Source organism: Streptomyces sp. NPDC030222, assembly GCF_055573115.1.
Genome location: NZ_JBVICA010000003.1, coordinates 25,606 through 240,532, shown reverse-complemented (window position 1 = coordinate 240,532; position 214,927 = coordinate 25,606). Strand labels below are relative to the sequence as shown.

Annotated in this window: 193 protein-coding genes, 5 tRNA genes, 7 pseudogenes and 1 riboswitch; of the genes and pseudogenes, 99 read left to right on the top strand and 106 right to left on the bottom strand. The window is 72.0% G+C overall.

Features of this window, described 5'->3' with window-relative positions:
* Positions 1-269: 269 nt before the first annotated feature.
* Together ACZ4Z5_RS05925 and ACZ4Z5_RS05920 are read right to left on the bottom strand one after the other, a co-directional pair.
* Entirely contained in the window at positions 270-992 is a 723-nt protein-coding gene (locus ACZ4Z5_RS05925; protein WP_468257187.1) for a 2OG-Fe dioxygenase family protein, read from the bottom strand.
* A gap of 39 nt (positions 993-1,031) precedes the next feature.
* Positions 1,032-1,298, bottom strand: coding sequence for a DUF4235 domain-containing protein (locus tag ACZ4Z5_RS05920; protein WP_468257183.1), 267 nt, complete (start codon positions 1,296-1,298; stop codon positions 1,032-1,034).
* Positions 1,299-1,933: 635 nt separating this feature from the next.
* Here ACZ4Z5_RS05920 and ACZ4Z5_RS05915 point away from each other — a divergent pair.
* Positions 1,934-3,466 carry an MFS transporter gene (locus ACZ4Z5_RS05915; protein WP_468257181.1) on the top strand — a complete coding sequence of 511 codons (1,533 nt, stop codon included), beginning with the start codon at positions 1,934-1,936 and terminating at the stop codon, positions 3,464-3,466.
* A 434-nt stretch (positions 3,467-3,900) separates the two neighbouring features.
* On the opposite strand, the gene ACZ4Z5_RS05910 is transcribed toward ACZ4Z5_RS05915, so the two are convergent.
* The 3 genes from ACZ4Z5_RS05910 to ACZ4Z5_RS05900 form a co-directional block, all read right to left on the bottom strand.
* Positions 3,901-4,947: an iron-containing redox enzyme family protein gene (locus ACZ4Z5_RS05910; RefSeq protein ID WP_468257178.1), complete on the bottom strand. Its 1,047-nt coding sequence runs from the start codon at positions 4,945-4,947 to the stop codon at positions 3,901-3,903.
* Positions 4,944-5,060 carry a CDGSH iron-sulfur domain-containing protein gene (locus tag ACZ4Z5_RS05905; protein ID WP_468257694.1) on the bottom strand — a complete coding sequence of 39 codons (117 nt, stop codon included), beginning with the start codon at positions 5,058-5,060 and terminating at the stop codon, positions 4,944-4,946. The genes ACZ4Z5_RS05910 and ACZ4Z5_RS05905 overlap by 4 nt, the downstream gene beginning before the upstream one ends.
* 100 nt (positions 5,061-5,160) lie before the next feature.
* A complete protein-coding gene (locus tag ACZ4Z5_RS05900; protein ID WP_468257175.1) occupies positions 5,161-5,820 on the bottom strand; it encodes a HemK2/MTQ2 family protein methyltransferase in 660 nt (219 codons plus the stop codon).
* Positions 5,821-6,002: 182 nt separating this feature from the next.
* Between ACZ4Z5_RS05900 and ACZ4Z5_RS05895 the strand changes: the two genes are divergently transcribed.
* Positions 6,003-6,185 (top strand): hypothetical protein, encoded by a 183-nt coding sequence (locus ACZ4Z5_RS05895; RefSeq protein WP_468257173.1) that lies wholly within the window; start codon positions 6,003-6,005, stop codon positions 6,183-6,185.
* 578 nt (positions 6,186-6,763) lie between these two features.
* On the opposite strand, the gene ACZ4Z5_RS05890 is transcribed toward ACZ4Z5_RS05895, so the two are convergent.
* The 4 genes from ACZ4Z5_RS05890 to ACZ4Z5_RS05875 form a co-directional block, all read right to left on the bottom strand.
* Positions 6,764-7,660: a hypothetical protein gene (locus ACZ4Z5_RS05890; protein WP_468257171.1), complete on the bottom strand. Its 897-nt coding sequence runs from the start codon at positions 7,658-7,660 to the stop codon at positions 6,764-6,766.
* Positions 7,661-8,060: 400 nt separating this feature from the next.
* Positions 8,061-8,624, bottom strand: a complete 564-nt coding sequence (locus ACZ4Z5_RS05885) for a DoxX family protein (RefSeq protein WP_468257168.1) — start codon at positions 8,622-8,624, stop codon at positions 8,061-8,063.
* A 204-nt stretch (positions 8,625-8,828) separates the two neighbouring features.
* Positions 8,829-9,755 carry an NADP-dependent oxidoreductase gene (locus ACZ4Z5_RS05880; RefSeq protein ID WP_468257166.1) on the bottom strand — a complete coding sequence of 309 codons (927 nt, stop codon included), beginning with the start codon at positions 9,753-9,755 and terminating at the stop codon, positions 8,829-8,831.
* Positions 9,756-9,842: 87 nt separating this feature from the next.
* Positions 9,843-11,369 (bottom strand): MFS transporter, encoded by a 1,527-nt coding sequence (locus ACZ4Z5_RS05875; RefSeq protein ID WP_468257164.1) that lies wholly within the window; start codon positions 11,367-11,369, stop codon positions 9,843-9,845.
* Between the two features lie 165 nt (positions 11,370-11,534).
* On the opposite strand from ACZ4Z5_RS05875, the gene ACZ4Z5_RS05870 reads away from it, so the two are divergent.
* Entirely contained in the window at positions 11,535-11,954 is a 420-nt protein-coding gene (locus tag ACZ4Z5_RS05870) for a MarR family winged helix-turn-helix transcriptional regulator (RefSeq protein ID WP_468257161.1), read from the top strand.
* A gap of 146 nt (positions 11,955-12,100) precedes the next feature.
* On the opposite strand, the gene ACZ4Z5_RS05865 is transcribed toward ACZ4Z5_RS05870, so the two are convergent.
* Together ACZ4Z5_RS05865 and ACZ4Z5_RS05860 are read right to left on the bottom strand one after the other, a co-directional pair.
* Entirely contained in the window at positions 12,101-13,033 is a 933-nt protein-coding gene (locus ACZ4Z5_RS05865) for a LysR family transcriptional regulator (RefSeq protein ID WP_468257159.1), read from the bottom strand.
* A gap of 71 nt (positions 13,034-13,104) precedes the next feature.
* Positions 13,105-13,671: a PadR family transcriptional regulator gene (locus tag ACZ4Z5_RS05860; RefSeq protein WP_468257156.1), complete on the bottom strand. Its 567-nt coding sequence runs from the start codon at positions 13,669-13,671 to the stop codon at positions 13,105-13,107.
* Between the two features lie 139 nt (positions 13,672-13,810).
* Between ACZ4Z5_RS05860 and ACZ4Z5_RS05855 the strand changes: the two genes are divergently transcribed.
* The 4 genes from ACZ4Z5_RS05855 (at position 13,811) to ACZ4Z5_RS05840 (ending at position 17,060) form a co-directional block, all read left to right on the top strand.
* Positions 13,811-14,239 carry a nuclear transport factor 2 family protein gene (locus ACZ4Z5_RS05855; RefSeq protein WP_468257153.1) on the top strand — a complete coding sequence of 143 codons (429 nt, stop codon included), beginning with the start codon at positions 13,811-13,813 and terminating at the stop codon, positions 14,237-14,239.
* 323 nt (positions 14,240-14,562) lie between these two features.
* Complete coding sequence (locus ACZ4Z5_RS05850; RefSeq protein WP_468257150.1) at positions 14,563-15,489, top strand: GerMN domain-containing protein; 927 nt, start codon at positions 14,563-14,565, stop codon at positions 15,487-15,489.
* A gap of 261 nt (positions 15,490-15,750) precedes the next feature.
* Positions 15,751-15,876: a hypothetical protein gene (locus tag ACZ4Z5_RS05845; protein WP_468257147.1), complete on the top strand. Its 126-nt coding sequence runs from the start codon at positions 15,751-15,753 to the stop codon at positions 15,874-15,876.
* Positions 15,877-16,097: 221 nt separating this feature from the next.
* Positions 16,098-17,060, top strand: a complete 963-nt coding sequence (locus ACZ4Z5_RS05840) for a ribonuclease BN (RefSeq protein ID WP_468257145.1) — start codon at positions 16,098-16,100, stop codon at positions 17,058-17,060.
* Here the strand turns inward: ACZ4Z5_RS05840 and ACZ4Z5_RS05835 are convergent.
* The gene (locus ACZ4Z5_RS05835) at positions 17,036-17,467 is read right to left on the bottom strand and encodes a protein-tyrosine phosphatase family protein (protein ID WP_468257142.1); all 432 of its coding nucleotides are present in this window, start codon (positions 17,465-17,467) and stop codon (positions 17,036-17,038) included. The genes ACZ4Z5_RS05840 and ACZ4Z5_RS05835 overlap by 25 nt on opposite strands.
* A 280-nt stretch (positions 17,468-17,747) precedes the next feature.
* On the opposite strand from ACZ4Z5_RS05835, the gene ACZ4Z5_RS05830 reads away from it, so the two are divergent.
* Positions 17,748-18,284: a DM13 domain-containing protein gene (locus tag ACZ4Z5_RS05830; RefSeq protein WP_468257140.1), complete on the top strand. Its 537-nt coding sequence runs from the start codon at positions 17,748-17,750 to the stop codon at positions 18,282-18,284.
* Between the two features lie 327 nt (positions 18,285-18,611).
* Here the strand turns inward: ACZ4Z5_RS05830 and ACZ4Z5_RS05825 are convergent, their stop codons facing one another.
* The gene (locus ACZ4Z5_RS05825; protein WP_468257137.1) at positions 18,612-20,519 is read right to left on the bottom strand and encodes a sensor histidine kinase; all 1,908 of its coding nucleotides are present in this window, start codon (positions 20,517-20,519) and stop codon (positions 18,612-18,614) included.
* Positions 20,520-20,803: 284 nt separating this feature from the next.
* Between ACZ4Z5_RS05825 and ACZ4Z5_RS05820 the strand changes: the two genes are divergently transcribed.
* Positions 20,804-22,195, top strand: coding sequence for an SWIM zinc finger family protein (locus tag ACZ4Z5_RS05820; protein WP_468257134.1), 1,392 nt, complete (start codon positions 20,804-20,806; stop codon positions 22,193-22,195).
* Positions 22,192-24,876: a DUF7824 domain-containing protein gene (locus ACZ4Z5_RS05815; protein WP_468257132.1), complete on the top strand. Its 2,685-nt coding sequence runs from the start codon at positions 22,192-22,194 to the stop codon at positions 24,874-24,876. The genes ACZ4Z5_RS05820 and ACZ4Z5_RS05815 overlap by 4 nt, the downstream gene beginning before the upstream one ends.
* A gap of 585 nt (positions 24,877-25,461) precedes the next feature.
* On the opposite strand, the gene ACZ4Z5_RS05810 is transcribed toward ACZ4Z5_RS05815, so the two are convergent.
* The 6 genes from ACZ4Z5_RS05810 to ACZ4Z5_RS05785 form a co-directional block, all read right to left on the bottom strand.
* Entirely contained in the window at positions 25,462-28,314 is a 2,853-nt protein-coding gene (locus ACZ4Z5_RS05810) for a type 2 lanthipeptide synthetase LanM family protein (protein ID WP_468257129.1), read from the bottom strand.
* 317 nt (positions 28,315-28,631) lie between these two features.
* Entirely contained in the window at positions 28,632-28,835 is a 204-nt protein-coding gene (locus ACZ4Z5_RS05805) for a DUF6229 family protein (RefSeq protein WP_468257126.1), read from the bottom strand.
* A 426-nt stretch (positions 28,836-29,261) separates the two neighbouring features.
* Positions 29,262-29,456: a hypothetical protein gene (locus ACZ4Z5_RS05800; protein WP_468257123.1), complete on the bottom strand. Its 195-nt coding sequence runs from the start codon at positions 29,454-29,456 to the stop codon at positions 29,262-29,264.
* 75 nt (positions 29,457-29,531) lie between these two features.
* A complete protein-coding gene (locus ACZ4Z5_RS05795) occupies positions 29,532-30,026 on the bottom strand; it encodes a hypothetical protein (RefSeq protein ID WP_468257120.1) in 495 nt (164 codons plus the stop codon).
* A gap of 256 nt (positions 30,027-30,282) precedes the next feature.
* Positions 30,283-30,414, bottom strand: a complete 132-nt coding sequence (locus ACZ4Z5_RS05790) for a hypothetical protein (RefSeq protein WP_468257118.1) — start codon at positions 30,412-30,414, stop codon at positions 30,283-30,285.
* Positions 30,415-30,597: 183 nt separating this feature from the next.
* A tRNA-Pro gene (locus ACZ4Z5_RS05785) sits at positions 30,598-30,671 on the bottom strand.
* A gap of 138 nt (positions 30,672-30,809) precedes the next feature.
* On the opposite strand from ACZ4Z5_RS05785, the gene ACZ4Z5_RS05780 reads away from it, so the two are divergent.
* Positions 30,810-31,292: a DUF309 domain-containing protein gene (locus ACZ4Z5_RS05780; RefSeq protein WP_468257115.1), complete on the top strand. Its 483-nt coding sequence runs from the start codon at positions 30,810-30,812 to the stop codon at positions 31,290-31,292.
* Positions 31,293-31,308: 16 nt separating this feature from the next.
* On the opposite strand, the gene ACZ4Z5_RS05775 is transcribed toward ACZ4Z5_RS05780, so the two are convergent.
* The 3 genes from ACZ4Z5_RS05775 to ACZ4Z5_RS05765 form a co-directional block, all read right to left on the bottom strand.
* Positions 31,309-31,944, bottom strand: coding sequence for a LutC/YkgG family protein (locus tag ACZ4Z5_RS05775; RefSeq protein ID WP_468257113.1), 636 nt, complete (start codon positions 31,942-31,944; stop codon positions 31,309-31,311).
* A gap of 95 nt (positions 31,945-32,039) precedes the next feature.
* Positions 32,040-33,515 carry a lactate utilization protein B gene (locus ACZ4Z5_RS05770; protein WP_468257110.1) on the bottom strand — a complete coding sequence of 492 codons (1,476 nt, stop codon included), beginning with the start codon at positions 33,513-33,515 and terminating at the stop codon, positions 32,040-32,042.
* Positions 33,512-34,267 carry a (Fe-S)-binding protein gene (locus ACZ4Z5_RS05765; protein WP_468257107.1) on the bottom strand — a complete coding sequence of 252 codons (756 nt, stop codon included), beginning with the start codon at positions 34,265-34,267 and terminating at the stop codon, positions 33,512-33,514. The genes ACZ4Z5_RS05770 and ACZ4Z5_RS05765 overlap by 4 nt, the downstream gene beginning before the upstream one ends.
* Before the next feature lie 130 nt (positions 34,268-34,397).
* Here ACZ4Z5_RS05765 and ACZ4Z5_RS05760 point away from each other — a divergent pair, with 130 nt between their 5' ends.
* Positions 34,398-35,426, top strand: coding sequence for a 2-dehydropantoate 2-reductase (locus ACZ4Z5_RS05760; protein ID WP_468257104.1), 1,029 nt, complete (start codon positions 34,398-34,400; stop codon positions 35,424-35,426).
* Positions 35,427-35,443: 17 nt separating this feature from the next.
* Here ACZ4Z5_RS05760 and ACZ4Z5_RS05755 read toward each other — a convergent pair whose 3' ends face one another.
* The 3 genes from ACZ4Z5_RS05755 to ACZ4Z5_RS05745 all read right to left on the bottom strand — a co-directional run bounded on the left by ACZ4Z5_RS05755 (position 35,444) and on the right by ACZ4Z5_RS05745 (position 37,367).
* Entirely contained in the window at positions 35,444-35,686 is a 243-nt protein-coding gene (locus tag ACZ4Z5_RS05755; protein ID WP_468257102.1) for a hypothetical protein, read from the bottom strand.
* A 591-nt stretch (positions 35,687-36,277) separates the two neighbouring features.
* Positions 36,278-36,553: a ferredoxin gene (locus ACZ4Z5_RS05750; protein ID WP_468257099.1), complete on the bottom strand. Its 276-nt coding sequence runs from the start codon at positions 36,551-36,553 to the stop codon at positions 36,278-36,280.
* Positions 36,554-36,701: 148 nt separating this feature from the next.
* Entirely contained in the window at positions 36,702-37,367 is a 666-nt protein-coding gene (locus tag ACZ4Z5_RS05745) for a hypothetical protein (protein WP_468257692.1), read from the bottom strand.
* Positions 37,368-37,627: 260 nt separating this feature from the next.
* On the opposite strand from ACZ4Z5_RS05745, the pseudogene ACZ4Z5_RS05740 reads away from it, so the two are divergent.
* The 3 genes and pseudogenes from ACZ4Z5_RS05740 to ACZ4Z5_RS05730 all read left to right on the top strand — a co-directional run.
* A pseudogene (locus tag ACZ4Z5_RS05740) lies at positions 37,628-37,795 on the top strand (deoxyribodipyrimidine photo-lyase); the annotation flags it as partial.
* 231 nt (positions 37,796-38,026) lie between these two features.
* Positions 38,027-39,109, top strand: a complete 1,083-nt coding sequence (locus tag ACZ4Z5_RS05735) for a saccharopine dehydrogenase family protein (protein ID WP_468257690.1) — start codon at positions 38,027-38,029, stop codon at positions 39,107-39,109.
* Complete coding sequence (locus ACZ4Z5_RS05730) at positions 39,106-39,735, top strand: TetR/AcrR family transcriptional regulator (protein ID WP_468257097.1); 630 nt, start codon at positions 39,106-39,108, stop codon at positions 39,733-39,735. Before ACZ4Z5_RS05735 ends, ACZ4Z5_RS05730 begins: the two co-directional genes overlap by 4 nt.
* 134 nt (positions 39,736-39,869) lie before the next feature.
* Here the strand turns inward: ACZ4Z5_RS05730 and ACZ4Z5_RS05725 are convergent, their stop codons facing one another.
* Positions 39,870-41,687, bottom strand: coding sequence for an ABC transporter ATP-binding protein (locus ACZ4Z5_RS05725; protein WP_468257094.1), 1,818 nt, complete (start codon positions 41,685-41,687; stop codon positions 39,870-39,872).
* A 282-nt stretch (positions 41,688-41,969) separates the two neighbouring features.
* On the bottom strand, positions 41,970-44,003 hold the full coding sequence (locus ACZ4Z5_RS05720) for an APC family permease (protein ID WP_468257687.1): 2,034 nt from the start codon (positions 44,001-44,003) through the stop codon (positions 41,970-41,972).
* A gap of 163 nt (positions 44,004-44,166) precedes the next feature.
* On the opposite strand from ACZ4Z5_RS05720, the gene ACZ4Z5_RS05715 reads away from it, so the two are divergent.
* Positions 44,167-44,703: a hypothetical protein gene (locus ACZ4Z5_RS05715; RefSeq protein WP_468257091.1), complete on the top strand. Its 537-nt coding sequence runs from the start codon at positions 44,167-44,169 to the stop codon at positions 44,701-44,703.
* A gap of 254 nt (positions 44,704-44,957) precedes the next feature.
* On the opposite strand, the gene kdpB is transcribed toward ACZ4Z5_RS05715, so the two are convergent.
* Positions 44,958-47,114 (bottom strand): potassium-transporting ATPase subunit KdpB, encoded by a 2,157-nt coding sequence (gene kdpB, locus ACZ4Z5_RS05710; RefSeq protein WP_468257088.1) that lies wholly within the window; start codon positions 47,112-47,114, stop codon positions 44,958-44,960.
* Positions 47,115-47,439: 325 nt separating this feature from the next.
* Complete coding sequence (locus ACZ4Z5_RS05705; RefSeq protein ID WP_468257685.1) at positions 47,440-49,272, bottom strand: APC family permease; 1,833 nt, start codon at positions 49,270-49,272, stop codon at positions 47,440-47,442.
* An 855-nt stretch (positions 49,273-50,127) separates the two neighbouring features.
* Here ACZ4Z5_RS05705 and ACZ4Z5_RS05700 point away from each other — a divergent pair.
* The 3 genes from ACZ4Z5_RS05700 to ACZ4Z5_RS05690 all read left to right on the top strand — a co-directional run bounded on the left by ACZ4Z5_RS05700 (position 50,128) and on the right by ACZ4Z5_RS05690 (position 51,431).
* Entirely contained in the window at positions 50,128-50,934 is an 807-nt protein-coding gene (locus ACZ4Z5_RS05700) for an SDR family NAD(P)-dependent oxidoreductase (protein WP_468257085.1), read from the top strand.
* A gap of 29 nt (positions 50,935-50,963) precedes the next feature.
* Entirely contained in the window at positions 50,964-51,038 is a 75-nt protein-coding gene (locus ACZ4Z5_RS05695) for a 50S ribosomal protein bL37 (RefSeq protein WP_393830707.1), read from the top strand.
* A 75-nt stretch (positions 51,039-51,113) separates the two neighbouring features.
* Complete coding sequence (locus ACZ4Z5_RS05690) at positions 51,114-51,431, top strand: hypothetical protein (protein WP_468257082.1); 318 nt, start codon at positions 51,114-51,116, stop codon at positions 51,429-51,431.
* Positions 51,432-51,519: 88 nt separating this feature from the next.
* Here the strand turns inward: ACZ4Z5_RS05690 and ACZ4Z5_RS05685 are convergent.
* Positions 51,520-51,593 (bottom strand) — tRNA-Pro (locus ACZ4Z5_RS05685).
* A gap of 150 nt (positions 51,594-51,743) precedes the next feature.
* Between ACZ4Z5_RS05685 and ACZ4Z5_RS05680 the strand changes: the two genes are divergently transcribed.
* Positions 51,744-52,448 carry a transketolase gene (locus ACZ4Z5_RS05680; protein ID WP_468257079.1) on the top strand — a complete coding sequence of 235 codons (705 nt, stop codon included), beginning with the start codon at positions 51,744-51,746 and terminating at the stop codon, positions 52,446-52,448.
* Positions 52,449-52,548: 100 nt separating this feature from the next.
* Positions 52,549-53,445 (top strand): transketolase family protein, encoded by an 897-nt coding sequence (locus ACZ4Z5_RS05675; protein ID WP_468257076.1) that lies wholly within the window; start codon positions 52,549-52,551, stop codon positions 53,443-53,445.
* A 59-nt stretch (positions 53,446-53,504) separates the two neighbouring features.
* Here ACZ4Z5_RS05675 and ACZ4Z5_RS05670 read toward each other — a convergent pair.
* Positions 53,505-53,657, bottom strand: a pseudogene (locus ACZ4Z5_RS05670) (MmcQ/YjbR family DNA-binding protein); the annotation flags it as partial.
* 637 nt (positions 53,658-54,294) lie between these two features.
* Here ACZ4Z5_RS05670 and ACZ4Z5_RS05665 point away from each other — a divergent pair.
* Positions 54,295-55,491, top strand: coding sequence for an acyl-CoA dehydrogenase family protein (locus tag ACZ4Z5_RS05665; RefSeq protein ID WP_468257073.1), 1,197 nt, complete (start codon positions 54,295-54,297; stop codon positions 55,489-55,491).
* Between the two features lie 208 nt (positions 55,492-55,699).
* Here ACZ4Z5_RS05665 and ACZ4Z5_RS05660 read toward each other — a convergent pair whose 3' ends face one another.
* The 5 genes from ACZ4Z5_RS05660 to ACZ4Z5_RS05640 are packed head-to-tail and all read right to left on the bottom strand — an operon-like array spanning position 55,700 to position 59,586.
* Positions 55,700-56,269 carry a GAF domain-containing protein gene (locus ACZ4Z5_RS05660; RefSeq protein ID WP_468257070.1) on the bottom strand — a complete coding sequence of 190 codons (570 nt, stop codon included), beginning with the start codon at positions 56,267-56,269 and terminating at the stop codon, positions 55,700-55,702.
* A 16-nt stretch (positions 56,270-56,285) separates the two neighbouring features.
* Positions 56,286-56,879 carry a GTP-binding protein gene (locus ACZ4Z5_RS05655; protein ID WP_468257068.1) on the bottom strand — a complete coding sequence of 198 codons (594 nt, stop codon included), beginning with the start codon at positions 56,877-56,879 and terminating at the stop codon, positions 56,286-56,288.
* Positions 56,857-57,231: a DUF742 domain-containing protein gene (locus ACZ4Z5_RS05650; RefSeq protein ID WP_468257065.1), complete on the bottom strand. Its 375-nt coding sequence runs from the start codon at positions 57,229-57,231 to the stop codon at positions 56,857-56,859. The genes ACZ4Z5_RS05655 and ACZ4Z5_RS05650 overlap by 23 nt, the downstream gene beginning before the upstream one ends.
* A gap of 2 nt (positions 57,232-57,233) precedes the next feature.
* Positions 57,234-57,668 carry a roadblock/LC7 domain-containing protein gene (locus ACZ4Z5_RS05645; protein WP_468257062.1) on the bottom strand — a complete coding sequence of 145 codons (435 nt, stop codon included), beginning with the start codon at positions 57,666-57,668 and terminating at the stop codon, positions 57,234-57,236.
* 7 nt (positions 57,669-57,675) lie between these two features.
* Positions 57,676-59,586 carry a sensor histidine kinase gene (locus ACZ4Z5_RS05640; RefSeq protein WP_468257060.1) on the bottom strand — a complete coding sequence of 637 codons (1,911 nt, stop codon included), beginning with the start codon at positions 59,584-59,586 and terminating at the stop codon, positions 57,676-57,678.
* 463 nt (positions 59,587-60,049) lie between these two features.
* Here ACZ4Z5_RS05640 and ACZ4Z5_RS05635 point away from each other — a divergent pair, with 463 nt between their 5' ends.
* From ACZ4Z5_RS05635 to ACZ4Z5_RS05575, 13 genes are all read left to right on the top strand, one after another.
* Positions 60,050-60,403 carry a zinc ribbon domain-containing protein YjdM gene (locus ACZ4Z5_RS05635; RefSeq protein WP_468257057.1) on the top strand — a complete coding sequence of 118 codons (354 nt, stop codon included), beginning with the start codon at positions 60,050-60,052 and terminating at the stop codon, positions 60,401-60,403.
* A gap of 152 nt (positions 60,404-60,555) precedes the next feature.
* Positions 60,556-60,897 (top strand): ArsR/SmtB family transcription factor, encoded by a 342-nt coding sequence (locus tag ACZ4Z5_RS05630; protein WP_468257054.1) that lies wholly within the window; start codon positions 60,556-60,558, stop codon positions 60,895-60,897.
* Positions 60,898-60,953: 56 nt separating this feature from the next.
* A complete protein-coding gene (locus ACZ4Z5_RS05625) occupies positions 60,954-62,615 on the top strand; it encodes a SulP family inorganic anion transporter (RefSeq protein WP_468257683.1) in 1,662 nt (553 codons plus the stop codon).
* A complete protein-coding gene (locus ACZ4Z5_RS05620; protein ID WP_468257051.1) occupies positions 62,612-63,025 on the top strand; it encodes a pyridoxamine 5'-phosphate oxidase family protein in 414 nt (137 codons plus the stop codon). The genes ACZ4Z5_RS05625 and ACZ4Z5_RS05620 overlap by 4 nt, the downstream gene beginning before the upstream one ends.
* Positions 63,022-63,444: an ATP-binding protein gene (locus ACZ4Z5_RS05615; RefSeq protein ID WP_468257048.1), complete on the top strand. Its 423-nt coding sequence runs from the start codon at positions 63,022-63,024 to the stop codon at positions 63,442-63,444. The genes ACZ4Z5_RS05620 and ACZ4Z5_RS05615 overlap by 4 nt, the downstream gene beginning before the upstream one ends.
* Before the next feature lie 17 nt (positions 63,445-63,461).
* A complete protein-coding gene (locus ACZ4Z5_RS05610) occupies positions 63,462-63,878 on the top strand; it encodes an STAS domain-containing protein (protein ID WP_468257681.1) in 417 nt (138 codons plus the stop codon).
* Between the two features lie 415 nt (positions 63,879-64,293).
* Positions 64,294-64,659, top strand: a complete 366-nt coding sequence (locus ACZ4Z5_RS05605) for an ArsR/SmtB family transcription factor (protein ID WP_468257045.1) — start codon at positions 64,294-64,296, stop codon at positions 64,657-64,659.
* Positions 64,660-64,901: 242 nt separating this feature from the next.
* A complete protein-coding gene (locus ACZ4Z5_RS05600; RefSeq protein WP_468257042.1) occupies positions 64,902-65,384 on the top strand; it encodes an NADH-quinone oxidoreductase subunit B family protein in 483 nt (160 codons plus the stop codon).
* Positions 65,381-67,411 carry a proton-conducting transporter transmembrane domain-containing protein gene (locus ACZ4Z5_RS05595; RefSeq protein WP_468257039.1) on the top strand — a complete coding sequence of 677 codons (2,031 nt, stop codon included), beginning with the start codon at positions 65,381-65,383 and terminating at the stop codon, positions 67,409-67,411. The genes ACZ4Z5_RS05600 and ACZ4Z5_RS05595 overlap by 4 nt, the downstream gene beginning before the upstream one ends.
* Complete coding sequence (locus tag ACZ4Z5_RS05590) at positions 67,408-68,361, top strand: respiratory chain complex I subunit 1 family protein (RefSeq protein ID WP_468257036.1); 954 nt, start codon at positions 67,408-67,410, stop codon at positions 68,359-68,361. Before ACZ4Z5_RS05595 ends, ACZ4Z5_RS05590 begins: the two co-directional genes overlap by 4 nt.
* A gap of 6 nt (positions 68,362-68,367) precedes the next feature.
* On the top strand, positions 68,368-69,060 hold the full coding sequence (locus tag ACZ4Z5_RS05585) for a hypothetical protein (protein ID WP_468257033.1): 693 nt from the start codon (positions 68,368-68,370) through the stop codon (positions 69,058-69,060).
* Positions 69,060-70,637 (top strand): proton-conducting transporter transmembrane domain-containing protein, encoded by a 1,578-nt coding sequence (locus ACZ4Z5_RS05580; RefSeq protein WP_468257030.1) that lies wholly within the window; start codon positions 69,060-69,062, stop codon positions 70,635-70,637. The genes ACZ4Z5_RS05585 and ACZ4Z5_RS05580 overlap by 1 nt, the downstream gene beginning before the upstream one ends.
* Before the next feature lies 1 nt (position 70,638).
* Positions 70,639-72,111: a hydrogenase large subunit gene (locus tag ACZ4Z5_RS05575; protein ID WP_468257027.1), complete on the top strand. Its 1,473-nt coding sequence runs from the start codon at positions 70,639-70,641 to the stop codon at positions 72,109-72,111.
* 198 nt (positions 72,112-72,309) lie between these two features.
* Here ACZ4Z5_RS05575 and ACZ4Z5_RS05570 read toward each other — a convergent pair.
* A pseudogene (locus ACZ4Z5_RS05570) lies at positions 72,310-72,618 on the bottom strand (MBL fold metallo-hydrolase); the annotation flags it as partial.
* 651 nt (positions 72,619-73,269) lie between these two features.
* Between ACZ4Z5_RS05570 and ACZ4Z5_RS05565 the strand changes: the two are divergent.
* The 4 genes from ACZ4Z5_RS05565 to ACZ4Z5_RS05550 all read left to right on the top strand — a co-directional run bounded on the left by ACZ4Z5_RS05565 (position 73,270) and on the right by ACZ4Z5_RS05550 (position 78,689).
* Positions 73,270-74,508 carry a hypothetical protein gene (locus ACZ4Z5_RS05565; protein ID WP_468257024.1) on the top strand — a complete coding sequence of 413 codons (1,239 nt, stop codon included), beginning with the start codon at positions 73,270-73,272 and terminating at the stop codon, positions 74,506-74,508.
* Positions 74,498-75,688 carry a hypothetical protein gene (locus ACZ4Z5_RS05560; RefSeq protein ID WP_468257022.1) on the top strand — a complete coding sequence of 397 codons (1,191 nt, stop codon included), beginning with the start codon at positions 74,498-74,500 and terminating at the stop codon, positions 75,686-75,688. The genes ACZ4Z5_RS05565 and ACZ4Z5_RS05560 overlap by 11 nt, the downstream gene beginning before the upstream one ends.
* A gap of 374 nt (positions 75,689-76,062) precedes the next feature.
* On the top strand, positions 76,063-77,583 hold the full coding sequence (locus ACZ4Z5_RS05555) for a hypothetical protein (protein WP_468257019.1): 1,521 nt from the start codon (positions 76,063-76,065) through the stop codon (positions 77,581-77,583).
* Positions 77,584-77,792: 209 nt separating this feature from the next.
* Positions 77,793-78,689 (top strand): hypothetical protein, encoded by an 897-nt coding sequence (locus tag ACZ4Z5_RS05550; protein ID WP_468257017.1) that lies wholly within the window; start codon positions 77,793-77,795, stop codon positions 78,687-78,689.
* 391 nt (positions 78,690-79,080) lie between these two features.
* On the opposite strand, the pseudogene ACZ4Z5_RS05545 reads toward ACZ4Z5_RS05550, so the two are convergent.
* The 4 genes and pseudogenes from ACZ4Z5_RS05545 to ACZ4Z5_RS05530 form a co-directional block, all read right to left on the bottom strand.
* Positions 79,081-79,219 (bottom strand): annotated as a pseudogene (locus tag ACZ4Z5_RS05545) (MBL fold metallo-hydrolase); the annotation flags it as partial.
* Between the two features lie 56 nt (positions 79,220-79,275).
* A complete protein-coding gene (locus ACZ4Z5_RS05540; protein ID WP_468257015.1) occupies positions 79,276-80,307 on the bottom strand; it encodes a hypothetical protein in 1,032 nt (343 codons plus the stop codon).
* 334 nt (positions 80,308-80,641) lie between these two features.
* Entirely contained in the window at positions 80,642-81,895 is a 1,254-nt protein-coding gene (locus ACZ4Z5_RS05535) for an MBL fold metallo-hydrolase (RefSeq protein WP_468257013.1), read from the bottom strand.
* A gap of 129 nt (positions 81,896-82,024) precedes the next feature.
* The gene (locus tag ACZ4Z5_RS05530) at positions 82,025-82,477 is read right to left on the bottom strand and encodes a PPOX class F420-dependent oxidoreductase (RefSeq protein WP_468257010.1); all 453 of its coding nucleotides are present in this window, start codon (positions 82,475-82,477) and stop codon (positions 82,025-82,027) included.
* Between the two features lie 113 nt (positions 82,478-82,590).
* Here ACZ4Z5_RS05530 and ACZ4Z5_RS05525 point away from each other — a divergent pair, with 113 nt between their 5' ends.
* The 3 genes from ACZ4Z5_RS05525 to ACZ4Z5_RS05515 all read left to right on the top strand — a co-directional run bounded on the left by ACZ4Z5_RS05525 (position 82,591) and on the right by ACZ4Z5_RS05515 (position 85,090).
* Entirely contained in the window at positions 82,591-83,187 is a 597-nt protein-coding gene (locus ACZ4Z5_RS05525; protein WP_468257007.1) for a carboxymuconolactone decarboxylase family protein, read from the top strand.
* A 144-nt stretch (positions 83,188-83,331) separates the two neighbouring features.
* Complete coding sequence (locus tag ACZ4Z5_RS05520) at positions 83,332-84,510, top strand: Glu/Leu/Phe/Val dehydrogenase dimerization domain-containing protein (RefSeq protein WP_468257005.1); 1,179 nt, start codon at positions 83,332-83,334, stop codon at positions 84,508-84,510.
* A gap of 76 nt (positions 84,511-84,586) precedes the next feature.
* On the top strand, positions 84,587-85,090 hold the full coding sequence (locus ACZ4Z5_RS05515) for a GNAT family N-acetyltransferase (RefSeq protein WP_468257002.1): 504 nt from the start codon (positions 84,587-84,589) through the stop codon (positions 85,088-85,090).
* On the opposite strand, the gene ACZ4Z5_RS05510 is transcribed toward ACZ4Z5_RS05515, so the two are convergent.
* Entirely contained in the window at positions 85,080-86,267 is a 1,188-nt protein-coding gene (locus ACZ4Z5_RS05510) for an FAD-dependent monooxygenase (RefSeq protein WP_468257000.1), read from the bottom strand. The two genes, ACZ4Z5_RS05515 and ACZ4Z5_RS05510, sit on opposite strands and share 11 nt — an antisense overlap.
* A 109-nt stretch (positions 86,268-86,376) precedes the next feature.
* Between ACZ4Z5_RS05510 and ACZ4Z5_RS05505 the strand changes: the two genes are divergently transcribed.
* Genes ACZ4Z5_RS05505 through ACZ4Z5_RS05495 form a run of 3 tightly spaced genes read left to right on the top strand, consistent with a single transcriptional unit; the run spans position 86,377 to position 88,201 of the window.
* Entirely contained in the window at positions 86,377-87,105 is a 729-nt protein-coding gene (locus tag ACZ4Z5_RS05505) for a TetR/AcrR family transcriptional regulator (protein ID WP_468256997.1), read from the top strand.
* Between the two features lie 42 nt (positions 87,106-87,147).
* The gene (locus ACZ4Z5_RS05500) at positions 87,148-87,768 is read left to right on the top strand and encodes a TetR/AcrR family transcriptional regulator (RefSeq protein WP_468256994.1); all 621 of its coding nucleotides are present in this window, start codon (positions 87,148-87,150) and stop codon (positions 87,766-87,768) included.
* A gap of 37 nt (positions 87,769-87,805) precedes the next feature.
* Positions 87,806-88,201, top strand: coding sequence for a hypothetical protein (locus ACZ4Z5_RS05495; RefSeq protein WP_468256991.1), 396 nt, complete (start codon positions 87,806-87,808; stop codon positions 88,199-88,201).
* Positions 88,202-88,321: 120 nt separating this feature from the next.
* On the opposite strand, the gene ACZ4Z5_RS05490 is transcribed toward ACZ4Z5_RS05495, so the two are convergent.
* Complete coding sequence (locus tag ACZ4Z5_RS05490; protein ID WP_468256989.1) at positions 88,322-89,323, bottom strand: DUF6745 domain-containing protein; 1,002 nt, start codon at positions 89,321-89,323, stop codon at positions 88,322-88,324.
* Positions 89,324-89,376: 53 nt separating this feature from the next.
* Positions 89,377-89,703 carry a hypothetical protein gene (locus tag ACZ4Z5_RS05485; RefSeq protein ID WP_468256986.1) on the bottom strand — a complete coding sequence of 109 codons (327 nt, stop codon included), beginning with the start codon at positions 89,701-89,703 and terminating at the stop codon, positions 89,377-89,379.
* A gap of 236 nt (positions 89,704-89,939) precedes the next feature.
* Between ACZ4Z5_RS05485 and ACZ4Z5_RS05480 the strand changes: the two genes are divergently transcribed.
* The 5 genes from ACZ4Z5_RS05480 to ACZ4Z5_RS05460 are packed head-to-tail and all read left to right on the top strand — an operon-like array spanning position 89,940 to position 95,061.
* Complete coding sequence (locus ACZ4Z5_RS05480) at positions 89,940-90,893, top strand: STM4015 family protein (protein WP_468256984.1); 954 nt, start codon at positions 89,940-89,942, stop codon at positions 90,891-90,893.
* The gene (locus tag ACZ4Z5_RS05475; RefSeq protein WP_468256981.1) at positions 90,890-92,017 is read left to right on the top strand and encodes an STM4014 family protein; all 1,128 of its coding nucleotides are present in this window, start codon (positions 90,890-90,892) and stop codon (positions 92,015-92,017) included. Before ACZ4Z5_RS05480 ends, ACZ4Z5_RS05475 begins: the two co-directional genes overlap by 4 nt.
* 1 nt (position 92,018) lies before the next feature.
* Positions 92,019-92,834: an STM4013/SEN3800 family hydrolase gene (locus ACZ4Z5_RS05470; protein ID WP_468257678.1), complete on the top strand. Its 816-nt coding sequence runs from the start codon at positions 92,019-92,021 to the stop codon at positions 92,832-92,834.
* On the top strand, positions 92,831-94,183 hold the full coding sequence (locus tag ACZ4Z5_RS05465) for an STM4012 family radical SAM protein (RefSeq protein ID WP_468256978.1): 1,353 nt from the start codon (positions 92,831-92,833) through the stop codon (positions 94,181-94,183). Before ACZ4Z5_RS05470 ends, ACZ4Z5_RS05465 begins: the two co-directional genes overlap by 4 nt.
* 5 nt (positions 94,184-94,188) lie before the next feature.
* Entirely contained in the window at positions 94,189-95,061 is an 873-nt protein-coding gene (locus ACZ4Z5_RS05460; RefSeq protein WP_468256975.1) for an STM4011 family radical SAM protein, read from the top strand.
* A gap of 116 nt (positions 95,062-95,177) precedes the next feature.
* Here ACZ4Z5_RS05460 and ACZ4Z5_RS05455 read toward each other — a convergent pair whose 3' ends face one another.
* Both ACZ4Z5_RS05455 and ACZ4Z5_RS05450 read right to left on the bottom strand, forming a co-directional pair.
* Positions 95,178-95,981 (bottom strand): SGNH/GDSL hydrolase family protein, encoded by an 804-nt coding sequence (locus ACZ4Z5_RS05455; RefSeq protein WP_468256972.1) that lies wholly within the window; start codon positions 95,979-95,981, stop codon positions 95,178-95,180.
* Between the two features lie 143 nt (positions 95,982-96,124).
* Positions 96,125-97,072 (bottom strand): M23 family metallopeptidase, encoded by a 948-nt coding sequence (locus tag ACZ4Z5_RS05450; RefSeq protein ID WP_468256969.1) that lies wholly within the window; start codon positions 97,070-97,072, stop codon positions 96,125-96,127.
* A gap of 4 nt (positions 97,073-97,076) precedes the next feature.
* Positions 97,077-97,236, bottom strand: a riboswitch (cyclic di-AMP (ydaO/yuaA leader).
* A 510-nt stretch (positions 97,237-97,746) separates the two neighbouring features.
* Between ACZ4Z5_RS05450 and ACZ4Z5_RS05445 the strand changes: the two genes are divergently transcribed.
* Positions 97,747-98,565 (top strand): tyrosine-protein phosphatase, encoded by an 819-nt coding sequence (locus tag ACZ4Z5_RS05445; protein WP_468256966.1) that lies wholly within the window; start codon positions 97,747-97,749, stop codon positions 98,563-98,565.
* A gap of 28 nt (positions 98,566-98,593) precedes the next feature.
* Here the strand turns inward: ACZ4Z5_RS05445 and ACZ4Z5_RS05440 are convergent, their stop codons facing one another.
* The 18 genes from ACZ4Z5_RS05440 to ACZ4Z5_RS05355 form a co-directional block, all read right to left on the bottom strand.
* Positions 98,594-98,740 (bottom strand): DUF6126 family protein, encoded by a 147-nt coding sequence (locus ACZ4Z5_RS05440; RefSeq protein WP_468256964.1) that lies wholly within the window; start codon positions 98,738-98,740, stop codon positions 98,594-98,596.
* Position 98,741: 1 nt separating this feature from the next.
* Complete coding sequence (locus ACZ4Z5_RS05435; protein WP_468256962.1) at positions 98,742-99,377, bottom strand: helix-turn-helix domain-containing protein; 636 nt, start codon at positions 99,375-99,377, stop codon at positions 98,742-98,744.
* An 87-nt stretch (positions 99,378-99,464) separates the two neighbouring features.
* Positions 99,465-100,862, bottom strand: a complete 1,398-nt coding sequence (locus tag ACZ4Z5_RS05430) for an aspartate aminotransferase family protein (RefSeq protein ID WP_468256959.1) — start codon at positions 100,860-100,862, stop codon at positions 99,465-99,467.
* Positions 100,859-102,742: a 1-deoxy-D-xylulose-5-phosphate synthase gene (gene dxs, locus ACZ4Z5_RS05425; RefSeq protein WP_468256956.1), complete on the bottom strand. Its 1,884-nt coding sequence runs from the start codon at positions 102,740-102,742 to the stop codon at positions 100,859-100,861. Before dxs ends, ACZ4Z5_RS05430 begins: the two co-directional genes overlap by 4 nt.
* A 52-nt stretch (positions 102,743-102,794) precedes the next feature.
* Entirely contained in the window at positions 102,795-103,817 is a 1,023-nt protein-coding gene (gene hpnH / locus ACZ4Z5_RS05420; protein ID WP_468256953.1) for an adenosyl-hopene transferase HpnH, read from the bottom strand.
* Positions 103,818-103,822: 5 nt separating this feature from the next.
* Complete coding sequence (locus ACZ4Z5_RS05415; RefSeq protein ID WP_468256950.1) at positions 103,823-104,482, bottom strand: phosphorylase family protein; 660 nt, start codon at positions 104,480-104,482, stop codon at positions 103,823-103,825.
* Positions 104,479-106,512 carry a squalene--hopene cyclase gene (gene shc, locus ACZ4Z5_RS05410; RefSeq protein WP_468256948.1) on the bottom strand — a complete coding sequence of 678 codons (2,034 nt, stop codon included), beginning with the start codon at positions 106,510-106,512 and terminating at the stop codon, positions 104,479-104,481. Before shc ends, ACZ4Z5_RS05415 begins: the two co-directional genes overlap by 4 nt.
* A gap of 118 nt (positions 106,513-106,630) precedes the next feature.
* A complete protein-coding gene (locus tag ACZ4Z5_RS05405; protein WP_468256945.1) occupies positions 106,631-107,731 on the bottom strand; it encodes a polyprenyl synthetase family protein in 1,101 nt (366 codons plus the stop codon).
* On the bottom strand, positions 107,728-109,131 hold the full coding sequence (hpnE, locus tag ACZ4Z5_RS05400; protein WP_468256943.1) for a hydroxysqualene dehydroxylase HpnE: 1,404 nt from the start codon (positions 109,129-109,131) through the stop codon (positions 107,728-107,730). Before hpnE ends, ACZ4Z5_RS05405 begins: the two co-directional genes overlap by 4 nt.
* A gap of 199 nt (positions 109,132-109,330) precedes the next feature.
* Positions 109,331-110,281: a presqualene diphosphate synthase HpnD gene (hpnD, locus tag ACZ4Z5_RS05395; protein WP_468256940.1), complete on the bottom strand. Its 951-nt coding sequence runs from the start codon at positions 110,279-110,281 to the stop codon at positions 109,331-109,333.
* Positions 110,278-111,180: a squalene synthase HpnC gene (gene hpnC / locus ACZ4Z5_RS05390; RefSeq protein ID WP_468256937.1), complete on the bottom strand. Its 903-nt coding sequence runs from the start codon at positions 111,178-111,180 to the stop codon at positions 110,278-110,280. Before hpnC ends, hpnD begins: the two co-directional genes overlap by 4 nt.
* Before the next feature lie 428 nt (positions 111,181-111,608).
* A complete protein-coding gene (locus ACZ4Z5_RS05385; RefSeq protein WP_468256935.1) occupies positions 111,609-112,403 on the bottom strand; it encodes an ABC transporter ATP-binding protein in 795 nt (264 codons plus the stop codon).
* Positions 112,396-113,325: an ABC transporter permease gene (locus tag ACZ4Z5_RS05380; RefSeq protein WP_468256932.1), complete on the bottom strand. Its 930-nt coding sequence runs from the start codon at positions 113,323-113,325 to the stop codon at positions 112,396-112,398. The genes ACZ4Z5_RS05385 and ACZ4Z5_RS05380 overlap by 8 nt, the downstream gene beginning before the upstream one ends.
* 92 nt (positions 113,326-113,417) lie before the next feature.
* Complete coding sequence (locus ACZ4Z5_RS05375) at positions 113,418-114,263, bottom strand: glycosyltransferase family 2 protein (RefSeq protein WP_468257676.1); 846 nt, start codon at positions 114,261-114,263, stop codon at positions 113,418-113,420.
* A 59-nt stretch (positions 114,264-114,322) separates the two neighbouring features.
* Positions 114,323-115,102 (bottom strand): CDP-alcohol phosphatidyltransferase family protein, encoded by a 780-nt coding sequence (locus ACZ4Z5_RS05370; RefSeq protein ID WP_468256930.1) that lies wholly within the window; start codon positions 115,100-115,102, stop codon positions 114,323-114,325.
* On the bottom strand, positions 115,080-116,141 hold the full coding sequence (locus ACZ4Z5_RS05365) for an iron-containing alcohol dehydrogenase family protein (protein WP_468256928.1): 1,062 nt from the start codon (positions 116,139-116,141) through the stop codon (positions 115,080-115,082). Before ACZ4Z5_RS05365 ends, ACZ4Z5_RS05370 begins: the two co-directional genes overlap by 23 nt.
* Complete coding sequence (locus ACZ4Z5_RS05360; RefSeq protein WP_468256925.1) at positions 116,129-116,866, bottom strand: phosphocholine cytidylyltransferase family protein; 738 nt, start codon at positions 116,864-116,866, stop codon at positions 116,129-116,131. Before ACZ4Z5_RS05360 ends, ACZ4Z5_RS05365 begins: the two co-directional genes overlap by 13 nt.
* Positions 116,863-118,767: a DUF5941 domain-containing protein gene (locus ACZ4Z5_RS05355; protein WP_468257673.1), complete on the bottom strand. Its 1,905-nt coding sequence runs from the start codon at positions 118,765-118,767 to the stop codon at positions 116,863-116,865. Before ACZ4Z5_RS05355 ends, ACZ4Z5_RS05360 begins: the two co-directional genes overlap by 4 nt.
* Before the next feature lie 187 nt (positions 118,768-118,954).
* Between ACZ4Z5_RS05355 and galE the strand changes: the two genes are divergently transcribed.
* The 4 genes and pseudogenes from galE (at position 118,955) to idi (ending at position 122,558) form a co-directional block, all read left to right on the top strand.
* On the top strand, positions 118,955-119,938 hold the full coding sequence (gene galE, locus ACZ4Z5_RS05350; protein WP_468256922.1) for a UDP-glucose 4-epimerase GalE: 984 nt from the start codon (positions 118,955-118,957) through the stop codon (positions 119,936-119,938).
* 141 nt (positions 119,939-120,079) lie between these two features.
* Positions 120,080-121,021 carry a cation diffusion facilitator family transporter gene (locus ACZ4Z5_RS05345; protein ID WP_468256919.1) on the top strand — a complete coding sequence of 314 codons (942 nt, stop codon included), beginning with the start codon at positions 120,080-120,082 and terminating at the stop codon, positions 121,019-121,021.
* 30 nt (positions 121,022-121,051) lie between these two features.
* Positions 121,052-121,786: pseudogene (locus ACZ4Z5_RS05340) on the top strand (SAM-dependent methyltransferase); the annotation flags it as partial.
* 178 nt (positions 121,787-121,964) lie between these two features.
* A complete protein-coding gene (gene idi, locus ACZ4Z5_RS05335) occupies positions 121,965-122,558 on the top strand; it encodes an isopentenyl-diphosphate Delta-isomerase (RefSeq protein ID WP_468256916.1) in 594 nt (197 codons plus the stop codon).
* On the opposite strand, the gene ACZ4Z5_RS05330 is transcribed toward idi, so the two are convergent.
* Both ACZ4Z5_RS05330 and ACZ4Z5_RS05325 read right to left on the bottom strand, forming a co-directional pair.
* On the bottom strand, positions 122,533-123,012 hold the full coding sequence (locus ACZ4Z5_RS05330; RefSeq protein WP_468257670.1) for an ATP-binding protein: 480 nt from the start codon (positions 123,010-123,012) through the stop codon (positions 122,533-122,535). The two genes, idi and ACZ4Z5_RS05330, sit on opposite strands and share 26 nt — an antisense overlap.
* A 124-nt stretch (positions 123,013-123,136) precedes the next feature.
* The gene (locus ACZ4Z5_RS05325; protein ID WP_468256913.1) at positions 123,137-123,802 is read right to left on the bottom strand and encodes an HdeD family acid-resistance protein; all 666 of its coding nucleotides are present in this window, start codon (positions 123,800-123,802) and stop codon (positions 123,137-123,139) included.
* Positions 123,803-123,879: 77 nt separating this feature from the next.
* Between ACZ4Z5_RS05325 and ACZ4Z5_RS05320 the strand changes: the two genes are divergently transcribed.
* Complete coding sequence (locus ACZ4Z5_RS05320) at positions 123,880-124,650, top strand: enoyl-CoA hydratase/isomerase family protein (RefSeq protein WP_468256910.1); 771 nt, start codon at positions 123,880-123,882, stop codon at positions 124,648-124,650.
* Here ACZ4Z5_RS05320 and ACZ4Z5_RS05315 read toward each other — a convergent pair.
* Positions 124,634-124,980: pseudogene (locus tag ACZ4Z5_RS05315) on the bottom strand (hypothetical protein); the annotation flags it as partial. The gene ACZ4Z5_RS05320 and the pseudogene ACZ4Z5_RS05315 sit on opposite strands and share 17 nt — an antisense overlap.
* Positions 124,981-125,052: 72 nt before the next feature.
* On the opposite strand from ACZ4Z5_RS05315, the gene ACZ4Z5_RS05310 reads away from it, so the two are divergent.
* The 3 genes from ACZ4Z5_RS05310 to ACZ4Z5_RS05300 all read left to right on the top strand — a co-directional run bounded on the left by ACZ4Z5_RS05310 (position 125,053) and on the right by ACZ4Z5_RS05300 (position 129,795).
* Entirely contained in the window at positions 125,053-125,907 is an 855-nt protein-coding gene (locus tag ACZ4Z5_RS05310; RefSeq protein ID WP_468256908.1) for an SCO6745 family protein, read from the top strand.
* Between the two features lie 122 nt (positions 125,908-126,029).
* The gene (locus tag ACZ4Z5_RS05305; protein ID WP_468256905.1) at positions 126,030-128,420 is read left to right on the top strand and encodes a Tex family protein; all 2,391 of its coding nucleotides are present in this window, start codon (positions 126,030-126,032) and stop codon (positions 128,418-128,420) included.
* A 223-nt stretch (positions 128,421-128,643) separates the two neighbouring features.
* Positions 128,644-129,795: a baeRF2 domain-containing protein gene (locus ACZ4Z5_RS05300; RefSeq protein ID WP_468256903.1), complete on the top strand. Its 1,152-nt coding sequence runs from the start codon at positions 128,644-128,646 to the stop codon at positions 129,793-129,795.
* 201 nt (positions 129,796-129,996) lie between these two features.
* Here ACZ4Z5_RS05300 and ACZ4Z5_RS05295 read toward each other — a convergent pair whose 3' ends face one another.
* A complete protein-coding gene (locus ACZ4Z5_RS05295; RefSeq protein ID WP_468256901.1) occupies positions 129,997-131,634 on the bottom strand; it encodes an ABC-F family ATP-binding cassette domain-containing protein in 1,638 nt (545 codons plus the stop codon).
* A gap of 1 nt (position 131,635) precedes the next feature.
* Between ACZ4Z5_RS05295 and ACZ4Z5_RS05290 the strand changes: the two genes are divergently transcribed.
* The gene (locus ACZ4Z5_RS05290) at positions 131,636-131,794 is read left to right on the top strand and encodes a hypothetical protein (protein ID WP_468257710.1); all 159 of its coding nucleotides are present in this window, start codon (positions 131,636-131,638) and stop codon (positions 131,792-131,794) included.
* A gap of 478 nt (positions 131,795-132,272) precedes the next feature.
* Here the strand turns inward: ACZ4Z5_RS05290 and ACZ4Z5_RS05285 are convergent, their stop codons facing one another.
* Together ACZ4Z5_RS05285 and ACZ4Z5_RS05280 are read right to left on the bottom strand one after the other, a co-directional pair.
* Entirely contained in the window at positions 132,273-133,559 is a 1,287-nt protein-coding gene (locus ACZ4Z5_RS05285) for a M14 family metallopeptidase (RefSeq protein ID WP_468256899.1), read from the bottom strand.
* Positions 133,556-135,505, bottom strand: a complete 1,950-nt coding sequence (locus ACZ4Z5_RS05280; protein WP_468256896.1) for a Xaa-Pro dipeptidyl-peptidase — start codon at positions 135,503-135,505, stop codon at positions 133,556-133,558. The genes ACZ4Z5_RS05285 and ACZ4Z5_RS05280 overlap by 4 nt, the downstream gene beginning before the upstream one ends.
* Positions 135,506-135,728: 223 nt before the next feature.
* Here ACZ4Z5_RS05280 and ACZ4Z5_RS05275 point away from each other — a divergent pair, with 223 nt between their 5' ends.
* Both ACZ4Z5_RS05275 and ACZ4Z5_RS05270 read left to right on the top strand, forming a co-directional pair.
* Positions 135,729-137,321 carry a M1 family metallopeptidase gene (locus ACZ4Z5_RS05275; RefSeq protein ID WP_468256893.1) on the top strand — a complete coding sequence of 531 codons (1,593 nt, stop codon included), beginning with the start codon at positions 135,729-135,731 and terminating at the stop codon, positions 137,319-137,321.
* A 161-nt stretch (positions 137,322-137,482) separates the two neighbouring features.
* Positions 137,483-137,937: pseudogene (locus ACZ4Z5_RS05270) on the top strand (family 1 glycosylhydrolase); the annotation flags it as partial.
* Here the strand turns inward: ACZ4Z5_RS05270 and ACZ4Z5_RS05265 are convergent.
* Positions 137,909-138,826 (bottom strand): oxygenase MpaB family protein, encoded by a 918-nt coding sequence (locus ACZ4Z5_RS05265; RefSeq protein ID WP_468256890.1) that lies wholly within the window; start codon positions 138,824-138,826, stop codon positions 137,909-137,911. The pseudogene ACZ4Z5_RS05270 and the gene ACZ4Z5_RS05265 overlap by 29 nt on opposite strands.
* Positions 138,827-139,061: 235 nt before the next feature.
* Between ACZ4Z5_RS05265 and sph the strand changes: the two genes are divergently transcribed.
* Complete coding sequence (sph, locus tag ACZ4Z5_RS05260; protein ID WP_468256888.1) at positions 139,062-140,039, top strand: sphingomyelin phosphodiesterase; 978 nt, start codon at positions 139,062-139,064, stop codon at positions 140,037-140,039.
* Positions 140,040-140,108: 69 nt separating this feature from the next.
* On the opposite strand, the gene ACZ4Z5_RS05255 is transcribed toward sph, so the two are convergent.
* Positions 140,109-140,597, bottom strand: coding sequence for a macro domain-containing protein (locus ACZ4Z5_RS05255; protein WP_468256885.1), 489 nt, complete (start codon positions 140,595-140,597; stop codon positions 140,109-140,111).
* Between the two features lie 106 nt (positions 140,598-140,703).
* On the bottom strand, positions 140,704-141,531 hold the full coding sequence (locus ACZ4Z5_RS05250; protein ID WP_468256882.1) for a hypothetical protein: 828 nt from the start codon (positions 141,529-141,531) through the stop codon (positions 140,704-140,706).
* Between the two features lie 263 nt (positions 141,532-141,794).
* Here ACZ4Z5_RS05250 and ACZ4Z5_RS05245 point away from each other — a divergent pair, with 263 nt between their 5' ends.
* Complete coding sequence (locus ACZ4Z5_RS05245) at positions 141,795-142,523, top strand: MerR family transcriptional regulator (protein ID WP_468256879.1); 729 nt, start codon at positions 141,795-141,797, stop codon at positions 142,521-142,523.
* 34 nt (positions 142,524-142,557) lie between these two features.
* On the opposite strand, the gene ACZ4Z5_RS05240 is transcribed toward ACZ4Z5_RS05245, so the two are convergent.
* From ACZ4Z5_RS05240 to ACZ4Z5_RS05220, 5 genes are all read right to left on the bottom strand, one after another.
* On the bottom strand, positions 142,558-144,729 hold the full coding sequence (locus ACZ4Z5_RS05240; protein ID WP_468256876.1) for a 3-hydroxyacyl-CoA dehydrogenase NAD-binding domain-containing protein: 2,172 nt from the start codon (positions 144,727-144,729) through the stop codon (positions 142,558-142,560).
* Between the two features lie 34 nt (positions 144,730-144,763).
* Positions 144,764-145,978, bottom strand: a complete 1,215-nt coding sequence (locus ACZ4Z5_RS05235; RefSeq protein WP_468256873.1) for an acetyl-CoA C-acetyltransferase — start codon at positions 145,976-145,978, stop codon at positions 144,764-144,766.
* A 38-nt stretch (positions 145,979-146,016) separates the two neighbouring features.
* Positions 146,017-147,159 carry an acyl-CoA dehydrogenase family protein gene (locus tag ACZ4Z5_RS05230; protein WP_468256870.1) on the bottom strand — a complete coding sequence of 381 codons (1,143 nt, stop codon included), beginning with the start codon at positions 147,157-147,159 and terminating at the stop codon, positions 146,017-146,019.
* Positions 147,156-148,307 (bottom strand): CaiB/BaiF CoA transferase family protein, encoded by a 1,152-nt coding sequence (locus ACZ4Z5_RS05225; RefSeq protein ID WP_468256867.1) that lies wholly within the window; start codon positions 148,305-148,307, stop codon positions 147,156-147,158. The genes ACZ4Z5_RS05230 and ACZ4Z5_RS05225 overlap by 4 nt, the downstream gene beginning before the upstream one ends.
* 98 nt (positions 148,308-148,405) lie before the next feature.
* Positions 148,406-148,825: an MmcQ/YjbR family DNA-binding protein gene (locus ACZ4Z5_RS05220; RefSeq protein ID WP_468256864.1), complete on the bottom strand. Its 420-nt coding sequence runs from the start codon at positions 148,823-148,825 to the stop codon at positions 148,406-148,408.
* 87 nt (positions 148,826-148,912) lie between these two features.
* Between ACZ4Z5_RS05220 and ACZ4Z5_RS05215 the strand changes: the two genes are divergently transcribed.
* Entirely contained in the window at positions 148,913-150,103 is a 1,191-nt protein-coding gene (locus ACZ4Z5_RS05215; RefSeq protein ID WP_468256862.1) for a saccharopine dehydrogenase family protein, read from the top strand.
* A 21-nt stretch (positions 150,104-150,124) separates the two neighbouring features.
* On the opposite strand, the gene ACZ4Z5_RS05210 is transcribed toward ACZ4Z5_RS05215, so the two are convergent.
* Positions 150,125-150,820, bottom strand: a complete 696-nt coding sequence (locus ACZ4Z5_RS05210) for an endonuclease V (protein WP_468256860.1) — start codon at positions 150,818-150,820, stop codon at positions 150,125-150,127.
* A 47-nt stretch (positions 150,821-150,867) separates the two neighbouring features.
* Here ACZ4Z5_RS05210 and ACZ4Z5_RS05205 point away from each other — a divergent pair, with 47 nt between their 5' ends.
* Positions 150,868-151,167 (top strand): YciI family protein, encoded by a 300-nt coding sequence (locus ACZ4Z5_RS05205; RefSeq protein WP_468256858.1) that lies wholly within the window; start codon positions 150,868-150,870, stop codon positions 151,165-151,167.
* Positions 151,168-151,227: 60 nt separating this feature from the next.
* Here ACZ4Z5_RS05205 and ACZ4Z5_RS05200 read toward each other — a convergent pair whose 3' ends face one another.
* Positions 151,228-151,452, bottom strand: coding sequence for a hypothetical protein (locus ACZ4Z5_RS05200; RefSeq protein ID WP_468256856.1), 225 nt, complete (start codon positions 151,450-151,452; stop codon positions 151,228-151,230).
* 91 nt (positions 151,453-151,543) lie between these two features.
* Here ACZ4Z5_RS05200 and ACZ4Z5_RS05195 point away from each other — a divergent pair, with 91 nt between their 5' ends.
* Positions 151,544-151,666, top strand: coding sequence for a hypothetical protein (locus ACZ4Z5_RS05195; protein ID WP_468256854.1), 123 nt, complete (start codon positions 151,544-151,546; stop codon positions 151,664-151,666).
* Positions 151,667-151,758: 92 nt separating this feature from the next.
* On the opposite strand, the gene ACZ4Z5_RS05190 is transcribed toward ACZ4Z5_RS05195, so the two are convergent.
* The gene (locus ACZ4Z5_RS05190; protein ID WP_468256852.1) at positions 151,759-152,844 is read right to left on the bottom strand and encodes a WD40/YVTN/BNR-like repeat-containing protein; all 1,086 of its coding nucleotides are present in this window, start codon (positions 152,842-152,844) and stop codon (positions 151,759-151,761) included.
* Between the two features lie 198 nt (positions 152,845-153,042).
* On the opposite strand from ACZ4Z5_RS05190, the gene ssgD reads away from it, so the two are divergent.
* The 5 genes from ssgD (at position 153,043) to ACZ4Z5_RS05165 (ending at position 158,252) form a co-directional block, all read left to right on the top strand.
* On the top strand, positions 153,043-153,459 hold the full coding sequence (gene ssgD / locus ACZ4Z5_RS05185) for a spore wall synthesis regulator SsgD (RefSeq protein ID WP_468256850.1): 417 nt from the start codon (positions 153,043-153,045) through the stop codon (positions 153,457-153,459).
* A gap of 298 nt (positions 153,460-153,757) precedes the next feature.
* Complete coding sequence (locus ACZ4Z5_RS05180; protein WP_468256848.1) at positions 153,758-155,395, top strand: ABC-F family ATP-binding cassette domain-containing protein; 1,638 nt, start codon at positions 153,758-153,760, stop codon at positions 155,393-155,395.
* A 36-nt stretch (positions 155,396-155,431) separates the two neighbouring features.
* Positions 155,432-156,208, top strand: coding sequence for a dimethylargininase (gene ddaH / locus ACZ4Z5_RS05175; RefSeq protein WP_468256846.1), 777 nt, complete (start codon positions 155,432-155,434; stop codon positions 156,206-156,208).
* 115 nt (positions 156,209-156,323) lie between these two features.
* Positions 156,324-157,298 (top strand): acyl-ACP desaturase, encoded by a 975-nt coding sequence (locus tag ACZ4Z5_RS05170; protein WP_468256843.1) that lies wholly within the window; start codon positions 156,324-156,326, stop codon positions 157,296-157,298.
* A 60-nt stretch (positions 157,299-157,358) separates the two neighbouring features.
* Complete coding sequence (locus ACZ4Z5_RS05165) at positions 157,359-158,252, top strand: hypothetical protein (RefSeq protein ID WP_468256840.1); 894 nt, start codon at positions 157,359-157,361, stop codon at positions 158,250-158,252.
* 41 nt (positions 158,253-158,293) lie between these two features.
* Here ACZ4Z5_RS05165 and ACZ4Z5_RS05160 read toward each other — a convergent pair.
* A tRNA-Trp gene (locus tag ACZ4Z5_RS05160) sits at positions 158,294-158,369 on the bottom strand.
* A 222-nt stretch (positions 158,370-158,591) separates the two neighbouring features.
* Between ACZ4Z5_RS05160 and ACZ4Z5_RS05155 the strand changes: the two genes are divergently transcribed.
* From ACZ4Z5_RS05155 to ACZ4Z5_RS05135, 5 genes are all read left to right on the top strand, one after another.
* Positions 158,592-160,109: a hypothetical protein gene (locus tag ACZ4Z5_RS05155; protein WP_468256837.1), complete on the top strand. Its 1,518-nt coding sequence runs from the start codon at positions 158,592-158,594 to the stop codon at positions 160,107-160,109.
* Between the two features lie 400 nt (positions 160,110-160,509).
* Complete coding sequence (locus ACZ4Z5_RS05150; protein WP_468256835.1) at positions 160,510-161,814, top strand: AAA family ATPase; 1,305 nt, start codon at positions 160,510-160,512, stop codon at positions 161,812-161,814.
* A gap of 44 nt (positions 161,815-161,858) precedes the next feature.
* Complete coding sequence (locus tag ACZ4Z5_RS05145; RefSeq protein WP_468256833.1) at positions 161,859-163,202, top strand: vWA domain-containing protein; 1,344 nt, start codon at positions 161,859-161,861, stop codon at positions 163,200-163,202.
* Positions 163,203-163,339: 137 nt separating this feature from the next.
* A complete protein-coding gene (locus tag ACZ4Z5_RS05140) occupies positions 163,340-164,740 on the top strand; it encodes a DUF2201 family putative metallopeptidase (protein WP_468256831.1) in 1,401 nt (466 codons plus the stop codon).
* A complete protein-coding gene (locus ACZ4Z5_RS05135; protein WP_468256829.1) occupies positions 164,737-166,590 on the top strand; it encodes an AAA family ATPase in 1,854 nt (617 codons plus the stop codon). Before ACZ4Z5_RS05140 ends, ACZ4Z5_RS05135 begins: the two co-directional genes overlap by 4 nt.
* Before the next feature lie 4 nt (positions 166,591-166,594).
* Here the strand turns inward: ACZ4Z5_RS05135 and ACZ4Z5_RS05130 are convergent, their stop codons facing one another.
* From ACZ4Z5_RS05130 to ACZ4Z5_RS05115, 4 genes are all read right to left on the bottom strand, one after another.
* Positions 166,595-166,972: a hypothetical protein gene (locus ACZ4Z5_RS05130; RefSeq protein WP_468256827.1), complete on the bottom strand. Its 378-nt coding sequence runs from the start codon at positions 166,970-166,972 to the stop codon at positions 166,595-166,597.
* Between the two features lie 73 nt (positions 166,973-167,045).
* Positions 167,046-168,482 carry an SDR family NAD(P)-dependent oxidoreductase gene (locus ACZ4Z5_RS05125; RefSeq protein WP_468256824.1) on the bottom strand — a complete coding sequence of 479 codons (1,437 nt, stop codon included), beginning with the start codon at positions 168,480-168,482 and terminating at the stop codon, positions 167,046-167,048.
* Positions 168,483-168,691: 209 nt separating this feature from the next.
* Positions 168,692-168,764: transfer RNA gene (locus ACZ4Z5_RS05120), tRNA-Ala, on the bottom strand.
* Between the two features lie 84 nt (positions 168,765-168,848).
* Positions 168,849-169,094: a WhiB family transcriptional regulator gene (locus tag ACZ4Z5_RS05115; RefSeq protein WP_468256822.1), complete on the bottom strand. Its 246-nt coding sequence runs from the start codon at positions 169,092-169,094 to the stop codon at positions 168,849-168,851.
* Positions 169,095-169,427: 333 nt separating this feature from the next.
* Between ACZ4Z5_RS05115 and ACZ4Z5_RS05110 the strand changes: the two genes are divergently transcribed.
* Positions 169,428-169,793, top strand: coding sequence for a TetR family transcriptional regulator C-terminal domain-containing protein (locus tag ACZ4Z5_RS05110; RefSeq protein WP_468256820.1), 366 nt, complete (start codon positions 169,428-169,430; stop codon positions 169,791-169,793).
* A 72-nt stretch (positions 169,794-169,865) separates the two neighbouring features.
* Here the strand turns inward: ACZ4Z5_RS05110 and ACZ4Z5_RS05105 are convergent, their stop codons facing one another.
* On the bottom strand, positions 169,866-170,963 hold the full coding sequence (locus tag ACZ4Z5_RS05105) for a molybdopterin-dependent oxidoreductase (RefSeq protein WP_468256818.1): 1,098 nt from the start codon (positions 170,961-170,963) through the stop codon (positions 169,866-169,868).
* A gap of 133 nt (positions 170,964-171,096) precedes the next feature.
* Positions 171,097-172,107 (bottom strand): non-homologous end-joining DNA ligase, encoded by a 1,011-nt coding sequence (ligD, locus tag ACZ4Z5_RS05100; RefSeq protein WP_468256816.1) that lies wholly within the window; start codon positions 172,105-172,107, stop codon positions 171,097-171,099.
* A gap of 52 nt (positions 172,108-172,159) precedes the next feature.
* On the opposite strand from ligD, the gene ACZ4Z5_RS05095 reads away from it, so the two are divergent.
* Positions 172,160-173,224, top strand: a complete 1,065-nt coding sequence (locus tag ACZ4Z5_RS05095) for an ATP-dependent DNA ligase (RefSeq protein WP_468256814.1) — start codon at positions 172,160-172,162, stop codon at positions 173,222-173,224.
* Between the two features lie 306 nt (positions 173,225-173,530).
* Positions 173,531-173,689 (top strand): hypothetical protein, encoded by a 159-nt coding sequence (locus tag ACZ4Z5_RS05090; RefSeq protein WP_468256812.1) that lies wholly within the window; start codon positions 173,531-173,533, stop codon positions 173,687-173,689.
* Positions 173,690-173,938: 249 nt separating this feature from the next.
* Here ACZ4Z5_RS05090 and ACZ4Z5_RS05085 read toward each other — a convergent pair whose 3' ends face one another.
* A complete protein-coding gene (locus ACZ4Z5_RS05085; protein ID WP_468256811.1) occupies positions 173,939-174,508 on the bottom strand; it encodes a TetR/AcrR family transcriptional regulator in 570 nt (189 codons plus the stop codon).
* A 52-nt stretch (positions 174,509-174,560) separates the two neighbouring features.
* Between ACZ4Z5_RS05085 and ACZ4Z5_RS05080 the strand changes: the two genes are divergently transcribed.
* A complete protein-coding gene (locus tag ACZ4Z5_RS05080) occupies positions 174,561-175,460 on the top strand; it encodes a DUF2867 domain-containing protein (protein ID WP_468256809.1) in 900 nt (299 codons plus the stop codon).
* Here the strand turns inward: ACZ4Z5_RS05080 and ACZ4Z5_RS05075 are convergent.
* On the bottom strand, positions 175,433-175,876 hold the full coding sequence (locus tag ACZ4Z5_RS05075; protein ID WP_468256806.1) for a YchJ family protein: 444 nt from the start codon (positions 175,874-175,876) through the stop codon (positions 175,433-175,435). The two genes, ACZ4Z5_RS05080 and ACZ4Z5_RS05075, sit on opposite strands and share 28 nt — an antisense overlap.
* Positions 175,877-176,098: 222 nt before the next feature.
* Here ACZ4Z5_RS05075 and ACZ4Z5_RS05070 point away from each other — a divergent pair, with 222 nt between their 5' ends.
* Positions 176,099-177,901 carry a hydroxysqualene dehydroxylase gene (locus ACZ4Z5_RS05070; RefSeq protein WP_468256804.1) on the top strand — a complete coding sequence of 601 codons (1,803 nt, stop codon included), beginning with the start codon at positions 176,099-176,101 and terminating at the stop codon, positions 177,899-177,901.
* A gap of 107 nt (positions 177,902-178,008) precedes the next feature.
* Positions 178,009-179,040, top strand: coding sequence for a PAC2 family protein (locus ACZ4Z5_RS05065; RefSeq protein WP_468256802.1), 1,032 nt, complete (start codon positions 178,009-178,011; stop codon positions 179,038-179,040).
* 184 nt (positions 179,041-179,224) lie between these two features.
* On the opposite strand, the gene ACZ4Z5_RS05060 is transcribed toward ACZ4Z5_RS05065, so the two are convergent.
* The 5 genes from ACZ4Z5_RS05060 to ACZ4Z5_RS05040 all read right to left on the bottom strand — a co-directional run bounded on the left by ACZ4Z5_RS05060 (position 179,225) and on the right by ACZ4Z5_RS05040 (position 183,884).
* Positions 179,225-180,178, bottom strand: a complete 954-nt coding sequence (locus ACZ4Z5_RS05060) for an SMP-30/gluconolactonase/LRE family protein (RefSeq protein WP_468256799.1) — start codon at positions 180,176-180,178, stop codon at positions 179,225-179,227.
* 151 nt (positions 180,179-180,329) lie between these two features.
* The gene (mshC, locus tag ACZ4Z5_RS05055) at positions 180,330-181,559 is read right to left on the bottom strand and encodes a cysteine--1-D-myo-inosityl 2-amino-2-deoxy-alpha-D-glucopyranoside ligase (RefSeq protein WP_468256796.1); all 1,230 of its coding nucleotides are present in this window, start codon (positions 181,557-181,559) and stop codon (positions 180,330-180,332) included.
* 107 nt (positions 181,560-181,666) lie between these two features.
* Positions 181,667-182,521 carry an SCO1664 family protein gene (locus tag ACZ4Z5_RS05050; RefSeq protein ID WP_468256793.1) on the bottom strand — a complete coding sequence of 285 codons (855 nt, stop codon included), beginning with the start codon at positions 182,519-182,521 and terminating at the stop codon, positions 181,667-181,669.
* Positions 182,485-183,075: a DUF3090 domain-containing protein gene (locus ACZ4Z5_RS05045; RefSeq protein WP_468256790.1), complete on the bottom strand. Its 591-nt coding sequence runs from the start codon at positions 183,073-183,075 to the stop codon at positions 182,485-182,487. The genes ACZ4Z5_RS05050 and ACZ4Z5_RS05045 overlap by 37 nt, the downstream gene beginning before the upstream one ends.
* 110 nt (positions 183,076-183,185) lie before the next feature.
* Positions 183,186-183,884, bottom strand: coding sequence for a histidine phosphatase family protein (locus tag ACZ4Z5_RS05040; RefSeq protein WP_468256787.1), 699 nt, complete (start codon positions 183,882-183,884; stop codon positions 183,186-183,188).
* 198 nt (positions 183,885-184,082) lie between these two features.
* Here ACZ4Z5_RS05040 and ACZ4Z5_RS05035 point away from each other — a divergent pair, with 198 nt between their 5' ends.
* Complete coding sequence (locus ACZ4Z5_RS05035) at positions 184,083-185,081, top strand: magnesium and cobalt transport protein CorA (RefSeq protein WP_468256784.1); 999 nt, start codon at positions 184,083-184,085, stop codon at positions 185,079-185,081.
* Between the two features lie 73 nt (positions 185,082-185,154).
* Here ACZ4Z5_RS05035 and ACZ4Z5_RS05030 read toward each other — a convergent pair whose 3' ends face one another.
* Both ACZ4Z5_RS05030 and ACZ4Z5_RS05025 read right to left on the bottom strand, forming a co-directional pair.
* The gene (locus ACZ4Z5_RS05030; protein WP_468256781.1) at positions 185,155-185,943 is read right to left on the bottom strand and encodes a ferritin-like domain-containing protein; all 789 of its coding nucleotides are present in this window, start codon (positions 185,941-185,943) and stop codon (positions 185,155-185,157) included.
* 274 nt (positions 185,944-186,217) lie between these two features.
* Positions 186,218-187,276: an LLM class F420-dependent oxidoreductase gene (locus ACZ4Z5_RS05025; RefSeq protein ID WP_468257668.1), complete on the bottom strand. Its 1,059-nt coding sequence runs from the start codon at positions 187,274-187,276 to the stop codon at positions 186,218-186,220.
* Positions 187,277-187,411: 135 nt separating this feature from the next.
* On the opposite strand from ACZ4Z5_RS05025, the gene ACZ4Z5_RS05020 reads away from it, so the two are divergent.
* On the top strand, positions 187,412-188,395 hold the full coding sequence (locus ACZ4Z5_RS05020) for an aldo/keto reductase (protein ID WP_468256778.1): 984 nt from the start codon (positions 187,412-187,414) through the stop codon (positions 188,393-188,395).
* Positions 188,392-190,875, top strand: coding sequence for a helix-hairpin-helix domain-containing protein (locus ACZ4Z5_RS05015; protein ID WP_468256776.1), 2,484 nt, complete (start codon positions 188,392-188,394; stop codon positions 190,873-190,875). The genes ACZ4Z5_RS05020 and ACZ4Z5_RS05015 overlap by 4 nt, the downstream gene beginning before the upstream one ends.
* Positions 190,876-191,271: 396 nt before the next feature.
* On the opposite strand, the gene ACZ4Z5_RS05010 is transcribed toward ACZ4Z5_RS05015, so the two are convergent.
* Positions 191,272-191,925 carry a hypothetical protein gene (locus ACZ4Z5_RS05010; RefSeq protein WP_468256773.1) on the bottom strand — a complete coding sequence of 218 codons (654 nt, stop codon included), beginning with the start codon at positions 191,923-191,925 and terminating at the stop codon, positions 191,272-191,274.
* A gap of 47 nt (positions 191,926-191,972) precedes the next feature.
* On the opposite strand from ACZ4Z5_RS05010, the gene ACZ4Z5_RS05005 reads away from it, so the two are divergent.
* The gene (locus tag ACZ4Z5_RS05005) at positions 191,973-192,161 is read left to right on the top strand and encodes a DUF5703 family protein (RefSeq protein WP_175410115.1); all 189 of its coding nucleotides are present in this window, start codon (positions 191,973-191,975) and stop codon (positions 192,159-192,161) included.
* 73 nt (positions 192,162-192,234) lie between these two features.
* On the opposite strand, the gene ACZ4Z5_RS05000 is transcribed toward ACZ4Z5_RS05005, so the two are convergent.
* The 3 genes from ACZ4Z5_RS05000 to ACZ4Z5_RS04990 all read right to left on the bottom strand — a co-directional run bounded on the left by ACZ4Z5_RS05000 (position 192,235) and on the right by ACZ4Z5_RS04990 (position 194,942).
* On the bottom strand, positions 192,235-193,035 hold the full coding sequence (locus ACZ4Z5_RS05000; RefSeq protein ID WP_468256770.1) for a chaplin: 801 nt from the start codon (positions 193,033-193,035) through the stop codon (positions 192,235-192,237).
* 140 nt (positions 193,036-193,175) lie between these two features.
* On the bottom strand, positions 193,176-193,409 hold the full coding sequence (locus ACZ4Z5_RS04995) for a chaplin (protein WP_468257665.1): 234 nt from the start codon (positions 193,407-193,409) through the stop codon (positions 193,176-193,178).
* 207 nt (positions 193,410-193,616) lie between these two features.
* Positions 193,617-194,942, bottom strand: a complete 1,326-nt coding sequence (locus ACZ4Z5_RS04990; protein WP_468256768.1) for a M20/M25/M40 family metallo-hydrolase — start codon at positions 194,940-194,942, stop codon at positions 193,617-193,619.
* Between the two features lie 252 nt (positions 194,943-195,194).
* On the opposite strand from ACZ4Z5_RS04990, the gene ACZ4Z5_RS04985 reads away from it, so the two are divergent.
* The 3 genes from ACZ4Z5_RS04985 (at position 195,195) to ACZ4Z5_RS04975 (ending at position 198,003) form a co-directional block, all read left to right on the top strand.
* A tRNA-Leu gene (locus tag ACZ4Z5_RS04985) sits at positions 195,195-195,282 on the top strand.
* Positions 195,283-195,658: 376 nt separating this feature from the next.
* A complete protein-coding gene (locus tag ACZ4Z5_RS04980) occupies positions 195,659-196,591 on the top strand; it encodes an RluA family pseudouridine synthase (protein WP_468256766.1) in 933 nt (310 codons plus the stop codon).
* Between the two features lie 26 nt (positions 196,592-196,617).
* The gene (locus ACZ4Z5_RS04975; RefSeq protein ID WP_468256763.1) at positions 196,618-198,003 is read left to right on the top strand and encodes an NAD(P)/FAD-dependent oxidoreductase; all 1,386 of its coding nucleotides are present in this window, start codon (positions 196,618-196,620) and stop codon (positions 198,001-198,003) included.
* Positions 198,004-198,168: 165 nt separating this feature from the next.
* On the opposite strand, the gene ACZ4Z5_RS04970 is transcribed toward ACZ4Z5_RS04975, so the two are convergent.
* The 4 genes from ACZ4Z5_RS04970 to ACZ4Z5_RS04955 form a co-directional block, all read right to left on the bottom strand.
* Positions 198,169-201,195 carry an alpha-mannosidase gene (locus tag ACZ4Z5_RS04970; protein ID WP_468256760.1) on the bottom strand — a complete coding sequence of 1,009 codons (3,027 nt, stop codon included), beginning with the start codon at positions 201,193-201,195 and terminating at the stop codon, positions 198,169-198,171.
* A 380-nt stretch (positions 201,196-201,575) separates the two neighbouring features.
* Complete coding sequence (locus ACZ4Z5_RS04965; RefSeq protein WP_468256758.1) at positions 201,576-203,045, bottom strand: amino acid permease; 1,470 nt, start codon at positions 203,043-203,045, stop codon at positions 201,576-201,578.
* 454 nt (positions 203,046-203,499) lie between these two features.
* Positions 203,500-205,032 (bottom strand): APC family permease, encoded by a 1,533-nt coding sequence (locus ACZ4Z5_RS04960; protein ID WP_468256756.1) that lies wholly within the window; start codon positions 205,030-205,032, stop codon positions 203,500-203,502.
* A gap of 26 nt (positions 205,033-205,058) precedes the next feature.
* A complete protein-coding gene (locus tag ACZ4Z5_RS04955; protein WP_468256754.1) occupies positions 205,059-206,009 on the bottom strand; it encodes a hypothetical protein in 951 nt (316 codons plus the stop codon).
* Positions 206,010-206,159: 150 nt separating this feature from the next.
* Here ACZ4Z5_RS04955 and ACZ4Z5_RS04950 point away from each other — a divergent pair, with 150 nt between their 5' ends.
* Both ACZ4Z5_RS04950 and ACZ4Z5_RS04945 read left to right on the top strand, forming a co-directional pair.
* Positions 206,160-206,621: an ASCH domain-containing protein gene (locus tag ACZ4Z5_RS04950; protein WP_468256751.1), complete on the top strand. Its 462-nt coding sequence runs from the start codon at positions 206,160-206,162 to the stop codon at positions 206,619-206,621.
* A gap of 203 nt (positions 206,622-206,824) precedes the next feature.
* Positions 206,825-207,478 carry a hypothetical protein gene (locus ACZ4Z5_RS04945; RefSeq protein ID WP_468256749.1) on the top strand — a complete coding sequence of 218 codons (654 nt, stop codon included), beginning with the start codon at positions 206,825-206,827 and terminating at the stop codon, positions 207,476-207,478.
* 128 nt (positions 207,479-207,606) lie between these two features.
* On the opposite strand, the gene ACZ4Z5_RS04940 is transcribed toward ACZ4Z5_RS04945, so the two are convergent.
* On the bottom strand, positions 207,607-209,262 hold the full coding sequence (locus tag ACZ4Z5_RS04940) for an FAD-binding dehydrogenase (RefSeq protein ID WP_468256747.1): 1,656 nt from the start codon (positions 209,260-209,262) through the stop codon (positions 207,607-207,609).
* A gap of 136 nt (positions 209,263-209,398) precedes the next feature.
* Here ACZ4Z5_RS04940 and ACZ4Z5_RS04935 point away from each other — a divergent pair, with 136 nt between their 5' ends.
* The 7 genes from ACZ4Z5_RS04935 to ACZ4Z5_RS04905 all read left to right on the top strand — a co-directional run bounded on the left by ACZ4Z5_RS04935 (position 209,399) and on the right by ACZ4Z5_RS04905 (position 214,776).
* Complete coding sequence (locus ACZ4Z5_RS04935) at positions 209,399-209,920, top strand: NUDIX hydrolase (RefSeq protein ID WP_468256744.1); 522 nt, start codon at positions 209,399-209,401, stop codon at positions 209,918-209,920.
* A gap of 174 nt (positions 209,921-210,094) precedes the next feature.
* Positions 210,095-210,490: a YidH family protein gene (locus tag ACZ4Z5_RS04930; RefSeq protein WP_468256741.1), complete on the top strand. Its 396-nt coding sequence runs from the start codon at positions 210,095-210,097 to the stop codon at positions 210,488-210,490.
* Positions 210,487-210,807: a DUF202 domain-containing protein gene (locus tag ACZ4Z5_RS04925; protein WP_468256738.1), complete on the top strand. Its 321-nt coding sequence runs from the start codon at positions 210,487-210,489 to the stop codon at positions 210,805-210,807. Before ACZ4Z5_RS04930 ends, ACZ4Z5_RS04925 begins: the two co-directional genes overlap by 4 nt.
* 466 nt (positions 210,808-211,273) lie before the next feature.
* Positions 211,274-212,185: an MBL fold metallo-hydrolase gene (locus ACZ4Z5_RS04920; protein ID WP_468256735.1), complete on the top strand. Its 912-nt coding sequence runs from the start codon at positions 211,274-211,276 to the stop codon at positions 212,183-212,185.
* Between the two features lie 22 nt (positions 212,186-212,207).
* Entirely contained in the window at positions 212,208-212,366 is a 159-nt protein-coding gene (locus ACZ4Z5_RS04915; RefSeq protein ID WP_468256732.1) for a hypothetical protein, read from the top strand.
* 165 nt (positions 212,367-212,531) lie between these two features.
* The gene (locus ACZ4Z5_RS04910) at positions 212,532-213,554 is read left to right on the top strand and encodes a phosphotransferase family protein (RefSeq protein ID WP_468256729.1); all 1,023 of its coding nucleotides are present in this window, start codon (positions 212,532-212,534) and stop codon (positions 213,552-213,554) included.
* 7 nt (positions 213,555-213,561) lie between these two features.
* Positions 213,562-214,776, top strand: a complete 1,215-nt coding sequence (locus tag ACZ4Z5_RS04905; RefSeq protein ID WP_468256726.1) for an acyl-CoA dehydrogenase family protein — start codon at positions 213,562-213,564, stop codon at positions 214,774-214,776.
* Positions 214,777-214,927: the final 151 nt, after the last annotated feature.

Sequence of the window (214,927 nt, the reverse complement as noted above, 5' to 3'; positions counted from 1 at the left end):
TCCCCCCCCCCCCCCCCCCCCCCCCCCCCCCCCCCCCCCCCCCGCTCCCCCCTCCCCCCCCCCCCCCCCCCCCCCCAACACCGGCACGACGGCACAGGACCTGCGACAGCCCGTCCAACGGATGCAGCGCCGGACCCTGAACAACAGTCCTTGCACCAGGGCGCGTTTCCGGTTGTGATCAATCCTCGTCCGTCGGACGGGCTCCGCGTGACGCGCCCCGCCCGACGGCTTCGGCACCAAGAGCGCATATGGCCCCTGCCGGGACGAGGTCAGGTGGGCATGAAGGTGGTCACCAGTACGTCCCGGTGGGCCGGCCGCGCGGGGTCGACGGGCCGGATCGGGGACACCTCATGCCGGGTGCACCGGTCGTCGCCGAGCAGCAGCGTCCCCGGCTCGCTCAGCATGGTCGTCAGCACTTCACGCCCGTCCGGGCCGACCACCGAGCTCTCGCCGCCGGTGGCGTTGCGCCGGCCGACCAACAGGGACGACACCAGCGTGACGCCGTCCCGGTGCAGCCCCTCCGGGGTCGGGCTGCCCTGGCTGCCGGCGGTGGCGACGACGCGGAAGGGGTGCACCTTGGCGCTCCAGACGGGCGTGTCCCCGTCCAGCGCCGTCGCCATCCTGCCCAGCAGCTCCAGCAGCCCGCGCAGCACCGGATCGGCCTCGAAAGTGGGGGCCAGCGGATCGAAGTGGCGTTCCACGGCCACGTACAGGGGGTTGCTGTCCCCCGGCTGGACGAACGGTCGGGTCGGCAATGGGGCGATCGTCCCGCCGTCCGGGACGTACCGGAACTCCCCGTAACGGCGCAGCCGCCGGGTGCCGTGCTCGGCGGCGTACGTGTCCGGGGACAGCTCCTCCCAGTGCGTGGCGAAGCGCGTCCAGGCGGCCTCGTCAGCATGGACGCAGCGCCTGACCTCGTCGCCCCGCATAAGGCAGACGCCTACCGCGGCCAGCGCGTGTTCGGCGGCCTTCGCCGGGTCGTACATCGTCATGCCCACTCCTGCGTCGTCATGGCCACCCCCACGTCCGGCTCATCCGGGCCAGGTCCCGGTGACCCGACGGGCCGCCGCGGCACCGCCACGGTCGACCGCCGCCTTCACCACGCCGAAGATCGCGCCCTGGACGGCCGAGGCGATCAGCACCTCGCGCCAGCTGCGGTCCTCGTCGGTGGCCCGGGGCGCCTTCGCCTCGTGCGCCAGCAGCTTCCAGGTCTGCTTGAAAACGGCTCCGGCGAGCAGGCCGCCGCATGCCCCCAGGGCCAGGCCCACCGGCTTGTAGGCGATCTTCGACCACTTCATCGGACGCGCTCACCCTCTTCTCGCCGGGTCCGCGCGGGTGTGCCGCGCACGACGCAACCACCCTTCAATCCCCACCCTAGGCGCCCGCCCGGGCGGCGGCCCGGCAGCCAGGTCAAGGGCAGCTGCACGTGCCGTCGGCGGCGCAGTCGGTCGTGGTCAGCGGCAGCTCGCCGGCTCCGCCGGCCCGGCCGTACGGAAGCTCCACCAGCGCCGAGTCCGTCACAAGATCCCGCCGCCCAAGACAAAGGCCCGCCGGAGGGCGCCGCTGCGGCCGGGCGGCCGTCGGCGTACGCGACGCTGAAGCGGAGACCTTGCGGACCGCCCTCATCGTGGTTCTTCCAGAGGAGCCCCTCGGTGAGACGCGGGCGCAGTTCGCGCAGGACCGGCAGGACGTCCCGATTCAGGCAGGGGTCATCGGGTGCCCGGGGAGACGATCTTCATACCTCACTTCAGGCGGCGGAACGGGTGTGGTCGCGTCCCTCGGCCCGGTCGCGTCCCCTGACCGCCGAGTCACGCCGTGCCTTGGTCCCGTGGCCGTTCCTCTCGCGCGTCGGCACAGAAATGCCCGGCGAGGCGCGGTGCCCCGGCTACCGTCGATCGGCATACGACATACGGGGTCTACGGGAGGTAGGGCAGTGCCGACGGCCTCACGGAACGGCTCGACGGCCCTGCCCATCATTCTCGGACTCTCTATCGCCTTCACCGTCTCGGTCGTCGATCCGCTGGTGCTCAGCCTCAATCTGCCGCAGGTGAGCCAGGCCCTCCACGTCCCGGCGCAGGTCGTCGGAGTGCTCAGTGGGGCGGCAACGCTGGTGGTGGCCGCCGCTGTTCTCGCCGCGGGCAGTCTCGGGGACGCCTTCGGACTAAAGCGGTTGCTGATGCTGGGACTGGTCGTCGTCACGGTCGCGAACCTGCTCTCCGCGCTGTCCCCGGGCTACGGCTTCCTGCTGGCGATGCGTTTCCTGGACGGACTGGGACTCACCGCGCTTGTGGGAATGTCACTGGCCCTGCTGAAGGTCTCGGTGCCGCCGAAGAAACGGCCGGCAGCCATCGGTGTCTTCATGGCCGTGGAGATGCTCCTGTGCGGGGTGACACCCGCCTTTACGGGCTGGGTGATCGCGACGACGGGCTGGCGGTCGCTGTTTCTGGTGGCCCCACTGCTGTCCGTGGTCGCGTTCTGGCTGACGGCCCGGTACGTCCCCGAGCCCCCCGTCCAGCAGCGCCGCCGGCTCGATGTCGTGGGCGTGGTCCTGGTCGGTGCGGCCCTTCTGTGCCTGGTCATCGGCGTCTCCGCCGCGCAGAACGGCATCACCCGCCCCCAGACCTGGCTGCCGCTGCTGGGCAGTGCGGTCACCGGGCTGCTGTTCATCCTCCATGAACGCCGTACGACCGAGCCGGTGCTGGACCTGGCGTTGTTCCGCAGCCCGGCGTTCAACGTGGCCCTTGCCGCGGCCCTCGTGCTCAATTTCCTTGCTGCCGGATTCAGCTTCACCCTCGGGCAGTTCGGCGGTGTTGTGCTGTCCCTGCCCCCGGAGACCATCGGCCTGCTGTATCTGCCCGGCACACTGCTGGTCGCCGGTGCCGTGGTCCTGGCCGGGCGCATGGTCGGGAAGTACACGCCACGGCCGGTGATGATGACGGGTTTGTCGGTGCTGGCCGCGAGCGGACTGCTGTTGACGGGCACCGCCGCCCCGGAAATGGCGCTGTGGTGGCTCGTGCTGGCCACGTGGCTGTGCAACCTGGGGTCGCTGGTCACGTCCGCCTCGGCCGCCGAGGCGATCCTTGCCCACGCACCGCCCGGACGTTCCGGCACGGTCGCGTCGCTGCAGCCGGCCGTCGGGATGACCGGCTACGCCTTCGGGCCCACCGTCTACCTCCTGCTCCTCAACTTCTTCTTCCACCAGCAGTGGCTGGCGGACGCCGAGTCGCGCGGGCTGTCGGTGACCCGGGCCGAGGAGGCCGTGGACGCCGTGCGCAGCGCAATGGCGCACAGCCCGGGCGCCGTCGGATACGACCCCAATCTGCTTCGGCTGGCCGCCGGGCTGAACCTTCCACTGGACTTCACGACGGGCCTCCGGCTCACCATGCTGACCGTGAGCATCCTGCCGCTCCTCGTCGCGGTGGCGGCCCAGCTGCTGATGCCCCGCCGCAAGGACGTCCCGGCGTAGCGCCTGCTCGCACGGCGGCGGCGTCGACGTGCCGATTGCCCAAGGTCGTCGGATCGTGGGAACAACCGGTTCCGGCCCCAAGCGCCTTGCTGCATCGGTTGCGCCACCAGTGACGACGACCAGCCCTCCACCTTCGGTGACCGGGCCCCCTGCTGGGCCTCCTCGCCTCCGGTGTCGACATCGCCTCCTCCGTCCCCGGCAACCCCCTGCTGCGTCCTGGGCGGCACCTCCATGGCCGCCTCCGGACGTCGCCGGAGCCCTCACCGTGCTGCGCCAGGCATGCCCGGCCACAGCATCGCCTCCCTGGCCTCGAAGCTGCCGATCGAAGTTCCACGCCGCCAGTGCGCCGCCATCCGGGGGAACGGCGCACTCCGCGGTCGGCTCGGCGACATGGTCGGGTCCTGCGAACCCGTTGCCGGCTGTTGGCAGCCGGGTCAACCCAGAGGTGGTCGACCCGGTCCCCGCTGCGAGGGGGTGAGGGGTCGGCGCAGGGCACTACGGCCTGCTGTCCAGGCAGTCAGCACATGGTCGGCGAGGCGGTTCTCCAACAGTACGGTCGCATCGCAGCCGAAGGCGAGCTGGGACTCCAGCGCGGGTTCGTCCGTGAGCAGGCCGGTGATGACCTCTTGCCGTACGACCTGTTCGTGGACTGCGTCCGCAGTGACGTGCTCGGCGTAGAAGCGTATGGCCGCGGGACCGGCGCCGCAGACTCGAAGGGCATTCACCATGCGCTTCGAACCAGGTGAGGAGGTGACCTCGACGCAGGCGAAGTGGCCGACCAGGGCGCCGCGCCAGGCCCGGTGCAGACCGAAGAGGGACATCAGGTTGACCGTGGCGAGGGCTTCGGCGGGGGTGTGCGCCAGATAGTGGCCGTAGGTGGCGTCCAACCCCAGGTCGGCCATCAGGTCGGCGAAGAGCCGGGCGTGGATCGCGGCCGGGTGACCGGCCCCGAATTCGTCGTATTCGACAGCGACGAACGCGGCCTTGGCCCGGCCGGTGAGCCGGGGGATCACCCAGGCGTGCGGGTCGGCTTCCTTGAGGTGGTACAGCGAGCGCATCGCGGCGTACTCGCGGGCCTGCGCCAGGCTTCCGGTACGGGCCAGATGGGCACTGATGCTGCCTGCCTGGTCGGAGGGCTCGATCAGCAGCGGGTCCAGGGCGTCTGCGACGGTCCGCGGCCCAGGCAGGGCCTGGCCGAGAGCGGACAGGAAACGCTGTTCGAGTGCGGCGCGGACACGCAGCAGTTCAGGGTCCCATTCGCGGTCGTCAGGAACGCCGGGCAGGCCGCGGTAGTGCAGTTCGTAGAGGAGGTAGAGGGCGAGGTGGAGGTCCTCTGCCCATGGGTTCGTCGCAGGGTCGGCCGCCGCGGCGGCGAGGCCGGGCGGCGGCGAGGTGCCGTCGCGCAGGGCCCCGGTGAGGGCCGCGGACAGCGGACCGCGGTGGTCGTGCCAGGGGATGCCGCGGCTCGGTGCGGCGGTCATCGGCGTCCCTTGATGCGGTGGCTGGTGTCGCACCACGGGTAGTCGCGACTGCGTCGACAGGTGCACACGGCGACCATGAACCGGTCGCAGTGCCTAACCGCGCCGTCGGGCATGACGACGGCGACGGGGCCCTCGATCAGTACGGGGCCCTGGGGGTCGACAAGGACCCGGCGTGGCCGTGGGGCGGCCGGTCCGGTTACGGGGGGTGAGGGGTCAGGCGCGGGGTCGGGCATGTTCGGCACGGATCACCACCAGCTTCTCCCGGGTCTCGGACGCCGAGGCCAGTCCCTCTTGGTGGAGCCAGCATCGGCGGGAGGACAGCACCGGGCCCCACGGGATGTCGGCGCGCACCGTCACGCGTGCGGACAGCCCCTGTCGCCGGAGCAGGGCCACGGTGGTCGCGGCTCCGCACAGGCCCGAGTGGACCAGCAGCAGAACGCCGCCCGGCCGCAGCAACGCCGCAGCGCGGGCGCACAGCCGGTCGATGACCCTCCGGCCGTCGCGACCGGCGTCCCAGGCAAGGGCGGCTCCGCGGGTCGGCCCCCCCGGGGCGGGGACGTACGGCGGATTGCAGACGACGAGGTCGAAACGACGGCCGCGGGCACACGTCCCGATGTCCCCCCGTTCGACCCGCAACGGCAGTCGGCTGCGTCGTGCGTTGAGCCAGGCGGTCAGTACGGCCGGCCAGTAGACGTCGACGGCGGTGACGCGCGCGCCTCGGCGGGCGGCCGCCAAGGCGAGGACACCGCTTCCGGTGCCGACGTCCAGCACTTCGCTCCCCTGCGCGATCTGCTCGGCGGCGAGCGCGGCGGCCAGCAGCCGGGTATCGGCCTGTGGCCGGTACACGCCGGGCAGAAGCATGAAAGGGGACATGTGGCTGCGAATACCCCCCGAAGCCTGCCGATATGCGTACTATTTCGTGTGGTATGCCCGGTTGGCGACGGGCAGTCCCTGCACACCGGCGACGCCCGCCGATGCCTACCGAGCGGCGGTCCTACGGCCGGTCCGCGGGCCGTTCGGCCTCGTGGCCGACCCGGTGCCGGTACACCGCCCCCGTGGCGCGCCTGCTGAGCGCCCATACGGTCCCGCTGCCCGCCGGTGCGGCACTGGCAGCGGCCTGGCGGATACACCTTGCGCCGGCCGCGCCCGGTCCGTTGGACGCCGTGCTGAGACTGCCGCTGCCGGACGCGGGCCGAGCCCGGTCGGAGCTCGGCCGGACGCCGGCGCTCGACGCGTGACGGGTGGACATCGAGTGCTTGTTCGAGGGTCAGTCCCGCAGCGTTCCGGTCGCCCATGGCCCGGTGGACCTCTCGGCGGTGCACGAGGGCTTCCGCCTCCTTGAAGCGGTGGCCCAGGGCACTGTGGAGTTCCAGGCTTCGTCGGCGGCACGCGAAGGCCTCGGAGTGCTCCCCGAGCTGTTGGTAGGCGCAACCGAGAGTGGCCAGGGTGCCCGCCCGCCCGCGCAGGTCGTCGAGTTCCCTCTGGATGGCCATGGCTTGGTTGCAGGGGCCACGGCCGCTCGGGGGTCGCCTTGCTGCACGTGGTCCCATGCCACGGCGTTCAGGGCGCGTGTCGGCCCGGCCCGATGCCGTGCCGTCGCCTGACAGAGTACGACCGCTGGGCGGCACGCGGGGAGGACTCAGGGGTGTCTTACGGATCACCTTGCGGCCGCGGAGCAGCCCCGGTGGCCATCCCCCGGGAAGCCTGCGAGAGGAGCGGGACGTGCACGTGTGCCGTGCCCGGCGGTCACCGGGCACGGCACACGCTGTTCGTCAGGACTCCGACCGGCCGTCAGGAACGGACCGGATCAGGAGCCTCACCTGCCCCTGTGGGTGTTCTTCGGGGCGTTCTTCGGAGCGGCGCTGAGGGCCTTCTCCGCCTTGAACTGCTGGACGACTACCGGCTGGTCGACCAGGGCGACCCAGGGCTCGTCCCAGACGAAGGTCGATCCCTCCACGTCACCGTGCGTCTCGAACACGAGGCCCGAGACGGTGAGGACCTTGGCGTAGGCGTGGTTGCCCTGCGACGTGATGGACACGGCACACGGGTCGTCCGGGTACTCGCCGCCGTTGGTGTCGATGCGCTGCCATTCGTAGTCGCCTTCCGCGGCACCCCAGTCGCCGTCGATGGGGTTGTCGTCGTGTTCGCGCCTGCCGACCCAGTACTCCCCGTTCGCCTTCAGGACGGCGCTGAACTCCTCGCTGGCGCTCGGAGCGTAGGAGTCGATGTCGACGCACGCGCCGGCGCCGGTGGCACCAGTCGCGCCCGTGGCACCCGTGGCACCCGTCGCACCCGTCGCACCCGTCGCACCCGTGGCACCCGTGGCACCCGGCGTACCGGCCCCACCGGTCGCACCGGTCGCACCGGTCGCACCGGTCGCACCCGTCGCACCCGTCGGACCCCGGTCACCCGTCGGACCCTTGTCGCCGGTGGGGCCCTTGTCGCCGGTCTTGCCCTTGTCGCCGGTCTTGCCCTTGCAGTCCCGGTCGTACTCCACCATGAAGTCGGGGAGAACCCTGCTCTTGCACTTGTCGGCCAGCACGCTCGCCAGCTCGGTGTCGGTCGGCGTCTGGGGGCTGGCCGCCGCCACCAGCGCGGGGCTGCTGAGGCCCAGCATCACGAGGGCCAACGACGACATCAAACCGCCGGTGAGCCATCTGTTCCGCTGCGGACGCGGGCCCAGACCGGACGGCGTCCTGCTCTCACGACTCATGAAGTGCTCTACTTTCTTCGAGATGTCGAAACTCGAAAAGTCGGTGTCCCCCGGCTCTTCGGGCACGGCCGCCGCGTCATGCCGCCCGCATGCCGAAAGCGGCGAGGGCGGCGAGGGCGGCCGCACCCGGCTGAGCGGCCGGGCCTGCCTTCGGCATCATTCGGTCGCGTGATGCGATGAACGCGACAGGCGCGCGGAGGAATCAACACTTCGGCCGAGTGCGAGTGCGCCGACAGGGCTATGCCGGTGAGAGCACGTTTCGGCGCCGGAACAGGCGCACGGATCGACGGTCCGGCCTGTGCTCGCCGTCAGGCGAAAGGGGGCGGCTCATGCGTCGCAGCAGTCGTGGCAAAGCGCCGGGCGTTGCCCCGTCGACGCGTACGCCGGACCGTTCGGGCCGTCAGTCCTCGTCGTCCCACAGCCCGGTGATGTCCGCCGCGGACTCCTCCCGTTCCCGTCTCGCAAGCCTGGCCGCCCTCCGGCTGACCACCGCGGCCGCGGCGAGCGCACTCGCCGCGAAGGCGAGGGCGATGGTCGCCGGACGGTCGAACCGGTACCCGGTGACGTGGTCGAGCGAGAACCTCCCCGCGCCGGCGAGACCCAGGCTCGCGGCCGTGAGGCCGAGGAACGCGGGGTACTCGAAGCCGCCGCCCTGGGCGAAGAACCCGGCCGGCGCGTGCACCGCCACCGCGCCCGCCATGGCACCCGCCGCCGCGGCGCCGGCGACGGGCGTGGCCAGTCCCAGGGCCAGCAGGGCGCCCCCGCCGGCCTCGCCGAGCCCGGAGGCGACGGCACTAGGCTTCCCCGGGCTGTAGCCCATGGCCTCCATCGCCTCGGCGGTTCCCTCGACTCCGCCGCCGCCGAACCACCCGAAGAGCTTCTGGGTGCCGTGAGCCGCCAGCACGGCGCCGGTACCGACGCGCAGGACGAGCAGACCGAGATCGCGGCGGTCGATGTGTCCCATGGGTGATCTCCCGAAGCCAAGGAATGCGTATGTGTCCACTCTGGGCACAAAACGACCCGGAACGGTCCTGATGCTGGTCCGTCCGGGTCGCTTCACGTCCAGGCGTCCTGTCGCACCGCCCGGGCGCCGAGCCGGGCCCGGGACCCAGGGCCCCGAGCCCCTGCCGGCCGCCCGCCCGGCGACGTCGGCCGGGCTGACGCGCATTCAGCCGACCGTGACGACGATCTTCCCGCGGGTGTGGCCCTCCTGACTGAGCCGCTGGGCCCCGGCGGTCTCCTCCAGCGGGAAGACCGCGGCGACGTCGACCCTCAGCAGCCCCTCGTCGGCGAGGTCGGCGAGCCGGGTGAGGTCGGCCGTGTCGGGGCGGACGAAGACATAGGTGCCGCCGAGGGTGACGACCGTGCCGTCCGCGACCGAGGCGAGCCGGCCGCCGGGGGCGAGGAGGGACGGCGAGAGCCGGAGCGCCTCACCCCCGACGAGGTCCAGGACGGCGTCCACACCGTCCGGGGCGAGTGCCGTGACGCGCTCGGCGAGACCTTCGCCGTAGGTGACGGGTTCCGCGCCGAGTGCGCGGAGGAAGTCGTGGTTGCGCGGGCTCGCCGTGCCGATCACCCGCACGCCCAGTGCGCGGGCGATCTGGACGGCGAGAGATCCGACACCACCGGCCGCGGCATGCACCAGCAGGGTGTCGCCCTCTGCGAGCTTCAGGTGCCGGGTGAGCGCCTGATAGGCGGTCAGGCCGGCCAGCGGCAGACCGGCGGCCTGTTCGAAGCCCAGCGCGGCGGGCTTGCGGGCCAGAGTGCGTACGGGCGCGGCGACGTACTCGGCGAAGGTGCCGCGGGAGACGAAGTCCTCGCGGACGTACCCCATGACCTCGTCGCCGGGCGCGTACTCGGTGACGCCGACGCCGACCTTCTCGACCACTCCGGCGACGTCCCAGCCCGGGATGACGGGGAAGACGGCGTCGAGGACCGAGTCGAGGTAGCCGGCCTGGATCTTCCAGTCGACCGGATTGACGGAGGCGGCCCTGACACGGACCAGGACGCTGTCGGCGCCGAGCTTGGGCTCCGGGACCTCGGTGTACTCGAGGACCTCGGGGCCTCCGTAGGTGCGGTAGGTGATGGCCTTCATGGTGGGTCTTCTCCTGTGGGGGCGATGGTGGGTCGCCTGTACGGGGGCGTGCGAGCGGGGGTGGGCGGACGGCGGCGAGGGCCGTGTTCAGACGGCGGCGGGTTCAGGTGCGATACGTACCCCGGCCGGCTCGGAAGGCCCGGCCTCCCCGGGGCGTCCGGCGGCGGCCTCGCCCCTGCGGGCGGAGGGGCCGCGGGTCGCCAGTCCGACGAGGGCGACCCCGACGACGAGGGCGAACGCGGTACCGGCGAGCGCGAAGCTGAGGGTGAACTGGCTCTCGGCGGGCAGTGCGGGTGCACCGGCCGGGAGGTTCCCCAGGGTCCTGGAGGCGAGCAGGGAGGTGACGACCGCGCTCGCGATCGCACTGCCGACGGAACGGGAGATGGAGTTGATGCCGTTGGCGATGCCTGTCTGGTGGTGGGGTACCCCTGCGACGATCAGGGCGGGCATGGCGGCGTAGCCGAAGCTGACGGCCACGCCGATGACCATGCCGGCGAGGATCACCGAGGCGGTGGTGCCGTGGGCGAGGGTGAGCCAGGCGAAGCCGGTCGCGCCGAGCGAGGCACCGGCGGCGAGGGTGGCCCGCGCCCCGGCCCGGCGGACGAGGGCACCACCGAGCTGGGCGGCCACGAGGGAGGCGAGCGCGGAGGGCAGCAGATAGGCGACCGAGGCGCGCAGGACCGAGGCTCCAAAGCCGTAGCCGGCGATGTCGTCGGGTATCTGGACGAGGTACGAGACACCGATGAACTGCGCGAACATCGCGAAACCGAGCAGCAGTCCGGCGACGTTGGTCCACAGCACCGGCCGGTGCACGAACATCTTCATGTCGACCATGGGTTCCCGGACCGTGCGCTCGACGACGACCCAGACCACCGTCATCAGCACGGCACCGGCGAACAGCGCGAGGGTGCGGCCCGAGGTCCAGCCCCAGGAGTGGCCCTGCGAGACGGGGAGCAGGAACAGGACGAGCAGAGCGGCGAGGGAGGCCGCGCCGAGCCAGTCGGTGCGCCCGCCGGTCCTGGTGCGGGACGCGGGTACGACGGCGACGACGGCGGCCAGGGCGACGACCGCGAGTGCGGCGGCCAGCCAGAAGACCCGGTGGTAGTCGGGTGCGGCGCCCTGTGTGAGGAGGCCGGCGCCGACCAGGGCCAGGCCGCTGCCGAAGGCCAGCGTTCCGCTGACCAGGGCCATGGCTCCGGGCAGGCGCTCGGGGGCGATCTCCTCCCGGAGGACGGAGAGCGCGAGCGGGAAGATCGCGGTGGCGGCGCCCTGCATGACCCGGGCGACCAGCAGCAGCGCCATGGAGTCGGTGGTCGCCGCGAGCACGGATCCGGCGACCATCAGGACCAGCACGGCCACCAGGGTCGGCTTCTTGCCGTGCTGGTCGCCGAAGCGGCCGAGGAGCGGGGTGAAGACCGCCGCCGAGAGTAGCGTCGCGGTGGTGACCCAGCTGACCTCGGTGGCGGAGGCGCCGAGGTCGTTCTGGATGATGCCCAGGATGGGCACGACCAGGGTCTGCATCATCGACACCACCATGGCGGCGAGGCCGAGGACCAGGACGAGGGCGGGGCCGCCGGTGCGGCGCTCGGGCGCGGCGTGGAGGGAGGACGTCACGGGGTTCTTTCGGTCGGGCTGCCGACGGCGGCCGGTGCGTGGAGTCCGGCGATGTTCGACATCGCCGATGATTGAAGTGATCTATGCTTGAACAGCTCAAGCAATAGCTATGAAGGTAGACATCAAACGTTGAGGAAGTCAAGTTTTCCGCGGTACTCTCTCGGCATGCCGGATACACCCACCAAGGCCCAGCTCATGGAGCTGCTCGCCCACTCGCTCAGTACGCACTACGCCGATTTCACCGCCGCGGCGGCCGATTCCGGCCTCACGTCCAGCCAGGCCAAGACCCTCACGGTGCTGCGCCGCGCGCCCGCGTCAATGCGTGCCCTCGCCGACACCCTGGCGTGCGACGCATCGAACATGACCGGGATCATCGACCGGCTGGAGAAGCGCGAGCTGGTCCGCCGTGAGGTCAGCCCCACCGACCGTCGCGTCAAGAACGTCGTCCTCACAGAGGACGGTGCGGGCGCGATCGACGCCATCCGCGCCCGGATGGAACGCACCCAGACCGGACTGGACAGCCTCTCCGACGCCGAACGCGCGGAGCTGTTCCGGCTGCTGAGCACGGTCTTCCCCGCGCACTGACCCGGCCCGCCGCGTCGGTGACGCCGGGGCCGCCGTATCGCGCACCCGGAGACCGGACCACCGGCCGGGCGGGCGGGGGCATCCGGATGGGCAGTCGGCCGTCGGCCGGTGGCCCACACCGCACCAATGCCGGGGCGTGGGGCGTCTCACCAGGCGCGGGCCGCCTGCACCAGGCGGTCACGGACCCGCAGCAGGTGCGGGTGGTCGGCGCCCGGCCGCTGCGCCAGGTACGCGGTGTTGATCGGCGGATCGTCCGGCTCCAGCAGCAGTATGAGCGCGCCGGAGGCGAGTTCGTCCAGGCAGAGGTAGCGCGGGAGCACGGTGAGCCCCGCTCCTGCGACGACCGCCGAGAGCACCCCGCGCAGATCGGGTACGACGACGGCGGCCCGCGCGGTGAGCCGCTGCCCGAAGACGTGCCGCCAGTAGCGGCGGGCGATGGGCAGGTCCTCCGCATACGTCACGAGGGGCACACCGCGCAGCGCCGCGGCGCCTGCTGCGGCGACCCGCCCGGGGCCGATCCGATCGGCCCAGACGGGCGCCGCGACCAGCACGAACTCCTCGTCCATCAGCGGCACAGCGGTCAGTGTCCGGCCGCGCGGACGGACGGTCGAGATCACCAGGTCGTGCCGGCCGGCGCGCAGACCGTCGAGCAGTTCGTCGGTGAGTCCGGTGGTGATCCGCAGCCGCACACCCTGCTCGACCAGGGGCGCGAGGGCCGGCAGCACCCGTACACACAGCACCTCGGCCGGTCCCGCCAGCCGTACGGGTTCGGCCTCCGAGGCCTCCGGGTCACGGCCGCGCCCGGTGACGGCCTCCAGCGCGTCGAGCGGGCCCGCGACCTCCGCGGCCAGTTCGTCCGCGACAGCCGTCGCCGCGACCCCGCCCGGCAGCCGCTCGAACAGCTCGCGCCCGAGCCTGGTCTCCAGCGTCCGGATCTGCGTGGTGACGGTCGGCTGGGAAAGCCCGAGCAGCCGAGCGGCGGCGGTGAACGATCCGGCCCGGTGCACCGCCAGGAACGTCCTGAGCAACGACAGCTCGACCGGTCCCGTACCGGCCCCGCCACGCACTCCGTCATCCATGCCGCGGATCGTACGAAATACACGGTCCGGCGCCGCTCGACACGGGGCCGGCAGACCGGGAGCCGTCGGGCTCATGCCCGGGCGTCTCCGTACCGCGCTTCCAGGACGTCGACGACCCGCAGGCACCACGCCCGGTGCTCCCGCTCGAAGCCGAGGCCGCGCAGGCAGGTCAGATACGGGCCGACACGCTCGCCGCGGCGGAGGAAAACCTCCTCGGCGAGGCCCCCGCGCAGCTTCCGCAGGATCTTCTCGAAGACCTCGGCCTTGGCGGCGGCGACCTCGGCCCGCTCGCGGAGCTGCTTGACGACGGCCTCGGCGTCGATCCGGTCCACGGCTTGGACCTTGACGAGCAGATCGTCGCGGATGAAGGACGGTTTGACCGCGACGGCCGCGAAATGCTCCAGTTCGGCCAGACCCGCCTCGGTGACCCGGAACACCCGTTTGTTCGGCCTGTTCTCCTGCACGACCTGCCGCCCGGTGACCAGCCCTTCGCGTTCCAGCCTGGTCAGTTCGGCGTAGAGCTGCTGCGGCTGCGCGTGCCAGAAGTTGGCGACGCCGGTGTCGAAGGCCTTCGCCAACTGGTAGCCGCTGTACTCGCCGTCGAGCAACGCCGCCAGCACCGCGTGCCGCAGGGCCATCGCGCGACCTCTTTCCCTCGTCCCCTCTTGCCCCTTCACCGGCCCCCCTTGTACCGGCGCCCGTCAACCTTCATCATAGCCAGAATTCTGATTAGGTAGAATTCTGAGTAGTCAGATTCATGACTATGGAGGTGGAGCCATGTCGACCGCCGATCTGTTCCGGGATGCCGTGGAGCGGCGCGACCACGCCGCGATGGAGGCCCTGTTCCGTGAGGACGTGCGCTTCTTCAGCCCGGTGAAGTTCACGCCGTTCGAGGGCAGGCCGATGGTGCTGGGGCTGTTGGGCGTGCTGCTCCGCACCTTCGAGGACTTCCGGTACGTCGGCGAGCTCACCGGTACGGCCGCCACCGCCGGATGCGACACGGCGGACTCCGCGATCCTGGTCTTCCGCACCCGGGTGGCCGGCAAGGAGATCCACGGCATCGACCTGCTCCAGTTCGACGAGCAGGGGCTCATCGAGGAGTTCACGGTGATGGTCCGTCCGCAGTCCGCGGTGGTCGCCCTCGGCGAGGCCGTGTACGCGGGGCTGATCGCCGACGGTCTCGTACCGGCGCCCGCCGACCAGTGAGTCCACCGGGCCCTGTGGGCCGCTGAGTCCACCGAACCCCGCCGACCAGTGAGTCGACCGAGTCCCGCGGGCCACTGAGTCCGCCAGGTCCCGCGGGCCACCGGGTCCGCCGGGCCCCGGGGACCGCCGACTCCGCCGGCCCGGGGTGCCGAGGCCACAGGCCCGGCGCCCCGGTGCGGAGGCCATAGGAGTGCCGGGCGCGACCGATGCCGGAATCGGCCTCCGGAGTCCTGAAACCGACGGTGCCCGGTCCGGCGTCTCAGCGGATGTCCCGATCCACGCGCGATCCCTGTGCGATCCACGCTCGAACCCCGGGAGACCCCATGAATCTGACCCGCCGGACATGGGCGACCGCCTGCGCCGGCCTCCTCCTCGCGGCGATACCCACGACGACCGTCGCGAGCGCCACCACCCTCTCCCCCGCGCCCGCTCACGCGGGGACAAGCGCACCGGCGATTCCCACGCTGGTCGCGGTCCGTGCCTCCCACCACTCCGGCTTCGACCGGATCGTCTTCGAGTTCAGCGGCCCCGTACCGGCCGAGCGGAGCGTGCGGTACGTGCCGCAGGTGATCTCCGACGGCTCGGGGCAGCCCGTCCGTATCGTCGGCAACGCGCTCCTCCAGGTCCGCTTCTCGCCCGCGACCGGACACGACGACGCCGGACGTCCCACCTGGGGGCCGCGGCGCGGTACGTTCGCGCTGCCCCAGGTGATCCAGGTCGCCAACGCGGGCGATTTCGAAGGCGTCCTGAACTTCGGCGTCGGGCTCACCGAGCGGCAGCCGTTCCGGGTGTCCACGCTCGGTTCGCCGAGCCGTGTGGTGATCGACGTCGACTCGCCCTTCCGTACCGTCACCGTCAGGAACCACTTCCTCGACAGCCACCGCTTCGAGAGCGGGCACTCCCCGTACACCCGCGCCGTCAACCGCCCGGTGAAGTCACCGGCACTGGCCGCCGGTGCCCTGCAGCGCCTGTTCGCCGGGCCCACCCAGGCCGAGTACGACGCCGGTCTGCGGTTCGTCAACTCGCGGGCCACCGGCTTCAGGAACCTTTCGATCCGGGACGGAGTGGCCCGGGTGACCCTCACCGGGGGCTGCCGCAGCGGTGGTTCGACGTTCACCGTCGCCGACGAGATCGTCCCCACGCTCAAGCAGTTCAGCGGAGTGAACTGGGTGAAGATCTACGACCCGTCCGGCCGCACCGAGCGTCCCAGCGGACGCACCGACTCGATCCCCGCCTGCCTGGAACCCTGACCCCGGCACCCATGAAGGAGGCCGCACCGGCGACGGAGCCGGTGCGGCCTCCCGTGCGTCCACAGGTGACACGCGCCGAGCACTACCGCCACCGCACCGAGACCGAGGGCGCGACGGCCCATCGGGCTGACGCAGCTCTGGAGCGACGAGCACGCCCGGGCCGACCTCCGTCTCGCCCAGTGGATCGCCCACCGCACCACGCCCGGCGCGCAGGACGTCGCCGATCTCAACCATCTCGCCCACGGCCTGGCCCACGCGGGCATGACCGACCAGGTCGGCGAGATCTTCCCTCTGCTCGACAACCGCGCCACGCTGATGCCCTGGTCCTACCCGGGGGACCCGGAGACCGGATTCGTCCACTGGCGGGACCGCGCGGCCCGGTCCTGAGCCCTCCCTGGGCCGGGCCTGAGCCCTCCCTCCGCCGGGCCCGGATGGACTCCGGCCGGGAGCGGGTGCACTGTCGTTCCATGAGGGGCCGCGGAACGCCGACCGGTCGTCGCACCGGACAGCCGCGCACGCACGGAGCACGTACGCCGCTCGTCCGCCGGACGACGATAACGCTGGGCCAGAAGCGGAGGGCGGCCGCGCAGCGCTTCGAGGAGAGCGAGATGAGCAGGCTGTGGAGCCGGCTCACGGCGGTCGACTTCTTCGGCAACTCTTTCCAGCTGGCCGCCCTCGCGATCCTGTGCTTCTTCCCCTTCCTCATCGTGGTCAGCTCCGCGGCCGGCCAGAACGCGGCGGCGCTGCTGGCGGGCTGGCTGGGTCTCGACCAGGAGGCGGCGCAGGCGGTGGCGACCCTCTTCAATCCGGGGGCGGGCGTCGGCAAGCTGACCGTGGCAAGCGCCTTCCTGCTGGTCCTGGGAGCGATGGCCATCGCCGGGGTCCTGCAACAGTGGTACCGCAGGGTGTTCGAAGTGCCCGAACGCGGATGGCGAGGCGTCGTCGCCCAACTGTGCTGGCTCGCGGTGCTGCTCGCCTACGGCGCGGTGCAGACCGCGACCGGGAGGGCGCTCGCCAGCGCCGGCGGGCCGGTGCACCAGGGCCTGGTCGGGCTGGTGCTGGCGACGCTCTTCTGGTGGTGGAGCATGAACGTGCTGCTCGTGGGCGCGGTGGGATGGCGGGCGCTGTTCCCCTCGGCGCTGGCCACCGGGGTGTGCTGGGTGGGTCTGGGGGCGTTCTCGGCGCGGTTCTTCTCCGACGCCATCGTGGCGGGGCAGCAGAACTACGGCCCGATCGGCGTCGTCATGATCATCCTGTCCTGGCTGGTGGGGGTCGGTGTGGTGATCCACCTCGGATCGGTCGTCGGCAGGCTGTACGTCGAACGGCGCGCCGCCGCCCGTTCGGCTGCCGCGACCGGGTCCGGCAGCAGGGCGGGGTCCCGGTCCGGGGCCAAGCCCGGGTCCGGGGCCAAGCCCGGGTCCGGGGCCAAGCCCGGGTCCGGGGCCAAGTCCGGGTCAGGGGCCGGGTCCGGGTCAGGGGCCAAGTCCGGGTCAGGGGCCGGGTCCGGGTCAGGGGCCGGGTCGGGGTCAGAGTCGGGCCGGCGCGATCAGCGGGCGAAGCGGCGCACATAGCGCCTCTGCCACGGGGTCTCCACGGCGCGGCGGTCGTAGTGCCGGCGGACGAACTCCACCGCCCGGTCCGCGGGCACCCCGTCGAGCACGGCGAGGCAGGCCAGAGCCGTGCCGGTGCGGCCGCGGCCGCCGCCGCAGGCGATCTCGACGCGTTCGCCGGCCGCCCTGGCCCAGGCCTCGGCCATCGTCTCGCGGGCCTGCTCGGCGTCGGCCGGGAGACGGAAGTCCGGCCAGCGCAGCCACCTCATCTCCCAGGAGACCTCGGGCGGCCGCCTGCCGAGCAGATACACCCCGAAGCCGGGTGGCGGGCCGGCCACGAGAGGCCTCCGCAGTCCCCGGCCCCGGACGAGACGCCCTGAGGGAAGCCGGAGGACACCGGCATCGGTCGCGGTCCAGGTCTCGGTCACCCTGCCACGGTACGCGGGCCGATGGCCGGCGCGGGGCCTTCGGTCCGGACGTACGGCGCCCGGACGTACGGCGGTCGGGACGCGACGGCGGTCCGGACATTACGGCGGTCCGGACGTACGGCGGTTGGGACATACGGCGCGTGCGTCATGGACGGCGTAAGGATTCCGTCATCGTTCCCGGCCTCCACGACGGCCGTCACGGAGGTTGAATGCCCTGGTGACCGACACGAAGAAGGATTGCGGGGACGGGACTGTGCGGAAGCGGTGGAGCAGGCCACTGATGACGGCGGCGCTTGTGGTGGCCGTGGCGGCGGCCGGTGCGGGACTGTACTGGTTCCAGCCGTGGAAGCTGTGGCAGGACCGCACGGTCCGCGAGGAAGTCCCGGCGGTGGCGGGGTCCCCCGCGGCCGGCGCCCCGGCGCCCGATGCGGCGTCGCCCCGGCCGGACGGCGGTCCGCGCACCCTGAGCACCGGCAGCCTGATCAGCCACGAGCACCGCACCACCGGCACGGTACGGCTGCTCCGGCTGCCCGACGGCTCGCACACCCTCCGGCTGGAGGGTCTCGAGACCAGCGACGGCCCCGACGTCCACGTCTGGCTCACGGACGCTCCCGTCAAGGAGGGTGTCGCGGGCTGGCGGGTCTTCGACGACGGACGGTACGTCGACCTCGGCAAGCTCAAGGGCAACAAGGGCGACCAGAACTACACCCTGCCGCCCGGCACGGACCCGGCCGCGTTCACCAGCGTGAGCCTGTGGTGCGACCGCTTCGACGTGTCGTTCGGAGCAGCCGCCCTGAAGCGGCCGGAAACCGCCTGAGTCCCTGCCGTGCGGGTGGGTCCGCTGCGCCACGGCCCGGGCCGGCGCCGTCCGGTCGGGCACTCCGCTGCCCGGCGTCGGCGACCGCCGACGGTTCCGGGGCGAGGTCCCGGGGCCGACGGACCTGTACGCGTGCCCGCTTGCGCGGATCGCGGGTCCGGACACCCTCGGCCTCTCCTCGCATCAGGTCGGACCGACCCGGGTCGCCCGGGGCCGTGGACGGCAGGGCGGAGCGTCGCCCGATCACCGGGCCTGCGTGGGCCGCCCGGCAACGCAGCGACGTGCGGTGCCGGGCGAGCCGGGGCCCGGGTGGTCCGGAAGAACGCCCTAGTGTGCCGTACCGGGTGCCACGGGCTGCTGGTCGGTGGTGGACGCGGCCGCGACAGGGGCGAGCAGCCGCGACGGCAGCGCCACGTAAGCAGTGGTGCCGGGCCCGTCGTTCGGCCGCAGCTCCACGAACGCGCCCAGCCGCGCGGCGAGCCGGCCGACGACGTAGTGCCCGAGGAAGCCGGTCGGCGCGACGAGGAACGTCTCCTCGCCGGCCAGCCGGGCGTTGGCGTGGGCCAGGCCCTCGGCCGTCATCCCGGTGCCGCGGTCCACCACGGCGAGGCAGTACTCGTCGGAATCCTGCCAGCCGTACACCTCGACCGGCAGGTTCGCCGGGGAGTGGACCAGCGCGTTCTCGATCAGTTCGGCGAGCAGGTGGGCGAGGTCGGCGACGGCGTGGCCGCGGATGCGGCAGGCTTCGACGTCGGGTATCGCGACCCGCCGGTACTGCTCCACCTCCGACACCGCGGACTGCACCGCCTCGAGCGCGGTGACCGTCCCCGACCAGGCTCTCGGGGGGTCCTGTTCGCCGACCAGGACCAGCAGCGACTCGGCGTTGCGGCGCATGCGGGTGGCGAGGTGGTCGAGCTCGAAGAGCTCACCGAGCGCGTCCGGGTCGATCTCCTGGCTCTCGAGCGTGGTGATCAGACCCAGTTGACGGCGGAGCAGGTTCTGGTTCCTGCGTCCGAGGTTGGCGAGGGACTCCGAGGTGTTGCGGCGCAGGGCGGCCTGCTCCACGGCGAGTCCCACAGCCGTGCGCTCCACGTTGTGCAGGGCGGCGGCGAGCCGGACGATCTCCTGGGCACTGCTGTGGCCCCCCGGTCCGTACGGCAGGGGCAGGGGCGGGGGCCGCCCGGTGCCGTCTGGATCGGCCTCCTGGATGCTTCGCACCGCCTCCCGCAGCCGGGTTCCCGCCACCTCGTCCGCCTCGTCGGCGAGGGCTCCGAGCGGCCGGGTGATGGAACGGGCGGACAGCAGCGCGAGGGCGGCCGCGACCACGACGATGAGGACGCCCAGGCCGATGAACCCCAGGAGCTGCCCGGTCGCGTCGTCGCTGAGTCGTCCGGCCCGGGCCTGTACGTCCGCACCGACGCGCTTCTGCACCGAGTAGAGGTCGTCGACGAGCACCGTCATGGACGTCCACCACTGTGCCGGGTCGACATCCAGTCGTGAACCGTCCGGGGCTGCCGCGGCGCGCTTCTCCAGGTCGAGGGCGCGCCGGGCCTCCCCGGTTTCGAACGCCTGCTTGAGGGCCTTCCGTTGAGCGGGGGTCGCCGACCGCTCGTACTGGCGCAGGGCGGCTGTGCGGGCGGCCCGCACCTCGGTGAAGTCCAGGTACTCGTCCCCGCGGAAACGTCCGGCCGCGAAGACGCCGTTGAGGGAGCCGCGTTCCAGCGCCACGGACTCGGTGGCGTCGGCGAGCGCCTGCAGCGTGCCCGTCCCGTCGGTCAGGGCCCGGTCGCCCCGGACCGCTCCGGCGGTGTCGGCGGACTGGGCGCGCACCAAGGCGGCGATCACCGTCGTGTAGAAGTCGAACGTCTCGGCGCGACGCGCCTGGCCCGTGTCGACCTCCGAGCGCACGACGGCCAGTCGGGCGAGCCGGTCGTCGGCCGTTTCCACGGCGGACTCGGTGTCGGCGTCGTCCTCGGAGAGCACCGCCGCGAGTGCGTCCCGAGCGGTGTCGGAACGCTTCCGCTGCGCGGCGAGATCGTCCCGGTACTGGTCGGCACCGCCCAACAGGCCGTTGGTCAGTCCTCGTTCGCGTTGCAACTCGTGGACGAGTGCCTGGACACCGAGGACCACGTCGATCCTGTCACGGGTCTCGCCGGCCGCGGCCCAGTCGGTACCCCGGTCCACGACCGCGAGACCGGTGAGCACCAGCAGGAGGCAGGTCGGTACGGCGAGCACGACGGTTACGCGCCCGCGGATGGTGCGCCAGCCGGGAATCAGGAGGGCCGGGCGCCGGGGAAGCGTCGGTAAGCTGAATGGGGTCGGTTCTGTGGACTTGGCATGCCGCTTCTCGGTCACGGACGCGACGTTAGGGACGTCTCGTCAGCACACCATTTCCCCTTCGTAAGAGACGAGTTGCACACGGCTCACGGAAGACGACCCCTGTCCCACGCGGGGCGTGACCGTTCAGCGGCGGCCGGGGGCGCAGGGCGTTGTCAGTGGTGGGCCCTAATGTTCCGGCCATGACGCGATCCGTACAGGCGTACGCCTACCTTCGTTCGTCGGCCGTGGAGCACACGGCGTCCGGCGCACTGCTCGGTCTGGAGACCAGTGGTGGACTGACGCCTGCGGGTCCGGCCGCCAACCCGGCATTCTTCAAGGGGTTCCTGACCTCTCCTCAGGCCGCGGCGGCAGGCCTGCTCGCCGTCGCCGACGTGGCGGCCGCCCGCTACTACCAGCGGCTGCTCCCCCGTTCACTCGATCCGGTGGTGACCGGCAACGGCGACCGGCTCCGGTTCGAGTCGTTCTCCGCCTGCTGCGGGGTGTACGCGCGGCTGGACGTGCTGACGGACGGTCTGGACGGCGACGACATCGGCCACGGCACCACCAATGTGGACGTCAACAACCCGCTGCGGGAGGCACTGTCCCGGATCGGCACCGGCGACCCGCTGCACATGAGGGTGGGGCCGGACGAGCTGGCCGTGACCACGCTCGACGGGCCGGTCGTGGAGAAGAAGGTGCCGCTGCCGGAGCGCTGGCTGCGGGGGTTCGCCGAGACCCAGGTGATCGTGTCCGGATTCGACCTGCGTGCCGAGCTGCCCGCCGCGGAGGCCGTCCGCTTCCTGCGCTCACTGCCGCGCGGCACGTCCCGTGGTACGCCGGGCGCCCAGTGGGTGGTGCCGGCGGGCCGGGCGCTGCGGCCCACCACCCGGCCGGTGCCGGGCGCGGTGTGCCTGCCCGGACCGGAGCGGCTGGCCGCCCTGCAGCGGGTGCTGCGGTACGCCACCGCGCTCCGTGTCTACGGGCCCGCGGTGACTGCGGGCAGCGCACCGACGTCGAGTGCCTGGGAGATCGTCCTGCCGGGGATGCGGCTGACGCTGACGCTGTCCCCCGACGCCTCCCGGGGCTTCTCCGGTGAGGGGGCCGTGCTGGAGGCGCTGGCCACCGACGAGGCCGCCGAGGACGCCGAACTGCTGTCGGTGCTGCTGGCCTGGGAGCCGCGCATCGACCCGGCGGACCTCGCCGTCGGCGCCGGTCTGACCGCCGAGCGCACGCGCGCCGCGCTGACCCGGCTCGGCACCGCGGGCCGGGTCGGCTACGACACCGCCGAGGCGGCCTACTTCCACCGCGAACTGCCCTACGATGCGGAGCGCGCCGAGAGGAACAATCCCCGGCTCCGTGCCGCCCGCGCGCTGCTGGGCTCCGGCGCGGTCACCCTTGACGCGGCGTCCGGTACGGCGACCGTCGCCTCCGACGACCACGTCCACCGGGTCCGCGAATCCGCGGGGGTGCTGAGCTGCACCTGCCCGTGGTGGGCGGAGTACCGGGGCGGGCGCGGGCCGTGCAAGCACGCCCTGGCCGTTCGGATGGCCCGCCGCGGCGCGGTCGGGACGGTCGCCGGAGGCGTGCGATGACGGGACACGACGTGCTGCTGACGGCCGTACGCACAGGGCGGCTCGACGACGTGCCAGGCATCCTCCGCGGGATGACGGATGCCGAGATGCGGGCGGCGCTGCCCGAGTTGAAAACCGTCCGCAAGGAGTTCGCGGCGGCATCGTGGACCGATCGGGTGCCCGAGCGGATGAAGGCGCTGTGGGCCGCCGGTGCCGCATGCCAGTCCGGGGCCGCGGCGACGGCGCAGTGGATCGCGGCGCGTGACTTCCGGTGGCTGGGCGGCCGCCGTGATCCGGTGCCGGTGCTGCTCGACGCGATCGGCGGCCGGCCGCCGGAGTGGACCGCCGATGTCGCGCAGCGCCTGGCCGACCGGTCGGCGTCGGTGGCGGACCAGTACCCGCTGATAGCCGAGCTGGTGCGGCGGTCCGGGCTCCGCATCCGGCCGACGGAAGGGTTCGTGTGGTCCTGGATGAACCAGGCGATCAGGCCCATGGGCGGCCATTGGCCCGGCGGCGAGCGACTGGCCGCGGTGCTGCGGGACGACCCGTTCCTGCCGTGGATGCTGCCCCATCTGTTCGAAACGGACGGCGTCGGATCGCTCCTGGGCCAGAAGGTGTGGCTGGGAGAGGACCGGCCCGACTCCACCACGTTCGTGGAGGCCCTCGGCCTCCTCGCCGCCGAGGGGTTCGTGGACCGGCGGATCCTGATCGAGGGCTCGGTGTCCAGGCTGCTGCGCGGCGGCCGCCCGGGCGAGCTGCGGGGCTTCCTCGTACTGCTGGACCGGCTGCGGCCCACGCTGGAGGAGCTGCGTTCCCGTACCGACGACTGGGTGCGGCTGGCGTGCGACGCGCCCTCGCCGGTGCCGACCCGGGCCATGGCGGTGCTGCGGAAGCTGTCGGACGACCGTCTGCTGAGCGGCTCGCAGCTGGAGGAGTGCGCGCGGGGCGTGCTGTTCCGCCCGGAGAAGTCCCTCGTCACGTCGATGCTGACGCTCTTGGACCGGGAGATGCGGCGGGACGCCGGCCGGGCGGAGGCCCTGCTGCCGCTGCTCGGTGACGCCTTCGGGCACCCCTCGGCCGCGATACAGGAGAAGGCCCTGGAGCTGGCGGCGCGATACGCGGACGGCCGTGTCACGGACACGGCGCGCGCGGCGCTGGCCGACGCGGCGGTCGTCCTGGTGCCGGTCCTCCGCCCGCGGGCCTGCGAGGTGTTCGGCCTGCCCGTGCCGGAGGACGAGGTCCCGCCGTACGAGGAGGCGCTGCCGGCCGTCCGTGACATCCCCCGGCTCGCACCGCCCCTCGGGAGCGCGGCGGAAGTGGCCGAGGAGGTCGGTGTCGCCCTGCACGGCCGGCAACAGCTGCAGGATTCACCCCGGTTCGAACGGACACTGGACGGACTGGTCCGGTTCGCCCACCTGGACCGGGCGGGGCTGGCCGAGGCTCTGCGCCCCGTCGTGCAGGCCCATGCCTGGACGGGGCGCCCCGACTGGTACGAGTATCTGCCGGACGGTCCGGCCCCGGTCGTCGCGGCCGTGCTCGGCACCGCGCGGCTGACCGCCCTCGACGAGGCACAGGAGCCCACCGGTTACGGCTGCCCGCACATCCCCCTCTCGGGTGTGCCGAGGGCCCGCCTGCGCGAGGCCGCGCGGCGCATCGTCGCCGGGCACACGGTGCCGTTCCTGCTGGCCACGCCCACATGGGAGTCGGGCGTTCTGGAACCGCTCGACCTGGTGTCCCGGCTCGCGGAGTACCGGCGGCTGGATGTCCGTGTCGGTCCCGTCGACTTCGACCAGGCCCTGCTGCGGGTGCGTCCCGACGAGTCCGCGGCCCCGGCGGCGGAGGCCCTCGGCACCGAGGAGGGGCGGCGGCTGGCGCGATGGCTGCGCTCGGGCGGGCTGCCGCAGAACCGCGGCGTGCACACCCTGGAGCCGACCAGGACCGTGACCGAACGCGGCTGGTCCTACCCGCGCACCGTGCCGGCCCGGGTCGACGTCGCGATGCCGGGGTTCCCGCAGCTGGAGGACGGCTTCTCCGAACCCTTCCGGCGCCTCGGTCGTCCCTACGCCCAGGGCACGCACCGCTGCTGGCACCAGGCCACCGAGGGACAGCACTGGCTCGCGGTCCTCCCGGGGCTGCGGGACGAGGTCGCGGCGCGGATGGTGGGGGTGATCGCAGCGGGCGCGGAGGACGCCGTCCCGTACGCGGCCCCGTTCCTCTCCGCCCTCGCCGAGGCGGAAGGCCCCGCCGGGGCGGTCGTCCACCTCGCCGTGGCCTGCGGTCTGGGCAACCGTCGCGCCGAGGACCGGCTGGCCGCCGTCGACGCCTTCCTGGTCCTCGCCGCCCGCGGCGATCTCGACCCGGCCCTGCTGGGCCGCGAGACGGCCGGGCTGGTGGCGCTCGGACTGCTCAAGCCCAACCGTCTGGCGGACGCCCTCGGCAGCGCCGCCCGCACCGGCGCCCGGCAGACGGTCGGCATCGTTCTCACGGCCGCACTCCCAGCCGTCCTGGCCGCCACCGGGAACGAGACCCCGGTCCCCCGTGGACTGGCCGACCTGCTGACGGTCGCGGCGGAGTGCGCGGAGGAGTCCCGCACCGGCACCCCGATCCCGGCGGTCGAAGCGCTTGCGGACCGCCGGGGCTCCTCCCAGTTCCTCAAGGCGGCACGCCGCCTGAGGGACGCCTGGCCGAAGACGACGGCCTGACGTCCACTCATGCCGCCGTCGGGCCAGGAGGGTCACTGCCGAGGTGACGGGCCCGGCGGCGGCGCGGGCGACGACCGAAGGCCGTCGACACCATCGACCGCATCCTCACCCGAGCCGAGAAGACCAGCCCCGGAACAAGCCGCCCTGCGTGTTGCGACCATCCGCGACCACATCCGCCAGGTCCGCGAGGCTGTCCACCGGCTCCGCTCCCCCGCGCTCCCGGCGTTCGGCGCTGCGACCGACCGGCCACGGACCGGACGCGCGACCACATTGCGACCACCATGGACCCGGACACACCGAACGCCGCCCTCCCATAGTTGGGAGAACGGCCTCCGACCTGCTGAAAGCATGGTCGGGACGACAGGATTCGAACCTGCGACCCCTTGACCCCCAGGAGTGAGGGTCAAGGGTATTTTCTGGATACAGCAGACTTGATCCAGCCGCAGAGAGTGCAGGTGACGGCCCGTCGTGCACCATCGTGCGTGCCGTGTGGTCCCCAACTGGTCCCCCACTCACGTCCGGGCTCAGCCTCATGCCCATCCACGATCAAGGCCGTCACACCGTCCAGCACAACCTGACGAAGTACTACCAGGGGGTGTCAGGTCCCTCGGGGTGGGCAAGGAGGAGCGGCAAGCTCAGCCGGGCGTCGGGGTGCATCCGGAGCAGGTGGTGCACCACCCCGGAGAGGCCGGGGAGCAGCCCCGGTGCGAACGCTTCCTTGGCGAGGCCGCCGACCGGACCGCGCTGCTCGATGCCGGTGATCAACTCCGCGTCGGCCTGGGCGGCGGAGGGACCCTCGTACCCCTTCAGGCCGCGCAGGTGGTGGAGGAGCTCCCAGAGTCCGAGGTCACCGTGGCAGAGGGTGTGGCTCCAGCCGAACCCCTCGCGGAGGCCGGCCGGCCCCGAGCGGAGGGCGGTGTCCAGGTACCGGGGATCGCCCGTGCGCCGGTGGAGGTCGACGGCCGCCAGGCCGATGCCCGTACTGCCATGGCACCACGCGGTGGGGAAGTCGACGTCTCCTCCGATCCGCGCGTCGGCCCAGGCGCGTTCCTCCGGCACGTACAGCGACTCCTCGAAGTCGTGGGCCAGGGTGCCGAGTTCGTGCCATCGGCGCCGGTCGGCCGGGCTCCCGGCAGCGGACAGGGCGAGCCGGGTGAGTGCCCACCCGGCACCGGTGGCGCCATGGGCGAATCCGCCGATGCCCTCGGGGAACATCAGCGTGGACCACCGGGCTCCGCGGTCGTCGACGACCGCGCTCCGTTCCAGCTGCCGCCCGGCCTCTGCGGCGACGTCCAACCACCGCTCCTCGCCCGTGAGTTCGGCGAGATCGAGCAGCGGGACCGGTATGCCGGCCGCACCGCTGAGCACGTCGAGCGCCCGGTCCTCGGCGAGGATCTCCGGGGTCAGCAGCGCGGCCCTGGCGCGGGCGCGGTCGAGGAGCCCGGGCGTGCCGAGGAGGCGGTGCAGTACGCTCCAGGTCCACACCTGCGAGGCGATGCCGGTGAAGGCTCCGAGCGGCCGGGTCGGCGTGGTGTCCTCGGTGGCGGCCAGCACTTCCAGGGTGCCGGCCAGCACGGATTCGGCATCGGCCACCGGATCGGCTCGGCCGGCCCGCTGCTCCCGCAGGTGCTCCGCGAGGGCCACCGCCACGCCGCCCTGCCCGGTGTAGAGGTCCGCGCCGAGCGGGCGGATCGCCCAGCCGTAGTCCGTGAGCACCGGACTGATCCAGGTCGCGGTGGCGTCGGCGCCGCGCACGGCGGCCGCGCAGATGGTCCGCACGACCTCGGCCGCCAATGTGCGCCGCCGCCTGTCCAGGTCCTCGGTGTGCGGCGCACGGGCGGGCGTGCGTACCCGGTCGGGAAGCCGGCGTTCGTTCAGGTAGGCGCCGACCAGGGCGCTGCGGATGGTGTCCCGCTCACGGGTGAGGTCCGCGCGCCGCCACCCCGTCAGGAAGGCGTCCAGCCGCTGTGCGTCCACCCGCTCGCCGAACGCGGGGATGTCCCCGACCAGGAGGTCCGCGATCTCCTGGTCGATCACCGCCGGTTCGCGTGGTGCTCCCGGGGCGGCAAGGGCGTTGCGGTGGAGGATGTCCCGGGCCCGTGCCAGGGCGGCGTCGGGGTCGTGCAGCGAGGCCGGGTGCCAGAGCATCCGGCCGATGTCCGTGTACGTCTGGGTGGGCCGCCGGATCCTGCGGACCCGGCATCCGTCGAACACCCGCAACAACGCGTCGAGCCGACCGTCCGCGTCGAGCCCGGCGAGGGCTTCGGTGAGCCCGTCGAAGCCGGCCAGGACCTGGTCCCAGTGGCGGATCAGTACGGGCTCGGGGCTGGGGTGGTTGCGGGCCGCCGGCAGGTCCACCACGCCGATCTCCATCCGGGCGGTGTCCCGTCCGCCGTCCGCGATGACCGGGACGCGGATCTGCGGCTGCTGACCGGGCAGGCCGCCGGCGGCCGAGAGGTCCACGCCGGCGAGGGCGTAGCCGTCGGTGCGGAGCGGGAGGATGCCGGTGCGCAGCACGGTGTTGCGGATGGTCCGGGCCGCCCGGTCCACGGCGTCGCCGCGCCCGCTCGGCGGTACCTCGACGTCGGGGGTGAACAGGGCTTCGGCGTCGACCACGGCGGGCACCGGACCGTGGGCCACCAGGTTCTCGGCGTGCAGGTCGGTCCCGCCGAGGAGGCGCATCACCGCCAGCCAGCCGCCCAGGGCACGGTAGAAGCGGGCGAGTTCCGCCTCGTCCCGGCAGTAGTCGTGACCAAGGTGCTCGGCCCAGCCGTAGCCGTCCTGGACCACGACCCTCGGCACGCCCAGGTCCTCGGCGCCGGGGACGGCGGCGACGAAGGAGCGCAGCGCCGCGTCCACGTCCACGGGCCGCGGCTTGTACATGACGCCGGCGGTGTCGAAGACCAGCCGGGCCACCGCCCGGCCCCCGTGGTGGGTGTCCCCGCGGGCGAGCTCCAGGGTGCGCAGTGGTCCGGGGTCGCCGCCGAGCAGGTCGGCGACGGCGCGCCGGTCCGCGGCGAACCGGGTACCGAGCTCCATGGCGCCGTCGATGAGCAGGCGCCCGGAGGCGAAGGCCCGTCGACGCAGCGCCGGATAGCGCCGGTGCAGGGTCTCGAAGAATCCGGGGGCGGAGGCGTTCAGGAGGAAGGCGTCCCATCGCGTGGACGGGTCCGCGCCGGGCAGGCCGCCGGCCAGGGCGGCGGCCCGCAGTTCGAGCAGGAGCACCCGGTTGAGCCGGAGCTGGAGGGTGCGGCGGAGGGCTTCGCGCGTGGCCTCGCGCAGGACCTCCCGCTCGTCGGAGGCCAGCCCGGCCGTCCCCGGGATCCGCTCGTCCAGCTCCGCGAACAGCGGGGCCGCGAAGGCGTCCACCGGGCCGGCGAACCATCCCTCGGGCGGCGGTCCGTCGGCCGGGCGGGCCGCTGCCACCGGTTCCACCATGCTGCTTCCTCTCCTGACGGCTGGGGGTTCCCCGGGTGGTGGGGGGGGGGGGGGGGGGGGGGGGGGGAGGGGGGGGGGGAGGCCCGCAACGGGGCCCCCACCGGTGCGGACGGGCCGGGGCCCCGGAAGGGGGGGGGAGCCGGGGGGCAGGGGGACCGGGGGGGGGGTGGGGGGGGGGGGGGGGTTTTTTTGGGTTCCTTCTGTTGGGTGGGGGGTCCCCGGGGGGGGCCCGGCAGGACCCGCGGGTCCGGCCGGCGCGGGCCGGGGAACCCATGAGGGCTCCCCGGGTGGTGCGTCCGGTGCCGTACGGCGGTTCGTCAGCAGCAGTAGCTGTGCCACGAACCGGTGCAGCTGCTGCACCCGGTGAACAGCGCCTCGGTGCCGTCGGTCAGCGCGGCCTCGCCGGCCGCACCGCCCACGTAGAGCGGGCCGGCCGGGTTGTCAGCACCGAAGGCCGTCTCGGCACCCTGGAGCCAGGCGATGACCATCTCGTCCGTATGCGTCGTGGACATGACAGACATGGAGTTCCTCCTACGAATCGCCGGAAGTGCACGGGGCTACAGAATCCACCGGAAGAGGTCCATCCGGGATCTCCCAGAACCGGCCAATCGTCGAGCGGGAATCCGGGCACGCCCGGCCCGCTCCGGAGATCGCCGTCGCACGGCCGGGCCCGCGGCCGCCGACCGGCGCACCGAGGACTCGATCCATGATGGCGGGCGGTGTCCGCCCGTGCGCGTCCCCGTCCGGCGAGACCACCGTGGGGCCCCGAGGGGGACGGCGACGGCGCCTGTCAAGAGGCGCGGCCCACGCACATCCGGCCATTCACGCCCTGGGTGGTATCTCGGTCCGCGCCGCAGCCGACCGCGAGGAGTTCGGCATACGCCGTGGCCGCCCTTCGTACATACGAGACGCGGGGCGGCGACGGTCGGTCGTACACGTGCGGTCGGCTACGGCATCGCGGTCTTCCGGATGCCACGCCCGTGGGTGGCCACGTACAGCCCGCGGCCGTCCGGGCTCGGGGCCAGGTAGAGGGCCGCTGCCATCGGCAGCTTGCCGGTGGCAGTACCGGGCTGAACGGCCGGGTCGTTGGTGAGGTCCGCGAAGAAGTGGAAGCGGGGGTGGGGCTCACGCAGAGCGGCCACAGCCGCCCCCGCGCATCGGCGTTCGGCGATGCGAGCGCCCTTGCGCGGCGGCCGCGGTCTCAGGGGTGACGGCGGTCAGCTGCAGGCGCCCTCACTGGAGGTCGCGCGGGAAAGGTAGAAGGCGAGCATGTCCGGGCCGGGCGGCGGCAGGTCCTCGGATCCCGGAAAGACCACGGGCGGCTGCTCATCCGGAGTCAGTGTGACGCGGACGCAGTACTCGGTCTCGGTGTCCTCGGTGCTGACCGTGTAGCCGCCGTCCTCCTCCTTGTGTGTGTCGACGCCGTGCCCGGGTCCGGTGCCGCTCTCCCGGATCGCCTCGGCGATCAGGAAGCCATGGTCGCCGTCCAGGCTCGTGTAGTGCCGTTTTCCGTCCAGGTCCGCGACGCCCTGTTCGACAGCGTCGCGGAATTCGCCCTCGCTCCACGTCGACTCGGCCCGCATGCCGAACAGCACGCCGAACGCGATGAGCGGCGTCAGGATGATGAGTGCGAGACCGACCGGGTTGCGGTGGTTGTAGACGTACCGGCTGGTTCCCCACCTGCTCCTGATGAAGACCGGCTCCTCGCTCACCGCGGCACCCGCAAGCCGCCGATGAAGGCCGTCCGGGCCTCCGTCCGGAGCGCGAACTCCGGGACGTCGGCGGTGTGGACAGGGACGCCCTCGGCCCGTGCGGCCGGTCCGGGATGGGCTCGGCCGGAGTGAAACGAGAATCCACGGCGAGAAGCGGTCGTCATGGCGCAACTGTATCGGCGAGGGTCATCCCATCGGTGATCGGCCTGTCCGGGACGACGACCGCTCGGGCCGGCCGAGAAGAGCGAGGTGAACGTCACCGTCCTGGGGCCGAAGTCGCGACGTCGCCCTTGGCGTTGTCGTCGTTCAGGGAGGCGCTCAGACCCCGGTCCACCGTACGCCGGACCGCGTCACCGGCGACCGGAATGGGGGTCAGCAGTCCGCTCACCAGCCCGCGCACCCACCGATCGGCGACAGACCAGCCGTTGAACCCCGCCCGAAGCACATCTTGACCGGGTCAAGGTACGCTTCGCCCCGGTCGAGTGCGCCGGTCGCCAACCGGTCCCCAAGAACGATCAAGGGGCCGTTTCAGATTGCTCTGAAACGGCCCCTGACCTGCGACTCTTTCGAGTCGGGACGACAGGATTTGAACCTGCGACCCCTTGACCCCCAGTCAAGTGCGCTACCAAGCTGCGCCACGTCCCGATGTCCGTCTGACCTGGGGTTTCCCCCGCGGACGGACAAGAGAACCATACCCCACTCACGGAAGTGGCCGGACGTGCCCCGCCCGTACGGTGGCGCCCGGCGGGCGGGAAGGACCGGGCGACGAGGGACAATCGGGGCATGACAGCTGTGCGGAGGGACCGGGACGCGGAGGGGCGGGCACGCAGTGCGCGGCCCCGGGACGGGCTGGGGCGGCCGCTGCCGTACGGGACGCCGGGGGTGGACCGGCAGCCCGAGGGCGTGGTGCGCACACCGGACGAGACGGTCCGTGAGGCGCAGCGGCTGCTCGACGCCGGCATGCCGTTCCATGCGCACGAGGTGTTCGAGGACGCCTGGAAGACACGGCCCCGGGACGAGGCCGCGCTGTGGAAGGGGCTGGCGCAGCTCGCCGTGGGGTTGACGCATGCGGCCCGTGGCAATGCGACCGGTGCGGTGGCGCTGCTCTCCCGGGGTGCGGAGTCGATCGCCGCCTTCGGCGAGGCACGGCCGTACGGGATCGATGTGGACGGGCTCACCCGGTGGGCCGGTGAACTGGCGTCGCTGGCCGACCGGGTCCGCGGTCCGGTCTCCGCCCCTGAGCAGGCTCCGCGGCTCACCGGCTGATACACCCGCTCTGCGTTCACCGGCCGAGGAGGACCACCTCGAGGGTGCGGGGCCCGTGCACGCCCTCGACGCGGTCGAGTTCGATGTCACTGGTGGCCGAGGGGCCGGAGATCCAGGTCAGCGGACGTGCCGGATCGAGGCGCCCGAGGGCCTGCGGCACGGACGCGACGACCTGGTCGGGGACGCGGACCACACAGATGTGGTGGTCGGGCACGAGGGTGATACGACGGCGTCCCTGGTCGGGTCCGCCGTCGAGGACGACGGTCCCGGTCTCGGCGACGGCCAGCGCGCAGCCGGTGACGACGCTGTCGGCGGCGTCGAGTTCGTACGGCGTGCTCCCGGCGTGGTCCTGCATGAGTTCGGTGCCGGCCGGGATCCAGTGGGGCGGCAGGCCGGGGGGCACGAGCACGGTCCGGGAGCCGTGGTCCGCGAGGAGCCGGGCCATGAGGCGCGGCAGCCCGGCCTCGTCCGTGCGATGGACGAGGGCACGGTATTCGGCGAGGTTCCCGGCGAGCAGGTCGACCGCCTCGGCGGGTGTGCGGCTGCCGTGCTCGGTGAGGTAGTCGCGTACGACGATGTCGTCGTCGGCCGGCCGGGGTGCCTCGGCGAGGGCACGGCGGATCCGGCCGAGCACGCGATCCCGGCTGTTCATCGTGGGTCCTCCCCGTCGCTCACTGTGGTTGCCGTGGGCCCCTCCTCCGGTCGCCCACCGTAGGTTCCTTCCGCCGCTCGTCCTGGGCCCGCGGCTCATCGGGGGGTTCCTCCGCCGCGTTCCCGGCGCCACCAGTCGCGGAACGGTTCCGCGGGCAGGCCGGGCAGGTCGCGGGTACCGGTCCAGGCGCGGCCGGGTCCGGGCAGCCGCCGGGGGACGATGCGGCGGCTGCGGGAGGCGAGCCTCAGGCCGGCGCGCAGCGCGCCGGGGTGGTCGAGGACCCTTCGGGCGGCGCGCAGGGCGGCGCGTTCAGCGGCGTGGCCCCGGGCGGGCGCGAGAGTGACCTTGGTGCCGTTCCGGGTCACCGGGCCGCCCTCGGCGACGCGTTCACGCAGGTGGACCAGGACTTCGGGGATGTCGATGGCGACCGGGCACACGTCGTAGCAGGCGCCGCACAGCGTCGAGGCGTACGGCAGGGACGCGTCGATCTCCGAGGCGGTGCCGCGGAGTTGGGGGCTGAGGATCGCGCCGATCGGTCCGGGATACACGGATCCGTAGGCGTGGCCGCCGGCCCGCTCGTAGACGGGGCAGACGTTCAGGCAGGCCGAGCAGCGGATGCAGCGCAGGGCCTGACGGCCGGTGCGGTCGGCGAGGGTGTCGGTCCGGCCGTTGTCGAGGAGGACGAGGTGGAAGGTCCGCGGGCCGTCCTCCTCGCTGGTGCCGGTCCACATGCTGGTGTAGGGGTTCATGCGTTCGGCAGTGGAGGAGCGGGGCAGGGTCTGGAGGAAGACCTCCAGGTCGCGCCACGTGGGGACGACCTTCTCGATCCCGGCGACGGAGATGAGCGTCTCCGGGAGGGTCAGGCACATCCGGCCGTTTCCCTCGGATTCGAGGACGACGAGGGTGCCGGTTTCGGCGACCATGAAGTTGGCGCCGGAGATGCCGACCTTGGCGCGCAGGAACTTCTCCCGCAGATGGAGACGGGCGGCTTCGGCGAGTTCGGCCGGGCTGTCGCCGAGGCCGTCCGGCGCGGGCCTGCCCCAACGTCCCATCCGTTCACGGAAGATGTCCCGGATCTCGGCCCGGTTGCGGTGGATGGCGGGGACGAGGATGTGGGAGGGGCGGTCGTCGCCGAGCTGCACGATCAGCTCGGCGAGATCGGTCTCGTAGGCGGCGATGCCTGCGTCGGCGAGGGCTTCGTTGAGGCCGATCTCCTGGGTGGCCATCGACTTGACCTTGACGACCTCGGTCTCGCCGGTGGCTCTGACGAGGGCGGTGACGATGCCAATGGCCTCGTCGGCGTCGGCCGCCCAGTGCACGGTGCCGCCGGCGGCCGTGACGGCTGCCTCCAGTCGTTCCAGGTAGCGGTCCAGGTGACGGAGGGTGTGGTCCTTGATGCGCCGGCCGGCCTCGCGGAGCTGCTGCCAGTCGGCGAGTTCGGTGACGGCCCTGGCCCGTTTGTCGCGGATGGTGTGGGTGGCGTGCCGGAGATTGGCACGCAGTACGGGATCACGCACCGCCCCGGCGGCGGCCCGGGGGAAGGCCGGCATCCCGACGAAGGTGCCGCTCATGCGAAGGGCTCCTGTTCCGTGGCGGCCAGGATCTCGGCGATGTGGAGGGTACGCAGCGGTGCGTCCTGGCGGCGCAGGATGCCGTCGAGGTGCATCAGGCAGGAGTTGTCGCCGCCGCACAGCACATCGGCACCGGTGCCGAGTGCGTGGCGTACCTTGTCGGCGCCCATGGCGGTGGACACGTCGGCGTTCTTGACGGCGAAGGTGCCGCCGAAGCCGCAGCACTCCTCGGCGCCCGGCAGCTCGACGAGTTCGAGCCCCGCGACCGCCTCCAGCAGCCGTCGCGGGCGGTCGCCGAGGCACAGCGCGCGCAGTCCGTGGCAGGACGGGTGGTACGTCACGGTGTGGGGAAAGCAGGCGCCCACGTCGGTGACGCCGAGGACGTCGACGAGGAACTCGGTGAGTTCGTAGGTGCGCGGGGAGAGGGAGGCGGCGATACCGGCCAGTTCGTCGCCGCGGCCCTCGGCGGCGGCGAGGCGGCCCATCCGGGGGTAGTGGTCGCGGACCATGACGGCGCACGATCCGGAGGGTGTGACGACGTACTCGTAGCCGTCGAAGGCGCGGCCGGTCCGGCGCATCAGCGGTTCGGCCTCGTGCCGGTAGCCGGTGTTGAACTGGGGCTGGCCACAGCAGGTCTGGGCCTCGGGGAAGTCCACGTCGACGCCGAGCCGTTCGAGGAGTCTCACGGTGGCGATGCCGGTCCTCGGGTACAGCGCGTCGTTGACGCAGGTGACGAACAGTGCGACGCGCATGGTCGGAGGATATGCCGTCGCGCCGTCCGGGGTCGGCAGGGTGAGCGGACGTCCTGCGCGGGCGTGGGCCGGGCGTGCGTCGCGGCACAGCCTCTCGACGGGAACAGGTGTCCGGGCCACACTGTCCGGCATGCCACTGAAGATCGCCGTGTTCGGAGCCGGCAGCATCGGCTGTCACGTGGGCGGGAGCCTGGCGGCTCACTGCGACGTCACACTCGTCGGACGCCCCGCCGCCATGGACGTGCTGCGGCAGCGGGGTCTGCGCCTCACCGGGGGCGGACGGCCGTCGGCCCACGTCCCCGCGGACGCGCTGCGCACCGCCACCGGCCCCGAGGCAGTGGCCGGCGCCGATGTGGTGCTGGTGACGGTGAAGTCCGCGGCCACCGCGGATGCGGGGCGGTCCCTGGCACCGCACCTCGCGCCGGGCGCGCTGGTGGTCAGCTTCCAGAACGGTCTCCACAACCCGGAGGTGCTGCGTTCCGCCCTGCCGGGCACGACCGTGCTGGCGGGCATGGTCCCCTACAACGTGCTGCAGACCACGCCCGGCACGTTCCACCAGGGGTCGGGCGGCGCGCTGATGCTCGACGATGTGCGGGCCGCCGGGCCGCTCGTACGGGCCCTGCGCGAGGGGGGCCTGTCGGTGCAGCCGCGTGGCGACATGCGCGAGGTCCAGTACGCCAAGCTGCTGATCAACCTCAACAACGCCGTCAACGCGCTGTCGGGCCTGCCGCTGCGTGACGAGCTCGGGCAGCGGGCCTACCGCCGGTGTCTCGCACTCTGCCAGAGGGAGGCCCTGGCGGCGTTCCGCGCGGAGGGCGTGGCGCCGGCCCGCCTCGGTCCGCTCCCTGCGGCCGTCACCCCGTTCGTACTGGGGCTCCCGGACGGTGTCTTCCGGCGCCTGGCTGCGTCGTCGTTCCGTATCGACGCCAAGGCCAGGTCGTCGACCTGGGAGGACCTGCAGCGCGGCCGGCCCACCGAGATCGACACCCTTCAGGGCGAGATCGTGGCTCTCGCGGCGCGTCATGGCCTCCGTGCGCCCGCCAATGCCCGCCTCATCGACCTCGTGCGCGAGGCCGAATCCGCGCCGGCGGGCACGGCACGGTGCTGGCCGGGGCCCGAACTCCTGGCGGAACTGGCCTCGGCGGCGGCAGTCGGCTGACCCTCGGTCACGGGCCGTCAGGGGACTGCGCCGCGATCGCCGCGATCGCCGCCGTCTCGCCCGGTGCGGCCTCCCTCGACGGGCGGCGCGGTCGCCAGGAGGACGCCCACGCCCACCCCGAGGCCGAGGAGGAACACGAGGGCCTTGGCGAATCCGCTGTCCGCGGCCCGCATGAGGAGGCCCGCGACCGCAACGGCCGCCGAGAAGCCGAGCACTCCCAGGGCAGCGCGCAGCCGGGCCCGCCCGGCCGGCGTACTCATTCCGGACGCTCCTGTGCCCGGTCGTCGTCTCCGCCCATGACAGCCCCCGTTCGGCCACGGCTCGTCCCTTCTCAGCATGGGCGCGCCGAGGCGGCGGGGGCAACCTCCTGGCACGGACGGTTTCGCGGCGAACCCGCCCCGATCGTCGGGTGGTTGGTCCGAAGTGCGGGCCCGGTCGGCGGAGACTGCAGGGTGGGCTTCCGGCCGCCGCGCCACGGGGTGAACGCGTGCCGGCCGGGCGCCACCGAACGGCCACCGCCGTGATTGCGCTCGCGGTCCACGGCACGGACGGTGGATGCCCCAAGCGCGGCGACGGCGTGCCGGCCGGAGCGCCACCGATGACCGATGACCAGTGACCACCGCCGACGACCGCAGTCGCAGACGGCCGCCTTGACCGCCTGTCACCGCGGCCGACGATCACCACGGCCGACGATCACAGTCGCCTGCCCCTACCGTCTACCGTCAGAGACGTTCACCGCTGCCGGACGCGGACCGGTCCGCGTCCCGTCCGACGCCGGACCCGGCCTCCCGTCCGGCCTCGCGCCTCGACCGCCGGGCCGGGCCACCGCGCCACCACCGGCCGGCGACAGCTCACCCTTCGCGGGACGCGTTCCCGCCCGACGCGGTGGCACCCGAGGCTCTGGCACCCGGCGTCCCGGACGTACCCTCGCTCCCGTCCAGATCGTCCACGAGGATGGCCTGGACGGGGCAGGCGGCCGCGGCACGCGCCACGTACTCCCGCTGCTCGTCCTCGGCCTCCGGGTTGTAGAGCAGGGCCTCCTCGCCGTGCATGGAGAAGACGTCGGGAGCGAGGAACGCGCACTGCGCGTATCCCTGGCAGCGGTTGAGATCTACGACAAGTCTCATCCAGGATCCGCCTTTCGAGTGGCCCGCTCAACCCGCGTGCCCGGTGCTTCGCGGCTCGCGGGCACGCGCGGGCGGTCATGTTCCCGAAAGCCACACTGGGAGAGCGGTCACGGTTCCGCGCGCCGGGGCCGCCGGAAGGGTGAACGGGTCACGGCGTCCCCAGGGTCCGGGGCCGGGCGCGTCGCGCCGACACGACGATGTACACGCTGATGACCAGCGCCCAGGAGGGGAAGACCAGCTCGGACCACGGGAAGTTCGAGCTGATGAACAGCAGTACCAGGGCGACGAGGTAGCCGAGCACGGCGAGCGGGCGCGGCAGGACCCCGATGCGGTGTCCGATGGTCGAGGTCGAGAAGACGAACACCGCGGCCATCCGCATCGCGTACGTCATCATCAGGGTGTACGCGAAATGGCGGCCGAAGTCCCCGGCCGCCAGTCCGGTGCCGCCCAAGGCGGAGGTGTCCAGCACGAGGACGCCCCCGGCCGCGGCGGCCGCCCCGAACAGCGTCGCCACGAAGACCAGGCCACTGCCGAGGAACACCGTGGCGACGAACTTGTCCTCGGCGGTGCCGACCCACGCGCGCAGCGCCCCCATGAACCACAGGAAGAAGATGCCCGCGAAAGGCACCAGTTCGAGCGCGGCCTGCACCGCGCGGCGCCGCGTGGGGTCGTCGGCACCGGCCGTGACCCCATCGGCGCCCTCGGGGATCCCCAGGCGCACCAGCACGATCGCGGCCGCCACCAGTACCGCGAAGATGATCCCGGCCACTCCGGCCGCGCGGGGCGTACGCAGCGCTTCGGTCCTCGACTCCATGAACGGCTCGCTCTCTGTCCCTCCGGCATCCGGCCGCTCCTCCGGCATCCGGCTCGCCGGCGCATCGCTCACGCAAGCACGCAAACAGCCGCACGCGGCCGGCGCCACCGGGGCGGCCCCGGGGAGTGACACGCACGGCGCGAGGGGGCGGCGGCACCGAGGAGGCACCGTCGGCGCGCGCCGGGCACGGCCACCGTGCGCCCCGGTCCCGGCCGTGGCGTCGGCGTTGTCCCGGGCGCCGGTTCGGCTGGAATGGCGTCATGACTGTCTCGGTGGTCCTGTACACCTCCGACCTGCGGCTGCACGACCATCCGCCGCTGCGCGCAGCCCTGGCCGGGGGACGCGAGGTGGTCCCGCTCTTCGTCCGGGACAGCGCCGTCGACGCGGCGGGCTTCGCCTCCCCGAACCGGCCGGCCTTCCTGGCGGAGGACTCGGCGGTGCGGCCGTCCACGAGCCGTGGAGGCTGGACGCGTTGGAGCGCGCCCGTTACGACTACCCCGACCCGCTGGTCGCGCTCTCCGACGGCCTCGCCCGGTTCCGCAAGGCGCGGGGCCTCGACTGACGGTCCGCAAGGCGCGGGGCCTCGACTGACGGTCCGCCGAGCACGTCGCCGTCACCACACGATGCGATTTATAGGTCATCTGACCTATAGTTGCGCCATGACCGATGAACTCCGTCACGACCCCTCAGGCCCCGTCCTCATCACCGGCGGCTACGGAACGGTCGGCGCCGAGATCGCCCGCATGGTCGCCGCCGACCTTCCGACCCTGCTCACCGGCCGTTCGCCCGAACGGGGCCGCGCACTCGCGTCGGAGCTCGGTGGCGAGGCACGCACCTGGGACCTCGCCGCCCCGGCCGCGTTCCGCGCGGACGTACGGGCCGTCATCAGCGCGGTGAACGACCCCGACGACCGGGTGCTCCGGGCGGCGGTGTCGGGCGGCGTCCCGTATGTGGACATCACCCGGTGGACCGCGCGGCTCCAGCGCGCGGTCACCGTGGCCGCACTGATCGGCCCCACCTCCCCGGTCCTGCTGTCCTCGGCCTGGATGGGCGGGGTGAGCAGCCTGGCCGCAGCATCCCTGGCGGCCGGCCTGGGCGGCGCCGAGCAGGTCGACATCGCCGTACGGTGGGACATGGCCGACCGGGCCGGCGCGGACTCGGTGGAGTTCATGGACCGGCTCGGCATCGCCTTCGAGGTGGTCGACGGCGGCCGACGTCGGCTCGCGTCGCCCCTCACGGACGCCCGCACGGTCCGTGTCGGTGACACGCCCGTGCGCGTCGCCCGGATGGACACCCCCGAGCAGTTCACCCTTCCGCTGACCCTCGGCACCACGACCGCGGCGACCCGCATCGGTTTCAGCTCCGTCGCCGCCACCCGCGCCCTGCTCGCGCTGCGGGGCACCGGCTTCTTCCGCTGGGCCGGTGGAGAGCGGTGGGCACCGGCGCGTAGGGCGCTGCTCCACTCCCCCGGCGAGGGCGGCTCCGCCCGGCTGCGGGTCGAGGTCTCCCACGAAGGACGCCGCCTCGCCGCCACCGTCGGCGACCCGCGCGGGCAGAGCCACCTGACCGCGGTCGGCGCACTCCTCGGACTGCACCGGGTGCTGGGCACCGACGGGGCCCTGCCGCCACAGGGGGTGGTGTTCCCCGAGCAGCACCCCGACCCCTCGGCGGCGGTCCGGCGGATGACAGACCACGGCGTCACCTTCGACCTCGACCGGGCCGGGGTCCCGGCCGCCGCATGACCGGCGCGTCCCCGGCCGCGCCGACCCCCAAAGGGCACCAGCGCCGTACTGCTCTCCTGGACGCCGCGGAACGGATCCTGGTCTCCTCGGGGGGCGCCGAACTGACCATGCGGGCGGTGGCCACCGAGGCCGACGTCCGGCTGGGCCATCTCCAGTACTACTTCCCGGCCCGCTCGGACCTGCTGGCCGCACTGCTCGACCGCGTCCTCACCGCGTCCCTGGCACGGGTCGCCGGCCTCACGGACACAGGCGAAGGCGGACCCGAGGTCACCGCCGTCCTGGACAGTGTGCTCTCCGACCACGACGACCTGCGCCTGGTGCGGCTGTTCACCGAGGTCTGGTCGATGGCCGCGCACGACGAGTCGGCGGCCGCCGCCGTCCGCTCGTTCTACGCCCGGTACGCGGACCACGTGACCGAGTTCATCGGCAACCGCTCCCCCGGACTGCCCGACCGGGACGCTCGGTCCCGCGCCGAGGTCTTCGTGATGCTGATGGAAGGATCGGCCCTCTTCCGCTCCGGCGTCACCGGCAGCCGCTCGCCGGGGACCGACTCCCGCCTGCGCGGCGTCCTGCTGGAGCTCCTCGGGGGCGCGACGGCTTCGCCGGGGCACGGTGACGAACCGTAGCGGTGCGGCCGGTGGAGGGCACGTCCCAGGTCGGTCCCGCGTCCTCCGCACGGCCTGGTCCGGCAATCGCCGCCGGACGGCCGGTCGCCGTCCGACCCGCGCGGGCCGGCCCCGGGCCGGCCCGCCCGAAGCGGTCAGTTCAGTCCGGCCCGTGCCGAGGTACCGTCGAGGAAGCCGCCCGACTGGTGCTGCCACAGCTTCGCGTACGCGCCCTCCGCGGTGAGCAGTTCCTGGTGCGTGCCCTGTTCGACGATCCGTCCGCGGTCGAGGACGACGAGGTGGTCCATGGTGGCGACGGTGCTGAGGCGGTGCGCCACCACGAGTGCCGTCCGCCCTTCCATGAGGCGCCACAGGGCGTCCTGGACGAGGATCTCGCTCTCGGAGTCCAGGGCACTGGTCGCCTCGTCGAGCAGCAGGATCGGTGCGTCGCGCAGGATGGCCCTGGCGAGGGCGACCCGCTGGCGCTGGCCGCCGGACAGCTTCACGCCGCGCTCGCCCACCAGGGTGTCGAAACCGTGCGGCAGGGCGTCGGCGAACTCCGTGACGTGCGCCGCCTCGGCAGCGCGGCGGATCTCGGCGTCGGTGGCGTCCGGCCGGGCGAAGGCGATGTTGTCCCGCAGCGTACGGTGGAACATCGCCGGGTCCTGCGGAACGTAGGCGATCAGGCTGCGCAGGTCGGCCTGGCACAGTCTGCTGATGTCCTGTCCGCCGATCAGAATACGGCCGGCCTCGACGTCCGTCATCCGCAACAGCAGCCGGGTGAGCGTGGTCTTGCCGCCGCCGGACCGGCCGACGAGACCGACCTTGGTCCCGTAGGGCACGGCGAGGTCGAGGCCGTCGAAGAGCGGCTTCGCGCCTCCGTGGGCGAAGGTGACCCGTTCGAAGCGTACGTCGCCGGACCGGGACCGCAGCGGTTCCGGGGACGCCGGGTCGAGCACGGTCGACGGGGTCAGCAGCAGTTCGGTGAACTGGGCGGCCTCCGTCATCGAGCTCTCCAGACGCCGGTAGATCTGGTTGAACTCGAACATGATCCGCGTGGCGTTGGCGTAGTAGGTGAAGGTGACGATGATCGCCTCCACCCCGTGCTCCCCCGCGCCGAGGACGACGGCGAGCACCAGACCCAGCGCGTTGGTGAGCACCGACATCGGTGCGACCAGCGTGTCGATGCGCAGGTTTCCGTAGTCCCACGAACGCAGCATGAGCCGCCGCGACTCCGCGACGCGGGACCGGTGTTCGGCGGCCTCGCGTTCCTCGGCGGCGAACGCCCGGACCGTGTCCATGTTCATCAGGCTGTCGGCGACATGGCCCGAGACCCGGGCGATCGCCTCCTCGCGCCGGGCGACGATCGCCTGGCGGCGCCGGACCAGCGGTGCGACGCACACCGCTGTGACGGCGATCATCGTCAAGAGTCCGACCACGAGCAGCGGTTCGTACTGCCACAGCACCACCGACGCGAACACCAGCGGCACGAAGCTGCCCATGACCGAGAACGTCAGGGTGTCGACGAACTCCTCGAACCGGGACGCGAAACTCAGGACCCTCTTGGTCAGCGATCCCGCGAAGTTGTCGTGGAAGAACGCGGCGTCCTTGGCGAACAGTTCGTCCATGCCGATCACGTACAGGTGCTCGATGCCGCGGGCGTCGAGGCGGTTCAGGCAGTGGAGTCCGATGCGCCACAGCGTCTCGGCGAGCAGGAGGACGCCGGCGAAGGTGAGGACGTAGGGCAGCATCGAGTCGATGCCGGCACTGCGGGCGTCCCCCGCGACCTGGCCGACGAGCTTCGCGACGACCAGCGGCGCGAGGTAGTAGATGCCGATGTTGCCCAGTGCGGGGAGCAGCATCGCCGGCCCCGTCACCCAACGGAGGCGGGCCAACTCCCGCCCGTAGTAGCGAAGCGCGAGGAGTACCGGGCCCCTGCGCGACGAAATTTTGTGCGATTCAGGCGATCCCATTCCAAACCCTGCTTTGTCGGACCATCAGGACAGGGTCGGAAGTGTCCCGCGACGGCACCCGAGCAGTCGAAGGGTTTTTCTCAGCCGTCCAGCATCGCGGGCGTCGGGCCGTCGGGGCGGACGGTGATGCCGTACACGGCCCGGTCCGGGGTGGGCCGGAAGCGCGGGACGTGGGCGGGCATCAGGTGTTCCAGCAGGACGGTCGACTCCCGGAGGGCGAACTGGAGGCCCAGGCAGGCCCGTGGCCCACCCTTGGATGACTCGACCAGGAGGCGAATCCGGTCAGCTTGCCCCCGCGCCGCGCCGCGCGGTGCCGGCGGAGGTGTGTTCAGGGGGGTTGGGGGGTTCACCGCGGCGGACCGAGCCGGGGGCGCGGGCGGCCGCGTGGTCGGCGATGGCGGCGGAGCTGAGCTGCCACGGGACGCTGGTCACCGTCACGCCGGGGGTGAAGAGCAGGCGGCTCTTGAGCCAGAGCGCGGACTGGTTGTGCAGGAGGTTCTCCCACCAGTGGCCGACGACGTACTCGGGGATGAAGACGGCGACGACATCGCGGGCGCCGACGCGCCGGACGGAGCGTACGTATTCGACGACCGGCTTGGTGATCTCGCGGTACGGGGATTCGAGGACTTTCAGCGGAACCTCGATCTCGAAGTCGTCCCACTGTTTGCGAAGGGCGGCCACCGACTCGCGGTCGACGGCGACCGTCAGTGCTTCCAGGTCGTCGGGGCGGAACGCGCGGGCGTAGGCCAGCGCCCGCAGGGTCGGCTTGTGGACGGTGGAGACCAGGACGATCGCGTGCACGCGGGAGGGGAGCAGGCTTTCCGTACGCGGGTCGGTCACGGCGAGTTCGGCGGCGGTGCGGTCGTAGTGCCGGCGGATGGCGCGCATCATCAGCCACAGCAGGATCGCGGCGAGGACGGCCAGCCAGGCGCCCTGGGTGAACTTGGTGGCGAGCACGATGACCAGGACCAGGCCCGTCACGAGCGCGCCGGTGGCGTTGATGACGCGGGCCATCTGGTGCCGGCGGCGCACGGCCGGGTCCGTCTCGGTGCGCAGTTCGCGGTTCCAGTGCCGGACCATGCCGGACTGGGAGAGGGTGAAGGAGGTGAAGACGCCCAGGATGTAGAGGTGGATCAGGCTGGTGACGTTCGCCTTGTACCCGTACAACAGCAGCCCGGCGACGATGGCAAGGGCGAGGATGCCGTTGGAGAAGGCCAGCCGATCGCCGCGATTGTGCAGCTGGCGCGGCAGGTAGCGGTGCTGGGCGAGGATCGACGACAGCAGCGGGAAGCCGTTGAAGGCGGTGTTCGCGGCGAGGATGAGGATCAGGGCGGTGGCGGCCTGGATGTAGTAGAAGCCGACGCTGCTGCTTCCGCCGAAGACGGCTGCGGCGAGCTGGGCGATGACCGTGCGCTGGGTGTAGTCCTCGCAGTCGGCGAGGCCGGTGAGCCGGCAGGCATCCTCGGCGATGTGCACCTTGGTGACGATCGCGAGGGTGGTGACCCCGGCGAACATGGTGATCGCGATGATGCCCATCGATGCCATGGTGCTCGCCGCGTTCTTCGACTTGGGCTTGCGGAACGCAGGTACGCCGTTGGAGATGGCCTCCACGCCCGTCAGGGCCGTGCAGCCGCTGGAGAAGGCACGCAGCACCAGCATGAGCAGGGCCAGGCCCGCCAGGTCCGCGTCGCCTTCCTCGGGGGTGATGCCGTACCTGGCGGTCTCGGCGACCGGCGCGTCGCCGAGGAGGTAGCGCAGCAGGCCCGTGCCCACCATGATCAGTACGCCGCCGATGAAGAGGTATGTGGGGGCGGCGAAGAGCCGGCCGGACTCGCGTACGCCGCGCAGGTTCATGGCCGTCAGGAGGGCGACGAAGACCAGGGCCATCGGCACCCGGTGGTCGGCCAGTGAGGGCAGCGCCGAGATGATGTTGTCCACCCCGGAGGCGACGGACACCGCCACCGTCATGACGTAGTCGACCAGCAGCGCGGCCGCCACGACGAGACCGGCGGAGGCACCGAGGTTGGTGGAGGCGACCTCGTACGAGCCGCCGCCGCTCGGGTACGCGTGGACGACCTGGCGGTACGACAGCACGACCACGGTCATCAGCGCGACGACCGCGGCGCCGATCCACGGCGTGAAATACAGGTACGCCAGGCCGCCGAGGGTGAGCACCAGCAGGATTTCCTGCGTGGCGTAGGCCACGGACGACAACGGGTCGGAGGCGAAGATCGGCAGGGCGAGCCGCTTGGGCAGCAGCGTCTCGCCCAGGTCCTCGCTGCGCTTGGCCCGCCCGATCACCAGGCGCTTGAGCATCTCGGTCAGCCGTGGCACAACGCGATCGTAAGCGGGCGTTCCACAGCCGGGCGCGGCGAGCGGCAGTCGGCGTAACGGCCGCGGTGTCAAGATGGCGTCTGCGACGCATCAGGGACTCGTCAGGATCCCCGACGGCAGCCCGTGGCGCTCCTAGGCTCGCGCCATGGGACCTACTGCGGGCGCCCACGCCCGGGCACCAGAGGATCCGGTCGAGGACCGGCACTGGGCAGGTGCGCTGCGCGGCGCCCTGGTCTGTTCCGGCGCGCTGTTCGCGCTCCTGCTGCTGGTCGATGTGCTCGCCGAGGCGATCAGCACGAGTCGTGCGGCGCTGTGGTGCGGACTCGCGATGCTGCTGTTCGCCGTTCTCGTGCCCGATCGTGTCTCAGCTGGGAACGGCTGGGTGGCCTCCCGTGGACTGCTGCGCACGCGGCAGGTGAGGACGGACCGCCTCGTCGACGTGCGTTGGCCGGTGGGGGTCGCCGAGCGAGTGGTGCTGCGGGACCGGCGCGGCGGACGTGTCGAGCTTGACATGAAGGTACTCACCGGCAATCCGCCCCTCTGGCACCTGGTCGAGCAGGGCGCCCGCATATCCCTCACACGAGGGGACCTGACCCCCAGGGCCTCGGACTGGCAGCGATTCTCGCAGCGTATCGACGACGAGGCCGCGCACCTCGTGTTCAAGGTCTCCGGCATGAAGTAGCCCCGCATCGTCCATCGACGGCGAGTCGGCAGCCGCTTTGCGGCATGTCAGCGCCCGTCCGCGGCAGGCAGGGCCACCGTGACGCCGAAGGTCGCGGCGGCACCGTGGGTCTCCGGCGTGCCGCCCGTCCGGCCGTCGATGGGTCCGGAGCCGGGACCGTACGACGCCCGACGCCGGGCACCAGGAGCATCGCCGGCCTCCCCCGGCGGCTGGCCCCCAGGCCTGATGCGGCTCTGATCCGGATCTGACGGAGTTCATCCGATGCCGGGGACGAGGGAGACGAGCAGGTCGATGAGTTTGATGCCGAGGAAGGGGGCGACCAGGCCGCCGAGGCCGTAAACGGCGAGGTTGCGGCGGAGCAGGTCGTGCGCGGAGGCGGGCCGGTAGCGGACGCCGCGCAGCGCGAGCGGGATCAGGGCGATGATGATCAGGGCGTTGAAGATGATCGCCGAGGTGATCGCGGACTGCGGGCTGTGCAGGCCCATGATGTTCAAGGCCTCGAGACCGGGATGCGCGGCCGTGAACATCGCCGGGATGATGGCGAAGTACTTCGCGACGTCGTTGGTGATCGAGAAGGTGGTCAGCGCGCCGCGTGTGATGAGCAGCTGCTTGCCGATCTCGACGATCTCGATGAGCTTGGTCGGGTTGGAGTCCAGGTCGACCATGTTCCCGGCTTCCTTGGCGGCCGAGGTACCCGAGTTCATGGCCACGCCGACGTCGGCCTGCGCGAGGGCCGGGGCGTCGTTCGTGCCGTCACCGGTCATCGCGACCAGCTTGCCGCCCTCCTGCTCTCGCTTGATGAGGGCCAGCTTGTCCTCTGGGGTGGCCTGTGCAAGGTATTCGTCGACGCCCGCCTCGGCCGCGATGGCCTTGGCGGTCAGCGGGTTGTCGCCGGTGACCATGACCGTGCGGATGCCCATGCGGTGCAGTTCCGCGAAGCGTTCGCGGATGCCGTCCTTGACGACGTCCTTGAGGTGGATGATGCCGAGCACCCGTGCGCCGTCCCAGTCGTGTACGGCCACCAGCAGCGGGGTGCCGCCGGAGGCGGAGATCTGATCGGCCCACTGGGCTGCCTCGGGTTGTACGGTGCCGCCCCGCAGGGAGACCCACTCGGCGACCTCGGCCGCAGCCCCCTTACGGATGGCGACGCCCGCGCCGTTCGGCCAGCTCAGGTTGAGCCCGCTCATCCGGGTCTTGGCGCTGAACTCCAGGAAGTGCGGGTTGCTCAGCTCTCCTTCGGCCGGGGGCTGGATGCCGTACTGCTGGGCCAGGGCGACGACGGAGCGGCCCTCGGGCGTCTCGTCGGCGAGGGAGGACAGCTGGGCGGCGTCCGCGAGCTTGATCAGATCCTGGCCCGGCAGCGGGACTAAGGCGGCGGCCTCGCGGTTGCCGAGGGTGATGGTGCCGGTCTTGTCCAGCAGCAGGGTGTTCACGTCACCGGCCGCCTCCACCGCCCGGCCGGACATGGCCAGGACGTTGCGCTGGACGAGGCGGTCCATGCCGGCGATGCCGATCGCGGAGAGCAGGGCGCCGATGGTGGTGGGGATGAGGGTGACCAGCAGCGCAACCAGGACGGTGGTGGACTGGGCGGCCTCCGCGTAGTCGGCCATCGGCTGGAGGGTGACCACCACCAGGATGAAGACGATCGTGAGGGCTGCGAGCAGGATGTTGAGGGCGATCTCGTTCGGGGTCCTCTGCCGGGCGGCGCCCTCGACGAGCGCGATCATGCGGTCGAGGAAGCTGTTGCCAAGGCGGGAGGTGACACGGACGACGATCGAGTCCGACAGGACCGTCGTACCGCCCGTCACACCCGACTTGTCTCCGCCCGACTCCCGCAGGACGGGGGCGGATTCGCCGGTGACGGCCGACTCGTCGACCATCGCGGCCCCGTCCACGATGTCCCCGTCGGCCGGAATCAGCTCGCCGGCCTCGACCAGGACGAAGTCCATCGGCTGTAGTTCGGCGGGGGTGACCGCCTCGGTCTCGGCCCGACGCAGGTCGGTGCCGTACGACCAGTGCTTGATCCGCAGCGCGACGGTGTCGGTACGGGTCTTGCGCAGGGACGCGGCCTGGGCGCGGCCGCGGCCTTCGGCGACGGCCTCGGCGAGGTTGGCGAACAGGACGGTCAGCCACAGCCAGACGCTGATCACCCAGGTGAAGATCGAGGGGTGGATCAGAGCGGACAGCGTGGTCAGGGCCGCGCCGACCGCTACCACCAGCAGCACGGGCTTCTGCGCCAGGGCGCGCGGGTGCACCTTGAGCACCGCCTCGCGGGCCGCCTCGGCGAGCTGCTCCGGCTCCAGCAGCCGGGTCGGTCGGCCCGGACGCCGGTGCGGCGGCCGGGTGACGGGTGACGGGGGCGGGTTCCCCGGGCCCGGAGGGGTGTGCTGCGCGGCGGCGGCGGAAGACATGTGAGGTGAACCTTCTGACATGAGGCAGGAGTAGACCCACTGGTCGGGTGGGCAGAGTGCGCGGGCTGGCCGGCTGTGTGTGCAGGTACCGCCGCCGGGGGCCGGGGGGCACTGGCCCCTCAGCCGTCGTCATGCACTGTGCTCGGGGCCCCGGCGGCGGGAACGGGCAGGAAGTTACCGGACCGTCCCGCCGTCGGGGCGACCTGCGAAGGGGAATTTGCCGCCACCTTGACGACCGTGCAGGGAGTTGCGTCAACAAGCCGTCAGCATCGCGTGAAGAAGCACTCGTTGGGAGTGGGTCCATGCACCAGCGGTACGGCACGACTCACACGGTGATCCGGAACCGGAGGCGGCAGATCACCGCGTCGGTGTCGCGGCGCACGGCGTGGGCGACGACCGCGCCGCGCTGGTTCTGCAGAATCCGCTGCCAGAGCCGCGCGGGTTCGGTCTCGGGGATGAGGACGGTCACCTGCGCATCCGGGTGGGCCTCGGCGAGCGTCCTTACGAATCCGGAGACCGGGCGTCCCAGCGAGCGGGTGGCGGAGTCAAGTCCGACGAGCTCCACGCCGGGGTTCCACAGCTCCCAGTCGCGCCGCAGGGCCTCGGCGGCGGCCCGCTCCTCGGGCGCGGGGTGGGTGACGGTGACGGCCAGCACCTCGTCCCCGAGGGAACGGGCGGCGGTCAGGGCCTGGCAGGTCAGCTTCGACAGGCCGGAGACGGGGACCACGACCAGGGAGCGGGTGCGGCGCGGCGGCTGCGGGATCCGGCCGAGCTCCAGGCGGGTGCCGATCCTGTCGTAGGCGCCGTGCACCTTCTCAAAGCCGAGGACCAGCAGCGGAAGGGCGAGGACGATCAGCCAGGCGCCCTCGGTGAACTTCGTGGCCGTCACCACGACTGCCGAGATGCCGGTGAGCAGCGCACCGAGGCCGTTGAGGGCGGCCTTGGCCTGCCAGCCGGCCGGACGCTCCAGGGCCCAGTGGCGGACCATGCCGACCTGGCAGATGGTGAAGCCGACGAAGACGCCGATGGCGAAGAGCGGCACAAGGGTGTTGGTGTCACCGCCGGAGAAGACCAGCAGCGCGGCGGCGACCAGCGCGAGCCACACCACGCCGTGCCGGTGCACCTGCCGGTCGGCCTTGAGGGCGAACACGTGCGGCAGGTGGTTGTCCCGGGCCAGCAGGCTCATCAGGACCGGCAGCCCGCCGAAGGAGGTGTTCGCGGCGAGTGCCAGCAGCACCATGGTGGCGAACTGGACAACGTAGAAGGCGGTGTTGTGGCCGAAGGAGGCGTCCGCGAGCTGCGCCAGGACGGTCACGCCCTCCACCGGCTGGAGGTGGAAGCGGCCGATGAGGACGGACAGGCCGATCAGCATCACGCCGAGCAGGGCTCCCAGGGCGACCTCGGTGCGCTGGGCGCGCAGCACGGCCGGGGTACGGAAAGCCGGTACGGCATTGGCCACCGCCTCGACGCCTGTGAGGGCGGAGCAGCCGGCGGCGAAGGCCTTGAGCAGCAGGAGCGCACCGACGGTCGTTGCGCCGTCACCGAGTGCGGAGGCGTGGCCGGCGGCCGAGGCGGCGCTGACGGGCGCCTGGCGGAAGAGCCCGGCCGCGATCATGGCGAGGATCGAGCCGACGAACAGGGCGGTGGGCAGCAGGAAGGCCTTCGCGGAGTCGACGACCCCGCGCAGGTTCACCGCCGTGACCAGGACCAGCACACCCAGGCAGATCCACACCCGTTCCCCGTACAGGCCGGGGAGGGCCGAGGTGAGGGCCGCAACACCGGCGGTGACGGAGACGGCCACGTTGAGGACGTAGTCCAGGATCAGGGAGGCGGCGGCCACCAGGCTGGTGCACCGGCCCAGGTGCCGCTTGGCCACCGCGTACGAGCCGCCGCCGTCCGGGAAGGCCGCGATCACCTGCCGGTACGAGGCCACGAGCACGGCCAGGAGCACGGCGATGGCGACCGTGACGGGCAGCGTGAAGCCGAGTCCGTACCCCCCGGCCGCGGCCAGGACCAGGACGATCGCCTCGGGGCCGTAGGCCACCGAGGCCATCGCGTCCAACGACAGCGCGGCCAGGCCCTGGAGCGCGGTGAGCCGGTGGCTGTCACCGGCCGCATCGCCGGTATCGGGCGGCTCCTCGGCGTCGGTTCCCGCCATGACGCCCGCGAGCGACTTCCCCATCTGCATGGCCATGCTGCCGTTCCTCCGGATGAACGAAAAGGTGAGGACAGCGTCGTGGCCGAAAGCCGCTGCGCCCAGCGTTCTTGGCACCTTCCTGACGCCGTACGGCGCACTCTTCGCGCCTTCCATACACGCGGGCCGGTGAGGCGCGAGGAAGCCGTCGGGGCACGGCTCGCCAGTGCCCCGACGGGGAGCCGCGGACGCACTGTGGCAGTACTCTGCCGGGGCGGACACGCGTCCGGTTCCCGCTCGAACCGCGGGCCCGGGCCCCTACCGTCCCGACGGGCCCGGCCGATCGACCGTCACACCGGCCGCCGAGGCCCGCGCCGCCCTCGATACCGCCGGCATCGCACGCAGGCCCCGACCTCTGCCTGTAGGCACGGTGCCACGCGGCGTCATTCCCCCTTCAAGGCATTTCGGCGTGCCTTCCGCTGGACCGCCGAAACTTGACGGCCTCCTGACGCCCAGCAACGTCGGGTGTATGAAGGGTGTCAAATCAGGGCATCGGAGCTTGCCGTGCGGCGGGCGGATGCGCTGGGATACCGGTCATGAACAGCGGTCCGCGCTACGAAGACCGGCCACCTCATACGGTGTCGCCGGCAGCGCCCGCTGCCCGTACGGCCGGCTGAGCCGGGTCCCCGGACCCGCCGCCGTGCTCCTGGCAGCCCGGCACGGCGCCTCCTGCGCCGCCGGGTAGCCGATCGTCACGCCTCTCGCGTTGCACTGTCGCATTTCACCGCTCACCGCATGCGTCGGCAGCGCCGTCCTTTCCGAACGGGGGCAGGACGGAGCCGCCTTGTCGCGCATCCCTTCATCCCTCAAGGAATCACCATGTCTGCCACCCTGTCCGGCCGTACCGTCCTGGTCACAGGGGCCGCCTCCGGCATCGGCTACCAGACCGCCCGCCAGCTCGCCGAACGCGGCGCCACCGTTCTCGTCCACGGCCGCACGCCCGAAGAGGCCCGCGCCGCCGTGGACGCCCTGATCGCCACCGCAGGTATCAACGCGGCGCAACTGCATCCGCTGGCCGCCGACTTCGCCCACTTCGACGAGGTCGAGTCCATGGCCCGTACCGTCAACCGCGAGCACCCCGACCTCTTCGCCCTCGTCAACAACGCCGCCATGGCGGCGCCCGAGCGCCACACCATCACCGCCGACGGCAACGAGATCTCCCTCCAGGTCAACTTCCTGGCCCACTACCTGCTCACCAACCTCCTGGAGGCCGCCCTCACCAGCGCCCCCGGCGGACGCGTCGTCAACGTCTCCTCCTCCCTCCACCGCACCGCGGCCATCCAGTGGAACGACCCCCACCGCCTGCGCCGCTACTCCCGCCTGGCCGCCTACGCCCAGTCGCAGCTCGCCCTGACCGTCTTCGCCGCCGACCCGCGCGTGACCGCCGTCTCCATCCACCCCGGTGTCTGCGACACCGGGCTCCTGCACCTGTACGGCCACGAGGGCGATACCGCCGCCGACGGCGCCGCCCACGTCGTACGCCTGGTCGACCCGGCCACCGAGATCGTCAACGGCGCCTACTACGACCGCGATCAGCGCGTCGACCCCGCCCCCGCCGCCACCGAGGAGCGCACCGTCAAGCGCCTCACCAGGCTCGCCGACCTCCTCGTCAGCCACACCGCCTGAAGACACCCGAACAGGAAGGCCCCGCCATCATGTCCAAGCGCGCACGCAAGAAGAGGGCTCGCCGCAAGAAGGGCGCCAACCACGGCCGCAAGCCCGGCCAGTAGCCACACCCTCCGCCCGCGGGGCGGCCCCCACCGGGCCGCCCCGCCGCTGTCCGTACCACCCCTCAAGGAGCGTTCGTGATCAACCTGCCGGCCCGCCGGATCCCCGCCCTCGTCCGCTGGTTCCCCGCCGGGGCACCCGGCTCCGCCCCGTCGTCCGCGACCGCCGGGATGGCAGGGGCGGCGGCCGGCGCTACGACCGCGCGGGTACCCGCCAAGGTCAGGACGGCGGGCACCCGCCAGGGAGACCGGCTGCCCGACTCGCGCTGGACCACCGCCGCCAGCGGCAGCACCCACAGCAGGCGTACCCATGACAGCTGGTACCGCGTTGTCCGCGCACCGCATGGTGCTCCGCGCGCCTCGTCGCTGCCAGTCACGGCCGTTGTCGCCGCCTGACCCGGACCGACCGCCCTGGCCCCCAAGAAACGATCTTGAGGCCGTATCGGATGCTTCCGATACGGCCTCTGACCTGCATAGATGCAAGTCGGGACGACAGGATTTGAACCTGCGACCCCTTGACCCCCAGTCAAGTGCGCTACCAAGCTGCGCCACGTCCCGATGCTCGCTGACCTGGGGTTTCCCCTGGCCGAACGCGCATGAGAACAATACCGCACTTCGCCGGGTGCTCGTGCACCGGTTTCCGCAGCGGGCGGGACAGTCCGAGGCGGGACTTGACCTCAAGTGGACTTGAGGTTGAACGCTTGCGACATGACGAGGACGACAACCACCGACACGGTCCGTTACGACGATCTTCCGCGGCTGATGGCGCTGATGACCGGCGACGAGAAGCACGGCCCCGCCGCGACATCGACGCTGGACGCTCTCTGGGTGCTGTACGACCGGGTGCTGCGCGTCTCGCCGGAGACGGCCGGCGCGGCGGAGCGGGACCGGTTCCTGCTCTCCAAGGGCCACGGCCCCATGGCGTACTACGCGGTGCTGGCGGCGAAGGGGTTCTTCCCGGCGGATCTGCTCACCGGGTTCGGGTCGTACGACTCGCCGCTCGGGCACCATCCCGACCGTCTGCTCGTCCCGGGCGCCGAGATCGGCAGCGGCTCGCTCGGGCACGGGCTGCCACTGGCCGTGGGGTCCGTCCTGGGGCTGCGCGCCCAGGGGCTCACCGACCCGAAGGTCTGGGTGCTGATCGGCGACGCCGAGCTGGACGAAGGAAGCAACCACGAGGCCATCGCCTACGCGGGCCCGGCGGGGCTGGAGCAGCTCCACACGCTGGTGATCGACAACAGCTCCGCCTCGCACGGACGGCCCGGGGGGATCGCCGCCCGGTTCGAGGTGGCCGGCTGGTCGGCCCGGACCGTCGACGGACGGGACCACGAGGCACTGCACGCGGCCTTCACCGCGCCGCACCCCGGACAGCCGCGTGCCGTGGTCGCCCGGGTCGAACCGAAGAACGCGTGAAGCCGGCGCACCGCCGGTTCCGCCGTCTGCCGGACCCGCGACCCGCGCCCCTCCGAAGCCGAAGAACTGAAGAACTTACGAAACCCTGAGGACTGCATTCATGGACACCATGCGTGAACGTTTCATCTCGACCACGACCCGGCTGCTGGACGAGGACCCGCGGCTGGCCCTCGTACTCGCGGAGATCAGCAAGGACGGCTTCGGGCGCGCGCTGCGCGACCATCCCGACCGGGTGATCAACGTGGGTATCCGCGAGCAGTTGCTCATCGGTACCGGCGGAGGACTCGCGCTGACCGGCATGCGTCCGGTCATGCACACCTTCGCGAGCTTCCTGGTGGAACGCCCCTTCGAGCAGGTCAAACTGGATCTCGGGCACCAGGGGGTCGGCGGGGTACTGGTGAGCGCGGGCGCCTCGTACGACTGGCCGGCCGGCGGGTTCACCCATATGGCGCCCGGTGACGTCGCCCTGCTGGACACCCTGGACGGATGGACCGTGCATGTGCCCGGACATCCGGACGAGGCGGAGGCGCTGCTGCGCCACGCCGCGGTCGGCGACGACCGGGTCTACGTCAGGCTGTCGCTGCAGACCAACGAGCAGCCGCTGCCGGTCACGGGCTCCGGCTTCCTCACCGTCCGCGAGGGCCGGTCGGGTGTCGTGGTGGCCGTCGGCCCCCTGCTGGACGGCGTACTCGCAGCGACCGAGGGCCTGGACGTCACCGTGCTGTACGCGACGACGGTGCGCCCCTTCGACGAGAACACCCTGCGTGCGGCCGTCGGGCGCGCGACGTCCGATGTCGTGATCGTGGAGCCGTACCTCGCCGGCACGTCGACGGCGGCGGCGAACGACGCCCTGAGCGAGGTCCCGCACCGGATCCTCGGACTCGGTGTGGGGCGCCGCGAACTGCGCCGGTACGGGGGAATCGACGAGCACGTGGCCGCCCACGGTCTCGATCCCGCCTCCCTGCGCGCACGCATCACGGGCTTCCTGCGCCGGTGAACACACCGCGGGCCGGCAACGGGCCCAGTCCGCGGACCGAACCCCGCCCGGTCCTCCTTGGGGCACTTGACGCCGATGGACGCGTCGTCGCCGCCGAGAGCGGCGAAGATCTTCCCGTCCGCCACCCGGAAAGCGGGCATGCCCCAGGAGAGCTTCTCGGCCGTGTTGGGAAGCTCTGACGAGATCCTGCGGACGTCCTCGGAATTCACCATGGCACGACCGTACGCTCCCCCACTGACAACGCCCGGGCCACTGCGGGCGACGACCGGGCTGCACGCCGTCGGCGACGCCCCCACAGCCCGCCGCCCACGACGCCTGCCGGCCGCCGTGCCGCACGTGTACGCCCCTGCCCGGTGCGCCGGTGTGTGCGCCGTCGCCGCCCTGCCCGCTCCCCAGGCGCGGGCAGGAACCCCTTCGCGCCCCGTCCGCGCCCCGCCCCGCGTGCCGGGCGGAGAGCAATCGCTTCTGCTGCTGCACACCAAGGTGCGTTTCCCGTTCGCTCCTGGTCATGTCGACACCACTGCTGGCCCCGTGTGGTGCGGCTGTGAACGGCGGAGGCCTCCGGATGGTGCGCAGTGTCATATGCCCACGGACCGCGCGCCTTTGGCATGTGGCAGAAGGATGAGCTCGGGGAATGCCCTCCCGTAACCCCGGGCGAGGCAACCGCCGCACGGAGCCTGCCGCCGTTTGCATAGTCAACGGCCCTCGTTTCGGCCAAAGTTGCTATCGCGGTGAACGTTGCGTAGGCGATCAACAGCATGATGTGGTCGGCTCGTTCGGAGGTATCACCACCGATGCACCAGCCGCTCGAACAACCGCACGAGCAGGCAATCGCAGGGGAGGATCGCGATGGACGGCTACTTCACCAGTCGTTTGCACGACCGGCTCCGCGAGGAGGTGCGGGCATTTGCAGAGCGTGAAGTGCGTCCCCGGATACCCGTGATGGAGGGGGCGAGGTCCGTTCACCACGGTCTTTCCCGGCTGATCGCCCGGCAGGGCTGGATCGGCGCCACCATCGGCACCCAGTACGGCGGCATGGGCGCGGGCCATCTCGCCAAGACCGTCATCATCGAGGAACTCTCCCGGGTCAGCGGCGCGATGGGTGCCATGGTGCAGGCCTCCCAGCTCGGTGCCGCGAAGATCGTGCACTTCGGCAGCGAGGCGCAGAAGAAGACCTGGCTGCCGGCCATCGCAGCCGGGGAATGCCTGCCCACCATCGCCGTCACCGAGCCCGAGTCCGGCGGCCACGTCCTGGGCATGACGGCCCGCGCCGAGCGCGTCGGCGACGACTACCTCCTCACCGGCCGGAAGGTGTACGTCGGCAACAGCCACATCGGGGACGTGCACGGCGTGGTCGTGAGGACCGGCCCGGGACCGCGGGGCCTCACGGCGTTCCTGGTGGAATCGGACCGCCCCGGCTTCTCCCTGGGCGACCAGCGTCCCACGATGGGCCTGCACGGCTTCGGCTTCGGCGAGCTCCACTTCGACAACTGCCGTGTACCGGCGGCGAACCGGCTCGGTGAGGAGGGCGACGGCCTCGCCGTGGCGTACTCGTCGAGCGTCCTCTACGGCCGGGCGAACCTGACCGCGGTGGCCCTCGGGATCCACCGGGCGGTCCTGGACGAGACCACGGCGTTCTGTGCGGAGCGCCACCGCTACGGCAAGCCGCTCCATGAACTGCCCTCCGTGAAGCTGAAACTGGGGCAGATCCAGTCGCGGCTGATGACCGCGAGACTGGCCGCGTACCACGCCGTCCACCTGCTCGACCAGGGGCTCCCCTGCGACGCGGAGCTGATGAACGCCAAACTGGTCAACGCGGAGTTCGCCTTGGACTCGGCACGCAACGCCATGGAGATCCACGCTGCCGCCGGGCTTTTCACGGACCGGCCCGTCGAGCGGTACCTGCGCGACGCCCATCACATCTTCGCCCCCGCCGGCACCTCGGACGTCCAGTTGCTGCGTCTCGCGGAAGTCGCGCTCGGCACGGAGAAGGGGCAGTGGTCGGAGCGTCTGTCCGAGCTGCTCCAGATGGAGCCGGCGGTCTGACCGCGTCGGGAGAGGACGTCCCGGGCCCGCGCGCGAACAACAGGCACGGCGCACCCTGCGACGGCGCGGCGCGCACGAGTCGGCCCGGCACGCACGAGTTCTTCCGGCACACACACGTCGGTCCGGCACACACAAGTCGGTCCGGCACACACAAGTTGTCCGGCACGAACGAGCCGGTCCGGCGCGGAATGCGGAGGGGCGCGGCGCGTCAGAGCGCGCCGTCCTCCCGCCGGTGGATCTGCTCCACGAGCTCCGCGGCCATGGCCTTGATGGTCTCGAGACCGGGCCGGCCCCAGGGACGGGGTTCGGTGTCGACGACACAGATCGTCCCGAGCGCGATCCCCGTACGGTCGATCAGGGGTGCCCCAAGGTAGGAGCGGATACCGATCTCGTCGACCACCGGGTTCCCCGCGAAGCGCGGGTAGTCGCAGACGTCCTCCAGGACCAGTGCCTTGCGCCGTACCACCACGTGCGGGCAGTACCCGTGGTCACGGGCCATGACCCGGCTCACGCCGCCGGCCGCCGCCACCGCGCCCAGATCGGCACCCGTGTGCATGCCGCCCGGGGTGTGCAGTCCGGCGAAGAACTGGCGGTTCTCGTCGATGAAGTTGACCATGGAATAGGGCGCGGAGGTGACCTGGGCGAGCCGGTGCGCGAATTCGTCGAACGCCGGGTCGGGGTGCTCCCCCATACCCAGCTGGCGCAGCCGCCGCACCCGGATCGGTGCTTCACGGTCGACGGGGGTCAGCAGCAGATGGCCGGTGGGGTCGTACGTCATGTGTGGGCTCCATGCGTCATGTGTGAGCGCCGTGGCCCTGGGCCGCGCTCACGGCGAGCAGATGGTGGACGAGGGTCATCAGGGTGCCGATGCCGGACGCCGAGACACGGGCGTCGCACGGCACCACCGGCACCTCCGGCTTGAGGTCGATGGCGGCCCGCACCTCTTCCGGGTCGTAACGGAACGCTCCGTCGAACTCGTTCACGGCGACGATGAATCCGATGCCGCGGCGTTCGAAGAAGTCGACCGCCGAGAAGCAGTCCTGGAGGCGCCGGGTGTCGGCGAGGACGACCGCCCCCAGCGCCCCCTCGGACAGCTCGTCCCACATGAACCAGAAGCGCTCCTGGCCGGGGGTGCCGAAGAGATAGAGCACGTGACGGTCGTCGAGACCTATTCGCCCGAAGTCCATCGCCACGGTGGTCGTGGTCTTGCCCTCGACGCCGTCCAGGAGGTCCGTCGCCGCACTGACGGTGGTCAGCACCTCCTCGGTGCACAGCGGCTCGATCTCGCTGACCGCGCCCACGAAGGTCGTCTTGCCGACCCCGAAGCCCCCTGCGACGAGGATCTTCAGTGCGGTGGGAAAGGCGTCAGAGCCGTCGTCGTAGGCCATCGAGCACAGCCTCCAGAAGGGAACGGTCGGTGGGGTCGTGGTGGTGGTGGTGGCGGGGCGCACGTGCGGTCACCGCCCCGCAGTCGACCAGGTCGGCGAGCAGCACCTTGGTGACGACCGCCGGGAGCCGCAGGTGCGCCGCGACCTCCGCCACGGACGTCGGCCCCTTGCACAGTCCCAGGGCCTGGGAGTGCTCGGGGCCGAGGTGCCCGTGCGGCGCCCGGCCCGTGGCCATCACCAGGGACAGCAGGTCGAGCGCCTTGCTGGGCCGCGTACGGCCGTTGCTGACGGTGTACGGGCGGATGAGCCGTCCCGCGTCACCGTCGAGCCACGGGCCGTCCTGCCGCGGCATCCTCACCTGCGGGGTGCGGTGGGCGTGCCGGTCGGCTGCCTCGCCGGGGTGACCAGATACGGACGGACGCTCTTGACCAGCATCGCCATCTCGTACCCCAGCACCGCCGCGTCGGCCTCCCGGCCGGCGAGCACCGCGAGGCAGGTGCCGGAGCCCGCGGTGGAGACGAACAACAGGGTGGAGTCGAGTTCCACGACGACCTGCCGGACCTCCCCGCCGTCACCGAACCGTGCGCCGGCGCTGCGCCCGAGCGAATGGAGCCCGGAGGCCAGGGCGGCCATGTGGTCGGCGCTGTCCGGGTCGAGCCCGTGGACCGACTTCACGAGGCCGTCCGAGGAGAGCAGGACCGCGTTGCGTGTGTAGGGCACACGCTGGACCAGCCCGCTCAACAGCCAGTCGAGGTCGGCGGCCTGTCCGGTCGGTACTTCGCTCGCCATGGTTCATCTACTCCTTGGAGTGGTCGGCGTCCGCCGGGTTCGGAAGGTGTTCGTTGCCGTCGTGTCCGGTCTCTGCAAGACCGATGCCGCGTTGGAAGGCGGCCATCAGACCGGGGTCGTGCAGGGTGTGCTCGTCGTCGCGACGCGGCTGCGGCGCTTCCCTGAGCTGCGGGACAAGGTGTTCCTGGGCACGGCGCCGGGGCAGCAGCGGGCGGTCGTCCGTGCCGGGGCGGGTGGCCCGGTCGTGGTGCGGTGCGATGTCCGCGCCACGGGCGTGGCTCTCCAGTACCCGCGGGGCGGGGGACGGCTCGTGGTGGACGGGGCCGGGAAGTGCCCCTGCGGGGTTGACGCGGTCGCCGTGGACGTCGCGCACCGGGAGGGGCGCGACGCCGGGGCCGTCCGGGGTCTCGTCGTGGCGCGGACGGCGCGGCGGCGGCATCGGCGCGGGCCCGGTCATGTCGTACGACAGCGGCGGGAAGTCGGCGTGCCCGTGGGACATCGGCCCCGTGGTCATCGTGGTCAGTGCCGAGGTCTGCACGGGACCGGCCGTGGGTGCCGCCGGGGTCGTGGGCGGAGCGATGAGGCCCGGTTCACCGGCGGAGCCGTGACCGGACGGCTCGGCGTTGCCGGTTGCGCCCGCGTCGCTCCTGGCGGCGGGCTCCGTGGTCGCGGCCGTGGTGGCGGCCGGGATCGTGCCCGGGACGTCGTCCTGGCCGGTGAGTCCGTCCTCCTGGCCGGTGAATCCGTCCCGGCCGGTGAGTCCGTCCTGGTCGACGAATCCGTCCTGGTCGGGGCCGAGCAGCCCCAGGGGCAGCACGAGGACGGCCTGCACGCCGCCGTAGATGTTGCTCTGCAACCGGACCGCGATGCCGTGGCGGCGGGCCAGCGCGGCGACGACGAAGAGGCCGATGCGCCCGTCCTGGAGGAGGTGCGCGACGTTGACCTGGTCGGGGTCCGTGAGCAGGGCGTTCATCTTGCTCTGTTCGGCGGCCGGCATGCCCAGGCCCCGGTCCTCCACCTCGACGGCCAGGCCGGCGGTGACGCGCTGGGCGCGGAGCAGCACCTGGGTGTGCGGGGCGGAGAACAGAGTGGCGTTCTCGACCAGTTCTGCGAGGAGGTGGATGACGTCGGCGACCGCGTGTCCGCGCAGCGTTCCCTCGATCGGGGGAACGAGCTTGACCCGGGGGTACTGCTCGACCTCGGCGATGGAGGAACGCAGTACCTCGGTCATGGTGACCGGGTGGCTCCACTGCCGCCGGGAGATGGCGCCGCCGAGGACGGCGAGGTTCTCCGCGTGCCGGCGGATCCGGGTGGCCAGGTGGTCCACGTGGAAGAGCCCTTTGAGCAGTTCCGGGTCCTCGACTTCGTTCTCCAGCTCGTCGAGCAGCTGGATCTCCCGGTGCACCAGGGACTGGAGGCGCCGGGCGAGATTCACGAAGACCTCGACCTTCTGGTCGTTGCCGGTGCTGCTGGACAGCTGGGAGGCCTGTACGACGGCCGTCATCGCGGCGTCCTGGGCCCTGCCCAGTTCCTGGGCGAGCAGTTCGAACTCGTCGCCGCCGGGTGGGGCGGGCCGGGAGGTCCGCGGGGCGGGCGGGATCTCGCCACGCCTGAGCTGCTCGACGACGGTCTGCAGGTCCGACTGATGGCGGGCGCTGCGGCGGCGCAGGGCGTTGCAGCGGTCGACGACCGTCTTGGCGATGCGGTCGGCTCCGAGTCCGGCGGCGGCGACCGCGGCGAAGGCGAGCAGCGCGGTGCCGGCGAGGGCCGCCCAGAGGGCGCCCGACGGACCGTTGTCGTCGGACTGAAGGGCGAAGGTGACGCCGGCGGCGCCACTGAGGGTGGCCACCACGGCGGGCAGCACCGATGTGCGCAGGAGCTGAGGGCGTATACGGGCTTCCGGCGGCGTGGGGGGCACGGGCCGTGACCGGTCGGCGGGGGCGGGCGGACTTCCCGCCGGCGGCTGCGGTCGGCTTGCGGGCCTGCCGTGTCGCCCGCCCTCATGGCGGTCGGGCCGCGCTACGGGTGCGCGAAGGTGAGACATTCAGCGTCCTCGGTACGGGGGTCCGGGGTCGGCGTGGGGTATGTGCGCTGGTGCGACGCAGTGCAAAGGCATGCGTTCGGCACGGTGAACGGACGCGCGTCCAACTTCGGTGGTGCGAAAGCGCGTTGATCACCGGCAACCCACAGTAGTGGCGGTTCGCTCACCCTCGGTGCACAGTTGCCAAACTTCCACGCCCGGCGTCCCGCTCTGGTATGACCGCTCGTACGGGCGCCCGAAATGGATCGGCCGGAAACGGACTGGACAGCCGGGCGGACGGTGGCGCGGTCGGCGGCCGAGGACGAGAGGAGGGACGCCTGCTCGAACGTAAAATGGTCGCGTGAACGAGAATCTTCCCCCCTGCCCCGAGTGCTCCGGCGCCTACACCTACGAGATGGGCGCACTGCTCGTCTGCCCCGAATGCGGCCATGAGTGGTCGACCACCGCCGACGCGGCCGACAGCGGCAGCGCCGAGAAGGTGATCAGGGACTCCGTCGGCAACGTCCTCGCCGACGGCGACACGGTCACGGTCGTCAAGACCCTCAAGGTCAAGGGCAGCCCGACCGGCATCAAGGCCGGCACCAAGGTGCGCAACATCAAGCTGGTGGACGGCGTCGACGGCCACGACATCGACTGCCGCATCGACGGCTTCGGTCCCATGCAGCTCAAGTCCAGCGTGGTCAAGAAGGCCTGAGCCACACCCTCGGACCCGCATGAGCATCTCCGTTAATTGCATAATTCAGCAATTCGTTACATGATGGGTTTGCTGTGTTCGCAGGTAGCCGCGGGCACAGCACCAATCGATGACCTCGCCGTGTGCGGGGCGATGAGGAGAGTGCGAGGGCCGTGTCGGTTCCGCTGCACCAGGCCAAGGCAGAGTTCTTCCGGATGCTGGGGCACCCGGTACGCATCCGGGTCCTCGAACTGCTGCAGGAGGGGCCGATGGCCGTGCGCGATCTGCTCGCCGCGATCGAGGTCGAGCCGCCGGCTCTGTCCCAGCAGCTGGCCGTCCTGCGCAGGTCCGGGATCGTGACGTCCACGCGCGAGGGTTCGACGGTGGTCTACCGGCTCGCGGGCGGGGACGTCGCCGACCTGATGCAGGCCGCGCGGCGCATCCTCACGGAGATGCTGGCCGGACAGAGCGAGCTCCTCGCCGAGCTCCGGGAGGCCGAGGTCGCAGCCCGGTGAATGCCGTTCTTCGCAGAGTGCGGGCCCTGCTGCCCACGCGGGCCGACTTCTCCGCCATGGGCCGCAACCCGCGCCGTGATCTGCTCGCCGGTCTGACCGTGGCCATCGTGGCGCTGCCGCTCGCGCTCGGGTTCGGGGTCTCCTCGGGTCTCGGCGCGGAGGCCGGCCTCGCGACCGCTGTGGTGGCCGGTGCGCTCGCCGCCCTCTTCGGCGGTTCCAATCTTCAGGTGTCCGGCCCGACCGGGGCGATGACCGTCGTCCTCGTACCCATCGTCGCCCAGTACGGACCGGGCGGTGTCCTGACCGTCGGGCTGATCGCGGGGCTGATCGTCGTCGGCCTGGCCGTGGCCCGGGCCGGTCGGTACATGGCGTACATCCCCGCCTCGGTGGTGGAGGGTTTCACCCTCGGCATCGCGCTGGTGATCGGTCTCCAGCAGGTACCGAACGCGCTCGGTGTCGCCAAGCCCGAGGGCGACCGGGTCCTCATGGTCACCTGGCGGGCCCTGGAGGAGTTCGTCAAGGCGCCCAACTGGACCGCCGTGGCACTCGCGCTCGGTGTCGCCGCCGTCATGCTGGTCGGGGCCCGGTGGCGGCCGACCGTCCCGTTCTCCATCGTCGCCGTCATCGTCGCCACGGTCGTGGCTCAGGTGTTCCACCTCGGCCAGGCGGCGCCCATCGGCGATCTGCCGGCCGGGCTGCCCGTCCCCTCCCTCTCCTTCCTCGACCTCTCACAGGTGGGCTCGCTGCTGGCACCGGCGGTCGCGGTCGCCGCCCTCGCCGCCCTGGAATCGCTCCTCTCCGCGCAGGTCGCGGATGGCATGACGGTGGGGCAGAGACACGACCCGGACCGCGAGCTGTTCGGGCAGGGGCTCGCGAACCTGGCCGCGCCCCTGTTCGGCGGCGTCCCGGCGACCGGCGCCATCGCCCGTACCGCGGTGAACGTTCGTACCGGAGCCTCGTCGCGCCTCGCGGCCCTCACCCACGCGGCGGTGCTGGCCGCGATCGTCTTCGCCGCCGCTCCCCTGGTCTCGAAGATCCCGCTCGCCGCGCTCGCCGGTGTCCTGCTCGCCACCGCCGTCCGCATGGTCGAAGTCGGCTCGCTGCGCGCCATGGCGAAGGCCACCCGCGCCGACGCCGTCGTCCTGGTGCTCACCGCCGTCGCCACCCTCGCCCTGGACCTCGTCTACGCGGTGATCATCGGCATGGTCGTCGCCGGCGCCCTCGCGCTGCGCGCCGTGGCGCAGCAGGCGCGGCTCGCCGAGGTGGACTTCCGCCCCGATCTGCCGGGCGAGCACAGCGACGAGGAACACGCACTGCTCGCCGAGCACATCGTGGCGTACCGGATCGACGGCCCGTTGTTCTTCGCCGCCGCCCACCGATTCCTCCTCGAACTCTCCGAGGTCGCCGACGTCCGGGTCGTGATCCTGCGCATGTCCCGCGTCACCACGGTCGACGCCACCGGCGCGCTCGTCCTCAAGGACGCCGTCGAGAAGCTGAACCGGCGCGGCATCGTCGTCATGACCTCGGGCATACGGCCGGACCAGCGCCAGGCCCTCGACTCCGTCGGCGCGCTCGACCTGCTGCGGCAGGGCGGACGGGAGTACGCCTCCACACCCGAGGCGATCGCCGGAGCACGCGCCCACCTCCAGGGCACGGGCGTGCTGGCCGCCGTACCCGCCCAGCCGACCCGCACGACCGCCGAGGAGCCCGTCCGATGACCACGCCCAGGACCCGCCGCATGGTCGAGGTCTCCGGCTCGGAGGCGCTGTGGCTCCTCGAAGGCGCCGTCCGCGGACGCCTCGTCTACGTCCAGCGTGACCAGGCCGTCGTCCGGCCGGCCGTACACGTCCTGGAGTACGGCCGGCTCATCGTCCGCGGCCCCGTCCAGGCCGATCTGCCGGCCGGACGGCCCGTGCTCACCTACCAGGCCGACGACATCCGGCTGCCCGCGGACACGGGCTGGAGCGTTACGGTGTCGGGTCCCTCCGAGGCCGTCACCGACCCCGCCGAGGCCGCCCACTACTCCCGCACGCTGACCGGGTGGGCATACGGGCCGCACGACACTCTGCTGCGCATCACCCCGCAGACCGTGACCGGATACCGTCTGGGGACGGTGACGCCGACGTGACCGCCGGCGTCGAGTCGCTCCCGCACCGGCACGTGATGACCGCCCCCACGGTTCCCGCGACGGTGCGGCTGGCGCGCGAGACCGCCGAGACGGCCTTCGGCCAGTGGGGCATCGCCGCGTCGCACCCCGCGATGGGGCCGGCGCTGCTGATCCTGAGCGAACTGGTCACCAACAGCGTCCGGCACGCCGCCGCGACCTCCCCTCATCTCTCCGTCACGTTCGCCGCGGGCGAGTACACCATCGCCTTCGCCGTGCACGACCGGCACCCTTACCACCCCGGTGTCCTCGGCGCCGTCAGCGGCGGGACGGGCGGGCTCGCCACGATCGCCGAGGTGCTGGCCGGGTCAGGCGGAACCTGCGTCGTGCGCAAGGACGCGGACGGCGGCGGCAAGAGCGTATGGATCACCCTCCCCCTGTGAAGACGAAGGCAACGACGATGACCATCGAATGGCGCTACACCACCCACTCCGGACTGGGCGTGCTGTCCCTGGCCGGGTATCTCGGTGCGGACGCGGTCGGACGCTTCGACGGTGCCGTGGGGTGGGTCCTGGCGCGGGGGACCGGACCGGTCATCCTCGACCTCACCAGCCTGCGCGGCTGGTCGGCCGGTGGCCAGCACGCCGTCGCGGAGGCCGCCCGCCGCCTGGCGAGCGAAGGCCGCGGCCTGGAACTCGCCGCCATCCCCGCCGACGGCTCCCTCGTCCCCACGGGCGACCACCCGGAGATCCCGGTCCACTGCGACCTGCCCACCGCGCTCACCGCTCACCGCAACCGCGGCGACGAGCAGCGCGAGTGGTGCAGCGACGAGTGGCCGGGCACGCGGACGGGCGGCCCACGACGCGAAACAGCGTGAGCGCGCCGCGGATCCGCCCCGTCACGGACGGCCGGGATTCCCCGTCCTGTCGGAATTCCCCGTCCTGGCGGGCCGGAGCCACCCGGCGTCGATGTCCATGCTCAACAGGCGTTCGTGTCCGCAGCGGGGGCACGAGCCCTCGGGGCCGACGGCGGCGGGCAGGCACTTGAGGCGGCACGAGGGGCACTTGAGCAATGCGCCGCCGCCACGCAGACGTGGGATTCTCACGGAACCTCCCTCTCAACACATTCAGGAATTGCTAATCTTAGCAATTCCAGAGACCGTCAGACCGTTGCGAAGGCACGAGGATGGTCCCCATGGTGAAGAGTTCCGGGTGGATGCGATGCACAGTGCGGGCACGGCGACGACCGTACGACGCTACAGCGGTCTTCCTCGCAGGGCGGGGGTGCGCCAGGTGAGCGCGCCGCTGTATCAGTTGAAGGCCGAGTTCTTCAAGACGCTGGGGCACCCCGTGCGGATCCGGGTCCTGGAGCTGCTGAGCGTACGCGAGTACGCAGTGGCGGAGATGCTGGCCGAGGTGGGCGTGGAGCCCGCGCACCTCTCGCAGCAGCTCGCGGTGCTGCGCCGGTCGAACCTGGTCGCCGCACGACGCGAAGGCTCAGGGGTGTACTACTCCCTGACCAATCCGCAGGTGGCCGAGCTCCTCACGGTGGCCCGCTCGATCCTCTCCGGCGTCCTGGCGGGGCAGGCCGAACTCCTTGCCGATCTGCGCGCCGCCACGCCGGAGGCGAAACCGCCCGCCGGAACGGCCAACCAATGACCGGCGGTCGCCCCTGCGCCGCACATGGACAGCACTCCGCGTGCCAGGGGCGGCCGTCATCCCTCGTGAAGAGGCCCGCGGACGGGGACCACGAGGGACGGCTGTGATCTCCGTCCGCTGGTCCGCCGGGACAAAATCTCAATAAAGCACGCAAAGCGCAAGAAAAGTGCCGTAACTCCGGCTGCGGAGAACTCCGTTAGCCGCCTCGGAAGAGTCCTCGCGACGACGCGGGAGGGGTGCGCATGGGCTTGTCGCGCAAGATCCGTACGACCGGGCGGGTGGCCGAGCCCGCGCCACCCGCGCCCGACGGCGGCGTGCTGCCGCAGGCCCGTCGGCTGGGCGGTTCGGCCCAGGTCCGGTGCGTGGACGCGGGATCGTGCAACGGGTGCGAGATCGAGATCGCCGCCGCCTTCAACCCGGTGTACGATGCCGAGCGCTACGGCGCCCGGCTGGTGGCCTCGCCCCGGCACGCGGACGTCGCCCTCGTCACCGGGCCGGTGACGCGCAACATGGCGGAGCCGCTGCGCCGCACCGTCCAGGCCATGCCCGAACCGCCGATCGTGCTGGCCGTCGGCGACTGCGCGATCGACTGCGGTGAGTTCGCCGGGGGTTACGGGATCGAAGGCGCGGTCGGCGACGTCGTGGCCGTCGATCTCGCCGTGCCCGGATGTCCGCCGGAGCCGGCGGCGATCGTCGCGGCTCTGCGGCGGGTGACCGGCCGGTGAGCATCATCACGGCCGGTCTCTGGGTGGCGGCCGGGCTCAGCGGCACGGGAGCGCTGACGGGCGCCGTGCTGCCCCTGCGTTCACGCCTGGTCGTGTCCGGACTGTGCACGGCCGGGGTCGGTGCCGCCGGCTGCGCGGCGGGGATCGCGGCTCTCGGCGGGGAGGCGTGGTCCACCCGGCTGCCGGGCCTGCTGCCCCTGGCGGGCACCGTCTGGTCGGTGGACGCCCTGTCGGGGCTCTTCATGGCGGTGGCGGGCTCGGTCGTGGCCGCGGTGGCGGTCTACGGCATCGGCTACGCCTCGGGGCACGGCGCCCGCGGCCTGGCCTCCCGAACCGCCCAGGCGGTCCTCCCGCTCTTCGCCCTGACCCTGTTGCTCGTCCCGGCCGCGGCCTCGGTGTCCACGTTCCTGCTGCTGTGGGAGCTGATGGCGTTGTCCTCGCTCCTTCTCGTCCTCGTGGAGCACCGGGAGCGGGCGGCGGTGCGGTCGGCGGGTGTCTGGTACGCGGTGATGACGCATCTCGGCCTGGTGCTGCTGCTCGCGGGATTCGCCCTGTTCGCCGCCCGGGCCGGGGGCGAGGACTTCGGGGAGCTCCGGCGGCACGCCGGCGAGATGGCGCCGGCCGCAAGGGGCACCGTGTTCGTCCTCACGGGTGCCGCGTTCGCGTCCAAGGCGGGTGCCGTGCCGCTGCACGCGTGGCTGCCCCGGGCCCACCCCGAGGCGCCCGGCCCGGTCTCGGCGCTGATGAGCGCGGCCATGGTCAACCTCGGGGTGTACGGGATCGTCCGCACCGGTTTCGACCTGCTGGGCGGCGGCCCGGCCTGGTGGTGGATCGGGCTGATGGCGGTGGGCGGGCTTTCCGCCGTGTACGGGATCCTGCAGGCAGCGATGGCCTCGGACCTGAAGCGGCTGCTCGCCTACTCCACGGCGGAGAACCTGGGACTCGTCCTCGTCGGCGCCGGTGCGGCGGGGCTCTTCGCCGCCTCCGGCGACCGCTCCCTGTCGGCGCTCGCACTGGCCGCGGCCCTGCTGCACGTGGTGAACCACTCCGCCTTCAAGGCCCTGTTGTTCGGCGTGGCCGGTTCGGTGGTCCGCGCCACGGGGGTACGGGACCTCGACCGGCTCGGCGGCCTGCGGGCCCGGATGCCGGTGACGGCGGCGCTTTTCGCCCTGGGCGCGCTGGGCGCGATGGCGCTGCCGCCGGGAAACGGGTTCGTCAGCGAATGGCTGCTGCTCCAGTCGCTCATCCACGGCCTGGAGCTGCCGGGCGTGGCCGTGGCGGTCGTACTGCCGTTGTCGGTCGGGCTCATCGCCCTCTCCGCGGGAATCGCCGCGACGGTGTTCGTGAAGGCGCTCGGCGTCGGCTTCCTCGCCCGGCCGCGTGACCCGCGTGCCGCCCGCGCGCACGAGTCGCCCCCGCTGATGCTCGCCGGAATGGGCCTCCTCGCAGTGGCCTGCGCGGGTCTCGCCCTCGTGCCGGGGCTCCTCGGCCCCGGCCTCGACCGGGCCGTGACCGCCGCCGGGGCGCCCGGAGCGGCGGCGGTGACCGGCGGCGGCCTGGGGGTACGGCTGGACGCCGTCTCGGCCTCGCTGTCGCCGCTGTGGGTGGTGGCCGCCCTCACCGGGGCACTGCTGCCGGCCACTGCCCTGCCACGGCTGTACGGTGCCCGGCGGCGCGGGAGCGCCCGGCTGTGGGACTGCGGCGGTGGTGCGCCCACCCCGCGCATGGCCTACACGGCGACCTCGTTCGCCGAACCGCTCCAGCGGGTCTTCGACGACGTCCTGGCCCCGGAGCAGGACGTGGACGTGACGCACACACGGGAGTCGGCCTACCTGGTCGAGCGGGTCCGCTTCCGCAACCGCGTGCCCGACCGCATCGAGCACCGCCTGTACGAGCCGGTGCTCGGCCTGCTCGCCCGGACGGGGCGGACGGCGCGACGCCTCGCGGGCGGCAGCGTCCACCTCTACCTCGGCTACGGCTTCGTCGGCCTGCTGACCCTGTTCGTGGTGCTGGTGGTGGGCTGGTGAGCGCGATCGGATACGCGGCGGTCACCGCCCAAGTGGGGGCGGTCGTCGCGGGCGCGCCGCTGCTCACCGGACTGATGCGGCAGGTACGGGCCCGGCTGGAGGGGCGTGCGGGCGCGGGTGTGCTCCAGCCGTGGCGGGACACACGCAAGTTGCTGCGCCGCGAGCCGATCACCCCGGTCGGCACGGGCCCGGCCTTCCGTACGGCGCCGGCGCTGCTGGTGGCGACGACCCTGGTGGTCGCCGCGCTGGTGCCCCTGCTCTCGACGGACAGCCCGGTCGCGGGGCGGGCCGACCTGATCCTGGTCGTGGCACTGCTCGCGCTCGGCACGGTCTCGCTGGCGCTGGCCGGCCTGGACACGGGCACGGCCTTCGGCGGCATGGGATCCTCGCGGGAGATGACGATCGCCGCGCTCGTCGAACCGACCCTGCTGATGGCCGTGTTGGCGCTGTCGATACCGGCCGGGACCACCAATCTGCCGGCCATCGTCGACGGCGCGGTACGGGAGCCGGACCGGCTCGCCTCCCCCGCCGGGCTGCTCGCCGCGGCCGCACTCGCGATCGCCGTGCTGGCCGAGACCGGGCGGCTGCCCGTGGACAACCCGTCCACGCACCTGGAGTTGACCATGGTGCACGAGGCGATGGTCCTGGAGTACGCGGGCCGCGACCTGGCCCTCGTGGAGCTGGGCGCGCAGATGCGGCTGACGGTCCTCCTGGGGCTGTTCGCCTCGCTGTTCGCGCCGTGGGGCGTCGCCACCTCCGCGTCGGTGGCCGCTCTGGTGGTGGCCTTGGTGGTGTTCGCGGTGAAGGTCGCGGTCCTGGGGGCGGCGCTGGCGGCGGCTGAGGTGTTCTGGGCGAAGTTGCGGCTGTTCCGCGTGCCCGAACTGCTCGCCGGTTCGTTCCTGCTGGCGCTGCTCGCGGTGGCCGCCTCGTACTTCCTGAGCGGGGAGTGAGCGGGCATGAGCGACAGCGCGTACACACAGCTCCTGAACCTCGCGTGCGGGGCGTTCCTGCTGGCCGCCGTGGTCGTCCTGTGGCACCGCGAACTCGCCGCGATCGTACGGGTCTTCGCGCTGCAGGGCGTCGCGCTGGCCGCTGTCGCGGTGCTGCTCGGCGTGCACGAGGGGCGGGTGGACCTGGTGGTCGTGGCCGTGGGCATCGGGGTGCTGCGCGCGGGAGTGCTGCCGTATCTGATGCGACGGGCCCTGTCCGCGCCGACGGTGGACCGCCGTCCGTACGACCGGGGGAACGCGGAGACCCGGGAGACCCGGCCCCTGGTGAACGTGGCCGCCTCGCTGCTCGCGGCAGCGGTCCTGACCCTGCTGGCCTACGCCGTGGCGCGGCCCCTCGTCGAGCTGGATCCGACCCCGGCGACCCGCGCCCTGCCGGTGGGGCTCACGGTGGTCCTGATCGGGTTCTTCGTCCTGGTCACCAGGCGCCGGGCGCTCTCCCAGGTGGTGGGCTTCCTGCTGCTGGACAACGGGATCACCGCGACCGCCTTCCTCGCCACGTCCGGAGTGCCGCTCATCGTCGAACTCGGCGTCTCCTTCGACGTGTTGCTCGCTGTCCTGGTTCTCCAGCTGCTCACCGCCCGGATGCGGGCCGCGTTCGGAACGACCGACCTCGACGATCTGCGGGAGCTGCACGACTGATGGACGCCACCTCGACCGCGCTTGCCCTGACCGCGCCCGTCGTCGTCCCGTGCGCCGTGGCCGGCGCCCATGCCCTCGCCCTCGCCCGCTCGCGACCCCAGGTCGCTCAGGTGGCGGCGGCGCGCCCCGTACCCGTACCCGTCCTTGCCGGAACGGCGCTGCCGGAGCCGGAGCGGCGCGCCCCGGAGAGGGGTCCCGCACCGGCAGCTGCCTGGTGGGGGCTGCTGTCCCCGCTCACGGTCCTGGTGTGCGGGGTGCTGCTCGCTGTCGCCCTGCCCCGCGGCGGGGCCTTGGCGGCCTTCAGCGGGTTGCTGCGGGCCGACGCGCTCACGGTGTGGATGCTGTTCGTGATCGGCGCGGTCGCGCTGATCGCCTGTGCCTCGCTTCCGTCGTACGGGTCCGGGGAGCGACTTTCCGCGCGCGGTACGGCTCTGCTCCACGCGCTCGTGCAGGCGTTCCTGGGAGCCATGTGCCTGGCCGTGGTGACCGCGAACCTCGGCGTGCTGTGGGTGGCGGTCGAGGCGACCACGATCGTGACCGCCTTCCTGGTGGGTCACCGGCGTACCCGCGCCTCCGTCGAGGCCGCCTGGAAGTACGTCGTGATCTGCTCCGCCGGGATCGCACTCGCCTTCCTCGGCACGGTGCTCGTGTACTACGCCGCCCGGCAGGCCGGCGTCGACGAGTCGCACGCCCTGGACTGGCCGACCCTCGTCGCCCACGCCGGCGCGCTCGACCCGTCCGTCACCCGGCTGGGCGTCTCCCTGGTGATCCTGGGCTTCGGCGCCAAAGCGGGCCTCGTACCGCTGCACGCCTGGCTGCCCGACGCCCACAGCCAGGCGCCCGCCCCGGTCTCCGCCCTGATGTCGGGCGTGCTGCTGTCCGTCGCCTTCTCCGCGGTCCTCCGCTACGACGTGATCGCCGACACCGCGCTGGGGGAGGGCTGGACGCGGCTGCTGCTCGCGGGGATCGCCCTGGTGACCCTGGCCCTGGCCACGGCCCTGCTGCTCGCCCAGCGGGACTACAAGCGGATGCTGGCGTATTCGAGCATGGAGCACATGGCCCTGATCGCGCTCGGCACGGCGATCGGCACGCCGCTCGCCCGCGCCGCGGTGCTGCTGCACATCGCCGGGCACGGGCTCGCGAAGGCGGTCGCGTTCTGCGCCTCGGGGCACGTGCTGCGCCTGACCGGGACCACGCTCGTCGGGCGGGTGCGCGGACTGCTCGCCCGACTGCCGTGGCCGGGCGGTGTCCTCGGTCTCGCCGTGCTCGCCCTGCTCGGTTTCCCGCCGTTCGCGCTGTTCGCGTCCGAACTGGGCATCGTGCGCGCCGGATTCGGCGCGGGGATGGGCTGGGTGACGGCGGTGGCCCTGCTGCTCGTGCTGGCCGCGTTCGCCGCGCTCGCTGCCCGTACCGCCCGTATGCTCCTCGGCCCGTCACCCGCGCCCGCCCCGGCGCCGTCCGGAGCGGGGGCCCTGTGGGCCCTTGCCCTCGGGCTCGTCGCCTGCGCCGCCCTCGGTGTCACGACCGGCCCGCTCACCGGTCTACTGCACGATGCCGCCGCGATCGGAGGTCACTGACATGCGTTCCGTGTACGAGGTCGGCGTCCGCGAACTGCCCCGGCAGGCGGCCGATCTGCTCGCCGCGGGCCACCGGCTCGCGCTCGTGGCCGCCCACCACGACGACGCCGGCGTCCGCGTCGTCTACCTCTTCGTGGCGGGTCCGCCGGACGTCCGCATCGAACTCCATGTCCACCTCGACCCGGACAAGCCCGCGATCCCCAGCCTCGCGGCGGAGTCCTTCCCCGCGGGCCGGTTCGAGCGCGAGATGCGCGATCTGCACGGCGTCGTACCGCTGAACCACCCCCTCCCCCGCCGCCTGGTCCGGCACTTCCACTGGCCCAAGGGCTGGTACCCGATGCGCCCGGACGCCGGGCCGCCACCGCCGTTCGCCGAGCAGGAAGGCCCGTATCCCTTCCTGGAGGTCGAGGGGGACGGCGTGTACGAGATCCCCGTCGGCCCCGTGCACGCCGGGCTGATCGAGCCCGGGCACTTCCGGTTCTCCGTCGTCGGCGAGACCATCCTCAAGCTCAAGGCCCGGCTGTGGTTCGTCCATCGCGGTGTCGAGAAGCTCTTCCAGGGCCGGACCGTCTCCGCCGGACTTCCGCTCGCCGAACGCATCAGCGGCGACACCGCCATCGGCCACGCCCTCGCCTACTCCCTCGCCGTCGAGGAGGCCACCGGCACCGAGGTCCCGGCCGCCGCCGCCCGCGCCCGAGCGCTCCTCCTCGAACTGGAGCGGTTGCACAACCACATCGCCGACCTCGGCATGCTCTGCAACGACGTCGGCCACGGCATCCTCAACGCCCACGCCCAGCGCGTACGCGAACAACTCCTGCGCCTGAACGCCGAGATCACCGGCCACCGGCTCCTGCGCGGCGGAGTCCTCCCCGGCGGCGCCGTCCTGCGCGCACTTCCCGATCCGGACCGGCTCGCCGCCCTCGGCCGCGACATCCGCGACATCGCCGGCCTCGCCCTCGACCACTCCACCGTCCGCGACCGTTTCACCGGCACCGCCGTCCTCACCGCGGAGGCCGCCCGGGACATCGGCTGCCTCGGCTACGTGGCCCGCGCCAGCGGCCTCCCCGGCACCGACGCCCGCGTCTCCCACCCCTTCGCCCCGTACGACGCGGAGCTCGCCGTCCCGATCCGCGACACCGGCGACGTCCTGGCCCGCTTCCTGGTCCGCGCCGAGGAGATCGACGTCTCCCTCGCCCTGATCGACCGTCTCGCGGAGAACCTGGCACCGGGCGAATCCCGCGCGCCGGTGGCGGGACGCGCGGGCTCGGGCGTCGGGATCGTCGAGGGCTGGCGCGGCACCATCACGACCCGCGTCGAAACCACCGCCGACGGCCGCCTCACCCGCGTCAAGCCCGTGGACCCGTCCTTCTACAACTGGCCCGCCCTGCCCATCGCCCTTGCGGACACGATCGTCCCGGACTTCCCCCTGACCAACAAGAGCTTCAATCTCTCCTACGCGGGCAACGATCTCTGACCGGCTGCTCCAAGGGCGTCACCCGCAGAACCGCGCACGGACTCACCAGTCCTCACAAAGCCACACCTGAACCCTGAGCGACAGCTGCACGCTTTTCGCGGGTCGCCCCATTCAAGGCTCGCGGCACGCAGTCGCGCCCTACGGGCGGGAGACGCTCCAGCATCCGCACGACCTCCGCAAGGTCGGCCCCTGGCGACGTCACCGCTCGCCCGCGAGGTCGAGATCGCCCCTGCGCGTCTCGACCGCAGCCTCGGCGCGCCGGGGTCGCCACCACGGCTCCTCGGGCAGCTTCCCCGCAGCCTCGAACGGCTCGCCGGGGCGGGGAAGCGCCACCGCCTGGCCTGCCTCCTCGGCCGCGTCCTTCGTCCACTCCCCCGGCTCTGCCCAAGGGTGCAGCGCGAGATTGAAGGTTCCCCAGTGGATCGGCAGCATGATGCCGAGCGGCTGCCCGCCCTGGAGATCGAGATGCGCCTGCATCCCCTCGGCGGGGGTCATGTGGATGTCGGGCAATATGACGCTCAATCACTTCTCATACAATCATGTTGCGTTGGCCTTCATGTCGCGCGCCGCCGAGTCGGCGCGCCACTCTTAATCACCCGCTCGCCGACCGCCACGGATGGCCATAGAGAGCCCCCAATGCAGCTTCGTCGCGGTCCACCCCCTCACGCACCACAGGGGACCTCCCGCAGCGGCGACATCCGCTCCGCCGGGCCCCGGGTCCGCCCTTCGCCCAAGTTCAAACATGCGGTCGTCGCGACCGACGACGTGCCTTCCTGGTCCTGCGTCAGGGGCGCTCCAGGGACGGCGAAAGCGTTCTGGACACGGTTGGCGAGCTGGCGACAGGGCCGCACTGACGCGGTGATCCCGACTGTCAGCCCCCGGTAGGCAGTTGCCCCTCGACATGCGGGCTCTGGCTTCGCCAGAGACCCCAACCGATGTGGCGGCACGTGACCCTGACCTTCACCACCGACGCCAAGGTCCCGATCGTCACGCAGACAGAGATCGGATCTTCCGAAAAAATGACTATCCGGGCAGGGTGAGGCGCACCATGGACTGCGGCTGAGGTCACCCGGCCGCCGGACCACAACGATGCTGTGGCGACTTGTCGCTGCCCTCCTGGAGACTCCGTTGCTACCAACTGCAGAACTTCTTGTCGGCATGTCACGACACCTGAGCACCTACGGGGCCAGCCAGCCCAAGGCCGATCTGGCCCAGCTTGAGTTCGCGGGCCGGATCTTTGAGCTCGCTCTCCGGCTACGGGGCAGCGGTGTCAGCTCACCCGAGCGTGTCGAGGCCCTTGGGGTCAGCGCCGGCATCAGCAAACGAGAGATCCGTAGGGAGTTCCTTCCCACGCTTGAGGTGCTGGGTCTTGTCGACCTCGAGCGCGACCATGAGGGTGCCATCAAGGTGGTGTCTGAGAAAATCCCGCCTGTCGACGATCTCTACCAACGTGCCGACAGCGTTCTCAGTAACGTCATGCCTGAACCGCTTGAGATGATGGCTCTCACGATTCTCCGTATGACCACCATCATGCCGATCACCATCTCGACGGCAAAGGAGGAGTGCGCGGCACTCGGACCTGAAGACCGTGCTGTCCGGGCAATTGAGAACCTTGAATCCCTGCACCTCTGCACTCGTCAGCGAAGCGCCGACGGGGACGAGGTGCTCTTCAACCCCAATGTCTGGGCAGTTGACAAAGATCATTCTCATGCCGCTTTGCAGGCCGAGGATGGGGCCGTACGAGCGGCACTGAGCGGCGTTCTGGAGGAGGTGGCTGCGACAGCTGGAATGCCCGAGGACGAGATCCAGTCCGGAGAACGGAAGTGGGTGGACTACGCTGTCTCCCAAGGACTTCTGCTGCGATCTCTCGTCACCACGCTCGGAGGCCAGGAGCGAGCATTCCTCTTCTCCCCGCACATGGGGCGATCCGTGTTCGACGCCCCGACGGGAGCCGACCCGTCAGGGCACGTGCGTCAGCTCATCGGCTCCATGGTGTTCGCTCGACGATTCGCCAGTAACCGGCTCTTCGCTCCAACTGCCTTCCTGCGAAAGCTGGTACGAAACGGCGAGGCAGGAGACGCATCCAACATCGGCACCGACTACTCCATGCTCGAAACTGCCGGAATCGTTCGCGTTGAGCCGGCATACAGGTTCAAGAAGTTCGTCCTCCTGCAGGCAGACGTCGCCGAGGAAGCCATCACCTACCTTGAGGACAGCGCAGACGGGAACACCACGTCGGGTGCCCTCCAAGGACAGCGCGGCTACCGCCACCCTGAAGCGGAACGAGCACGGCGCCTGGTCCAGTCACCCAAGGAAGCAGCCCCCAGCCCCAGCGCTTCGCAAGATATTCTCGCCGCACTGCGACAAGAAATGGGGCGGCGGCGCTATGACCGGTAGGGCTGGAAAGGAAAAGGGCGACGAACTGGAACGCCGGTTCGCCCGAGCGGAGTTCGCGGATGGCGCACTCGTCCGCGTACGTCACCCCGTCACGCAGAGCGTTGGGGGGCGGCCGCGGACGGTAACGGACGTCGACGTGCTGTCGATCGATTTCGACTCAAGACTCCGTCCCCACATCGGCATCAGCGAGTGCAAGTCCACCCGCGGACAGAGCGGGGAGCAGGACCGCCTCTTGTGGTTGCGGGGGCTGCAGGCCCTCGTCGGTGCGGACCGCTCGGCGCTCGTTCGTCAAACCGTCACTGAGGCCGGCCGCGGGGTAGCTCGCCACATCGGGGTTGACCTGTTTGCCAGCTCGGAGCTGGAGCGTCGTGAGCAGGTCCTAGAACACGTACCGCAGCACTTCGCCACCATCGGGGAGACCGCCTTCAAGGAGGAGAGCGCTGCTGCGGACCAGCAGCTCAAGAAGATCGGAGATCTCCCGTCAGGGCTCGTCTCCTTCCTCAGGCACGACGCGCTCCTGGCTGATCCTCACAGAGTCCTAGGAGCGCTGCTGACCCTGGATGAGGTGACACGCACCGGGACAATTCTTCCCAACCCTTTGGCCAAGCTGGTGGCGGGGCACGTTCTCCAAGCGCTGGTATCCGCAGCCCTACGCGCCGGCGGCCGGACCGACACCGTGGGCTCCGAGGGGACGCGACGAGAGATCGAGCAGGGGCTGAACACCGGAGACCCTCACGACCGCCAGATCCTGCGAGTGGCGGAGATGGCTGACGCCTTGCTCCGTGAGGAGCTCGTAACCATTCATCAGGCGTACCGGTCGGCAGGCGCACCCGCGATTGAGCGCCCTGTCCCCTCCGTCCGCGACGCGATGTCACAGACACCAGCGTGGCTGGTCAACTTCATGGACCTCGCCGAACGTCTGCGACGCCGAAGCCCAATCGCCCGCCAGCTGCCCCAGACCATCGACCTGGCGGTCTTCGACGCCCTACTCGGCGGCGACGCTTGGAAGGCACCGGCGTTCGATCACCTCTTCGCACGCGAGCACCGACAGGCCCTGGGAATCGCCATGGACTGCCTGTCGAAGGCAGTGCCAGAGTTGACGAAACACCTACTCCCCTTGAAGGACCTGCCCTTCGACCGAGCCGCAACAGCCTCCCTCAGCCAGTCGAAGCATCAGTGATCACGTACCTGGGTTGGGGCAGGCACCCGCCTGCCCCAACCCAGGCCGCACTCTCAATGAACTGCACCTGAGAGGCTGGCCGTGTCTGCACTCCGAGCCAAGGGCCCTGGTGCCCGGAAGTTGCCGCTGGCCGTCGCCACATGGGGCACAATGCCTCGGTGACAGGTGGGAACCCGAATCGCCGCCCGGTGGAACATCCCGCGCCGACAGACGCAACAGTGAAACAGCTGTACGGAACCGCTTTCCGCTGCGGCAAGCCAGACTGTCAGCGCCCCTTGTTCCGGTTGGACAACGAGACCGGCGATCGGACCCTCAACAGCCGCGTCGCGCACATCCACGCACGCAGGGAGGGTGGCCCCCGATGGAACCCCCGCATGTCGGACGAGGCGAACCGCAGCGGGCAGAACCTGCTCCTGCTATGCATCGAGCACTCGTACGAGATCGATGAAAACGCCGCCCGGTTCCCTCCGGAGATGCTGCGGGAGTGGAAGGCGGCGCAACTGGCCGAGCACGACCAGATTCAGCGGTCGTGGCACCTGAACAACGATGAAGTCGCGGAAGCATCCGTGCTCTCCTTCGACCCCCATCAGCTGAGCATCGCCACGGCCAGTGCGACAACGGTCATGGCGGCGGCCCGGGCAGTAGGGAAGATGGTGAGCGTCGGTCGCCATCGACGTCGCCTCGCGCAACAAGCGGCTCAGGATTGGCAGGCATTGCGTCTCCACACGAACAGGACGATGCCCGTCTTCGATCTGGACGGGGACCGCCTGACCGTCGAGCCGTCCAGGGCAGAGACCAAGCCCTACCAGGATGCGCTGGAAGGAGCTCTCGCCGCGAGCCAGGCCGAACTAGAACCCCTGGCCGTAGAGGTCGTTGCCGAGCTCCACGCCGTATCTGCCGCCGACCAAAGTCTCGGGCCGTGGTGCGACTGGGTAGAACGACGGGTCGAAGAACTGATTGCCGCAGCAGGTCGATGGCCAGGACGGCCGCCGACCGAGGACGACCAGGCATGGCCAGACGCGGTCGCCGAGCTGCAGCGCGCCTCAGCGGCCCTGAGCGCCGCCTGGCGAGGGGACCGGACAGTCTCCCCGCCAGAGCCGACCCTCGCCGTCTCTGGACCGGTCGAAACAGACCAACAGCGTGCGGTGCGGGAGCACTGGGAACTACTGGAATCGGCAGGCCCCTGGGGCCGGGTGAAGCACCGTGACTATGACGCGGCGCTGTACGCACGCCTGATCGAGGCGCTGCCTTTGGCGAACGCTCTTCCCCCCGTGCCATCGCTGACGGCGATGGGGCTAGACGTTACGGCCCGGCGTGCGGCGACTGTGGCCCGCAACGCCGACGAGACCACCTACCGTGCCCTCATTCGTCAGGCCAGCGAGCAGACGCCTCTGGCTGCCTCGGTTGTTCTGCTCCAGCATCTCGGCACCATCGCGAAACAGCAGGGTCGCGAGGCACTGCAGGATGCGGCAGCCGCCGAAGCCACGAAACTCCTGCTGGCTGAAGACTGGAAGGCTCCCACTGCCTGGGCGGACAACAGCAATTACGCACGACGGCTGCTTGCATGGACTGCGGGTGCCAGCCACGGCGGAGAAGTTCGAGAGACCCTGGAGACAGCACTCGAGGGAAACCCAGACTTGCTGCCGGCGATGATCGAAGCGATGGGGCAGTGGGGCGAGACCTTCAGCCGTGACGGAACCGATGCGACTCGGATATTCCAGCGAATCTCGGAATTGCCGGATTGGTTCCCTGCGGGGTTGGTCGCAGATCTCATCAAGCAGATGTTCCCAGCGGTCTCTGCAGCCGACGAGTTTGGCAGCGAGCGATACAGCGACGTGGTGCAGCGACTCGCCAGCCAGATCCTGCGGATCGCCGAGGGCAACAGCAACGAGTGATAACGCGGGTCCGTCCTGTGTTGCTCGGCCGAGGGGGAGTTCGCGGACCGGCCAGCCGAAGCGTGCCAGAGACCCGAGGGATCTTCAGAGGTAGTCGACGAACAGGCAACTCTCCAGCACCACACGTGCCAAGACGAGGGTCGACCAGACCGGCGGGGGCTTCCGGAACTCGATCGCCCCTGTAGTGCATCGGCCGTTACCGTCCTCCTATGGACGATTCCCTCACCTTCGAGAGCTTCTGGGCCGGCGCAAAGAAGTCAGCGCACAAGGCCATGGACGACCATGCGCGAGGAGAATACGACGAATTCGCCCTCCATGCCGGAGTTTCTGTAGAGCGCCTATGTAAGGCCGTCCTGGTCTCAAAGAACCCGATCTACATCGCGGAGATGAAGGGCAGCGCGGAGATGCTGTTTCATCTCGGCGGACATCGCGTCGCCAGCAAGGTCCGCACGATCGGCGCCGCAGAGGCCATCGCCCGCCTACGCACGCTGAATGTCCTCCCCGTCGACCGGAAGTTGGACCTCCTGATCGACCTGCGCAACGGCGTCGCCCACGCCTCGACGGGCAACCAGGCCAAGGGATTGCTCTCGACGCTTGCGGCAGCCGTTGCAGCCCTCCATGAGGAATTGGATCAGCCCCTGAACTCCTTCTGGGAGCGGTGGACCGAGTCCGCACGCGTGGCGATCGACCAGGCCGCATCCAAGGTCCATCGCGACGTGCAGGTCCGCATCAGCCAGGCACTCCACAGGTTCAACGATCGCTTCGAGGGCCTCCCTGACGAGGCCAGGGATCTCATCGTGCGGGCTCAGATGTCCCCGTACAACGAGGAGCTCCCTGTCACGCTTGATGATGGTCGAAGGGTTGTCCTACGTCTTGTGGGAACCGGCTGTCCCGCGTGCACAAGCAAAGCCTCAGTCTTCTTCGACGAACAAGCTGAGTCGCCCAACGCGCTCTTGATGGTTCCCCGATCCCTCAAGTGCTTCACATGTGGACTGACTCTGGACACCTTGGATGAGATACATGCATCCGGTGTGCGCGTCAAGCCGCTCATGTTCCCCTCGCGGGAGTACGTTGCGGCCGAGTTCGGAGAAACACACCAGGGCTGACGCACCGCGCCCCGGCACCCCGCCGGGGCTTTCCCGTTTCCCTGTGCCGGATCTTCCTACCCCCGCCCCGCTGGGGGGAGACCACTGACTTTGGCCTGCTCACGTCCCTCGCTTCTGCCGAGGAGACCGAGAACCCTGCCGACACAGCCAAGATGATCGGCAGCTCCGCGCGCCCGCTGTCTCAGCTGCCCATGATGCGTGTTCGGACGACAAGTGGGTGCGGCCCCTCTAGCGTCGGCAAGGGCCTGAACTGCTGGGCACCTGCCGAACACTCCCGGCGAGGCGCACCGTCCAGCGCACGCACCAAGCGGTCGCGCTCCTCGCCCGGAAGACGAGCCAGTAGGCGCATGATCCCATCGAGGTCATCCTCGCTCGCCGTCACCGACCGCCCAAGGTCGAGATCACGCTTGGGGACTTCGGCAGGAGCCTCGACCGGTTGGGGCCTACGCCACGGGTGAGCGATCGGATGGGACACAGCCCGCCACCACGGCTTCTCTGGCAGCTTCCCGAGGCTCGAACGGACGCGGGAACCCTCCCCGGCCCCGGTAGACAACTTCGATGCGCAAGCGGGGCCGAAGCCGGTCGCTCAGAGCGAGAAGGTCCAGGGGTCGTCGTACGGTTCGGGCTTTTCGGGGTGGATCATGCAGCGGATACAGCGCGAGAGTCCCGGTTCACCGGTTCCGGCGGCGGCGTACATCCACGGCAGGGTGTCCATGGCGTGTGCGCGTTCTTCTGTAGCGAAGGTGTCGATGGTCTGGTGCAGGTCCTCGGGGGCGGGTTCGTCCGTGAGGCAGAGCCAGCCGATTGCCGCGGCCAGGCGGACTTCGGGGGCCTCTGTCCGGTCTTGCCACCGCTCGCGGAACCACGAGACGGCCGGCGGCTGTACGTGAGCTCGGGCGGTCTCGGCGACGGCGAGGAGCAGGGCGGCGCGGACCATGGCGTCATGCTCGGAGGCGAACCTGGTGGCGAGGGCGGTTCGGACCGTGTGGTCGGGGTCGGCGGCGGTGGCCAGGGCGTAGGCGGCGTCGATGCGGATGGTGGGGTCGGAGTCGTCGAGAAGCCGCAGGAGTACGGGTGTTCCGGCGGTGATCGCGGCTCGGGCGGCGGCCACCGACCAGCCTGCCGGGTAGCCGCTCACCTCGACGCCGTAGTCGTCGTAGTCGTCTGGGGCGTGGCGCCGAGGATCGTTGCGGTGGAGCAGGAGTTCATCGCGGGAGACGACTCCGAAGTGCCGGGCGCGGGCCGGGCCGGAGAGTACGGCGAGGGCAGCGGCACGGTGCGGGTGGTGGGCATCGGCAGCGACGGGAATCAGGAACGGTACGGCCAGGGCGGCGGCGGCCCGGCTGTCGTTGGCACACAGGCCCCCCAGCACGCCCGGCGCGCGGCTAGCGGGGTCCTCGCCGGCGCGCAGCAAGTGAACGGCCTCCCGGGCATCGTCCCCGTGAGGGAAATTCCCCCACGGGACGGCGTCGAGGAGCAACCTGCTGTGGGCACCAGACTGGATGCCGGCCACCACCGCCCGCACATCGAACGCGCCTCCCGCGAACGAGGCCAGATCCGCTCCGTCCACCAGCGCCCGGCACATCGCGAACGTCGGATCGGTCCGCCAATCCCTCACACCACACCCCCACCATCGAATCCCCAGAGACTCGGTCATGCCTTGCCCGACCGCCCCCGCCGGCCGACTACGGGAAGAGGCACATCCCGACACCCACGAACCGCCAAGCATCCAGAAGATCCGTATGAGACTGCAGCTCAGCGATCGACGATGCGCGTTCGGACCACAACTCGGGACGGGCCCTGCGAGGTCGGCAAGGGTCTGAACCGCTGGACGACGGCCGCTTGCTCTCTGCGGGGTTCCCCGTCCAATGCCCGCAGCACTCGGTCGCGCCCCTCGGACGGCAGACGCTCCAGCATCCGCGCGACCTCGGCAAGGTCGCCACCGACCGACGTCACCGCTCGCCCGCAAGGTCGAGATCATCGCTGCGCGACTCGGCGACCTGCTCGGCAGGCCGGGGGCGACGCCACGGATGCGCGATCGGATGCGACACCGCCCGCCACCACGGCTCCACAGGCAGCGTCCCCGCGGCCTCGAACGGCTCGCCAGGACGGGGGAACGCCACCGCTTGGCCAGCCTCCTCGGCCTCGTACTTCGTCCACTCCCCAGGCTCCGCCCAGGCATGGAGAGCAAGGTTGAAGGTCGCCCAGTGGATCGGGAGCAGAACACCACCCGGCTGACCTCCCTGCAGGTCAAGGTGAGCCTGCACCCCCTCAGCCGGCGACATGTGAATGTCGGGCCAGGCCCCAGGAAGCGGCGTATAGTCCGTGTGGTTCTTGGGCCAGAACTCGCTGTAGGCACCGATCTGGATCATCGTGGCATCGAAGGGGCCGTGTGCGGCGCCTATCTCCTGGAAGCCCGGGAAGTATCCGGTGTCACCGCTGTGGTAGATGCGGTGCTCGGGGCCGCTGACCACCCAGGATGCCCACAGGGTGTGCTGGGTGTTGCGCAGACCGCGGCCGCAGAAGTGCCGCGCCGGGGTGGCGGTGAACCGGATGCCGGCCACCTCCGCCGACTCGTGCCAGTCCAGCTCGCGCAGCCGGCCGACCGACACCCCCCATCGTTCGAGGTGCGCCCCCACGCCGAGCGGCACGGCGAACACGGTGTCCGTGGTGGCCAGGGCCTTGATCGTGGGCAGGTCGAGATGGTCGTAGTGGTCGTGCGAGATCACCACGACGTCGACCGGGCCGAGCTCGGCGAGCGGCACCGGCACGGGGTGGAGCCGCTTGGGACCGACGAACGGGAAGGGGGAGCAGCGGTCGCCCCAGACCGGGTCGAACAGCACCCTGCGCCCGTCGATCTCGGCGAGCACGCTGGAATGTCCCATCCAGGTCAGACGCAGCCCCGAGGCCGGCGGGCGGGCCAGATCGGCAAGGGTGGTGCGGTGCACGGGTATGGGGGCCGCGGGGGTGCGCTTGGCGCGCTCCTCCTTGCGGAAGTACCCCTTGGCGAACTCCGCGGTCGACCCGGAGGGCCTGGTCCGGGCGGGGACCGGGTTCCGGAACACCCCGTCGGCGAAGTTCGGTGAACGCCGGATCCGCTCCATGCGCTCCCCGGAAGGGTCGGCTCCGAAGCCCGCGGGCCTGAGCGAACGGAGCCGGGCGCGCAACGGGGACCGCGACGGGGACGGGGATCCAGCGCTGGTCACAGCACCTCCTGGGGCACCTGGGGGCATTCGTGTAGTCCCATTATGTGCGGGGACAACGGTGGGGCGGACGGAAGAGTTCCAGGCCTGGGACCGATGTCGCGGGGCCTGGAGGCGAGCCGGGCGCACGCTTCAGCCGCCGGCCTGCCCGTACACCCTTTCGACATGGAGGCGCAGCACGAGCCTGCGGTCCTTCACCATGGCGCGCCGGTAGTCGTCCCAGTCCGGATGCTCGCCCTGGAGGTCGCGGTAGAGGCGGACCAGCTCCTCGACCGTACCGTCGTGCGGGTCGGCGGCCACGGGGGTGAGCTCGGCGGTCCCCTCGGCGACCGCGTAGGACCAGCGGTCGGAGCTGGTGACGTGGTAGCTCGCCCGCGGGTCGCGGCGCAGGTTCCGGGTCTTTGCGCGGTCGTCGGTGACCGAGACACGGATGACGCGCTCGTCGGGGTAGTAGGCGTGGATCACATTGGACAGCTGCGGCCGGCCGTCCTTCTTCAGCGTGACGAGGACGCCGCCCTTGTGGGTGGCGATCAGCCTCAGCAAAGAGTCCTGTCGCCGGTCGGTCGTGTGCTCGGAATCGGTCATGTGGGTCTCAACAGTGCGGGACGCGCACGGATTCCGCGGCCGTGTCACATTCCGCGGCGTCCGCCCGTCGTACTCGTGAACGGACATAACCGAGGAGTTCGAAGGAGGCCGTCATGGCCCGTGTCTCACTGGAACCGCGCCGCACCGTGTTCTTCCGTCTTGCGGAGTGGTACTCGAAGCGGATGTACGGAGCGGTGCTCGATCCCGCCAAGGTCCTGGGCCACCAGCCACAGGTGCTCCGGGCCGATCTGCGTTTCGAGCAGGCGGTCGCCAAGTGGAACAAGCTCGACCCCGGCCTCAAGGCGCTCGCCGAGATGACCGCGGCGGCGGCCATCGGATGCAGCTGGTGCATGGACTTCGGTTACTGGGAGAACAGCCGGCACGGCGTCGACCCGCGCAAGCTGCGCGATGTGCCGGTGTGGCGCGAGAGCGGTGTGTACACGCCGCTGGAGCGGGATGTCATGGCGTACACGGAGGCGGTGACCGCCACGCCGCCCGAGGTGGACGACGAGGTCGCGGAGCGGCTGCGTACGGCTCTGGGCGAGCCGGCGTTCGTGGAGCTGACCGCCATGGTGGCGGTGGAGAACCTGCGCTCGCGGATCAACTCGGCCCTGGGGCTGACCAGCCAGGGCTTCAAGGACTCGTGCGAGGTGCCGCTCGGCCGCGGTCCGGCGGCCGCCGGGACGGTGGGCGCGGAGGGGTCGCGCTGAAGCGGGATGTACGCCGGCAACGGCGTCCGCGTTGACAGGGGGCGCGACCCGTCCTGATACTGATCAGTTGTTCAGTACCAGCAATACTGACCAATGGTTCAGCACCAGGACGTCAACCGCCCCCTCCGAGGAGATCCCCGGCCGATGACCAGCCCGTTGCTCACGCTCACCTGGACGGACCATGTCACCGGCCGCCGGGGGTACCTGGTCGTCGACCGGCTCGTCCGCGGGGTGGCGAGCGGCGGGCTGCGGATGCGCGAGGGCTGCACCCTCGAGGAGGTCGCGGGCCTGGCCCGGGGCATGACGATGAAGGAGGCCCTGCACTACGAACCGGCGTGCCGCTACGTCCCGCTGGGCGGGGCGAAGGGCGGTATCGACTGCGATCCGCGCGACCCCGGGGCGTACGGGGTGCTGGTGCGCTACCTGCGGGCGATGCGCCCGTACATCGAGCATATGTGGACCACCGGCGAGGACCTGGGGCTCACCCGGGACCTGGTGGACCGGGCAGCCGCGGACGCGGGTCTGGTGTCGAGCGTGCAGGCCGTGTATCCGCTGCTCGACGACCCGGCGGAGGCCAGGAAGCGGCTGGCGGACGCCTTCGCCGTGGAGGTCGACGGGATCGGTCTCGACGAGCTGGTCGGCGGCTGCGGCGTGGCGGAGGCGACGCTCGCGGCCCTGGACCGTGCGGGGGTGCCGCGCTCCGGGACACGGGTGTCGTTGCAGGGCCTGGGGACCATGGGCGGGGCGACGGCGCGCTTCCTGGCCGGCGCAGGGCTCAGGGTCGTCGCCGTGGCGGACGTCAAGGGGACCGTCGCGCACCCCGACGGGCTGGACGTCGAGGCCCTGCTGGCCGCCCGCGACGCCTTCGGCACGGTGGACCGCTCCGCGCTGCGGCCCGGCGATCTCGAGCTGGACGGCGACGCCTGGCTCTCCGCGGACGCCGAGGTACTGGTCCCCGCAGCCGTCTCGTACACCGTCGACGCCGTCAACCAGGCAGAGATCAGGGCCCGGTGGATCGTCGAGGCGGCGAACATGCCCGTACTGCCGGACGCGGAGACCCTGCTGGCAGCCCGCGGTGTCACCGTGCTGCCGGACGTGGTCGTCAACTCCGGTACGAACGCCTGGTGGTGGTGGACCCTCTTCGGGGACGTCGGTCCGTCCGCGGACGAGGCGTTCGGGAAGGTGGGACGCTCCGTGCGCCGCCTGGTGGAGCAGATGCTGACCCGTGCGGAGGCCGACTGCTGCTCCCCGCGGGCCGCCGCACACGCCATCGCGGCAGACCGCCTCCCCGTGATCGCGGAACGGTTCGGCACATACCGCTGAGCTTCCGCCGGGCACCAGGGTCCGTGCGCCGGAATCACGTTGCCGCCGGCCCGCCCCGCGGTTAACGTCGCCTGCCATGACCACCCCCGAGCTCGGCTCCGCGCGACTGTCCCTCCGGCCCTACCGGCCCACCGACGAGGAGGACTTCGTCGCCCTCTTCCAGGACGAGCACGTCTCCCGGTGGATGGGTGACGGGCGGCAGGGCGAGGCCGCCGACCGGGCGCTGTTCGGGCGGGTGTTCACCCATGTCTACGCCAAGGACGCGTTCGACGTATGGGCCGTCCACCAGGGCGACGCCTATGTCGGTCATGCCGAGATCAAGCCGACCGAGGAGACCGGCGGCCATGAGATCGTCTACGCCCTCGGCCGCGCGCACTGGGGTGCCGGGCTCGGCACCGAGCTCGTCCGCCTGCTCGTGGACCACGGCTTCGGAACGCTCGGCCTGACCGCGGTGCACGCCACGGTCGCGGAGGACAACGAGCCCTCCCTGGCCCTGTTGACCCGCCTCGGCTTCCGGCACGTACGGGACATCGAGGAGCAGGACGGCAGCACCACGCGGCTGCTCACCCTCATACGGTGAGGCCGAGCGCCGCCGGGTAGTCGGGCAGGTCGACCGCGGTGGCCTTCTGCCCCTCCCTCAGCATCCAGTTGAGCAGGAAGGGCCTGCTCAGCAGGGTGTTGCGGGCCCGGAGCGCAAACCGGCCGCCCGGCGCCAGGAAGGCCCCCGTGCGGTCGCCGCCCTTCTGGCAGCCCTGGGCGTAGTCGCGCAGCCGGCGCTCGTACCGGGCGAAGGCGGTCCGGTGGTCGCCCTCGGCCAGTGCCAGTTCCCCGGCGAGCACATACGCGGCGACCATGGCCGTACCCGTGCCCATGCCGCCGATGGTGGCGCCGCACGCGGCGTCCCCCAGGAGGGCGGTACGGCCGGTGGACCAGGTGTCCACATCGGCCCTGCTGATGGCGTCGAAGTACAACTCGTCCGCGTCGCGCAGGGAGTCGAGGAGGCGGGGCACCTCCCAGCCGATGCCGGCGAACGCCCGCCGGATCAGGTGCTTCTGCTGCTCCGGATCGCTCCTGTCGTACTCGAGCCGGGGCGATGCGAAGACGAAGAACGCGCCGGCCTTCGTCGGGTCCCGGTGGTCGCCGCCGACGGAAGCCAGGCGACCGGGCGCGTTGTGCCCCAGGAAACCCCGGTCGAGTCCCAGGTGATTGGGCAGTTCCCAGGTCGCCGCGTAGTGGCCGAGGTGCCGCACGAACCGTTCCTCGGGGCCGAAGGCCAGGCGGCGCACGTTCGAGTGCAGGCCGTCCGCGCCGATGACCAGGTCGAAAGTACGCGGGGCGGCGTGACGGAAGCCGACGTCGACGCCGTCGGGGGTCTCGGTGAGGGCGGTGACCGAGTCACCGAAGACGTACTCGGCATACGGGCGGCTGTGGTCGTGGAGCAGCAGGGCGAGGTCGCCGCGCAGGACCTCGATGTCCCCACCCGCGAACTCGGCGGGCAGCCGCAGCAGTCGGCGGCCCTTGTCGTCGACGAACGTCATCGGGCTGCCGCCGGTGCGTATCTCGCGCAGCGCCGGAAGGACTCCCATGCGGGCCAGCACGGTCAGATGGGTCTCGCCCCGGAAGTCGACGGCCCGGCCGCCGGTGCGCAGCGCGGGCGCGAGTTCGACCACCGTGGGCTGGTAACCGTAACGGCCGAGCCAGTACGCCAGGGCGGGGCCCGCGACGCTCGCACCGGAGATCAGGACTTTCCTGCTCATGGATCGTCTCCTCGCACTGAAACTGTGTCCATGGGACACCATTTCTCTGTGTGTACGGTAGACGCAGTTTCAGCGTGAAGGCAAGGCGGGGCCGGAGGGCACGGGCGCGATGACCGAGCAGTGGAAGAAGACCGTGCAGCTGCTGTGGGGGCCTCACCCCAGACCGTCACGCGGCCCCAAACCGGCGCTCAGCCTGGACCGCATCGCCGGGGCGGGCATCCGGATCGCCGATGCGGAAGGCCTCGCGGCCCTGTCGATGCAGCGGGTCGCCGAGCTGTTGGACTTCACGAAGATGTCGCTCTACCGGTATGTGCCGGGGAAGGCCGAACTGATCGCGCTGATGGTGGAGCACGCCATCGAGGAGCCGCCGGCGCCACCCGCCGCAGACGACCCGACGGCAGGAGACTGGCGGGACGGTCTCGGCGCCTGGGCACGCCGGCTCGCGGAGGTCTTCGACCGGCATCCGTGGCTCCTGGACGCGACCGTCGGCCCCCGGGTCATGGGCCCCAGGGAACTGGCCTGGATGGAGAGCGCCGTCGCAGCACTCGACGGAACCGGCCTCACGGGCGCCGAACGGATGGACGCCGTGGCGCTGCTCGCCGGTCATGTGCGCGGGATCAAACAGCAGACGCGCGCGGCAGGTCCGAAGGCCGACACCGAGGCGCAGCTGTTCGCCCCACTGGGCCATGTGCTGGCCGCCCACGGCGGACGCTACCCGGCGATCACCGCCGCACTGACGTCGATGGCGCAGACCGGCGGGCAGGACCAGGCCCTGGAGTTCGGACTCCAGCGCATCCTCGACGGACTGGGCTCCCTCGTCGCACAGCGAGCGGAATGACCCCGTGCCCCCCGGCACCGCGTCAGGAACTAGGCTGACACAATGGCCAGAGTCCGGTTGAACGTGGAGGAACGGCGCGAAGAACTGCTGCGCGCCGCCGTCGAGCAGATTCAGGTCCGCGGTGTGGCCGCCGTGCGGATCGCGGACGTCGCTTCCGCGCTCGGCGTGAGCAACGCGCTCGTGCTCTACCACTTCTCGTCCAAGGAGAAACTCGTCGCCGCGGCCTTCCGGTACGCCGCCGAGGGCGACCTCGCGCATCTGCGCAAGCTGCTCGGCCGCCGCACCACCGCGGTACGCCGGCTCCGCTCCGCGGTCCGCTGGTACGCCCCCACCGGGCAGGCCAAGGGCTGGCGGCTCTGGATCGACGGCTGGGCCGCCGCCCTGCGCGAGCCGGCGCTGCGCGAGGTGACCCTCGAACTCGACCAGCGCTGGAAGGCGGCTCTCGCCGAGGTCATCGCCGAGGGCGCCGCCACGGGCGAGTTCCGGTGCGCGGACCCGCTCGCCGCGGCCTGGCGGCTGACGGCCCTCCTCGACGGCCTGGCGGTCCGCATGACGTCGTACCCGGGTTCGCTGCCCCGGCCGACGATGCTCGGCTGGACGGACGAGGCGCTGGCCCGTGAACTGGGCCTGGACCGAGCGGCCCTCACGGCCACGGCCCGCTGACCATCGGCGCGTTCCCCGTGCCTCCCGCGCCGGGGCGGTGTCCCGGCACCGGCATCGCGCGGCTCAGGACGAGCTGCTGCCGCACGACGAACTGCTCCCGCAGGACGAACTGCTCCCGCAGGACGAACTGCTTCCGCAGGAAGAGGAGCTGCTTCCGCACGAGGACGAACCGCCGTCGGACACAGGTCCGTGGTCGCTGCCACCGGAGTGGTGGTACGAGGGCGAGCCGTCCGGGCCGCCGTTCACCCACCAGGAACCGGACGTGTCCGTGGTCGTGCCGCCGCCCGAACCCTGCCCGCCGCCCGACGGCGTGGACGCCACACCGTCCACGGCACGACGCCAGGCCCAGCGCGCGAACAACCACACGACGGCGTTGAGCGCAGCGATGAACGCCAGGATGACGAGAATTATCACAGGCACCTCCTTCGGGTGATCGCAGTATGCTCGCGCCTTCTCCGGCTGAAGCGCGAGCTGAGGAACATCAGAGGTTGCCGCTGCCGGGCGGCGGTCCGGGCGTTGCACTCCTGGCGCGAACAAAGACCCTGGCGCGGCGTCAGGTCTGGTGCAGCGGCTCGTACGCGTCCGCCGCCAGACCGAACGTCCAGGCGACACCCTCGCGGGCCGTCCTGGTGACGGGCGGGACTCTCAGCCAGTACGTGCGGTGCGTTCCGTCCGGCTCCGGTGTGGAGTTGACGACCTCCACCATGACCACGGTCTCGTCGCCGTCGAGTTCGATGCGCCATAGCACACCCGTCTCGTCACGGTGCACCGGCTGGGCACCGGACTCGTCGAGGTAGCGCTCGTAGCCGTAGAACTCCAGCATCACCCGGCGGAGTTCCGCGTTCTCCTCAGTGCGTATCCGGTCCGGGGTGAGCTCGTGGAGGAAATCCGCGGGAACGGGCATACCGCGCCAGGAGTACAGCGCGAACCCGTCCGGGAACGCGAGGGCCGGACCGTCGCCGCGGTCCAGCCGGCCGGCTTCGTCACGGTGGAGTTCGGCGGGCCGCTCGCAGATCACGACCGTCTTCTCGTAGGGCCACCACCAGCCCGCGTGCCGGGCCACCCGGGCAAGGCCGTCGAGGCGGTCGCTGCGGCCGTCGAACGCGGCGAGCCAGGCGGCGTCGTGCTGGCCGAGCACCGCGTCGAGCAGCACCAGGCGGACGTCCTGCTCGGCGTCCGGTCCGTCCGCGAGAGCGTCCACGACTCCTGCGCGTATCCGGTCGGCGAGCGCGCGGGTCGTGCCCCACAGCGCCGCGCCGGTGGCAGCCCACCGCTCGCCGTAGCCGACCGGGCCCAGTTCGTCGTGGAGTCTGCGGCGTTCCCCGGCCCACGGCTTCGTCCGCACGTCGTCGCGGACGGAGCGTCCCGGATCGCCCGACTCCCGCAGGGCCACCACCGCCGCGCGGGGCGAGGCAGCCCAGATGATGCGCTGCGGATCCGCCAGGCCCGCCGTTCGGTAGGCGATCCGCACGCCCTCCTCGGCGGCCGCGCGGTCCGCCGGTCCGGTCGCCGCCGCAACGGCCCGCCACTCGTCGGCGTGCTGCGTGAGAGTCATCGTCCCCGTCACCTGTCTCCTGTCCCCGTGTCCTCGTCGCTTCGCGGTGCGGTTCAGTCCGCCACGATCCGGACCGCGCCCGGCACGTACTCACGCTGGCGCACCACCCGGAACCAGCCCTTCGGCAGCGGTATCGCCGCGTGCTCCTCGTGCACCAGCCGTCCGCCCCGCGGGAGGTGCAACAGCATCGGCCCGAACGGCCCCGCCTCGCGGACGAGCCGGCCGGGACCGTGGATCGCGTGCGCATGGCCGGTGACCTCGCCGAGCGCGAGCACCAGACGGCCGCGTCCGTCCCGCGGCTCACCAGGGGCACCGACGACGTGCGACGGCACGGCCTCCCCCTCGACGGGCACGACCAGGACGTCTCCCTGCCGGTACATGGCTCTCCCCTCGGCACGCCGGCACCGAGTGCGCCGGGCATGGGAAAAACGCTAGACGCGGGGTCTGACACCGCGCCCGGACGGGCCACCGGGCACCGGGCGTCCCGGGAGGAACGGGGCGCAGGACGGGCGGGCACGTGCGGGGCCGACGCCCCGGGGGACGCGTTGTCGGTGGCGCTTGGTAGAACTGCTGGCGATCGACCGACCACCGTCGTCCACCGTCAGGAGCAGCTCGCATGACCATTGGGGACCACCTGCGGGGGCTGGGCGGCCTGGCCGCGTACGACTTCCCGGGACCCGGCGGTGAGCCGGCGGATCTGCCGGACGCGGGCGCGGTGGCCTGGCGGATCTCCGCCGACGTCTACGACTCCGACGAGTCGTGGACCGAGGCCTTCGCCCGGTTCTGCGCGACGGTCGACACCGGGCGGGTGCGCGCGCTGGTCGTCGGCGCCTGGGAGGAGGCGTACGACAGCTCGAACGCGGAGGTCGTCTCCGCTCTCGTCGAGGCGCGCGACCGGCTGCCGGAGCTGGGCGCACTCTTCGTCGGCGACATGGTCTACGAGGAGTGCGAGATCTCCTGGATCAACCAGTCGGACGTGACGCCGCTGCTTAACGCCTACCCGGAGCTGCGGGAGTTCGGTGTGCGCGGCGGTGCGGGCCTGGAGTTCCCCGCCGTGAAGCACGAGCGGCTGCGCCGCCTGACGGTGGAGACCGGCGGCCTCTCCGCACAGGTGGTCCGCGGCATCGGCGCGAGCGACCTGCCCGCACTGGAGCATCTCGACCTCTGGCTGGGCACCTCGTGGTACGGCGCCGACACCGAGGTGCCGGACCTGGAGCCGTTCCTCTCCAGCGCGCGGCTTCCGCTGCTCCGTCACCTCGGCCTGCGCAACAGCGAGATCCAGGACGAGATCGCGGCCGCGCTGGCCGGCGCCCCGGTCGTCGCCCGGCTCGGGACCCTCGACCTGTCCATGGGCACGCTCGGCGACGAGGGGGCCGCGGCACTGCTCGAAGGCCAGCCCCTGACCCATCTCGGCACGCTCGATCTGCACCACCACTTCATCGGGGAGCCGATGCAGCAGCGGATACGCCAGGCCCTCGAACCGGCGGGAGTGGTGGTCGACCTCGGCGACGCCAACCGCTCGTCGCGTGATGCGGCCCGCGAGGACCGGTACACCGCGGTGGCGGAGTGACACCCACGGCCTTCGCGGTCGTCGGCAATCCCGCCAACCGGCGCGTGGCGCTGTTCCAGGACGCCGTACGGACGGCCGGACTGCCGGCCGCCCGGATCGTTCCGTGGCTCGACGTGCTGCGCGGGCAGGCCCGCTTCCTGCCCGGGGAGACCGTCCGGATCGACTCACCGGGCGAGGACCCGGAGGTCGAACGGCTGCTGCGCGGAGTGCGGGACACCACCCGGGTCGAAGGCACGGCCCTTTGGTACCGGCGGTTCACGGCGGCCGTCCGGGACGTGGCGGGCGCGGTGCGGGAGGCCGGCGGCACGCTGCTGGACGACCCGGACGACATCGCCGTGATGTTCGACAAGAGGCTGTGCCACGGGGTGCTGGCCGCGGCCGGGATTCCGGTGCCCGCTTCCCCGACGTCCGGACCGGCGGCGCCGGCGGTGCTCGGCTGGGACGATGTGCGCACCGTACTGGCGGGCCGCGGCTTCGGGCGGATCTTCGCGAAGCTCGCCCACGGCTCGTCGGCGTCCGGGGTGCTCGCCGTCGAACGGGCCGGCCGCGGCCGGTTCCGCGCCACGACCTCCGTGGAGCGGACACCGGACGGCCGGCTGTTCAACTCGCTGCGGGTGCGCTCGTACACCCTGGAGCACGAGATCGGTTCGATCGTGGACACGCTGGCCCCGGACGGGCTGCACATCGAACGCTGGTGGCCCAAGGCCTCCGTGCGGGGACGGGCCGCGGATCTTCGGGTGGTCGTAGTGGCCGGCCGGGCCACCCATGTCGTGGTACGGACGAGCCGCACCCCGCTGACGAACCTGCACCTCGGCGGGGAGCGCGCCGATCCGGCCGAGGCCGCGGCGGCCGTCACGGCGGCGGGCGGCGACTGGGGCGCGGTGCTCGGCATCTGCGAGCGGGCCGCGGCCCGCTTCCCCCGCACGCTGTGCGTCGGCGTCGATCTGCTGCCGTCGACCGGCTGGCGGCGGTTCGCCGTCGGGGAGGTCAACGCGTTCGGCGACCTGCTGCCGCGGCTGAGCGGGCTGCCCGGCCGCGACGCCGACGGTATGGACACCTGGGCGGCACAGGTCGCCGCGGTACTTCGTACGACAAGGAACCACCATGCCCGAGCCCATTCCTGACATGAACCAGGTCGTGGGACGCGACGATCTGCTGCTCGTCACCCTCGACACGCTGCGCCACGACGTCGCCGTCCGGCTGGCTGCCGAGGGCCGCATCCCGAACCTCACGGCGCTGCTGCCCGGTGGTGTCTGGGAGGAGCGGCACGCGCCCGGGAACTTCACCTACGCCTCGCACCAGGCGATGTTCGCGGGCTTCCTGCCCACTCCGGCGGCACCGGGCCCCCATCCGCGGCTGTTCGCGGCCCGTTTCGCCGGCAGTGAGACGACCGGGGGCCGCACCTGGGTGTTCGACACACCGGACCTGGTGTCGGCGCTCGCAGGCGAGGGCTATCGCACGGTGTGCATCGGCGGGGTCGGCTTCTTCAACAAGCAGGGCCCGCTGGGCTCGGTGCTGCCCGGAATGTTCCAGGAGAGCCACTGGGAGCCGGAGTTCGGGGTGCCGTCCCCGACGTCGTTCGAAGCGCAGGTGGCCAGGGCGGAGCAGGTCGTCGCGGGGCTGCCGCGGGACCGGCGGCTGTTCCTGTTCGTCAATGTCTCGGCGCTGCACCAGCCCAACTGGTTCCATCTGCCGGGCGCGACTCGCGAGGCCGGTGACTCCTGGGAGACGCACGCGGCCGCGCTGGAGTACGTCGACCGGCACATCGGCCGGCTGTTCACGGCGATGAGCGGCCGTCGACGCTGTTTCACGATCGTCTGCTCCGACCACGGCACCGCGTACGGCGACGACGGCCACACCGGGCACCGCCTGGGCCACCCGTCCGTGTGGACGGTGCCGTACGCCCAGTTCTTCCTGGACCCGGCAGAGGACGCGGCATGAAGGGCGGGAACGGCGAGCACCCCGTGGACCGGCCCCGTCCGTACCGGAGCTACGTGTACGCCTATCCGCACAAGACCGCCTACCGGCCGCTCGGCGACCGGTCGGCGGCGCTGCGCGACCTGTGGCGGGGTGAGCCCAAGGACTCCTTGTCGCTGTATCTCCACATACCCTTCTGCGAGGTCCGCTGCGGGTTCTGCAACCTCTTCACGCGTATCGGCGCACCAGGCGAACTGGCCACGCGCTACCTCGACGCACTGGACCGCCAGGCCGTCGCCGTCCGTGACGCGCTGGGCGACGAGGGGCCGGTCCGGTTCGCCACGGCCGCCTTCGGGGGCGGCACGCCCACGTTCCTCACGACGGACGAGCTGACCCGGCTGTGCGACATCGCCGAGCAGCGCATGGGCGCCGATCTGCGTGCCGTGCCGCTGTCCGTCGAAGCGTCGCCCTCGACCGCCACCGCCGACCGGCTGGCCGTGCTGGCCGCGCGGGGCACCACCCGGCTCAGCCTCGGAGTGCAGACGTTCGTCGACGAGGAGGCCGCGGCGGCGGTCCGGCCGCAGCGCCGGGCCGACGTCGAGACCGCCCTCGGCCGGATCCGGGATGCAGGTTTCCCCGTCCTCAACATCGACCTGATCTACGGCATCGACGGCCAGACCGAACGGTCCTGGCGCGCCTCCCTGGACGCGGCGCTGACCTGGCGCCCCGAGGAGCTGTACCTGTATCCGCTGTACGTCCGGCCGCTGACCGGTCTGGCCCGGCGCACCGCCGTCACCGACGCCGCCTGGGACGAGCAGCGGCTGCGGCTGTACCGGCAGGGCCGCGACCATCTCCTGGCGAACGGCTACGAGCAGCTGTCGATGAGGATGTTCCGCCGCACCGACGCGCCGCCCCAGGGCGCGGACGACTACGCATGCCAGACGGACGGCATGATCGGCCTGGGATGCGGCGCCCGCTCGTACACCTCCACGCTCCACTACTCCTTCGACTACGCGGTCGGGACGGGCGCCGTGCGGACCATCATCGACGAGTACACGGCCACACAGGACTTCTCGCGCGCCGTGCACGGGCGGTACGTCGACGGGGACGAGGCCCGCCGGCGCCATCTGCTCCAGTCCCTCCTGCAGGCCGAGGGCATGGACCGGGCCGGGTACCTCGCACGGTTCGGTGCGCTGCCGGAGGAGCACTTCGCCGCCGAGCTGGAACGTTTCGCGGAACGCGGCTGGCTCGACGGCTCGGCGGCGGACCGGCTACGGCTCTCCCCGGAGGGCCTGGCCCACTCGGACGCGCTGGGCCCCGAGCTCTTCTCCCCCGCGGTACGGGCCGCGATGTCCGCGTACGAGGTCAGGTGACCTCCGTGGACCTCACGATCCTCTACCGCGGTCCGCTGGCGTCCTGCGACTACGACTGTCCGTACTGCCCGTTCGCCAAACGCCGCGACAGCCGCGAGCAGCTGCGCGCGGACCGTACGGCGCTGGAACGTTTCGTGGACTGGGCCGCCGGCAGCGAAGACCGGCTGTCGGTGCTCTTCACCCCCTGGGGCGAGGGCCTGGTGCGCTCCTGGTACCGGCGTGCGCTCACCGAGCTCTCGCACCTGCCGCACGTCCGCCGGGTCGCCATCCAGACCAACCTGAGCTGCCGCACCGACTGGACCGCGGAGGCCGACCTCGGCACGCTCGCGCTCTGGTGCACCTACCACCCGGGGCAGACCCCCTGCGACCGCTTCCTCGCCAAGTGCCGTGAGCTGGCCGGCCGCGGGGTCCGCTTCAGCGTCGGTGTGGTGGGCCTGCCCGCCCATCTGGGCGAGGCTCGGCAGCTGCGCGCGGCCCTGCCGTCCCATGTGTACCTGTGGGTGAACGCGGCCGAAGGCCACGTGTACACCGACGAGGAGGCCGCGCTGTGGACGGCACTCGATCCGCTGTTCCCGTACAGCCGGCACCCGCACCGTTCCGCGGGCCTGCCGTGCCGCACGGGCGAGTCCGTGATCTCGGTGGACGGCGACGGGACGGTACGCCGCTGCCATTTCGTCCGCACCGGGCTGGGGAACCTCTACGACGGCTCCTACCGCTCCGCCCTGCGTCCCCGGGCCTGCCCGCTCGCGGTCTGCGACTGCCACATCGGCTATGTGCACCTGGAGTCGCTGCCGCTCTACGACGTCTTCGCCGGCGGTGTCCTGGAGCGGATTCCCGCGGCCCCGGCGGACGGCCTCGGGCACCCCGCCGTGCCCTGACCGGTGCACCTCCCCGGGGCGGGTCCGGCAGGAGAGGACCGACCGGCCTGATCGCCTGCGGGGCACCGGGCCGGCGTCCGGCGGGATCCTCGGGCGCGCGCGGCGGGACGGTCGGATCAGAGAGGCAGGAGGTCCGGGCGTTTCGGCTCGACGCGGTCCCCGGAGGACTCGCCGCGCAGCCGGCGGCCGATCCAGGGCACCAGGTGTTCCCGGGCCCACTGGATGTCGTCGCGCCGCACCTCGAGCGTTCCCCGCGGCGGCTCCGGGGGCCAGGGCTGGTCGGGGTCGGCGGGAACGTCGAGCCCGAGGACCTGGGCGGCCCGGAGGGCGACGCGGGTGTGCCCCTCTGGCGAGAGGTGCAGCCTGTCGTCGTCCCAGGCCCTCCTGTCCTGGACGGACTTCAGGGACCACAGGTCGAGCACCGGGCAGTCGTACCGGTCGGCGATGGCCCGGACGTGCGCCGTGTAGGTCGCGATCTTGCCGCGCAGATGGCGGAGGACCGGCACTCCGCGGGTGTCGAAGCCGGTGGTGACCATGACGGTGCCCACGGCGGACGTGAGGTCGGCGACGGCCCGCTCGAAGCGCTCGGCGACGTCGTCGGGGTCGCTGCCGGGCCGGATGATGTCGTTGCCGCCGGCGCAGAAGCTCACCAGGTCCGGGGCGAGTTCCCTGGCCCGGGGCACCTGCTCGGCGACGATCTGGTCGAGCAGCCTGCCGCGCACGGCGAGGTTGGCGTACCGGAAGGTGTCGTTGTTCTCGGGCAGCCGGTCGGCGAGGAGCACGGCGAACCGGTCGGCCCATCCGACGAACCGACCGTCGGGGCCGGGGTCGCCGACTCCTTCGGTGAAGCTGTCACCGACAGCCGCGTACGACCCGATGACGGTTCTGTCCTGGTGTGTTGATCTCGAATCGTCTGCCACATCGACACATCATTCACCCCTGGAAGTGACCTACGCCACCGTAAGGAGGGGTTGACGACGGGTGAGATAGACCACCCGAACGGTTTCGGCCTGCCGGGAATACCGCGAGGTACCCGGCAGGCCGAACGGTCCGCGTTCCTGCGTCAGATGGTGACGCCGTGCTGGCGGAGGTAGGCCAGCGGATCCAGGTCCGAGCCGTAGTCCGGAGTGGTCCGGATCTCGAAGTGCAGGTGCGGACCGGAGGAGTTGCCGGTGCTGCCGGACAGGCCGATCTGCTGGCCCGGGCGCACGGTCTGCCCCGCCGAGACGGAGAGGGAGGACAGGTGGGCGTACTGCGAGTAGCGGCCGTCGGCGTGCTTGATGACGACCTGGTTGCCGTACGCGCCGGCCCAGCCCGCCGAGACGACGGTGCCGGCGCCGACGGCCTTGACGCTGGTGCCGGTGGGGGCGGCGAAGTCCACGCCGGTGTGGTAGCCGCTGGACCACATGGCGCCCGCCATGCGGTACGGGGTGGTGACCTGCGCGGCGACCGGGGCCACGAAGCCGGCGGCGCTCGGGGCGGCGGCCGTGTCGCCTGCCGCACCGGCGGGCGCGGCGGGCTTGGACTCGGCAGGGGCGGCCTTCGCGGGAGCGGCGACCTGGGCGGGAGCGGACTTGGCGGGGGCCCACGCGGTGCGGGTCGGCGTAGTGGCGGCCCGGTTGCGGCCGGCCTGGTTCTTGGCGCCGAGGGTGAGCTTGGTGCCCGGCTGGATGAGAGCGGGGTCGCCGCCGATGACACGCCGGTTGTCGTTGTAGAGCCGCATCCAGCCGCCGCGCACCTCGTGCTGCTCGGCGATCTTCGACAGGCAGTCGCCGGGGACCACGCGGTAGGTCTTCGGTGCGGCCTGCGGAGCGGCGGCCTTGACGGTCGCCGGGGCGGAGACTGCGGCGATGTGCCGGGGTGCCACGGCGGGGGCGGCCGCGGGGGCGGCGGCCTGGGCTCCGACGGTGCCGATGAGCGGGATGGCGAGTGCGGCGCCACCGGTGCCGGCCGCGACGAAGCCGCGGGTGATCGGCGTGGACTTGGGACGACGGTGCTTGCCCTTGGGCATGGCGCATTCCTCTCCTGCGCCTGCGAGGTGAGCTGTCGGGTTCGGGCTGGAGATGCCCGGCCGCGCCGAGGCGCGACTTCACCCCGAGCCGTCCCGGTGCGGACACCGGCACGGCGGCTTACCTGGTTCCCCCGCTCCTGCCGCAAAGGTGGTGGGTGCGGTATTCCGGGCGGCGGCAGGATTCGGCGGTCCGCCCGGATTCGACGGCGACGCTAAACGAATGGGGCGGCACGGACAAGGAGTGCATTTTCGGTACGGCATAGCAGAGCGGAAATCATGCCGGAATTCCGGTGACACTCCGTTTATTTCCGATCATTGAAACCAATGCGACCCTTGGGACTTGGGCCCCCAGGACGGACACATACCGTCACAGATGAGATCCTGCTCACCCGGGCCGATACCGGGAATTCCCTCCCCATTACAGATATGGAGCCTTATGGAGAGTTCACTCTAAAAACCCTCAAATCGGACAGTTCACCCTGATTCGGCTTTTCCATCCGGAAGGTCGTCGGGAAGGCCATCCGGAAGACGACCCGGAACGCCGCCCGGGGCGCCGTCGGGGGCGCGAAGGGGCTTTGCGCACCTCGAGAAGGTTGCCCGAGGAACCTGTGTCGTATCGTCTGACAAAGCCACGGCGATCAGGCGCCGCCGGCAGGGACACTTCAGGAGCCCCCGTGACGCAGCAGATTCCGCAGGTGTCGTCGGCCGAGCGCGAGCCCGAGCTCGCCGGAGTGCGGAACTTCCGTGACGTGGGCGGACTGCCGACCGTGGACGGCAGGAGGATCCGCTACGGACGGCTCTACCGCAGTGGGCACCTGGCGCACGCCACCGACACCGACGCCTCGTTTCTCGCCGCACTGGGGCTGCACACGATCTTCGACTTCCGCAACTCCGCCGACCAGAAGCTGGAGGGACCCGACGTCGCCCTGCCGGGCGTGCGGAACGTCAACATCCCGCTGTCCGACCCGGCCGACGGCGCCGAGTTCTGGAAGATGGTCCGCGACGGGAGCATCGACGAACTGCGTGACATCCTCGCCGACGGCAAGGCGGCGAAGCGCATGTCCGACTCCTACCGCGAGATCATCACGCAGCGCACTGCCGAACACAGCCGCGTCCTTCACGCGTTGGCGGAGGACAGCGTCCCCGCCCTGATGCACTGCGCGGCCGGCAAGGACCGCGCGGGCCTGTCGATCGCGGTGACGCTGCTCGCCGTCGGCGTCGAGCGGGACGCCATCGAAGCCGACTACCTCAAGTCCAACGACCCGCACCGCCGTTACAAGGTGCACCGCGGCGGGGACCACACGGCCACCATCCCGGACGAGGTGATGGAACTGCTCAGCCCCCTGTTCGACGCCCGCAGCGAGTATCTGGCCTCGGCGTTCACCGCCATCGAGGAGACCTGGGGCTCGACCGGGCGCTACCTCACCGACGGCCTGGGCCTGGCCCCGGAGACACGTGAGCGGCTCCGCGAGCGGCTGGTCGACGGCGGCTGACGACGGCCGGCGGGTCCGGCCTCCCGGGTCAGCGCTGCGCGCCCAGGGTGAAGAGCAGATAGACGAAGGCCGCGAAGAGATGGCCCGCCACGATGTACACGAAGAGGCGGATCGCCAGACCGCGCGGGATGCGCTCCTCGACGTAGCGGCGGGCTGCGGACTTGTCTTCCGGCATGTCAGATCTCCCGGGTTCTGTGCTGTGAGCCGCCGTCGCCGAGACAGAGTCCCGAGGCGGCGGTCTGCAGCAGGGTGTGGACGAACAGCAGCTCGGCACCCTCGGGGGTGACGGCCGCGATGCGGTGCGGGGTGAGCGAGTCGAAGTGCGCGGAGTCGCCGGTGCCCAGCTCGTGCACCCGCTCCCCCAGCACCAGCCGCAGCCGGCCGGAGAGCACGTACAGCCACTCCTCGCCGGGGTGGATCCGCACGAGGTCGCCCTGCGCCCCGTGCGGCACACGGACGTGCAGGGCCTGCATGGCCCTCCCCGGACCGCCGGCCTGCCGGTAGCTCCAGCCGTCGGCCTCCTGGGCCACGCTGCCGGTGGCCCGCAGCACCGCGTGGGGCTCGACGGGGGCCTCGCCGAGTACGTCCGACACCGTCGTACCGTAGACGCGCGCCAGGGCGAGCAGCATCGGCAGCGAGGGCTGCCGATGCCCGGTCTCCAGCCGGGAGAGATGGGCCGGGGAGAGTCCGGCGCGCCGGGCGGCGGCCTCCAGGGTGAGGCCGCCGCGGCGGCGGAGCTCACGCAGCCGGGGCGCGACCTCGGGCAGGCTCTCGGCGGCCTCGCCGGCCCCCGGTCCGGGGTGGTTGGTCATGGCCTCATTGAGCCAGACTCATGCCTCCAGGGCAAATTTCTTGCCTCATGGGCAAAGATGCTCGGGCGGCGGGTGCCGGGGCCGGGTTCAGCGGTTGGCCATGGCCTGCTTGACCAGCGTCTTCCCGAAGTCCCACATGAGGCCGCCACCGGTGTGTGCGTCGTCCATCACCTCGATGAACGCCTCCACGAACCGGTCGACCTCCTTCTCCCCCACGATGAGCGGCGGGATCAGTTTGATCACCTCCAGACGGTCCCCGGAGACCTGGGTGAGGATGCGGTGCCGTCGCAGCAGCGGCACCACGACCATCTGCGCGAACAGTCCCTTGCGGGCCGCCTGGAGCATGGTCCAGCGGCTGCGCAGCTTCAGCGAGTCCGGCCGGCCGAACTCGATGCCGATCATCAGTCCGCGCCCGCGGACGTCATGGAGCAGTTCGTACCGGCCGACCAGCTCGGTCAGCCGGGACTTGAGCAGCTCGCCGGTCCGCCGGGCGTTCGCGACGACGTTCTCGTCCTCCAGCACGGAGAGCACTGCGAGGCCGGCCACCATGGCCTGGGCGTTGGACCCGAAGCTGGCCGAGTGGACGAGCACCCGGTCCATCGACGCAAAGACCTTCTTGAAGATCCAGTCCTTGCCCAGGGTCGCTCCGACGGGCACATAGCCCCCCGAGAGGGACTTGGCCACGCACACCAGGTCCGGTTCGACGCCGTCCCCGTGCTGGTGCGCGTAGAAGTCACCGGTCCTGCCGAGTCCGGTCTGCACTTCGTCGAGGATCAGCAGCGCCTTGTGCCGGTGCAGCAGTTCCCGGGCGGCACGCAGATAGCCGGGCGGTGCCTCGTGCACGCCCTTCCCCTGGATGGGCTCGACGACGAGGGCGGCCACGTCGCCGCGCCTCAGTTCCCTCTCCAGCGCGGACAGGTCGCCGAGCGGGACGGCGGTGTCCGGGAGCAGCGGGGCGAAACCCTCCCGGAAGCAGCGCTCGCCGTTCACCGACAGGGAACCGGCGGTCAGGCCGTGGAAGGCGTGGTCGCAGTAGAGCACCCGGGGTCGCCCCGTGGCGCAGCGGGCGAACTTGAGTGCGGTCTCGACGGCCTCGGTGCCGCTGTTGCCGAAGAAGACCCGGTCCAGGTAGGGGCTCTGGGCGAGCAGCCGCTCGGCGAGCAGGCCGGGCAGCGGCGGGCAGTCGAAGCGGGTGAGGTCGGCGAGCGAGGCGTCGAGGACGTCGTGCAGCGCCTTCCGGACGACCGGGTGGTGCCGGCCCAGCCCCATCACCCCGAATCCGGACAGCATGTCGAGGTAGTCGTTGCCGTCGGCGTCCCAGAAGTACGCTCCCTCGGCGCGTGCGTAGACCTTGTCGAACCCGATGGTGCGCAGCATGCGCGGCAGCTGGTGGTTGAGGTGGCGGGCATGCAGTTCGTACCGCTCGCCGCCGCGTTCGGCCAGCAGTGCCGCCAGGTCGAACGCGGCGGGTGCGCTGTCGGTCATGGTGCCGTCTCCTCCACTGCCAGGGCGGCGCTGATCCGCCCGGCGATCTCCACGGGGGTGAGTCCGATGTCCGCGAGCACCTCGGCGCGTTTGCCCTGGGTGAGGAACTGTTCGGGGATGCCGAAGGTGCGCAGCGGCACGTCCACCCCGGCATCCCCGAGGGCCTGTCCGACGGCCGATCCGACGCCTCCGTTGCGGCTGTTGTCCTCGACGACCGCGACGAGCCGGTGTGCCGCCGCGAGCGGGGCGAGCTCTGCGTCGACGGGTTTGACCCACCGCGGGTCGACGACCGTGCAGCCGATGCCGCGGCCGGTGAGGAGGTCGGCGGCGCGCAGGCATTCCGCGGCGAGCGGCCCCACGGCGACAATCAGCACCTGGGGCCGGCCCGCGGCGCGGTGCAGGACGTCCATGCCGCCGATCCGGTCCACGGCGGGGATGTCGGGTCCCACGGTCTCCTTGGGGAAGCGGACCACGGTCGGCGCGTCGTGCACGTCGACGGCCTCGCGGAGCTGGGCGCGCAGTCGGGCTGCGTCGCGCGGCGCGGCGATCCGCAGGCCGGGCACGACCTGGAGGACCGACAGGTCCCACACGCCGTTGTGGGAGGGCCCGTCCGCACCGGTGACCCCGGCCCGGTCCAGGACGAAGGTGACGCCGCAGCGGTGCAGGGCCACGTCCATCAGGATCTGGTCGAAGGCCCGGTTGAGGAAGGTCGCGTAGACGGCGACGACGGGGTGCAGTCCGCCTGCCGCGAGTCCGGCCGCGCAGACGGCGGCGTGCTGTTCGGCGATGCCCACGTCCCATACTCGGTCGGGAAAGCGTTCGGCGAACGGGCCGAGGCCGGTGGGGTGCAGCATCGCCGCGGTGATCGCCACGATGTCGGGTCGTTCGGCCCCGAGGGCCGCCAGCTCGGCGCCGAACACGGACGTCCAGGACGCTCCGGCGGGCGGCGCGAGCGGCAGGCCGGTGACCGGGTCCATCGCACCGACGGTGTGGAAGTGGTCGGCCGCGTGGTCGAGCGCGGGCTGGTAGCCGCGGCCCTTCTCGGTGATGCAGTGCACCAGGACGGGCCCGTGGAAACGTTTGGCCCGGCGCAGCGCCGACTCGACGGCGGTGATGTCGTGGCCGTCCACCGGACCGACGTACTTCAGGCCCAGGTCCTCGAGCATGCCCTGTGGTGCGAAGGTGTCCTTGAAGCCCTTCTTCGCGCCGTGCAGCGATCCGTAGAGGGGCCGGCCGACGACCGGGGTGTGCCGGAGGACGTCCTTGCCCCAGGCGAGCACGCGTTCGTAGCCGTCGGTGGTGCGCAGGGCGGCCAGGTGGTCGGCGATGCCGCCCATCGTCGGGGAGTAGGAGCGTTCGTTGTCGTTGACGACGATGACGAGCCGGCGGTCCCGGGCGGCGGCGATGTTGTTCAGTGCCTCCCAGGCCATGCCGCCGGTGAGCGCGCCGTCGCCGGTGACGGCCACGACGTGCCCGGTACGGCCCAGGAGCTCGTCGGCCTTGGCGAGGCCGTCAGCCCAGCCGAGGGCGGTGGAGGCGTGGCTGTTCTCGACGATGTCGTGCTCGGACTCCTCCCGGGACGGGTAGCCGGACAGTCCTCCCTTGCCGCGCAGCTTGGAGAAGTCCTGGCGGCCGGTCAGGAGCTTGTGGACGTAGCTCTGGTGCCCGGTGTCCCACAGGATGCGGTCCACAGGTGAGTCGAAGGCACGGTGCAGTGCGATGGTCAGTTCGACGACGCCCAGGTTGGGGCCCAGGTGCCCGCCGGTCCTCGCCACCGTATCGATGAGGAACTCTCTGATCTCCTGTGCGAGTTCGTCGAGCTCGGCCTCGGTCAGCGCCTTCAGGTCCTGCGGTCCCCGGATGTTCTCCAGACCGGTCACGCTCCGGCCCCCTCTCGGATCCTTGTGTGCCGGGCTCTTCGGCGTGGGTGGTTCAGCCGCGGTTCCCCGAGACCGTGTCGCGGGCCGCGCGCAGCGACTCCTTGAGCGATCCCATGGTCGCCAGGACGGCCGTGGGTTCGTAGCCGCAGTGGGCCATGCAGTTGGCGCAGCGCGGGTCCTTCCCGCGCCCGTAGGCGCTCCAGTCGGTGTCCTCGACGAGTTCCCGGTACGTGGCGACGTATCCGTCGGCCATCAGGTAGCAGGGCCGCTGCCATCCGAACAGGGAGTAGTTGGGGATGGCCCAGGCCGTGCAGGGGAAGTCCACCTTGCCTTCGAGGAAGTCCAGGAACAGCGGGGAGTGGTTGAGCCGCCAGCGACGCCGGTTGCCGCCCGCGAAGGCCTTCCTGAACAGTTCCCGGGTCTGTTCCACGCCGAGGAAGTGTTCCTGGTCCGGCGCCTTCTCGTACGCATAGGCGGGCGAGATCATCAATTCGTCGACCTTCAGCTCGTCGTTGAGGTAGTTCAGTACCTCGATGACGGTCTGCGGGGTGTCGGTGTTGAAGAACGTCGAATTGGTGGTGACCCGGAAACCGCGCCGCTTGGCCTCCTTGATCGCGGCGACGGCCTCGTCGAAGACGCCTTCCTTGGCGACCGATTCGTCGTGCCGTTCGCGCAGTCCGTCGATGTGCACGGCGAAAGCGAAATACCGGGACGGCGTGAAATCCTCGATCTTCTTCCGCAGCAGCAGGGCGTTGGTGCACAGGAAGACGTATGTGCGCCGGGCGACCAGCTGGCGCACGATCTCGTCGATCTGGGGGTGCATCAGCGGTTCCCCGCCGGCGATCGACACCATCGGGGCGCCCGATTCCAGCACCGCGCCGACGGCCTGGGCGACCGGCATGCGCTGCCTGAGCACCCCGGCCGGATGCTGGATCTTTCCGCAGCCCTCGCACTTGAGGTTGCACGCGTACAGCGGCTCCAGCTCGACGATCAGCGGAAACTTCTCACGCCGGCGAAGTTTCTGCTGGAACAGGTACGAAGCGACCTTGACGGACTGACGGAGTGGCATGGCCATCCGGCTCACCTCCTGGGGAGCAGCAAAGATCGGTGCCATTCATGAAATGCGGGAAGGACGGCACGAAGAACGCGGAACGCCGATATTCCACCGCGTACCGTGCCGATACGGACCAGTTCATGCTCCGGGGCGTCCACGACCACCCGTACGGCCGCAACCGGGCGGTCTCCCGCACGTTTCGCGGTCCACAGGGTGGCGGCCGACTCCATGTCGACCGCGATGGCGCCGGTGATGAGGAGTGCGGCCCGCTCCTGCCCGCGCACGAGGTGGCCGGAGCCGGCCAGGGGTCCGGTGTGCACGGTCCGCTCGGGCACGGACGCGCGCAGTGCCGCGGCCAGCAGGGCGGTGCCGGTGCAGGCGGTGGTCCCGCGCGGATCGCGGGTCTCGTCCGCGACGACCAGGTCCCCGGGGTGCATTCCGGGGGCGAGGCCGGCGCAGAACCCGGCCGCGATGACGGCCGCGCCTCGGGCGGCGGGCGCGGCGAGGGCCCGGGTGAGGGTGCGTTCCGCCGCCCGGGGTCCCATGCCGGTGCGCAGCAGGGACACCGGTCCGGCGACGCCGCCGCGTCCGGCCGCGCCGCGCAGCGCGAAGCGCTCGACGCCGAGCGCGCAGGCGATCAGTAGCGGCACCTGGCGGGCCGCCGGGTCCGCCGGGGCGGTGGTCATCCGTCGGCCCCGCCGCGGCGGAGCCCGGTGAACGGGTCGCCGTGGAGGTAGCGGCCGAGCGCGGTGAGCGGGAACACCTGCCGGTACAGGTGGTAGTTGATGGAGAAGTCCCAGGGAAAGCCGGTGCCGGTGAAGTACGGCTCGTCCCAGGAGCCGTCCTCGTTCTGGGTGCCGACGAGCCAGCCGACGCCCCGCTGGACGGCCTTGCCGTCGCGTTCCTCCGCGGCGAGCAGCGCGAGCAGCGCCCACGCGGTCTGCGACGCCGTCGAGGCGCCGCGTCCGGTCCAGTTCGGCTCGCGGTAGGAGCGGAGGTCCTCGCCCCAGCCGCCGTCGTCGTTCTGGACGGACTCCAGCCAGGCGACGGCGCGCCGGATCGCCGGGTGGGAGGCGGGGAGTCCGGCGGCGACGAGCGCGGGGACGACCGATCCGGTCCCGTACACGTGGTTGACGCCCCAGCGTCCGAACCAGGAGCCGTTGGGCTCCTGTTCGCTGAGCAGCCAGGCGATGCCGCGGCGGGTGCGGGGGTCGTGGTCCCTGCCCTCGACGGCGAGCATCTCCACGACGTGCGCGGTGACGTCGGCGGACGGCGGGTCGACGACCTCGCCGAAGTCGCAGAACGGCAGCCGGTTGGGGAGGGTGCTGGTGTTGTCGGCGTCGAAGGCGCCCCAGGCGCCGTTCTTCGACTGCATGCCCAGGGTCCAGCGCACCGCGCGGCCGATCGCGGCCTCCACGCGCTGGGGGTCGGGGTGCTTCACCCGGCGCAGCGCGAGGACGACCTCGGCGGTGTCGTCGATGTCGGGGTAGTTGTCGTTGTGGAACTCGAACGCCCAGCCGCCGGGCGGCAGGTGGGGACGTCGTACGGCCCAGTCGCCGGGTCGTACGACCTCTTCGGCGAGCATCCAGTCCGCGGCCCTGACCAGGGCGGGATGGTCGGGTTCGAGCCCTGCGTCGGCGAGGGCGACGGTGGCGAGGCAGGTGTCCCAGACCGGGGACTGGCAGGCCTCGATCATCCGGACGGGGCCTTCCGCCGGCCCGGCGCCCTCGGCCCGGGCGGGCCCGGCCTGGGCGGGTCCGTGGTCGCGCCAGACCGCGAAGCGGTCCAGGGATTCGAGGGCCGCGCGCAGTACGGGGTGTTCGAGGTCGTAACCGAGCAGGTGCAGGGCGATGACCGAGTACACCGCGGGGGGCTGGATGCCGCCCCAGCAGCCGTCGTTCTCCTGGCGTTCCACGATCCAGTGGGCCGCGCGGTTCATGGCCGCCCGGCGCAGCGCGCGGGGGGCCGCCCTGCGGTAGAGGTGCAGGGCCTTGTCGATCCGCTGGAAGACGCCGTCCCATGTGGTGGCGGGCGCGAGCGGTCTGACCGGCACGGGGCAGCCGGGGTCGGTGTGCAGCTCGTCGAGGGCGAAGGGGGCGGGCCGGACGGGGCGCTTCGCGGAGACGATGGTGAGCGGGACGATGGTCTGCCGGGCCCAGCAGCCGAAGTCGTAGATGTTGAGCGGGAACCAGCTGGGGAGGTAGATCAGTTCGGGAGGGAGTTCCGGCAGGTCGTCCCACTTCCACCAGCCGAACAGGGCGAGCCAGATGCGGGTGAAGACCCGGCTCTCCGCGATGCCTCCGCGGTCCCTCACCCATGCGGAGGCGCGGGCCATGTGCGGTGCCTCGGGCACGTCCCCGGCCAGGCGCAGGGCCACGTACGCCTCGATGGTGGCGGACAGTTCCCCGGGCCCGCCGTAGAAGGTGGCCCAGGATCCGTCGTCCCGTTGTTCGGCGCGGATGAAGCGGGCGGCGGCCGTGGTGGTGTGCGCGTCGCGAATGCCGAGGAACTGGCGGAGCAGCAGGTCCTCTGCGTCCATGGTGACGTTGGTCTCCAGATCGCCCTTCCACCAGCCCTCGGCGTTCTGGCGGGCGAGCAGGTACCCGGTGGCGCGCTCCGCCGCGCGTCGGACGGCCGCGTCCGGTCCCGTTGCCCCACTGGCCGCTTCGGTCCGGGTCCCGAGGGCCCCGGTGCCTCCGTCGGTCGTCGCTGTCATGGCTTCCCCTTCGTGCAGTGGACGTCTGCTGTGCTGGGGTCTGCCGTCGGCCGACGCCCTCGGGGGGCGCCGGCCGGCGACTGCGATCTATATGAGCTTCGTCATCCGAGGCGCGGTGTCAGCGGGTGCGTACGACGACGAAGTCGGCGAGCGCGGTGAGCTGGGCGCGGACCCGCTCCGGCATGTCGACGCGGTGCAGGGCCTCCACGGCGACGGTGTGCTGTCTGCGGGCCTCCTCGGCGGTCCAGTCCCGGCCGCCGGCCTCCTCGATGAGGGCCGCCCGGGTGGCGAACTCCTCCTCGGAGAAGCTGTCGAGGTCGCTGCTCTTGGCGTCGGCCGCGAGCAGTTCACCGAGACGGTCGGAGGCCGGGCCGCCCGCGGCGAGCGCGGCGACGACGGGGAGGGACTTCTTGCGCTGGCGCAGGTCGCTCCAGGTCTGCTTGCCGGTGGCCTGCGGGTCGCCCCAGATGCCGAGCAGGTCGTCGACGGCCTGGAAGGCGAGGCCGAGGTGGTAGCCGTACGCCTCCAGCGTGTCGGCGGTGCGGTCGTCCGCGCCGCCGAGCACCGCGCCGATGGAGGAGGCACAGGCGAGCAGGGCGCCGGTCTTGTTGCCCTCCATCTCCAGGCATTCCGCTACGGTGACGCGCTCGCGGTGTTCGTAGCTGATGTCCTGGGCCTGGCCGTCGATCAGCTTGCGGCTGGCGGTGGTGAGGCGGCGGGTGGCGCGGCCCGCCTCGACGGTGCCGAGCTCCAGCAGGATCTCGTTGGCGAGCGAGAAGAGGGCGTCACCGACGAGGATGGCCTGGGCGGGGCCGTGCACCTTCCAGACGGTGTCGCGGTGGCGGCGCTGCTCGTCGCCGTCCATCAGATCGTCGTGGAGCAGCGAGAAGTTGTGCACCAGTTCGACGGCGACGGCACCGGGGACGCCGGTCTCCGCGGCCGCCCCCGCGGCCTCAGCGGAGAGCAGGGCGAGCGCCGGGCGGATGGCCTTGCCTCCGTCCCCGTCGGCGGGGCGGCCCTGTGCGTCGATCCAGCCGAAGTGGTAGGCGGCGACGGTGTCCATGGGGGCCGCGAGCCGGTCCACGGCGGCGCGGAGCACCGGCGTGGACAGCGTGCGGCCGCGTTCCAGCAGCGCGGTGATGTCCGCGGTGTCGACAGCCGGGTTCGCCGAGGGCGCAGTCGGCACGGTCTCTCCTCTGTTTCCGGTGGTGATGCTCATACCGCCTCCTTCAGCGGGTGCGCGTGGTGGCGGCCGAGTGCGGAGAGGGCCGCGCCCGCGGCGGTGATGCCGCTGCGCACGGCGCCCTCCATGGTCGCGGGCCAGCCGGTGGCCGTCCACGCGCCGGCCAGGCAGAGGCCGGGGGCGTTGGTGCGGGCCGCGGGTCGCAGCCGCCCGACACCGGGTGCGGGCGCGAACGTCGCGGTCCGCTCCCGGGTGACGAAGAAGTCCCGGACCCGGGCGCCGCGGGCCGCGGGCAGCAGCCGCTCCAGTTCGGGGAGGAAACGTTCGCGCAGACCGGCGACCGGCGCGTCGATGTCGTCGTGCGCGGCGGACTGGGACAGGGCCAGGTACTGCCCGCCCCGTCCGCCGGGGGTGTGGTGGAGCCCCGAGGCGTCGGTACGGTCGAAGACCCACTGTACCGGGCTGCCCAGGGCCGCGAAGAAGGGCCGCCGGAGGACCTTCCGGTCGTACACCACGTGGATGTTCAGGATCGGCGCGGTACCGATGGCGAGGAGCCTGCCCGGGTCGTCGAGGGCGCCGTCGGGCAGCAGTTCGTACGCCTCCCGCTGGGGGACGGCGAGGACGACCGCGTCGGCCTCCAGCGACTCCCCGGCGAGACCCACGGTCCAGTCGCCGCCGCCGGTGCGGGCGACCGAGGTGACGCGGGTGCGGACCCGGACCTCCACGCCGGCGGCCGCGAGGGCCTTGCGTGCGAGGGTGTCGTGGAGCTCGCCGAGGGGCACCTGCGCCCAGCCGATGTCGGCGGCGCCGGGTTCGGAGAGCAGGCCGGTCCTGAAGACCGTGGCGGCGAGCCCCATCGAGGCGTGGGGGGCGGTGGCGTTGAGCGTGGCGACGCCGACCAGGTCCCAGAGCGCCTCGACGGCCCGTGCGGACTGGCCGTGCCGGCCGAGCCAGGTGGCGAAGTCGATGCCGTCCAGTGCCGGGTCCGCCGGGTCGAGCCCCCGCAGGGCGAGGGCCGCGCGTCCGACGGCGGCCCGTTCGGCGACGGAGAGGTGCGGGTAGCGGGCGAGGCTCCCGGCCAGGTGCAGGGGGACCGGGAGGGCACTGCGCCGGAGCCTGCCCAGCCGCGGGGTCCGCCCGGGGGCGGCGTCGAGGACGGGGACGTCGAGCCGGTCCTGGAGCGGGGCGAGGGCGGCGCCGTCGATCCGGTCCAGGAACCAGCGGTAGGCGGTGCAGCAGCGCAGGTAGACGTGCTGGCCGTTGTCGACGGTGAGCTCGCCGCGGCGGAACGAGAAGGCGAGTCCGCCGAGCCTCGGACGGCCGTCGAGCAGGGTCACCCGGGCTCCGTGACCGGCCAGTTCGAGTGCGGCGGTGATACCGGCGAGTCCGCCGCCGACCACCACGGCACGGGCCGGCCGCGTGCTGTCGCGTGTCATGCGCTCTCCCGTCCGCCGCGTGCCCGGCGCACCGTCCCCGGCGAAGACGTGTCCGCACCTGCGCGGGTTGCGCAGGGCACCGCACCATGATCACCCGGAGCGGTCCGCGGCGCGAACCGTGCGCGGCGTGTCGCGTCCTGTCGTGCCGGGTGCGGGGCCGGTACTCCGCGACGCGTGCCGGCTCGCGGGGCCCCGGGCATCACACCCGCCTCCTGGCGACCCGGCGGGAGAGGTTCCGGGCGTCGATCCCGGACAGACCGCGTACGGCGACGTAGGCCTTCTCGCGTCCGGGGAGGGAGACCCGTCCGCGCAGCACGGACCCGGGGTCCCGCTCGATGCGGTCGAGGAGGCGCCGGTAGATGCCGGCCATGGCCGCGACGCAGGCTCCGCTGCGGCGGTCGAGCATGGGCAGGAGCCGGTAGCCCTCGGCGAACAGGGCGCGGGCGCGGCGGACTTCGAAGTGCACCAGTCCCGCGAAGTCGGAGCCGGCGGGCGGCCTGTTGCTGTCGAAGCCTGCGGAGCAGCCGAACTTGGCGAGGTCGTCACCGGGCAGATAGATCCGGCCGTTGCCGGCGTCCTCGCGAAGGTCCCTGAGGATGTTGGTGAGTTGCAGGGCGAGGCCGAGCGTGTCCGCGTACTCGGGGGCGCGCTCCGCGCCGTGCGCGCCGGGCTGGGTGCCGAACACACCGAGCGAGAGCCGTCCGATGGCGCCGGCCACGCACCGGCAGTAGACCTTGAGGTCGTCCCAGGTCTCGTAGGTCTCGCCGCGGACGTCCATCAGAACGCCGTCGATGAGTTCGTCGAGGGCCTCCAGCGGGATGGGGAAGCGTTCCGCCGCGTGCGCGAGGGCCACCGCGACCGGGTCGGTGTCGTCCTCCTGGACGGCCCCCTTCCGGATGCGGTGGAGGACGTCGCGGGTGAATTCCAGCCGCTGCTGCTTGGCGTCCTGCGGGAGCGAGCCGTCGCCGATGTCGTCGACCCGCCGGGAGAAGGCGTAGAGAGCCGACATGGCCTGCCGCTTGTCGGCGGGCAGCAGCCTGATGCCGTAGGCGAAGTTGCGGGCCTGGCTTGCGGTCACGGCCTCGCAGTAGCCGTACGCGGCCTGTACCGGCGCGGAAACGGGCGCGGATCCCTCCACGGTCGGGCTCACCCCTTTCTGTGCGCTGTGCGCAGGACGGTTCCCACCTCGCGCAGCAGGCCTGGCTTGGTGGGCTTGGGAGAACCCTGGAGTACGTCGTGGCCGGCGGCGGCCACGGCGTCGAGGGCGGCACGCCCTCCCGCCACGAACCCGGCGAGCAGCAGCCTGAGCCTGCCGTGGACGCCGGCCACCAGGGGAGTGCCGTCGTCGAGCAGCCGGCGGGCACGTCCGGCCTCGAAGGCGACGAGTGCGCGCACCGCGGCACCGGCGGTGGGGGCGGCGAGGTCGGCCTCGGTGACGTCGAAGCGTTTCATGTCCTCGGCCGGCAGATAGACGCGATCGCGGCCGAGGTCCTCCGAGACGTCCTGGATGTGCTCGACGATCTGCAGGGCGGTGCAGATGTCGTCGGAGCGGCGGATGCGCTCGGGGCTGGCGGTGCCGGTGACGGCGAGGACCAGCCGGCCGACGGGGTTCGCCGAGAGCTCGCAGTACGCGACGAGGTCGTCGAAGGTCTCGTAGCGGCGGACGAGCTGGTCCTGGCGGTTGGCCCCGATCAGCCCGAGGAACGGTTCGGGGGTGAGCCCGCAGCGCTGCACCGTCGGGACCAGCTCGCGCAGCAGGGGGTGGCGGGGGCGGTCAGGGCCGGCTTCGAAGACGCGGTGGAGGTCGGTCTCGAGGGCGTCGAGCAGGGCGACGGGGTCCTCCGCGCGGTCGGGGCCGACGCCGAGGTGCCGTGCATCGCCGCCGCCGGGGGCGAGGTCGCCGTCGCCGATGTCGTCCACGAGCCGGGCGAAGCCGTAGACGGCCATGAGGTCGTCGCGCCAGACGCGGGGCAGGAAGAAGGGGGCCACGGGGAAGTTCTCGTGCGCGGCCTTGTCGAGCGTGGTGCGCGCGGAGGGTTCGGTGCGCACGTCCCGGGAACCGGTCACCGCGGACTGCCCGGCGCGGCGACGGCGCACGCGTCTCGGCGCCCGAGAGTTCCCGTAACCATGGCCGTCACATCTCCCGTTCTACACTGCTGACCCAAAACATCCTATTTCGGACACGCCGCCGCTCCTGCCGAGTGGACTCCGCCCCCGGGCAGGGTCGCCCGGGGGTGATATCGCCCCACTTGTCATGAATCAGCACCGGTACAGCTTACGTTGCGCCCCGCCACGCGGCCCGCCGGGGTACGGGTGCCCTCCAGGAGCAGCCGTCGGCGGCCAACCCGCTCCGCCCACACGCCAGTTGACGGCTGCCGGTCGAGCCGACCCCTGCCGGCACGTCTCGGCCCCCTCCGGGCGGGGCCGGTGGGGGCCGAGGGAGGCAGGTGCGGGTGCCGGAGGGGGCAGGGCACCCTCTAGCGGCCGGTCTCCTTCTCGTAGGCCCTCAGGACCTCGTCGGTCGGGCCGTCCATCAGCAGCTCGCCCTTCTCCAGCCACAGCACCCGGTCGCAGGTGTCCCTGATCGACTTGTTGCTGTGGCTGACCAGGAAGACCGTACCGGCCTCCTTGCGCAGCTCCCGGATGCGCTCCTCGGAGCGGATCTGGAACTTGCGGTCACCGGTGGCGAGCGCCTCGTCGATCATCAGCACGTCGTGGTTCTTGGCCGCGGCGATGGAGAACCGCAGCCGCGCCGACATACCGGAGGAGTAGGTGCGCATCGGCAGCGTGATGAAGTCGCCCTTCTCGTTGATGCCGGAGAAGTCGACGATCTCCTGGTAGCGCTCGCGGATCTCCTCACGCGACATGCCCATGGCCAGGCCGCCGAGGATGACGTTCCGCTCGCCCGTCAGGTCGTTCATCAGCGCGGCGTTCACACCCAGCAGCGAGGGCTGGCCGTCCGTGTAGACCTTGCCGCTCTCGGTGGGCAGGAGACCCGCGATGGCCCGGAGCAGGGTGGACTTCCCGGAACCATTGGTCCCGATCAGTCCGATGGCCTCGCCCCGGTACGCGGTGAAGGAGACGCCGCGCACCGCGTGGACCTTGCGGATACCGGGGGTCTCGCTGCGCTTGACGATGCGGCTGAGGGCCGCGGTGGCGCTGCCCTTGCCGCCCGCTCCGCCGTGCACCCGGTAGACGATGTGGACGTCCTCGGCGATGACGGTGGGGACGCGGCTTGCGTCCTCGTGCTGCAGGTTCTTGTCGTCAGCCACGGCCGTACCGTTCCTCCGCCTTCCAGAAATACACGAACCCTGCGACGCCCACGAGCAGCGCCCAGCCGCCCGCGACCGCCCAGACGTGCGGGGGCAGGTTCTCCGAGCCGTACCCGTCGATCAGGGCGAAGCGCACGAGGTCCATGTACACGGCGGCCGGGTTCCACTGCAGGATGTCCGCGATCCACTCGGGCTTGCCCTTCAGCATCACCGGGATGCTGAACATGACGCCGGAGGCGTACATCCAGGTGCGCATGATGAACGGCATCAGCTGGGCGAGGTCGGGCGTCTTGCTGCCCATCCGGGCCACCATCAGGGCCAGGCCGGTGTTGAACACGAACTGCAGCGCGAGGACCGGCACCATCAGCAGCCACGACAGCGACGGGTAGCTGCCGAACGCGACCGCGATGACGATCAGCACGCCCATCGAGAACAGCAGCTGCTGGAGCTGCTGCAGCGCGAACGAGACGGGAAGCGCGGCACGCGGGAAGTGCAGGGCGCGGACCAGACCGAGGTTTCCGGAGATCGCCCGGACACCGGCCATCACCGAGCTCTGGGTGAACGTGAAGACGAAGACGCCGGTCACCAGGAAGGGGATGAACACGTCCTTGGTCATGCCCCGGCCGGAGTTCAGGATCAGCCCGAAGATCAGGTAGTACACCAGGGCGTTGAGCAGCGGTGTCACCACCTGCCACAGCTGGCCGAGCTTGGCCTGGCTGTACTGGGCGGTCAGCTTGGCCTGCGAGAAGGCCAGGATGAAGTGGCGGCGTCCCCACAGCTCCCGTACGTAGTCGGCCAGGCCCGGGCGGGCACCGCTCACGGACAGGCCGTACTTCGCAGCCAGCTCCGCCGCGGACAGGCCGTCGTCCGGCGAGGGCGGGGCGATCGTCGCGACCGCTCCCTGATGGGTCGTGTCAGTCACCAGTTGAAACTTTCGTCTTCAGGGCGCTCCCCCGGCTCCTGCCGGGAGGTACCCCCAGCCAGTTCTCGGGCCGAGCTTGTCAACCGAGCTTGTCAGATGACGGGAGGCCGGCCCAGCCGGGTCAGCCGCCACACCGTGCGCCACCGCATGGGCCTCCGGGGCCCGCACGGGGACGTCCAGCCTTCCTTGAATCCGCCGAACCACGCCTTGAGGGCCGGCAGCGAAGGCCGTCTGGCCAGCGTCAGCAGCAGCCACACGCCGACGTACACCGGAACGAGCGGAGCGGGCAGATTGCGCCGCGCCAGCCAGACCCGGTTACGGGCCACCATACGGTGGTAGACCGCGTGCCGGGACGGTGCCGTCGTCGGATGGTGCAGGACCATGTCCGCGCGGTAGTCGATCAGCCACCCGGCGTCAAGGGCCCGCCAGGCGAGATCGGTCTCCTCGTGGGCGTAGAAGAACTCGTCCGGGAGCCCGCCGACCTCGGCGAACACCTTGGTGCGCACCGCGTTCGCACCGCCGAGGAAGGTGGTGACGCGGGAGGAGCGCATCGGGTCCGAGGCGCGCAGCCGCGGGACGTGCCTGCGCTGGGTGACGCCGGTGTCCGGGTCGGCGATGCGGAAGCTGATGATGCCGAGCTCCCGGTCCGCCGCGAACGCCTCGCGGACCAGCCGCGCGGTGTCGGTGCGGGGCAGCCGCCCGTCGTCGTCGAGGAACAGCAGGGCGTCGACGTCGGCGCCGCCGGGGCCGAAGGCCTCGATGCCCGCGTTGCGGCCGCCCGGGATACCGAGGTTCTCCGGCAGCTCCACGGTCCGGACGCCCGGGGGCACGTCGCCCACGGGAGCGCCATTGCCGACCACCACGACCTCGACCGGGTCGCCCTCCTGCGCGGCGACCGAGTCCAGTAGCGCCTTCAGGTCGTCGGGGCGGTTGCCCATGGTGATGACGACGGCACCGAGCTTGAGGGGGCACCCCCCGGGGGACTGCTGCACGGCGCTCACCTCAGCCTGCTCGAAGCGAGGATGGACACCAGGTGCAGCACGGCCTGGAGCAGTGCGATGCCGGCCAGCACGGCGACGCCGAGGCGGGTGAAGAACAGGTCGCCCCGGACCGCGTCGAGGACGGCGAGCACCAGGATGAGCAGCGAGGCCTCGATGCCGAGGACCAGCCGGTGGAACTTCAGCGCGGCGGCGGCCCGGCGGGCCAGCGCGAGGCGGGACGAGCGCGGCTCGGCCGCCGCCTCCTTGACCGGCGGCAGACCGCCCTGGTGCCGTGCGACACCGACCAGGTCGGTCTCGGCCTTGATCAGGATCGCGCCGACCGCGGCGAGGGTGCCGAGGAAGGCCCACAGCCAGTCGATGCGGCCGCCGCCCCACAGGTCCGCGGCGCGCAGGCCGAGACCCACCAGGACCGCCGCGTCGCACAGGTAGGCGCCGACCCGGTCCAGGTACACGCCGGATAGCGAGTACTGCTTCTTCCAGCGGGCGACCTCGCCGTCCACGCAGTCCAGCAGCAGGTAGAGCTGGACCATGACGACGCCGAGCACGGCGCCCCAGATGCCCGGCACCAGCAGGGCGGGCAGGGCCAGGACACCGGCCAGGGTCATCAGGTAGGTCAGCTGGTTCGGCGTGACCCCGGTGGTGACCAGGACGCGGGTGACACGCAGGGAGATCTCCCGCATGTAGAGGCGCCCGCCCCAGTGCTCACCGCTGCGCCGGTCCTTGACACCCGCCGGGTGCACGACCGGACGGAGCTCAGCTACGGATGGTCTTGGCATAGTCGGCGTACGCGTCCCTGATCTGGTCGGTGGAGAGGTCGAGGTGCTCGAGGATCGTGAAGCGCCCGGGCCGGGTCTGCGGTGCGTACTCCACGGCCTGTACGAACTCCTCGGCCGAGAAGCCGATCTCCTCGGGGAGCACCGGCAGACCGTGTCTGCGCAGCACGTCGGCGAAGAGCACCGACTCCTCGCGGGCGCCGCGCAGGTGCATCGCGAAGGCCGCGCCCATCCCGACCTGCTCGCCGTGCAGCGCGCAGCGCCTGGGGTGGAGCAGGTCGAAGGCGTGGCTGATCTCGTGGCAGGCGCCCGACGACGGCCGGGTGTCGCCGCTGATCGACATGGAGATGCCGGTCAGCACCAGGCCTTCGGCGAGGACCGTGAGGAAGCCGTCGTCGTCCACGCCGCCGGGGTGGCGCAGCACGGACTCGCCGGCGGTGCGGGCCATGGCGGCGGCCAGTCCGTCGACCGGCTCGCCCGTGATCCGGTGGGACAGCTCCCAGTCCGCGATGGCGGAGATGTTGGAGATCGTGTCGCCGATGCCGGCCCGGACGAAGCGGACCGGGGCCTCGCGGATGACGTCGAGGTCGATGACCACGGCGATCGGCGTGGGGACTCCGTACGAGCCGCGTCCGTTGTCGTTGTCAAGCGTCGCGACCGGGGAGCACAGTCCGTCGTGCGCGAGGTTCGTCGCGACGGCCACCATGGGCAGGCCCACCCGGGCCGAGGCGTACTTGGCAACGTCGATGATCTTGCCGCCGCCGAGGCCGACGACCGCGTCGTACCGCTTGCCCTTGATGCCGTCGGCGAGCTCGACCGCGGCGTCGATGGTGCCGCCCGCGACCTCGTACCAGTCGGCGTCGGGCAGCAGCGGGGCGAACTTCTCCCGCAGCGCCTGCCCGGAGCCGTTGCTGATCGCGAAGGCCAGCCGGCCGGACGCCGAGATCCGCTGGTCGGCGAGGAGCGCGACCAGGTCGTCCAGGGCCCCCGGGCGGATGTCGACGACGACCGGGGACGGGATGAGCCGGGTCAGTACAGGCACGCGATCTCACGGCCCTTCGCGAGGTCGTCGTGGTTGTCGATCTCGACCCACTTGACGTCCCCGATGGGTGCCACGTCGACGGTGAAGCCGCGGTCGACCAGCTCCTGGTAGCCGTCCTCGTAGTAGAGGTCGGGGTCGCGCTCGAAGGTGGCCTTCAGCGCGTCGGCGAGGTCGGCGGCGGCCTCCGGCTCGATGAGGGTGACGCCGATGTACTCGCCGGTCGCGGCGGCCGGGTCCATCAGCTTGGTGATGCGGCGCACACCGAGACCGTCCTCGGTGATGACCTTCATCTCCTCGTCGGCGAGCTTCTTCACCGTGTCGAGGGCGAGGATGATCCTCCGGCCGTCGCCGCGGGCGGCCAGCAGGGTCTTCTCGACGGAGACCGGGTGGACCGTGTCGCCGTTGGCGAGGATGACGCCCCGCCCCAGGACCTCACGGGCGCACCAGAGGGAGTAGGCGTTGTTCCACTCCTCGGCCTTGTCGTTGTCGATCAGGGTGAGGCGCAGGCCGTACTCGGCCTCCAGGGCCTCCTTGCGCTCGTACACGGCCTCCTTGCGGAAGCCGACGACGATCGCGGCCTCGGTGAGGCCGACCGCGGCGAAGTTGGAGAGGGTGAGGTCGAGGACGGTGGTGTCGCCGTCCACGGGCACGAGGGCCTTCGGAAGCGTGTCGGTGTAGGGGCGCAGACGCCGTCCGGCACCGGCTGCCAGTACGAGGCCGATCATGCGGGTTCTCCTTCGTCGTGTACGGCGGGTGCTCCGGACGACACCCAGAAGCGGATGGACTCCACGAGCACCACCAGTGCCAGGACCACCGCGAGGGCGGTGAGCCCGCGCGCGAAGTCGACGGGCGCCCACACAGCGGCCAGCAGGGTGACGAGGACCGTCCGGCCGTCGTGACCGCAGGCCGTCTGCACCAGCCACCGCGGCGGCGCGCCGGTGCCACCGCGGATGCGGTACACCGTGTCGTAGTGATGGTAGGCGACGGCCGCGACCAGCCCGAATGCGGCGGGAAGAGCGCCCGGGACGCCCGATTTCACGGCGAGGACCAGGATCGTGCCGTACTCGGCGGCGCGGAAGACCGGCGGGACCATCCAGTCGAGGGCGCCCTTGAGCGGGCGGGCCACCGCGAGGCCCGAGGTGAGGACGTATCCGGCCGCGGCGACGACCGGCCACCAGGTGCCGAAGGGCGCCAGGAGGGCCGTGGCGGTGACGGCGACGGCCCCCAGGAGGGCGAGTGCCAACGGGGCGAAGGAGGGGAGGCGGCGGGCGGGACGTGCGGCCGCGTGGGCGATCGCTCCTGCCAGGGGTCCGGTGTCCGCCAGGTCGGCGAGCGCGGCGGCCGCGCGGTCCGTGCGCCGGGCCTTGCGGGTGAGCGAGCGCAGGACGCGGCCTGCCGTGGTGTAGCAGGCGGCGAACGCGCAGCCGACGATCAGTGCGTAGAACGTGATGCGGGGGGTGGTGACGGCGGTGAGCACGGCGATCATGGCCCAGCGCTCGCCGATCGGGAGCACGATCATGCGGCGTACCCAGACCGTCCAGCCGACGCTGTCGAGGCGGTCGGAGAGCGCGGCGGTGGGGCTGGTGTTGCCCGTGGCGTCGTGGTTGGCCTCGTTGAACGAGAAGTCGACGATGTGCCGGCAGGTCTGGAGGATCATCGCGCCGAGGGCGAGCGCCCAGACGTCGTCGCCGTCGCGGGCCGCACCGAGCGCCAGGCCGGCGTAGAAGGCGTACTCCTTGGCCCGGTCGAAGGTGGCGTCCAGCCAGGCGCCGAGCGTCGAGTACTTCAGCGCGTACCGGGCGAGCTGCCCGTCGGCGCAGTCCAGCACGAACGACAGGATCAGCAGTACGCCGGCGGCGACGAACCCGCCCCGGGTGCCGGTCGCCGCGCATCCCGCCGCGATCAGCGCGGTGAGCAGGGAAGCGGTGGTGACCTGGTTGGGAGTGAGACCGCGGCGGGCGCACCAGCGCGCGATGTGGCGCGAGTACGGGCTGATGAAGAAGGTGGTGAAGAAGCCGTCCCGGGACTTCACCGCGGAACGCAGCCGCACGGCCTCCTCGTCGACGGCGGCGACGGCGGCCCGTGCGGATTCCCGGCCGGCCTCGTCCACGGGGACGGTCCCGACGAGCGAGCCCAGCTCGGGCCGGTGCACGCCGGTGCCCTGGTCCTCCAGCCGTGCCGCGAGCAGATCGGGCAGCGAGCCCGGCGCGGCGGCCGGGCCGGCCGCGCTCGCCCGGGCACCGGCGGCCGGTGCGGGGGCGTCCCCGGTTCGCTCGGGGTCCGCGTCGTGCCCCTGCCGGGCGGCGGGCGGCACGGCGGCAGCGGAGCCGACGACGGACGCGAGGGCGGAGGCCAGCGCGGGCCGCTCGGAGGGCTGTGCCGTCAGCGCGCCCGGGATCGCGGCGGCGGCGAAGCGCGGGTCGGTGAGGGCGAGGCGCAGGGCGTGGACGTGGCCGACGAAACGGGCGTCGACGAGGGCTACGCGGTCACCGGACGGCACGGCGGCCAGGAGCGCGGCGGCGTCCCCGGTCTCCGCGGCGGTCCGCACTTCGAAGCCCAGCGACCGAAGCTCGGCTTCGAGCGGCGATCCGGGTACCGGCGGACCGGTGAGGATGGCGGTCGACAGACGAACTCACTCCTTGGCGCTGACACGGCTGGATCCGGCTCGGCCCGGCTCGGGGGCGGCACGTCGGCAGAGGGTATCGGTGGCGCCGCGAGGGCGACACGCCCGGGTCATCATGGTCGATCAACGCGGCGGCCCACAAACCCGCCGCCGGACGTCCGGGTGCGGGACACCCCCTAGGGTGGCCCGTATGACATGGCTGATCACAGGCGGAGCGGGTTACATCGGCGCACATGTCGCGCGGGTGATGGTCGAGGCGGGTGAGCGCGTCGTCGTCCTCGACGACGTGTCGTCCGGCGTGCCCGACCGCCTTCCCTCCGGGGTTCCGCTGGTCCGCGGCGCCGTGGCGGACCGGGAGTTGGTGGACCGGACGCTGGCCCGGCACGCGGTGGCGGGCGTGGTGCATCTCGCGGCCAGGAAGCAGGTAGCGGAGTCCGTCGAGCAGCCGCTCCTGTACTACCGGGAGAATGTGTGCGGACTCACGGTGCTGCTGGAGGCGGCGGCTGCGGCGGGCGTGAAGCGTTTCGTCTTCTCCTCCTCGGCGGCCGTCTACGGCGTTCCGGACGTGGAACTCATCACAGAGGACACCCCGTGCGCGCCGATCAACCCGTACGGCGAGACCAAGCTGGTCGGTGAGTGGCTGGTCCGCTCCGCGGGCCGGGCGCACGGCATGGCGACGGCGTGCCTGCGCTACTTCAACGCGGCGGGCGCGGCCGCGCCCGAGCTCACGGACACGGGCGTGTCCAACGTGATCCCGATGTTCTTCGACCGGATCACCCGCGGCGAGGCCCCGCGGATCTTCGGGGACGACTATCCGACGCCGGACGGCACCTGCATCCGTGACTACATCCATGTCGCCGACCTCGCCGAGGCCCATCTGGCGGTGGCCCGCAGGCTCGCGGCCCAGGACGGCCCGGGTGATCTGACGCTGAACGTGGGACGAGGCGAGGGCGTCTCGGTCCGCGAGCTGGCGGATCTGGTGGCCGAGGTCACGGGGAGCAGCATCGAACCGGTCGTGGAACCGCGCCGTCCGGGTGACTCCGCGAAGGCCGTGGCGGACGCGGGCGTGCTCACGGAGAAGCTCGGCTGGAAGGCGCGGCGCGGGGTGCGCGAGATGGTGGAGTCGGCCTGGGAGGGCTGGCGGGCGCGACACCCCGAGGCCTTCGGGGGCTGATCGTCCGATGCTCTGACCTGCAAGCATTTCTGCAGGTCAGAGCATATGACAACGGTGTTCAGTGCCGTGTTGCCCATACCCCCTGCCCGTAGTTCACTGGCGTGTCGTAAGGGACCGGTGAGCAAGGAGGAGGCTGTCTCCATGGGGGCTGGGCACGACCACGGGCATACGCACGGCGGGCCGCCGCCGACGGGGACGGCCGCCGCCGCCTACCGGGGCCGGCTCCGGATCGCGCTGACGATCACGCTGTCGGTGATGGTCCTGGAGATCGTCGGCGGTGTGCTCTCCGACTCGCTCGCGCTGGTCGCCGACGCGGCGCACATGGCGACGGACGGACTGGGACTCGCCATGGCGCTCCTCGCGATCCACTTCGCGAACCGGCCGCCGAGCGGGAACCGCACCTTCGGCTACGCCCGGGCGGAGATCCTCGCCGCGCTGGCCAACTGTCTGCTGCTGCTCGGCGTCGGTGCCTATCTGCTGTACGAGGCGGTCCAGCGGTTCATCAACCCCGTCGACACCCGGGGCGGGCTGGTGCTGGCCTTCGCCGCCGTCGGTCTGGTCGCCAACATGGTGTCGTTGATGCTGCTGGTGCGCGGCCAGCAGGAGAGCCTCAACGTCCGCGGCGCCTATCTGGAGGTGCTGGCGGACGCGCTGGGCTCGGTCATGGTGCTGGTCTCGGCGGGCGTGGTCCTGCTGACCGGCTGGCAGGCCGCCGACCCGATCGCATCCCTTGCCATCGGCCTGATGATCGTCCCGCGGACGGTGAAGCTGCTGCGCCAGACGCTGAACGTGCTGCTGGAGGCCGCACCGGAGGGCGTGGACATGGCCGAGGTCCGGGCGCACATCGTGGCGCTGCCCGGGGTGGAGGACGTGCACGATCTCCATGCGTGGACGATCACCTCCGGCATGCCGGTGCTGTCCGCGCATGTCGTGGTGAGCAGCGACACGCTGGACGCGATCGGGCACGAGAAGATGCTCCATGATCTTCAGGGCTGCCTCGGTGACCACTTCGACGTCGAGCACTGCACCTTCCAGCTGGAACCGACGGGACACGCCGCGCACGAGGCGAAGCTCTGCCACTGATGCCGACCCCGATCCTGTGAGGATTCAGGCGTGACCGACAACGCCCTGTACGACGCGTTCTTCGCCCTGCACCACGGGCTGCCCCGGCAGGGCCCCGGTTCCGACGCCACGACGCGCCGGCTGCTGGAGCTCGCGGGTCCCGTGCCGCCGCGTCCGCGCGCACTGGACCTGGGCTGCGGGCCCGGCAGGGCCTCGCTGCTGCTGGCCGCGGAGGCAGACGCCGAAGTGACCGCCGTGGACCTGCACGAGCCGTTCCTGGCGGAGCTGCGGCAGGAGGCGGAGCGACGCGGCCTGTCCGGCTCCATCCGGACGGTCACCGAGGACATGGCGGAGCTGTCCCTCCCGGACCGGTCCTTCGACCTGCTGTGGGCCGAGAGTTCCGCGTACGCGATCGGCTTCGACACGGCGCTGCGCGTATGGCGGCGGCTGATCGCCCCCGGCGGGGCGCTGGTGGTGACCGAGTGCGAGTGGACGACGGAGACGCCGTCGGATGCGGCCCGGGCCTTCTGGGACCGCCACTACACGCTGCGCTCGACCGGCGAGAACACGGCTGCCGCGGTGGCCGCCGGGTACGACGTGGTGGGCGTCCACCACATGCCGGACAGCGACTGGGCCGAGTACTACGGCCCGCTCGCCGCGCGGGCCGACACCGTCGATCCCAGGGCTCCGGGGATGGCGCAGGCGCTGGCCGCGACGCGGGAGGAGATCGCGCTGCGGCACGCGCACGGGGCGGAGTACGGGTACACCGGCTACGTCCTGCGGCCGCACGGGGACTCCTGATCCCGCGGCCCGCCCCTTGGGTCTCCGGCGTGCCGCGTCCCCGGGAGCGTCACCCGCGCGGCGGGTCCGGGACATGCGGGACATCGTCAAGTACGGACAAGCCGCTTTTGTACGGCAGACTTGGGGCCGGCGCCCACGGCCAGGATCGAAGCGAAGGATGGTTATGCCGACCACACCAGCACCCGCGGCGAGCAGTTCGTCGAACGGAACCTCAGCAGCGATCATGCTCGAGCTGGTCGACGAACACGGCAAGACCATCGGGACCGCGGAGAAGCTCTCAGCCCACCAGCCGCCCGGTCTGCTGCACCGGGCGTTCTCGGTGTTCCTGTTCGACACCTCGGGCCGTCTGCTGATCCAGCGCCGGGCCCTGGGCAAGTACCACTCCCCCGGCGTCTGGTCGAACACCTGCTGTGGGCACCCGTATCCCGACGAGTCGCCGTTCGCGGCGGCGGCCCGGCGCACCTACGAGGAGCTGGGGATCTCGCCGTCGCTGCTCGCCGAGGCTGGAACCGTGCGCTACAACCATCCGGACCCGGCGTCCGGTCTGGTGGAGCAGGAGTACAACCACCTGTTCGTCGGCCTGGTGCAGTCCTCGCTGCGGCCCGACCCGGAGGAGATCGGCGAGACGGCCTTCGTGACACCGGCGGAGCTGACGGAGCGGCACGCGCAGGCGCCGTTCTCCGCGTGGTTCATGACGGTGCTGGACGCGGCCCGCCCGGCGATCAGGGAGCTCACGGGGTCCGCAGCGGGCTGGTGAGCGGCAGCGCCGCCCAGATGATCTTTCCGCCGTTCGCGGTCTGTTCCACGTCGCACACCCCACCCGCCTCCCGGGTGATCTCCTTGACGAGGAGCAGTCCGCGGCCGCCGGTCTGGCCGTAGTCGGTGACCAGGGCCTTGGGCCGGTAGGGGTGGTTGTCCTCGACCGCCACGCGGACCCATTCGGCACCCACGGCGACCTCGACCGCGATCTCCGGCGAGAGCAGCGCAGCGTGCCGTACCGCGTTGGTGACCAGCTCGGAGACGATCACGAGCAGGCCGTGGACCACGTCGTCGTGGGCGGGCACGCCCTGGCGGTGCAGCAGTTCCCGTACGGCGCGCCGGGCATGCGGTACGGAGGCGTCGGTGGCCGGTGCGGTGAACCGCCACGCCCCCTCGTACGGCATCGGTCTGAACGACGCGGGATCGGGCGGGACGCTCCCGCGGACTTCCATGTTCCGGCACCCACCCTCGTGCTCGATTGTCACCACACGACGAGTGTGGGAATGCGGTGGTCCGTACCGGGTCAGCGCCCGTAAATCTCCGACACGCGGCTGGTTGCGCTCGCCATCGTCCCTTTCATGACCGAACTTGCTTGTTCTGGGAACCCTTTCCGCCCGTGTCGGTCACGGCGACCAGATGAACGATTCTTCGTCCGACCATCCCGATGGCGATCAGGCCGAGGCCGTCGAAGAGCAGTGCCAGCGAGATGAAGGTGCCGATCGCGTAGCGGCTGGTGCTCGGCCACTGCCCGAGCACCAGTACGGCCAGCAGCACGTCGAAGGCGCCCAGCAGGAGCGTCCAGCCGAACTGCGGTCCGCGCACCACCAGGCCGCCCACCAGCCGGTACACCCCGGCCGCGAGGAACAGCAGGGCCGCGAACATCGTCAGTGACTCCGCCGCTCCGTCGGGCAGGCGGATGACGACGACTCCGGCGGCGATGTCGAGGGCGGCCACCGCGGCGGCCAGCCAGAAGAACGGGGTGCCACGGGACTCGACGGCGTGCAGCAGGCCCACCAGCCCGCAGACCAGCAGCAGCCAGCCGAACAGCAGCATGGTGGTCAGGGTGGCGACGGCCGCGTAGACCAGGCCGACGAGGGCGCCGGCCACCAGGACCCCGCCGAGCAGGGCCAGGACGCCGTAGTTGCGGGCCATCTTCCTCGGGTCCTGAGCCGGCCCGGCACCGGCCGTGTCCGCCGTGGTTCCGGCGGTGGGCTTCTTCGGGTCCCCGGTAGTTCCGGCCATGAGCGCCTCCCGTGCCGCGCGGCTCCTCGGCCCCCTTCCCGATCATAGGTTCGGCAGGCCCGGATAGCATCCGGCCCATGGAGCCCCAGCACGCGCACCTCGGCCACGACGTCGTCGACGGCATCGCCACCGTCGTCATCAGCAACCCGGCGAAGCGCAACGCGATGACGACGGCGATGTGGCGTGCGCTGCCGCCGCTGTTGGACCGGCTGGCCGCCGACCCCGCCGTCCGGGTCCTGGTCCTCACGGGCGCCGGGGACACCTTCTGCGCCGGTGCCGACATCTCCACCCTGCGCGAGCCCGAACCGGGCGTGGGGCCACAGGACCTCGCGGTCCGCGCCGAGGACGCCCTCGCCGCCTTCCCCAAACCGACGATCGCCGCCGTGCGCGGATTCTGCGTGGGCGGCGGCTGCCAGCTGGCGGCGGCCTGCGATCTGCGGTTCGGGGAGGAGGGCGCCTCGTTCGGGGTGACCCCCGCGAAGCTGGGGATCGTCTATGCGGTGTCATCCACCCGGCGGCTGGTCGGGCTCGTGGGGCCGGGCACCGCGAAGTACCTGCTGTTCTCCGCCGAGCTGATCGACGCCGGGCGGGCGCTGCGGACGGGGCTCATCGACGAACTGCTGCCCGCGGGCGGACTCGACCAGCGGGTGACGGAGTTCGCCCGCATCCTGGCCTCGCGTTCGCAGCTCACCCAGGCGGCGGCCAAGGACTTCGCGACCGGCCCGGAGGACCGCGAGGAGTACTGGGCCGAGCAGGCGAAGGCCCAGGCGGAGCCCGGCGGCGACACGGCCGAGGGGGTCGCCGCCTTCCTGGAGCGCAGGGCTCCCCGCTTCACCTGGAGCGTGTAGCCGCCGCCTGCGGACCGGCGCGCACCGACGATCCCGCCGGTGGAGTCAGCGCCGATCGGCGAGGACGTCCTCGGCCCGGCCCCGCCAGTACGCGACGGTGGGGGCCGGGGGCCTTGTCCGGTGAACCGGCGTCGTACGGCGGCTGCGGGTCGTACTCGGTGAGCAGCTGCACCGTCCGGGCGGTGTCGTCACCGGCGATCCTGCCGAGGAGGTGCGGGGCCATGTCGATCCCCGACGAGACTCCTGCCGCGTCACGTACTTGCCGTCCAGGACGACGCGCTCACCGGTGGGTTCCACCCCGAGTTTCTCCAGCTCGCCCAGCGCCAGCCACATGCGCCTGGCCGGCAGCGCTCGGCCGGCGCAGATCTTCCCGACATACCAACCAGTCGGTAACGTGTCGGTATGACTTCTCTTCCCGCACATGCAGGCAGGCGCTGTCACAACGACCTCAATCGGCTCCACTCGACGTTGTACTTCTCCCCCGACTTCACCGAGGAGATGGCCGCGCTGGGCGTGGACAACCCCGGCGCGGCCTACTTCGCCTCGCGTGCCGCCGCCATGGGCGCGGTCGGGGCCGGCGCCGTCGCCGCCGCGTTCTACAACTTCAACCCCGAGCTGATCGCCCGTCATGTGCCCGCCGTCTGGCGGACCGCGACGCCCGCAGCGGTGCTCGACGCCCGGCTCCGGGCAGCCGACGCGACCCTGCGGAGGCTGCTCGGCGACGCCGTCGACGCCCCGGAGATGGCCGAGGCGGCAGAGCTCGCCCTGCGCGCCACCGAGGCCTGCACGCGACACGCCCGGCCGCTCTATTCCGCCCACGCCGATCTGCCCGTCCCCGAGCAGCCGCACCTGGCCTACTGGCACGCCGCGACGCTGCTGCGCGAGCACCGCGGTGACGGCCACCTCGCGGCACTACTCCTGGCCGGACTCGACCCGCTGGAGGCGCTGGTCAGCCACACGGCGACCGGCAAGGGCATGGCCGTCCGCTGGATCCTCGCCACCCGCGGCTGGAGCCGCGCCGACTGGGACGCCGCCGTCGGCAGGCTCCGGGCCCGCGGCCTGCTGGAGGCGGACGGCACCGCGACGGACTCCGGCACCGAGCTGCGGCGCGATCTGGAGGAGGAGACGGACCGGCTGGACGGCACCCCCTACGAGCACCTGGGCGCGGCAGGTGTCGAACGCCTCACCGAGCTGTCCCGGGGCTTCCTCGTGTCCGCACTGGCGGAGGGCGCCTTCCCGGCCGCCCTGACCGGCTGACACGGGCGGTCCCCGGGGACCCGCGACACGGCACCCGTCCGACGGCAGAATGCAGGCAGAATGCACGCTAGTCAGCCAGCACGCTGAACACAGCCAGTACGAGAAGGCGAGTCGGGAAGACCGTGACGACGTCCATCGAAGGCAGGATCGCCGAGGAGCTCGGCGTTAGGGAGCGGCAGGTGAAGGCGGCCGTCGAGCTGCTCGACGGCGGTTCGACCGTCCCCTTCATCGCCCGCTACCGCAAGGAAGCGACCGAGATGCTCGACGACGCGCAGCTGCGCACGGTCGAGGAACGGCTGCGGTATCTGCGGGAGCTGGAGGAGCGGCGTACGGCGATCCTGGAGTCCGTACGGGAACAGGGCAAGCTGGACGAGGCACTGGAGGCGCAGATCCGGGCCGCCGACACCAAGGCGCGGCTGGAGGACATCTACCTCCCGTTCAAGCCGAAGCGGCGCACCAAGGCGCAGATCGCCCGTGAGGCGGGCCTGGAGCCGCTCGCCGACGGCCTGCTCGGCGACCCGTCGGTGGAACCCCTCGCGGCCGCCGCCGCGTTCGTCGACGCCGACAGGGGCGTCGCGGACCCGGCGGCAGCGCTGGAGGGCGCCCGGGCGATCCTCACCGAGCGGTTCTCCGAGGACGCCGATCTCATCGGTGACCTGCGCGAACGCATGTGGACACGGGGCAGGCTCGCCGCGCGGGTCCGGGAGGGCAAGGAAGAGGCCGGCGCCAAGTTCGCCGACTACTTCGACTTCGCCGAGCCGTTCACCGCGCTGCCGTCCCACCGGGTGCTGGCGATGCTGCGCGGCGAGAAGGAGGACGTCCTCGACCTCGTCCTGGAACCGGAGGAGCCCACCGAAGGACCGTCGACCTACGAGGGCCTGGTGGCGCGTCGCTTCGAGATCGCCGACCGCGGCCGCCCGGGCGACAAGTGGCTCCTCGACACGGTCCGCTGGGCCTGGCGCACCCGTATCCTGGTGCACCTCGGTCTCGATCTGCGGCTGCGGCTGCGCACCGCGGCCGAGGACGAGGCGGTCAAGGTGTTCGCCGCGAACCTGCGGGACCTGCTGCTCGCGGCCCCGGCCGGCACCCGCGCCACCCTGGGCCTGGACCCCGGCTTCCGTACCGGTGTGAAGGTCGCCGTCGTCGACGCCACGGGCAAGGTCGTCGCCACGGACACGATCTACCCGCACGTTCCGCAGAACAAGTGGGGCGAGTCGCTGTCCAGGCTGGCCCGGCTGGCGAAGGAGCACTCGGTCGAGCTGATCGCCGTCGGCAACGGCACGGCGTCCCGGGAGACCGACAAGCTGGCCGGTGAACTCCTCGCGAAGCACCCCGAGTTGGGGCTCACCAAGGTGATGGTCTCGGAGGCGGGCGCCTCCGTGTACTCGGCCTCGGCGTTCGCCTCGCAGGAACTCCCGGGCCTGGACGTGTCGTTGCGCGGCGCCGTGTCCATCGCACGGCGGCTCCAGGACCCGCTGGCGGAGCTGGTGAAGATCGACCCCAAGTCGATCGGTGTCGGTCAGTACCAGCACGACCTGTCCGAGGTGAAGCTGTCCCGTTCCCTCGACGCGGTCGTCGAGGACTGTGTGAACGGTGTCGGCGTGGACGTCAACACGGCGTCCGCCCCGCTGCTCTCCCGGGTGTCGGGGATCAGCTCGGGCCTCGCGGAGAACATCGTCGCCCATCGTGACGCCAACGGCCCGTTCGGCTCCCGCAAGGAGCTCAGGAACGTGGCCCGGCTCGGCCCGAAGGCCTACGAGCAGTGCGCGGGCTTCCTCAGGATCCGCGGCGACGACCCGCTGGACGCCTCCAGCGTGCACCCCGAGGCGTATCCGGTGGTGCGCCGCATCGTGAAGACGGCGGGCAGCGAGGTCGCCGCGCTGATCGGCAACACGAGCGTGCTGCGGTCCCTGCGGGCCACGGACTTCGTGGACGAGACCTTCGGTCTGCCCACCGTCACCGACATCCTCCGGGAACTCGAGAAGCCCGGCCGTGACCCGCGGCCCGCGTTCCGCACCGCCACCTTCAAGGAGGGCGTCGAGAAGATCGGCGACCTGTCCCCCGGGATGGTCCTGGAAGGTGTCGTCACCAATGTCGCGGCGTTCGGCGCGTTCGTGGACATCGGCGTCCATCAGGACGGCCTGGTGCACGTCTCCGCCCTGTCCAGGACCTTCGTGAAGGACCCGCGGGACGTGGTGAAGCCGGGCGACATCGTGAAGGTGAAGGTGCTCGACGTCGACATCCCGCGCAAGCGGATCTCGCTGACGCTGCGCCTCGACGACGAGGCTGCGGACCGGTCCGCGGGTGGCGGAGGCCAGCGCCGCGAGCGCGGCCAGGGCGGCCGGCCGCCCCAGCAGCGCCAGGGCGGCGGCCGGGACCGCCGCGGCGGCGGAGGCGGCGGCGGCGCGGGCCGGCAATCCCAGGCCCCGGCCCCGGCGAACAGCGCGATGGCGGACGCCCTCCGCAAGGCCGGCCTGCTGGACCCGAAGCCGGGCGGCGGCCGACGCGGCTGACGGACGACACGGCCCGCGGGGGACGGTGTGGCGGCGGATCCACTGCCACACCGTCCCCCGCGCTCGTCTCCGGTGAGCCGTGCGACAGGCTGCCGGGGTTCGCCGGGGAACAGGAGGATCACGGGCGATCACGGCAATACGGGGACGTTCACGCCTATAAGTGAGCACGATTCGCGTAGCACCGTAATCTGGTGGTACGCATTCGCGAGCCTGGGGGAAGATCATGGAACTTGGTTTTCTCAAACCGCTCTTCGAACGTCCGGGGCCATGGGCCTCCGTCTACATCGACACCACGCGCGCGACCGACGATCCGGTCAAGATGCAGAAGCTCCGCGAGCGTTCCGTCGCTTCGCAGCTGATCGACGCCGGTGCCGATGCCTACACCACCAGGGCGGTGGTGGAGCACCTGGCCGGGCAACCGGTCACCGGAACGCCCCCCGGCCGGGCACTGTTCGCCACGGGCGCCGAGGTCGTGCTCGACGTTCCGCTCATGGTGCCGCCCCTCACCAATGAGGCCGGCTGGTCGGTGCTGCCGCACGTCTCCCCGCTCGCCCTCCTCCGCGGGGACGAGCCGTCGTGCCTGGTCGCGTACGTGGACCGTACCGGCGCCGATCTGGAGCTACGCGACGCCCTCGACCGCAGGACCATGGGCGAGGTGAACGGCGACGAGCTGCGCAGCCGGCTGCACCGCGGCCTGTCCGCGGACCGGTACGAGTACACGTACCACAACAAGGTCGAGAACGCCTGGAAGGAGAACGCGGAGCTCATCGCCGACGAGATCGCACGAAAGTGGCCCGAGAGCGGCGCCAAGCTGCTGATCCTGGCCGGGGACCCCCGGGAGCGCAGGGCCGTCTTCGACCGGCTGCCCGAGCACATCCGCACCGCCACGATCCAGAGCGAGAACGGCAGCCGGTCACCCGGAGCGTCGACGCAGCACCTGGACGAGCAGATCGCGCAGGCCAAGGAGAAGTACGCACGCGCCAGGCTGGAGGAGGCGCTCGGACGGTTCCGGATGGGACGCGGAAGGCCGGGCGAGCACCGTGCCACCTCGGTCGACACCGGTCCCGGCGAGGCCGCGGAGGGGCTGCCCGCCCTGGTGGACGCGGCACGCACCCACCAGGTGGCCACCCTGCTGCTCTCCCAGGACGCGCCCGACGGCGGCCGGGAGGTCTGGATCGGGCCGCGCGCGGAGGATGTCGCCGTGCAGCGCGGTCAGGTGCAGGCGATGGGCGTCTCCAGGCCGGTCACGGCACGGGCCGACGACGCTCTGCTGCGGTCCGCCGCGGCGGCGAGCGCGGAGGTCCTGATGGTCCCCGCCGGGGCGGCCGAGGGCCCCGTCGGCGGACTGGGCGCCGTGCTGCGCTGGAGCGTCTGAGCGGACACCTCGGGCGGGCCGTGCGGCGGCCCGCCCGAGCGGCCCGGCTGGGGCGGGGCGGACGTGCCGGGCCGGGCGTGCCGGGCCGTCCGGCGGCCGTCCCCGGCCGCTCACCCCTTCACGACCGATGAACGCAGGATCCGGCCGCTGTCACGACCCGGCCGACGTCAGGACCCGGTGAACGTCCTCATCCGGCCGACGTCAGGCCTCGGTGACCTTCCCGTCCCCCACCTCGATGCGCCGCGTCGTGCGCACGGCGTCCAGCATGCGGCGGTCGTGCGTCACCAGCAGCAGCGTGCCCGTGTAGGAGTCGAGGGCGGACTCCAGCTGCTCGATCGCCGGCAGGTCGAGGTGGTTGGTGGGTTCGTCGAGGACGAGCAGGTTCACGCCCTTGCCCTGGAGCAGGGCGAGCGCGGCCCGGGTGCGTTCGCCCGGTGACAGTGTCGCCGCCGGCCGCACGACGTGGTCGGCCTTGAGTCCGAACTTCGCCAACAGGGTGCGGATGTCGACCGGTTCGGTCTCCGGGACGGCCGTGCGGAATGCGTCCAGCAGGGACTCCGGGCCGTGGAAGAGGGCCCGCGCCTGGTCGACCTCGCCGACGACGACACCCGGCCCGAGCGCGGCTTCACCCTCGTCCAGGGGGAGCCGGCCCAGGAGTGCCGCGAGCAGTGTGGACTTCCCGGCGCCGTTCGGGCCGGTCACCGCGACCCGGTCCGCCCAGTCGATCTGCATGGCGACCGGGCCGAAGGAGAAGCCGCCGCGGCGGACCACCGCATCGCGCAGTGTGGCGACGACCGCGCCGGAGCGCGGGGCCGCGGCGATCTCCATCCGCAGCTCCCACTCCTTGCGGGGCTCCTCGACGACGTCCAGCCGCTCGATCATCCGCTGCGTCTGGCGCGCCTTGGCGGCCTGCTTCTCGCTCGCGTCGCTGCGGAACTTCCTGCCGATCTTGTCGTTGTCCCCGGCCTTGCGGCGGGCGCTCTTCACGCCCTTGTCCATCCAGGCGCGCTGCATCAGGGCGCGGGACTCCAGCGCGGACTTCTTGTCCGCGAACTCCTCGTAGGCGTCACGGGCGTGCCTGCGGGTCGTCGCCCGCTCCTCCAGGTACGCGGCGTACCCGCCGCCGTAGAGGTTGACCTGCTGCTGCGCGAGGTCGAGCTCCAGCACCTTGGTGACCGTCCGGGTCAGGAACTCGCGGTCGTGGCTCACGACGACGGTTCCGGCGCGCAGGCCCCGCACGAACGACTCCAGACGGTCGAGGCCGTCGAGGTCCAGGTCGTTCGTCGGCTCGTCGAGGAGGAACACGTCGTACCGGGACAGCAGCAGCGAGGCGAGTCCCGCGCGGGCCGCCTGGCCACCGGAGAGCGAGGTCATGGGCTGGTCGAGCCCCACGGTGAGCCCGAGCGAGGCCGCCGTCTCGTCCGCCCGCTCGTCGAGGTCCGCGCCGCCGAGGTCCAGCCAGCGCTCCAGTGCGGCGGAGTAGGCGTCGTCCGCGCCCGGTGCGCCGTCCACGAGCGCCTGCGTCGCGGTGTCCATGGCCTGCTGGGCGGCGGCCACGCCGGTGCGGCGCGCGAGGAAGGCGCGGACGGTCTCGCCCGGACGCCGGTCGGGCTCCTGCGGCAGGTGGCCGACGGTCGCGGTGGGCGGGGAGAGCGAGACACCCCCGTGCTCGGCGGTGTCCAGTCCCGCGAGCAAGCGCAGCAGCGTGGACTTGCCGGCTCCGTTGGCTCCGACGAGACCGATCACGTCCCCGGGGGCGACGACGAGGTCCAGCCCGGCGAACAGGGACCGGTCGCCGCGGCCGGCGGCGAGCTCTTTGGCGACGAGGGTTGCGTTCATCGTGCGCGATCCTATGTGCGCGGTCGCCGCTTCCCGTACCCAGTGCGCCCTCCCCGCGCTGGAGTCGGGCGCGTGGTGTGTGCACAACTACGGTCACGGCGGCGCCGGGGTGACGGTGGCGTGGGGGTGCGCCGAGGCCGCGGCGGCGCTGGTCCCGTGACGGCTCGCCGCGGGTCGGCCCGGTGGGAGCCCGCCACGGAGCGGGCCGGGGGACGGCCCTCGCGAGGCGGTCCGCTGAACCGACCTCGGTGACGGTCCTCGCAGGGTGCCGCGCCGCCCGGGCGGGGCGGACCGGTGAAACGGCCCGGCGACGGTCCGCGCCGGGTGGTCCGGTGAGCCGACCCGGTCACGGTCCTCGTGGGGTGCCGCGCCGCCCGGGCGGGCAGTGAACCGACCTCGGTGACGGTCCTCGCAGGGTGCCGCGCCGCCCGGGCGGGGCGGACCGGTGAAACGGCCCGGCGACGGTCCGCGCGGGATGGTGCGCCGCCGGACGGGGCTGCCGGTCAGGGTTCGCCGGGACGGTGTGCGGTCGAACAGGGCCGCACTGGTGAGGGTCTCGTAGGGCGGTGCGCCCGCGGGGCGGTGGCGGCGGTCCGGTCGGTGACGGTCCGGGGCAGTCGGCAGTGGCCCGAGGCCGGTCAGCAGTGCCCCAGGGGCTCCGCCGCGGTGAGTTCGTAGGAGGCGCGGGCGTCCAGGAGGAGCGGGATCAGTGCCCGGTTGGGCTGTCTCAGGGGGACGGTCGCGCCGCCCGTGGTGTCGGGGAGGACGTGGACGCCGTGCAGTGCGAGCCGGGGCCCCACGTCGGTGTGCTGCGCGGCGGTGAGGCGGTAGGCGCAGGGCGGGTCCTGGAGGATCCGGTCGGCTGGGGCCGGGTCGTTGTCGGCTCCGGCGAGATGCACCGGACCGGTGTCCGTCAGACCTGCCGCCCGCGCCCGGGCGGTGATGGCGGCGATGCGTCCGCGCCCCTCGTGGGCGTAGCCGAACGTGCCTGTCAGTGCGGCGAGTTGGGAGTTCACCCGGCGGCGGTTGTTGACCGAGGCGTCGGCTTTCTCCTCGGCCGTTCCCGGATCGGTGCGGCTTTCGACGAGCAGCCCGACGGCGTGCTTGATCCCGGACGTGTTGCGCAGGATGCGTTCCTGGCCGTCGCCGGCGACCTGCCGGAGAGGCAGGCCGGTCACCGGATCCGTCCAGATGCCGTAGGTGCCGGTGCTGTGGCCGGCGGCCTCCGCGGCGGGGCGCACATGGTCGGCGGAGAGGGCACGGGCCTCCTCGTGGACCCGGGCGTCGGTGTTGGGGTTGCGGGGCCAGAGGTCGAAGAGGTCCTTGTGGTAATAGGGCGGGGTGGCGGCGTACTCGTGCAGGTCGTGGACGACGTCGGGCCGGTGGTCGCGCAGTACGGCGGCGAGGGCGCGGCCTTCGCGGGTGGCGAGGGCGATGTGGTCCCGGTTGATGTCGGTGCCGTCGGCGTTGCCCCGGGTGCCGGCGGCCCGGCCGTCCGGGTTGGCGGTCGGGACGACCAGCAGGGTGGTGCCGGCGAGGAGGCGCCGGGTCTCCCCGTCCGTGCCGAACGCGAGGTCCCGGATGCGTATGAGGCAGGCCTCACGCCCCGCGGGTTCGTCACCGTGCTGGCTGCAGACGAGCAGCACGGTGTTGGTGCTGTGATTCCCGGCGGTGATGCGGACCAGTTGGAGCGGCCGGCCCTGTGCGGTGGTGCCGATCCGCCGTACGGAGACACGGCGGCTCGCCTTGTCGGCTGCCGCGAGGAGGGCCTGTTCCTCCGCCTCGGTGGTCCAGCGGGTCCCGCCGCTGTGCTCGAACCCGGTGCGGGGCGCGGTGTGGGCGGCCTCCGCGGGCAGGGCGCCGAAGAGCAGGGCGAGCGCGGCCGCGGTGAGCCCGATCGCGAATGTGCCGGGTCGTGGTGTCATCGCCGGCCGCCTCCCGGGACCGGCCGGACGGGCCGGGGCGGGGCGACGCCGACGAGCGGTGCCGCGTCGGGGGCGGCGCTCGCCGCCGGGCCCGAGGTGGCACCGGCGAGCGCGGCCGCGCCGCCGACGACCGGCAGGCTCGCCGTGGTCCGGGCCAGGTCGAGGGTGAGGGCGGGCCGGGAGCCGGGCGGCTCGATGAGGTTCTTGTCGGTGCCGGCGACGATTAGTGCGAGCCGGTGGCCGGCCGGGACGACATGGTCGCTCGCGGCGAGGTCGAGGGTGATCGTGTAGGGGGTGCCGGGGGTCAGCGGGCGCCCGGTGTGCGCGGAGGCGTGGTTGCCGAGGTCGGCCCAGCCGCGGCTGAAGACGGTGTATCCGACGGCTGCGGTGCGGGCGGCGGTCTCCTTGAAGCAGGCGCTGTCGCCGGTCCGGCTCGCGCCCCAGCAGGTGCGTGTGGTCAGCGTGGTGATGCCTTCGCCCGGCGCGGTGTAGTCGCGGATGGTGTCGGGGCCGAGGTCGACGAGCACAGCGGACAGATGGGCGCTGGTCGTGGAGGGAGTCGCGGTGACGGTCATGGTGGAACTCCCGGACAGCCGCAGGTCGCCGACGAGGGGACGGGTGATGAAACCGGCCTTCTCGGGGGTCGGGGTGTCGATCCGGGCGGCCCAGTCGGTCTCCCCGCGCGTGGGGTCGTCGGTGAACCTCTCGGTGGTGCCTGGGTCGGCGGGCCGATGGCCGAGGGTGCCGACACCCGGGGCGCCGCCCTTGTCGGGGCGCAGAGTGGCGACCCGGGTGCCCGTCGGCGGCCAGACACGGTCGGTGGTCCACTGGTCGGGGTGCCGTTCGACGTCCGCCATCGGTTCGCGGTCGATGCCGTTGTCGTAGCCGAGCAGATAGTGGTCGAACCAGCGGTGCAGGGTCTTCACCCAGGTGGCGCGCCGGAAGTCGAAAGGGTCGACGTGGCCGGTCCGGGAGAGCCAGACCTTGCGTTCGACTCCGGCGGCGGCGAGGGCGTCCCACCACTGGCCGAAGTGTCTGGTGCGGACGTTGAGATCCTGGAGGCCGTGGACGGCGAAGACGCTGGCACGGACCTTGCGGGCGTCGGGCACGTAGTCCCGTTGGCTCCACAGCGGCGTCCAGTCGCCGGTGCGGGGTGCCCCTTCGGCGAGCCGCTGCCGCTCCGCGCGGCACCGGATCCGGGTGGCGGGGCTCTCCACGTAGTCGGCCAGCCACTCGGGGCCGGTGTCGAAGAGCGGTGCGCCCTTGGCGAAGTAGTAGTCGTACCAGGAGGAGATGGCGCCGATCGGGACGATGGTCCTCAGGCCCTCGACGCCGGTGGCGGCGACTCCGTTGGCGATCGTCCCGTCGTAGCTCTTGCCGATCATCCCGACGTCGCCGGTGGACCAGCCCGCCTTTGCGGGCGTGCTGCCGGTGCGGCTGGTGTAGCCGCGGGCGCGGCCGTTCAGCCAGTCGACGACGGCTTTGGCGGACTGGACGTCGGATCGTCCGCCGACGTCGGCGCAGCCGTCCGATCGGCTGGTTCCCGCGAGGTCGACGGCGGCGAAGGCGTAGCCGCGGGGGACGAAGTAGTTGTCGTAGTAGAGCGGGAACTGGAGGGCGTTCCCGTCGGCGTCGTAGGTCTTGCGCTGGGCCTCGTTGCCGCGTCCGCAGCAGGAGTAGTAGGGGCTGGCGTCCATGACGACCGGCACTCTGCGGCCCTTGCCTGCGGCTTCCCTGGGCCGGATGATGTCGACCGCGACGCGGTCGGGACGGCCGTCGGCGTCACCGTCGAGTCCGGTGTCGACCCAGACCGACTCGCGGACGGCGTTCTCGTACGAGTACACCGGCCGACTCTCCGGCGCGGGCGCGCTGTCGGCCCTCGCCGGGGAGAGCAGGACTGCGGTCAGGGCGGCGACCGCCGCCGTCGCGAGCACACGATTCCCCATGAGGCGCGAAGGTACTCCGGACAACTGCTCCGGCACAGTGAGCGATTGGGACAGACGGATGTCGAACATCCGTACGTTAGAACGGTGGCCGGATGGGCGCTGTGTGACGTCCCGTGTCGGCCGAATGGCGATCATGTGACGGCAGGCGCTGTAGACACGGTGACAACCGGACGATCTGAATAAGGTCCGAACAGAGCTGCCAGTCGACCTCATTGGAGCATCCGTGCACCGCAGATTCCTCGTCCCGGGCACACTCGCGGCCTCCCTGCTGCTGGCGATCCCGGCATCGGCCGCCACGTTCTCGCCCGGAGCGCCGGGCCTCGGCGACTCCTACTACCCGGCGAGCGGCAACGGCGGGTACGACGTGTCGCACTACGACCTGCGGCTGAAGTACCAGCCCGCGACCGACCTGCTGGAGGGCACGGCGACGCTGGTCGCCACCGCCCAGCAGGACCTGTCGCGCTTCAACCTCGACTTCGGTCTGACGGTGAGCGAGATCCGCGTCAACGGCGCCCAGGCGGAGTTCGCCAGGTCCGGCAGCCATGAACTGGAGGTCACCCCTGCAGCGCCCCTGTCCAAGGGCAAGCCGATCTCCATCGTCGTCCAGTACCAGGGCAAACCGTCCGAACTGAAGATCGACGGATGGACCGCCTGGCACCGCACCCCGGACGGCGGGGTCGCCGCACAGGAGCCGCATTCGGCCGTCTGGTGGTTCCCCGGCAATGACCATCCGCTGGACAAGGCCACGTTCGATGTGTCGGTCTCGGTGCCGGACGGCACCCAGGCGATCAGCAACGGCGTCCTGCAGTCGCAGAGTTCACGCCTGGGCTGGACCCGCTACAACTGGCGGTCCAACAAGCCGCAGGCGACCTACCTGGCCACCCTCGCGGTCGGGAAGTTCGAGATCACCACGGACCGCACGGCGAACGGTCTGCCCGTCCTGAACGCGTACAGCAAGGACCTGGGGGACAACGCCGGTGCCGCCAGGGCCAGCATCGAGCGCACCACCGAGGTGGCGGAGTGGCTGGAAGGGGTCTTCGGCCCCTATCCGTTCAACGCGCTCGGCGGCTACGTCCCCAACGTGACCAGCGGCTTCGCCCTGGAGACGCAGACCAGGCCGTTCTACAGCCCGCGCCAGTTCAACAACGGCGCGAACGTCTCGGTCGTCGTCCATGAGCTCGCCCACCAGTGGTACGGCGACAGCGTGTCGGTCGCGGGCTGGAAGGACATCTGGGTGAACGAGGGCTTCGCGCGGTACGCGCAGTGGCTCTGGTCCGAGGAGCACGGCGAGGGCACGGCCCAGGAACTCGCCGACTGGGTGTACGCGCAGCACCCCGCCGACGACCCGTTCTGGAGGGTGAAGCCGGGCGACCCCGGTCCGGACAAGCAGTTCGACATCGCCGTGTACGACCGGGGCGCGCTGGCCCTCCAGGAGCTGCGCAAGGCGGTCGGCGACGAGAAGTTCTTCGAGATCCTGAAGGGCTGGCCGACGGCGTACCGGTACGGAAACGCGAGCGTCGGCGACTTCGTCGCCTACGCGGAGAAGGTCTCGGGCAAGTCGCTCGCCGCGCTGCTCGACACCTGGCTGTACAGCACGTCCAAGCCGGAGGCGACCCGGGCGGGGGCGGCGGCACGGGCGGCCCAGCGAGCGGCCGCCCGGAACCAGCCGAAGTCGTGGAAGATGATCGCCGCGACGAACGCGATCCACGACCACGAAGAGGGCAAGGGCCTCGGGGACGGCAAGGAGCACGGGGGCGGGAAGGGCCAAGGCGACGGGAAGGGGCAGGGGGACGGGCAGGGACGCCGGCACGACTGAGCCGCGTCCGGACCGCGTCGCTCCGGCGCCGGTGCGCCCCGATACGTGACGCCGCCATCTCACGACGCCGTGCCGTGCCTGTCCAGGGGACGGCACGGCGTCATCGGACGGGCCGTGCACCGGCCCCGGGCGGACGCCCCCATGGTGGTCGCCGCGGGCACGGTGGACGAGCCGGGCCGTCCCCGTGGCCGGGCGCGGAGGAGCACGTGCCCTTCGTCCGGCCGACCGGCCGGCGTACGGCCATGGGCTGGCCGGTGGACGCGGAGGGCCGGTACGAACTGCTGACCCGGCTGCGCGACGAGCTGCCGGGAGTACCGCTGCTGATCACGGAGAACGGCGCCGCCTACGACGACTACGCGAACCCGGAGGGCGTGGTGCACGACCCGGAGCGGGTCGCGTACCTCGAAGGCCATCTCTCCGCCGTGCACCGGGCGATCGGCGACGGGGCCGATGTGCAGGGAACTTCTGGTCGCTGCTGGACGACTTCGAGTGGACCTTCGGCTACGCCAAGCGGTTCGGGATCGTCCACGTCGACTTCGCGACCCAGCGGCACACGCCGAAGGACAGCGCCCGCTGGTACGCGGAGGTCATCGCGAGGGGCGGTCTGCCCGGCTGACCGGGTGCGGGCGCACGGCCGGCCGGCACCTCCGGCCGGCGCGGCGTGCCCGGGCCTCGCGTGCCCGGGCCTCGTACGCCATCGGGAGGTACCGCAGCCGTTCCGGGAGCGCGGGGACCACGTTCCGTACGACCGCGCAGAAGCGGCGCAGCCTGCGTTCCTCCGCGTCGGTCCACTCCAGGCCGATCGCCTCCCGGGCGTCCGGCGGCATCAGGCCGATGGTGAGGAAGCGGCGGAGGCGGAGGAACCGCGGCCGCAGCCACGGCCAGGCGGCTCCCAGGGCCAGGCGCAGCGGCCACGGTCCGAGGCCGGGCGGCGGCAGCGGGGTGTCGAGGGCCAGCAGTTCCCGTACGACGCCGGTCTCCTCCAGTTCGTCGGCGAGGACCCTGCGGTAGTACGGCCAGAAGTCCTCCGGTGTCTGCGGCATGTCCCGGTCGTGGATGCCGAGGATCCGGCCCACCTGCAGCCATTCCGCGTACAGCCGGCGCTCCTGGGCCTCGGTGAGGGGGCGCAGCAGAAGGCTGCAGCCGTAGCGGTAGACGGGGAACCCGGTGGCGTGGACCCAGGAGTAGTAGGCCGGGGTGAGGGCGTGGTAGCTGCGGCCGTGGGTGTCGGTTCCGCTGATGTCCCGGTGCAGCCTCCGCAGCCGGCGGCCCTCCTCCGCGGCCGCCTCGCCTCCGTACACCCAGAGCATGACGGAGCGGATGGAGCGTTCGCCCCGGCCCCACGGGTCGGTACGGAAGACCGAGTGGTCGTCCACACCGGCGCCCACGGCGGGGTGGGCGACCTGCATCGTCAGCGCCGCGGGCAGCATGAGCAGCGCCCGGATGTCACCGGCGAGGCTCCACAGCACACCGCCGGGCGGGGGCGGTTCCGGGTCCTGCTGCATGCGGTGGGCTCCCCTGGCGGTGCCGTCGACGGGTTCTTCCGGTCGTTTCCAGTATGCGACCGTGCGGCGGCAGTTCGTCGGCCGGGTGCCACCGGACAAGGTGTTGTCCCGTTCGACGTCTGGCGGAAAAATGTTCGGTGCCGGATGGCTACCAGAAAGTAACTCCCGCTGCTTTGATGTGCGGCGCCGCTTATGCAGCGCTCCTTCAACCCCCACACCAGAACCGGGAGTTCCCGTGCCGCACTCCGTGCTCCGCCGTATACCCGGCGCAGCCCTCGCCGTCGCCGTCGCAGCCGCCACGGTGGTCGCGACCGCGCCCGCCGCCTCGGCCGCCGAGCAGCCGCAGCTCAAGGTGCTCAGCTACAACGCCTTCCTGTTCAGCAAGAACCTGTACCCGAACTGGGGCCAGGACCACCGGGCGAAGGCGATCCCGGCCGCGTCCTTCTTCCAGGGCAACGACGTGGTCGTGCTCCAGGAGGCCTTCGACAACGGCTCGTCCGACGCGCTGAAGGCGAACGCCGCCGCTCAGTACCCGTACCAGACCCCGGTGATGGGGCGGAGCACCAGTGGCTGGGACGCGACGGGCGGTTCCTACTCGTCCACCACGCCGGAGGACGGCGGTGTGACGGTGCTGAGCAAGTGGCCGATCCTGCGCAAGGAGCAGTACGTCTACAAGGACGCCTGCGGCGCGGACTGGTGGTCCAACAAGGGCTTCGTGTACGTGGTGCTGAACGTCAACGGCACGAAGGTGCACGTGGTCGGCACTCACGCGCAGTCCACGGACCCGGGCTGCCGCGCGGGGGAGGCGGCGCTGATGCGCAGCCGCCAGTTCAAGGCGATGGACGCGTTCCTGGACGCCAAGCAGATCCCGGCGGGCGAGCAGGTCATCGTCGCGGGCGACTTCAACGTCGACTCGCGGACCCCCGAGTACGCGTCGATGCTGGCCGACGGCGGCTTCGTCGGTGCCGACGCGCGCACCGGCCACCCGTACTCCTTCGACACGCGGGACAACTCCATCGCGTCCTACCGCTACCCGAGCGATCCGCGTGAGGACCTGGACTACGTCCTGCACCGCGCGGGGCACGTCCGTCCCTCGGGCTGGACCAACGAGGTGATCAAGGAGCAGACCGCGCCCTGGACCGTGAAGAGCTGGGGCGTCTCGTACACCTACACCAACCTGAGCGACCACTACCCGGTCGTCGCCGGCCGCTGACCCGGCCGCGTCAGCGCCCCGTGAGCCCCGGCTCGCGGGGCGCTTTCCCTCTTCGGGGCCGGAGGTCCGTCACCAGCGGTCGTCGCCGAAGTCGTACACGGTCACCGGTATGTCCCGGGCCGCCAGCCGGGCGCTGATCAAGGGTTCCACGCGGGACCAGCGTCCTCCGGCGAGTCCGCACCCGATCCGGGGCATGTGCACCGAGGCCCCGAGCTCCACGGCCTTGTCCGCGACGCTCGCCAGCGCCGTGTCGATCGCCTCGTAGCGCACCGGCACGCCCTTGCTCCCGGTGCGCATCCCGCGCTGCCCGATCATGTTGGCGACCCATATCCGGGGCTCGACCTGCACGTACTGCACCGCGCCCAGCGCGAAGTCGTTCCCGGCGCGCTCGCGGTGCCAGCGGCGGTAGGCCGCCTCGGGCTCGGACCAACGGCGGGACAGCGCGACGACGAACCCCTTGCCCCAGCCCCCGAGGTCGTTGCAGACGTGCGCGATCAGCTTGATGCCCTTGCCCTGCGGCGCGGCGGCGTCTCCCCGGATATAACGGATCTCATGCATGTGTTCACCGTACGGCGCGGCACTGACATCGGCGTCCGCCCGCACGGCGTCCGTCCGCTCCGTCGTCGTCGGCCGACCGCTCAGGAGTCGGGGCGTCCACCGGCGCTCAGGTGCCCGACAGGATGGTGAGCGTCTGGGCGTCGTTGGTGCGGTTGGGGTCTCCGGGCACGTTGATGGTGACGTGGATGGCGCCCGGTCCCGTACTCTTCACGGTGCCGAGGAACGGGATCTGCCCCTTGCCGCCGTTCGGCAGGCTGCCGCCGGTGCAGCGGAAGCCGGCACCCGCCGCGACGCACTGGAATCCGTTGAAGGTGCCGGACTCCGGGAGACGCCGCATCGTCATCGTGCCCGTGGGCTGGACCTCGATGGTGATGTCCTTGGCGTCGGCGCCCGTGTTGGCGTAGTTCACCCAGTAGTTACGGTTGGAGGCGGGCGGCGGAGCCGCGTCGCCGTCGATGGAGCCGACGGAGACATCGGAGGGATTCGCGGCCGAACCCGCGGGCTTGGCGCAGAGCTTGTCGGACTCACTCGTGACCTCCAGCGGATCCGGCCGCGGAAGTGGATCGTTCTTGCCCGAGACCGGCTGCCTGAGCAGGGTCCTGATGACTCCGCAATAGCCGATGCCGGGCAGGATCTTGGCGTTGAACGTCTCCGTGCGGACCCGTCCTTGGCCGGGCACCTTGTCCCATGTCGCCTCGAGCACGACCCCGCCCCCCGGGTCCTGCGGGGTGAGGACGAGCGTGTGGCTGACCGCGTTGGGGGTGAGGTCCTTGAACGTGACGGTGACGTTGGGGGCATTGAGCTCCAGGTTCATGAGGTCGGTGGCGCCTTTTACCGGTGCGGCCGGTGTGGCGAGACCGAGCGCCAGCCCGCAGGCCATGCCGCTCGCCACGGCTCCGCGGAACAACCAGCGGAAGTGCGTCCTGTGTGTCATGGCGAACCCCGTTCCCAGCAGAGGCGGAGGAACCGTGGGGGTGCACCGCGGCGGTGTCCGTCGCGACCGGTGGTGTCGGGCACGCGCCCGTCTCGTAGGGTGGCAGGCTCTGCTGCGGGGCACCCGCGTCGCTGCTCTCATCGTCACGCCGATCGGCGACCGTGTCCAAACAGCGCCCGCGCCCGGCGGCCGTCCGGCGCCCCGACGGGCCCGGTCCGGCGCAGGGCTTTCACACATCCGGTGAGACAGCGATACTGTTCCACATGGAGGAGCTGGCGGACGAACCCGTTCTCACGGTCGACGAGCTGGCCGCGCGGGCCGGAGTCACCGTGCGGACGATCCGGTTCTACAGCACGCGGGGGCTGCTGCCGCCACCGGTGCTCGGGCCGCGGCGGGTCGGGCACTACGGGCCGGTGCACCTCTCGCGGCTGGCGCTGATCGAGGAGCTGCAGAATCACGGGCTGACCCTGGCGGCCATCGAGCGGTACATCCACCGGCTGCCGGAGGACCTCACCCCGAACGAGCTGGCGCTGCACCGCGCCCTGGTCGCTTCGTGGGCGCCGGACTCGGCTGACGAGGCGACGCGGACGGAGCTGGCGAAGCGGGCGGGGCGCGCGCTGTCGGAGCAGGACATCGACCGGCTGGTCGCCATGGGCGTCCTGGAGCGCACCGGCGCGGAAGGGGTGTACCGGGTCGACCGGGGCCTGATGGCGCTCGGGGTCCAGCTGCTCGACGTGCCGATCGCCCACGAGACGATCCTCGCCTCGCGCGAGGTGCTGGTGGAGCACGCCCGGGAGACGGCCCGGGAGCTGACCCGGCTGTTCCGCGACGAGGTGTGGGGTCCGTACCGCGAGCGGGAGTCGGACCCCGACCATGTGACGGCGATGAAGTCGCTGTCCGCCCATATGCAGCCCATGGTGGTGCAGGCGCTGGTGACGGCGTTCCAGCGGTCCCTGCGGGAGGAGCTGCGGGCCGCGTTCGAGGCGGAGTGAGGCGTACGCCTGCGAACGCGGCCCGCGCCGACGCCTACGCGTCGGTGAAGGTCTCGCCGCGCCCGGCCTTCTCCACCAGCAGAGCCGGCGGTTCGAACCGCTCGCCGTAGCGTCCGGCGAGCTCACGGGCCCGTGCCACGAAGCCGGGCAGGCCGCCTTCGTAGCCGTTGACGTACTGGAGCACCCCGCCGGTCCACGCGGGGAAACCGATGCCCATGATGGAGCCGATGTTGGCGTCGGCGACCGACGTCAGCACGCCCTCCTCCAGGCAGCGGACGGTGTCCAGCGCCTCCGAGAAGAGCATGCGCTCCTTCATGTCCTCGAAGGGGATGTCCGTGGCCGGCTTGGTGAAGTGCTCGCGGAGCCCCGGCCAGAGCCCGGCGCGCTTGCCGTCCGCGTAGTCGTAGAAACCGGCGCCGCCGCTACGGCCGGGGCGCCCGAACTCGTCGACCATGCGGTCGATGACCGCGTCCGCCGGGTGACCGGTCCACGTGCCGCCCGCCTCCTCGACCGCGCGCCGCGACTCGTTGCGGATCTTGCGGGGCAGGGTGAGGGTCAGCTCGTCCATCAGCGAGAGCACCTTGGCCGGATAGCCGGCCTGGGCCGCGGCCTGTTCGATGGAGGCGGGCTCGGCGCCCTCGCCGAGCATCGCCACGCCTTCGTTGATGAACCGGCCGATGACCCGGGAGGTGAAGAAGCCCCGGGAGTCGTTGACCACGATGGGGGTCTTCCTGATCCGGCGCACCAGGTCGAACGCGCGGGCCAGCGCCTCGTCACCGGTGCGCTCGCCCTTGATGATCTCGACGAGCGGCATCTTGTCGACGGGCGAGAAGAAGTGCAGGCCGATGAAGTCGTCGGGTCGCTCGACTCCCTCGGCGAGGGCGGTGATGGGGAGGGTGGAGGTGTTGGAGCAGAGGAGCGCATCGGGGGCGACGATGCTCTCGATCTCCTGGAACACCTTGTGCTTGAGCGAGGTGTCCTCGAACACGGCCTCGATGACGATGTCGCAGCCGGCGAGGTCCTGCGGGTCGGCGGTCGGCGTGATGCGCGCCAGCAGCGCGTCGCGCTCGGCCTCGGTGGTGCGGCCGCGGCTCAGGGCTTTGGCGAGCAGGCCTTCGGAATAGGCCTTGCCCCTGTCGGCGGCTTCCTGACTGATGTCCTTCAGCACGACGTCCAGGCCGGCACGGGCACAGGAGTAGGCGATGCCCGCGCCCATCATGCCCGCGCCGAGGACGGCGACCTTGCGCATCTCGCGCGGCTCGATGTCCTTGGGGCGGCTGGCGCCCGAGTTGACGGCCTGGAGGTCGAAGAAGAACGCCTGGATCATGTTCTTGGCGGTCTGTCCTGTGACCAGCTCGGTGAAGTACCGGGCCTCGATGACCTGCGCGGTCTCGAAGTCCACCTGGCTGCCCTCGACCGCACAGGCGAGGATGTTGCGGGGCGCCGGGTAGGGGGCGCCGCCCAGCTGCTTCTTGAGGCCGGCGGGGAACGCGGGCAGGTTCGCGGCGAACCTGGGGTTCGACGGGGTGCCTCCGGGGATCTTGTAGCCGGGCACGTCCCAGGGCTGCTTCGACTCGGGGTGCGCGTCGATGAAGGCGCGGGCCTTCGCGAGCATGTCCTCGTGCGTCTCCGCGACCTCGTGGACGAGGCCGTTCTCCAGGGCCCGCTTCGGGGAGTACTGGGTGCCCTGGAGCAACACCTTCAGGAGGGCGTCGGCGATGCCCATCAGCCGCACGGTCCGGGTGACACCGCCGCCGGCGGGGAGCAGGCCGAGGGTGACCTCGGGAAGGCCGATCTTGGAGCCGGGCGCGTCGAGGGCGATGCGGTGGTGGCAGGCGAGGGCGATCTCGTAACCGCCGCCGAGCGCCGCGCCGTTGATCGCGGCGACGACGGGCTTGCCGAGGGTCTCGATGCGGCGCAGCGAGGCCTTGATGGCCATGCCGGTCTCGAAGGCCGCCTCGGCGTCCTCCGGCCGGAGTCTGATCATGTCCTTGAGGTCGCCGCCCGCGAAGAAGGTCTTCTTGGCGGAGGTGAGGACGATGCCGCGGATGCCGTCCTTCTCGGCCTCGGCGCGGTCGGCGATCGCCGCGATGGAGTCCTTGAAGGCCTGGTTCATGGTGTTGGCGGACTGGTTGGGGTCGTCGAGGACGAGGGTGACGACGCCGGTCTCGTCCTGTTCCCAGCGGATCGTGCTGGACTCGCTCATGAGTGGTTTCTCCGTAAGGGGGTGGACGGGACGGTCAGAGACGCTCGACGATCGTGGCGATGCCCATGCCGCCGCCGACGCAGAGCGTGGCGAGGCCGTACCGCTTGTCCTGGCGCTCCAGTTCGTCGATGAGCGAACCGAGGATCATCGCGCCGGTGGCGCCGAGCGGGTGGCCCAGGGCGATGGCGCCGCCGTTGACGTTGACCTTGTCGAGGGACAGTCCCATGTCGCGGACGAAGCGCAGTACGACGGCGGCGAACGCCTCGTTGATCTCGACCAGGTCGATGTCGTCGATGGTCAGTCCAGCCTTGGCGAGCGCCTTGCGGGTGGCGGGGGCCGGCCCGGTGAGCATGATCGTCGGCTCGGAACCGGAGACCGCCGCGGAGACGATGCGGGCGCGGGGCCGCAGCCCGTACCGCTCGCCGACCTCCTTGGAGCCGATGGCGGCGAGGGAGGCGCCGTCGACGATGCCGGAGGAGTTGCCGGCGTGGTGGACGTGGTCGATCTTCTCGACCCAGTGGTACTTCTGCAGGGCGACGGCGTCGAAGCCGCCGAGTTCGCCGATGTCGGCGAAGGACGGCTTCAGCTTGGCCAGGGAGTCGGCGGTGGTGCCGGGCCGCATGTGCTCGTCGTGGTCGAGGACGACCAGGCCGTTGCGGTCCTTGACGGGGACCACGGACCGGTCGAAGCGGCCGTCCTTCCATGCGGCGGCGGCACGCTCCTGGGACAGGGCGGCGTATTCGTCGACGTCTCGGCGGGAGAAGCCCTCGACGGTGGCGATCAGGTCGGCGCCGATGCCCTGGGGCACGAATCCGGTGTCGAAGTTGGTCATCGGGTCGGCGAACCAGGCGCCGCCGTCGGAGGCCATGGGGACGCGGGACATCGATTCGACGCCTCCTGCGAGCACCAGGTCCTCCCAGCCGGAACGGACCTTGGCGGCGGCGAGGTTCACGGCTTCGAGGCCGGAGGCGCAGAAGCGGTTCTCCTGGACGCCGGCGACGGTGTCGGGCAGGCCTGCGGCGATCGCGGCGATGCGGGCGATGTCGGAGCCCTGGTCGCCGACCGGGCCGACGACACCCAGCACGATGTCGTCGACCGCGGCCGGGTCCAGGCCGGGGAAGCGGTCGCGGATCTCGTGGATCAGCCCGACGACGAGGTCGATGGGCTTGGTGCCGTGCAGAGCGCCATTGGCCTTGCCTCGTCCGCGCGGGGTGCGGATCGCGTCGTACACGTACGCTTCGGTACTCAAGTCAGCAGCCTTTCGGGGTCTGGGAGGGTGAGGCGGAGTCAGGCGAGCAGGGAACGGCCGATGATCTCCTTCATGATCTCGGTGGTACCGCCGTAGATCGTCTGGATGCGGCCGTCGGTGAAGGCCCTGGCGACGGGGTACTCGCTCATGTAGCCGTAGCCGCCGTGCAGTTGGAGACAGCGGTCGGCGACCCGCTTCTGGAGTTCGGTGGCCCACCACTTGGCCATCGAGGCGTGGACCGCGTCGAGTCCGCCATCGGAGTGGTCGACGATGCAGCGGTCGACGAAGGTACGGGTGACGGTGCACTCGGTGGCCATCTCGGCTATCTCGAAACGGACGTGCTGGAGTTTGGCGAGGGGGCGGCCGAAGGCCTCGCGCTCCTTGACGTACCGGGTGGTGATCTCCAGCAGGTGTTCGGCCGCGGCGATGCCGGCGACGGCGATGTTGAGCCGTTCCTGCGGAAGGTTGGTCATCAGGTGGACGAAGGCGCCGTTGAGCTCGCCGAGGAGGTTCTCCTTGGGGACCCTGACGTCCTCGAGGAACAGTTCGGCGGTGTCCTGCGCCTTCTGGCCGATCTTGTCGAGGTTGCGGCCGCGCTCGAAGCCCTCCATGCCTCGTTCCACGACCAGCAGGGACAGTCCGTGGGCGCCGCCCTCGGGGGTGGTCTTGGCCACGACGATCACCAGGTCGGCGAGTATGCCGTTCGAGATGAAGGTCTTGGAGCCGTTGAGCAGCCAGTGGTCTCCGCGGTCCTCGGCGGTGGTGCGGATGCCCTGGAGGTCGGAGCCTGCGCCCGGTTCCGTCATGGCGATGGCGGTGATGATGTCGCCGCTGCAGAAGCCGGGGAGCCAGCGACGCTTCTGCTCCTCGGTGGCCAGCCCGGTCAGGTAGGGGCCGATGATGTCGTTGTGGAGCCCGACGGCGATGCCGGGGGCCCCGGCGCGGGTGAACTCCTCGGCGAGGACGGCGCTGTAGCGGAAGTCCGTGGTGCCTCCTCCGCCGTACTCCTCCGGCACGGCGAGGCCGAGCAGGCCCTGGCGGCCGGCGGCGCGCCACGCCTCACGGGCGACGATCCCGTCCTTCTCCCACTGTTCGTAGTGCGGGAGCACTTCCTTGGCGAGGAAGGTGCGAACGGTCTCGCGGAACGCGTCGTGCTCGGCGGTGAAGATCTGTCGCTTCACGGTCGGGTCCCCCCGGTGTCTGCCGTCGATGGGTGGGTGAGCCGCGGCACTGCCCAGTCGCGTGCCACTTCGTCGGTGTCCGCGCCGGGCTGTGCGGGCGGGCGGCGCACCGCGCCCGGGGTGGCGGAGAAGCGGGGTGCGGGCGCGGGCTGGGTGAGGCCGCCGTGGACGGTGAAGGTGCCGCGTGCCGCCAGATGGGGGTGCGCGGGTGCCTCGCGGAGCGACAGGACGGGCGCGACACAGGCGTCGCTGTCCTCGAACACGGCGGTCCATTCGGCGCGGGTCCTGGTCCGGAACCGCGCCTCGATCGCGGAGCGCAGCTCGCCCCAGCGGTCGAAGTCCTTGCGGGCCGGCGCCTCCTCCTCGATGCCGAGGAGCCGGATGAACTCGGCGTAGAACTGCTGCTCCAGGGGGCCGACGGCCATGTACTCGCCGTCGGCCGTCTCGTAGCAGCCGTAGAAGGGGCAGCCGCCGTCGAGGAGGTTGGCGCCGCGCCGGTCCTGCCAGCCGCCCGCGGCCATCATTCCGTGGATCATCGTGGTGAGATGGGCGGCGCCGTCCACGATCGCCGCGTCGACGACCTGTCCGTCGCCGTGGGCACGGGCGTGGTGGAGTGCGGCGAGCACGCCGACGACGAGGTAGAGGGAACCGCCCGCGTAATCGCCGAGGAGGTTCGCCGGGACGCTGGGCGGCCGGCCCGCGTCGCCGATCATGCCGAGCGCCCCGCTGATGCCGATGTAGGCGATGTCGTGTCCGGCGCGCGGGGCGAGCGGCCCCTCCTGGCCCCAGCCGGTCATCCGTCCGTAGACGAGACGGGGGTTGCGGGCGTGGCAGTGCTCGGGGCCGATTCCCAGGCGTTCGGCGACGCCCGGCCGGTAGCCCTCGATCAGCGCGTCGGCGCGCTCGACCAGGTCGAGGACCTGCCGGCGGCCCTCCTCGGTCTTGAGGTCGACCAGTACGGATCGCTTGTTGCGGTTGGTGAGGTCGTACGCCGGGTCGATCGCGAGACCGGCGCCGCCGGGCCGGTCGACCCTCACCACGTCGGCTCCGAGGTCGGCGAGGAGCATGGCGGCGAACGGACCGGGACCGATACCCGCCAGTTCGACCACCCGGACGCCGGCCAGCGGGCCGTGGGCTGTCGCTGCCATTTCACCCCTCGCCACGACGGCTGTGACACAACTGATGTAACACTCAGGATGTTAAGAACGCGTTCCACTCCGCACAAGGCCTGTGGACAAGCAAGCGCTCAGTCGGTTGCGGAGGCGTCCGCCACAGGCGTCACGCCGCGCGCGTCGAGCTCCGCGACCAGCTTCTTCGTCACGATCGTCCGGTAGCTCTCCTCGACCCAGTCGCAGAGCACGTCCGCCCTCGGCGCGCCCTTCTCCGCCAGCGGCACGGACACCCAGCCGGCCTTCCCCAGTCCGTACCCGGACGGCGCGGCGCCCGGAGCGGAGAGTGCGTGGGCGTGCACCGCCTCGTCCTCAAGCTTCACTCCGATGCCCGGCGGACAGCTGCCGTCGGTCACCCCGAGGAAGACGAACACCTTCTTGTCGGCCTTGATCACGGTCTCGCCCCACGGGAACTCCTCCACCGCCCCGGGCAGAGTCAGCGCGAAGGCGCGCACCTTCTCCCATTTGGTCAGGGCATGTCTCGGCACTGCGGGCATCCGGACCTCCGTCATCGCGCACGACTCCCGATCCCACGCTAGCCTCGGCCACCGACAACGGCGCGGAACCATCTGCGGAGGACCAGGGTGAACGGGCACAGCAGCGCGGAACGTACCTACGACGTCGTGTTGTTCGGGGCGACGGGCTTCGTGGGTGCCCTCACCGCCGAATACCTCGCGACACACGCACCGCGGGAGTGCCGCTGGGCCCTGGCCGGGCGCAGTCCGGCCAAGCTGGAACGGCTCCGCGAAAGGCTGGCGGAGATCGCCCCGGAGTGCGCCGGGATCCCCCTGCTGACGGCCGACGCCGACGACCCCGACGCGCTGCGCGCCCTCGCCGAGTCCACCCGGGTGGTGGCCACCACGGTCGGCCCCTACATCTGGCACGGCGAACCCCTCGTCGCCGCCTGCGCCGAAGCGGGCACCCACTACGTCGACCTCACCGGCGAGCCGGAGTTCGTCGACCTCATGTTCGTACGGCACGACGCCCGCGCCCGGGAGACCGGCGCCAAGATCGTGCACTCCTGCGGGTTCGACTCGGTACCGCACGACCTCGGCGCCTGGTTCACCGTCCAGCAGCTGCCCGAGGACGTCCCGCTGCGCGTCGACGGCTTCGTCCGGACCAACGCCCTCATCTCCGGAGGCACCCTCGCCTCCGCGCTCACGGTGATGAGCCGCGGCCCGCAGGCACTGCGCGCCGCCCGCGAACGCCGACTCCACGAGCCCCGCCGGGTCGGCCGGCGCATCGCCGCGCCGCTCGGCGCTCCCAGCTTCCGGCGCGAGACCGGCACCTGGGCGCTCCCGCTGCCGACCCTGGACCCGCAGGTCATCGCGCGGTCGGCCGCGGCGATCGACCGCTACGGACCGGACTTCCGGTACCGGCACTTCGCATCGGTCAAGCACCTCCCGGTGGCCGTGGGCGGCGTCGTCGCCGCCGGCGGCATCGTCGCCGCCGCCCAGGTACCGCCGCTCCGCCGCTGGATCAGCAGCCGCTACGAACCGGGCCGCGGCCCCAGCGCCGAGGTGCGCGGGCGCAGCTGGTACACCGTCCGCTTCGTGGGCGAGGGCGGCGGCCGCCGGGTCCTGACCGAGGTCTCCGGCGGGGACCCGGGCTACGGCGACACCGCGAAGATGCTCGCCGAGTCCGCGCTCTCCCTGGCGTTCGACGACCTGCCACCGGCCGCCGGCCAGCTGACCACCGCCGCAGCGATGGGCAACGCCCTCATCGGCCGGCTGCAGACCGCCGGCATCCGCTTCCGGGTCGCCGACAACAGGTGACGGCCGCCCGCCGGGCGCGCGTCACGCGCCCGGCACGGCCGCCCGGAGCGCCCGGCGGCAGAGGGCGTCGGCGAGGCGGGTGGATTCGGGAAGCCTGAAGCCCGGGGCGAGCCGGAGGACATGGGCGCAGGCGTTGTCCAGTCCGACGCGGTGTCCCACCGACACGAAGACCGGTTTCACCCCGTCACGCGTGCGCAGGGCCCGGCCGACCTCCTCTCCCCCGTCGAGCAGCGGCGAGGAGTCCCCCCGAAGCGGGCCCGGCTGCTCGTAGTGGAAGGTGAACGGGTTCTTGGCGACACCGATCACCGGCAGCCCGGTCAGGACCCCGAGGTGTGCGGCGAGGCCGAAGCGGCGTGGATGTGCCCGGCCGTACCCGTCGCAGACGACGAGGCCGGGGTCCGTACCGAGGCGTTCCAGGGCGGCGAGCACCGTGGGGATCTCACGGAAGGCGAGCAGGCCGGGCACATAGGGGAAGGCGACCCGGCCGACCGCGGTCGCCTCCTCGACCACCTCGAGCGTCGCCGCGTCCAGTACGACCGCCGCGGCGGCGACCACGTCCCGTGCGTCGTCGTACGCCACGTCGACGCCGGTGACGTGTCCGGTGCCGGGGGCGGGGCCCGTCTCGTCGAGGATCACGCGGGTGCGCAGTTCGTCCTGGAGCGCCTTGGCCCGCTCTTCGTCCTGCGGCCAGTCCGCGGGTGTGCCGATGATCGTCATGGTCCCCCCACCCTATGGCCCCGGGCCCGCTGGGTAGCCTGGCGGGCATGTTCGTACTGGAACTCACCTACATCGCACCCCTGGAGCGGGCCGACGCCCTGCTCGACGCCCATGTCGCCTGGCTGGACGAGCAGTACGCCGCGGGCGTCTTCATCGCGTCGGGCCGCAAGGTGCCGCGCGACGGCGGCGTCATCCTGGCCGCCGGTGTCGACCGCGCGGCGATCGAGAAGATCGCGGCCGGCGACCCGTTCACGGTGGAAGGCGTGTGCGAGTACCGGATCACCGAGTTCGTCGCGACGAAGACGGCACCCGACCTGGGCGCGTACCGGGAGTTGCCGCCGGCGTAGCACCGCCCGTCGGGGAGTGGCCGGCGTCGCCCGGCGTGCGGGGCCCACGGTGGCGAACGCCTACGGTGTGACCGTGGAACCCCTGGAGGCCGCCGACGACACGGCCGCGCTGATCGAGGGCGCCGCCTCGCCGTTGTGGTCGGTGAGGGCCGCCGCCGGGCAGCGGCCGGGCGGGTGGAGGTGCCCGGTGTCGCCGAGGTCCTCCACCTCCTTCTGCTGGACCCGTACGACACTGCCGTGACGCAGGACACCGCCCGCGCGCTGCTGGAGCGGGGGGACGTCCACGGTCCGCGACGTCCTGGCCGCACTCGCCCGCGCCCACGACGCGGGAACCGCCGACCACCTCGTCGCGGAGGTCCATGGGGACCCGCGCTGGATGGGCGACGCCGGTGCCGCCGCGCTCCGTGAGCAGTCGGGCCGGCCGGCTTCCGACGCCGACCCGGACGTACGCGCCGAGGCCCGGCGACTGCTGGAGCCACCGGGGCGCTCGGTGGGGTGATAGGCCGAAGGCCCGTCGAGATCACGTGGGCGCCCCGCCGTGGAGGCGGCGCGCCGGCGCCCCGCCCCGGTACGCCGAGCGCACGGTCCCGGTCAGCCGAGGCGGGCCACCCGGCCCTTCTCGCCGGAGGCCCAGCAGCCCAGGTCGGGCGCACAGTCGATGGTGTCGTAGGAGCCGGTGTCGACGGTGCGCCAGGTCCGGCCGCCGTCGGTCGTCAGATCGGTGCCGGTGGGGCCGACGGCGAGGGCGGCGTGCCGGGTGTGCGGCAGCCAGGCCACGCCCGACCGGTAGGCGGGCGGAGGTGCGGTCGCGGCGCTCCAGGTGCGGCCCCCGTCACGGGTCACGGCCGCCGCCCGCGGCGAGGGCTCGCCGGTGCGGTAGTCACCCCCGACGGCGATGCCGTGCCGCCGGTCGCGGAAGGCCAGCGCGAAGACGCCGCGCGCCGGGTCGCCCGCCGGGATCGCCGACTCGGCCACGGTCCACGTCCGGCCCCGGTCGGCGGAGTGCAGGACCCGTGCCGTGGCGGCTCCGCCGGTGGCCAGCCATACGTCCTTCCTGCCGGACGCGACCAGGCACTGCCCGCTCGCCGCGAAGGCCGCCTCGCCCGCCTGGGCGGCCGGCATGCCGTCGCCGGGGAGGACCTTCCAGCTGCGGCCGCCGTCGGACGTGGACAGGATGCGGTACTTCCCGTCGACCGGGTCGCTCATGGCGAGTCCGTGCCGGGTGTCGAAGAAGGTGACGCAGTCGTAGAAGGCCCGCGGATCGGTGTTGCGGAACGACTCGATCCAGTTCGCGCCGCCGTCCTCGGTGCGGAAGATCCGGGAGGCCTCGCCCTCGCCGATGGCGAGGACCACCGCCCGGTGGCCGTCGAACGCCTCGATGTCGCGGAACTCCAGTTTCTCCGCGCCCGGCGGGGAAACGTTGCGCCAGCTGCGTCCGCCGTCGGCGGTGCGCAGTACGGTGCCCTTCGAACCGGCCACCCACGCACTCGCGCGGCTCACCGCCGCGAGCCCGCGTAACCGTACGTCGGTGCCGGTCTGCTTGGGCTCCCACACGGTGCGGGCCGTGCTGTCGTCCCGGTTCCGGTTGTGGTCTGCCTGCGCAGGGGCTGCGGTCAGGGACAGCATCAGCGCCACCCCGCCCAGTCCTGCCGACACCAGTCGTCTCGTCTTCCCCATGGACCCCATGGCGGGCGAAGCTAGCCCAGCGTTCCGGGGCCGTCCAGGGTGCGAATCGCGCCATCGGGCCGGGGTGGCCGGAAGCGGTGACACAGCTCACGCCCCCCGTGGGTGCACGCATCGGCGCGTTCCTCCGTCTCCCATGGTGAGAACTTCTCGACCGCCGAACCGCCGAGCCGTGAGTAGGGGTGCCGGGCCTTGTCAACCGTCATCGAACAGCCCGTAGAGGCCCGTCTCGTCGCCTCGAACCCCCGTATGGAGACGGTGCCGGCGGCATTCCGCTACGACCCCGTCGACCCCTTCGCGGTACGCATGGCCTTCCCCGCCGACGCGACGCTGGAGGGCACCGACGTGTCCTGGGTCTTCGCGCGCGAACTCCTCCAGGACGGACTGGACGCCCCCGCCGGCCTCGGCGACGTCCGCGTCCGGCCGTACGGCTACGACCGGACCGTGCTGGAGTTCCACGCCGCCGAGGGCGTGGCGGTCGTCCACGTCCGCACCTCCGAGCTGAGCCGCTTCCTGCGCCGGACCCAGCTGCTCGTGCCGCCGGGCGAGGAGCACCGGTTCCTCGACGTCGATCATCACGTGGCGGAACTGCTCCGCGACGCCGGCTGATCCCACCATCACGCCCTCGCCGGCGCCCATAGGGCACCCGCGCACACCGCGGAGCGAAAAACCGTTTGGCGCCCGGCCGACGGCTCCCTACCGTTGACGCAGGCCCTGTCGTCGTCGGATTGGAGCAGGCCGTTGCTCGTCTGAGGTCATGAGACACCGTGTCGCACAGCTCTGTGCCTGTGCGCCCGTGCATGACCTCGGCCTGCCCTGCGCCGCCGGTCCCCGACCGGGCCTCCGTGCTGTCCCGAGCGGTGTCTCCCCCCGTTGCACCTTTTCCCCCCAGCAACCGGAGACGCTCATGTCAGCAGTTCCGTCACACACCCATGTCCTGTGTTCCGCCCTCTCGTTCACCTGGCCGGACGGCCGCGTGGTGTTCGACGGGCTCGACTGGGCGGTCGGCCCCGGCCGTACCGGACTCGTCGGTCTCAACGGCTCGGGGAAGTCCACCCTCCTGCACCTGGTCTCGGGTCGGGTCCGCCCCACCGGCGGCAATGTCAGGGTCGCGGGCGAGATCGGTCTGCTGCCGCAGGACCTCGTCCTCGACACCGGACTCCCGGTCGACGAGGCCCTGGGCATCGCGGGGATCCGGCGTGCCCTGCACGCCATCGAGTCCGGTGACGCCCGCGAGGAGCATTTCGCGGCCGTCGGGGACGACTGGGACGTCGAGGAGCGGGCCCGGGCGACACTCGACCAGCTGGGCCTGGACCGAATCGGCTTGGACCGCACGGTCGGTGAGGTGTCCGGCGGCGAGTCCGTCCTGCTGAGGTTCGCCGCGCTGATGCTGAGCCGGCCGGACGTGCTGCTCCTCGACGAACCGACCAACAACCTCGACCTGTACGCCCGCAGACGGCTCTACGAGGCCGTGGACGCCTGGCCGGGAGTCATGATCGTGGTGAGCCACGACCGTGAACTGCTGGAGCACGTCGACCGGATCGCCGATCTCCGCGACGGCGGTATCAGGCAGTACGGGGGTGCCTACTCGGACTACGAACGGGCTCTCGAAGCCGAGCAGGAGGCGGCCGAACGCATGGTGCGGGTCGCCGAGGCGGATGTGCAGCGGCAGAAACGCGAACTGGCCGACGCCCAGGTGAAGCTGGCGCGCAGAAAGCGGTACGGCCAGAAGATGTGGGACACCAAACGAGAACCGAAGATCGTCATGGGCAACCGCAAGCGCGCGGCCCAGGAGTCCGCGGGCAAGCACCGCACGATGCACACCGAACGGCTGGCGGCGGCCCGTGAACGCCTCGACGAGGCGGTGGAGGCCGTCCGCGACGACGACGAGATCAGGATCGAGCTGCCGTACACCCGGGTGCACCCGGGCCGGGACGTGCTGACGCTCCGCGACCTGCGGCTGCGGCACGGGACGTGCACGGAGGGCGAGTTCGCGGTCCGGGGTCCCGAACGGATCGCGCTGCTCGGCAGGAACGGCGCCGGCAAGACGACGCTGCTGCGGACGCTCGCGGGCGAGCTCGCGCCACTCGCCGGGGAGGCCGCCGTCCACGTCCCGGTGCGGTTCCTGCCGCAGCGGCTCGACATCCTGGACGACGGGCTGAGCGTGGTGGAGAACGTGGCGCGGTTCGCTCCGCAGGCGACCGGCAACGCGATCAGGGCCCGTCTGGCGCGCTTCCTGTTCAGGGGCGCCCGTGCCGACCAGCCGGTCGGCACGCTGTCGGGAGGTGAGCGGTTCCGCGCGTCGCTGGCGGCCCTGATGCTCGCCGAGCCTGCTCCCCAGCTGCTGATGCTGGACGAACCGACGAACAACCTGGACATGGCGAGCGTGCGCCGGCTCACGGCGGCTCTCGCCGCCTACGAGGGGGCGTTGATCGTGGCAAGCCACGACATGCCGTTCCTGGATTCGATCGGCATCACACGCCGGCTGGTTCTCGACGGGGAACGGAGCCCGCTGTCCGCGCGGGGGGCGACCGACGGTCCATGATGGGCGGCACCGCTCCCGATGTGTCAGGAGGTTCCCATGCCCAGCAGGAAAGCCCTGGTCCGGCGCCCGAGCCCGCGTCTCGCCGAAGGACTGGTCACCCACATCGAGCGCAGTCCGGTCGACGCCGGGCTCGCCCTCGCGCAGTGGGAGCAGTACGCCGGGGCGTTGCGGGCGCACGGCTGGGAGACCGTGGAAGCGGCCCCGGCCGACGACTGTCCGGACGGGGTGTTCGTCGAGGACGCCGTCGTGATGTTCCGGAATGTGGCGTTGGTCACGCGGCCGGGTGCGGAGTCCCGCCGCCCGGAGACTCCGGGGGTGGAGGACGCGCTGACCGCGCTGGGCTGCTCGGTGAACCGGGTACGCGCACCGGGCACTCTCGACGGCGGCGACGTCCTGAAGATCGGGGACACGGTCTACGTGGGCCGCGGCGGCCGCACGAACGCGGAGGGCGTGCGGCAGCTGCGGGCGGCGTTCGAGCCGCTCGGCGCCCGGGTCGTCGCCGTACCGGTGAGCCGGGTCCTGCACCTGAAGTCGGCGGTGACGGCACTGCCCGACGGTACGGTCATCGGCTACGAGCCCCTGGTGGACACCCCTTCGCTGTTCCCGCGCTTCCTGCCGGTACCGGAGGAGTCGGGCGCCCATGTGCTGCTGCTGGGCGGCGGCCGGCTGCTGATGGCCGCGAGCGCACCGAAGTCGGCGGGGCTCTTCGCGGACCTCGGGTACGAGCCGGTTCCCGTGGACATCGGCGAGTTCGAGAAGCTCGAAGGCTGCGTCACCTGCCTCTCGGTGCGGTTGCGCGGCCTATGGGCATGACGCTGAGCGCGCGCACCGTCACACAGAGAGGACTTGGCTGAACCGGATCCCCGCCTTAACCTACGGTCTCGTAACCTACGAGCCCGTAGGTACTTCCGCGTTTCCAGGAGCACCCGTGACCCTCACCTCTCCCCACCTCGGCAGCCCGGACGGGTGGACGGACGCCCGGCTGCTGTACGCGCTGGAAGAGGTGGTGGAGCAGGAGCTCAACCGCCATCTCAAGGTCGCCAAGGACTGGATGCCGCACGAGTACGTGCCGTGGTCGGACGGGCGCAACTTCCCCGGTGTGTTCGAGGACGGCGAGGCCTGGCAGCCGGAGCAGTCGAAGGTCACCGACATCGGCCGGATCGCCCTCGTGGTCAATCTGCTGACCGAGGACAACCTTCCGAGCTACCACCACGAGATAGCGACGCTTTTCGGCCGCGACGGCGCCTGGGGCACGTGGGTGCACCGCTGGACCGCCGAGGAGGGCCGGCACGGCATCGTGATGCGCGACTACCTGCTCGCCTCCCGCGCCGTGGACCCGGACAAGCTGGAGCAGTTCCGGATGGCACACATGTCGGAGGGCTTCGAGTCGGACAACCGCCACTCGATGCTGCACTCCGTCGCGTATGTGTCGTTCCAGGAGCTCGCCACCCGCATCTCGCACCGCAACACGGGCCACCAGTCCGGCGATCCCGTCTGCGACCGGATGCTGGCCCGGATCGCGACCGACGAGAACCTGCACATGGTCTTCTACCGCAACCTCCTGCGCGCGGCCTTCGAGATCGCACCCGACCTCACCATGCAGGCCGTACGGGACGTCGTCGTCGACTTCCGGATGCCCGGCCACGGGATCCCCGGCTTCGAGCGGGCCGCCGCACAGATGGCCATCGGCGAGGTCTACAACCTGCGCATCCACCACGACGACGTCCTGGAGCCGGTGCTCCGCTTCCTCAAGGTGATGGAGATCGACGGACTGGGGCCGGAGGGCCGGCGGGCGCAGGAGGAACTCGGCCTGTACATGGACGGTCTCGACTCCGAAGCGCGCAAGTTCGACGAGCGCCTGGCCGCACGGAAGGCCCGGATGGCGGCCCGCCGCACGGCCTGACCGGCCCGTCGGGCCGGGCACGCTCCCGGCCCCGCGGGGTGCCCGTCCCCGGCGGGTGGCATGATCGGCTGCGACATCGGCCGACGAGGCCGGTACATCGGCCGGCAGCGGACGGGGGCGGCGATGCAGCACGACCGGAGCACGGACCCGGGCCTGAACGTCCTGCTCGGCCACACCGACGAGGACGTGGCGCGGGCGGTGCGGGAGCGCCTGGGCGTCGAGGAGCCACGGCCCGCCGTGACGCCGTCCCGGTACGCCGCCGGACCGCAGCTGTCCGTCGCACCGGCGTCCGTCGCCCTCTGGATGCTGGAACACGACGATCCCGCGATCAACGAGATCGTGTACCTGCACAGCGACGCGGGCTCGGCCGTGCGGCGCGCGATCGCCCGCGGGGAGCCGTTCGGCCCGGGGACGAAGGGGCCGCTGCTCGTGCGCGGGGCGGTGGCGGCCTTCCCGCCGCCGACGGAGCCACCGCTCGGCCCGGACGGACTGGTCGCCGCCCTGCGCCGCGCCACCGGCATGAAACGCGCCCGCAGCGCGGCCGCCCGCGTCCACCGGGCGGACTGGCCTGCGGTCGCCGCCGCCGACGCCGTGGATCCGCTGCCCGGATACGCACGCTGGGCGCTGTCCCTCCGCATCGACTGCCCGAAGGCGCTGCGCGAACGGTTCAGCGACCACCCCTCCTTCGCCCATCGGATGCGGCAGGCGGGGATCGTCGACGGTCCCGCCGAGTACGTGCAGGACTGGCGCCCCGCACGGGACGTACTGGCCGTGCTCGACATGGGCCGCTGGGCGTTTCCGCAGCGCCTCCCCCAAGCCGGGGAAGTACTGGAACCCCTCGTACGGGAACGGCTGGGCGACAACATCGAGGCATGGGCCGTGACCGGCCGGCTGCTGCCCACGTTCGCCGGCACCGTGCCCGAACTCCTCATCACGGCGGGCGCGGTCGCCTGACCGGGCGGCACCGTCCGGCGTGGGCGATGCGCTGGGGGGGGGGCGGGGCGGCTGGGATCGAACCAGCGTGTTCCGGTTCTGGAGACCGGCGCGTCTGCCTCTGCGCTACGACCCCGCCCTTGCGGAGCATCCTAGGCGGTTTCGTTCGGTTCGGCGGGCCGGAGAAGACGCCCGCGGCGGGTGGCCCGGCCGGGTGGGTGGCCGCGGTCCTCCCGCAACGGGTCTTCGGTGGGAGGCCGAACGAGACTGACAGATCATCGTGGTGCTGCTTATGATGCCGGGGATGATGAACTTCACCTCAAACGGATTGGGGGAATCGTCCGCGCAAGGTGAGTGCTGATGGCACATCACTTCGCGAACACGATTCCGTCCCGCTTGCTGATGTGGCAGCGCGTGCGCGAGTACGCCGTGCCACCGTCCATGATCGAGACCGCGACCGCACGGCGTGCGGTCGGTGACTGGGCTGGGGCCTGCGCCGCCGCCCGGATCGACGTCGATCTCGATCTGCGCGCCGTGCGCAACCGCCACGGCATCGATCTCGCCACCCGCGTCAGAGTGGATCTGCGCAGGCTGGCGCCGGATCTGCTCCGCTGGCACATGCCCCGGATCGCCCCCGACGGGCGGCTCAGGCCGGGTCTCACCATCAGCCTGGCTCGTTACCCGAGTTCCGGCGCCAATCCGCTGCAACTCGTGGTGCGGACACCGCCGGCCCGGGCGGACGCCGGACAGCGGATGTCCCTGGCCCTGTGGGACGAGGCCGGGAACGACGCCCCCGGGCACCATCCGCACCCGCACCCCGACCGGCGATTCCGGCTCGACCTGCACCGGCACCTCTGGGACTTCGGACGGAGCAGCGAACTGGCACGGCGGTGCGGTGCGGACGGGACACCGTCCATGGCGCCGTCCGACCCACCTCACACACCCGGCCGGCCAGTCCTGCCGGAGCATCCGGTCCTTCCGGATCGGCCGGATCGGACCACTGTGCACGATGGTTCGTGGGCGTGGGGACGGTGGGCCGCCGAGGCGGAGTTGCTGTTGCGGGCCGAGGGGCGCCCTCGGGGGGCCTTCACCGTACGGCTCGGTGCCCGGAGCCGCGCCGTGCTCGAACTCCTCGCCCCCGACGACAGCCATGCCCCGGTCTTCCGGCCACTGCGGGAGGGACTGCCGCCGCAGGAGGTCGCGGCGCTTCCGGTGCTGCCGGAGGCGGCGGCTCGGGTCCTTCCGGATCTGGAGCTGCTGCGGGCCGGGCTGGTCGCCGCGGATCGGCTGCATCCGCTCGTCGCCGCGGCACTGGCGGTGTCCGGCTCGGCGTCGGCGGCCGGTCCCGACCCCGAGCCCGAGCCCGGCGATCCGCACCGCGTGGAGTGCCGGGGCGAGGTCCACCGGATCGCGCTGCGGAAGGGGACGCTGACGGCGATCGATCACGACCCGGCCCAACTGCGCCGGGAGGAACTGCTGGTGGCACTCGGCGGTCCTGCGCTGCCCTGCCTGCGGGCGATCGACGCGGTGCACCGCAGCCCGGAGGCCTTGCCCGCGGTCCGGGAGCGGCTCCGGCACGGTGACGTCACCGGGGCTCTCGCCGCGGTCGAGGGCCTGCTCGGTCCCGGTGCGGTCCTGCGCGACGGGCCGCTCCGCGAGGAGCTGGAGTCGGCCGCGGCCCGCCGCATCGACCAAGGCCTCTTCCGTTCGGGGCTGGTCGACGTGCACCCCGGTGCCGGTGCGGAAGCGGGCGGGAACGCCCCGGGCTCGCAGCACGCGGAGGCGGGCCACCGTCCCCGGCTCGACCGCCGTACGCCTCTCGCGATGCGCCGCAAACGGAACAGCCGGGGCCGGCCCCGCACCGGCGTGACGTACTGACCGGGCGACGCCCAGACCAGCCGGCGTCCGGACCATCCGGTGTACCGACCGGGCGACGTCCAGACCATCCGACATACCGACCGGGCGACGTCCAGACCAGCCGGCGTACCGACCAGCCGACGTCCAGACCAGCCGACGTACCGACCATCCGACGTACGACCGGGCGACGTACCGACCAGCCGGCTTCCGGACCAGCCGACGTACCGACCAGCCGGCTTCCGGACCAGCCGACGTACCGACCGGGCGACGTCCGGACCATCCGGCCGGCTGACCGACCATCCGGCCGCGCGAAGACCCCTTCGCCCAAGTCCTGTGCGCGCACGTGCGTTCCGCGTCGCAAGCCCACTCACATCCGGGACGGGCCGTGCCCCGTTCCCCCATCCCACCCCAGGTGATGCCCATGACTTCCAGCACACTTCTGCCCGCCCCGGCCCCGGCCGCTGGCACGCCCGCACCCACCCCCGCCCGCGCATCCGGAACCGTCACCCAACTCGCCCTCACGGACGACCTCCTGACCCTCCTCCGGACGACCACCACCGAATCGCGTCCCGACGAGCAGCTCGAAGCGCTCACCCTGGCCGTCGCGGCGGACCTTCCCGTGCTGCTCTGGGGCGAGCCGGGCATCGGCAAGACCGCGGCCCTGACGCAGCTCGCCACCTCCCTCGACCTGCCGCTGACGACGGTCATCGCCAGCGTCCACGAGCCGACGGACTTCTCCGGCCTGCCCGTCGTCGGCGACGACCCGGCGGTGCAGGGGGTGCCGATGGCGCCGCCGCAGTGGGCCCTGGAGCTCGCGCGGACCGGGCGGGGGCTGCTCTTCCTGGACGAACTCTCCACCGCCACCCCGGCCGTCCAGGCCGCCCTGCTCCGGGTCGTCCTGGAGCGGAAGGTCGGTGCGCTGCAACTGCCGCCCGGGGTGCGGATCGTGGCCGCCGCCAATCCTCGTGCCTCGGCGGCGGACGGGTGGGAACTGAGCCCTCCGCTGGCCAACCGGTTCGTCCATCTGTACTGGGTGCACGACCGGGAGGTGGTGGTGCGCGGACTGGGCGGGGTCTGGCCCCGGGCGGAGCTGCCCCGGCTGGCGCCGGAGCGGCTGCCGGAGGCGGTGGCTTTCGCCCGACGAGCGGTCTGCGGCTTCCTTGAAGCCCGGCCGACGCTGATCCACCGGTTGCCGAGCACCGAGACACGGCGCGGCGGCGCCTGGCCCTCGCCCCGGAGCTGGGAGGCCGCGATGACCCTGCTGGCCTTCGGCACGGCGGCCTCCGTCTCGCGGGAGGTGCTGGCGCTGCTGGTGCGGGGTGCGGTGGGGGACGGGCCGGGGCTCGAACTCCTCGCCCATCTGGACCGGATGGACCTGCCGGACCCCGAGTCGCTGCTCGCCGACCCGCCTTGCGCGGAGCTGCCGGTGCGGGGCGATCTGCGTCAGGCCGCGCTGGAGGCGGTGGTGGCCGCCGTCGGGGCACGGCCCGAGCGGGATCGCTGGGAGGCGGGATGGGCGGTGCTGGTCAGGGCGCTGGAGACCGGGCCCCCGGACCTGGTGGTCGCCCCGGCGCAGGCGCTGGCCGGGCTGCGGCGCGACGACTGGGAGGTGCCGACGGCCGTGGAGCGGCTGGCCGGGGTGATCGGTCTCGCCCGGCGGGCGGACCGGTCGGTGGGGAGGGCCGCCGCCGCGGCCGCCGGGCGTGCGTCGGCGGCACGCCGATGACCGGGGCCACGAAGCGCCCGGGGCCGCACCCGCTGCCGCGGCCCATGTCCCGGCCCGCGCCGCCGCGCCCGGTACGGGCCGCCGTGCCGGGTCCTCCCGCCGGTTCCGGCGGCTCGGACGGCCGGCCCGGACTCCCGCTGGACACGGAGAAGTTGCTGGCCGCCCGACTGCACGCGGTGAAGGTCCGCCCCTACCTGGCCGCCGCGCTCTTCGCGCTGCACGTGGTGGAGGACCGGTCGGTGCCGACGATGGCGGTGGACGCGCACTGGCGCTGCTACGTCTCCCCCGCCTTCGTGGCGGCCACCCCGGTGGAGGAGCTGGCGGGCGTATGGGTGCACGAGGTTTCCCATCTGCTCCGGGACCACCACGGACGGGGCGAGCGGTATGCGCGGGAGCACGGGGAGCACGGGCCGGGCGAGCGAAGCGGGACGGGCGTCCCCCGGACCGAAGGCCTGGGGAGGCTGCGGCGCAACATCGCCGCCGACTTCGAGATCAACGACGACATCTACGGCGACGGGCTGCCCCGGCCTGCCGGGGCCGTGGTGCCGTCGATGCTGCGGCTGGACGCCGGGCTGCTGATGGAGGAGTACCTACGGACGGCGTCGCTGTCCGGGCTCACCTCGGACCTGGCCTGGCTGGACTGCGGCAGCGGTGCCGATGGACACGACCGGCCGTGGGAGCTGGGGCCCGACGGGGCGCACGGGCTGAGCAGGCAGCAGGGGGACGCGGTCCGCTTCCGGGTCGCGGAGGGGATCAAGGGTCGGCCGGGGGATGCTCCGGAGGGGTGGCGCCGATGGGCGGACGAGGCGTTCCATCCGCCGCAGCCGTGGCGGCAGTTGCTGGGGGCGGCGGTCCGCTCGGCGGCCGGCGCGCCGGGGGTGGGCGAGAACCACAGCTACCGGCGTCCGTCCCGGCGCTCGGCCGGTGTCCCCGGGGTGCTGTTGCCGAGCCTGCGCCGTACTCCGCCCCGGGTCTGCGTCGTGATCGACACCTCCGGGTCGGTGAGTGACGCCGAGCTGGGCAGCGCGCTGCTGGAGGTGGCGGCGATCTCACGGGCGGTGGGCGGGCGGCGCGACCTGGTCTCGGTGATCTCGTGCGACGCGGCGGCCGGGGTCGCCGTCCCGCTCTGCCGGGCCGAGAACATCGAGCTGGTCGGCGGCGGGGGTACGGATCTGCGCTCCGGTTTCGCCCTGGCGCTCCGATCCCGACCCCGCCCGGACGTGATCGTCGCCCTGACGGACGGTCAGACACCGTGGCCCTCCGCCCAGCCGCCCTGCCGCACCGTCGTGGGTCTCTTCCCCCGGCACGCCCTCGTCGTGAACGAGGAGGACCCCTCGTACGTCCCGGACGCCCCGCCGCCCTGGGCGCGGGTCGTCACCATCGGCTGAGGAAGCGCATTGGCCCGGCCCCGTCAGGCAGGGACCGGCCCCCCTCAGGCAGTGGACCGGCCCCGCCAGGGCTCCCTGGCGGCCGCGCCCTTGTCAGTGGTCCCTGATACCAATGAGTGCAGCACAAGGGGGGAGCCATGGCGTACGGCGAGACGGCTACGCGCACACATGTGGTAGATCTGGCGGACCGAAAGGCGCTGGAGCAGTGGCGGCCGGCCGACGGGGTGGTCGTCGCGGAGGCGCGCCGGCTCAAGGAAGCGGCGCTGCTGGACTTCGCGCTGACCGAATCCGCCGTGGCTTCGTGGCTGTACTCCAAGTGCCGTCATCAGATCGCGACCACGGCCGTCGCCACCGCTGCCGTCGTGGCGAGCGGCGACGGGACGTGTCTGCTGCTCTACAACCCGGACTTCTTCGTGGGACTCGGCTTGGACGGCGTGAAGTTCGTCCTGTTCCACGAGGCGCGGCATCTGGTCCACCGGCATCTGTTCGCCGAACCGGAGCTCCGAGCCGACCCGGTGTTCACCGTGGCGGCGGAGGTGTCCATCAATCATGTGGCCCTGGTCCGGCTCGGCCGGGAGACGCTGCCGCTGCTCGACGGTGAGCCGACGGGCGTCGACCCCCGGCGGATCCATGAGGCGTACGCGGAGGACCTGCGGGTCCAGGGCCTGGAACCGGTGGACTACCGGGAGTTCGTGGCCACCGACATGTCGGTCTACGGCGAGCTGAAACGGATGAAGGACCCTCCCGTGCCGCGGCCCGTCTGCGTGCACCTCACCGGCACGGCGGTACCGGCCGACCAGGAGACGGTCGACGCGACGGTGTCGTCCGTACTGCTCAACACGCTGCTGGCGGCGCGGCGGGGCCACCCGGGCGCGGAGAGCGAACTGCTGGACCTGATGGACCGTACGGACGGTGCGACGGACCGCACCTCCCGGCTGTGGGGGCGGCTCGGCGCCGGGGCCCTGCGCGGACGGGCCGCCCGCACCGGGCGGGTCGACTGGTGGCAGCGGTGGCTGGTGGACGTCCTCGCCTCGAAACTGCGGGAGGGCGAGCGGCTGGTGTACCCGAAGAAGCGGGGAGCGCTGCTCGCGGCGCTGGGACACGATCCGATGCTGTCGCGGCGCGGGCCGGTGCGGGACAAGGTCCTGGTCATCGCCTACGACACCTCGGGGTCGATGCCTCAGCACGTCGTCGACTGGCTCACCGAACTGGTCGGCGGGATCGACGGCGTGGAGGCGCACTGGCTGTCGTTCGACGGGGTGGTGATGCCGTTCCGGCCCGGGGAACGGGTCCACGGCGGGGGCGGCACCAGTTTCGCGGCGGTCGCCGACTACGTCGAGGGCCGCACCCCGGTGGACGGCGCGTACTTCGAGGAGCGGCCCGACGCCGTCGTGGTGCTGACCGACGGACACGCCCCGCACATCACCCCCGCAGAGCCGGACAAGTGGATCTGGCTGATCACCGAGGGCGGCGACGACTGGCCGGACGCCCACCATCCTCCGATGGCCTGCCATCGGGTCACGACAGGATCGAGATGACCACGGCGAGCACCATGACCGAGCAGCAGGGGCAGTGGCGTCCCAGCGCCACGTATCCGGAGCCTCCGGAGGGCTGGACGGGCCGGTCCCGGCTGGAGCAGTTCATCGACGCGATGATCGACATGGGGCAGACGGGCCAGGTCTTCGGTGAGCACGGCATCGGGAAGACGGCCACGTTCTTCTCGCACGTGGCCGAGGCCTATCCGGACACTGCGCTGGTGTTCGTCCCGGCCGCGAACCTGACCCCGGACGATCTGCTGGCGAACGCCCCCGTTCGGGACCCCGAGAGCGGCGAACTGGTGCTGCGGCAGCTGGTGATGAGCCAGTTGCGGCCCGGCAGGCCCTTCGTGCTGCTGATCGACGACTCGCTCCAGGCGGGTGAGACGATCCAGTCGCAGCTGATGCAGATCGCCTGCAACTGGACGCTCGGTGAGCACGATCTGCGGGCGCTCGGCTGTACAGGGGTGTTCCTGACGGACAACGAGTCGCTGGCCGAGACGGCGGCGCGCCGCAGTGATCTGGCGATCCTCGACCGCATGGTCACCGTCCGCATCACCGCGAACGACACGTCCTGGCGGGTGAAGCTGGCCGCCCGGCACCGCGACTGGGACCTGTCGGGGGTGTTCTCGGTCTGGGCGTCGCTCAGCCCGGCCCTGCGCGAACTGCTCTCGCCCCGCACGCTGGAGCACATCCTCGCCAACGCCCGCGAGGGGTTCCCGCTGCGCTGGGGGCTGCCGCTGGTGGGCGGCGAGCGGCTGCGGCTCGTGGAGCGGCGCGGCGACGGCAGCCCGGGCCAGGACCGGACCGCCGAGGTCCTCGACCGGATCGCGGCGGCCCTTGGGATACCGAACCGGACCACGCTTCCGGACCCGGTGCGACAGGTCGTGCGCGCCGCGCTGCGCAACCGGTGGACGGTGCTGTTGCAGGGGCCTCCCGGCTGCGGCAAGACGGAGCTGGTCCGCCAGGAGCTGCGCGAGGGGCTGGGCCGCGATCCCCTCTACTTCTCGCTGCCCGTCACCAACGTCGAGGACCTGTGTGCGCCGATCCCCACCGCGGACGGATCCCTGGAACAGCTGCTGGCCGCGCCGTTCACCGGTCCCGAGCCGAAGGCGATCGTGTGGGACGAGTACAACCGGCCCAAGGACCGTGCCGCATTCGCCAAACTGATGGAGATCACCCAGGAGTGGTCGCTGGCAGGTCGGCCGATCGAGGGGCTGCGTGCCCAGATCGCGGTGCAGAACCCGCCGTACCACTTGGGCCGCAAGCTGCTGGTGTCACGGAACAACATCGCCCAGGCGTCACGCTTCACGGTGTCGCTGATGGTGGAGCCGGAGGACATCCCGGCGAACGAGTGGCTGATCGAGACCTACGGTCCGGTGGCCGAGACCGTCCTCGACTGGTGGAAGCACGACATCGACGAGGAGGGCCGGGCCTGGATCAGCAAGCGCACCATCGAGCGGCTGATCAGGCTGCACCAGCGGGGGCTGCCGCTGGAGATGGGGACGGTGTACCTCGGTGACGGCGAGTACGCCCCGGTGCCGCTGACCGCGCTGATCGACCGTCTGGAGAACCGTCCTGTGACGGGTCTGCGGGAGCTGGCGCAGCAGGTGGACCAGTGGGAGGCACGGCTGCGCAGGGCCGCGGAACAGTCGGACGAGGGCGGTGACGACAGTGACGTCGTCCACCAGATCATCGCGAACGCCGAGCTGTCCCAGCTGCGGAAGCACCGTAAGGTGGTGGCCCGTCTGGTCGCGCTGCTGCCGCCGAAGCTGCGGGCGGCCTATCTGGTGGGCGCATCCGAGCAGCACCAGCGGTTCTGGGTGGAGACGTTCGCGGCGATGCCGCGCTGAGCGCCTACCGGTCCGGGAGTGCCGGAGCGGCGGTGCGGTGCACGCTGCGGACCGCGGCGACATCCGCGGCCTCAGCCGGAGCCGGGAGGTGCGCACTGAGCGCGTCGAGGCGGCGCCGCACGCTGGTCGCGATGCCCTCGCCGAGCACGTAGCGGGTGGCGGTCGCCGCGTCGGCGGCGCCGAGTGTTCCGGCGGCCCGTACCCTTCCGAGGTCGAGGAGTTCGACACCGGCGGCCGCCGCCGTGCCGGAGTGCTTCGGCGACCAGCGCGGCGCCGTCCGGGCCGAGCGCCTGTTTGCACAGGTCGAGCCGCCCGTCGGGGCAGGACGGTGCCGGCCGGGAAGTCGAGGCGCTGTCCGGTGCCGCGACCGTCGCGCAGCCACGCGAGGAGCGGCGCGAGGTCGTCCATGGCGCGCGGCACCACCACGGGGACGCCCGCGAAGGGTTCCCCGGGGGTCACCACTCCGCCTCCTGGTAGTCCTTGAGGAAGACCCCCGCCACGGGGGCGCCCGCCTCGCCGCGCACGATCGGGTCGTACACCCGGGCCGCGCCGTCGACGATGTCGAGCGGGGTGCGGAACCCCCGTGCCGCGATGCGGGCCTTCTTCGGAGCGGGGTTCTCGTCGGTGATCCAGCCCGTGTCGACGCTGCACATGTACACGCCCTGGTCGGCGAGTCCGGGGCCGCTGGTGCGGGTGAGCATGTTGAGCGCGGCCTTGGCCATATTGGTGTGCGGATGCCCGGACGTCTTGTTGCGTACGGCGAACCGGCCCTCGACGGCGGTCACGTTGACGATGTAGCGGCGTGGATGCGGGGAGGCGAGCAGCAGGGGCAGCAGCCGGTCGCAGAGCAGGGCGGGCGCCAGGGCGTTGACGAGCTGGGTCTCCAGCAGTTCGGCGGGATCGAGCGCGCCGATCCGGGCGGACCACGAGTTGGCCGGTGAGGTGTCCGGCAGCAGTCCGGCTTCGTCGATGCCGGTGCCGATGCCGGTACCGGTGCCCGTGCCGAAACCGGTGCCGGTGCCCGTGCCGTCGTCACCGCCCGCGTCGGCGAGGACGAGCGCCAGGGCGCCGCTCGTCCCCAGTGCGGGATGCTCCAGGGCGGCCATGGGGGCGTATCCGGGTGCGTGGAGTACCGCGGCGGGTCCTGCGGGCAGCGCCGTGCGCTCGTTCTCGGCGAGCAGTGCGTACGACTCGGGCGGGCGGCGCACGGTCTGCGCCGCGTTGTTGACGAGGACGTCGAGCGGTTCGCCGGCTGCCCGGAGCCGTTCGCAGAGGCCGAGGACCTGGCGGGGGTCACGAAGGTCGACGGCGACGACGGTGAGCCGGTGGAGCCACGCCCCGCTGCCCTCGGCGGCCCGGAAGCGGCGCAGCGTGTCCTGCGGGAAGCGGCTGGTGACGAGGACTTCGGCGCCGTCACGGAGCATCATCAGCGCCAGCTGGAACCCGATCTTCACCCGGCCCCCGGTGAGGAGGACACGGCGGCCGGAGAGGTCCGTGGACAGCCCCCGGCGTGCGGTGTTGTCGGCCGCGCAGCCCGGACAGAGCATATGGTAGAACGCGTCGACGTCGTGGTAGTGGGACTTGCACACGTAGCAGCGCCGGGGGCGGAGGAGGCGGCCCGCGATGTCAGGTGACGACGTGGAGGGCGACGGCAGGGGCGCGTCCTCACGGCGGTCGAGCGCTCCCGTGGCGGTGGCGGCCATCACGGCCGCGTCGGCGTCCTCCCGTTCCCCCCTGCGGAGTTTGCGGCGCTTGACCCGGCCGTCCCGTGCGAACGAGGAGGCGACCTGTTCGGCGCGCAGCCGCGCGGGGTCGTCCGCCGGGAGTTCACGCAGTCTGCCGACCATGCGGTCGAAGGCCGCCAGTTCGTCCTCGGTGATCCCCTGCTCCATGCCCCGTCCTGCCCCCGTGCCGTGCTGTGCGTGGCGACAACGCCCGCCGCCGGTACCGGCATCGGTACTGCGCCGGCTCCGGTCCCGGTGCTGTCCCGGCTCACGCGCCATTCCGGTCCCGGTGCTGTCCCGGCTCACGCGCCATTCCGGTCCCGGTGCCGGTGAACCCCGGCGGATGCACTCGTCACCCCGTCGTCACGCTCTGGCTGCCCGGACGGCCGGATTCGAACCGGCGTACCCGCCTTGCCAAGGCGGTGCGCCTGCCTCTGCGCTACGTCACGGGCATTGCCCGTGATCCTAGCGCCCGGTTTCGCCCGTCCGTTCGAGGATCCACCGCTCCGGAGGCCCGGGCGTCCGCCGGAGGGGTCAGCGCCGTGTGCGGAGCAGACTCCTGCGCTCCTTCTCCGAGAGCCCGCCCCAGACGCCGAACCGCTCGTCATGGGTGAGGGCGTACTCCAGGCAGGCCGCCCGCCCCTCGCACAGTCCGCACAGCATCTTGGCCTCACGTGCGGAGCCCCCGGGCTCGGGGAAGAAGAGGTCGGGCCCCGTCTGGGCGCACAGGGCCTGTTCCTGCCAGGCGAGTTCATGGTCGGTGATGCTGTGGATCGACATGGGCGTGACTGTGCCCGGCAGTGATCAATGTCCGATCAATGAATCATTGACGACCCTGCGGCCCCCTGCCTCCACGAGTCTGGCACCGTCCCCTGCCGACAGGCACGGCGGCGCGGCCGACCAGTCTCAGTAAAGTGCGGCACGCCCGCGAGCCCGCACGGCGCACAAACCTGCCGGCCGGGACACCGGACGTCGTCGGCGGACCGTCCGACCGTCGGCTCAGTCTCGCGACGGTCCGCACCGCGGCCGCGGTGTCAGCCGACCGAGTGGTGCGGCCGGTGCGGGATCTGCCCGTCGGACCGCTCCAGGTCCGGCGGCTCTGCGAGAACTGGCTTGTGTACTCAGCACAGCGCGTCTTACGACGGCGGCTGCTTCTTCTGCGCGGTGTCCGCCGGGTTCGCCGGACGGCCGGGCCCCGTGCACGTTGCCGTCGCCAAGGCGCGCACCGACTGGATCGCGCGGGTCGAGCGCGCTCTCGACGACGCGCGGGCGGCCGGCGGTCTCCGTCCCGGCGTCGACGTCCCGCAACTCGCCTTCGAGCTCGTCGCGTTGCTGGACGCCGCCAATGCCCGCTCGGTGCTGTTGGACGACAACTCCCCCTACCTCAGCGCCGGGAGGGGCGTCCTGAGCCGGCTCCGCGCGGCGGCGGCCCATCCGGAGACCCTTCCGGCCGAAGGAGCGTTTCCCGGCGCGACCTGAAGCGTCCTCCCGTCACGTCGTCCTGGTCCGGGGCTCCCTGAACCGTCGCGGCCCTGACCGGCCCGCGGGTTCTCACACGACGGCCACCTCGACGGACGCCACCGGATTGCAGCCGTAGCCCCGGGCGTTCCACGGTGCGTGTGCCGGCTGCGTCTCGCCGTGCCCGTCGGTCGCGCGCGCGAGCAACCGGCAACAGCCCGGGCGCAGCGGCGTCCACCGGAACGTCCACCCCGTCCACGCGTACGGCCCGGTCCGCGCTTCGAGTGCCGCCTCCCGCCAGACGCCCTCACCGCCGGTCGCGTCCTCGCCCCGGTACTCGGCCCGCACCTCGACCCGCCGTACCGGCACTCCGCCGCCCGACCAGGCCCGACCTCGCACGACGCCCTCCTGGCCGAGGCGTACGGTGGCGCCCGGTCCGGGCGAGGTGATGAGCGACTTGACCCTCACGGTCGTCACGGGCCCGTCGGGGGTTCCCCTCGATGCCACGTAGACGTACTCCTCGGCCTGGAAGACCCCGGTGAACGGCTCCGTCACCGCCCGCGCCGCGACCAGCCACTTCACGTCGGCGACCGCGTACCGGCCGGGCACCACCAGACGGACGGGGGCCCCGTGCTCGGGTGCGAGCGGTTCACCGTTCATCCGGGTGGCGAGGAGCGTGTCCGGGTGGAGGGCGACATCGAGGGGAAGGCTGCGCTCGAAGGCCACCCGCCGCCCGTGCACGATGCCCGAGTCGGCTCCGGCGAAGACGAACTCGACGGCGGCGGATCCGGTCCGGGCCCGTGCGGCGAGGAGACGGAACGGCACCCCCGCGAAGCGGGCGCAGCCGACGGCCCGTTGGTCCCACGCCAGTCCCGGCGGCCGCGGGGTCATCAGGCTGCGGCCGTTGCCCGCGCATTCGAGGACGGTGTCGAGTTCCCTGTGCGGCATCGCGAGCAGTTCGCCGAGATCGACGGCGTACGGTGCGGCCACGGCGCCGTCGATCCTCAGCCGCCACTTCTCGGGGGTCGGGCACGGGACGCCGAAGTGGTCGCGTACGAAGAAGGCGCCCACGGGCGTGATCGGCTCGGCCAGCGCGGCCGACGGGGTCTGGGCGTTGTACGGGTCGGACGTGACCGTCTCGGGTGCCCAGGCGGTGGCGCCGGGCCCGCGGGAAACCGGCGATGCGGTCATGACACACCTCCCGTCGGCCTCGTCACGAGCGCGACGCGGGTTGCTTCCAGTCTACGTTCGGGGCCTCACCCGGGCGGCCGGTGTGCCGGCACGACCGTTGGCACGGGTGGCAGCCGGCCCGGGGCGCCGGCGCTCAGTCCTCGCGCCGCGCCCTGCTGGGCTGCACACGCTTGGGCTCGCCCTGCATCTTCGGGTACTCCGGCGGGTAGGGCAGATCACCCAGGCCGTGCTCGGCCTCGTCCCGCCGGGCCAGTTCCAGGAGGTTCTCCAGACTGAAGCGGTGGTCGTCCATGTCCGCGTGGACGTCGCCCGCTTCGTCGTACCGGCCGGGCATCGTCATGATGTCGAAGTCCTCCGGTACGGCGTCGTCGATCTCCTCCCAGCGCAGTGGCGCCGAGACCGGTGCGTGCGGCCGGGGGCGGACCGAATAGGCGGAGGCGATGGTGCGGTCCCGGGCGGCCTGGTTGTAGTCGACGAAGATCCGCTCGCCGCGTTCCTCCTTCCACCACTTGATGGTCACCCGGTCCGGCATGCGGCGCTCCAGCTCCCGGCCGCAGGCGATGGCTGCGCGCCGGACCTGGGTGAACGTCCAGCGCGGTTCGATCGGTACGAAGACGTGGAGGCCGCGGCCGCCGGAGGTCTTGGGCCAGCCGCGCAGGCCCGCCTCGTCGAGGACGGCGCGCAGCTCGTGGGCTGCGCGCACGGCGTCCGCGTAGTCGGTGCCGGGCTGAGGGTCGAGGTCGATGCGGAGTTCGTCGGGGTGGTCGGTGTCGTCGCGCCGTACGGGCCAGGGGTGGAAGGTCACCGCACCGAGGTTGGCGGCCCACAGGACGGCGGCCGGTTCGGTCGGGCACATCTCGTCCGCGGACCGACCGCTGGGGAAGGTGATGTGCGCGGTCGGGATCCAGTCCGGGAGGTACTTGGGGGCCCTCTTCTGGAAGAAGGACTCGCCGTTCACCCCGTCGGGATAGCGCTCCAGGGTCGTGGGCCGGTTCCGCAGGGCGCGGGTGATGCCGTCGCCCACGGCCAGGTAGTACCGGACCATGTCCAGCTTGGTGTAGCCGCGCTCCGGGAAGTACACCTTGTCGGGATTGGACACACGGACGGTTCGCTCCCCCACCTCGAGTTCCACCGCTCCGGCCATGCCCGCCAGCCTAGGCCGCGCCGACATCCTGCGCATACCGGACAATCACCCTATGGATCTGCCGGTGATGCCCCCCGTGAAGCCGATGCTGGCCAAGTCCGTCGCAAAGATCCCCCCGGGAATGCAGTACGAGGCCAAATGGGATGGTTTCCGCGCGATCGTGCACCGGGACGGGGACGAGGTGGTCATCGGCAGCCGGACGGGGAAACCCCTCACGCGCTACTTCCCCGAGCTGGTCGAGGCCCTGCGCGCGCGGCTGCCGGAGCGCTGCGTGGTGGACGGCGAGATCGTGATCGCGTACGAGGGGCGGCTGGACTTCGACCGGCTGACCGAGCGCATCCATCCGGCGGAGTCCCGTGTACGCATGCTCGCCGCGCGGACCCCGGCGAGCTTCGTCGTCTTCGACGTCCTCGCGCTGGGCGACGAGTCGCTGCTCGACACCCCCCTGACCGAGCGCCGGGAGCGGCTCGCCGCGGCGCTGATCGGGGTGCCGCCGCCGGTGCACCTGGCACCGGCCACCACCGACATCGAGGTGGCCGCGTCATGGTTCGAACAGTACGAGGGCGCCGGACTCGACGGGGTGATCGCCAAGCCCCTGGACCTGAAGTACCGCCCCGACGCCCGGCTCATGTACAAGATCAAGCACGAGCGCACGGCCGACTGCGTGGTCGCCGGGTATCGCCTCCACAAGAGCGGCCCGGTCGTCGGCTCCCTTCTGCTCGGCCTCCACGACGAGCACGGCCGGCTCCAGCACGTCGGGGTCTGCGCAGCCTTCCCGATGCGCCGGCGGGAGGAGATGGTGGGCGAGCTGGAGCCGCTGCGGATGGAGTCGCCGGAGGGGCACCCGTGGGCGGCCTGGGCAGAGGAGGCCGCCCATGAGACCGCGAGGCTGCCGGGGGCACCGAGCAGGTGGTCGGGCAAGAAGGACCTGTCCTGGGTGCCGCTGCGGCCCGAGCGGGTGATCGAGGTCGCGTACGACCACATGGAGGGCGACCGGTTCCGGCACACGGCCCAGTTCCGCCGCTGGCGGCCGGACCGCGAGCCGGAGAGCTGTACGTACGGGCAGCTGGAGGAGCCCGTGCGGTACGACCTGTCGGAGGTCCTCGGCACGGGGTGACACCGGCGGCGCGTACGACGGCGCCCCCGGCGGAGCGTCGCAACGGCGTCGGCCGGCCGGCTGGGCCGGGCCGGCCGTGAGGGCCGGCCGGCATGCCTCGCGGCGGAGCGCCGACCGGACCGACGCCGCATCACCCTGTGCACCGAAGCCGTCGGCGTACGCCCCTCACCTGCTGTTCCCGTCACCGGGACGGGTCTCCACGGCATACGTCGTCCCTGGACGGATGTGAGGCTGCACCTGTGACCACCGCCGCCCCGCCCGCCGTGCCGGACCTCCGCCAGCGGAACAATCGTCTTCGGCACGGCCATGCTCGGGGTGCTGCCGGCCGCCCTCGACCAGACGATCGTCGGCACCGCCCTGCCCACGATCGTCTCGGACCTCGGCGGTGCGAAGCGCATGCTGCCGGCCGAGAGCCTCTCCACGGGCCTCCCGGGCACCCGGGAACCGGCGGAGGCCGGGACCTGACAGACATCGCCGACGGCCGCGGGGCCGGCCTGTGTGGAGTACGGCGGACGTCTCGGCCTGCGCGGCAGTACGGCGACGCCTTGACCTGCGCTGCGATACGGCGGACACCCGGTGGCACGGAGGAGTCCCAGCCGCGCCCCGCGCACGCCCCTCACGCCTGCGGCCGCCGGGGCCCGTGGGCCGAACGTCCCGGGCGTCCGGTTGTCGGCCGTGCCTCGGGCCCGGCCGGCTGGGTCCCGCCGACCGCCCTCAGTCGCGGCGCAGCAGAACGTCCATGACCCAGTCGAGATGGGCCGTGAGGTCCTGGCCGCCCCTGGGGAGGACGTGCGGGACGGCATGGCCGAGCTGGGTGTGCCCGAGGTAGCCGCTGTAGGCGAGCAGGCCGCGGCGCCGGGCCTCCTGCTCGGGGAAGCCGAGCGCGGCGAACAGCCCGACGACGTACCCGATCCGGCGTTCGGTGACCCGGCTGAGCACCGCGGCGACCTGGGGATGGTCGGCCGTGGCGAGCAGCGACACCTCCAGCTGGTCCCGGGCCGCGGACTCGGTCGCCTCGGTCAGGAGCCTTCGGAGCCGCTTCTCGGGGTCGGGCTCGGCCTCCACCTCGGTGATCATCTCCTCGGTGCAGGTCTCCTCCCAGCGCGCCAGCGCGGCCTCGACGAGCGCCTCGCGGTTCTCGAAGTGCCAGTAGAAGCTGCCCTTGGTGGTGCCCAGACGGGCGGCGAGGGGCTCCACGGCGACGGCGGCGAGACCGCCTTCCCCCATTGCCGCGAGGGCCGCGTCGGCCCAGTCCCGGGCGGTCAGTCTTCTGCGTTGCGCCATGACCGTACGGTACCGTACGGTAGAACCATACGGCAGCGTATGGAGGATTTCCATGAGCACGGTGCGCAACGTCCACGAACGGATCATCGAGGCCCCGGCCGAGGTCGTCGGAGCGCTGATCGACCGGCTCTCGGCCGAGGACGACCCGCTCTTCCCCACGCCCGCGTGGCCCCCGATGCGGTTCGACCGCCCGCTCGGCGTGGGCGCTTCGGGCGGCCACGGCCCGATCCGCTACGACGTGACGGCGTACGAACCCGGCCGACGCGCCCGGTTCACCTTCGCCCCGCCGTCCACCGGATTCCACGAACTGTCCGTCGAACCGTTGGACACCGGCCGCTGCACGGTGCGGCACGTACTGGAGAGCCGGCCCCGGCCCCTGGACCGGATCGCCTGGTCCCTCGCGATCCGATGGATGCACGACACGGTCATCGAGGAGCTCTTCGACAACATCGAACGGGCCACCGGAGGTTCACCCGACCGGGCGTTCCGCTGGTCGCCCTGGATCCGGCTGCTCCACCACCTCAGCTGGGACCGGCCGACGGCGGCCGCGGTGCCCGCGGGCGCACGGCTCGTCCGCGAGGCCTACGACACCCCGGACTTCGAGGACGCCTGGCGGATGGAACTGGCCCCCGGGATGCCGGAGCACCCCGAGGCATGGCGGGACGTGCTGCCGTTTCCCGTCGTCGCGACCGGCCCGGACGAGATCCTGCTCGGCGAGGAATCACGGCATCTGGGGTTCCGCGCCTCGGTCCACCTGGAGCCGGGTCACGTCACGCTCAGCACGGTCGTCAGGACGTACGACGTCCTGGGCAGGCTGTACTTCAGGGCGGTCCGCCGGGGGCACCCCTTCATGGCGCGTGCGATGCTGCGCCGGACGCACCGACGCCTGGCGCTCGCCGCGCCGCCCGCGGGTGAGCGCGGTACTCAGTCGGTGAAGACGGCGTCCAGGTAGACCCATGCGCCGTCGTGGCGCACGAAGCGGCTCTGCTCGTGCAGGTCCCCCGCCTGTCCGCGGTACGTGTAGTGGGCGCGGAACGTCACGGTGCCGGTGGAGTGGAACGCGCTGCCGTCGGCGGTGTCCAGGATCTCCAGACGGGTCCACCGCATGCCCGGATCGAGGTCCAGGGCGGCCGGCCGGGTGTCGGGGTGCCAGCTGCGCAGCAGATAGTCCCGGTCCTCGACCGCGAACGCACTGAAACGGGACCGCATCAGCGCCTCGGCGGTGGGGGCCGTCGCCTCCCCGGAGTGGTAGCGCCCGCAGCACCCGCCGTACGCCGCGGGCAGCCCGCAGGGGCAGGGCGAGTCGGGTCCCACGCTCCGCCGTGAGCGTGCGGCCGCCGGTGCGGGGCGGCGAGTACGTCGAGCCATTCCCCCATTGTGCAGGTCACCGCCCCCGCGCCGGGCCGCAGCCCCTGCCGGGGGCGCCCGGCCGCCGACGTCGCCCACCCCCGGCCCACGCCCCGCGGTGACGCCGCACCGGCGGAATCACGCCAATGTCCCCGGAGCGCCTCCCGCACCTTCCGAGGTGCGCACACCGATCGTATGCTCCTGCGCCGACACGGCAGTTACCGGCGGTAAAGGGGCAACGGCATGGGTCGGACGGGGAGTTCGCGGCGCATCTTTCTCGCCGGGACGGCGATGGCCGCCGGAACCGCGTTGGCGACCGGCACGGCCGCCGCACCGGCGGCCGCGGCGGCCGGCTCCCCTGCCACCGCGACGGAGCAGACGGACACCGAGAACACGACCGTCGCCGTGTTCGGAGGCGGAGTCGCCGGGCTGACGACGGCTCACGAACTCGCCGAGCGCGGCTTCTCGGTGACCGTGTACGAGCGCAGGGCCCTGGGCGGCAAGGCACGCAGCATGGACGTACCGGGCAGCGCGAGGGGCGGCCGCAGACCGCTGCCGGCCGAGCACGGATTCCGTTTCATCCCCGGCATCTACCACAACCTGCCCGACACGATGCGGCGCATCCCCTTCCCCGGCAACCCGGACGGAGTGTTCGGCAACCTGGTCGCGCCCAAGGAGATGACATTCGCGCGGACCGGCCGCGAGGACATCCGGCTGCCGATCCCCTATCCCGGGAGCCGGCCGCGCGAACTCACCCTGGACGAGCTCCGGCGGGCCCTGGCCGCCCTGCTGGACACCGCCTGCCGGCTCCCCCCGCACGAGGCCGCGTACTTCGCCAACCGCGTTCTGGTCTTCCTCACCAGCTGCGACGAACGGCGCGACGAGCAGTGGGAGCGGACCCCGTGGTGGGACTTCGTCCGCGCCGCACGGATGTCGGAGGACTACCGCCGCATCCTCGCCATCGGCATCACCCGCAACATCGTCGCGACCAAGGCGGAGGTGGCCAGCACCCGTACGGTGGGGACCCTCGGCGAGGCGTTCGTGTTCAACGCCCTCGGCCTGGGCGCCGACGGACCGCCGGACCGCATCCTCGACGCGCCCACCAACGAGGCGTGGATCGACCCCTGGGTCGAGCATCTGACGGGTCTGGGCGTGCGGTTCCGCATCGGATGGACCCTGCACGACTTCCGGCTCGTCTCCGGCCTGATCGGCGAGGCGCTGGTCGAGGACCCCGCCGGCGCACGTACCGCGGTCACGGCCGACCACTACGTCTGCGCACTGCCCGTCGAACGCGCCCGGCGCACCTGGAACGCCGCGCTGCGCGCCGCCGACCCGCAACTCGCGCGCTGCGACCGGCTGCAGACCGACTGGATGACCGGCATCCAGTTCTATCTGACGGAGCCGGCCGAGCTGCTGCACGGGCACGTCAACTGCGTCGACTCGCCGTGGTCGCTGACCGCCATCGCGCAGGCACGGCACTGGCCGGGACGGCCGTTCGCCGACCGGTACGGCGACGGCGTGGCGGCCGACTGCCTCTCGGTCGACGTCTCCGAGTGGGACCGTCCCGGCATCCTCTACGGGAAGACCGCCAAGCAGTGCACCCGCGAGGAGGTGGCCCGCGAGGTGTGGACGCAGCTCAAGGCCGCGCTCAACGACACGGGCCGTACCGTCCTCTCGGACCGCCGGCTCCACTCGTGGTACCTCGACCCCGGGGTGGACGGGCTCGGCACACCGCACCCGACCAACGAGGACGAGCTGCTGATCCACCCCGTCGGCACCTTGCACAACCGGCCTTCGGCGGCCACGGCTGTCCCCAACTTCTTCCTCGCGGGCGACTACGTGGCCGTGGACGTCGACCTCGCGACCATGGAGGGCGCGAACGCCTCGGCACGGCAGGCGGTGAACGCGCTGCTCGACCGTACGGGTTCCCCGGCCCCCCGCTGCACGGTCACCCCGCTGTTCCGTCCCCCGGAGATCGAACCCTTCCGGCGGCACGACCGGGTCCGCTACCGGCTGGGCCTGCCCAACGCACTCGACCTGGGCTGATTCCGGTTCCGCGGCCCACTTCGCCAAGCGGTTCCCAAGACTGCGGGAGGCAGCCGGGAAAGCCGTAAGGTTGGGGCGTACGCAAAGAACTTCGGAAGGAGGCCTGGGTGATCGAGCTCGAGGGGGTGCCCGAGCTGATCGACCCGGTCATGGTGGCCGCGTTCGAGGGCTGGAACGACGCCGGCGACGCCGCCTCCACCGCGGTCGCGCACCTGGACCGGGAGTGGAAGGGGGAGGTGTTCGCGGCACTCGACGCCGAGGACTACTACGACTTCCAGGTCAACCGGCCCACGGTGTTCCTGGACGGCGGCGTCCGCCGCATCACGTGGCCGACGACACGGCTGTCCGTGGTGCGGGTCCCGGGGGAGAAGCCCCGGGACCTCGTCCTGGTCCGCGGCATCGAACCGTCCATGCGCTGGCGTTCGTTCTGCAACGAACTGCTGGGCTTCGCCCATGAACTCGGCGTCGAGATGGTGGTGATCCTCGGGGCGCTGCTCGGCGACACCCCGCACACCCGCCCCGTGCCGGTGAGCGGTGTCACCTCGGACACCGACCTGGCGCGGACACTGGACCTGGAGGAGACGCGGTACGAGGGCCCCACGGGCATCGTCGGCGTGCTCCAGGAGGCGTGCACCCACGCGGGCGTTCCCGCTGTGAGCCTGTGGGCCGCGGTCCCCCACTACGTGTCACAGCCGCCCAACCCCAAGGCCACCCTGGCGCTGCTGAACCGTCTCGAGGACCTCATCGACGTGCGGATCCCGCTCGGCGAACTGCCGGAGGACGCACGGGCCTGGCAGCTCGGGGTGGACCAGTTGGCCGCCGAGGACAGCGAAGTGGCGGAGTACGTCCAGACGCTGGAGGAGGCGCGGGACACCGCGGAGCTGCCGGAGGCCTCCGGTGAGGCGATCGCCCGCGAGTTCGAGCGCTACCTGCGGAGGCGTGACGGCGGGCCGGCCCAGGGACACGGCGGCCACGCCACCGAGAGCGGTGACGCCTCGTACCTGCGGGACACGTCCAGTGGCCGTACCCGCCCGCCGAAGCCGCCCCGCACCGAGCGCGGTGAGCGCGACGATCAGGCGAAGGACGAGGAGGCGCCCGGCGACGGGGACGGGACCGGGGAGTCCCCCGGAGAGGACTGACGAACGGACCGGGGTGGCGCGGCGTACCGCACACCACCCCGGTTCTGCGCCTGCCCCGGGGCCGGGCTGTCCACCCCGGAACCGGGTGCCGGACCCGGGACCGGGGCGTCCGGCTGGTACCGGGTGCCCGATCCCGAACCGGGGCGTCCGGCCGGGACCGAACAGCGGGCCGGGAGCGGCGGTGTCAGATCCGGGACACGGCCACGACGTCGTATTCGGTGTCGGGCGTCGGCTCGGTCACGTCGAACCGGGCATTGGGCAGATAGATCCGGTCTCCCCAGGCCGCCGCGGTCGTCGGGATCCGGAAGCGCGGATCGGTGATCCGTGAGATCGCCGTGCCACGGGCCCCGTCCTCGTCCAGCCGGAAGACGTCGACGGCGTTCTGCCGCTGCTGCACCACGTAGAGGATCCGGCCCAGCAGCAACAGGCCGTCGCCGTTGGGGAGTCGGGCGGATCCCAGATCGACGGCACGCGCGACCCCGGTCAGCGGGTCGACCCTCAGCAGCCCGCCCGTGTGCGTGTTGACGACCAGCAGGGCGCGGCCGTCCGGGGTGCGCTCGATGCCGTTGGCGGTCCATTGGGGGCCCTGCTGCCAGTCGCCGGTCAGCGGGACGGTCGCCACGTCGCCGGGCTCGCCCTCCCGGCCGATGTGCAGCCGGTACAGCACCGGGTGGAAGGAGTCGGTGAACCAGGCAGCCCCGGGAGTGAGGACCACGTCGTTGACCATCGTGCCGTCGGTTCCGACGGTGTGGGTCAGCTCGGTCCTCCCCGACCGCAGGTCGACGACACGGATCTGCCGGCCGCTGCCACCGCTCAGATACAGCCGGCGGTGTCCGTCGCTCTTGAGGCCGACGGTCATGTGCCCGTCCCCCGGGCCCTCGCTGATGATCCGGCCGCGGCCGGTGGCGAGCGAGGCGCGGTAGACGTCGCCGCCCGCGAGTGAGCCGAAGTAGGCGAACGGGCCGGGGCCGATCGTGATGCCCTCGGGCCGGAACCCGTTCGGCAGGCGGAAGCGGGTGGGCAGGGCCTGCTCGCCGGCCGCGGCCTGCGCGGTGCCGCCGAACGGGCCGAGCAGCGTCGTCGCGCCGAGCGCCGCGCCCGTGGTGAGGAGGTTCCGTCGTGATAAGGAAGCACGCATCGGACGTCCCTTCCGAACAAAACGATCAATGGTCATGGCCACCTCACCACATACCGGGGCCGGCCGTGGTGCGAACCCCACGAACGCCCGAGGGCCGCCCCCGGACACGAACGTCCGGAGGCGGCCCGGTCGGAGGAATGTCGTCGCGCCGCTACAGCGCCACGCCGAGAAGGGCGTCCACGGTGCGCGACACCAGACCGGGCGCGGACTCGTCGGTGCCGCCCTCGCGGTGCTGGAGCTCGCCCCAGCGGTCGACCGCGGCGAGCGCCGCCGGGGCGTCCAGGTCGTGAGCGAGGGCGTCGCGGATCTCCTCGACCAGCGCGTCCGCGGACGGCCCGTCGGGCCGGGACACCGCGGACCTCCACCGGCCGAGGCGCGCCACGGCCTCCTGGAGCACGCTGTCGGTCCACTCCCAGTCCGCCCGGTAGTGGTGCGAGAGCAGGGCGAGCCGGATGGCCGCAGGATCGACCCCCTGACGGCGGAGCGTGGACACGAAGACCAGATTGCCCTTGGACTTCGACATCTTCTCGCCGTGCAGGGCCACCATCCCGGCGTGCACGTACGCCTTGGCGAAGGGGTGCTCGCCGGTCAGCGTATGGGCGTGCGAGGCGCCCATCTCGTGGTGCGGGAAGGCGAGGTCGGAGCCGCCGCCCTGGACGTCGAAGCCCATGCCGAGGTGGTCCAGGGCGATGGCCACGCACTCGATGTGCCAGCCGGGCCGGCCGCGGCCCAGGGTGCCCCCGTCCCAGCTCGGCTCACCGTCACGGGCCGCCATCCAGAGCATCGCGTCGAGCGGGTTCTTCTTGCCGGGACGGTCCGGGTCGCCGCCGCGCTCCGCGGACAGCAGGCGCATGGCGGAGGCATCCAGCCCCGACACCTCGCCGAAGTGCCGGTCGGCCTCGACGGAGAAGTAGGTGTCGCCCTCCAGTTCGTAGGCGGCACCCATGTCCCGGAGCCGCTCGACGAGCGGCACGATGCCGGGTATCGCCTCCACGGCGCCGATGTAGTGGCGCGGCGGCAGCATCCGCAGCGCGGTCATGTCCTCGCGGAACAGGGAGGTCTCGCGCTCGGCCAGTTCGACCCAGTCCTGCCCGTCGCGGTTCGCGCGTTCCAGCAGGGGGTCGTCGACGTCCGTCACGTTCTGGACGTAGTGAACCTGCCGCTTGGTGTCGAGCCACACGCGCTGCACGAGGTCGAACGCGTTGTAGGTCGCCGCGTGACCGATGTGGGTCGCGTCGTACGGGGTGATGCCGCAGACGTAGATACGGGCGACGGGACCGGGGTCGAGGGTGACGAGGCCGCCGGTCGCGGTGTCGTGGATCCGGAGGTCGCGGCCCTTGCCGGGCAGGGCGGGGACCTCGGAAGCGGGCCAGGCATGCATGTCATGAGCGTAACCGGACACATGTTCCGCATACGAACCGGATCCATGCTGTTGGCGCGATACGCACTCTTGTGCCTACGCCCTCGTCGTGCATGCCCGGGAGCGGGTCAGACGGGCGGCCAGGGGATGGCCGGCCATTCCCCGCTCGGCCCCGGGTGGCGGCCCTCCCTGAGGAGTGAGCCCACCCGCTCGCGCAGTGCCTCCAGCTCGTCCGGGGTGATCAGTTCGCCCAGCCGGGTGGTGAGCGGGCTGCCGTCCGCGAGGTTCGCCACCAGCGCGCCCAGCGCCTCGACGGCCTCGTCGGTGAGGAGCTCGCCGGCCCATCCCCACAGGAGAGTGCGCAGTTTGTCGTCGACGTTGAAGCTGACGCCGTGGTCGATGCCGTACAGGCTCCCGTCGGCGACCGGCAGCAGATGGCCGCCCTTCCGGTCGCCGTTGTTGATGACGGCGTCCAGGACGGCGAGCCGGCGCAGCCGCGGATCGTCGGCGTGCACCAGCAGGGCCGTCCGCCCTCCGCCGACCTCGGCGAAGCCGATCGCCTTCCACCCGTCGTCGGGCTCCTCGCCCTCGGACAGGGCGAGCAGCGACGCCTCCGCGTCCGCCTCGACCCACAGCTGCACCATGCCCTCGCCGTAGGGGCCGTCACGCAGCACGGTCGGCGGGACCAGCCCCCAGCCCAGCGCCTCGGAGATCTCGTACGCGGCGACCTCGCGCCGGGCGAGGCTGCCCTCCGGGAAGTCCCACAGCGGCCGCTCCCCCGCCACGGGCTTGTAGACGCAGGGCGCCTCACGGCCGTCGAGGGCGACCGTGCAGAACAGCACCGCGTTGGACGCGTCACGGATGCGGCCGCGGACCGTCAGCTCGCCCTCGGCGAGCAGCTCGACCAGAGCGGGCCGCCCCGTACCGGCCTGCTCCTCGACGGGGGTCACGCCCCCCGCCGGTATCCGTTCTGGCGCGGGCATACGTGTCCTTCCGGATCGAGCGGCAGGCTGCACAGCGGGCAGGGCGGACGGCCGGCGTTGACGACGTCGAGGGCCCGCTTGGCGAACGCTCGTGCCTGCGCTCCGGTGAGCCGCACCCGCAGCATCGGCGGACCGTTCTCCTCGTCCTGCAGCAGCCGCTCCTCGGCCTCGGCGAGGTCCTCCTCGGTGTCGGCGTCCAGTTCGACCAGTGCCTGCGCCTCGATGATCATGCGCTGCTCCTCGCCGTCCCAGGCGAGGGCCATGGTTCCGACGCGGAACTCCTCCTCGATGGGGGCGTCGAGCGGGGCGGTGTCCGTGATGTCGGACGGCGCGACGGCCGGTACGGGGGCGTTGCCGCCGGTGCGGCGGACGACCTCGTCGAGCAGTTCGTCTATCCGCTCGGCAAGTGCGGCGACCTGTGTCTTCTCCAGCGCGACGCTGGTGATGCGGCCGTGTGCGGAGGCCTGGAGGAAGAACGTACGGCGTCCGGGCATCCCGACCGTACCGGCCACGAAACGCTCCGGCGGATCGTAGAAGAACACCTGGCGGGACACGGGCTGGTCTCCCTTGTGGATCGGCTACGGCTTCACGACGACTGCACGGCCAGGCGGGTGGTGGTGGCGGGTGCGGGGGGCCGGCTCGTCCACCCTACTGCGCGGGGCGATCACGGCGCTCCTGCACCACCGCCCACGGCTGCCCGGCCGTTCCCCTCGCCGTCGGCGGGGTTGTCGCGCGGCATCAGCGAGGCCAGGTCGCCGGTGTCGCCGAGGCGCAGAAGGAAGGGGCGCAGCCGGGTGTAGCGGATCACGGTGAGCGAGCAGGGGTCGGCGTGGATCCGCTGGAACAGGTCGAGATGCAGGCCCAAGGCGTCCGCGACGACGGACTTGATGATGTCGCCGTGCGAGCACATGAGGTAGACGGCGTCCTCGCCGTGCTCGGCTGCGACGCGCGCGTTCCAGTCCTGCACGGCCTCCACCGCGCGGGCCTGCATGGCCCGCATCGACTCGCCGCCGGGGAAGGCCGCGGCCGAAGGGTGGTTCTGCACGACCTCCATCAGCGGCTCGTCGGCGAGCTCGACGAGTTTGCGGCCGGACCAGTCCCCGTAGTGGCACTCGCCGATGCGCTCGTCGACGTGGCACGGCAGCCCGGGCCGGGCGGCGAGCAGGGGCCCCAGGGTCTCCCGGCACCGCTGGAGCGGGCTGGTGACCGCCACGGCGAGGGCCATTCCGTCGAGCCTCCCGGGCAGGGCGGCGGCCTGGGCCGCACCCCGCTCGTCGAGGGCGACGCCTGGCGTCCAGCCGGCGAGCAGCCCCGCCGTGTTCGCGGTGGACCGGCCGTGCCGTACGAGGATCAGCGTGGGCATGGTGGCCAGCGTATGCCCTGCGGGCGGTCCCGGGCGGGCATCCCGGGGGGCGGGGGCCGGGGGCCGGTCAGGTGCAGCTCCGTCACGTGCGGCCGGCCGCGTGCGGTCCCGTGGCCTACGTCCGTCGCGTACGGCCCGTGTCCGATCGGCGGTCCGGCTCACGCGGCCCGGATGCGCGCCGGCGGGGCACGCGGAAGAATGCGCGCCGTGATCGTCGATTGCGCAATCTACCGGCACGGACGCCGTATGAAGCGCCCCGCCGATTTCTCCGAAGCCCTCGCCGAGGCGCGTGCCACCGGGGACGCGTTCCTCTGGCTGGGCATGTACGAGCCCACGCAGGAGGAGTTCGACCTCGTCAGCAGCGAGTTCGGGCTGCACGCGCTGGCGGTCGAGGACGCGCTGTCGGCGCATCAGCGACCCAAGCTCGAGGTGTACGACGACTCGCTGTTCATGGTGCTGAAGCCGGTGACGTACGAGACGAAGAGCGACACCGTGAGCAGTGACGAAGTGATGCTCTTCGTGGGTGACTCGTTCGTCGTGACGGTCCGGCACGGGGAGGCGGCGCCGCTGCACTCGGTCCGGCTCCGGATGGAGGCCGAGCCCGACATCCTGGTGCACGGCCCGATGACCGTGCTGTACGCCGTGAGCGACGCGATCGTGGACCACTACCTGGAAGTCGCGGCGGAGCTCCAGATCGACCTGGAGGAGCTGGAGGCCCAGGTCTTCGCCCCGCAGGCCAGTGCCCGCGACACCAGGAACACGGCCATGCGGATCTACACCTTCAAGCGGCAGCTCCTGGAGTTCCGCCGGGCCACCGGGCCGCTGGTGGAGCCGGTCCTGAGGCTGGCCACGGCACGCGTGCCGTTCGTGGACACCAAGGCCCAGCCGTTCTTCCGTGACGTCAGCGACCATCTGAGCCGGGCCGACGACGCCGTGGACGCGATGGACCGGCTGTTGTCGGACGTCCTGGCCGCCCACCTCGCCCAGGTGGGGGTGCGGCAGAACGACGACGTGCGGAAGATCTCCGCGTGGGCGGCGATGGCGGCCGTGCCCACCATGGTCGCCGGTGTCTACGGCATGAACTTCGACCACATGCCCGAGCTCCACTGGACCTGGAGCTACCCCCTGGTGATCGGGCTGCTGGTGCTCGTGGAATTCGGGCTGCACCGGCTGTTCAAGCGCCGCGGCTGGCTGTAGGGACGGCCTGGAGGACCTGTCGGTCGGACACGACTCCCCGGGCCACGCGGCATCCGGGGTGTCGTCGGTGCCGTCAGGCGAACTCGGGCGCCGCGGCGGCGGGGCCGCCGAGGGCGTCCCGGCGGGCGGGCATGGCGAGCATGACCATGCGGCGCCAGCCGACCAGCCGCTCGTACCCGTACTGCGCGTGGATCCCGGCCGCGAGGACCAGGGACCTGGCACGGGACCACCCCAGGATGCGGCCCATGCGCGCCATCACCGCCAGGCTCACGTCCCGGTGGACCTCGATCTCGGCCCGCGCGCTCTCGTGGAGCAGCCGCTGGATGGTGCGTCCGTGGCCTGCGCGGGCGAGCCGCAGCAGCTCCTCGTGGCAGTAGGCGAGGTGGTTGTCCTCGTCCCCGGAGATCATCTTCACGGCCTTGCCGACCTCGGGGTGGTTACCGAAGTACTTGCGGAGCAACACCATCTGCTCCGAGGCACGTTGCTCGGTGACCCGGCTGTGGGCGAGGTAGGCGATGATGTCGTACTCGGTGAGCGGTTCGTCCCTGCGGAGCCTCTCGTGGGCCAGACCGATGCCGCGCTCCTCGAGCAACCTGGTGTAGTCGGTCTCGTGCGGGACCTCCACGGGGTCCAGTCCGCGCTTGCGCAGCAGGGCGTTGAAGATGCGGCCGTGCTTGTCCTCGTCGGCGCCGTGCCTCGCGATCTTGGGCGCGAGCGCCCGCTGGCCCGGGGGCACGAGTGCGGAGATGCGCCCGTTCTCCCATCCGCCCTGGGCCTCTCCACTGGCGGCGATGGAGCAGAAGAGCCGGAAGGACTCGTCGTCGTCGACGATCTCCTGGAACAGGCTTCGGGCCGAGAGCATCACGCCACCTCCGAAAGGACACGTCCGCGGGAACGAGTTCCCGCGAAGAACGAGTCAAGTGCCGGTCGGGGTGGCGGGCAACAGCTGCGCCGGGCGACTGGGCCGAACGAAGGACGCGCCCGGTGGCATGGGGCGTAACCGGGTGCCTGGTGGGGCGTTGTTGTGTATGACTGCCGTGGCGGGGAAGACCCCCGAGCCCCCACCACGGCCGCAGGGTCCTTCCCGGCGGGTCTCGTCTCCGACGGCCTTCCCCGCCGGGCCTTCCCTGCTCCTCCTACTCGGCCAGACCGGCGCGTTCCAGCGCCTCGGTGCCGGCCCGCAGGGCGGCGATCCGCTCGTCCAGCGTCCAGCCGGCCGGGGCGAGGGTCAGCGTGGTGACCCCGGCGGCGGCGTAGGCGCGCATCCGGTCGGCGATGCGGTCCACCGACCCCAGCAGGGCGGTCGAGTCGATGAGCTGGTGCGGGATCGCCGCGGCCGCGCCCGCCTTGTCGCCGGACAGGTACTTGTCCTGGATCTCGGCGGCTTCCTTCTCGTACCCCATGCGCTGGGCGAGCTGGTTGTAGAAGTTCTGCTTGCGGCTGCCCATGCCGCCGACGTAGAGGGCGGTGTACGGGCGGAACGTGTCCGCGAGGGCGGTCACGTCCTTGTCCTCGCCGAGGGCCAGCGGAACGGTCGGGCACACGTCGAAGCCGTCCATCGTGAGGCCCGCCTTCTCCCGGCCCGCCCGGATGTGGCGGATCGCGGTGTCCTCTAGGTGATCGGCGGACGGGAAGATGAGCAGCGCGCCGTCGGCGATCTCACCGGTCTGCTCGAGGTTCTTGGGGCCGATGGCGGCGATGTACAGCGGGATGTGCTCGCGCTGCGGGTGGACGGTCAGCTTGAGGGACTTGCCGGGGCCACCGGGCAGCGGCAGGGTCCAGTGCTCGCCCTCGTACGACAGCCGCTCACGGGTCATCGCCCTGCGGACGATCTCCACGTACTCGCGGGTCCTGGCCAGCGGCTTGTCGAACTTGACGCCGTACCAGCCCTCCGACACCTGCGGACCGGAGACACCGAGGCCCAGGCGGAAGCGGCCGCCGGACAGCGAGTCGAGGGTCGCGGCCGTCATGGCGGTCATGGCCGGCTGGCGGGCCGGGATCTGGAGGATGGCGGAACCGACGTCGATCCGCTCGGTCTGCGCGGCCACCCAGGACAGTACGGTGGGCGCGTCGGAACCGTAGGCCTCGGCCGCCCAGCAGACCGAGTAGCCGAGCCGGTCGGCCTCCTGCGCCACCGCGAGGTTGTCGCCGTCCATCCCGGCTCCCCAGTAGCCGAGGTTGATCCCGAGCCGCATGGGTGCTCCCTTGCTCATTTACTGACCAGTAATGTTCTGGATCCGGACTCTAGCGCGCCGACGTGCGGTTCGTCAGGGGCCGAGTTGTCCACAGGCACAGTCCGTATGCAGCCATGGCCACTAATCTCAGCGTTCATGGAGCAGAGGCACCTCGGCCGCACGGGCCTGCGCGTATCCCGGATCGGGCTCGGCACCCTCACCTGGGGGAGGGACACCGACGAGCACGACGCCGCCGACCTGTTGAAGACCTTCTGGGAGGCAGGCGGCACGCTCGTCGACACGGCGGACGTGTACGGCGGCGGCGAGGCCGAGTACCTCCTCGGCCGGCTCCTCGACGGGCTGGTCCCCCGGCGCGAACTGGTCATCGCCACCAAGGCCGGCAGCGTGCCCGACCCCGAGCGGCGATTCGACGGCTCGCGCGGCCATCTGCTCGCCGCGCTGGACGCCTCCCTGGAGCGGCTTGGCACCGATCACGTCGATCTCTGGCAGATCCACTCCTTCGATCCGGCCACCCCGCTCGACGAGACGCTCCAGGCCCTGGACATAGCCGTGTCCAGCGGGCGCGCCCGGTACGCGGGCGTGGCCGGCTTCTGCGGCTGGCAGCTCGCGAAGGCGGCCACCTGGCAGCTCGCGGCGCCCGGCATCCGCACCCGGCTCGCGAGCACGCAGATGGAGTACTCGCTGCTCCAGCGGGGCGTGGAACGGGAAGTGCTGCCGGCCGCCATGGACCTCGGGGTGGGCCTGCTCCCCTCGTCCCCCCTGGGGCGCGGAGTACTGACGGGCAAGTACCGGAACGGCACGCCGGCGGACTCCCGCGGGGCCTCGGAACGCCTCGCGCCGTTCGTCGCCCCGTACCTCGACGACCCCGCCCGGCGCATCGTGGACGCGGTCACCACCGCCGCGGACGGCCTTGCCACCACTTCTCTGCACGTCGCCCTCGCATGGATCCGCGACCGGCCCGGCGTGACCGCACCGATCGTCGGCGCCCGGAACGCCCACCAGCTCTCGGCCGTCCTGTCAGTGGAGACGCTTAGTCTTCCTGACGAGATCTGCCAGGCGCTCGACGACGTGTCGGCGCCCGTGCACCGCTATCCCGATCAGGACTGGAGCACGCTGTGAGTACGGACCGCCCCGCCGCGGGGGCCGCCGACACCACCGACCCGACGCCCGGTACTCCGGTGCCGGCCGCGCCCGCCGAGCCGGACGCCCCCGCGGACGCCGAGGGCACGACGGAGGGGTCGGTGCAGACAGCCGAGGTTCCGGCCACCGGGTCCGAGTCCGGCTCCGGCTCCGGCTCCGGCTCCGGCTCCGGCTCCGGCTCCGCAGCAGCGCAGCCGTCCGGGGACACTCCCGACGACCGGGGTTCGGGTACCGACGGAGAGGCCGCCTCGCCGACAGCGGACGAGCAAGAGGGCCACCAGGGCGAGGGCACCGCATCCGCCGACGGTGCGGGCGGCACGTCCGGGACCGCGGACCCGACAGGAGGCGTGGACCCCGACGCCGAGCCCTCGGCCGTCGACGAGACGAGCGGGCAGGGCGACGGAGACCCCGAGGCCGCGGCAAGCACTGGGGTGTCCGAGGCGCAGGCGGAGCTGGCCGCGCAGCGGGAGCTGCGGGCCAGGATCGAAGAGCGCAAGGCCGCGAAGAGCAGCCCGATCGACAGCGGCGGCAAACTCAGCGGCACCGCCGCGAGCCTGCTCGCGGCGGTCCGGGCCGTGGAACAGGGCGAGACACGGAGTCAGGAGTTCGCGACCCGCCCCGTGGTGAGCGGGCAGCGCCCCGCGGCTCCGGTGCCCGCAGCTCCCACGCAGGTGCGACGAAACGTGCCGGAGCCGGCCGACCGGCCGACCGCCGTCACCGCCGAGACCGTGGCGGCGGTGCGCTCCGTGCTGGCCGCGGGCGGCGCTCCCGAGGCGCTGGCCCCACAGGTCGCCGCGACGCTCGGGGGTCAGGCAGCCGAGGCGCTGCGTCACGACCCCTGGCAGCTGCTGTCGGTGCCCGGTGTACGGCCCGAACAGGCCGACGGCTTCGCGCGGGCGCTGCTCGGCGCGGAGTGCGGCCCCGGCGACGAGCGGAGGGCCGTTGCACTGGCCGGCCGACTGATGGAGCTTGCCGCTCTCCAGGGCCACACGGCGGTGTCCGCCGAGGAGGTACGACGCGGCCTGGCCGGGCTCTCCGTGCCCGACCCCGACGCCGCCCTGGCCGCCGCGATCGAGGCGGGGGCTGTCCTGGTCTTCCAGGACGGCCTCACCGGACCGGAGCAGGAGGGCCAGGGACAGGGCGATGCGGGCGATGAGGGGGAGGCAGCCGCCGGAGCCACCGGGGACGTCACCGTCCTCCTGGGGCTCGACCGCCTCGCACTCGCCGAGGAGAGCCTCGCCGACGGCCTCGCCCGACTGGTCGACAGCGCCCCGAAGGACCCCGGCCCGGCCGACGATCCGGCGGCGGGCGCCGCGACACGCTCTGCGGCGGAACTGATCCGCGCCGTGACCGCGCACGGTCTGGTCGCGCACACCGGCGGAGAGGCGGCCCGCGCGGAGCCCGCCGCCGTCGTCACCGCGGCGGCCGCGGCCGGCCTGCGGGCCTTCGCCGCCGCCCACACCGAGGACGGGCGACGGCGTCTCGCCGCTCTGGTCGGTCCGGAGTCGGCGGTCACCGTGTCCGGGCTGCTGTCCGGCACGGAGGGGCCCGGCAGGGACGAGGACGGGGCGCTCGCACTGGACGTCCTGGTGGTCCTGGATGCACCCCAGCTTGACGTGGAGACGGGAGCCGCGCTGGTCGAGTCGCTGCCGGACGGCACCCGGCTGGTCCTCAGCGGGGACCCGGGCGTCCTGCCGTCCGCCGGCGCGGGCCGGGTCTTCGCCGACGTACTGGCGGCCAAGGCGTGTCCGGTGGTGGTCTCCCGCACCCCGGATGCCGGACCGATCGGTGAGGTGGTCTCCGGGATCGGCGTCGGAGAGCTGAATCAGGTGGACGCCCCGGGCCGCGAGGTCGTCATCGTGCCCGTGCGGGACGCGGGCGAGGCCGTGCACCGGACGGTGCAGCTGGTCGCCGAGTCGGTGCCCCGCGCCTTCGGCGTGCCCGCGGAACAGACCCGGGTGATCACGGTCGGCCACGGCGGTGCGGCGGGCACCCGTGCGCTCAACGCGGCGCTCAAGCAGAGGCTGAACCCGGGCACCGGCCGGTTCGCCGGGTTCGATCCGGGCGACCTGGTCGTGCACTCCCCCCGGCCCGGCCGGGCGGTGCCCGGCCGGGTGGTCGGCGCCGACGCCGAGGGCCTGCGGCTCGACTGCGACGGCGGCGCCGTCGTCGTGCCGAAGGAACGGGTGGAGTCGACGGTCCGGCACGGCTGGGCGCTGACCGCGCACCAGGCAGCCGGAATGCGCTGGCCCGCGGCCGTCGTGGTGCTTCCGGGAGACGCGGCGGAGGGTCTGACCCGAGCGTGGGTGTACACCGCGTTCAGCCGTGGCGAGCGGCATCTGTCCGTCGTGCACGGCGCGGACCAGGCCCTGCCCCGTGCGGTCGCCGAGCGGCCCGGCACTCCCCGCACCACCCGGCTGGGCACCTTGTTGCGGGGGCTCCTGCCGGCGAGGTCCTGAGAGGTGTCCGGCGGATCAGGGTCGGACAGCCCGGGTCGCCGGGTGCCTTGGACGGCAAGGCGTGGAGGATGGGGTCCTTCCCGGCCGAAGGCGGGGGGAGTCCATGGGGAGCTCCGGCGACCGACGACAACGCCGCAGGACGCGGCGCCAGACGGGCAGCGTCCGCCCCCGCGGCGACGCCTTCCCTTGCCGCAGTCGTCCCCCTCGTCGTCCGCCGCCCCGGCCATGATCCGCCGGACACTTCGGCCGGGGCGGCTCCGGTAGTGGTGCCGTGAGTGGCGCCGCCCCGGGACCGCGGTCCGGGGCGGGCCTCCGGGCACCCCCACGGCAGTTGCACGGACCTCGGACGGGTGCACCCGGGCGCCGTCCGGCTGCAGACCCGGCTGCCCCTCCCCCTCAGGACTCGTCGAAGTCCCGGTCGTCGTCGAGATCGTCCTCGTCGAACACGGCCGAGATGTCGAAGCGGCACACGACCCGCAGCGGGTCGGCGTGGTCGAAGGGGGCGCCCAGCCACTCCCCCGGTTCCGGAACGTCGTCGGCCGCGGTGACCCACAGCGTGGAGTCGCCCTCCTCCAGGCCGAATTCCTTGTGCCGCGAAGCGATTTCGTCCGGTTCGTACTCGCCGAACACCACGCCGACGGCTGCGTGGACACTGCTGCCCGGGCCGTCGGTGCCCCGCTCGTCGGGGTCGGCGTCCGGATCGAGGTCGGCGATCCGCTGTGCCTGGGCGAGCAGTCGCTGCGGCTCCGCCACCGCGTAGTCGCGGCGGATGAGGACGCTCAGCGCGTTCGGGATGTCGGGCCCCACGTAGTGCGGCAGCGCGTCGTCACCGGCCGGGATCTCGAAGGGAGTGACCTCGTCGTACCGGTCGTAGAGCCGCTCGTCGTAGGCCTCGGCAGCCACCGCGAGTGCGTTGAACGCCGCGTAGACCTCCGGATCGTCGTCCCCGGTGCGGCGCTCGACCGCCGCGAGGTGACGGTCCAGCGCGGCTTTCAGCGCCTCTGCGGCGGCGCGTACCTCGGCAGCTGTCGGCTGCGCAGCATCAGACATAGTGCAGACGCTATCCGTACCGGGCCCGTGCCCGCACAATAGATGCGATGCCGGAATACGAATTTGTCGACGTGTACGTCCCCCGCGGGGTGTCCCGCAAGGAGGCGACCCGTCTGCTGACCGACCACGCCGAATACGGACACTGGGAGTTGGACCGACTGAGTCTGCGCCGGGACGGGAGTCGCAAGGTGCGGCTGCGTCGGCGGATCATCCGCCAGGTGCGAGCGACATGGTGAAAACGGAACGGGCCCCGCGGATGCGGGGCCCGTTCCGTCGCCGAGGGTGTTTCCGGACGGCGCTCCGGGGCGATCAGGCCGAGGCGCGGGCGCGACGGTAGAGGATCGTGCCGGCCAGCAGCATGACGGCACCCGCGGGGATCGCCACGCCGAGCGCTCCGGCACCGGTCTCCGCCAGCGATCCGGGCGGGGTCGAGGTACCGGGCGTCTCGCCGCCCGGCTGCTCGGGGGTGCTGGTGCTCGGAGGCGTGGTCCCGGGCGGGGTGGTCGCCGGAGGCGTGGTCCCCGGAGGGGTCGTGCCGGGCGGAGTCGTACCCGGAGGCGTGGTCCCCGGGGGAGTCGTGCCGGGCGGGGTGGTCCCCGGAGGGGTCGTGCCGGGCGGAGTCGTACCCGGAGGGGTCGTGCCCGGAGGCGTGGTGGGCGGCTCCTCGTTGAGCGGCGGAGCGACGTTGCCGCATTCGTTGCCGAGGGCCGGGTTCAGCACTCCGATGACGTCCACGGTGTTGCCGCAGGCGTTCACGGGGACGTGGACGGGCGCCTGGACGTGATTGCCCGAGGCGACGCCGGGCGAGTCGGTGGCCTCGCCCTCGGCGGTGGCACCGCTGCCACCCGCGGAGGACCCGCCGGAGCCGTTGGCGCACGTGTTGCCGAACGTCGGGTTCAGCAGACCGATGACGCTGACGCTGTTCCCGCACACGTTCACCGGTAGGTCGATGGGTGCCTGCACCGTGTTGCCGGACAGCACTCCCGGGGAGTCCGCCGTCGCCCCCTGCGCGGTCGCACCGTTGTGCGCCTGCGCGTATCCACCGGTCATGGCGATGACGCCGCTTGCGGCCGCCATGGTGATCAGGCCTTTTCTGGTGACCTGTCGCATAGGTTCTTTTCCTGCCTTCATACCTGCCGGAAAGCCCGCGGACATGGCGTCCGGGGGCCGACTACCCCGGCGGCCCCGGAGCACGTGGCGCGCGCTCCGAGGCCGCCCGGGTCCAGACCCTTACGGGTTGAGGCTCAACGTCACGCGTTGACGCAGCTGTTGCCGAAGGTCGGGTTCAGCAGCCCGACCACGCTGACCGTGTTGCCGCACACACCGACCGGCACGTGGACGGGGGCCTGGATGACGTTGCCCGAGAGCACACCCGGCGACTGAACGGCAGCACCCTGGGCACCGGCGTCAGCAAGGGCCATGCCCGCACCCGCCATGACCAGACCGCCGGTGGCAGCCGCAACCGCGACGACCTTCTTGATCATCATTCCTCCTCGTTGGAAATGCGATCCCAGCCGCGGATCGCACTCCCTGTAACGAGGTCGGAGTGAGAGGGCTACGAGCACCCTTCGCCATTCACTCGTTCCGGTAACGTCCGCACACTCGACCTATTGAAGAATCGGTCTTCCGGCAGGCGGGCGAGCGTCACGGGCGTTCCGGGCCGACCGCCCCGGGGGCGGCCGGCACACCGCTCAGCAGGCGTCGACGAAGCGGTCCAGCACCCGCACGCCGAACTTCAGGCCGTCGACCGGTACCCGCTCGTCGACCCCGTGGAACATTCCCGCGAAGTCGAGCTCCGGAGGCAGCTTCAGAGGGGCGAAGCCGAAGCAGCGGATGCCCAGGTCGTCGAAGGACTTGGCATCGGTGCCGCCGGAGAGCATGTACGGGACGGCGCGGGCGATCGGGTCCTCGGCCTTCAGCGCCGTCTGCATGGCGTTGACGAGGTCGCCGTCGAACCCGGTCTCCAGGGCCTTGTCGGCGTGCACGTCCTCGCGCTTGACCCGCGGGCCGAGGATGCGGTCGAGGTCGGCCAGGAACTCCTCCTCGTAGCCGGGCAGGAACCGTCCGTCGACATGGGCCGTGGCCTGCCCGGGGATGACGTTCACCTTGTAGCCGGCGCCCAGCATCGTGGGCGCGGCGGTGTTCCTCAGCGTGGCGCCGATGATCTTGGCGATGCCTCCGAGCTTGGCCAGGGTCGCCTCCATGTCCTCCGGGTCGAGCGGAGTGCCGAGCGCGTCGGACAGCTCGTCGAGGAAGGACCGCACGGTCTTGGTTACCCGCACCGGGAAGGTGTGCCGGCCGAGCCGGCCGACCGCCTCGCACAGCTCGGTGATGGCGTTGTCGTTGTTGGTCATGGAGCCGTGGCCGGCGGTCCCCTCGACGGTGAGCCGCATCCAGTGCATGCCCTTCTGGGCGGTCTCGACCAGGTACAGCCGCAGCTTCTCGTTCACGGTGAACGAGAATCCCCCGACCTCGCCGATCGCCTCGGTGACGCCCTCGAAGAGCTCCGGGTGCCGGTCCACGAGGTAGCGCGCCCCGTAGGTGCCGCCCGCCTCCTCGTCGGCGAGGAACGCGAGCACGATGTCGCGCGGGGGCCTGCGGCCGCTGCGCAGCCGGTCGCGCACCACCGCGAGGGTCATCGCGTCCATGTCCTTCATGTCGACGGCACCGCGGCCCCACACACAGCCGTCGGCGACCTCGCCGGAGAACGGGTGGTGGGTCCAGTCGTCGGCGTTCGCCGGTACGACGTCGGTGTGCCCGTGGATGAGCAGCGCGGGCCTGGACGAGTCCTCGCCCTCGATCCTGGCCACGGTCGAGGCCCTGCCGGGGCGCGACTCGATGATCTGCGGCTCCAGCCCGACCTCGGCGAGCTTCTCGGCGACGTACTCGGCGGCGGCGCGCTCGCCGGGACCGGAGCCGTCCCCGTAGTTGCTGGTGTCGATCCGGATCAGATCGCGGCAGAGGTCCACCACCTCGTCCTCGCCGGACACGGTCCCGGCCCTGCTCGACTCGCTCACGCTGCTTCCTCCTGTCGCTGCTGCCGGCACGCGGTGCGACCGGTCACCCGACGGCGAGCCGACACCCGTCGGCGGCCGTTCCCGACTCTCTTCCCGCATCCTCCCCCCGCCCGCCCCTCCGCCCCAAGAGCGGCCTTCGGCCGTCGTACGCCTGCCGCACTCGGCCCGCCCCACCCGCGTGATCGGGCAGCCCCGAATGTTTGCTATGGTTTTCCACGTCGGAGCGGCCCAGGGCCGCGAGACAGACACCTTGTCCGGGTGGCGGAATGGCAGACGCGCTAGCTTGAGGTGCTAGTGCCCTTTATCGGGCGTGGGGGTTCAAGTCCCCCCTCGGACACCAGCTGGGACCCCGCTTCGTGCGGGGTCCTCTGCGTTTCCGGCCATCGTGTGACCGGCGATGTGACCGCCTGCTCGTTGCCCGAGGCGGGCGCACGGTGCCGTGCCCAGACGCCTGCTTCAGAGTGCATGGGGACGGGTGGACGGGCACCGGTCAGACCGGTTCCTCGCGAGGTGCCGTGCCGCCGGGACGTTCAGCGCTTCGAGTGCCCGAAGCCGGGATGCATCGCCGCCTGGCCCGGCCTCCGAAGCGGTGGCAGGGGACCGGACCGACGTCTTCGAAGCCGTCGAGAATGCCTGATCGGACAGCCAGGATCGACCGGCCCGGCAGCCTGGCCACGGACCGGCTCCACTCCGTCCCGCACGCGTAGCCTTGCCCGGTGACGCGCAGAACCAGGACCCCGGCCGCTCCCCTCCCGCAGCGGGACGGGATCGATCCCGTGCGGCTGCGGCTGCCCGCGGATCCGGACGGGCGCTGGGCGACCGTACGGGACCATCTGCTTGCGCGGTTCGGGCGCGCGATCGGTGCGGCGCGGGTCGACGCGATGCTCGCCGAGGGGCGCTTCGTAGGGGCGGACGGGCAGCCGGTGCGGGGCGACGAGCCGTACACCCAGGGACGGTACGTGTGGTTCCACCGGGATCTGGCGCCCGAGGTGCCCGTGCCGTTCGAGGTGCGGATCGTGCACCGCGACGAGCGTGTGCTGATCGTCGACAAGCCGCACTTCCTTGCCACGACCCCGCGCGGGGGGCACGTCACCGACACTGCGCTGGCCAGGCTCCGCCGGGACCTCGGGCTGCCGGACCTCCAGCCGGCACACCGGCTCGACCGGCTCACCGCGGGCCTCGCCCTGTTCGTGGTGCGGCCCGAGGACCGCGGCCGCTACCAGCTGCTCTTCCAGGAACGCCGGGTGAGCAAGGAGTACCAGGCGATCGCGCCGTACCGTCCGGAGGTGACGCTTCCGGCGACGGTGCGCAGCCGGATCGTGAAGGAGCGCGGGGTGATGGCCGCGCGGGAGGTGCCGGGCGAGCCGAACAGCGAGAGCCGGATCGAGCTGGTGGAGCGGCGGGGGCCGCTCGGCCGGTACCGGCTGATCCCGTTCACCGGGCGGACGCATCAGCTGCGCGTCCACATGAACTCCCTCGGGCTGCCCATCCTCAACGATCCGGTCTATCCGGTGGTGCAGGACGCCGATGTCCCGGAGGACTTCGCGCGGCCCCTGCAACTCCTGGCCCGGGTCCTCGAGTTCCCGGATCCGTGGTCCGGGCGGGCGCTACGGTTCGAGAGCGGGCTCGGGCTCACCGCCTGGGCGTGAGGCCCGACGGGGCGGACGGAGGCACGATGGCGCAGTACGGGGGTCGTGGACGGCATGCCGTGGTGATCGGCGGCGGCCCGGCGGGGCTGCTGGCCGCACGGGTGCTGGCGGCGCACGCGGAGAGGGTCACCGTGGTCGAACGCGACCGGTTGCCCGCCGGGCCCGGTCATCGTGCGGGTGTTCCGCAGGGACGGCATCTGCATGTGCTGCTGCCGAGCGGGCAGCGGGCCCTGGACGAGCTGCTCCCCGGGGTGACCGACGAGCTCGCGGGGGCGGGTGCCCAGCGGATCGGGATCCCGTCGGACGTGGTGCAGTTCCAGGGCGGCCGCTGGCAGCGTCGTACCGCGGCGCACTCCCGGCTGCTGGTGTGCACCCGGCCGCTGACCGACTGGGCGGTGCGCCGCCGGGTGCTGGCCGATCCGCGGATCGAGTTGCTGGACGGGACCGAGGTGACCGGTCTGGCGGGCAGCGCGGACCGGGTGGACGGCGTGCTGGTCCGGACGCGGGGCGCGGGCGGCTCCCGCGGACGTGCGAGTGGCACGCGGATCGCCGCCGATCTGGTCCTGGACGCGTCCGGCCGTACCTCACGTGCTCCGGAGTGGCTCGTGGCGGTCGGCGCGGAGCCGCCGCGGGAGGAACGGGTCGACGTGGGCCTGGCGTACGCGACGCGCTGCTTCCGCGGAGTGCCGGAGGACGCACTGCCGTCACGGGGGTTCTACGTCTTCCCGGGCGGCGGACGCCGGCGGGGTGCGTTCATGCTGCCCGTGGAGGACGGGTGCTGGCTGGTGACGCTGTTCGGTCCGCGCGGGGACGAACCACCGGTGGACGAGGCCGGGTTCATGGCGTACGCGGAGAGCCTGCCGTTCGGGCTGCTGTACGACTGGCTGGTGCGGGCGGAGCCGGTCGGGGGGACTTACGGGTTCCGCCGGACGGCCAACGTGCGGCGGCGGTACGACCTGTCCGGCCGGCGGCCTGCCGGGTTCCTGGTCGGCGGGGACGCCGCCTGCACGCTGAACCCGGTGTACGGGCAGGGGCTTTCGGTCGCCGCGCTCGGGGCACTGGCGTTGCGCGGTGCGCTTGAGGACCCGCGTCGGGTGCCGGGCACGTGCCGCGTGCAGCAGGCCCTGAGCGGCGCGTCGCGCCAGGCCTGGGGCATCGCGGCGGGGGCCGACCGACGGGTGCCGGGGGCTGCGGGCGGTGGCCGCCCGCTGTGGCGGCGGCCGTTGGAGTGGTATCTCGACCGGCTGGCGGTACGGGCGGCCGGCGACCCGGCGTTGTCACAGGTGTTCGCCGAGGTCAACGGCCTGGACGCGCCGCGCTCCGCGCTGTTCCGCCCGGCTACGGCCGCGGCGGTGCTGCTGCGGCCCGTCCCGGCGGCTCCGGACGGTCCGCCGCTGCGGGCGGAGTGCTGAGGAGGGGCCGCCGGTGCCACCGGGCCGCGACCGGCTCGGCGGGCGCCGCAGCCTCGGGCCGACGACAGCGCCGCTGCCTGGAGCGCATGGACCGGTAAGGCGCAGACCGGGAACACACCGTACGGAACCCCGGAGGCCGCCGGGCGCGCCCGGCGGCCTCCGGCCTCATTCGTCCTCCTTCGTCAGGCGCAGGGTGACCATTTCGAAGGGCCGGAGGGTGAGCCGGATCGCGCCGTCCACGGGCTCCGGGGCGCCGACCGGCCGTTCGAGGAGGTCGGTGGTCACACTGCGGGTGCAGGGGAAGCGGGGCCTGAGGCGCGCCGTGGCCCGGCCTCCCCGGGCCTCGTAGAGCCGCACGATCACGTCGCCGCTGCCGTCGTCGGCGAGCTTCACGGCGCTGACGACGACGGCGTCGTCGTCGACGGTGAACAGCGGGGCGACGGCGGAGGCGCCGGGGACGCGACGCTCGGGCAGATTGAGCGCATGGCCCTCGCGTACGGCGTCGCCGATCGTGGCTCCCGGCAGCAGGCCGTGCCGGAAGCGGTGGAGGCCCTGGTCCGTCCCGGGATCGGGGAAGCGGGGTGCGCGCAGCAGGGAGACCCGGACGGTGGTGGTGGTCCCGCGGTCCTCACTGCGGACCGTTCGGGTGACGTCGTGTCCGTAGGTGGAGTCGTTGACGAGGGCGACGCCCCAGCCGGGCTCCCCGAAGTGCACGAAGCGGTGGTTGCAGGCCTCGAACCTGGCGGCGTCCCAGCTGGTGTTGGTGTGGGTGGGCCGGAAGAAGTGGCCGAACTGGGTCTCGGAGGCGTACCGCTCGGTGTGGATGTCCAGGGGGAAGGCCATCTTGAGGAACTTCTCGGTCTCGTGCCAGTCGACCTCGGTACGGATGTCCAGGCGTTTGGCCCCGGCGCGGAGCGTGTGGACCTGGGTGACCGCGGAGGCGCCGAAGGTCCGGACGACATGGACGGAGACGGAGTCGCCGTCGTCGCTCGTGGTGATCCGGTCGGCGGACGTGAGGTCGGTGCCGGTGTTGCGGTAGAAGTGGTCGACGTCCCAGGCGTCCCACATATTGGGGAGGTCGGGGTGCAGTTGGAGGAGCCCCGCGACGGCCCCCGGCGGCAGGGTCTCCCGGCCGGCCTCCACGTCGTACACCGAGGCGATCAGGCCGCGGTCGTCGATACCGACGCGCAGCAGGCCGTTGTCGAGGACGTGGCCGCCGCCGGGACGGTCCGTTCGGACGGGTTTCCCGGCGACCGGCGAGGCGGCGGGGGCGGCGCCGCCCGCGGGCACACCGTTGCGGGTGTGCGGTGCCGCGTTGAAGACCAGCAGGGTCTTCGCGGTCTCGGGAGGACCGGCGAGTGCCGCCTGGGCGGCTTCGACGATTCCCTCCAGTTCGGCGGCGACGGCCGCGTGGGTCCGCCGGGCCTCGCGGTGCACCCAGGCGATGGAGGAGCCGGGCAGGATGTCGTGGAACTGGTGCAGGAGGACCGTCTTCCAGAGGCGGTCCAGCTGCTGGTGGGGATAGGGGAAGCCGCTGTCGACGGCGGCGGTCGCGGCCCACAGTTCGGCTTCGCGCAGCAGGTGCTCGCTGCGCCGGTTGTCCTGCTTGGTCTGCGCCTGGCTGGTGAGGGTGGCCCGGTGGAGTTCGAGGTACAGCTCGCCGGCCCAGACCGGCGGTTCGGCGTACTCCTCCTCCGCCTTGGCGAAGAAGGCGGCGGGCGGTTCCCACCGGACGGTGGCCGAGCCCTCCAGGCTGCGCAGCCTGGCCGCCTTGGCGACCATTTCGCGGGTGGTGCCGCCGCCCCCGTCGCCCCAGCCGGTCGGCGCGAGCGAGTGGCGGGCCCGGCCCTTCTCCTTGAAGTCGGCGGCTGCGTGGGCGATCTCGTGGCCGTGCATGGAGCAGTTGTAGGTGTCGACGGGCGGGAAGTGGGTGAGGATCCGTGTGCCGTCGATACCCTCCCACAGGAACGTGTGGTGGGGGAACGTATTGGTGCGGCTCCAGCTCAGCTTCTGGGTGAGCAGCCAGCGGCAGCCCGCGGCCCGGATGATCTGCGGCAGCCCCGCGGCGAAGCCGAAGGTGTCGGGCAGCCACACCTCTTCGCTGTCGATGCCGAACTCCTCGATGAAGAAGCGCTTCCCGTGCACGAACTGGCGGGCCATGGCCTCCGAACCGGGCATGTTGGTGTCGGACTCGACCCACATGCCGCCGGTGGGCACGAACCTGCCCTCGGAGACGGCTTTCTTCACCCGGGCGTAGACCTCGGGCCGGTGCTCCTTGAGCCAGGCGAACTGCTGCGCCTGGGACATGGCGAAGACGAAGTCGGGCTCGTCCTCGAGCAGGGCGGTCATGTTCGACGCGGTGCGGGCGACCTTGCGCACGGTCTCGCGCAGCGGCCACAGCCAGGCGGAGTCGATGTGGGCGTGGCCGACGGCACTGATGCGGTGCGCGGAGGGGTGGGCGGGAGAGGCGAGGACGCCGGCGAGGTGCAGCCGTGCGGACGCGGCGGTGGCGCCCACGTCCTGGAGGTCGACGGCGTCGAGGGCCCGTTCGACGGCGCGCAGGATGTCCCAGCGGCGCGCACCGTCCGCGGGCAGTTCCCTCATCAGCTCGCCCAGGACCTCCAGGTCCTGGACGAGCTCCCACACCGTGCGGTCGAAGACGGCGAGGTCGGCGCGGGCGAGTGTGTACTGAGGCTCGCCACCGGCGGTGGCCGGATCGCCCAGGGCCGTCGGCCGGAACCCGAGGATCACTGGGTTGGACGCCGCCTCGACGTGCAGGACGACCTCCTCGCCGCCGTCCACCGGGGCGCCGACGCGGACCCACTGGTTGCGGGGGCTGAGGCCCTTCACCGGCGTGCCGTCGGGCCGGTACACGAGGCCCTCGCACTGGAAGCCGGGCATGTTCCGGTCGAACCCCAGGTCGATCAGGGCCTCTACGGTCCGCCCCGCCCACGTGTCCGGGACGGTGCCGGTGACCGTGAACCAGCTGGTCCCCCACGGAGCGCCCCAGCGGTCGCCGACCGCGATGGGCCGCCTCGGCGCGGCGAGGCCCTCCGCCACCGGGACCGGCTCGCCCGGGGCGTGCCACACGGTGACGTCCAGGGGGACGTGCTCGGGGTACACGGCGGGCCGGATCCGCTCGTCGAGGACGCGCGTCAGCCGTGCTTCGACGAGACTGCGGTCGTCATGCATGCGGGCGGCTCCGTGGTCGTGGGTCGTCGGTGCCCGGGGGCACGGCCGTTGCGTGCACCGGGGCGGGGCCACGCAGAAGGTCTCCCCGACCGGGCCGGTGCCGAACCGGCCGGCGGGTCCGCTGTGCGCAGCGGACTCGACGCCAGGGGCGGCCGGACGCCCGGTGGGGCCCTCCCGGCGCGACGCCACGTCCTACGCCGCCCGATGAAACCGATGGAACCGACGAACCCGGCCCACTCGCCCCCGCAGAACGAGGACGCGCCGCCGCGCCGCCGCGCCGCCGCGCCGAGCAGAGAAACCTCCCGAGCGGAAACGCGAAACCGCCCCCGCACCGGCCGAAGCGGTGCGGGGGCGACGTCGTACGTGCGGACCGCGGGCCGTCAGCCCACGTCGGTCGTGCGACGGGCCGCGACCGCGGCGACCCGGCCGCGGACCAGGTACCAGCCGCCGGCGAGAGCGGCGACGATCAGCGGCAGGCAGTTGACGGTGGTCCGGCTGATGCCGCCGTCGAGCCACATCAGCACGAGCACCGACGCCAGGAAGACCAGCGTGACGATCTGCGTGTACGGCGCCCAGGGCAGCTTGTAGCCGGGGCGGGTGACCCGGCCGTCCTTGGACCGCTGCCAGAACAGCAGCGAGCAGACCATGATCATGCCCCAGGTGCCGATGATGCCGATGGAAGCGAAGTTCAGCACCAGTTCGAAGGCCTCGCCCGGCATGACGTAGTTCAGGGCCACGCCGAGGATACCGAAGCCCGCGGTGAGCAGGATGCCGCCGTAGGGCACGCCGCCCTTGTTCATCACGCCGGTGAACTTGGGCGCGGAGCCCGAGAGCGACATGGAGCGCAGGATGCGGCCGGTGGAGTACAGGCCCGAGTTCAGGCTGGAGAGGGCGGCCGTGAGGACCACGAGGTTCATCACGCCTGCGGCACCCGGGATGCCGAGCTTGTCGAAGAGGGTGACGAAGGGGCTCTGGTCGGCGGAGTACGCGGTGTACGGCAGCAGCAGGGCGAGCAGCACGACGGAGCCGACGTAGAAGAGGCCGACACGCCACATGATCGAGTTGATCGCCTTCGGCATGATCTTCTCGGGGTTCTCGGTCTCACCGGCGGCCACACCGCACAGCTCGACGGAGGCGTAGGCGAAGACGACACCCTGGATCAGCAGCAGCATCGGCATGACACCGCTCGGGAAGATGCCGCCGTTGTCGGTGATGGTGGCCAGGCCCGGGGTGTGGCCGCCGACCTCGTGCTGGGTGACGACGAGGAAGATGCCGACGAGCATGAAGGCCACCAGCGCGGCGACCTTGATGATCGCGAACCAGAACTCCATCTCACCGAAGTACTTCACCGAGATGAGGTTGGCGGCGAGGACCACGGCGAGCGCGATGAGCGCGAGCACCCACTGCGGGATGTCGCTGAACATCGCCCAGAAGTGGGCGTAGGTCGCGGCCGCGGTGATGTCCGCGATCGCGGTCGTCGACCAGTTGAGGAAGTACAGCCAGCCGGCCGTGTAGGCGCCCTTCTCGCCCATGAACTCACGGGCGTACGAGACGAAGGCACCGGAGGAGGGCCGGTAGAGGACGAGCTCGCCGAGCGCGCGCACGACGAAGAAGGCGAACACGCCGCAGAGCGCGTAGGCGATGAAGAGGGAGGGGCCCGCGTTGGCCATGCGTCCACCGGCGCCCAGGAAGAGGCCCGTACCGATGGCGCCGCCGATGGCGATCATGTTGATGTGCCGCGACTTGAGGTCCTTGCGGTACCCGGCGTCACCGGCGTCTACGTGGGGGGAGCTCGGCGCCGGTGTTCCGGCGGCGGGCGCGTCGGCCGCAGTCATGATGCGGTCACTCATGTAGTTGTTCGCCTTCGTGAGGGGGTGTGCGGTACCCGGCCGAATGCCGGAGGCCTTCCCACGGTGAGGAAGGTGGTCACCGTGGCGCGGCCCGGGGCGTGAAAGACCCAAGGGTTCATGGTTGGGCAACCCTGGGATTTTGGCAGTGGTCAACCTCACGTAGACATAGATCTGAGGTATTTCAGAGGTTTCAACAGAGTGAACCAAGGGGGCGAACGACCCTGGACGGGCAGGGAATGATCACTTCCGCCCTTGCGGGGGCCCTGTGACGATCTTCGCCGCATCCGTCCCGGAGGCCTTGGCATCGCCTTCGCGAACAGCATGGACGATCTTCCGGGCGGCCCGCGGGAGGGGCCGGACAGCAGGAACCGGAGGCCCTTTCCGGCAGGAGGGACCTCCGGTCACCGTGCACTGAGGGTCACGATGGGCGTCTCCGCCCGCGACGTGTCCCGCGTCACGCCTCGGTCAGCGTCTCCGCGGCTCTCTCCATCCGGAACGCCTCGTTGCCGAGACCGATCCGGGCGTGCGCTTCGGGACGGCGTGTGCGCAGCACGGCGCCGATGACCAGCCCCACGGCCAGCGCGACCCCGACGACGGCCGGCAGGGCCCGGCTGAGCAGGGAGCCGGGCCCCGAGCCGACGAGGACGTCGAAGTCCTTGACGGTGTAGACGGCGATCACCAGCAGGGCGGCGCCGGCCAGCCCGGAGGCGATCAGTCGCGGGAGCTGGGGCCTCGCCGCACCGCGCCGCACGAAGAAGACGATCACGGCGAACGAGGCCGCGGCCATCAGCAGGATCACACCGAGCGCCCCGACGTTGCCCATCCAGGTGAAGAGGTGCAGCACGGGGGCGGTCGGGTCGCCGGCCGGCCTGCCGTCGGTGAGTGCGAAGGCGAGCACGACCACGACGGAGACGACGGTCTGGAACAGCGAGCCGGTGGCCGGGGCCCCGCTGGCCTGGCTGGTGCGCCCGAAGGCGGCGGGCAGCAGGCCCTCGCGGCCCATGGCGAAGGCGTAGCGGGCGACGACGTTGTGGAAGCTGAGCATCGCGGCGAACATGCCGGTGACGAAGAGGACGTGCAGGACGTCGGTGAAGGTGTCGCCGAGCCGGCTGCCGGTGAGGCCGAAGAGCAGTGCGGGTCCCTGTTCCCGGGCGGCGGGAACGATGCCCGAGGGGCCGGCCGCGACGGTGAGCGCCCAGGAGCTGAGGGCGAAGAACAGGGCGACGAAGCCGACGGCGAGGAACATCACGCGGGAGACGACGATCTGCGGGCGGCTGGTCTCCTCGGCGTACACGGGAGCCTGTTCGAAGCCGACGAACGCGGCGATGCAGAAGCACAGGGCGGTGCTCAGACCCGCCCCGGTCAGGGTGCCGGGGTCGAACGCCCCGAAGGAGAGGCCTTCCGGGCCGGGCTGCGCCACGGCCGCGATGTCGAAGATCACGACGAGCACGCACTCGATCACGAGCAGGACGCCGAGGACGCGGGCATTGAGGTCGATCTTCAGCCAGCCGAGCGCGCCGACGGCGGCCGCGGCGGCCAGTGCGGGTATCCACCAGTCGAGCATGATGCCGAGGTAGGTGCCGAAGAGACCGGAGACCTCGAATCCGAAGATGCCGTAGATGCCGACCTGCATGGCACTGTAGGAGACCAGGGCGACGTAGGAGGCGCCGGCGCCGGCGGTGCCGCCGAGGCCGCGGGCGATGTAGGCGTAGAAGGCTCCGGCGTTGTGCACGTGGCGGCTCATCTCGGCGTATCCGACGCCGAACAGCGCGAGCACCGCCCCGAGGATCACGAAGAGGAGGGGCTGTCCGACGATCCCCATCACCGCGAATGTGGTGGGCATGACACCCGCGACGACCATCAGGGGTGCGCTCGCGGCCAGGACGGACAGCAGCAGGCCTGCCGTGCCCAGTCGGCCGGCCCGCAGGACCCGGTCCTGGCCCTTGTACGTATGGATCTCGCTGGTGCTGGAACTGCCCGTCGCCATCGCGAGCTCGTCCTTTCGGGTCGGTGTTACGCGGAGCCGAGCGCGGCACTGCGCGCGGCCGTGAACGCCCTGTACGGATCCAGGTCCGGATAGGACCAGGGCTGGGGGGTGACGTGCGGACCGATGCGGTGGAACAGCGCGGCGGCTTCGGCCGGGCGGCCCTCGCAGTGTTTGGCGTGGGCGAGGTAGTTGAGGTCGATACGGCTGCGGGGGTGGTCCTCGCCCTCCCATTCCAGCCACCAGTCGAAGGCCGTCTTCATCACCTGCCGGGCGCGCCGGCCCGTCCAGTGGCCGGAGGCGACGGGGTCCTTCGGCTCGCTGCCCGCCGCGGCGAGCACCCGGTACCGCTCCGCATGGGCGACCACCGGAAGCACCGCCAGCGGGGAATCGGCCGGCGCCTCCTCGGCGGCCCAGGCCGCGAAGTCGTAGACCTCGTGCATCGGGTCCTGCCCGGTGCCGGGCCGGCGCTCGGCCAGCCGGGCGGCCATCAGGTGATGGGCGTGATGGTGGTCGGGGTGGCGGGCCCGCACCTCGTCGAAGAACCGCGCGGTGTCGTCCTCGGAGCCGAGCGACCGGGCCAGCATCAGCATGGCCAGCCAGGGGGTGGGGTCGGCGGGGGCGAGCCGGGCCGCCGTACGGCAGGCCTCGTGGGCGCCCTCCTCGGCGGCCTTGCCGCGCAGTGCCCGGTGGACGACGGCACTGGCCAGCAGGGCGGCCGCATCGGGACTGTCGGGCTCCGCGATCAGCCATTCGCGCGCCCAGGCGGCCGCGCTGGAGAGTTCGCCCAGGACGACGAGGCGGTGCCCCCGGCGGTCCCAGTCGTCGCCCGTCACCGCGAGCAGCCCGCGAACCCTGGGCCAGCGCCCTTGCGCCAACTGCCCTCGGACAGCGACGAGTTCGGCATCCCCCAGCGCCGGGTCGAAGATCTGTTCGCCCCGCTTGCGGGACCGGCCGAGGGGCGGCGGAGGCGGTGACATCCCGCGGTATCTTCCTCCACAATGCGATGTGCGAGCGGATGATCACGCACAGCAAAGCGGTAGGCAACAGTCCGAGTCAAGACCCGGCACACACTCTGGCACGCTCAAATCGCGTTCGGGATCGGCGAGTTGATTGCTCAGGATCACGCCATGACGGACGACGGCACGCCCACGGCGCACAACGGTGCGACGGATCACACATCTCTTGAGCCTCTCCTCCTCGCTTTGCCCGGACCGCTGCGCGACCGACTGGTCGCCGCGGTGCTGTCCGGCGACAAGGTGTCGACCACCGGGCTGATCGCGGAGTACGAGGCCGAGGGTGAGGAACTGCCGTACGTGGGACAGCGGTTCGCGCTCCTCGATTCCGCCGGGCGGCCCGTCGCGGTCGTCGAGACGACCGAGGTGCGGGTGCTTCCCCTGGGCGAGGTGGACCTCGCGCACGCCGTCGACGAGGGCGAGGGCTACGCCACGGTCGCCGAATGGCGTGCGGGACACGAGTCGTTCTGGCGGAGTCCCGAGTTCCTCGACGCGGTCGGCGACTCCGGGTTCACCGTCGACGACACCACCCTGGTCGTCGCCGAACGCTTCAGGGTCGCCGAGCGATTGAGCTGACCCGTCGGACTGCGCCGACCCGCCTGATACACGCCCCAGGACACCGGAGGGCCGGCGGACCGGCCGGCCGTGACCGCCGGGCGGGAGAACTCCCTTACGCCTCGGGTGTATACGCTGACCGACGCGCACAGCGCGGTAAGAGGGGGATGCGTGGCGCTCGGGCTGCCGTTCCCCTGGGTACTTCTGTCAGAGGGAAGAACGACATGCATCGCCGCTCCAGGGCCCTTCACGGGCTCGTGGCCACGGTACTGGGACTCACGCTCACCGCCTGTGGTGGTGACGGAGGCGGAGAGGGGGTGGGCGTCGCCCCCGAGAACCGCGGGGTGAAGAGCGAGAGCAAGGCCCTCAAGGAGAGTCCGCGCCCGAAAGTGGAGTGGAGCCCCGCACTGACGATGGGCCGGCCGGCTCCGGAGCTGTTCGATCCGACCGTCTCCGGCGGCGGGAAGTTCCAGGTGACCGCCGAGAAGATCGTCAAGGGAACCCCTGAGCAGATGGAGGAGGGTCGCTTCACCGGGGACGACGTGACGGGCGACACCCCGTTCTTCGTGTATGTGAAGTACACCCTGAAGGAAGGGGAGTCGGATTCCGGCAATCCCGACCTCAATGCCCACGCCAGGGCCCTCGACGAGAACGGGCAAGAGGTCGCGAGGCGACCGACCGTCCACGACGGCTATGTCGAGGGCGGCTGCCCCGTGGCGGACGCCTACACGGGCTGGGACCTCGGCGAGACGCGCACCCTCTGCTCGGTCTTCGTCGGGGACTCGTCGAATCCGCCCGCAAGACTCTCCTGGAGCGTGGACGCCGAGACCGCCGACGACTTCAAGTCGGGCGTCTCCTGGCAGTGGACCACCGAGTGACCGGACGGTGAACCCGCGTTCGTAGGAACCCGGACCGGCCGGAACCGCGGAGGGGGCTGCCGGCCGGGCCCCTCCTCCGCTCCGATCCGGCGGCCCGAGGACGGACCGGGCCTCCGTGTTCCCCGCCGTCAGCCGACCGCCTTCGCCGCGGCCCTGCCCGCCGTCCGGCCGGAGAACAGGCAGCCGCCGAGGAAGGTGCCCTCCAGCGCGCGGTACCCGTGGACTCCGCCGCCGCCGAATCCCGCGGCCTCGCCCGCCGCGTACACACCCGGCAGGGGCTCGCCGCCCTCGGCGAGGACGCGGGACGACAGATCGGTCTCCAGGCCGCCGAGCGACTTGCGGGTGAGGATGTGGAGGCGCACGGCGACCAGCGGGCCGGCGTCCGGGTCGAGGATGCGGTGCGGCGGGGCCGTGCGGATCAGCCGGTCGCCGAGGTACTTGCGGGCGCCGCGGATCGCGGTCACCTGGAGGTCCTTGGTGAACGGGTTGGCGATCTCCCGGTCGCGTTCGGTGATCGTGCGGCGCACCGCGGCCTCGTCGATGAGCGGCTCCTCGGTGAGCTTGTTCATGCCGCGCACCAGGGCGCCGAGGTCGTTCTCGACGACGAAGTCGGCGCCCCGTTCCATGAAGGCCCTCACGGGTCCCGGGACATCGGTGCGGGCACGGTCGATCACGCCGCGCACCGACCTGCCGGTGAGGTCGGGGTTCTGCTCGGATCCGGAGAGTGCGAACTCCTTGCCGATGATGCGCCGGTTCAGGATGAACCAGGTGTAGCCGTGACCGGTCCGCATGATGTGCTCAAGGGTGCCGAGCGTGTCGAAGCCCGGGAACAGCGGCACCGGGAGCCGGTTGCCGTGCGCGTCCAGCCAGAGCGACGACGGTCCGGGCAGGATACGGATGCCGTGCCGGGCCCAGATCGGGTCCCAGTTCTGTATGCCTTCGGTGTAGTGCCACATCCGGTCGCTGTTGATGTGCCGTGCGCCCGCGCGCTCGGCGATGCCGAGCACCAGCCCGTCGACGTGCGCCGGTACGCCGGAGAGCATGTGTTCAGGCGGGGTGCCCAGGCGCTGCGGCCAATTGGCCCGTACGAGGTCGTGGTTGCCTCCGATGCCGCCCGAGGTGACGATCACCGCCTGGGCCTTGAGCTCGAACGCCCCGGTGACCTCGCGGCTGCTCGCCGTGCCGCGCTCGGCCCGGCTCGGCGCGAGGATCTCACCGCTGACCGTGTCCACGGCCCCGGCGGTGCGGCCCAGGCCGGTCACCCGGTGCCGGAACCTCAGCTGGACCAGCCCCTTGGCCGCCCCCGCGCGGACCCGCCGGACGAACGGCTCCAGCAAGCCCGGCCCGGTGCCCCAGGTGATGTGGAAGCGCGGCACCGAGTTGCCGTGCCCGCCCGCGTCGTAGCCGCCGCGCTCCGCCCAGCCGACCACGGGGAAGAACCGCACGCCCTGCGCGTGCAGCCAGGCGCGCTTCTCCCCCGCCGCGAAGTCGACGTACGCCTCCGCCCACCGGCGCGGCCACTCGTCCTCCTCCCGGTCGAAGCCCGCGGTGCCGAACCAGTCCTGGAGTGCGAGGGCCCTGCTGTCCCTGATGCGCATCCGGCGCTGCTCGGGCGAGTCGACGAAGAAGAGACCGCCGAAGGACCAGTACGCCTGTCCGCCGATCGACTGCTCGGGCTCCTGGTCGAGCAGGACGACCCGCTTCCCCGCGTCCACCAGTTCCGCGGTGGCCGCGAGGCCCGCGAGGCCCGCCCCGATCACGATCACATCAGCGTCGTACGCCATGGGTCCGTCCTAGTGGTGGGGTGAGAGGTGCAGGGACGTGGGAGCGGAGAGCGGGGGTGCGTGCCGCGAGGGAAGTTACCGGTGGGTCAGATCTTGGGTACCCGAACGGCCCGCGTCAACTGGTTGGATGGACCCCATGAGCGCAGCGGACGAGATCCTCGACATCGTCGACGAGCACGACAGGGTCGTCGGCCGGGCACCGCGGGGCGAGGTGTACGCGCGCGGGCTGCGGCACCGTTGCGTGTTCGTCCTGGCGCGGAACGCGGACGGTCTGGTCTTCGTCCATCGGCGTACCCCGTCCAAACTGGTGTTCCCGTCGATGTACGACATGTTCGTCGGCGGTGTCGTCGGTGCCGGGGAGTCGTACGACGACGCGGCCCTGCGCGAGGCCGAGGAGGAACTGGGCGTCTCCGGTCTCCCCCGGCCGGTGCCCCTGCTCACGTTCCTCTACGAGGACGCCGCCGGCGCCGGGAGCTGGTGGTCCGCCGTGTACGAGGTGCGCTGCGACCTGCCGGTGCGTCCGCAGGCGGAGGAGGTGGCGTGGTACGCCTTCCTCACCGAGGAGGAACTGTCCGCCCGGCTCGGCGAATGGGCATGGGTGCCGGACGGTTTCGCGGCGTACGAGCGGCTCCTCGCGCACCGCGCCGCCGCGGACTGAGCGGCTTCCTCGCCCACCGCGCCGCCGCGGACTGAAGGGGGGCGCCGCGTGCCCCGCGAGGGCTCGCCCGGCAACGGCCCGGGTGGCCGCCGGACCGCACACCCGGTCGAGCGCTGTCGTCCATGCGGCGCACGCGGTCGGGAGCGCGCCCGTCCCGGTCGGTAGGGTGCGCCCGTGAGCGGCATCCTGGACACTCTGCGGCTGTGGTTCGCTCCCCGGCGCATCGGCGAAGAGGGCGAGACCCCGGACTACCGGTTCTCGCTCGCCAACGAGCGGACCTTCCTCGCCTGGATCCGTACCGCTCTCGCACTGATCGCCGGCGGTTTCGCCGTGGACCAGTTCCTCCCCTACCTCCAGCGCGCCATGCGCACCGGACTCGCGCTGGGACTGCTCGGGGCAGGTGTGCTCTGCGCGCTGCGCGCCGTCAACCACTGGGTGCGCTGCGAGCGGGCGATGCGGCGCGGGGAACCCCTGCCCATGAGCCGGTTCCCGACGCTGCTCGCCCTGACGGTGGCCGTGGTCGCCGTGGCGATGGTCGTGGTGGTGCTGTTCGGGTGGGAGGGCAGGTGACCGGCGCCCCCGTGGAGGACCGTGACCCGGGGCTGCAGCCGGAGCGCACCAGGCTGGCCTGGCGGCGGACCACGCTGACGTCCACGGTGGTCGCGGCGCTGGCGGTACGCCAGGTGGTGCGGGGCACCGTGACGGGCACCGGGCTGGCCGCACTGGGGCTCGGCGCGCTGGTCTGGCTGCTGCTCCTGGCCGTCGCCCACCACCGCGTCCGGGAACTGGCATCGGCCCGCCCTCTGCCGCTCGCACCGCGCACCGCCTCGGCCGTGGTCGCGTGCTCGGTCGCCCTGGCGGCGTTCGCTGTGGCGATACTGCTCTGAGGGGCGGCCGGTCGGCTCGGCCGTGCCGCCCGGCATGGCGTTCGGGCCCTGGTGACGATGCCGTCCGCGTGCATTCGGGTCCCGGCGACGAGGACGGCCCGCAGGGCGTTCCGGTCCCGGCGAAGACGATTCCCAGGGCGTTCCGGTCCCGGCGAAGACGATTCCCAGGGCGTTCCGGTCCCCGCGACGACGACGGCCCGCAGGGCGTTCCGGTCCCCGCGACGACGACGGTCGGTCCGGGCGTGGTGATCGCACCGGCGCGGCGCCGGAGCCGCTGGCTCGCCACCGAGAAGACACGGACCGGCACCGAAGTCCTGGCGGGTTCGGCACCGTGGTCCCCACGACCGGGAACCGAGGACCTGTGGAGGCGACGGCCGGAACCCGCTCCGTCCGCTTCCCCGGGCTCGCGCCCGACTGGCAGGCTGCCAGGGCCCGTTCACCTCTCCTCGACCGAAAGGGAGCAGCAGTGCCTGCAACCGAGCCGTACCTCCGCCAGCTCGCGCCCGACGTGTACGCCTACGTCCAGCCCGACGGCGGCTGGTGCCTGAGCAACGCCGGTTTCGTCAGCGACGGCGAGTCCACACTCCTCGTGGACACGGCGGCGACGGAGCGCCGGACCCACCTGCTGCGGGAAGCCCTGCTGGGGACGGGGGCACCGCTGCCCCGTGCGGTCGTGAACACCCATCACCACGGCGACCACACCTACGGGAACGGCGTCTTCGCCCCGGAGGCCGCGGTGATCGGCCACGAGACGTGCCGCTCGGAGGTGCTCGGAGCCGGTCACCAGCTGCATCTGATCTGGCCGGAGACCGACTTCGGGGACATCCGGATCACTCCGCCGACCATCACCTACGGCGACCGGATGACCCTGCACACGGGCGGAACGGAGGTGCGGCTGCTCCACCCGGGTGTCGCGCACACACGCGGGGACACGATCGTCTGGCTGCCCGAGCGGCGGATCGTCTTCACCGGCGACCTGGTCTTCCACGGGGGTACCCCCTTCGTGCTGATGGGGTCGCTCGCCGGCTCGCTACGGGCGCTGGAGCAGCTGCGGAGGCTGGGCGCGAAGACGGTGGTACCCGGGCACGGGGCGGTGGCGGACCCGTCGGTGTTCGACACGACGGAGCGCTATCTGCGATTCGTCGCGGAGCTCGCCGAGACGGGGCGCTCGAAGGGACTCGCCCCGCTGGAGACGGCGCAGGCCGCGGACCTCGGCGAGTTCGCGGAGCTTCAGGAGAGCGAACGGCTCGTGGCGAACCTGCACCGCGCGTACGCGGAGCTGGACGGTCTGCCCCCGGGCGCCCCACTGGACCTCGCCACGGTCCTGGGCGACATGACGGTGATGAACGGCGGAGTGCCCGTCGCCTGTCACGCGTAGGACCGACGCGGCCGCCGTTCTCGTGATCCTCACCGACGCGGCCGCCGCTCTCGCGATGCTGACCGACGCGATCGTCACCGTCCCGGTCCTCCCCGTCCCGGTCGTCCCCGGCGCGGACCTGCGGGGTGCTTCCCCGCGGGTCCCGCACGGACCGCCCGTGACCTGGCCGCACCGCCCGTGACCTGGCCGTACGACCAGGGCGTGACCGTGCGGGCCGCCCGCGGGAACACCTCCCAGGGGGTGACGTGGACGGCGGTTTACCCGTCCCCTCTGGACGGCATACCGACTGGTCGGCATCATGAGTCCGGCAGGTTCCCATCCACCGGCGCACGGAGGCAGGCACACCATGAGCGCAGTCCCCCCACCAGGCATCGACCCGGAGAAGCTCCGCGGTCACCTCGACCGCGAGCGCCCAGGCCTGGTGCGCGGACCGCTCAGCGCACGGCTGATCGAGGGCGGCCGCTCCAACCTCACGTACGTCGTCGGTGACGGCGAGAGCCAGTGGGTGGTGCGCAGACCGCCGCTCGGCCATGTCCTCGCCACCGCCCATGACATGAAGCGTGAGCACCGGGTGATCAGCGCGCTGCACCCGACGCCCGTCCCGGTGCCCGAGCCGGTGCTGATGTGCGAGGACGACTCGGTGCTCGGCGCGCCCTTCTACGTCATGGAGTTCGTGGCCGGCACGCCGTACCGCACGGCCGGCGAGCTCGCGGGGATCGGACCCGAGCGGACCCGGGAGGCGGTGCTCGGCCTCGTCGACACGCTCGTCGATCTGCACGCCGTCGACCCCGCGGAGGTGGGCCTGGCCGACTTCGGACGGCCCGAGGGCTTCCTCGACCGCCAGCTGCGCCGCTGGGGCAAGCAGCTGGCCGCCTCCCGCAGTCGTGACCTGTCCGGGATCGACCGGCTGCACGCCGCCCTCGGCCGGGCGCTTCCCGCTTCGCCGACGCCCACCGTGGTCCACGGCGACTACCGGCTCGACAACGTGCTGATCGGGCCCGACGAGCGGATCAGGGCGGTCCTGGACTGGGAGATGTCCACGCTCGGCGACCCGCTGACCGACCTCGGCCTGCTCGTGATGTACAGCAGCCCCCTGGACGTGCCCGGATCGCCGATCAGCACCACCGCCGGCGCCGCCGGCCACCCCGCCCCCGCCGAACTGATCGAGCGCTACGCGGCCCGTTCCGGCCGGGACGCCTCCGCGGTCTCCTGGTACACGGCCTTCGCGTGGTTCAAGCTCGCGGTGATCCTCGAGGGCATCCACTACCGCTACACGCTGGGGCAGACCGTCGGTGCGGGCTTCGACCGGATCGGCGAACTGGTGCCGCTGTTCATCGACCACGGCCTCACGACCCTCCAGGAAGGCTGAGAAACCCATGGACTTCGCTTACGACGCGCGCACCGAGGAGCTGCGGCGGAAGCTGCTCGCCTTCATGGACGAGCACGTGTACCCGGCCGAGCAGGTGGCGGAGGAGCAGCGTGCCGCGCTTGCCTCCCCCTGGGACACCCCGGCGGTCGTGGAGGAACTGAAGAGGGAGGCCCGCAGGCAGGGTCTGTGGAACCTCTTCCTCCCGGACACGGAGTACGGTGCCGGGCTGACCAATCTGCAGTACGCACCGCTCGCCGAGATCACCGGCCGCTCCCCCCACCTGGCCCCGACCGCCCTCAACTGTGCCGCCCCCGACACCGGGAACATGGAGGTGCTGGCGCAGTTCGGTGACGAGGCGCAGCGGAAGCAGTGGCTGGAGCCGCTGCTCGCGGGTGAGATCCGCTCGGCGTTCGCGATGACCGAGCCGGAGGTCGCGTCCTCCGACGCCACGAACATCGAGACCCGTATCGAGAGGGACGGCGACGAGTACGTCGTCACCGGCCGCAAGTGGTACATCTCCGGGGCGATGAACCCGGACTGCAGGATCTTCATCGTCATGGGCAAGACGGACCCGGACGGCGCGGACATCCGGCGCCAGCAGTCCATGATCCTCGTCCCCCGGGACACGCCCGGCGTCGAGATCCGGCGTGCGATGCGGGTGTACGGCTACGAGGACCACTCCCACGGCGGCCATGCCGAGGTGGTCTTCGACGGCGCCCGGGTGCCGGCGGCGAATCTGATCGGTGAGGAGGGCGGCGGCTTCGCCATCGCGCAGGCCCGCCTCGGTCCCGGCCGGATCCACCACTGCATGCGGCTGATCGGCATGGCCGAGCGGGCCATCGAGCTGATGTGCCGGCGCGCCGTCGAGCGGACGGCGTTCGGCAGGCCGATCGCACAGCAGGGCGTGGTGCAGGAGTGGATCGCGGACGCGCGGGTCGCGGTGGAGCAGCTGCGGCTGCTGGTGCTGAAGACCGCCTGGCTGATGGACACCGTGGGCAACCGCGGTGCACACACCGAGATCCAGGCCATCAAGATCGCGACACCGCGCACGGTCGTGGGCATCCTCGACCGGGCCGTCCAGGTGCACGGCGCGGGCGGTGTCGGCCAGGACTTCCCGCTGGCCGAACTGTGGGCCGCCGCGCGCACCCTGCAGATCGCGGACGGACCCGACGAGGTGCACCAGCGGTCGCTCGCCCGGCGCGAGCTGAAGCGGTACCTGTGAGCGCCACGGGCCGCCCGGAGGGGGTGGGGGGGGGGGGGGGGGGGGGGGGGGGGAGGGGGGGGGGGGGGGGGGGGGGGGGGGGAGGGGGGGGGGGGGGTGGGGGGGAGGGGGAAACGGGGACAGACGCGGCGGGACATCCCACCCGACGCCC

Coding starts and splice junctions, on each gene's coding strand:
- ACZ4Z5_RS05925 (WP_468257187.1), bottom strand. CDS start 992: ATGACGATGTACGACCCGGCGAAGGCCGCCGAACACGCGCTGGCCGCG.
- ACZ4Z5_RS05920 (WP_468257183.1), bottom strand. CDS start 1,298: ATGAAGTGGTCGAAGATCGCCTACAAGCCGGTGGGCCTGGCCCTGGGG.
- ACZ4Z5_RS05910 (WP_468257178.1), bottom strand. CDS start 4,947: ATGACCGCCGCACCGAGCCGCGGCATCCCCTGGCACGACCACCGCGGT.
- ACZ4Z5_RS05905 (WP_468257694.1), bottom strand. CDS start 5,060: ATGCCCGACGGCGCGGTTAGGCACTGCGACCGGTTCATGGTCGCCGTG.
- ACZ4Z5_RS05900 (WP_468257175.1), bottom strand. CDS start 5,820: ATGTCCCCTTTCATGCTTCTGCCCGGCGTGTACCGGCCACAGGCCGAT.
- ACZ4Z5_RS05890 (WP_468257171.1), bottom strand. CDS start 7,660: ATGAGTCGTGAGAGCAGGACGCCGTCCGGTCTGGGCCCGCGTCCGCAG.
- ACZ4Z5_RS05885 (WP_468257168.1), bottom strand. CDS start 8,624: ATGGGACACATCGACCGCCGCGATCTCGGTCTGCTCGTCCTGCGCGTC.
- ACZ4Z5_RS05880 (WP_468257166.1), bottom strand. CDS start 9,755: ATGAAGGCCATCACCTACCGCACCTACGGAGGCCCCGAGGTCCTCGAG.
- ACZ4Z5_RS05870 (WP_468257161.1), top strand. CDS start 11,535: ATGCCGGATACACCCACCAAGGCCCAGCTCATGGAGCTGCTCGCCCAC.
- ACZ4Z5_RS05865 (WP_468257159.1), bottom strand. CDS start 13,033: ATGGATGACGGAGTGCGTGGCGGGGCCGGTACGGGACCGGTCGAGCTG.
- ACZ4Z5_RS05860 (WP_468257156.1), bottom strand. CDS start 13,671: ATGGCCCTGCGGCACGCGGTGCTGGCGGCGTTGCTCGACGGCGAGTAC.
- ACZ4Z5_RS05855 (WP_468257153.1), top strand. CDS start 13,811: ATGTCGACCGCCGATCTGTTCCGGGATGCCGTGGAGCGGCGCGACCAC.
- ACZ4Z5_RS05850 (WP_468257150.1), top strand. CDS start 14,563: ATGAATCTGACCCGCCGGACATGGGCGACCGCCTGCGCCGGCCTCCTC.
- ACZ4Z5_RS05845 (WP_468257147.1), top strand. CDS start 15,751: ATGACCGACCAGGTCGGCGAGATCTTCCCTCTGCTCGACAACCGCGCC.
- ACZ4Z5_RS05840 (WP_468257145.1), top strand. CDS start 16,098: ATGAGCAGGCTGTGGAGCCGGCTCACGGCGGTCGACTTCTTCGGCAAC.
- ACZ4Z5_RS05830 (WP_468257140.1), top strand. CDS start 17,748: ATGACGGCGGCGCTTGTGGTGGCCGTGGCGGCGGCCGGTGCGGGACTG.
- ACZ4Z5_RS05820 (WP_468257134.1), top strand. CDS start 20,804: ATGACGCGATCCGTACAGGCGTACGCCTACCTTCGTTCGTCGGCCGTG.
- ACZ4Z5_RS05815 (WP_468257132.1), top strand. CDS start 22,192: ATGACGGGACACGACGTGCTGCTGACGGCCGTACGCACAGGGCGGCTC.
- ACZ4Z5_RS05810 (WP_468257129.1), bottom strand. CDS start 28,314: ATGGTGGAACCGGTGGCAGCGGCCCGCCCGGCCGACGGACCGCCGCCC.
- ACZ4Z5_RS05805 (WP_468257126.1), bottom strand. CDS start 28,835: ATGTCTGTCATGTCCACGACGCATACGGACGAGATGGTCATCGCCTGG.
- ACZ4Z5_RS05780 (WP_468257115.1), top strand. CDS start 30,810: ATGACAGCTGTGCGGAGGGACCGGGACGCGGAGGGGCGGGCACGCAGT.
- ACZ4Z5_RS05775 (WP_468257113.1), bottom strand. CDS start 31,944: ATGAACAGCCGGGATCGCGTGCTCGGCCGGATCCGCCGTGCCCTCGCC.
- ACZ4Z5_RS05770 (WP_468257110.1), bottom strand. CDS start 33,515: ATGAGCGGCACCTTCGTCGGGATGCCGGCCTTCCCCCGGGCCGCCGCC.
- ACZ4Z5_RS05765 (WP_468257107.1), bottom strand. CDS start 34,267: ATGCGCGTCGCACTGTTCGTCACCTGCGTCAACGACGCGCTGTACCCG.
- ACZ4Z5_RS05760 (WP_468257104.1), top strand. CDS start 34,398: ATGCCACTGAAGATCGCCGTGTTCGGAGCCGGCAGCATCGGCTGTCAC.
- ACZ4Z5_RS05755 (WP_468257102.1), bottom strand. CDS start 35,686: ATGAGTACGCCGGCCGGGCGGGCCCGGCTGCGCGCTGCCCTGGGAGTG.
- ACZ4Z5_RS05750 (WP_468257099.1), bottom strand. CDS start 36,553: ATGAGACTTGTCGTAGATCTCAACCGCTGCCAGGGATACGCGCAGTGC.
- ACZ4Z5_RS05745 (WP_468257692.1), bottom strand. CDS start 37,367: ATGGAGTCGAGGACCGAAGCGCTGCGTACGCCCCGCGCGGCCGGAGTG.
- ACZ4Z5_RS05735 (WP_468257690.1), top strand. CDS start 38,027: ATGACCGATGAACTCCGTCACGACCCCTCAGGCCCCGTCCTCATCACC.
- ACZ4Z5_RS05730 (WP_468257097.1), top strand. CDS start 39,106: ATGACCGGCGCGTCCCCGGCCGCGCCGACCCCCAAAGGGCACCAGCGC.
- ACZ4Z5_RS05725 (WP_468257094.1), bottom strand. CDS start 41,687: ATGGGATCGCCTGAATCGCACAAAATTTCGTCGCGCAGGGGCCCGGTA.
- ACZ4Z5_RS05720 (WP_468257687.1), bottom strand. CDS start 44,003: ATGCTCAAGCGCCTGGTGATCGGGCGGGCCAAGCGCAGCGAGGACCTG.
- ACZ4Z5_RS05715 (WP_468257091.1), top strand. CDS start 44,167: ATGGGACCTACTGCGGGCGCCCACGCCCGGGCACCAGAGGATCCGGTC.
- kdpB (WP_468257088.1), bottom strand. CDS start 47,114: ATGTCTTCCGCCGCCGCCGCGCAGCACACCCCTCCGGGCCCGGGGAAC.
- ACZ4Z5_RS05705 (WP_468257685.1), bottom strand. CDS start 49,272: ATGGCGGGAACCGACGCCGAGGAGCCGCCCGATACCGGCGATGCGGCC.
- ACZ4Z5_RS05700 (WP_468257085.1), top strand. CDS start 50,128: ATGTCTGCCACCCTGTCCGGCCGTACCGTCCTGGTCACAGGGGCCGCC.
- ACZ4Z5_RS05680 (WP_468257079.1), top strand. CDS start 51,744: ATGACGAGGACGACAACCACCGACACGGTCCGTTACGACGATCTTCCG.
- ACZ4Z5_RS05675 (WP_468257076.1), top strand. CDS start 52,549: ATGGACACCATGCGTGAACGTTTCATCTCGACCACGACCCGGCTGCTG.
- ACZ4Z5_RS05665 (WP_468257073.1), top strand. CDS start 54,295: ATGGACGGCTACTTCACCAGTCGTTTGCACGACCGGCTCCGCGAGGAG.
- ACZ4Z5_RS05660 (WP_468257070.1), bottom strand. CDS start 56,269: ATGACGTACGACCCCACCGGCCATCTGCTGCTGACCCCCGTCGACCGT.
- ACZ4Z5_RS05655 (WP_468257068.1), bottom strand. CDS start 56,879: ATGGCCTACGACGACGGCTCTGACGCCTTTCCCACCGCACTGAAGATC.
- ACZ4Z5_RS05650 (WP_468257065.1), bottom strand. CDS start 57,231: ATGCCGCGGCAGGACGGCCCGTGGCTCGACGGTGACGCGGGACGGCTC.
- ACZ4Z5_RS05645 (WP_468257062.1), bottom strand. CDS start 57,668: ATGGCGAGCGAAGTACCGACCGGACAGGCCGCCGACCTCGACTGGCTG.
- ACZ4Z5_RS05625 (WP_468257683.1), top strand. CDS start 60,954: ATGGGCCGCAACCCGCGCCGTGATCTGCTCGCCGGTCTGACCGTGGCC.
- ACZ4Z5_RS05620 (WP_468257051.1), top strand. CDS start 62,612: ATGACCACGCCCAGGACCCGCCGCATGGTCGAGGTCTCCGGCTCGGAG.
- ACZ4Z5_RS05610 (WP_468257681.1), top strand. CDS start 63,462: ATGACCATCGAATGGCGCTACACCACCCACTCCGGACTGGGCGTGCTG.
- ACZ4Z5_RS05600 (WP_468257042.1), top strand. CDS start 64,902: ATGGGCTTGTCGCGCAAGATCCGTACGACCGGGCGGGTGGCCGAGCCC.
- ACZ4Z5_RS05585 (WP_468257033.1), top strand. CDS start 68,368: ATGAGCGACAGCGCGTACACACAGCTCCTGAACCTCGCGTGCGGGGCG.
- ACZ4Z5_RS05580 (WP_468257030.1), top strand. CDS start 69,060: ATGGACGCCACCTCGACCGCGCTTGCCCTGACCGCGCCCGTCGTCGTC.
- ACZ4Z5_RS05575 (WP_468257027.1), top strand. CDS start 70,639: ATGCGTTCCGTGTACGAGGTCGGCGTCCGCGAACTGCCCCGGCAGGCG.
- ACZ4Z5_RS05565 (WP_468257024.1), top strand. CDS start 73,270: ATGTCACGACACCTGAGCACCTACGGGGCCAGCCAGCCCAAGGCCGAT.
- ACZ4Z5_RS05560 (WP_468257022.1), top strand. CDS start 74,498: ATGACCGGTAGGGCTGGAAAGGAAAAGGGCGACGAACTGGAACGCCGG.
- ACZ4Z5_RS05555 (WP_468257019.1), top strand. CDS start 76,063: ATGTCGGACGAGGCGAACCGCAGCGGGCAGAACCTGCTCCTGCTATGC.
- ACZ4Z5_RS05550 (WP_468257017.1), top strand. CDS start 77,793: ATGGACGATTCCCTCACCTTCGAGAGCTTCTGGGCCGGCGCAAAGAAG.
- ACZ4Z5_RS05530 (WP_468257010.1), bottom strand. CDS start 82,477: ATGACCGATTCCGAGCACACGACCGACCGGCGACAGGACTCTTTGCTG.
- ACZ4Z5_RS05525 (WP_468257007.1), top strand. CDS start 82,591: ATGGCCCGTGTCTCACTGGAACCGCGCCGCACCGTGTTCTTCCGTCTT.
- ACZ4Z5_RS05520 (WP_468257005.1), top strand. CDS start 83,332: ATGACCAGCCCGTTGCTCACGCTCACCTGGACGGACCATGTCACCGGC.
- ACZ4Z5_RS05515 (WP_468257002.1), top strand. CDS start 84,587: ATGACCACCCCCGAGCTCGGCTCCGCGCGACTGTCCCTCCGGCCCTAC.
- ACZ4Z5_RS05510 (WP_468257000.1), bottom strand. CDS start 86,267: ATGAGCAGGAAAGTCCTGATCTCCGGTGCGAGCGTCGCGGGCCCCGCC.
- ACZ4Z5_RS05505 (WP_468256997.1), top strand. CDS start 86,377: ATGACCGAGCAGTGGAAGAAGACCGTGCAGCTGCTGTGGGGGCCTCAC.
- ACZ4Z5_RS05500 (WP_468256994.1), top strand. CDS start 87,148: ATGGCCAGAGTCCGGTTGAACGTGGAGGAACGGCGCGAAGAACTGCTG.
- ACZ4Z5_RS05490 (WP_468256989.1), bottom strand. CDS start 89,323: ATGACTCTCACGCAGCACGCCGACGAGTGGCGGGCCGTTGCGGCGGCG.
- ACZ4Z5_RS05485 (WP_468256986.1), bottom strand. CDS start 89,703: ATGTACCGGCAGGGAGACGTCCTGGTCGTGCCCGTCGAGGGGGAGGCC.
- ACZ4Z5_RS05480 (WP_468256984.1), top strand. CDS start 89,940: ATGACCATTGGGGACCACCTGCGGGGGCTGGGCGGCCTGGCCGCGTAC.
- ACZ4Z5_RS05470 (WP_468257678.1), top strand. CDS start 92,019: ATGAACCAGGTCGTGGGACGCGACGATCTGCTGCTCGTCACCCTCGAC.
- ACZ4Z5_RS05465 (WP_468256978.1), top strand. CDS start 92,831: ATGAAGGGCGGGAACGGCGAGCACCCCGTGGACCGGCCCCGTCCGTAC.
- ACZ4Z5_RS05450 (WP_468256969.1), bottom strand. CDS start 97,072: ATGCCCAAGGGCAAGCACCGTCGTCCCAAGTCCACGCCGATCACCCGC.
- ACZ4Z5_RS05440 (WP_468256964.1), bottom strand. CDS start 98,740: ATGCCGGAAGACAAGTCCGCAGCCCGCCGCTACGTCGAGGAGCGCATC.
- ACZ4Z5_RS05435 (WP_468256962.1), bottom strand. CDS start 99,377: ATGACCAACCACCCCGGACCGGGGGCCGGCGAGGCCGCCGAGAGCCTG.
- ACZ4Z5_RS05430 (WP_468256959.1), bottom strand. CDS start 100,862: ATGACCGACAGCGCACCCGCCGCGTTCGACCTGGCGGCACTGCTGGCC.
- hpnH (WP_468256953.1), bottom strand. CDS start 103,817: ATGGCCATGCCACTCCGTCAGTCCGTCAAGGTCGCTTCGTACCTGTTC.
- ACZ4Z5_RS05415 (WP_468256950.1), bottom strand. CDS start 104,482: ATGACCACCGCCCCGGCGGACCCGGCGGCCCGCCAGGTGCCGCTACTG.
- shc (WP_468256948.1), bottom strand. CDS start 106,512: ATGACAGCGACGACCGACGGAGGCACCGGGGCCCTCGGGACCCGGACC.
- ACZ4Z5_RS05405 (WP_468256945.1), bottom strand. CDS start 107,731: ATGAGCATCACCACCGGAAACAGAGGAGAGACCGTGCCGACTGCGCCC.
- hpnE (WP_468256943.1), bottom strand. CDS start 109,131: ATGACACGCGACAGCACGCGGCCGGCCCGTGCCGTGGTGGTCGGCGGC.
- ACZ4Z5_RS05375 (WP_468257676.1), bottom strand. CDS start 114,263: ATGGGCAACCGCCCCGACGACCTGAAGGCGCTACTGGACTCGGTCGCC.
- ACZ4Z5_RS05370 (WP_468256930.1), bottom strand. CDS start 115,102: ATGCCAAGACCATCCGTAGCTGAGCTCCGTCCGGTCGTGCACCCGGCG.
- ACZ4Z5_RS05360 (WP_468256925.1), bottom strand. CDS start 116,866: ATGATCGGCCTCGTACTGGCAGCCGGTGCCGGACGGCGTCTGCGCCCC.
- galE (WP_468256922.1), top strand. CDS start 118,955: ATGACATGGCTGATCACAGGCGGAGCGGGTTACATCGGCGCACATGTC.
- ACZ4Z5_RS05345 (WP_468256919.1), top strand. CDS start 120,080: ATGGGGGCTGGGCACGACCACGGGCATACGCACGGCGGGCCGCCGCCG.
- idi (WP_468256916.1), top strand. CDS start 121,965: ATGCCGACCACACCAGCACCCGCGGCGAGCAGTTCGTCGAACGGAACC.
- ACZ4Z5_RS05330 (WP_468257670.1), bottom strand. CDS start 123,012: ATGGAAGTCCGCGGGAGCGTCCCGCCCGATCCCGCGTCGTTCAGACCG.
- ACZ4Z5_RS05325 (WP_468256913.1), bottom strand. CDS start 123,802: ATGGCCGGAACTACCGGGGACCCGAAGAAGCCCACCGCCGGAACCACG.
- ACZ4Z5_RS05320 (WP_468256910.1), top strand. CDS start 123,880: ATGGAGCCCCAGCACGCGCACCTCGGCCACGACGTCGTCGACGGCATC.
- ACZ4Z5_RS05310 (WP_468256908.1), top strand. CDS start 125,053: ATGACTTCTCTTCCCGCACATGCAGGCAGGCGCTGTCACAACGACCTC.
- ACZ4Z5_RS05300 (WP_468256903.1), top strand. CDS start 128,644: ATGGAACTTGGTTTTCTCAAACCGCTCTTCGAACGTCCGGGGCCATGG.
- ACZ4Z5_RS05295 (WP_468256901.1), bottom strand. CDS start 131,634: ATGAACGCAACCCTCGTCGCCAAAGAGCTCGCCGCCGGCCGCGGCGAC.
- ACZ4Z5_RS05285 (WP_468256899.1), bottom strand. CDS start 133,559: ATGACACCACGACCCGGCACATTCGCGATCGGGCTCACCGCGGCCGCG.
- ACZ4Z5_RS05280 (WP_468256896.1), bottom strand. CDS start 135,505: ATGGGGAATCGTGTGCTCGCGACGGCGGCGGTCGCCGCCCTGACCGCA.
- ACZ4Z5_RS05265 (WP_468256890.1), bottom strand. CDS start 138,826: ATGCAGCAGGACCCGGAACCGCCCCCGCCCGGCGGTGTGCTGTGGAGC.
- ACZ4Z5_RS05255 (WP_468256885.1), bottom strand. CDS start 140,597: ATGCATGAGATCCGTTATATCCGGGGAGACGCCGCCGCGCCGCAGGGC.
- ACZ4Z5_RS05250 (WP_468256882.1), bottom strand. CDS start 141,531: ATGACACACAGGACGCACTTCCGCTGGTTGTTCCGCGGAGCCGTGGCG.
- ACZ4Z5_RS05245 (WP_468256879.1), top strand. CDS start 141,795: ATGGAGGAGCTGGCGGACGAACCCGTTCTCACGGTCGACGAGCTGGCC.
- ACZ4Z5_RS05240 (WP_468256876.1), bottom strand. CDS start 144,729: ATGAGCGAGTCCAGCACGATCCGCTGGGAACAGGACGAGACCGGCGTC.
- ACZ4Z5_RS05225 (WP_468256867.1), bottom strand. CDS start 148,307: ATGGCAGCGACAGCCCACGGCCCGCTGGCCGGCGTCCGGGTGGTCGAA.
- ACZ4Z5_RS05220 (WP_468256864.1), bottom strand. CDS start 148,825: ATGCCCGCAGTGCCGAGACATGCCCTGACCAAATGGGAGAAGGTGCGC.
- ACZ4Z5_RS05210 (WP_468256860.1), bottom strand. CDS start 150,820: ATGACGATCATCGGCACACCCGCGGACTGGCCGCAGGACGAAGAGCGG.
- ACZ4Z5_RS05205 (WP_468256858.1), top strand. CDS start 150,868: ATGTTCGTACTGGAACTCACCTACATCGCACCCCTGGAGCGGGCCGAC.
- ACZ4Z5_RS05195 (WP_468256854.1), top strand. CDS start 151,544: ATGGGCGACGCCGGTGCCGCCGCGCTCCGTGAGCAGTCGGGCCGGCCG.
- ACZ4Z5_RS05190 (WP_468256852.1), bottom strand. CDS start 152,844: ATGGGGAAGACGAGACGACTGGTGTCGGCAGGACTGGGCGGGGTGGCG.
- ACZ4Z5_RS05180 (WP_468256848.1), top strand. CDS start 153,758: ATGTCAGCAGTTCCGTCACACACCCATGTCCTGTGTTCCGCCCTCTCG.
- ddaH (WP_468256846.1), top strand. CDS start 155,432: ATGCCCAGCAGGAAAGCCCTGGTCCGGCGCCCGAGCCCGCGTCTCGCC.
- ACZ4Z5_RS05165 (WP_468256840.1), top strand. CDS start 157,359: ATGATCGGCTGCGACATCGGCCGACGAGGCCGGTACATCGGCCGGCAG.
- ACZ4Z5_RS05155 (WP_468256837.1), top strand. CDS start 158,592: ATGGCACATCACTTCGCGAACACGATTCCGTCCCGCTTGCTGATGTGG.
- ACZ4Z5_RS05150 (WP_468256835.1), top strand. CDS start 160,510: ATGACTTCCAGCACACTTCTGCCCGCCCCGGCCCCGGCCGCTGGCACG.
- ACZ4Z5_RS05145 (WP_468256833.1), top strand. CDS start 161,859: ATGTCCCGGCCCGCGCCGCCGCGCCCGGTACGGGCCGCCGTGCCGGGT.
- ACZ4Z5_RS05140 (WP_468256831.1), top strand. CDS start 163,340: ATGGCGTACGGCGAGACGGCTACGCGCACACATGTGGTAGATCTGGCG.
- ACZ4Z5_RS05135 (WP_468256829.1), top strand. CDS start 164,737: ATGACCACGGCGAGCACCATGACCGAGCAGCAGGGGCAGTGGCGTCCC.
- ACZ4Z5_RS05125 (WP_468256824.1), bottom strand. CDS start 168,482: ATGGAGCAGGGGATCACCGAGGACGAACTGGCGGCCTTCGACCGCATG.
- ACZ4Z5_RS05115 (WP_468256822.1), bottom strand. CDS start 169,094: ATGTCGATCCACAGCATCACCGACCATGAACTCGCCTGGCAGGAACAG.
- ACZ4Z5_RS05105 (WP_468256818.1), bottom strand. CDS start 170,963: ATGACCGCATCGCCGGTTTCCCGCGGGCCCGGCGCCACCGCCTGGGCA.
- ligD (WP_468256816.1), bottom strand. CDS start 172,107: ATGGCCGGAGCGGTGGAACTCGAGGTGGGGGAGCGAACCGTCCGTGTG.
- ACZ4Z5_RS05095 (WP_468256814.1), top strand. CDS start 172,160: ATGGATCTGCCGGTGATGCCCCCCGTGAAGCCGATGCTGGCCAAGTCC.
- ACZ4Z5_RS05090 (WP_468256812.1), top strand. CDS start 173,531: ATGCTCGGGGTGCTGCCGGCCGCCCTCGACCAGACGATCGTCGGCACC.
- ACZ4Z5_RS05085 (WP_468256811.1), bottom strand. CDS start 174,508: ATGGCGCAACGCAGAAGACTGACCGCCCGGGACTGGGCCGACGCGGCC.
- ACZ4Z5_RS05080 (WP_468256809.1), top strand. CDS start 174,561: ATGAGCACGGTGCGCAACGTCCACGAACGGATCATCGAGGCCCCGGCC.
- ACZ4Z5_RS05075 (WP_468256806.1), bottom strand. CDS start 175,876: ATGGCTCGACGTACTCGCCGCCCCGCACCGGCGGCCGCACGCTCACGG.
- ACZ4Z5_RS05070 (WP_468256804.1), top strand. CDS start 176,099: ATGGGTCGGACGGGGAGTTCGCGGCGCATCTTTCTCGCCGGGACGGCG.
- ACZ4Z5_RS05060 (WP_468256799.1), bottom strand. CDS start 180,178: ATGCGTGCTTCCTTATCACGACGGAACCTCCTCACCACGGGCGCGGCG.
- mshC (WP_468256796.1), bottom strand. CDS start 181,559: ATGCATGCCTGGCCCGCTTCCGAGGTCCCCGCCCTGCCCGGCAAGGGC.
- ACZ4Z5_RS05050 (WP_468256793.1), bottom strand. CDS start 182,521: ATGCCCGCGCCAGAACGGATACCGGCGGGGGGCGTGACCCCCGTCGAG.
- ACZ4Z5_RS05040 (WP_468256787.1), bottom strand. CDS start 183,884: ATGCCCACGCTGATCCTCGTACGGCACGGCCGGTCCACCGCGAACACG.
- ACZ4Z5_RS05035 (WP_468256784.1), top strand. CDS start 184,083: ATGCGCGCCGTGATCGTCGATTGCGCAATCTACCGGCACGGACGCCGT.
- ACZ4Z5_RS05030 (WP_468256781.1), bottom strand. CDS start 185,943: ATGCTCTCGGCCCGAAGCCTGTTCCAGGAGATCGTCGACGACGACGAG.
- ACZ4Z5_RS05025 (WP_468257668.1), bottom strand. CDS start 187,276: ATGCGGCTCGGGATCAACCTCGGCTACTGGGGAGCCGGGATGGACGGC.
- ACZ4Z5_RS05020 (WP_468256778.1), top strand. CDS start 187,412: ATGGAGCAGAGGCACCTCGGCCGCACGGGCCTGCGCGTATCCCGGATC.
- ACZ4Z5_RS05010 (WP_468256773.1), bottom strand. CDS start 191,925: ATGTCTGATGCTGCGCAGCCGACAGCTGCCGAGGTACGCGCCGCCGCA.
- ACZ4Z5_RS05005 (WP_175410115.1), top strand. CDS start 191,973: ATGCCGGAATACGAATTTGTCGACGTGTACGTCCCCCGCGGGGTGTCC.
- ACZ4Z5_RS05000 (WP_468256770.1), bottom strand. CDS start 193,035: ATGCGACAGGTCACCAGAAAAGGCCTGATCACCATGGCGGCCGCAAGC.
- ACZ4Z5_RS04995 (WP_468257665.1), bottom strand. CDS start 193,409: ATGATCAAGAAGGTCGTCGCGGTTGCGGCTGCCACCGGCGGTCTGGTC.
- ACZ4Z5_RS04975 (WP_468256763.1), top strand. CDS start 196,618: ATGGCGCAGTACGGGGGTCGTGGACGGCATGCCGTGGTGATCGGCGGC.
- ACZ4Z5_RS04970 (WP_468256760.1), bottom strand. CDS start 201,195: ATGCATGACGACCGCAGTCTCGTCGAAGCACGGCTGACGCGCGTCCTC.
- ACZ4Z5_RS04965 (WP_468256758.1), bottom strand. CDS start 203,045: ATGAGTGACCGCATCATGACTGCGGCCGACGCGCCCGCCGCCGGAACA.
- ACZ4Z5_RS04960 (WP_468256756.1), bottom strand. CDS start 205,032: ATGGCGACGGGCAGTTCCAGCACCAGCGAGATCCATACGTACAAGGGC.
- ACZ4Z5_RS04955 (WP_468256754.1), bottom strand. CDS start 206,009: ATGTCACCGCCTCCGCCGCCCCTCGGCCGGTCCCGCAAGCGGGGCGAA.
- ACZ4Z5_RS04950 (WP_468256751.1), top strand. CDS start 206,160: ATGACGGACGACGGCACGCCCACGGCGCACAACGGTGCGACGGATCAC.
- ACZ4Z5_RS04945 (WP_468256749.1), top strand. CDS start 206,825: ATGCATCGCCGCTCCAGGGCCCTTCACGGGCTCGTGGCCACGGTACTG.
- ACZ4Z5_RS04940 (WP_468256747.1), bottom strand. CDS start 209,262: ATGGCGTACGACGCTGATGTGATCGTGATCGGGGCGGGCCTCGCGGGC.
- ACZ4Z5_RS04935 (WP_468256744.1), top strand. CDS start 209,399: ATGAGCGCAGCGGACGAGATCCTCGACATCGTCGACGAGCACGACAGG.
- ACZ4Z5_RS04910 (WP_468256729.1), top strand. CDS start 212,532: ATGAGCGCAGTCCCCCCACCAGGCATCGACCCGGAGAAGCTCCGCGGT.
- ACZ4Z5_RS04905 (WP_468256726.1), top strand. CDS start 213,562: ATGGACTTCGCTTACGACGCGCGCACCGAGGAGCTGCGGCGGAAGCTG.